The organism is Caulobacter sp. LjRoot300 (genome assembly GCF_964253875.1).
Taxonomy (GTDB): domain Bacteria; phylum Pseudomonadota; class Alphaproteobacteria; order Caulobacterales; family Caulobacteraceae; genus Caulobacter.
On the sequence record NZ_CAXUSA020000006.1, the window covers coordinates 1 to 182,532 of the forward strand.

A 182,532-nucleotide genomic window follows, 5' to 3' on the forward strand; every position below is an offset into this window, starting at 1 on the left:
GGCATGAGCGTCGCCGATCCCCAGGAATGCCGCGACTTCCTCGCCGCGAACCCGCAGGTGAAGTACGTCGACGTGTTCTTCACCAGCATGACCGGCGTGCCACGCGGCAAGCGGCTGCGGGTCCACGAGCTGCAGGCGATCTACGACTACGGCCGCTTCCTGCCCGGCTCGATCCTGGTGGTCGACACCCAAGGGGCCGATTGCGAGGACACCGGCCTGGTCTGGGAGGACGGCGACGCCGACCGCCGGGCGCGGCCGGTCCCCGGCACCCTGACCCAGGCGCCGTGGCTGGGGCCGGACATGGCCCAGGTCATGCTGTCGCTGTACGAGCTGGATGGGACCGCCAACGACCTGGATCCGCGCCACGTGCTGCGGCGGGTGCTGGACCGCTTCGCCGCCGACGGTCTGACGCCGGTCGCCGCTTGCGAGCTGGAATACTACCTGGTCGACCAGCAGCGCGGCCCCAGGGGCGAACTGCTGCCGGCCCGGTCGCTGCAGACCGGCGAGCGGCCGCAGGGCGTCCAAGTCTACGGCCTGCCGGAGCTGGAGGCGATCTCGCCGTTCCTGCGCGAGCTGTGGGACGTCTGCGACGTGCTGGGCGTGCCGCTGGAGGGGGCGATCTCGGAATTCGCCCCGGGCCAGGTGGAGCTGACCCTCAAGCACAAGCCCGACGCCCTGGAAGCGGCCGACGACGCCCTGCGCTACAAGCGGGCCGCCAAGGGCGTGGCCCTGCGCCATGGCTGCGAGGCCACCTTCATGGCCAAGCCCTGGGCCGACCAGGCCGGCAACGGCTTCCACGTCCATGTCAGCTTCAACGACGCGTCGGGCGACAATCGCTGCGCCAGCGACGACCCCGAAGGCTCGGACCTGCTCAGGCACGCGATCGGCGGCATGAAGGCGCTGATGGCCGACTGCATGGCGATTCTGGCCCCCAACGCCAATTCCTATCGCCGCTTCAAGGCCAACAGCTATGCGCCGGTGGCGCCGACCTGGGGCGTCAACAACCGCACGGTGTCCCTTCGCGTGCCCGCCGGCCCGCCGCCGACCCGCCATGTCGAGCACCGCGTGGCCGGGGCCGACGCCAATCCGTACCTGGTGCTGGCCGCGCTGCTGGCCTGCGCCCACCACGGGATCAGCCAGAAGATCGATCCCGGTCCGGCGGTGGTCGGCGACGGCTATGCGGCGGCGGCCAAGGAGAAGGTGCGCCTGCCGACCGACTGGTACGCGGCGGTCAACCTGTTCGAGGCCTCCGACGTGCTGCGCGACTATCTGGGCGAGCGGTTCGTGGAGATGTTCGTCTCGGTCAAGCGCACCGAGCAGGCGCGCTTCGCCGAGGTGGTCACGGCGCTGGATTATGACTGGTATCTGCGCAACGCCTGAGGGTTGCGCTCGAACCAGGACTTGCGTCGGCGTCTGGCCGGCGGTGTGGCGTAGAGTTTTCGAGGGTCGAGGGTCAGATCTAGGATTGGAACATGGAGACGCCGCCGACCCTGCGCACTCGCTTTTTCGCGGTCCTGATCGTCGCGGTCGTCGTCGTCGCCGCCTGGGTTGGACTGACCATCGCCGGCAATATCGGCATCGACGTTTCGCTACCGGACTGGATTTCTCGCTAGGCAAGATCACACGAATTCGAGGGGAGACACCATGAGCACCAACCGCATTCTCGGCACACGCCGCTCGCTGCTGACGGCCATGGGCGCCGCGGCGATCGGCATCAGCTTCACCGCCTGCGGCCAGAAGCCCTCGGGCGAGGCCGCCAAGTCGGCCGGCGGCGAGGAGCCCAAGCTGAACTTCTACAACTGGGACACCTATATCGGCGAGACGACCCTGGCCGACTTCAAGAAGGCCACCGGCGTCGACGTCAATATGAGCCTGTTCGCCACCAACGACGAACTGTTCGCCAAGCTGAAGGCGGGCAACGCCGGCTATGACGTGATCGTGCCGTCCAACGAGTTCGTCAGCCGCATGAGCCAGGCGGGTATGCTGGAGACCCTGGACCACGCCAGGATCCCCAACTTCAAGAACGTCGACCCCGCCTTCCTGAACCCCGACTACGACCCCGGCCGCAGGTTCTCGATGCCCTATACCTGGCTGGTGCTAGGCATCGGCTATCGCAAGAGCAAGGTGAAGGGCGTTCCCGACAGCTGGAAGTACCTGTTCGACAGCGCCGAATATAATGGCCGCATCGCCCTGCTGTCGGAAAGCGCCGACCTGGTGCGCCTGGCCGCCAAGTACCTGGGCCACAGCGTCAACAACATCCCGCCCGAGCTGGTCACCAGGATCGAGCAGATGCTGATCAAGCAGAAGCCCTATGTGAAGGCGTTCCACGACGACAACGGCCAGGACATGCTGCTGGCCGGCGATGTCGACCTGGTGCTGGAGTACAACGGCGACATCGCCCAGGTCATGAAGGAGGACCCCGACCTCGACTTCGTGATCCCCAAGGAAGGCTCGCTGCTGAACTCCGACACCCTGTGCATCCCCAAGGGCGCGCCGCGGCCGGACAACGCCCACAAGTTCATCAACTACCTGCTGGACGCCCAGGCCGGGGCGGCGATCTCCAAGAAGATCCTCTACCCGACCCCCAACGCGGCGGCCAAGGCGCTGATGCCGGCGGACTACAAGGACAACCCGGTGATCTTCCCCCCCGCCGCCCAGCTGGCCAAGTGCGAGTACGGGGCGTTCGAGGGGGCCGAGAAGGCCAGCCTGTACGAGGAAGTCATCACCAAGGTGCGGGCGGCTTAGGGGTTTTAGATCCTCCCCCTGTGGGGGAGGCGACCGCGCAGCGGTCGGTGGGAGGAGTTTCAGGGTCGTCGATCCGGGTCGTGGTCGCGAGCCAAATACTCCCCCCTCCGTCGGCTTCGCCGACACCTCCCCCACAGGGGGAGGATCTAGGAAAGGGGATCAGACGCCATGGAACAGTCCTGGAAACAGGCCAAGTCCGTCTTCGCCACGGCGCTGGCCGCGCCGCTGGTGTGGCTGGTGCTGTTCTTCCTGGTCCCGCTGGCCATCGTCTGGGCCTACAGCTTCGGCCACAACGAGGGCCTGACCCAGATCGCCATCACCGGCACGTTCAAGAACTACGCCCGGGCGATCGAGCCGCTGTACCTGAAGATCTTCCTGAAGTCGGCCGGGGTGGCGGCCCTGACCACCGGCCTGTGCCTGGTGATCGGCTTCCCGGTCGCCCTGGCCATCACCTTCGCCTCGCAGAAGGCCAAGACCTGGCTGCTGCTGCTGATCATGCTGCCGTTCTGGACGAACCTGTTGATCCGCACCTACGCCCTGATCGCCGTGCTGCGCAACGAGGGCTACATCAACAAGTCGCTGGAGGCGGTCTGGACCCTGGCGGCCAAGGTCATGCCGCTGGCGCCGTTCCAGCCGCTGGAGATGATGCACACCAATTTCGCGGTGATCGTCGGCCTGGTCTATGTCCACCTGCCGTTCATGGTGCTGCCGCTGTATTCGGCGCTGGACCGCCTGGACAAGTCGCTGCTGGAGGCCAGCCTCGACCTGGGCGCGGGGCACATGCGCACCCTGTTCAAGGTGGTGGTCCCCTTGGCCCTGCCGGGCATCGCGTCGGGCGTGCTGATCACCTTCATCCCGGCCCTGGGGGCCTACCTGACTCCGGACCTGCTGGGCGGGCCCGACAGCCAGATGATCGCCAACGTCATCGAGCGCCAGTTCAAGCGCGCCAACGACTGGCCGTTCGGCGCGGCCCTGTCGTTCCTGCTGATGTACCTGACGTTCGTGGCGATCGCCGTGCAGGCGCTGGTGAGCAAGGGCCGGAAGGGGGCTGCGGCATGAGCATGTTCGAAGCCGTGCGACGGACGGGGACAGGCACATGTGCCTGTCCCCAATCCCAACCCATCCGCGGGGCCGACCGATGACCCGCAAATCCCCCCCCGGTCCCCTCGAATACCTCCGCCGCTGGCAGATGCAGGCCTGGCTGGCCGCCGTGGGGGTGTTCCTCTACGCGCCGCTGGTCGCCCTGATGGTGTTCAGCTTCAACGACAGCCGGCGCAACATCGTCTGGAAGGGCTTCACGCTCAAATATTACGACAAGGCCTTCAACGACTCGTCGCTGATCGAGGCCTTCGCCAATTCCCTGACCATCGCGGCCCTGTGCACGGTGCTCAGCGTCGCCCTCGGGGCCATGGTCGCCCTGGTGCTGTGGCGGTTCCGCTTTCCGGGCAAGACGGTGCTGGACGGGGCCCTGGCCCTGCCGATCGTGGTGCCCGAGATCTGCATGGGCGTGGCCATGCTGGTGTTCTTCGCCAAGGTCGTGCCCTGGCCCGTGGGCCTGCCCTGGCCGCTGAACCTGGGGGCGATCACCATCGCCCACGTGTCGTTCTCGTTCCCGTTCGTGGCGGTGGTGGTCCGCGCCCGGATGGCCAGCTTCAACCGCGAGATGGAGGAGGCGGCCCGCGACCTGGGGGCCGGCGAGTGGCGGACGATCAAGGACGTGATCCTGCCGCACATGGCCCCCTCGTTGGTGGCCGGGGCGCTGCTGGCCTTCACCCTCAGCCTGGACGACTTCGTGATCACCTTCTTCACCGCCGGCCCTGACACCGTGACCTTCCCCGTGAAGGTCTATTCGATGGTCCGCTTCTCGGTGACGCCCGAGGTCAACGCCGCCTCGACCATCCTGATCGTCCTGACGGTGCTGCTGACGGCGGTGGCGCTGAAGCTGCAGGGGGATCCGGCGGGCGTGGCGGGGCATGGGGACGGCCAATGAGCGGTTTGCTGGGTCGCTTCACCGCTGGGGACAGGCACATGTGCCTGTCCCCGTCCCGCGCACGGGAAGGCCGGATGGAGTTCGCGGCGGTGGATTTTTCGGGGGCGAGGCCATGACCAACCAACCCATCATCACCTTCGAGAACGTCACCAAGCGCTTCGGCAAGATGGTGGCCGTCGATGATGTCTCCCTCTCCATCCAGGAGGGCGAGTTCTTCTCGCTGCTGGGCCCGTCGGGCTGCGGCAAGACCACCTTGCTGCGGATGCTGGCCGGGTTCGAGACGCCGACCGAGGGACGGATCCTGATCGACGGCCAGGACGTCTCGACCGTGCCGCCCAACAAGCGGCCGGTGAACATGGTGTTCCAGTCCTACGCCGTGTTCCCGCACATGAGCGTGGCCGACAACGTCGCCTACGGCCTGAAGGTCGACCGCGTCAGCAAGGCCGAGCGCGACCGGCGGGTGGAGGAAGCGCTGGACCTGGTCCAACTGCACGGCCTGGCCCAGCGCAAGCCCGACCAACTGTCGGGCGGCCAGCGCCAGCGCGTGGCCCTGGCCCGGGCCCTGGTCAAGCGTCCACGCGTGCTGCTGCTGGACGAGCCGCTGTCGGCGCTCGACGCCAAGCTGCGCGACCAGATGCGCACCGAGCTGTCGACCCTGCAGGAGAAGGTCGGCATCACCTTCATCATGGTCACCCACGACCAGGACGAGGCCCTGGCCCTGGCCAGCCGCTGCGCGGTGATGAACCGGGGCCTGCTGCAGCAGGTGGCCGGGCCCAGCGATCTCTACGAGTTCCCCAACAGCCGGTTCGTGGCCGACTTCATCGGCAGCGTGAACCTGTTCGAGGGCGTGCTGGCGGTCGACGAACCCAGCCACGCGGTGGTCAAGTCGCCGGACCTGGATTGCGACATCTTCCTGGACCACGGCGTCACCGGCGCGCGTGGCGGCACGGTCTGGGCGGCCCTGCGACCCGAGAAGATCGAGCTGCACAAGCGCCCCGACGGCGCCGCCCCGCCCAACATGGGCGACTGCCCGGTCGGCCAGAACGCCGTGGCCGGGGTGATCCGCCACGAGGCCTATCTGGGCGGCCAAAGCGTCTATGAGGTCGAGATCCAGAGCGGCCGCCGGATCAAGGTCGTCCGCCAGAACCTGACTCGCTGGGACCAGGAGGACTTCAAGCTGGGCGAGGCGGTGTGGCTGGGCTGGCATGCGTGCTCGCCGGCGGTGTTGCTGTCGTGATCCCTTTCTTCCACCCCTCAAAACGTTGTCATCCCGGAAGCCCCGCAGGGGCTGTCCGGGACCCAGGGGACTGGGCTGATGCCTTGCGGTTCACCTGGGTCCCGGACAAGCGCTTCGCCCGCCCGCCGTCAGGCGGGCCGCTTGCGCGACCCGAGGCCGGGATGACAACGATTGAGGAGGGCGGGCGGTGAGACCCGTCGCCGGCATCATCTGCTGCACCCGCACCGTCGGGGTCGAGCCCGCCCAGGCGGTGATGAACCGCTATGTCGCCAGCGCCATGGCCTACGCCGACGCCGCGGCCCTGCTGGTGCCGTCGATGCCGGACCTGATGAAGGCTTCCGAAGTCGCGTCCCGCCTGGACGGCCTGATGCTGACCGGCAGCCCCTCCAACCTCGACCCGGCCCTCTACGGCCAGGACGTTCCCGACGCCCCGGGCCCCTTCGACGCCGGGCGCGACACCATGACCGCCGACCTGATCGCGGCCATGCTCGACCTGGGCCGGCCGGTGTTCGGGGTCTGCCGCGGCTTCCAGGAGATCAACGTCGCGTTCGGCGGCACGCTGCGGCGTGACATGGCCCAGGCCGGCGAGCTGATCCCCCACCACGCCCCCGACGAGGCCGACTTCGACGGCATGTTCGACCACGAGCACCGCGTCGACCTGACCCCCGGCGGGGTGCTGGCCACCGCGTTCGGCGCCCAGGCCGCGACAGTCAATTCCGTGCACTACCAGGGCGTCGACCGCCTGGGCGCAGGCCTCGCCGTCGAGGCCCGCGCGCCCGACGGCGTGGTCGAGGCGGTGTCGGCGACGGTCAATGGCGCGCCGGTGCTGGCGGTGCAGTGGCATCCCGAATGGAAGACCGAGCGCAACCCGCAGAGCCAGGCGTTCTTCCAGCTGTTCGGCCGGGCGCTGCGGGGCGAGGGCCTGCGCCCTCCCGCGTGACCCTCTCGACCGCTCGTCCCGGCGAAAGCAGGGCCCAAGCCGACCCGGCGGCGAGCATCCGGGCGAGACAACAAGCGCCGCTTAGGTCCCGGCTTTCGCCGGGATGAGCGGAGATAAGAAGAAGCTCAGGAGTACCCGCAGTCATGATCCCGATCCGCAACCACGACATCGCCGAGCTCAAGCGCCTGGACCTGGCCCATCACCTGCCGGCCCAGAGCGACTACAAGCTGCAGCAGCAGCTGGGCGGCAGCCGGATCATCACCCGGGCCGACGGCGTCTACATCCATGACGGCGAGGGGCACCAGATCCTGGACGGCATGGCCGGCCTGTGGTGCGTCAATGTCGGCTACGGCCGCGAGGAGCTGGCCCAGGCCGCCTACGACCAGATGCTGGAGCTGCCCTACTACAACACCTTCTTCAAGACCGCGACGCCGCCGCCCGTGAAGCTGGCCGCCAAGATCGCCGAGAAGATGGGCGGCCATCTGACCCACGTCTTCTACAATTCGTCGGGGTCGGAGGCGAACGACACGGTCTTCCGCCTGGCCCGCCACTACTGGAAGCTCAAAGGGGAGCCCAGCCGCACGGCCTTCATCAGCCGCTGGAACGCCTATCACGGCTCGACCGTGGCCGGGGTCTCGCTGGGCGGCATGAAGCACATGCATGTGCAGGGCGACCTGCCGATCCCCGGCGTGCACCACGTCATGCAGCCCTATCCGTTCGGCGACGGCTTCGGCGAGGATCCCGCCGCCTTCCGCGACCGGGCGGTGCAGGCCATCGAGGACAAGATCCTGGAGGTCGGTCCAGAGAATGTCGCGGCCTTCATCGGCGAGCCGGTGCAGGGGGCGGGCGGAGTGATCATCCCGCCGGACGGCTACTGGCCGGCGGTCGAGGCCCTGTGCCGCAAGTACGGGATCCTGCTGGTCTGCGACGAGGTGATCTGCGGCTTCGGGCGCCTGGGCCAGTGGTTCGGCCACCAGCACTACGGGATCAAGCCCGACATGATCGCCATGGCCAAGGGGCTGTCGTCGGGCTACCTGCCGATCAGCGCCGTGGGCGTGGCCGACCACATCGTCGCCGAGCTGCGCGAGAAGGGCGGCGACTTCATCCACGGCTTCACCTATTCCGGCCACCCGACCGCCGCCGCCGTGGCGCTGAAGAACATCGAGATCATCGAGCGCGAGGGCCTGGTCGAACGCACCCGCGACGACACCGGGCCCTATCTCGCCAAGGCCCTGGCCACGCTGAACGACCACCCGCTGGTCGGCGAGACCCGCTCGCTGGGCCTGATCGGCGCGGTCGAGATCGTGCGCGAGAAGGGGACCAACCACCGCTTCCTCGACAAGGAAGGCGAGGCCGGGCCGATCGTGCGCGACCTGTGCATCGCCAACGGTCTGATGGTCCGCGCCATCCGCGACAGCATCGTCTGCTGCCCGCCCCTGATCATCACCCACGGGCAGATCGATGAGTTGGTGGGGATCATCCGGAAGTCGCTGGACGAGGCGGAGCCGGTGCTGCGGGCGTTGAAGCCGGAGGCGGGAGGCATCCACTCCCCTGTGAAAATGTGATACTGTGAAACCATGAAAAACATCACAGTCACCGTAGACGATGAAACCTATCGGCGAGCCCGCATCAAGGCCGCCGAAAAGGACACGTCCGTCTCCGCAATGGTTCGCCAGTTCCTGGCGGATGTGGCTCAGGGCGAGAGCGAGTTTGAGCGCCTTAGGGCGCTTGAGACAGCCCTGCGCGAGGAGATTTCCGGTTTCAGCGCCGGTGACCGGCTGCCCCGCGACGAGCTCTATGAGCGTCGCCGCTAGATGCCCGTCTTCTTCGACACCAACATCCTGCTCTACGCCGTCAGCAATGTGGCGGCCGAGGCTGAGAAGCGTGACTGCGCGGTTGCGTTGCTGGGGCGAAGGGATGGTGTCCTGTCGGTTCAGGTCCTCCAGGAATTCTTCGTCCAGGCGACCCGGCCTTCAAAGGCGAACCGTCTGACCGAGGACCAGGCGGTCCGAGCGATCGAGACCTGGACCCGCTTCACCGTCCAGGACAACACGCTGGCGATCCTTCGAGCGGCCCTGATGATCAAGGCCGCCCATCGCTTCTCCTATTGGGATAGCGCGATCATCGCCGCCGCCCGAGCCGCCAACTGCATGGAGCTTTACACCGAGGATCTTTCGCACGGCCAACTCGTCGACGGCCTTCGCATCATCAATCCTTTCCAGTCCGCTTAGACTTCCACAAGCGCGAGGAGCGCCCCCGTGAAGTACAAAGAAAAGAAATCCAAGCCCGCCCCCAAGACGACCCGCGGGGTCGCGTCGCTGGACGACGCCAAGGACTGGTTCGCGCGGCAGAACATCGAGGAGATCGAGTGCGTCGTGCCCGACCTGGCTGGGGTGGCGCGGGGCAAGATCATGCCGGTGCGCAAGTTCCTGGGCGCGCCGTCGATGAACCTGCCGCTGGCGGTGTTCTACCAGACCATCACCGGCGACTTCCCCGAGTTCGAGGGGGCGGTGAACGCCGTGCAGTCCGACACCGACATCTTCCTGACCCCGGACCTGGCCACCCTGGCCGTGGTGCCCTGGGCCCAAGACCCGACCGCCCAGGTGATCCACGACGCCTTCCACCCCGACGGCCGGCCGGTCGAGGAGAGCCCGCGCCAGGTGCTGCGCCGGGTGATGGCCCTCTATCGCGAGAAGGGCTGGGACCCGGTGGTGGCCCCGGAGATCGAGTTCTACCTGGTCGAGAAGAACACCGACCCCGACTATCCGCTGAAGCCGCCGATCGGACGGTCGGGCCGGCCCGAGACCGGCCGCCAGGGCTATTCGATCGCCGCGGTCAACGAGTTCGACGCCCTGTTCGAGGACATGTACGAATACTCCGAGCGCCAGGGCCTGGAGATCGACACCCTGATCCACGAGAGCGGCGTGGCCCAGATGGAGATCAACCTGCGGCACGGTAATCCGCTGGAGCTGGCCGACCAGGTGTTCATGTTCAAGCGCACCATCCGCGAGGTGGCGCTGGAGCACGAGATCTACGCCACCTTCATGGCCAAGCCGATGGCCGCCGAGCCCGGCAGCGCCATGCACATCCACCAGTCGATCCTGGGGCCGGACGGGGCGAACCTGTTCTCCGATCCCAAGACCGGCGAGGCCACCCCTCTGTTCTACGCCTTCATCGCCGGCCAGCAGCGCTACCTGCCGGCGATCATGGCGATCCTGGCGCCTTACGTGAACAGCTACCGGCGGATCGCCCGCGACAGCGGCGCGCCGGTCAACACGCAGTGGGGCTACGACAACCGCACCTGCGGCCTGCGGGTGCCGCCGTCCGATCCCGCCAACCGGCGGCTGGAGAACCGCATCCCTTCGTCGGACGCCAACCCCTACCTGGCCATCGCCGCGGTGCTGGCCACCGGCTATCTGGGCATGCTCGGAAACCTGACCCCGACCGCCCCTGTCGACACCGACGCCAGCGCCCGGGGCATCGAGTTGCCGCGCAGCCTGCTGGAGTCGGTAGCCCTGTTCGAGGACGCCAAGCCCCTGGTCGAGATCCTGGGCGCCACCTTCTGCGCCGCCTACGCCACGGTAAAGGAGGCCGAGTACGAGACCTTCATGCGCACCATCAGCCCGTGGGAGCGGGAGTTCCTGCTGCTGAATGTGTAGCGCTCACCTTCTCCCAGAGGGAGAAGGAGGGGCCCGCGCGAAGCGTGGGAGGATGAGGGGTCACGCCGTTGGCCGGAGTGCCGGCACGCCGTCGAACTCACCACCCCCTCACCCTCCCACCGCTCCGCGGCGGGCCCCTCCCTCTCCCCATGGGAGAGGGTCGTGAACACCGGCCACCCCGCCACCTCCTGGTACGCGGCCACCGCCACGCCCTTCCCGCAACTCCCCGCCCTGAGCGACCACCTCCGCGCCGACGTCTGCGTGATCGGCGCGGGCTACACCGGCCTCGGCGCGGCGCTGGAACTGGCGACGCGGGGCGTCCGCGTCGTCGTCCTCGAAGCCGCCCAGGTCGGGTCCGGCGGGTCGGGGCGCAACGGCGGCCAGGTCCATACGGGCCAGCGCAACGACCAGGCCTGGCTGGAGAAGACCCTGGGCCGCGACCCCGCCCTGGCCCTGTGGCGGATGAGCCAGGACGCCCGCGCCCACCTGCTGGCCCTGATCGCCGAGCACGACATCGCCTGCGACTTCCGCCCCGGCATGATCCACGCCCGCCACCGCAAGGGCGGCGAGGCGCAGGACGCGGCCCATGTCGCGTTCATGCGCGACCGCTACGGCTACGACCAGCTAGCCCTGGTCGACGCGGCGGACTTGGCCGACGAGCTGGGAACCGACGTCTATCACGGCGGCCTGGTCGACCGGGGCGGCGGCCACCTGCACCCGCTGAACCTGGCCCTGGGCATGGCCCGGGCGACGATGACGGCGGGGGCCGTGATCTTCGAGCACAGCCGCGCCACCGCCTGGCGACGCGAGGGCGGGGCGATCGTCGTAGACACGCCACAGGGCAGGGTGACCTGCGACCAGCTGATCCTGACCGGCGACGGCTACCTGGACGCGGTGGCCGGCGGCGCGGCCCGGGCCCGGGTGATGCCGATCAACAACTTCCTGCTGGCCACCGAACCGCTAGGGCAGAGGGCCGAGACCATCATCCGCTCCGGCGCCGCCGTCGCCGACAGCCGCTTCGTGATCAACTACTTCCGCAAGAGCCCCGACGGCCGGCTGATCTTCGGCGGCGGCGAGAACTACCGGCCGGGCTTCCCGCCCGACCTGAAGGCCTTCGTGCGCCGCCACATGCTGAAGGTCTATCCGGACCTGGCCGAGGTCGAGGTGACCCACGCCTGGGGCGGAACCCTGGGCATCACCGTCCACCGCGCCCCGTTCGTCCGCGAACTGGCCCCCGGCGTGCGGATCGCCGCCGGCTATTCGGGCCATGGGGTGATGCTGGCGCCCTGGTTCGGCAAGCTGCTGGCCGACGCGGCCCTGGGCGCGGGGGAGGGGGTCGAGTTACTGGCGAAACTGCCGACCCCGTCGTTCCCCGGCGGACGCCTGCTGAGGTGGCCGCTGACCGTGGCGGGGCTGAGCTGGTACGCGCTGCGGGACCGGATTTGAGGGCCCTCCCCCTATGGGGGAGGCGGCCCGTAGGGCCGGTGGGGGGAGTTTGCGATACTGGCCGTGAGCTGGATCGAGCGTCCTATCACTCCCCCCACCGGTCGCTTCGCGACCACCTCCCCCACAGGGGGAGGACCTATGGGGGCCAGGCGTTGACTTCGCCGCCGCCCCGCCATCCCATCCTCCCATGACCGTCACCACCACCGAGCCCGCCGGCAGCGTCGCCACGGCCCTGGCCCATGCCCGGCGCCTGCTGGACGTCGACCCGCGGCTGGCCGCCGAGCAGGCCATGGCGATCCTGGAGGCCGTGCCACGCCACGCCGAGGCGGTGCTGATCCTGGCCACGGCCTTGCGGCTGTCGGGCGAGGTCCAGCAGGCCCTGCGGGTGATCGATCCCCTGGCCCGCGCCTTCGCCCAGTCGCCGCCGATCCAGCTGGAGCACGGCCGGGTGCTGGCCGCCGCCGGCCACACCCAGGCGGCCGTCGCCGCGTTCAAGCGCGCCGTCGCCGCCGATCCCGACCTGGCCGAGGGCTGGCGCGGCCTGGCCGAGGCCTTCGAGCTGCTCGGCGACGAGGCCGGGGCCCAGGCCGCCCGGGCCCGGCAGATCAAGGGCGGGGTCCGTGACCCGGTGCTGATGACCGCCGCCGCCGCTCTGGTCGACGGCGCGCCGGCCAAGGCCGAGGCGGTGCTGCGCGACCTGCTCAAGACCCGCCCGGACGAGCCGGCGGCCATCCGCATGCTGGCCGAGGCCCTCGCCCGGCTGGGCCGCGAGGCCGAGGCCGAGACCCTGCTGCTGGACTGTCTGAAGCTCGCCCCGGCCTTCACCGCCGCCCGCTACAACCTGGCCACCCTGCAGTACCGGTTGGGGCGGTCGCCGGAGGCCCTGGCCCAGCTGGACCGGCTGCTGACCGACGAGCCGCGCAATCCCGCCTACCTGAACCTGAAGGCCGCCGCCCTGGCCCGGATCGGCGAGTACGCCCAGGCCATCGCGATCTACGAGGACGTGCTGGCCCGCTATCCGCAGCAGCCCAAGGGCTGGATGAGCTATGGCCACGCCTTGAAGACCGTGGGCCGCTCGGTCGACTGCGCGGCCGCCTACCGCAAGGCCGTCGACCAGGCCCCGTCGCTGGGCGAGGCCTGGTGGAGCCTGGCCAACATGAAGACCTACCGCTTCGACGCGGCCGACCTGGCGGCGATGGAGGCCCAGCTGGCCCGGGAGGACCTGGCGCAGGACGACCGCCTGCACCTGGACTACGCCCTGGGCAAGGCCCACGAGGACGCCGGCCGCTACGCCGAATCGTTCGCCCATTACGCCCGGGGCGCGGCGCTGCGCCGGGCCCAGGTCCCTTACGACCCGGCGGTGATGACCCGGCACGTGGCCCGCTGCAAGACGGTGCTGACCGCGCAGCTGTTCGCGTCGCGGGCCGGCCAGGGCTGCCCCGCGCCCGACCCGATCTTCGTCCTGGGCCTGCCGCGCGCCGGCTCGACCCTGGTCGAGCAGATCCTGGCCAGCCACTCGGCCGTGGAAGGCACGATGGAGCTGCCCGACGTCACAGCCATGGCCCGGCGGCTGAAGGACGGGGCGGCCTATCCCGAGGTGCTGGCCACGCTGGGTCCGAAAGATCTCAAGGCGCTGGGCGAGGAGTTCCTCGAGCGCACCCGGGTGCAGCGCAAGACCGACCGGCCGTTGTTCATCGACAAGATGCCCAACAACTGGGCCCATGTCGGACTGATCGCCCTGATGCTGCCGAACGCCAGGATCATCGACGCCCGGCGCCACCCGATGGGCTGCTGCTTTTCGGGCTTCAAGCAGCACTTCGCCCGCGGCCAGAACTTCAGCTACGGCCTGGAGGACATCGGTCGCTACTACGCCGACTATGTGGAGCTGATGGCCCATTTCGACGCGGTGCTGCCGGGCCGCGCGCACCGGGTGATCTACGAATCGATGATCGAGGACCCGGAAGGCGAGATCCGCGCCCTGCTGGCCTATTGCGGCCTGCCGTTCGAAGAATCGTGCCTGAATTTCCACGAAAACGACCGCGCCGTGCGCACCGCAAGCTCAGAACAGGTCCGTCGCCCCATCTTCAAGGACGCGGTCGAGCATTGGCAAAACTACGAATCATGGCTGGACCCGCTGAAGACCGCCCTGGGACCGGTCCTGTTCAGTTATCCCGCCGCGCCTGAATTTTGATCAGCCGCTCAGAACCCTGCCATTTCTGCAACAGTCGGCCGAATTGACGCGGGTTTGAATTTTGCGCCTTGCCGGCTCAAATCAGCCAGAAGAGCATCGTTCTCCGAACAGTTCGGGGAGCCGATATGACGTCTGCCACGCGTGACAAGACCGCCCTTTCGAAAGGCGGTCTGCTGACGACCGCGCTTCTGGCCTCGACCATGCTGACGGCGGTGTCCGCCCACGCTCAAGCATCCCAGGCGCCCCAGGGCGCGGTGGCGCTGGAAGAGGTGGTGGTCACCGCCCAGAAGCGCTCGGAAAACCTGCAGGACGTGCCGGTCAGCATCCAGGCGCTCGGCCAAGCCAAGCTGGACCAACTGCACGTCGCCAGCTTCACCGACTATGTGAAGTACCTGCCCAGCATCTCGTTCCAGACCACCTCGCCGGGCTTCTCCAACGTCTATTTCCGCGGCGTGGCCAGCGGCGGCGACGGCAACCACTCCGGCTCCCTGCCCAGCGTCGGCGTCTATCTGGACGAGCAGCCCGTCACCACCATCCAGGGCGCGCTGGACATCCACATCTACGACATCGCCCGGGTCGAGGCGCTGTCGGGGCCGCAGGGCACGCTGTACGGGGCCAGCTCCCAGGCCGGCACCCTGCGGATCATCACCAACAAGCCCAGCACGGCCGGCTTCAGCGCCGGATACGACCTGGAGGCCAACACCATCGCCCATGGCGACCAGGGCTACGTGGCCGAGGGCTTCGTCAACCAGCCGGTCAACGACAAGGTCGCCGTGCGCCTGGTGGGCTGGGCCCAGCACCAGGGCGGCTACATCGACAACGTCGCCGGTTCGCGCACCTATCCCACCTCGGGGATCACCGTCACCAACGCCGACCGGGTCAAGAAGGACTACAACGACGTCGACCTCTATGGCGGCCGGGCGGCCGTCAAGATCGAGGCCGGCGACAACTGGGTGATCACGCCCCAGGTCATGGGCCAGATCGAGAAGGTCGGCGGGGTGTTCGCCGAAGACCGCAGCCTGGGCGCGCTGAAGGTCGCCCACTACTATCCGGAAAACTCCAAGGACAAGTGGTGGCAGGCGGCCATGACCGTCGAGGGCAAGATCAGCAACCTCGACGTGGTCTATGCCGGCTCTTACCTCGACCGCGACGTCGACACCCGCCAGGACTACACCGACTACTCGTTCTTCTACGACACCCTGGCCGGCTACGGCGCCTACTGGACCGACGACGCGGGCAATCCGGTCGATCCGTCGCAGTACATCATCGGCCACGACGCCTATATGAAGGCCAGCCACGAGCTGCGCGTCTCGACCCCGCAGGAGAACCGCTTCCGGGTGGTCGGCGGTCTGTTCTACCAGCGCCAGACCCACGGCATCCATCAGAACTACCGCATCGACGACCTAGGCGACTCGCTGTCGGTGCCGGGCCATCCGGGCACGATCTGGCTGACCGAGCAAAAGCGCATCGACCGCGACAGCGCCGCCTTCGGCGAGGTGGCGTTCGACATCACCGACAAGCTGACCGTGACCGGCGGCATCCGCTTCTTCAAGGCCGACAACAGCCTCAAGGGCTTCTACGGCTATGGCGCGGGCTACAGCCCGGACAAGTACGACGACGACGGCGTATTCGTCCGCGACGGCACGGGCGAGGCCGCCTGCAACGGCCGCGGCCCGGAGATCAAGGGCTCGCCCTGCACGAACCTCGACAAGCGGGTCAAGGAGAAGGGCGATAGCAAGAAGTTCAACCTCACCTACAAGATCGACCCCGACAAGCTGGTCTATGTCACCTATTCCGAGGGTTTCCGGCCGGGCGGCATCAACCGGCGCGGCACCCTGCCGCCCTACCAGTCCGACTTCCTGAAGAACTACGAGTTCGGCTGGAAGACCACCTGGGCCGACAACCGCTTCCGCTGGAACGGCGCGGTGTTCCACGAGACCTGGGACGACTTCCAGTTCTCGATCGTCGGGGCCAACGGCCTGACCGAGATCAAGAACGCCGTGTCGGCCGAGATCAACGGCGCCGAGACCGACTTCAGCTTCGCGGTGATGCACGGCCTGACCCTGAACGGCGCGGCCTCCTATATCGACGCCAAGCTGAAGGGGACCTATTGCGGCAAGGTCGACGCGGCCACGGGCAAGCCGATCACCGACTGTCCGGTCGACCTGGACAACTATCCCGAGCGCGCGCCGGACGGCCAGCAACTGCCCGTCACGCCCAAGTTCAAGGCCAACCTGAACGCCCGCTACGAGTTCGACCTGGGGGGCTACGACGCCTTCGTCCAGGGCGGGATCGTCGGCCAGACCGGCGCCTGGGCCGACCTGCGCACCTACGCCCGCGAGGTGCTGGGCAAGCAGGCCGGCTACATCACCACCGACCTGTCGGCCGGGCTGGGCCGCGACAGCTGGACGGTCTCGGCCTATGTCGTGAACCTCAACGACAGCCGGGCCAGCCTGACCCGCAGCACCGAATGCGTCGAATCCGTCTGCGGCGCCGAGGTCTATTCGGTGCCCCTGCGGCCGCGCACCGTCGGGGTGAAGTTCGGGCAGAAGTTCTGATCGCGAACAGGGACAGTTTTGGGGACATGCTCATGGGCATGTCCCCATTCAATCATCCGCTCATCCCGGCGAATGCCGGGACCCAGATCCCATGACACTGAGGTTGATTGGAAGAGCTCAGCGCTCCTGGCGTCAGCTTCAAAGCCATTCCATCTGGGTCCCGGCATTCGCCGGGATGAGCGGCGTCTGAGGGCATGGACGAACCCCCGTTCCCGTGAAAGCGTGACCGCATGACGACGACCCGACAGAAGGTCCCGATCCCCAAGATCACGGCGCCGCGCGCCCTGGGCTTCTGGATGTGCACGGCCCTGGTGGTCGGCAACATGATCGGCTCGGGGGTGTTCATGCTGCCCGCGTCCCTGGCCCCCTACGGCTGGAACGCGGTGTTCGGCTGGCTGCTGACCATCGGCGGGGCCCTGGCCCTGGCCTTCGTGTTCGCCGGCCTGGCGCGGGAATTCCCCAAGGCCGGCGGACCCTACGCCTATACCCAGGAGGCCTTCGGGCCGCTGGTCGGGTTCATGGTGGCCTGGAGCTACTGGATCTCGCTGTGGGTCGGCAACGCCGCCATCGCCACCGGGGCGGTCAGCTATCTGTCGGCGATCTTCCCGGCCATCGCCCGGGTGCCGGGGATGCACCTGCTGATCACCCTGGGCGCGGTCTGGCTGCTGGTCGGGGTCAACATCGCCGGCGCTCGCCTGGCCGGCGGGGTGCAGGTGGCGACCACCGTGCTCAAGCTGCTGCCGCTGGTCGCCGTGGCGGGCCTGGCCTTCTGGGTGATCGGCCGCGACCACGGGGCCAGCCTGACGCCGTTCCGCGCGTCGGACATCCATCCCGGCGGGATCACCGCCGCCGGGGCCCTGACGCTCTGGGCGCTGCTCGGCCTGGAATCGGCCACGGTGCCGGCCGGCAAGGTGGTCGACCCGGTCCGCACCATTCCCCGCGCCACCCTGGTGGGCACGGTGTTCACCGGCGCGATCTACCTGCTGGTCTGCTCGGCGGTGGTGCTGCTGACCCCGGCCGACACGCTGAAGGTCTCCAACGCCCCGCTGGCCGACTTCGTCAGCCTCCACTGGGGCGGCAACGCCGGCAAGGTCCTGGCCCTGTTCGCGGCGATCAGCGCCTTCGGGGCCCTGAACGGCTGGGTGCTGCTGCAGGGCGAGATGCCCTACGCCATGGCCCGGGGCGGGGTGTTCCCGGCCTTCCTGGCCAAGGAGTCGGCGAACGGCGCGCCGGTCCGCGCCCACCTGCTGTCGGCCGGCTTCCTGACCGTGCTGGTGCTGATGAACTACGCCCGGTCGATGGCCGACCTGTTCACCTTCATCGCCCTGGTGGCCACCACCGCCTCGCTGTTCGCCTACCTGGCCTGCGCCCTGGCGGCGCTGAAACTGCAGGCCAGCCGGCGCATCGCCCCGACCACGGCCCTGACCCTGATCGCCATCCTGGCCGGGCTCTATTCGGTCTGGACCCTGGTCGGAGCCGGCGGCCAGGCGGTGCTGCTGGGCGTCGGCCTGCTGGCCATCGGGGCGCCGTTCTACTGGCTGACGCGGGGGCGGGGCCAAGCGACCAACGTATGATTTTAGACCCGCTCATCCCGGCGAATGCCGGGACCCAGATCCCATGGCGGTGTGGCGGGTTGGAAAGGCTCAGCGCTCTTGGCGTCAGCCTCAAAGCCATTCCATCTGGGTCCCGGCATTCGCCGGGATGAGCGGATTGGAGAGAGCACGCATGAACCTTCGCACCGTCCTCATGGCCGCCGTCCTGGCGCTCGCGCCGCTCGCCGCGCACGCCGCCCCGCTCTACGTCCACGCCGGCAAGCTGGTCGACACCCTGCAGGGCAAGGTCCTCAGCGACCAGATGATCACCATCGACGGCGAGCGGATCGTCGCGGTCGCGCCGTGGACGGCGGCGCCCACCGACGGCAAGGTCATCGACTGGTCGGGTCGCATGGTGCTGCCCGGCCTGATCGACATGCACACCCACCTGGTCGACCAGGAGCAGACCGAGAACATCGCCGAGCCGCTGCTGAGCACCGCCGCCTACCAGGCCTATATCGGCGCCGCCCACGCCCGGGTCACCCTGGAGGCCGGCTTCACCAGCGTGCGCGACGTCGGGACCTGGCGGGCGTTCGGCGACGTGGCCCTGCGCGACGCGATCAACGCCGGCCTGGTCCCGGGCCCTCGCATGTCGGTGGCCGGGGCCTATATCACCATCCCCGGCGGCGGCGGCGAGATCACCGGCCTGGCGGGCGACGTGAAGATCCCCGACGAGATGCGGACCGGCGTGGTCGAGGACGCCGCCGACGCCCACCGCAAGGCCGCCAACATCCTGGCCCACCACGCCGACTTCCTGAAGCTGATCGCCACCGGCGCGGTCCTGACCGTCGGCACCGAGCCGGGCCAGCAGGAGCTGACCGAGGACGAGATGCGGGCCGCCGTCGAGGAGGCCGCCCGCCGCGGAACCTACGCCACCGCCCACGCCCACGGGGCCGAGGGCATGAAGTCGGCCATGCGGGCCGGGGTGCGCTCGATCGAGCACGGCTCGCTGATGGACGACGAGGCCATCGCCATGATGAAGGCCCGGGGCGTGTTCCTGGTGGCCGACATCTATGACGGCGACTGGATCGACGCCTACGGCAAGGCCCACGGCTGGCCGGCCGAAACCTTGCGCAAGAATTTCGACACCACCCAGGCCCAGCGCGACGGCTTCCGCAAGGCGGTCAAGGCCGGGGTCAGGATCGCCTACGGCACCGACGCCGGGGTCTATCCCCACGGCCTCAACGCCCGGCAGATGAGGTACATGGTCCGCTACGGCATGACCCCGATGCAGGCCATCCAGTCGGCGACGACCGTGGCGGCCGAGCTGATGAAGAAGACCGACGTGGGGGCCGTCGCTCCCGGCCGCTACGCCGACCTGATCGCCGTCGACGGCGACGCGCTGGCCGACATCTCCGTGCTGGAGCATGTGGCGGCGGTGATGAAGGGCGGAGTGCTGGTGAAGGATTGAACCTTCTCCCTCCGGGAGAGGGACCGGTCAGGTTTCTCGCGCTGCCGCCATATTGTTGCACCCAGATTCACCATTGGTCCTCTTGGCGCGGCTCCTGCAGTGTGCAATGCAACAAGATGTTGCTGTGCAGCATTGATACAGCTGTCACGCCAGCGCGGTAAGACCGATGCTTGAGTGAACCAAGGAGTGAGCACCATGGCCGACGAACACACCTACTTCGTCCGACCCGTCTCTGGCGTCTGGCACGTCACCTGGAACGAATCGCTCGACCTGATCGGCTCCTATCCCTGCCAGCCGGAAGCCGTCGGCGTCGCCGAGATGCTGGCCCGCCACATGCGCGCCCAGGGCAAGACCGCCCGGGTCTCGGTGTCCGAGCCGGAAGCCCGCCGCACCAACTGGGGCCGCACCAACCTCGGCGTCCAGGCCGCGGCCTAAAGCGGATCGACCTTCAAGGCCCTGCGTGGTCCTCGTCCTTCGACAAGCTCAGGATGAGGACCCTTTACAGGCCCGGCGCGTGGAAAACCTCATCCTGAGCTTGTCGAAGGACGAGGCTTTCGAAGTCGGCGCGGTCCAGCCGCAGATAGACGCTGTCGACCCATTGGTCGCCGACCTGCCAGGTGCGCGCCGCGCGGCCGGTCTCCCGAAAGCCCACCTTGGCCAGTAGCGCCAGGCTGGCGGCGTTGGCGGGATCGACGTCGGCGGTCAGATGGTCGGTGCGTTCGACGAAGGCATGGGCGGCGAAGGCCCTCAGCGCCTCGGCGCCATAGCCCCGTCCCCACACCGCGCGGTCCAGCAGGAAGCCGATCTCCGGCGTCCGCCACAGGCCCAGCTTGCCGATCAGCCGCCCCTCGCGCTCGACGATGTAGTCCTCGCCCAGCTCGGCCGGCAGGGCGATCATCCCGGCCAGCCAGTCGCGGGTGGTCTCCAAGTCCCGATGCGGCGGCGTCGACCAGTAGCGCATGGCCTGCGCGTCCGACATGATCGCGTGCAGCGGCTGCAGGTCGTCCTCGCGCGGCTTGCGCAGGACCAGGCGGGCGGTGCGGATCTGGGTCATCCGCCCAGATACCCCGCCGCCAGCCGTTCGGCGATGGCCCCGGCCTCGGCGGAGGTGAACACCGCGGCGTCCAGGCACAGCTCCAGCCACAGACCGTCCACCACCGCCGTCAGGCCGATGGCCGCCAGCCGGGCGTCGACCTTCGGGTCACAGGCCGCCAGCAGCTCCTCCAGCCGGGCGCGATAGCCGGCATAGGTCCGCCGGTGGATGGCGGCGATGGCCGGGTCCACCTTGACCAGGCTCCAGAAGGCCAGCCAGGTGGCCAGCAGGTCCGGGTCCAGCACCGGCGGCGCGAAGCTGGCGGTCAGATAGGCCGACAGCCGGGCGCGGGGATCTCGCCCCGCCGCCGCGACCGCCGCCTCCAGCGCCGCGTCGATCCGCGCCCCGGTCGCCTCGTAGGTCGCCGCGACCAGGGCGTCGACGCCGTCGAAATAGTGCCGCAGCAGGCCGGGGCTGACCCCCGCCTCGGCGCAGATCGTCCGCACCGACGCCCCGGCCACGCCCTTGGCGGCGAGGACGCGCGCGGCGGCCTCGACCAGGGCCGCGCGGCGGACGTCGGGGGCCTCGCGGGTGAAGGGGGCGCGGGTCATGGTTCTAGCCCACGAGCATCCAAGAGGTTGTCATCCCGGAAGCCCCGCAGGGACTGTCCGGGACCCAGAGGACTGGGCTGGTGCGGTGCGGTTGTCCTGGGTCCCGGACAAGCGCTGCGCGCTTTCCGGGATGACAAATCTTGGTGCTGGGACCGTTGAAGATCACCACCCCTCCGGCGGCCGCGCCAGCCGGGCCTGCGGAATCAGCGCCCGCAGCTTGCGGCCGAAGCTGCGCAGACTGACCTCCGTCTCCGCCAGCGGCCCCGCCGTGAAGCTGCGCGACGCCATGCCCTGCTGCACCCGGGCCACCAGCTCTGTGTCCTCGGCGTTGACCTGGCGGTTGATGCGCCAGTTCAGATAGCGCGCCGCCTTCATCTCGCGCCGGTCGTCGGGCAGGGCGTAGGCGATCTCCCGGATCATCGTCTTCGTCGGCGAGACCGGGATGAACTGCATGAAGTCCACCTGGTCGGGATAGATGTCGAAGGCCTGGTTCGGCCAGAGCTTGAAATAGGTCCACAGCCGCTTGCGCTCGGGCGGCAGGTGTTCGGCGTCGGGCAGGACGGCCTGGTACATCCGTTCGGAGGGATTGTTCGACGGCTCCTCGACCAGGTGGCCCCACATCTTGTCGACCCAGGTCTGCGCCTCCACGCCATAGCCGCGCCCGAACAGCCGGGTCAGGCCGGGGTGGGCGACGGGGATGTGCAGGCCGTCGGAATAGTTGTCGCTGATGTTCTTCCAGTTGACGTCGCGCGGCCGCAGGGTGACCCGGCCGAACGGGACCATGTCCTCGAAACGGTAGGGCGCCAGCTCGTGGTCGTAGGGGGCCATCATCTCGGCGACGCCGGGGCCGTCTCCTTCGAGCCGCACGAAGACGAAGCCGCGATAGACCTCGACGTCCACCGGGGCCAGGCCCTGCCTGTCCATCTCCAGGGCGGGATAGGTCTCGGCGTGGGGCACGCCGATCAACCGGCCGTCCAGGCCGTAGGTCCAGGCGTGGTAGGGGCAGACGATCCGGCCGCAATGGCCGGACGGTCCGTCCAGCAGCCGCGCGGCGCGGTGGCGGCAGACATTGGCGAACGCCCGCGCCCCGCCGTCCTTGCCGCGCACGATGATGGTGCTCTCGCCCAGGAAGTCGAAGGTGTGGAAGTCGCCGGCTTTCGGGATGTCGTTCAGGTGGCAGACGATCTGCCAGGACGGCCGCAGGACCTTGTCCTGCTCCTTGCGGAAGAAGCGGTCGTTGGCGTAGAGCCAGCCGGGCAGGCCCCAGTCGGCGTCGGGGTCGTGGTTGGGGAGGTGGAGGTCCATCTTCAACCCTCCACCATCGTGCCGGTGAACACTTGCCCCCTACGGACCGCAGTCCCTCCCCCTGTGGGGGAGGCGATCGCGTAGCGATCGGTGGGGGGAGTTGTCAGATCCAAGATCGTAGCCCCGGCCAGTTGCCGATCACGCCCCCTCCGTCGCCCTTCGGGCGACACCTCCCCCACAGGGGGAGGATCTTGGGGCGGACAGACGGCGAAGCCGTCAGGTGGGGGCAAGGGCGTGAGCCGCTCATTTCTACCGCCCCACCACGCTCAGCTTCACCGCTGTGGCGAAGTCCCGGTCCCGCAGGATCTCCCGCGCCGCGTTCCGCCCCGGATTGCCCGAGACCCCGCCGCCCGGGTGGCAGCCCGCGCCGCACATGTAGAGGCCCTTGATCGGGGCCCGGTGGCTGGCGTGGCCCAGCACCGGCCGGGCCGCCCACAGCTGGTCCAGCGACATGTGGCCGTGCATGATGTCGCCGTTGACCAGGCCGAACTTCCGCTCCAGGTCGACCGGCGACAGGATCATCCGGCCCAGGACCGAGGTCTTGAAGTTGGGGGCCCACTGGTTGACCGTGTCGATGATCAGGTCGGCGGCGGCCTCGCGCTCGTCGTCCCAGCCGCGGCCGTCGGGCAGGTCCCAGGCGAACTGCTGGCAGAACAGGCTGGCCACGTGCTGGCCGGGCGGGGCCAGGCTGTCGTCCAGGGTCGAGGGGATCAGGATCTCGACGATCGGCCGCTTGCTGATCCCGGTCGCCTTGGCGTCGCGATAGGCCGCGTCCATGTAGTCCAGGGTCGGCGACAGCACGATGCCGCACTGGTGGTGCTCGGCCGCGGCCTTGCCCGGCAGGCAGGTGAAGTCCGGCAGCTCCGACAGCGCCACGTTCATCCGGAAGGTGCCCGAGCCGTTCTTGTAGCCCTTGATCGCCTTCTTGAACGGGGCGGGCAGGGCCGAGGGGGCGACCAGCGAGCCGTAGAGCAGGGCCGGGTTTAGGTTAGAGCTGACGATCGGGGCCATGATCTGGCGGCCGTCGACCAGTTGGACGCCCGTCACCCGCTTGCCGCCCCCCTTTGGCGCATCCTCGACGTGGACGCCCTCGACCTTGGCCTTCAGCAGGATCTCCACGCCCTTGGCGCGGCAGGCCTTGGCCATGGCCTGGGTGATCGCCCCCATGCCGCCGACCGCGTGGCCCCAGGCGCCCTTCTTGCCGTTCACCTCGCCGAAGGTGTGGTGCAGCAGCACATAGGCCGAGCCGGGAGTGTCGGGACTGGCGAAGTTGCCGACCACGGCGTCGAAGCCGAAGCTGGCCTTGACCGCGTCGCTCTCGAACCAGCCATCGAGAAAGTCGCGGGCGCTCTTGGTGAACAGGTCCAGCAGATCTCTCTTTCGTTCGAGAGACAGGCCGGCCAGCCGCGAGCCCTGGCGAAGGCCGCGCAGCAGGCCGGGCAGGCCGTCGGTCAGGTTCGGCGGGGTCTCGCCGGCCAGGTCGCGCAGCACGTCGCCGATCTCGTCGAGCATGGCGTAATAGGCGGGCAGGCGCTCGGCGTCCCGGGCCGAGAACTTGCGGAACTGCTCCTGGGTGCGCTCCAGCCCGCCGCCCAGCTTGAGGTAGGTGCTGTCGTCGATCGGCAGGAAGTTGGAGATCGGCCGCTCCAGGATCCGCAGGCCGTGGCCGTGCAGGTCCATGTCGGCGATCACCTTGGGGCTGAGCAGGCTGACCGTGTAGCTGGCCACCGAGTTGCGGAAGCCGGGATGGAACTCCTCGGTCACCGCCGCCCCGCCGACCACGTCGCGGGCCTCGCAGACCGTGACCTTCAGCCCGGCGCTGGCCAGGTAGAAGGCGCAGACCAGGCCGTTGTGCCCGCCTCCGATGATGATCGCGTCGCGCTGCTGGGTGGCGGTGGCCATGGTCGTCTCCCCGGTGGTGTGGGGACGAGGTTGCTATACGAGTGTAAAATAGGCAACCCTCCCCCTGTGGGGGAGGTGTCGGCGCAGCCGACGGTGGGGGGAGTGTTTGGGGGAGCCAGACTGCGATCTTCGACCCTAAAACTCCCCCCACCGATCGCTGCGCGATCGCCTCCCCCACAGGGGGAGGCATGGCGAAACCGGATCTCCGGCCCTATATCCGCGCCTTCCCTTTCGATCGACGAGACTCCCCATGGCCAAGCTGCAGATCCTCGAAACCTTCAGCCTGCAGGAAACCGAGGACGGCTACCGCCTGCTGGTCTCGGCCGTGGGCGGCGAGGCGCTCTACGTCTCGATCACCCCCGACCAGATGGACGACATCATCGAAAGCCTGGAAGCGGCCATGGGCGGCGAGGACGACGAAGGCGTCGAGGAAGACGAGGCGTTCTGAGGCTCCGCCCACTACCAGGTGGACAGACGGCGACCGTCCGCGTCGAAAGCGTCGCCGTAGCGTCCCTGCGCGCCGGGGCCGGCTACCGCGACGGAACCTTGGCCTGGAGCGCCTTGTCGGCGCTGTTGACCAGATGGAGCGCAAGCGCGAGCTCCGCCGCCGCCTTCGCGTCGTTGGCGCGGATCTCGGCCAACTTGTCGCTTCGCCGCTCCGTGTCGGCGGCGGGCAATTTGGAGAGCTCCGCGTTCAATACGCCGGCCCGGGCCGCGTAGTCGGTCAAGGCGTCGAAGTAGGGTTTCATGGCGGAGCCGGGCTTGTTCTCCAGGGTCGCGCCGATCTCGTCGAGCTCGGCCTGGAGCGCGCTGACCTTCTCTGGCGGCATGTCCTTCTTGTTCGAGGCCTTGTAGTCCGCCTGCGCCTTGGCGACGAGAGTCGTTATCCGGCTCCGCACTGTCTGGGTCGTCGCATCCAGTTTCAGGATCGCGCCAGCGGCGCGCCCCGCGGGTTCGCGACGCTCGGTCGGCGCAGGGCCGCCGGCGACGCCTGGATCGTCGTCGCGATCTTGCAGGTTGAAATCCACCTTGTAGCCGGCTTGGCGAAAGGTGTTCCTCAACGCCTTCATGCCGGCGGGATCGTCAGCGATGGTGACGGCGGAGTTCACCTGCTTCATCCCGGCCACCAGGCTGCATTCGCCGTTGTAGCGGATGGCGTCGGCGATCGCGGCCTCGACAGAGTAGTCGCTGATCGACTGAGCTTTGCGGAGCGTCATGTCGGCCCGCATCCTGTCGCGGGAGGTGTCGATCGCCTTCACGACGGCTTCCATCCATTGCTTGCGGAAGAAGTCCTCGTTCGCCTCGGTGCGAAGGCCCGACGAGATCGCGGCTAGGCCCGACAAAAGCCTGGCGGTCTGTTCGTTGGTGGTGATGGCCCCCGCCCCGGCCAGGCCGGTGGCCAAGCCGCCGAAAAGAAAGTTCGAGGACGCCTGGGCGCCGTAGATGGTCTGGGCGAAAGTGGCGCAGTTGGCGTCCGAGGCGCCGATGAGGCGGTCCTGAAGTCTGTCTCGCCGATCCTCCGGCGGACCGAAGTTGTCGCTGCGGGGGTCGTAGAAGGCGGCCAGCGCCGCTTCCAGGCGCATGCGCTCTCGCGCCAGCAAATCGTCCTTGCTCGAGGCCGAATTCGCCTCCTGAAAGCCGAGAAAGGCCAGCAGGCTGCTGACCGACAAGCCGCTCAAGGGCGGGCGCTTGCAAGTCGACGGAAGCCCGCCGGGCAGCAGGCAATCCGCGATCGGACCATTCGCCGCCAGGCCGGCCGGGTTCAGCGCCACCGCCAGGTTCACGGCCTCGATGGTTTTCGGATTTTCCACGGGGGGACCCGCGCCATCGACCCGCAACAGGTTCCGGGATGCACATCCTGACACCAGTAATCCGGCGCAGATAATCGTCGCAAGTCTTCGCATGAGCCCCCTCCAATGCGCCAACTCTTTGCTCAAGCTGGACTATAAGGTCCGCCCCGAAAAACACAACCTGGAATCGTGATGCTGCGAAATGCTCGCGCAGAGGGGGGCGGCCAGGGGCGGACGCGAAGCGCCGGTCCGCGACAGCCGTCGAAGAACCCTGCTAGAGACGCGGCCATGTCCCGCTCCACTCCATCGTCCATGGGCTGGCCCGCTTTGCGCGCCGCCTTGCCCTATCTCTGCCTGGCCGGCGCGATGGTGTCGCTGAGCGTCGGGACGTCGTTCGCCAAGACGCTGTTCCCGCTGGTCGGGGCGCAGGGGACCAGCGCCTATCGGGTGGGGTTCTCGGCCCTGGTGCTGTGCCTGGTGTGGCGGCCCTGGCGGATGCCGATGGACCGCAGGGACCTGGTGGCCGTCGTGACCTACGGCGCGGTCATGGGGGCGATGAACCTGTGCTTCTACATGGCCCTGCGCACCATCCCGATGGGCGTGGCCATCGCCATCGAGTTCACCGGCCCGCTGAGCCTGGCCCTGGTCCACGCCCGCAGGCCCGTGCACTTCGCCTGGATCGGCCTGGCCGCCGCCGGCCTTGGCCTGCTGCTGCCGCTGGGCGACGCCAGCCTGAACCTCGACCCGGTCGGCGTGGCCTACGCCGCCACGGCGGCGGTGTTCTGGGCGCTGTACATCGTCGCCGGCCAGCGGACCGGCCACCTGCACGGCGGCCGCTCGGTGGCCCTGGGCATGGCGACGGCGGCGGCGGTCGTGGCCCCGTTCGGCGTGGCCGCGGCGGGGGCGGCCCTGCTGAACCCGTACGCCCTGGCCCTGGGCCTGGTGGTCGCGGTGGTGTCCAGCGCCGTCCCCTATTCGCTGGAGATGGTCGCCATGCGGGCCATCTCCCGGCGCAGCTTCGGGGTGATGCTGAGCCTGGAGCCGGCGGTCGGGGCCCTGGCCGGCCTGGTGGTGCTGGGCGAGCACCTGGTGGCCCGCCAGTGGCTGGCCATCGCCCTCGTGATCGCCGCCTCCGTCGGGACGGTCGCGACCGACCCGTCGCGCCAGCCGGCCGAGGCGCCGCTGCACGACTGACCGCCGCCCGGTCTTTATAACTCCCTTATATCTCCGCCCGGAATCCGCATCGCGCCCTTATGCGGCGGGCGTGTAGGCCGTCGCTCCCTTCGACGGACTTAAGCCTCATGGCCAATACCCCACCCGAGCCGGCCGCGCCGGCGGCGCGCGCCGCCCGGTTCGGCGCCCTGTGGCTGGGGGCCATCGGCGTGGTGTTCGGCGACATCGGCACCAGCCCGCTCTACGCCATGCGCGAGGCCCTGGCCCACGCCGGCAAGGTCGATCCCCACCTGGCGGTGTTCGGCGTGGTGTCGCTGGTGTTCTGGGCCCTGACCCTGGTGGTCACCCTGAAGTACGTCGTGATCGTCATGCGGGCCGACAACGGCGGCGAGGGCGGCACCCTGGCGCTGATGGCGCTCGCCCAGAAAGCATTGGCCCAGAATGCGCTGAAGAAGCGCTCGGCCTGGCTGGTGCTGCTGGGCATCGTCGGGGCGGCGCTGTTCTATGGCGACGGCCTGATCACCCCGGCGATCTCGGTGCTGTCGGCGGTCGAGGGCCTGACCACCGCGCCGGTGATCGGCGCCCACTTCCAGCCGTTCGTCCTGCCGCTGGCGGCGGTGATCCTGCTGGGCCTGTTCGCGGTGCAGTCGCGCGGCACCGAGGTGGTGGGGCGGTTCTTCGGGCCGATCACCCTGGTCTGGTTCGTGACCCTGGCGGCGCTGGGCCTGCCGTTCGTGCTGCAGCGGCCCGACATCCTGCTGGCCTTCAACCCGGTGTACGCGGTCAAGCTGCTGGCGGCCGACGGGCTGCTGGGGGTGACGATCCTGGGCAGCGTCTTCCTGTGCGTGACCGGGGCCGAGGCGCTCTACGCCGACATGGGCCATTTCGGCAAGGGTCCGATCCGGGCCGGCTGGCTGCTGGTGGCCCTGCCGTGTCTGATGGCCAACTATCTGGGCCAGGGCGCCCTGTGCCTGATCCGCCCGGCGGCCATGGACAACCCGTTCTTCGCCATGATCCCGCACGCCGTCTACTGGCCGGTCATGCTGCTGACCACCGCGGCCACCATCATCGCCAGCCAGGCGGTGATCACTGGGGCCTTCTCGGTGACCCAGCAGGCGGTGCAGCTGGGCTTGCTGCCGCGGATCGACATCAAGCGCACCAGCGAGACGGTGGCCGGCCAGATCTTCGTGCCGCAGGTCAACATCGCCCTGGCCGTGGGCGTGCTGTTCCTGCTGTTCATGTTCAAGACCTCGTCGAACATGGCCTCGGCCTATGGCGTGGCGGTGACCACGACCATGGTGGTGACCGTGGCCCTGCTGTTCGTGGTGGCCCACCGCCACTGGAAGTGGCCGCTGTGGGCCTGCGTGGCGGTGCTGGCCCCGTTCCTGGCCCTGGACCTGGTGTTCCTGGGCTCCAACGCCCTGAAGATCGCCGACGGCGGCTGGGTGCCCCTGGCGGCGGCCGGGGCCATTGTCCTGGCCATGTGGACCTGGCGGACGGGCAGCGAGCTGCTGCACGCCAAGGTCCATCGCGACTCCATCGCCCTGGCCGACCTGATCGACAGCCTGCGGGCCCGGCCGCCGCACGCGGTGCCCGGCACGGCGATCTTCCTGACCTCCGACCCGTCGGTCGCCCCGGTCGCCCTGCTGCACAATCTCAAGCACAACAAGGTGCTGCACGCCGAGAACGTGGTGATGACCGTGCGCACGGCCGACCAGCCGCGGGTGGCCGAGAAGGATAGGGTCGAGATCGAACCTCTCGGCCCGGGCTTCCGGCGGGTGACCGTGCACTACGGCTTCATGGAGACGCCGCACATCCCGCGCGCCCTGGGCAGCTGCCGGCGGCGGGGCCTGGTCTTCGACCTGATGTCGACCTCGTTCTTCGTCGGCCGCCGCACGGTGGTGGCCTCGCCCGGGGTCGGCATGCCGCTATGGCAGGACCGGCTGTTCATCTGGATGGTCAAGAACGCCGCCGACCCGATCGACTACTTCCACATCCCCGCCGGGCGAGTGGTGGAGATGGGATCGCAGGTGGTGGTGTAGTCCCTCTCGCAGGTAGGGTTATCGTTCACGCTGAAAAAAGCTGTCATCCCGGACAAGCTCGGCGAAGCCGGGCGCCGATCCGGGACCGCCGCAAGCACGGCGTTCACGCCCCGGTCCCGGATCTTCGCGCTGCGCGCTCGTCCGAGATGACAACCGCTTTTGCAGGGACGGGGACAGGCGCATGCGCCTGTCCCCAACTGCGCCTGTCCCCGATCGCGGTTTACCCCGCCATCGCCTCGCGCTTTTCCTCCAGCGCCAGCCAGTCCTCCTCGGCCGTGGCCAGGTCGGCGCGGGCCTTGTCGAGGTCCTTCATCACCTTGTCGAAGCCCTTGGGGTCGCGGGCGTAGAAGCCCGGGTCGGCCAGCCGGGCCTCGATGTCGGCGATGATCTTCGGCGAGGCGGCGATCAGGGCCTCGCACTCCTCCAGCCGGCGCTGGTCCTTGTAGGACAGCTTGACGGTCTTCTTCGGCGCCGGCGGGGCCGAGGGCGTGATCACCGCCTTGTGCGAGCCCGTGCCGGTGGCGAAGTCGCCGGCCGCGCCGCGCGCGCCCTTGAAGAAGTCCGGGGCCTGGTCGATCAGGTCGCTCCAGCCGCCGGGGGTCTCCAGCACGCGGCCGTGGCCGTTCATGGCGATGGTCGAGGTCGCAAGTCTATCGATAAAGTCGCGGTCGTGGCTGACCAGGATGAGGGTTCCCTCGAAATCAGCCAGAACCTCTTCCAGCAGGTCCAGGGTGTCCATGTCCAGGTCGTTGGTCGGTTCGTCCAGCACCATCAGGTTGGTCGGCGTGGCCAGGGCCCGGGCCAGCAGCAGGCGGTTGCGCTCGCCGCCCGACAGGCTGGTGACCGGCTGGCGCAGCTGGGCCTCGGTGAACAGGAACTCCTTGGCGTAGCCGGCCACGTGCTTGGGGACGCCGCGCACCAGGATCGAGTCGCCGCCGCCGGGGGTCAGGAAGTCCCACAGCGTCATCTTCTCCGACAGCGCCATGCGGTTCTGGTCGACGTAGGAGATCTCCAGGTTGGTGCCCAGGCTGATCGTGCCGGCGTCGATCGGGATCTCGCCCAGCAGCATGCGCACCAGGGTAGTCTTGCCCGCGCCGTTGGGACCGACCAGGGCGACGCGGTCGCCGCGCAGGATGCGGGTCGAGAAGTCCTCGACGATCACGCGGTCGCCGAACTTCTTGGTGACGTGCTTGGCCTCGACCACCTTCTTGCCCGAGGCGCCCGAGCTCTCGACGGCCAGGGTCATGCTGCCGCGCTTGTCGGCCTGGATGTCGCGCTTCTGGGCGCGCAGGTCCATCAGGGCCCGGCGGCGGCCCTCGTTGCGGGCCCGGCGGCCCTGGACGCCGCGCGCCAGCCAGGCGTTCTCGCGCTCAAGCTGCTTGTTCAGCCGCCGCTCCTCGTCGGCCTCGGCCGCCAGCACCTGCTCGCTCCAGATCTCGAACTCGGCGAAGCCCTTGTCCAGGCGCCGCACCTTGCGGTGCTCCAGCCAGAAGGTGCGCTGGGTGACGCGGTTGAGGAAGGCGCGGTCGTGGCTGACGATCAGGGCCGCGCACTTGGAATTGGCCAGTTCCTCTTCCAGGGTCTGGATGGCGAAGATGTCCAGGTGGTTGGTCGGCTCGTCCAGCAGCAGCACGTCGGGCTGCTCGGCGAACGCGCGCGCCAGGGCCGCCCGGCGCCGCTCGCCGCCCGACAGGCCCACAGTGCTCTTGGCGTAGTCCAGGCCGAAGTCAGCCAGGGTGGCGTGGGCCTCGTAGTCCTCGGCCCCGCCGGCCGTGCAGTAGTCCAGCAGGGTGTCGCCGACGATGTCCGGCTCCTGGCTGACATAGACGATCTTGGCGCCCGGCTGGGCGGCCCGCTCGCCGCTGTCGGCCTCGATGCCCTGATTGGCCAGGATCTTCAGCAGGGTCGACTTGCCGGCCCCGTTGCGGCCGACCAGGCAGGCGCGCACCCGCGGCTCCAGCGCTAGGTCGACGCCGTCGAACAAAGGCTTGGCGCCATCGGCGAGGCGGACGTCCTTGAGGGCCAGGACAGGGGCGCGAGTCGGGGAAGCCATGATCGGGAGGGTCTAACTGTCGGCGAGGAGGGAGGAGATGGGGGCGTATAGCAGGGGAGGCCAGGGGGCGGGGGGATTTCTTGAGCGGCGGCGGGGCGCTCGTTGCACGGCTGGGGACAGGTCCATGGACCTGTCCCCAGCCCCGTCACTGGGCGGAAGTCGCAGCCCCTTGTAATCGCGCCAGGCGTCGGCCGGAGGAAAGCGCTTCATGGAAGCGTTGGCGGCAATCTTCGGAGACGTCGTGTTCGAAGAAGCCATCCAGTTCCGGTCCAAGCATTTCCGCTAGAGGTTCGGCGAAGAGCAACGGATGGGCAACGCCCGTCAGATGGCCTTGGACGCTGGACCAAGGCCAGTCGGTGGCTCTCGACACCAGCCCCGCTCTCACGGGATTGAGCCCGACATATCGCGCGCAAAGGCAGAAGTAGGGCTCATCCATGGGAGAGGAGCCGAAACGATCCTGCCAGAGATGCCCTGTCCATCCCTGTCTCTGGTTGATTTGCCAGGCGTAGCGTTGGTGGGTCGTTCCCACCGCCTGCGCCAAGCCCGCCTCCGTCTCGGGCGTCGCAATCAGATGCACGTGGTTGGGCATCAGGCAGTAGGCCCAAACCTGGACTCGGGCCTCGGCGAAAGCTTCGGCTGCGATGTCCAGATAAGCGGCATAGTCGGACGCGCCAAAGAATGTCTTCTGCCGTCGATTTCCCCGTTGGACGACGTGGTGGGGCTGGCCTGGGACGACAATGCGAGCGACGCGAGGCATGGACGTCCCCAGGCTGGATGAGTTGAGAATGTTCTTCTTTTGTTCCAATTGCAAGGGCTGAGCCTTCTGCTGGGGACAGGTCCATGGACCTGTCCCCGTCCGTCGCGCTTCCCTCAACGAAAAAGGGCCGTCCTTTCGGGCGGCCCCCTTCCATCTCATCGGGGGCGAACGCCTGCCCCCGTACGCGAGATCCTAGTACTTCATCTTCACGCCGATCCGGAAGAACCGGCCGATGGCGCCGGCTTGCGAGAAGGTCGGGTTGTAGTTCACCGCGGCGTAGTTGGCCGGGTTGAACTGCGGGCCCGCGTCGGTCGCGTTGAGGACCGCCGCCTGGATCTGGACCTTTTCGTTGATGTCGTACGAACCGGTCAGGTCCAGGTCGATGAAGCGCTTGCTGTGGCAGAACTTGGTGTCGATGTCGTCGCCGCCGTCATAGAGGCAGGCCGGACCGGAGTCGGCGTCGATCGAGCGCTGGCCGCTGACATAGTTGACCGCGCCGCTGACCCGCCACGGACCTTGAGCGAAGCTGTTGGTCCACACGGCGCGATATTTCGGCGTGCCCGCGCCCGACGACACGGCGTAGGGGCTCTGCTTGCCGACGTAGTTGCTGGTCACGCCGTCGATCGTGAAGTCGTAGTTGAAGATCACGGTCGCATCGAGTTCGCTGGTCCAGCGAATACCGCCGAACGGCAGGTCGAAGTCGGTCCGGACGTTCCAGTCCAGGCCGCTGGTGACCAGCGAGTTGGCGTTGACGTAGGGCGAGCCCACCGACAGCACGCGGGGCAGGGCGTTGGGGAACGCCGGGTCCGGGGCGTCGGCCACGATGGTGTAGCCGGCCGGGATCGGCTGGCCGGCATAGTAGGCCGCCAGGGCCGGGCCCGAGGTCAGGGCCGAGATCACGTCGGTCTTCTTGATGTGGTAGTAGTCCAGCGACGTGCTGAAGTGGCGGTTGGGGGCCCAGACGCCGCCGAACGTGTAGCTTTCCGACTTCTCCGGCTTGATGTCCGGGTTGGCCGTGGTGTTCAGCTGGAACGCATAGGTCTGGGTGTAGGCGTTGCCGCCGTTCGGGAACGAACCCGGGTGCAGGGCGATGAAGCTGGCCGGCAGGGCCTGGGAGTTGGTGAAGCCGATCGAGGCCGAGTCGCCGCTTTCCGAGAAGCTCGGGGCGCGGAAGCCCTTGGAATAGGTGGCCCGCAGGGCGACCTGCCGGATCGGGGTCCACTTGGCCGCGAACTTCGGCGAGAAGTTGCCGCCGACGTCCGAATAGTGGTCGTAGCGACCCGAGACGTTGAACTCGAGGTTCTCCAGCACCGGCAGGCCGATTTCGCCGAACGCCGAGGCCACGGTGCGGTTGCCGCGGGTCTGGGCCGAACCCAGGCCTTGGGTGTCGCCGAACGGGTTGATGTTCGGGTCGTCGGTGGCCTCGTAGCGGAACTGGCCGCCCAGGGCGACGCCGACCGGACCGCCCGGCAGCATCCACAGTTCGCGCGTGGCGTTGAAGTCGATCGAGTCCATGTCGGTCGTCGACGTCTTGCGCGTGGTCGGCGCCAGCTTGTCGCGGATGGCCTGGGTGTTGGCCGACGGGTTGGCGAAGTTGTAGGTCCCGTTGGTGACGGCGTCGATCAGGGCGGTGTAGCTGATGAAGCCCTTCTGGACGGTGTCCAGCGACGAGTGGGCGATGACCAGGTTGCTGGCGTAGTCCCAGCCGAACGCGTCGCCCTTCACGCCGCCCGCGAAGCGGTAGACGTCGTTGGTGTAGCTGTTGGAGCTGGGGATGTCGCCGAACGCGTAGTTGATGATCGCCGAGCCGGTCTGGCCGGTATAGGTCGGATCCGCGCCCGAGAACGGGTTGGCCGGGTTGAGCTGGCCACTGGGCAGGAACTGCGGCAGGGCGATGCCGACGGTGTTGTGCGGCGAGCCGGTGACGATCTGGGCCGGGCCGTTGGTGACGCTGACCTTGTTCTGGAAGAAGCTGCCGCTGACATAGGCCTGGAAGTGGTCGTTCGGCTTGATCGTGAAGCGGCTGTAGCCGCCGACCCGCGTCTGCTTGGGCTGGATGTCGCCGATGTCGGCGATGTTGCCGGCGCAGTAGTTGTTGCCGTCCGCGTCGGTGGTCAGGGGCGCGCCGGTGGTGCAGGCGCGCAGCGGGTTGCTGACGGCGCCCGGCAGGGCCGTGGCCTTGTGGGTGACGGGATCGATGGCGCCGCCGACGATGCCGCGGCCGACGAGGTCGCCCGCGCGGAAGCCCGGCTGCGGGTTGTTGTTCAGGCCGCCGATCGAGCTCAGGTCGTTGTTGTTGTAGGGGAAGCCGCGCTGGTCGATGCGGATGCGGTCGTCGTTCTGGTATTCGAAGTCGACATAGGCGTTGTACTTGTCGGCGTCGAGGTCGCCATAGCCGGCCTCGGCGTTGAAGCGGTACTGCGTGCCGCCGCCATGCTGGGTCCCGCCGTACGAGGCGTCGGCGCTGGCGCCCTGGAAGTTCGACTTCATGATGATGTTGACCACGCCGCCGATGGCGTCGGCGCCGTACAGCGACGAGGCGCCGTCCTTCAGGGTCTCGACCCGCTCGACCGCGTTGAACGGGATGGTGTTCAGGTCGACGAAGCCCTTCTGGCCGTCATCGGCCAGCGGGTAGTTGGCGGTGCGCTGGCCGTCGATCAGCACCAGGGTCGAGTTGACCGACAGGCCGCGCAGGGCGACGCCCGACGAACCGGCCGCGAAGCCGGCCGCGAAGGCGGTCGGGATGCTGCCGCTGTTGTCGGCCGCCAGGGTGCGGATGGCGTCGGAGACCGAGGTGATGCCGCGTTGCTGCAACTGCTCGTTGGTCTGGATGGTGACCGGCGAGGGCGTCTCGGTGTCGGTGCGGCGCAGCAGCGAACCGGTGACGACGACGGCTTCGACTTCGTTGTCGGCGGGGGCGGCCTGGGCGGCGGCCGGGGCCGGGGCGGTCTGCGCGTTCGCGGCGAAGGCGGCGAAGGTGGCGACCCCCGCCATCATCGTCGTCGCGAGCAGGCGCCCGCGGGTGATCTGCAATTTCATGTCGGTCCCTCCGGGCGCTCGGAGCCTGGCCGCATCGACCCGCTCGTCCCGTCGCCCTGTCAGCTTCAGGTTTCCCGGAGGACCTCCGTCCCCGGTTGGGCTTGGGATAGGAGCCGCCAAAGACGCCCGTCAATCGCCGACACCGCCATGTAATCAATATGTCGAGGACCTGTCACATCCAAGCAACTGCCGATGCCTGAATGCGGCGGGAATGGGTCTTTTAGGTGTCAGCTGCGCAATGTGCTGTAGAGAAAACACCGATCTTCAAGCTTGACTGTTGGTATCGAGGTTCGAAGAACGCGTGATCTGAAGATAAATTCTTACAGACCTGTAATCATTATGGCGATGCTTATCGACAGTCGATATTCGTGGATCGATCTTCGATATGGATGAGGACACAAAGCGGCCGATTTCGCGCCGATGGAGCCGGTTGCGGCATCGCAAGGATCCGACGGGGATGGAGCGGGGATGGGCGGCCTTCCTCGGCCCCGCCCGGTATACCTGACGGCATTTGGACGCTGGCTCGGACCCCGCATGGCTCCGCCCGAAAAAGCTGTCATCCCGGACAAGCTCGGCGAAGCCGAGCGCAGATCCGGGACCGCCACAAGCTCTGAGTTCACGCCCTGGTCCCGGATCTTCGCGCTGCGCGCTCGTCGGGGATGACAGCGGCTTTGATCATGAGCAGGTAGCGAACGGCAGGGGCCCCGTCCGATACAAATCGGTGGCGCGACTGTGTCTTTCTGGTCTCGATGGAACCGGAGCCGTCGTCGCGATCGGATCTAATCGGTGTCATCCCGGAAAGCGCGCAGCGCTTGTCCGGGACCCAGGGCGGCTGCACGGCTTTGGCCCGGTCCCCTGGGTCCCGGACAGCCTCTGCGAGGCTTCCGGGATGACAACGTCAGATGACGACGATTGGGGGCGCCCCTAATACGGCAGCTGTTCCGGCGCGGGCGCCGGCCCGGGCGCCGCGACCTCGGGCATGGTGGTCGGCTCCAGCGCCGAGGCCGAGCGGGCGAACTCGGCGGCCAGGGTCTCATAGAAGCCGTTGCGGGGATCGGGCGTGGACAGGGGCGCCGGGTCGGCCAGCAGCCAGGGGAAGTCGCGCACCGCCAAGCCCTCGTGGGCGGCCAGCATGTAGCGCCGCCAGATGCTGGCCGGCATGTCGCCGCCGACCACCTTGTTCATCGGCCGGTCGTCGTCGTTGCCGACCCAGACGCCGGTCACGTAGTCGGGGGTGAAGCCCACGAACCAGGCGTCGCGCCAGTTCTGGCTGGTGCCGGTCTTGCCCGCCGCCGGCCAGCCGAACGCCGCCCGCCGGGCCGTGCCGACCTCGACCACCTTCTTCATCATCTTGACCATCATGCTGGCCTTGCTGATGTCGTAGACGCTGGCCGGGACCGCCGGCGCGGAATGGGCGAAGATCGCCTGGCCGTCCTGGGTGGCGATGCTCTCGATCACATAGGGCTCGATCCGCAGGCCGCCCTGCTGGAACACCTGGAAGCCCGAGGTCAGCTGCAGCAGGTTCACCTCATAGGCCCCCAGCGCCACCGACAGGTCGGGATTGGAGGGCAGGGTCGTGATCCCGAACCGCCGGGCCAGGTCGCCGATCGCTGGGCCGCCGGCCTCCTGGGCCAGCTTGACGGCGATGGTGTTGATCGAATTGACCAGGGCGTCCTGCACGGTCATCGGGCCGCGATAGCCGCCGCCATAGTTCTCCGGCCTCCAGGACCCGAACCGCACCGGGCCGTCGACACGGATGTCGGTGGGCAGCACGCCCTTCTCCAGGGCCGCGGCGTAGACGAACGGCTTGAAGGTCGAGCCCGGCTGGCGGCGGGCCTGGACGGCGCGGTTGAACGGGCTCTCGACATAGTCGGTCCCGCCGACCATGGCCCGCACGGCGCCGTCGGCCGACAGCGACAGCAGGGCGGCCTGGCCGGCCCCGGCGTTCGCGCCGCCGACCTGGATGGTCTGGCGGACGGTCTCGGCGCCCACGTGCTGCAGGCGCGGGTCGATGGTCAGGCGCACCACCAGGTCGGGGGCGTTCTGGCCGGCGATGCGCACGGCCTCGGCGGTGGCGTAGTCCAGAACCCAGCCGTAGTCGCCCTCGTCGGCCACGGCCAGGGGCGACAGCCGGGGGGTGTCCTCCAGGGCCCGGCGCTCCTGCTCGGCGGTGATCCAGCCCTCCTTGCGCATGTTGGCCAGGACCAGGCGCGAACGGGCCAGGCCGCCGCTCATGTCGCGGGTCAGGGCCAGGCGCGAGGGGGCCTTGGGCAGGCTGGCCAGCAGGGCGGCCTCCGACAGGGTCAGCTGGCTGGCGGGCTTGCCGAAATAGGTGCGCGACGCGCCGTCCACCCCGAAGGTGTTGGCCCCGAAGAACACCCGGTTCAGGTACAGCTCCAGCACCTCGTCCTTGGTCAGGATCCGCTCCAGCCGGTGGGCCATCAGGATCTCCTGCAGCTTGCGCTTGACCGTCCGGTCGGGGGTCAGGAACAGACCCTTGGCCAGCTGCTGGCTCAGGGTCGAGGCGCCCTGCACCGTGCGGCCGGCCTGGTGGTTGACCCAGGCCGCGCGGACGATGCCGTAGGGGTCGATCGCCCCGTGCTGGTAGAACCGCTTGTCCTCGGCGGCCAGGAAGGCCAGGGGCACGTAGTTGGGCACGCCGGACAGGCCGATCCGCTGGCCGTAGCGCGGGCCGCGGCTGGCGATCACCTGGCCGTTGCGGTCCTCGAACCGGATGCCCGGCGCGCGGTTGACCGCGAACAGCGCCTCGCGCGAGGGCAGGGCCGGGGTGTCGCGCAGATAGGTCCACCAGACATAGCCCGCGCCCGCTCCGCCGGCGACGGCCGGCAGGATCAGGGCGACCAGGGCGGCGATCACGATCCAGCGGCCCCGGCGGGCGCGGGCCTTGGCCTTGGCGTGCTCGAGGTCGGCGCGGAACGGCTCTTCCGGCTTCGGCGGTTTGGGCGGTCCGGACGGGGGCGGAGGCGGCGCCGAGCCGAAGGCCGGCGGCGCGGCCGGCGGGCGCGCCGGCTTGTCGTCGTCGAACCGATAAGGCGGGAGCGTCCAGTCGTTCACGTGCGTCCTATGGTCCGTCCTGGCCTTCACCCGTTTGTCGCGGGCGCGAATTGGGTTTAGGACGCCGCCATGATGGCGCGCAAACCTTTCTGGGAGACGAAGTCCCTACACCAGATGACGGTCCCCGAGTGGGAAAGCCTGTGCGACGGCTGCGGCCTGTGCTGCCTGGTCCGCTTCGAGGACGAGGACACCGGCGAGATCATCCCCACCCGCGTGCACTGCCAGCTGTTCGACGAGCACCGCTGCAGCTGCAGGGACTATCCCAACCGCCGCAAGACCGTGCCCGACTGCATCAAGCTGACGCCGCACAACATTGAGACCCTGGAATGGATGCCGCCGTCCTGCGCCTATCGCCGGCTGCACGAGGGCAAGACCCTGCCCGACTGGCACCCGCTGGTCACCGGCGATCCGGACAGCACCCACAAGGCCGGGATCTCGGTGCGCGACCAGACGGTGTCGGAGCTGAGCTTTGAGGACCCGGAAGACGCCATGGACTTCGTGGCCACCGACCTGATGGTCGACAAGGGCGACCTGACCTACGACCCGGAGGACTGAGGCCGCCGCTGGAGGCCCCTTGAACCGCTTGATCCCAGGGCCACCTTGAGCTGAAGCTTGGAGCGGACCCCATGGCCCTGTTGATGTTCACGGCGCTGCTGCTGCTGGCCTGGGGCGCGTCCCGCGATCGGGCCGGCCCGCTGTGGCGATGGCTGGTCCTGGCGCCGGCCGCCTGGCTGGACCTTCTCCGTCCGCGCGATCTGATCGCCCTGGCGCTGTTCCTGCTGATCGCGCCGGTGCTCACGCAGATGGCCATGCCCGGCCTGGCCATGGTGCTGGCCGTCGATCTGGCGGCCTGGATCGAGGTCACCGCCGCCGTGCTGATCGTCGCGCGCCTCGCGCCCGGCTGGAGCTCCCTGCGCGCGACCGTGGCCCGGGCGGTCAAGGGCTGGCCGGCCCGGATCGGCGGCGCGGCGCGGCGTCTGGCCGTCCGCGCCGCCCGGCGTCCACCAGCCCGGCGTCCGCCCGGGCGGACGGGCCCGGACGAGGACGGCGCGGGATGGGCGTTCGCCTGAGCGCGCCCGACAGGCCGGACGGTCAGTCGCCCGGTTTCCGCTTGCCCGACAGCAGGGCGTAGATCGCCATGGCGTGGCCGTGGCCCAGGCCCAGCGTTCCCTTGCCCCAGTCCACCACCTGGCCGGCCTTGACCGCGGGCTTGAGCCGGCCGCCGTCGGACAGGCCGGCCGTGTCGGCGGCGGCCTTCAGGGCGTCGGCGTCGAGGCCGGTCTTGGCCTGGATGGTGTCGAGATAGGCTTGGAAGGACATGGCGCGGCTCCGTGCGGCGGGTGTTTGACCAAGGACGGTTCGCGGCGGCCCAGTCCTACAGCGGACGGAGTTTTAGTCCTTCACGACTGTCCGCCGGCGCGACGTTGGAGCGGGCCGGATTTGCCACGCTGAACACGGTCGCCCCGTGGCGACAGTCGCCGAATCCCGGCACGCCTGTCCCCCGCAGGAGACGCCCCATGGCCGACGACGACCGCACCCGGTTCATTCCCCGACGAACGCCCGAGTCCGCGGCCATGGCGGCCAATGTCCGGCGGGCCATGGCGCTGACCGCCGCCCTCAACCGTCTGACCTATGACGACGCCGACCAGGTCCGCGCCCTGTTCAGCGAGCTGACCGGCCAGGCCGTGGACGCCGGCTTTTGCCTGATCCCGCCGTTCTACACCGAGAGCGGCGTCCACATCCGGGTCGGGCGCGACGTGTTCGTCAACCAGAACTGCACCTTCTACGACCTGGGCGGCATCGACATCGGCGACGCGGTGATGATCGGGCCGAACGTCAGCCTGATCACCTCGGGCCACCCGATCGAACCCTCGCGGCGGCGTGAGGGCGTCGTCGCCAAGCCCATCGTCATCGAACGCAACGTCTGGATCGCGGCCGGGGCGACGGTGATCGGCGGCGTCACCGTCGGCGAGAATTCGGTGGTCGCCGCCGGCGCGGTGGTCACCCGCGACGTCCCGCCCGACACCTTGGTCGCCGGCAACCCGGCCCGGGTGGTCCGGTCGATCGCGGAGTAGGGGAGACTGTTGGAAGGGAACTCAGGACCTAAGGGATCAATCCCAGTCGCCGTCGTTGATCTTGGAAATCAAATCCTCGTCGAGGTTCATGACGGCCTCGGCGAGCGCGTGCCACCCTTTGGACACGGCCATCGCCGCTGTCGCGGCGATCGTCATGTCCTGGTCCCAACGGTCCTCGCGATGGGCGACGACGCAGTCGAACAGGCGTCCGATAGCCGTGTCATAGGCGGCTTTCAGAAAGCTTGGCGTGGCGGGTCCACGGCCATTGACCCGCGCCACGTCGACCGACGCCGGAAGCAGGAAGAAGCTGAAATCGATCGGACCGGTCTTCGACAGGGCGATCTCGACGATGTGGGGGATCGCCGCATAGGACGCGCTGTAGACGTCGCCTTGGTGACAAAGGCTCGACCAAAGCGTGAACCACGGCTCGTCCCTTGGTCCTTGCTGCGCCGGGCGCTCCGCCAACCGGCGAAGCAGGTCGGGAATGTCCGCCGCCTGGCCGTAGGCGTGGGAGAGTTCGGACCAGCGGCTGTCATCGAGTTCGAGCATGGCTGCAGGCATCTCACGGCGGAGCCGCCATGCCAATGTCCGGCCGGCTGCGGCGAGATGGTCGCGAACGGACGCCATTCGCTAGCTGGTTCGTGCGTACATCGCCTCCACTGACGCCCATGACGGGGATACAGCCGCGTCCATCCTCGGCGTTCAGCGACTCAACGTCAACGAAATCAACGCCCTAAACTTTCTCGACCAAACTTATCAGCGGCGCCCGCTGCTCCCGTATCTTTGTGTCATGGCCGGGAGAAGCGAGATGAGCCCCGAACAGAAGATGCGAGACGCCGATCTGGAGCTGGTCGAGGTCCACGTCGCCAACGTCCGGCGGATCAAGGGCGGCGAGGCCGAATCCTCCAAGGCCGAACTCAATGGACTGGTCGCCGGCGCCGCCCTGGCCAGCCGTCGCCTCAGCGGCGCCCTGGTGATGAGCCGCAAGGGCGTGGCCAACCCGGCCGAGGCGGCCTCGGCGCCCAGGACGCCGCCCGCCAACGAAAACGAAACCGACGCCAAGCTGGAGACGGAAATGGATGACGACACTGGTCGAACCCCCGAGCGGGTGGAGCAAGTTCGAGCCGAGATCCGACGCCGACTGGGCGTGGTTGAGATCGCCCGAGAATCTAAATCTGTGGACGGAGCTGGCGCCGTGGACGCTGGTGGAGCGCTGCATGGCGGCGTGGCGAGCCCCGGCCCCGCACCAGGCGCCCCCGCCTGATCCCTGGACCACCTGGCTGTTCCTGGGCGGACGCGGGGCGGGCAAGACCTTCGCGGGAGCCTCTTGGATCAAGCAGCAGGCCGCCCGCGGCGCCAACCTGGCCCTGGTCGGTCCCACCTTCCACGACGTGCGCGAGGTGATGATCGAGGGCCCGTCCGGGATCAAGAGCCTCTACCCGCCCGGCGAGCGCCCGAAATGGCAGGCCAGCCGCCGGCGGCTGGAGTTCGGCAACGGCGCCGTCGCCCAGGCCTTTTCGGCCGAGGACCCCGACAGCCTGCGCGGACCGCAGTTCCACGCCGCCTGGGCCGACGAGTTCTGCGCCTGGCCCCGGCCGGCCGAGACCCTGGCCATGCTGCGCTTCGGCCTGCGCCTGGGGACCGATCCGCGCCTGGTGGTCACCACCACGCCGCGGCCGATCCGCGCCCTGCGCAACCTGATCGCCGAGCCGGGCGCGGCCCAGACCCGGGCCCCGACCCGCGCCAACGCCGACCACCTGGCGCCGGCCTTCCTGTCGACCCTGCTGGGCCTGTACGGCGGCACCCGCCTGGCCGCCCAGGAGCTGGACGGCCTGATCGTCGAGGGCGAGGGCGGGCTGTTCCGGGCCGAGGACCTGGCCCGCTGCCGCGGCGCGCCGCCGGCCCGCTTCGAGCGGGTGGTCGTGGCCGTCGATCCGCCGGCCACGGCGGGCGGCGACGCCTGCGGCATCGTGGTCTGCGGGCGTTTTGACGGGCGGGCCTTCGTGCTGGCCGACCACACCGCGCGGGGCCTGTCGCCCAACGGCTGGGCCCGCCGCGCGGTCGAGGCGGCCGTGCGCTGGTCGGCCGACGCCCTGGTGGCCGAGGCCAACCAGGGCGGCGACATGGTCCGCTCGGTCCTGGCCCAGGCCGCGCCGCCGTGCGCGGTCAAGCTGGTCAAGGCCTCGGTCGGCAAACGCGCCCGGGCCGAGCCGGTGGCGGCCCTGTACGAGCAGGGCCGCGTGATCCACTGCGGGGCCTTCCCGGCCCTGGAGGAGGAGCTGATGGCCCTGGGCTCGGGCGACCTGGACCACAGCCCGGACCGGGCGGACGCCCTGGTCTGGGCGGTCAGCGAGCTGATGCTGGGGGTGGGGAGAAGGCCGAGGTTGAGCGTGTTGTGAAGCGTCAAGACACTCCCCCCACCGTCGGCTTCGCCGACACCTCCCCCACAGGGGGAGGATCGAGAAAACTCAGCCCCTCCCCCTGTGGGGGAGGTGGCCCGAAGGGCCGGTGGGGGGCGTGTTCGGCCAGGTCGGACCGTATGGCGGCGACCGCGATGTCCACGTCTTCCAGCACCCATTGGGCCGGTATGCGCAGGGTGCGGACGCCGCGCTCGGCCATCCATGCGTCCCGCACGGCGTCGCGCTGGGGTTGGTCGCCCATCTCGTGGGCGGAACCATCGACCTCGATCGCGAGGCGGGCCGAAGCGCAGAAGAAATCGAAGACATAGGGCCCCATCGGGTGCTGTCGACGGAAGCGCAAGCCGTCCAGCTGCGAGCCCCGCAGGGCCGTCCACAGGATTTTCTCCGGAAGGGACATGTCCTTCCTCAGTTCGCGGGCCCTGGCGATGAAGGCCTTGGGTTCTCGCATGCCGTTCCACTCCCCCCACCGATCGCTCCGCGATCGCCTCCCCCACAGGGGGAGGACCTGTTGAGCTGACAGGCTCAACTCTAACATGTTCCTTATTTGTTCTCAACCCACGCGAGGCGCCCATGCCCCTGTTCAAACCCCGCCGCCCAACCCCGAAAAAGGCGCCGGAGGCCAAGGACTCCCGGGCCGCGCGGCTGATCGCCCTGACCACGGCCGGGCGGCCGCGGTGGACGCCGCGGGACTATGGCGCCCTGGCGTCGGAGGGCTTCGGCAAGAACCCGATCGCCTATCGCTGCGTGCGGATGATCGCCGAGGCGGCCGCGGCCGTGCCGCTGTCGGTGTTCGTCGGCGGCCGGCGGGCCGACGACCATCCGCTGCGCCGGCTGCTGCAGGCCCCCAACCCCGAACAGGGCGGGGCCGACCTGATGGAGGCGTTCTTCGGGCACCTGCAGGTGGCGGGCAACGGCTACCTCGAGGCCTCGGGAGACGACGTCCCGACCGAGCTCTACGCCCTGCGGCCCGACCGGATGACCGTCGTGCCCGGCCCGCGCGGCTGGCCGCTGGCCTATGACTACCAGGTCGCCGGCCGCACGGTGCGGATCGGCCGCGACGCCGCCGGCTGGCTGCCGGTGCTGCACCTGAAGCTGTTCAACCCCACCGACGACCACTACGGCTTCTCGCCCCTGGAGGCGGCGGCCTTCGCCATCGACGTGCACAACGCCTCGGGGGCCTGGAACAAGGCCCTGCTCGATAATTCCGCGAGGCCGTCCGGGGCCCTGGTCTACGCCAACCGCGAGGCCGGCGACCGGCTGTCGGCCGAGCAGTTCGACCGGCTGAAGGCCGAGCTCGGCGACGCCCACGCCGGCACGGCCAACGCCGGCCGGCCGCTGCTGCTGGAGGGCGGGCTGGACTGGCGGCCGATGTCGCTGAGCCCCGCCGACATGGACTTCATCGCCGGCAAGCACGCCGCCGCCCGCGAGATCGCCCTGGCCTTCGGCGTGCCGCCCCAGCTCCTCGGCATCCCGGGCGACTTGAGTTACGCCAACTACCGCGAGGCCAACGGGGCGTTCTGGCGCCACACGGTGGTGCCGCTGGCCGAGCGGGCGGCGCGGGCCCTGTCGGTATGGCTGGCGCCGAAGTTCCCCGGCGCGCGGATCGCCTGCGACCTGGACGCCGTGCCGGCCCTGTCGGCCGAGCGCGACACCCTGTGGGCGCGGCTGGAGGGGGCCAGTTTCCTGACCGACGCCGAGCGTAGGCGGCTGGCGGGGCTGGAGGGCTAAATCCTCCCCCTGTGGGGGAGGTGTCGGCGCAGCCGACGGTGGGGGGAGTGGCCGGAGATGCCCAGCCCCGAATTGACGACCCGATCACTCCCCCCACCGGCCTTCGGCCGCCTCCCCCACAGGGGGAGGGTCTAGGTGCGCCGACCTCACCTTCCAGGAGACACCCATGACATCACCCAACCGCTGGCGGCTCGACCGCCAGGTCTCGCTCGGCCTGCTGGTCGCCGTGGCCCTGCAGGCCGCCGCCGCCCTGATGTGGGCCGGGCGGGCCAGCGCGCGGATCGACGACCTGCGCCAGCGCCTCGACGCCCAGGCCCCGGTCGCCGAACGCCTGGCCCGCCTGGAGACCCAGGCCGACGCCACCCGGGCGGCCCTGGCCCGGATCGAGAGCAAGCTGGACCGGCCTTAGCGTCCGACGCCGCAGGCCCCCTCCGGCCCTCCGGGCCACCTCCCCCAGAGGGGGAGGATCAACTGGCGCTCAGATGCTGCCCCTCTGGGGGAGCTGTCGCGGAGCGACTGAGGGGGTCTTCCACCGTCTCCAAACTGGAGCCCTCATGACTCAAGACCTCCCCATCGAAGGCCACGCCTCCCTCTTCTGGACGCGCGACCTCAACGACGACGTCGCCGCCTCGGGCGCCTTCGCCGCCAGCCTGGCCCGCACCGGTCCGGCCGGCGTCAAGATGCTGCACCAGCACGACGACGCCGAGCCGGTGGGCGTCTGGGACGAGATCAAGGAAGACGCGACGGGCCTCTACGTCCGCGGCCGCATCCTGCGCGCGACGCCGCGCGGAAGGCTGGTCGCCGCCCTGGTCGAGGCCGGCGCCCTGGACGGCCTGTCGATCGGTTTCCGCGCGGTGAAGGCCCGGCTGGACGACACCGGCCGCCTGCGGGTGCTGACCCAAGTGGAGTTGTGGGAGGTGTCGATCGTCACTTTTCCAATGCTGCCTGGGGCGCGGCTCAAGCAATCCTCCCCCCGTGGGGGAGGTGGCCCGGAGGGCCGGAGGGGGGAGTGATCCGCCTCTCGAAAACTCCCCCCACCGATCGCTGCGCGATCGCCTCCCCCACTGGGGAGGACCTGTTCCTCGACGACTTCACAAACCGGAGACTCCCATGAAGGAAACCAAACAGGCCGCGGCCTCGCCGGAGGCCCGCGCCGCCTTGCACGAGGTGCTGGCGGCGTTCGAGGGCTTCAAGGCCGCCAACGACCAGCGGCTGGCCGCGCTGGAGACCAAGCGGGCCGACGTGCTGCTGGAGGAGAAGGTCGCGCGCATCGACGACGCCGTCTCCCAGGCCCAGGCGCGGCTGGACCGCGTGCTGGCCGACGCGCGTAGACCCTCGATTGGCGGTGACGCGCCGCTGGCGCGGGTCGACGAGCGCAAGGCCGCCTTCGACCGCTACATCAAGACCGGCGAGACCCCGTCTCTGCTGCTGGAGGCCAAGGGCCTGTCCGAAGGCGTGGCCACGGCCGGCGGCTATGTGGCTCCGGCCGAGCTGGAGCGGCAGATCCTGCGCCGCCTGCAGGCCACCTCGCCGATGCGCGACATCTGCCAGGTGCGCACCATCGGGGCCGGTACGTTCCGCAAGCCGGTGTCGACGGCCGGCCTGGCCGCCAGCTGGGTGGCCGAGACCGCCGTCCGGCCCGAGACCGCCGCCCCGACCCTGGACGTCATCGACTTCCCGGCCGGCGAGCTCTACGCCAGCCCGGCCGCCACCCAGGCCCTGCTCGACGACGCCTATGTCGACATCGACGAGTGGCTGGCGGAGGAGGTGCAGGACGCCTTCGCCGCCCAGGAGACCGCCGCCTTCGTCGCCGGCGACGGGGTCAACAAGCCCAAGGGCCTGCTGGCCTACACCGCCGCGGCCGACGCCTCGGCGACCTGGGGCCAGGTCGGCTATCTCGCCACCGGCGTGGCCGGCGCCTGGCCGGCCTCGAACCCGACCGACAAGCTGATCGACCTGATCTACGCGGCCAAGACCCAGTACCGCCAGAACGGCCGCTTCGTGATGAACCGCCGCACGGTCAGCGCCGTGCGCAAGTTCAAGGACGCCCAGGGCAACTACATCTGGAACGCCGCCCTGCAGCCGGGCCAGTCGGCGTCGCTGCTGGGCTATCCGGTCACCGAGATCGAGGCCATGCCCGACGTGGCTTCGAACGCACTCGCCATCGCCTTCGGCGATTTCGAAAAAGGCTACCTGATCGTCGACCGGGCCGGGGTGCGGGTCCTGCGCGACCCCTATTCGGCCAAGCCCCACGTGCTGTTCTACACCACCAAGCGGGTCGGCGGCGGGGTGCAGAACTTCGACGCGATCAAGCTGCTGAAGTTCGCGGTTTCGTAGCCGCGGGCGGACGCCCTAATACTCCCCCCTCCGTCGGCTGCGCCGACACCTCCCCCACGGGGGGAGGATTTCGTGATCGCTCCTCTCCCTGTGGGGGAGGTGGTCCGAAGGACCGGAGGGGGGAGTCCCTTCCTTCCAGGAACCCCCACATGCCCCTCTCCATCACCCTGGCCGAGGCCAAGGGCTTCCTGCGCGTGGCCGACGCCGCCGAGGACGCCCTGGTCGGCCTGCTGGTCGACGCCGCCGAGGCCCGCGTCGCCGCCGCCACGGGCCTGGCCCTGACGCCGGCCAGCCCCGCGCCGCTGCGCCTGGCCGTGCTGCGCCTGGTCGCCCACGCCTACGAGCACCGCGACGACTCCGAACCGCCGCCCAACCTGGTCGAGGCCTGGCTGGCCCCGTACCGGGAGGCCCGGCTGTGAGCGGCCCCGGCAATTTGAGCCCCGACGCGGCGATCGCCGCCGCCCTGGTCGAGGCCCTGAAGGCCGCGCCCGCCGTCTCGGCCCTGGTCGCCGCCCGGGTCCACGCCGACCCGCCGCGCCATCCGGTCTATCCCTGCGTCAGCCTGGGCCGCCAGGAGAGCCGGCCGGCCGGACCGGACGCCGACGCCCTGGAGCACCTGCTGACCCTGACCTGCGCCAGCAAGTTCGGCGGACCGGAGGAGGCGCGCGCCGTCACCTCGGCGGTCCGGGCGGCCGTGCACAACGCCCCGCTGGCCGTCGCCGGCCGCCGCCTGGTCACCCTGCGCGTCACCTATGCCGACGTCTTCCGCGCCGCCGACCGCGAGCTGTCGCTGGGCGTGCTGCGGGTGCGGGCGGTGACCGAAGCCCTCTAGCGAAAGGAACTCCCCATGGCCGCCCAAGCCGGCAAAGACATCCTGCTGAAGATCAGCGACGGCGCGCCGACGCCGACCTTCACCACCGTGGCCGGCCTGCGGGCCCGCACGATCAGCCTCAACGCCCAGACGATCGACGCCACCGACGGCGACAGCGCCGGCCGCTGGCGCGAGCTGCTGGCCGGGTCGGGCGTGCGCTCGGTCGCGGTCTCTGGCGGCGGCGTGTTCCGCGACGCGGCGTCCGACGCGGCGGTGCGCGACAGCTTCTTCGCCCAGACCGCCCGCGTGTGGCGCCTGGTGATCCCCGACTTCGTGCAGCTGGAGGGGCCGTTCCTGGTGGCGGCCCTGGAATACGCCGGCGACCACGACGGCGAGGCCGCCTTCGCCCTGTCCCTGGCCTCGGCCGGACCGGTGACGTTCACGGCGATCTAGGACTGCGGCCTTTGGTTCAGAAACGGCTGTCATCCCGGACGAGCGCGCAGCGCGAAGATCCGGGACCGACGCCTGAGCGCCGCGCTTCCGGCGGTCCCGGATCGGCGTTCGGCTTCGCCGGGCTTGTCCGGGATGACAACCGCTTCGGAACGCTCAATAGAACGGAAAACCCCATGCCTCTGACCCCCAACCCCGCCCGCGGCGAGGTCGTCGTCCCGCTGGCCGGATCGCCGCGCCGGTTGTGCCTGACGCTGGGCGCCCTGGCCCGGATCGAGGCGATCCTCGGCCTGGACGACTGGAGCGCCTTGCCCGAGCGGTTCGGCCGGCTGTCGGCGCGCGAGCTGCTGGCCGTGCTGGCCGCCCTGCTGGAGGGCGGCGGCGAGGATCCGGCGGTGCTGGACGCCGCGCCGGTGTCGGTCCCGCAAGCCGTCGCCGCGGTGGCCGCCGCCTTGGTCGCGTCCGCATGAAACCCCACTGGCGCGCGGCCCTGCGCCTGGCGAGCCTGCGGCTGGCCCTCGCGCCCGAGGCCTTCTGGCGGCTGTCCCTGGCCGAGTGGCGGGCCCTGGCCGAGGCGCCGGCCGCCCCGGTCCTGGACCGCGCGGCCCTGGACGCCCTGATCGCCCGCTTCCCCGACGATCCAATCCCTTGGGAGACCCCATGAGCGACTTCGATTCCCTTGATAGGGCAGGGGACGGCCTGGACGCCGTCCCCGCCCGGGCGACCGAGGCGGCCGCCGCCCTGTCGGCCCTGCGCGCCCCGGCCGAGCAGGCCGCCCGCGCGATCGACGAGGCCTTCTCCAAGGCCGGGACGGGCCTGGCCAAGTCGCTGGCCCACGCGGCCGCCGACGGCAAGGTCAGCCTGGCCGAGCTGGCGGGGGCGGTGCTGGACGCGGTGTCGAGCGGCCTGGGCGGCGGGTCGGGCGGCGGCGGGCTGGTCAAGGCCCTGGCCGGAGCGGTCGGCTCGGCCTTTTCGGGGGCCAGGGCGGACGGCGGCCCGGTCTTCGCCGGCGGCGCCTACCTGGTCGGCGAGCGCGGCCCCGAGCTGTTCCGCCCCGCCGGGGCCGGGGCGGTCGAGGCCCTGGGCGGCGGCGGGGTCAATGTGACCGTCAACGTCCAGGGCGGCGACACGGCCGGCCTGGCCCGCTCCGACGCCCAGCTGGCCCAGGCCCTGGCCCGGGCGGTCAGCCTGGGGGCGCGGCGGCTTTGAATCACAATGTCCATCACTTCGACTCCTGCGGAGAATCCGGGCGGCGTTTCCAGTGCATGTTGGTTGATTGGACCTGAGTTCCCCGAACAAGTCGATGATCCGACTTTGAGCGTCAAATCCGGGTAGGCATGTTGCCGAAGACTCGTCGAATTTCCACAAGGCGAGCGCCCGATCCACGGTCCCGGCACCGGAGGTGGTCATTCCTCTGTGCAAGATGTTCTCGCGCCCGTTGTGGCTGTCTTGTTCACACTCGCAAAAAGAGCTAGCGAAAAGGAAATCTCTAGCTTAACGAAGTTGGCGCCAGTCCGTGGTATCACCACCTACAAGCGGTAAGCATGCAAAGACGGTTGAGGCCATCTTCGCCGATCCTATCCGCAGCAACGTGCGATGGGATGACATCGAGGCGCTTTTTATCTCGATCGGCGGAACGATTTCCGAAGGTCGAGGGTCGCGCATGCGAGTGACAATCGAGGATGTGGATGCGAACTTTCATAGGCCGCATCCACGAAAGGAATGTGACAAAGGCGCGCTCAAATCTGTGAGGCGTTTTTTGACAGAAGTTGGATGCTGCCCATGACTACCGTAACGTTTAAGGGCTATGTCGCCTCCGTAGAATTAGATATGGAGGCCGGCATTCTGCATGGAGAGGTTATAAACACTCGCTCGGTTCTAACCTTCTCGACGGCTGATGCGTCCGCGATTATGTCGGAATTTGAAGCCACGATCGAAGATTACGAGCAGTGGTGCGTTGAACGGGGTGTCGAGCCCGAGAAGCCTTATTCAGGTACACTTTCTTTAAGGATGGGACCCGACCTTCATCGTGCTCTCGCTACAAGAGCGGCTGTGGTAGGTACGAGCCTGAACACGTTTTTGGTGAGCGCGCTTGAAAATTGTCTAAAGGCAGCTCCCGACCCTCATGCGGAAGCACTGGTTAAGCTCCAAGGCTCTATCGCTTCGTTGAGTGAGCGGCTGAACTCCCCAGCTCGGTATGAGCCGCGCGCTATTTTTACCTCAGATTCGAGCCCGGCTCCCATCACCAAAGCTCAGTCGACGACGGGCTTCAAAAGGGGAGTCCTGCAATGAGCAAGCCGTATAGAGTGGCAACAGCACTTCTCTGCGACGATGTGAGAATTGAGGAGGGGGGAAAGCCAATGATCATCGGGATTTCAAGTCCCGTCATTGGTTTTACGAAATTTCCCGCCAAGCCGCGAGTGTGGGTTGTGCCAATCATAGATGCTCTCGAGATTGGGGTATACCCGCTGTCGTTCCGTATTGTGAATGACGCCGGTGAAAAGGTCTTCGAGGCGGATGGCGCTTTTGACGCTGACGAAATCCTGAACGGAACCGTCGCGCCGCTGGGACCGTTCACCATTCCACTCGATGGGCCAGGGTCGTTTCGGCTTGAGGCAGGATCGGAAGGCGATTTCGACATCGTGCAAACTTGGCAAACGCGGCTCGAAAGTCCCGATCAGGCAGCGATAAAGACTACGGGCGACGAAGAAAAATAGGAGCGGCTTTCGGGCCGCCCCTAAGCCATCAGCGGCGTCAGCGGCGGTTCGCCATAACGGTTCTCGCCCGGCTGGCCCTCGGTCACGCCCACCCACAGGGTGAAGGCGGCCACGGCGATGAAAGCGATGGCGACGCTGACCAGCAGGCCGCCGACGCCGGCCAGGGCGGCCCAGTCGGTGTTGGTGATCTCGCCCAGGATCGCGCCGATGCCGATCGACATCGCCGAGCCGATGATCAGCACCGGCCCCAGCACGATCGGCAGCAGTTGCCACCAGCCGCTGCGGCCCATGTCGTGCAGGCGCTTGGTGCACAGGCAGACCCAGGCGAACACGGCGATCAGGCCGATCACCTGGCCGACCAGCGGGATCCAGCCGGCCACCACGTGGGCGCCCAGCAGCATCAGCCAGCCGATCCAGAACACCTGGCGGCCGATCCGGCCCTCGGCCGAGAAGAACAACGATTTCCAGTCCATTTCCAGCTCCCAATCCTGAGCCTGAGATTAGGGCCGGCGACGTCGCGGCTTAAGTGAATTGCAAGTCATGACGAGGGTTTAACCTCGGCCGGCTTGAACCCTCTCCCGGCGGGAGAGGGCGGGGCCCGCCGCGAAAGCGGTGGGAGGGTGAGGGATTACGCCCTCGCCGTCTTCGCACCGCCGCCCTGCCGGCGCGCCGGCCGCCCCACCACCCCCTCAGCCTCCCACGCCTGCGGCGCGGGCCCCTCCCTCGCCCCATGGGCGAGGGTTCGATGAAGGACATCTCCATGACCGCGTTCCACGAGACGCGCCTGCCCGCGCGGCTGGCCTTCGGCTGCACCGGCGGGGTCGAGCGGCGGACCCAGGTGACGACCCTGGCGTCGGGCTTCGAGCGGCGGTCCAGCCCCTGGGCCCAGGGGCGGCGGCGCTACCTGATCGGCACGGCGACGCGGCCGCTGGACGACGCCGCCGCCCTGGTCGTCTTCTTCGAAGCGCGGCGCGGGCGGCTGCATGGCTTCCGGTTCCGCGACCCGGCCGACTGCAAGTCGTGCGCGCCCTCGGCGACGCCGGCCGCCGCCGACCAGGCGCTGGGGACCGGCGACGGGGTCCGCAGGACCTTCGCCCTGGTCAAGACCTACGGAAGCGGCGAGACGGCGGTGGTCCGGCCGATCGCCAAGCCGGTGGCCGGCACGGTCAAGGTGGCGGTGGCCGGCGTCGCCCTGGCGGCGGGCGGCTTCACGGTCGACGCGGCCACCGGCCTGGTGACCCTGGCGAGCGCCCCGGCGGCCGGGGCGGCGGTCACCGCCGGCTTCGAGTTCGACGTGCCGGTGCGCTTCGACGGCGACCGCATCGACGTGACCCTGGAAGGCTTCAACGCCGCCCGGGTCGGGGCGGTGGCCCTGGTCGAGGTGCGGGTCTGATGCGCGCCGTTCCCGCCGACCTGGCCGACCGCATCGAAAGCGGCGCGGCCAGCCTGTGCCACGCCTGGATCCTGACCCGCGCCGACGGCGTCGTGCTGGGCTTCACCGACCATGACCGCGACCTGATGGTCGAGGGCGTGGCCTGCAAGGCGACCAGCGGCTGGACCGCGGGCGCGGCCGAGACGGCGGCCGGCTTCTCGCCGGGCCAGGCCGCGGCGGTCGGCGGCTTCGACGACGCGGCGCTGTCGGAGGCCGACCTGGCCGCCGGGCTCTATGACGGGGCGCGGGTCGAATGCCGGCTCGTCGACTGGTCGGCGCCGGGCCTGGGCGTGCGGCTGTGGTTGGCCCGGATCGCCGCCGCCAAGGCCGAGGGCGGGGCCTTCACCCTGGCCCTGGAGGGTCCGCTGGCGGCGCTGGACCGGGTGGCCGGACGCACCTTCGGCCGCTCGTGCGACGCGGCGTTCGGCGACGCCCGCTGCGGCGTCGACCCGGCCGCCTTCCCCGGCGCGACCTGCGACAAGCGCTGGGTCACCTGCCGGGCGGTGTTCGGCAACGGCCTGAACTTCCGCGGCTTCCCGACCGCGCCGGGCGAGGACTTCCTGACGCTGTACCCCAGCGAGGGGGAGCGGAACGATGGCGGGCGGCGGTGAGCCCCCTCTCGCTACCCAAAATGGTTGTCATCCCGGCCTCGGGTCGCGCAAGCGGCCCGCCTGACGGCGGGCGGGCGCAGCGCTTGTCCGGGATCCAGGTGAACCGCAAAGCGCCAGCCCAGTCCCCTGGGTCCCGGACAGCCCCTGCGGGGCTTCCGGGATGACAACGTTTTGTGTCGAGGATTCAGCAACCAGCCAACGCGCCCTCCACGAAGCCCGCCTCTGGCTCGGCACGCCCTACCAGCACCAGGCCTCCTTGCGCGGGGTCGGCTGCGACTGCCTGGGGCTGGTGCGCGGCGTCTGGCGGGCGCTCCACGGCCCTGAGCCGGAGGCGCCGCCGCCCTACCGTCCTGACTGGGCCGAGCTGGGCGGGCGCGAGCTGCTGGCCCAGGCCCTGGACCGCCGGCTGATCCGGCTGGACCCGGCCGCCGCCGGTCCGGGCGACGTGCTGCTGTTCCGCATGGCGCCGGACGCCCCGGCCAAGCACTGCGCGATCGCCTCGGCCGAGGACCGGATGATCCACGCCTATTGGGGCCGGGCCTGCGTCGAGAGCTGGCTGGGCCGCTGGTGGCGCGAGCGGCTGGTCGCGGCCTTTCGTTTTCCCGAACCCTGAAGGACACCCCATGGCCCAGGTCATTCTCTCCGCCGTCGGCACGGCCGTGGCGGGTCCCGTCGGCGGCGCGATCGGCCTGGCGGTCGGGGCGGCGATCGACAGCGCCGCGATCAACGCCCTGACCCCGGCCCGCCGGGTCGGGCCGCGCATTCCCGAGCTGCGGCTGTCGGGGGCGGCCGAGGGCGCGCCGATGGCGGCGGTGTTCGGTCGAGCCCGGGTCGCCGGCCAGGTGATCTGGGCCGCGCGGTTCAAGGAGCGCTGGGTCGACGGCCGGTCCGGCGGCGGGAAGGGCGCGCGCACCACCAGCGCCGCCTACAGCCTGTCGTTCGCCGTCGCCGTCTGCGAGGGGCCGATCGACGGCATCGGCCGGGTCTGGGCCGACGGCAAGCCGATGGACATGGTCGGGGTGGTCATGCGCGTCCACACCGGGGCCGAGGACCAGGGGCCCGACCCCCTGATCGCCGCCGTCGAGGGCGAGGCTCCCGCCTATCGCGGCACGGCCTATGTGGTGTTCGAGGACCTGCCGCTGGGCGCCTACGGCAACCGCCCGCCGCAGCTGTCGTTCGAGGTGTTCCACCGTCCGCACGCCAGCGACGCGCCAGCCGGCATCGAGGAACGCCTGAAAGGCGTCTGCCTGATCCCGGGCGCGGGCGAGTTCGTCTACGCCACCGACCTGGTGATGCGCCGCGACGGCCTGACCCGGACCACGGCCGAGACCCTGAACAACACCGAGGGCCGCCCCGACCTGGTGGTGTCGCTCGACCAGCTCCAGGCCCAGCTGCCCCATGTCGAGGAAGTGACCCTGGTGGTCGCCTGGTTCGGCGACGACCTGCGCTGCGGGTCGTGCGCGATCCGGCCCAAGGTCGAGCAGGCGGCCAAGACGACGATCCCGTTCGACTGGCGGGTCAACGGCGTCGACCGGGCGGGCGCGGCGGTGGTCTCCACGAACGGCGGCGGCCCGGCCTATGGCGGCACGCCGGCCGACAGGGCCGTGCTGCAGGCCATCGCCGAGCTGAAGCGGCGCGGGCTGAGGGTCACCCTCTATCCGTTCGTGCTGATGGACGTGCCGGCCGGCGACGCGCTGCCCGACCCCTATGGCGGCGCGCGGCAGGGGGCCTATCCCTGGCGCGGCCGGATCAACTGCCATCCCGCGCCCGGCCGGCCGGGCTCGCCCGACAAGACCGCCGCGGCCGGGGCGCAGGTCGCCAGCCTGTTCGGCGCCGCCACGGCGGGCCAGTTCGGCGTCGACGACGGCTTGCCGACCTATACGGGTGCGGCCGGCGACTGGGGCCTGCGGCGGATGCTGCTGCACTACGCCAAGCTGGCCCAGCTGGCGGGCGGGGTGGACAGCTTCATCCTGGGCTCGGAGCTGCGCGGCCTGACCACGGTGCGCGACGGCCCCTCGTCCTATCCGGCCGTGAGCGCGCTGAAGAGCCTGGCCGGCGAGGTCCGGTCGCTGCTGGGGCCGGCGACGAAGCTGGGCTACGCCGCCGACTGGAGCGAATATTTCGGCCACCAGCCGGGCGACGGTTCCGGCGACGTCCACTTCCACCTCGACCCGCTGTGGAGCGACGCCAATATCGATTTCGTCGGGATCGACTTCTACCCGCCGATGGCCGACTGGCGCGACGGCGACGCGCACCTGGACGCGGCGCTGGGCGGGCCGCACGACGTCGACTACCTGCGCGCCAACCTGGTCGGCGGCGAGGGCTTCGACTGGTTCTACGCCTCCGACGCGGCGCGGGCGGCCCAGGTCCGCGCCCCGATCACCGACGGCGCCTATGGCGAGCCGTGGGTGTTCCGGCCCAAGGACCTGCTGTCCTGGTGGAGCAACCCGCATTTCAACCGCCCCGGCGGCGTCCGCGCTTCGACGCCGACCGCCTGGGTTCCCCGGTCCAAGCCGCTGCGGCTGGTCGAGTTCGGCTGCGGCGCGGTCGACAAGGGCGCCAACGCCCCGAACCTGTTCGTCGACCAGAAGAGCGCCGAGAGCGCCCTGCCGCCGTTCTCGGACGGGACCCGCGACGAGGTCGGCCAGCGGCGGGCGCTGGAGGCGGTGCTGGCCCACCTGGCCGACCCGGCGACCAACCCGGTGTCGCCGGTCTATGGCGGGCCGATGATCGAGGCTGCGGCCGCCTGGTGCTGGGACGCCCGGCCGTTCCCCGACTTCCCGGCCCGGAGCGGCGTCTGGGCCGACGGGCCCAACTGGACCCTGGGCCACTGGCTGAACGGCCGGGCCGGGATCGCGCCGCTGCCCGAGCTGGTCGCCGCCCTGGCCCAGCGCGCGGGCGTGGCGATCGATCCGGGCGAGGCCGGCGGGGCCATCGTCGGCTATGTGGTCGACCGGCCGATGCGGCTGCGCGACGCCCTGGGTCCGCTGCTGGAGGCCTTCGCCCTGGATCCGGTCGAGCGCCAGGACGGCGTCGCGCTGGCCGGCCGCTCGGGCCCGGCGGCCCTGGCCCTGGGCGACGACGACCTGGCCTGGCCGGAGGACCGCGCCGCGCCGCTGAGCGCCGGCCGGACCCTGGCCGCCCCGGTCCAGGCCCTGCGCCTGCGCTTCATCGACGCCGCCCGCGACTACCAGACCGGGTCGGTGATCGTGCGTCGCGAGGACGGGGAGGGCAGCGCCGACCTCGACGCGCCGCTGGTGCTGGCCGCCGCCGACGCTCGGGCCGTGGCCGAGCGCCTGTTGGCCGCCGCCGATCCGCGCGAGGCGACCGTCCACCTGTCGCCCCTGGCCGCTCTGCGCCTGGAGCCTGGCGATCGGCTTGTGCTGGACAGCGCGACCTGGCGGGTGACCCGGGTCGACCTGGACGAACATCCCCGCGCCCAGCTGGTCCCGACGGCCGATCCGGTGCGGGTCGGCGGCGACCTGGACTGGTCGCCGACCGCGCCGCGCGAGGTTCCCGGCCCGCCGGTCCTGCGGGTCCTGGACTTGCCGGGCCAGGCCGACGAGCGGCCGCTGGTCGCGGTGGCCGCCTCGCCGTGGCGGGCCTTCGACGTCCATGCCGGCGCGGGGCAGGAGGCCCTGCGCGTGCGGGCCACGGCCGGCGTCCCGGCCACGGTGGGTGTCATCCTGTCGGACCTGCCGGCCGGGCCGCTGCACCGCTTCGACCGCGCCACGCGGCTGACCGTGCGGCTGGAGGGCTCCGCGCCCGCCAGCCGCGACCGCTCCGCGGTCCTGGCCGGGGCCAACGCCCTGGCGGTGCAGGGCGCGAACGGCGCGTGGGAGATCCTGCAGTTCCTGACCGCCGAACCGGTGGGCCCCGACGCCTGGACCCTGTCGGGCCTGCTGCGCGGCCAGGCCGGCAGCGACCCGGCCGTGGCCGCCTTGACCCTCGCCGGGGCGGCGGTGGTGGTGCTGGACCAGGCCCTGGTCCGCGCCGACCTGGTCCTGGCCGAGCGCGGCCTGCCGCTGACCTGGCGCGCCGCCCCGGCCGGCGGGCCGGCCTCGGGCCCCTCGATGAGCCAGACGGTCCAGACCTGGCGCGGCCTGTCGGCCCGTCCCTGGTCGCCGGTCCATCTGCGCGCGCGGAGCCAGGGCGGCGACACGCTGGTGACCTGGATCCGCCGCGCCCGCCTGGCCGGCGACGGCTGGGACGCCGAGGTTCCGCTGGGCGAGGAGCGCGAGGTCTATCGCGTCGAGGTCCTGGACGGCGAGACCGTGGTCCGCGCCGCCGAGACCACCACGTCGAGCTTCACCTACGCCGCCGCCCAGCGCGCCGCCGATTTCCCCGCTGGACCGACCGGGCCCCTGGCTGTCAGGGTCGCCCAGGGCTCGGCCCTGTTCGGCTGGGGCGCGATGTCACGGACCTTGCTGTGATAATAATGCAACATAACGCTTGCGCGCCGCGCCGAACGGCCTAATTGAGGCGTTCCGCCTGTTTGAACTGACGTGAGGAGCCTCCTTGGCGCGCGACCCCTATCTGGAGCTTGGCGTTTCCCGCACCGCGAGCGCGGCGGAAATCCGCAAGGCGTTCCACAAGCTCGCCAAGCAGCATCACCCCGACGCCAACAAGGGCGACAAGAAGTCGGAAGAGAAGTTCAAGCAGGTCAGCGCCGCCTTCGACATCCTGGGCGACGCCGACAAGCGCAAGAAGTTCGACGCCGGCGAGATCGACGCCGACGGCCGCGAGACCATGCGCGGCGGCTTCGGGGCGGGCGGCGGCAACCCGTTCGGGGCCGGCTTCGGCGGACGCGGCGGCGGCTTCCGCAGCAGCGGCGGCGGCGAGGGGCCCGAGATCGACCTCAACGACCTGTTCGGCGACATCCTGGGCCGCAATCGCGGCGCGGGGGCCGGGGCGGGCGGCGGCTTCGGCGGCGGCGGCTTCGCGGCCAGGGGCGCCGACGTGCGCGCCCGGCTCGACATCGACCTGGAAGAGGCGATCAAGGGCGGCAAGAAGCGCGTGGCCTTCTCGGACGGCCGCACGATCGACGTCACCATCCCGGCCGGCGCCCAGGAAGGCCAGACCTTGCGCCTGAAGGGCCAGGGCAGCCCCGGCCGCGGCGGGCAGGGCGACGCCCTGATCGAGCTGGCCATCAAGCCGCACCCGATCTACCGGCCCGAGAACGGCGCCCTGGTGATGGACCTGCCGGTCAGCGTCCCCGACGCGGTGCTGGGCGGCAAGGTCGAGGCCCCCACGCCCGACGGCCCGGTGACCCTGACCGTCCCCAAGGGCTCCAACACCGGCGCCAAGCTGCGGCTCAAGGGCCGCGGCCTGGCCGACGCCAAGGGCCACCGCGGCGACCTGTTCGCGCGCCTGGTGGTGACCCTGCCGGACGCGCCGGACGTGGAGCTGGAGAAGTTCGCGGAGGCGTGGCGGGAGAAGCGGCCGTATTCGCCGAAGCGGCGGTAGGGGACGGCCAGCCCCGAGCGCTTGGCAAGCGCGTCGGGGTGGGGTCAAATCCACCCTGCGTAGAGCGGGGATGTGCATGTCGAACCGAATCTGGCCTCTGGCGGCCGGCGTCGCCGTCCTGGCGTCGCTGTCGTGTTCATCGGCGCGCGCCGAGACTCCCGCGCCCGTCGAGGCGCGGGCGATCGGTGACTGGGTCGGCTCCATCGAGGAGGCGGAGGGCAAACGCTTCCGGGTCGCGCTGCATGTCGGCCATCAGGCCGGCGCCCTGGCGGGCGTGATCGACAGCCCCGACCAGGGCGCCTTCGGCCTGCCCATCGCCAATATCCGGGCCGAGGGCGACGCCCTCGCCTTTGACCTGACCTCGGTGGGCGGCCGCTATGAGGGCCGGTGGGACGCCGCGCGCCAGGCCTTCGTGGGGGCGTGGAGCCAGGGCGGCGCGACGACCCCCCTGGCCTTGACCCGAGGCGGCTATCCGTTCCAGTTCGGCGGACGCTGGGACGATCCGATGGTCCTGGGCTTTTCCTACGCGCCGGCCAAGGCCGCGCTCGCCCGGGTCGGACCCCGCCTGCGGGCCGGCAAGTGCATCAACATGTCCGACATGCTGGACGCGCCGACCGAAAACGCCTGGGGCCCGCCGATCGCCGAGGACGATTTCAGGATCCTCCGCGCGGCCGGCTTCACGACGGTGCGGATCCCGGTGGCCTTCTCGGCCCACGCCGCCGAGACGCCGCCCTACGCGATCGATCCGGCGTTCCTGGCCCGCGTGCGACATGTGGTCGACCTAGCGAGCGCTTCGGGCCTGCAGGTCATGCTGGACCTGCACAATTACGACGCGCTGATGCGCGACCCCGAAGGCCAGTCGGCCCGCTACACGGCCCTGTGGCGACAGGTGGCGGCCAGCTTCGCCCAGGCGCCGCCCAGCGTCTGGTTCGAGCTGCTCAACGAGCCCCACGACAAGCTGGACAACGACAATCTGGGCCGTCTCTACCGCCCGGCCCTGGCGGCGATCCGCGCGACCAATCCCCGGCGGACCGTGATCGTCGGGCCGCAGTGGAACAATCTGGACAAGATGCTGGCCTTCACGATGCCGGACGATCCCTATGTGACGCCCAGCTTCCACTATTACGATCCGTTCCTGTTCACCCATCAGGGCGCGCCCTGGGCGGACCCGACGCCGCCGATCGGCCGGCCGTTCGGCTCGGCCCAGGACAAGGCCGAGCTGGATAGCGCGGTCGACAAGGTCCGCGCCTATATCGCCCGTACCGGGCGCGTGCCGATCGTCGGGGAATACGGCGTGCAGGACGACCCGCGCGTGCCGCTGGCCCAGCGCATCCGCTACTACGGCGCGGTCAGCGCGGCGTTCGCCTCGGTCGGGGTCGACAGCTGCGCCTGGGGCTATCGCACGGGCTTTCGCCTCCGCGACGGCGACCACTGGCTGCCCGGCGCGGTGGAAGCGATCCAGGCGACGAGGTGAAGTCGGGGAAAGGGCGGGCGTTCAGGCTGACAAGTGCCCGGCGATCGTTCCGCCCCCGGGATAACCAACGCGATCCAGGGCGTTGTGGCCCAAGGAGCAACACCCCGCGCCGAATCCGTGACAGAACGACGTTGCCCGTCCATAACGGCCGTGTTCAGCCTCTATTCAGCCGCGACGCTCTACACCGGAGCCCATGAAGCCGATCCATTTCCTCTTCGCCGCCGCCCTGGTCGCCGCCGCCCTCCCGGGCGCGGCGTCCGCCCAGCGCGGGCCGGACTCGCTGGGCGCCGACTGGCGCGCCCGGCAGGACCAGGCGCGCGGGGGCGTGCAGTCGGGCCAACTGGTGCCGCTGGGGCGGGTGATCGAGCAGATCGGCCGCCGCACGCCGGGCCGCGTGCTCGACGCCGGCCTGGAGGGCCCCAACTATCGCGTGCGCTGGGCCACGGCCGACGGCCGCCGCATCGACTTCATCGTCGACGCCCGGACCGGCCAGATCCTCAGCGCCAACTAAGTCCCCATATCCAGCGTCACGAGACAGAGGCTCCTTCATGCGCATCCTGCTTGTCGAAGACGATCCCGACCTGTCGCGCCAGCTGAAGCTGGCCCTGGGCGACGCGGGCTACGCCGTCGACCACGCCCCCGACGGCGAGGAGGCCCAGTTCCTGGGCGAGACCGAACCCTATGACGCCGTGGTGCTGGACCTGGGCCTGCCCAAGGTGGACGGCGTCTCGGTGCTGGAGCGCTGGCGGCGCGGCAGCGTCGCCACGCCGGTGCTGATCCTGACCGCGCGCGGCTCGTGGAACGAGAAGGTCGCCGGCTTCGACGCCGGCGCCGACGACTACCTGACCAAGCCGTTCCATACCGAGGAGCTGCTGGCCCGCCTGCGCGCCCTGCTGCGCCGCTCGTCCGGCCACGCCTCGCCGACCCTGTCGTGCGGCGGCCTGCGCCTGGACCCGCGCGCCGCCCGGGCCAGCGTCAACGGCGAGCCCCTGCGTCTGACCTCGCTGGAATACCGCCTGCTGCACTACATGATGATGCACCAGGGCCGGGTGATCGGCCGCACCGAGCTGGTCGAGCACCTGTACGACCAGGACTTCGACCGTGACTCAAACACCATCGAGGTGTTCATCGGCCGGCTGCGCAAGAAGCTGGGCAGCGACCGCATCGAGACCGTGCGCGGCCTGGGCTACCGCCTGACCCCGCTGGAAGGCGAGACGACGGAAGGCTAGGTTCAGACCCGATGGGGCTGTTCGTCTCCTGTTGTCATCCCGGCCTCGGGTCGCGTAAGCGGCCCGCCAGACGGCGGGCGGGCGCAGCGCTTGTCCGGGACCCAGGTGAACCGCACCGCGTCTGCCCAGTCCCCTGGGTCCCGGACAGCCTCTGCGAGGCTTCCGGGATGACAACCAGTAGGGCGTGCGGGCCTCGAAAAGATGGCTGAAAGAGGGGCGAGGTGAGCGGAACGCAATCGGATCGTGATCCCGCGATCGCCACGCTCCTGGGCGGGCTCTGACCGTGTGGGACCTCAGCAAGCGCTCGCTGGTCCGGCGGCTGGTGCTGCTGGCCGCGGCCTGGAACCTGGTGGTGCTGGTGCTGGCGGGCGTCTTCCTGACCGCTCAGTTCCGCGACGCGGCGATCCGCCGGTTCGACCAGTCGCTGGCCGTGCTGACCGACGACCTCTATGCCGGCTCCACCGTCGACGACGGGGTGCTGAAGGCCCCGGTCCTGACCGACATCCGCGCCACCCGGGCCTATTCCGGCCGCTACTGGACGATCTTCGACCAGCCGGCCGGAGCCGGCGGGCTGAATGTGATCGAGCGCTCGCGCTCGCTGTTCGACAGCGACCTGATGATCCCGGTCGAGCAGTCCGAGCGGCTGATGTCCGAGCCGGGCAAGACCCTGTATTTCGACCTCAAGGGCCCGCAGAACCGGCCGTTGCGCGCCGCCGCCCTGTTGGCCCGCCTGCCGGGCTATCCGCGGCCGGTGGTGTTCATCGCCGCCGAGGACCGCTCGCCGATCGACGCCGACGCCGACCGCTTCGGGCGCATCACCACCCTGGCCCTGGTCATCCTGGGGGTGGGCCTGATCGCCGCGGTGGTGGTGCAGGTGCGGGTCGGCCTGGTGCCGCTGTTCCGCCTGCGCCGCGAGGTGGCCGCCGTGCGCCGCGGGAGGGCCGAGAAGCTGGACGTCGACTATCCCGAGGAACTGGCGCCGCTGGCCGTCGAGCTGAACGCCCTGCTGTCGCATAACCAGGAGGTGGTCGAGCGCCAACGCACCCATGTCGGCAACCTGGCCCACGCCCTGAAGACCCCGCTGTCGGTGATGCTGACCGAGGCGGGCCAGCAGCCGGGCGCCCTGGCCGAGGTCGTCGCGCGCCAGGCCCAGACCATGCGCGAGCAGGTCGACCACCACCTGCGCCGGGCCCGCGCCGCCGCCCGCTCCCAGACCTCGGGCGAGCGCACGCCGGTCGAGCCGATCATGGACGAGCTGGCCGTGACCCTGGAGCGGATCTTCCAGGACAAGGGCGTCGAGATCGACTGGCGGTGCCCCGAGGACCTGTGCTTCCAGGGCGAGCGCCAGGACTTCATGGAGCTGGCCGGCAACGTGATGGAGAACGCCGGCAAGTGGTGCAAGGGCAAGGTGCGGGCCGAGGCGGTGGCCAGCTCGCCCGAGCGCATGACCCTGACCGTCGACGACGACGGCCCCGGCCTGCCGCCCGATCGCTGGATCGACGCCCTCAAGCGCGGCCAGCGGATGGACGAGCACACGCCCGGCTCGGGCCTGGGGCTGTCGATCGTCGACGAACTGGCCCGCGCCTATGGCGGCTCGGTCACCCTGGGCGCCTCGCCGCTGGGCGGCCTGCGCGTGACCCTGGTGCTGCCGCGCTCGGAGGGGTGAGAAAAAACCCTCTCCCTCTGGGAGAGGGTTCAAACCTTCGGCTCAACCCAACATTTCGCGGAGGTCGCTCCATGCCCCCAGCGACCTTTCGACGCCCCTGTTCGGGCCGCGAAAACTTATGGTTTCGGAAAGTCTTAACCTCGTTGGCGACATGGTTGACGCGGCCCGGAGCGGGCCCGTTCGGTGGGGGGTTATGGCAGCGATCGCCGCCAACAAGTTGCTGATGGTGCGGAAGCTGGTGGAAACCGCGCCTGACGCCGCGTTGCGCAGTCTCGAACTCGCCCTGGCCGGCCCGGCCGGCGGGCAGGGCGCGCTGGCGATCGTGCGCGGCCTGGTCGAGGACGAGGTCGCCGCCCGCTATGTCCGCAACAGCGTGCTGGCCCCGATCGTCCCGCTGTGCGCCGCCCGCGACACCGAGCAGACCTCCTTCCCGCCCCGCACCCTGGCGCTGCTGTGGGCCGCCCTGAAGCGGCAGGCGGCCGCGAAGGTCGAGGAGGCCGCGGCGCGCTGCAATCCGTGGGACCTGGAACAGGGCCCGCCCGACGTCTTCAACGAGCTGTGCAAGATCGCCGCCAAAGGTCTGCGCGCCCAGGCCGAGCCTGGCTTCCAAGCCCTGGACGCCATCTGCGACATCGACGAGCTGGCCTCCTGCCTGGAGCTGTCGGCCATCGTCCGCGCCGCCCTGCCCAGGCTGCAGGAATGGGTCAGCAGGATGAGCGAGGAGCGCGCCTCCTCGGCCCGGCTGGCCTACAAGGACGCCTGCGCCATCCGTCCGGACGCCGGGCCGCTGCTGTTCGAGATGCTGGCCGCCCACCTGCCCGACGACTTCCGCATCCTGCGGGTGATCTCGGCGGTCATGGACCGTCCGGGCGACAAGTTCTGGGCCTCGTCCGAGGTGGGCGTGTTCGGCGAGCGGGTGCTGATCGACATCGAGCGGAACATCGACTTCATCGCCGCCTTCGACCCGGTCAAGGGCGAGGCCGAGGGCCGCAAGGCCGCCGCCGCCGCCCAGAGGGTGGCCCAGCAGATCACCGAGCTCGAGCAGTCGGTGAACCTGGTCAGGGACGGTCCCTGGGGCCGGCGCGTCGCCAAGCATAAGCAGGCGATCGCCCAGGTGGTCGAGGGGCGGATGAACGCGGCCGAGAAGGAGCTGCTGGCGGCCCTGCCGTTGCGGCCGATCTCGATCCTCGGCGGCAAGAAGGGCAAGGGCGTGCCGCAGCTGACGGCCGAGCCCGACCAGGCCCAGGTCCGGCGGCTGACCGCCGTGCTGGTGTTCATCGCCGAGATCCGCGGCTGCGCCATGCAGAGCGGCTACGGGTCCAGTCGCGCCAAGGTGCTGGAGAAGCTGAACGGGCGCCTGGACCAGTATATCGAGGACATCCTGCACATCGTGCGCACCGGCGACGGCGGCGACCAGGGGCTGGCCCGCCTCTATGTCGACCTGGCCGCCGGCTACATCGCCTACAGCCGCGACGAGAAGACCGCCGAGATCGTCCGCCGCCGCGCGGCCGCGGCGATGGCGGCGGCGGCTTAGAGCCGGCTTTCAACGCCTCGTCCATCTATCCCCAAACCCCGCTCATCCCAGCGAATGCCGGGACCCAGCTGGAATGGCGGTGTGGCGGACGCCAAGAACTCAGCGGTCGTCCAATCAGACTCTCCGCCATGGGATCTGGGTCCCGGCATTCGCCGGGATGAGCGGAGCAGGGGGAAGGCTCCCCTTACGGAATTTTTTCGCTAACGTTCGCCCCCGTTTCCCCGCTAACACGCGCAACATGATCGCTTTCTGGATCGCCGCGGCGGGATTGTCGGCCGTCGTCGCCGCCCTGATGCTGCGCGGCGCCGCGCGAGCATCCCTGGGCGCGGGCGATGACGCCAGCCTGGCCGTGCACCGGCGGCAACTGTCCGAGATCGACGACCTGGCCGAGCGGGGCCTGCTGGCCGACGCCGAGCTGAAGGGCGCGCGGGCCGAGGCCGGCCGCCGGCTGATCGCCGCCGCCGACCGCCAGGCGCCGTGGCCGCCGGCCAATCCCAAGCTGCGGCCGCTGGTGCTGGCCCTGGCCGCCGCCGCCCCCGTGCTGGCCATCGGCGTCTACGGCCTGGTCGGCGGGCTGGGCATGGCCGACCAGCCGTTCCTCAAGCGCGTGGCCGAATGGCGCAGGACCGACCTCACCCAACTCGAGCCGCAGAAGGTGGCCGCGGTGCTGGAGCAGATCGCCATCCAGCGCCCGACCGACCCCGAACCGCTGAAGAACCTGGCCCTGGTCCGGATGATGGCCGGTGACGCCACCGGCGCGTCCCAGGCCCTGCGCCGCGCGGTGATCCTGGCCCCGAACCGCGCCGACCTGTGGGCGGGGCTGGGCGAGACCTTCGTGGCCGACGGCCAGGGCGAGATCGGAACCGACGCCCGCAAGGCCTTCGCCGAGGCGCTCAAGCGCGATCCTAGCAATGTCAGCGCCCGCTACCACCTGGGCCTGGCCCGGATCTCCGACGGCGACGTCCAGGGCGGTCTGGCCGACTGGAAGGCGCTGCTGGCCGACCTGCCGCCCGACGACCCGCGCCGCATGGGCTTTGGCCACCAGATCGCCCAGGTCCAGGCCGACGGCGGCCTGCGCGCCAGCGCCGCCCCCACCGGCCAGCCGGCCGAGGCCACGCAGGGCGCGGACGTCCAGGACATGATCCAGGGTATGGTGGCCGGCCTGGCCGCGCGGCTCGAGGCCAGTCCCGACGATCCCGACGGCTGGATCAAGCTGGTGCGCGCCTATGCGGTGCTGGGCGACGCCGCCCGCCGCGACGCCGCCCAGGCCAAGGCCCAGGCGCGCTACAAGGACCAGCCCAAGGTGCTGGCCGCCCTGCGCCAGGCGGCGCAAACCCCATCCCAGAAGACCTCCCAGCCATGAGCCTGCTGCCCAAATCCCGCAAGGCGCGCCGCCGCCTGATGGTCCTGGCCGTCGCCGCCCCGGTGGTGGCCCTGGCCGTGGGCCTGGCCCTGTGGGGCATGCGCGACGCCATCTCGCTGTTCTACACCCCGGCCCAGGCCGCCGCCGCCCACGTGCCGGCCGGCCGCAAGGTGCAGCTGGGCGGCCTGGTCAAGGTCGGCAGCGTGGTCAAGCACCCGGACGGGCTGGTCGAGTTCGTGGTCGCCGACCAGCGCTCCACCGCCCTGGTCCGCTACCAGGGCGACCTGCCGGACCTGTTCCGTGAGGGCCAAGGCATCGTCGCCTCGGGCGCCTTCGACGAGTCCGGAACCTTCGTCGCCAAGCAGGTGCTGGCCAAGCACGACGAGCGCTACATGCCGCGCGAGGTCTCCAAGGCCCTGAAGGAACAGGGCGAATGGCGCGGCGACGGCGCCAAGCCGGCTTATGGGGCGGGGAAGCCCAACTCATGATCACCGAATTCGGCGCCTACGCCCTGGTCCTGGCCCTGGTCCTGTCGGTCCTGCAGACGATCCTGTCGGCCGTGGGCGGGGCGCGGCGGTCGTCGCTGCTGGCCGGCGCCGGGCGGGGCGCGGCGGTGGGGACCTTCCTCTGCACGGCCCTGACCTTCCTGGCCCTGGTCCACGCCTTCGTGGTGTCGGACTTCTCGGTGGCCAATGTCGCGGCCAACTCCCACACCGCCAAGCCGATGCTCTACAAGGTGGCCGGCGCCTGGGGCAGCCACGAGGGCTCGATGCTGCTGTGGTGCCTGGTGCTGACCGGCTACGGCGCGGCCGTGGCCAGCCTGGGCGAGGCCCTGCCGCCGCGCCTGCGGGCCTATGCGGTCGCCACCCAGGGCGCGCTGGGCGTGCTGTTCCTGGCCTACACCGTCTTCGCCTCCAACCCGATGGCCCGGCTGCTGGACGTTCCCGTCGAGGGCGCGTCGCTGAACCCGCTGCTGCAGGATCCGGCCCTGGCTTTCCACCCGCCGTTCCTCTACTGCGGCTATGTCGGCTTTTCGGTGGTGTTCTCGTTCTCGATGGCCGCCCTGATCGAGGGGCGGGTCGACGCGGCCTGGGCCCGCTGGGTGCGGCCCTGGACCCTGGCGGCCTGGAGCTTCCTGACCGTCGGCATCACCCTGGGCGCCTTCTGGGCCTATTACGAGCTGGGCTGGGGCGGCTGGTGGTTCTGGGACCCGGTCGAGAACGCCAGCTTCATGCCCTGGCTGATCGGTACGGCCCTGCTGCACTCGGCCGTGGTGCTGGAAAAGCGCGGCGCCCTGCCGGGCTGGACGGTGTTCCTGGGCCTGGCGGCCTTCACCTTCTCGATGCTGGGCGCCTTCCTGGTGCGCTCGGGCGTGCTGACCAGCGTCCACGCCTTCGCGGTGGACCCGACGCGCGGGATCCTGCTGCTGACCATCATGGGCGTGGCGGCCGGGGCCGGCTTCGTGCTGTTCGCCCTGCGCGCGCCCAGCCTGAACAGCGGCGGCCTGTTCGCCCCGGTCAGCCGCGAGAGCGCCATTGTCCTGAACAACATCATCCTGTCGACGGCCACGGCCGTGGTGCTGGTCGGCACCCTGTTCCCGCTGATCCGCGAGGCCACGGACGGCGAGGCGGTGTCGGTGGGCGCGCCGTTCTTCAATCTAACCTTTGTTCCTCTGATGGTGCTGGCCATGGCGGTCCTGCCGGCGGGGCCCCTGCTGGCCTGGAAGCGCGGCGACGCGCGCCTGGTGGTCCGCCGCCTCTGGCTGGCCCTGGCCTGCGCCGCGATCCTGGGCCTGGTCGCCTTCGCCGTGGTCGCCCCGCGCAGCGCCCTGGCCAGCGCCGGCCTCGTCGTCGGCTTTTGGCTGGTCGGCGGCGCGCTGCTGGAACTGGCCGAGCGCGTGAAGGCCTTCCGCGCGCCCTGGGCCGAGGTCCGCCGGCGCCTGACCGGCCTGCCGCGCGGCGCCTGGGGCACGACCCTGGCCCATGCGGGCCTGGGGATCTTCGTGCTGGGCGCGAGTTTCGAAACCACCTGGCGGGTCGAGGCGGCTCAGGCCCTGAGCGTCGGTGGGCAGCTGAAGCTGGGCGCCTACGAACTGGTCCTGACCGACGTCGGCACGGTCGAGGGCGAGAACTACATCGCCGAGCGCGGGATCGTGAAGATCACCAAGGCCGGCGCGCCGGTCTGCGAGGCCCGGCCCGAACGCCGCTTCTACCCGACAGGCAAGCAGACCACCTCGGAGGTGGCGATCTGCCCCAAGGTGCTGGACGACCTCTATGTGGTGCTGGGCGAGCGCCGGGCGGGCGCGGGCGGCCAGCCGGCCTGGCTGGTGCGGGCCTTCGTCAATCCGTGGGTGCGGCTGATCTTCCTGGGTCCGCTGGTCATGGCCATCGGCGGCGCGGTGTCGTTGTCGGACCGGCGGCTGCGGTTCGCCGTTGGGAGCAAGAAAGTCGCGCGCAAGGCGGAGACGGCGGCGTGACCCCCTCAGTCGCTCCGCGACAGCTCCCCCAGAGGGGGAGCATTTGATGGCCGGCGCGCCGCGCGGATCCTCCCCCCTTGGGGGAGGTGGCCCAGAGGGCCGGAGGGGGCTTCGCGGCGGCTTGCTCGTGCTCGCCGCCATCGCCTGCATGGCCGGAGCCGCCGCCGATCCGGCCGAGCGCTTGCCCGACCCCGTCCAGGAGGCCCGGGCCCGCGAGATCTTCCGCGAGGTGCGCTGCCTGGTCTGCCAGAACGAGTCCATCGACGACTCCGAGGCCGCCCTGGCCGGCGACCTGCGCCAGGTCGTGCGCGACCAAGTGAAGCAGGGACGCAGCGACCAGCAGATCCGCGCGTTCCTGGTCGAGCGCTACGGCGAGTTCGTGCTGCTCAAGCCGCCATTCTCGCCGGGCAACGCGCTGCTCTGGGCCACGCCTGGGATCGTGCTCATCCTGGGCGGCGTTCTGATGGCGCTGCTGCTGCGCCGACGCCCCGCCTCGGCGGCTGACGGCGAAGATACGCCGGCGCTTTCACAGGTCGAGGAAGCGCGTCTTCAGGTGTTGTTGAAGGACGAATGACACGATTGCGCCGCGAAGACGCCGCAAGACCATCTTGAGCGTGGACGCATGATCTCTTCGAAGACCATTGCGCCTTTCGCCAGCGCAACTAGGTTCTCAAGCCAAGGACCCGGCGCCGCGCGCCGTGGGTGAGGAAAGACGTAAGATGGCTGCTAGGAAGTCTGGTTTCTTTGTCGGTGCGGTGGCCGGCGCGGGCGTGGCCTGCGCGGCGCTGGTCGGAGTGGGCATGCGCATGGCCCCCGCGGGCGCCGCCGAGCCGGTCCAGGTGATCCGCACCTCGGGCGCGCCGATGGCCAGCGGGACGCCGATGTTCGCGCCGCCGCCCGGCGCGCCGATGTCGTTCGCCGACATCTTCGAGCAGGTCTCGCCGGCCGTGGTGCAGATCGACGTCACCTCCAAGGCCGCCGCCGCGCCGAAGCTGCGCATTCCCGGCCTGGAAGGTTTCGACATCGTGCCCAAGGGCCAGAAGGGCGAGGACGGCGAGGAGGCCCCCGGTCCCAAGCAGCAGTCTTCGGGCTCGGGCTTCTTCATCTCGGCCGACGGCTACCTGGTGACCAACAATCACGTCGTGGCCGACGCCGACGACGACGGCATCAATGTCGTGCTCAAGGACGGCCGCGAACTGAAGGCCACCATCGTCGGCCGCGACGAGGGCACCGACCTAGCGGTCCTCAAGGTGGTCGACCCCAAGGCCAAGGGCGCGGCGTTCCCGTTCGTGAACTTCGAGAACCAGGCCAAGCCGCGGGTCGGCGACTGGGTGATCACCATCGGCAACCCGTTCGGCCTGGGCGGCACCGCCACGGCCGGGATCATCTCGGCCTATAACCGCGACCTAGGCGACAGCTCGTCGACCTTCGTCGACTACATCCAGATCGATGCGCCGATCAACCGCGGCAATTCGGGCGGTCCGTCGTTCGACATCTACGGCCGGGTGATCGGGGTCAACACCGCGATCTTCTCGCCGACCGGCGGCTCGGTGGGCATCGGCTTCGCCATTCCGGCCGACGTGGCCGAAAACACCGCCAAGCAATTGATCGCCGGCGGCAAGGTGGTGCGCGGCTATATCGGCGCCCAGATCCAGTCCTTCACCAGCGAGATGGCCGAGGCCCAAGGCCTGAGCGGTGTCAAGGGCGTGATCGTCGCCGACCTGGTGCCCGGCGGTCCGGCCCAGAAGGGCGGCCTGATGCCCGAGGACGTGGTCACCGCCGTCAACGGCGTCGAGGTCAAGAGCAACTCGGAGCTGACCCGCGAAGTGGCCAAGGGCCGCCCGGGCGACACCCTGAAGCTATCGGTCCTGCGCGGCGGCAAGCCGCGCACGGTCGAGATCAAGTCGGGCGTGCGGCCCACCGAGAAGGAACTATCGCTGAACGACGACGACAGCGACGAGGGCGGCGCCGACGCGCCGGCCAAGCCGCAGGCCCAGAAGTCGGAGGCCCTGGGCATGACCTTGGTGCCGATCGACGAGGCGGCCCGCCGCACCTACAGCATCGACGCGGCGGTCAAGGGCGTGCTGATCGACGGCGTGAAGGCGACTTCGGACGCCGGCGAGAAGGGGCTGCGCAAGGGCGACGTCCTGACCAGCGTCAACGGCGAGCCGGTCTCGTCGGCCGCCCAGGTGTCGTCGGCGGTCGAGGCGGCCAAGAAGCTGCAGCGTCCCAGCGTCAATCTGCGGATCATCCGCGCCGGTCGTCCCACGATCGTGCCGCTGAAGATCGCGCCGTAGAGCGGAGCGACATTCAAGGCCGTGCGTGGTCCTCGTCCTTCGGCAAGCCCAGGATGAGGACCAGTTGCAGGCCCGGGCAGTGGAAAACCTCATCCTGAGCTTGTCGAAGGACGAGGTTTTCGAGCCCCCAGAGCTGAATGTCGATCCACACTCGGGCGACGATCACTGAGGCCCTCGCAAGGGGGTCCTCGCAAGGGGGCTTTCGCCAGAGCGCGGATCGCGCCACCATGGGTGGACGTGGCGACAACACGACTGGGGCGTCATCGATTCGTGCGATGACGCCCCTTCCTGCTTTGGGGGCTGGTGATGCGTATTCTGATCATCGAGGACGATCTAGAGGCCGCGGCGGCGATGCGCCACGGCCTGTCCGAGGCCGGCTACGACTGCGTCCACGCGCCCGACGGCGAGGCCGGCCTGACCGAGGCCGGCAAGGGCAAGTTCGACGTGATGATCGTCGACCGGATGATGCCCAAGAAGAACGGCGTCGAGGTGGTCGAGACCCTGCGCCGCGAGGGCGACCAGACGCCGGTGCTGTTCCTGTCCGCCCTGGGCGAGATCAACGACCGCGTCACCGGCCTGCGGGCCGGGGCCGACGACTACCTGGTCAAGCCCTACGCCTTCGCCGAGCTGATGGCCCGGGTCGACGCCCTGTCGCGTCGTCGCGAGACCGGCGCCGTGGCGACCACCCTCAAGGTGGGCGAGCTCGAGATGAACCTGATCAACCGCACGGTCCATCGCCAGGGCAAGGAGATCGACCTGCAGCCCCGCGAGTTCCAGCTGCTGGAATTCATGATGCGCCACGCCGGCCAGTCGGTGACCCGCACCATGCTGCTGGAGAAGGTGTGGGAATACCATTTCGACCCGCAGACCAACGTCATCGACGTGCACGTCTCCCGCCTGCGCTCGAAGATCGACAAGGGCTTCGACCGGGCCATGCTGCAGACCGTGCGCGGGGCCGGCTACCGGCTCGATCCGTAGGCGGCGGTTTGGCCGATGGCGGACCCGTGTTAGGTTGAGGCCATGAACAAGCTGACCCAGCCCGTTCCCCATGACGAAGAGCTCCTCGGTCCGGAACTCTCCGATGCTGATGTCGACGCGTGGATCGATCGCAACCGTGACGCCCTGAAGGTCGCCCTTCAGGAAGCACGCGAGCAGATCGCACGTGGGGAAGTCTCGGAACTCGATATGGAAGACATCATCGCTCGAGGCCGTGCGCGGTTCGAGGCGTCGAAGAAGCGGGTCTGAACACCAAATATGGCGCGCCTCCTGATTTCCTCTGCGGCGCAGGAGGATCTTTTACGCATTTTCGAATGGATCAGCGAGCGTAACGGGGAAGATCGCGCTACGGGGGTAATGAGGCGTCTGAACACGAGCCTGCAGCGTCTGGCGAAATTTCCGAACCTGGCGCCGCTGGCGCGAAGCCTGGACGACGAGGCGCTACGTCGTCATAGCGTTCGGCCGTGGACGGTGTTCTATCGGCCATTGGTAGAAGGCGGCGTGGAGATCATGCGCGTCTTCGACAGCCGTCGCGACGTCGCGGCGCTGCTCGGCAAGAAGACCTGAAAACCATGCGCCTGCCGCGCCTGATCCGATCGACGCCGTTCCGGCTGACCCTGCTGTTCCTGGCCCTGTTCGCGGCGGCCGCCAGCGCCTTCCTGGGCTACATCTACATCGCCACGGCCGGCGAGGTGAACCGCCGCGCGGACGCCGACATCACCCGCGAGATGGAGAGCCTGGAGGCCGCCTACCGGGTGGGCGGCGTCAACGCCCTGAACCAGACCATCGTCGAGCGGGCCACCGGCGAGCGGCCGTTCCTGTATCTGCTGCTGGACAAGGACGGCAAGCGGATCTCCGGCTCGATCGAGGAGTCGCCGATCGACGACTTCACCGGTCCCGGCCCGACCTGGGAGACCTTCAAGCTCACCGAGACCGACATCGACGGGGCCGAGGTCAAGCGCGCGGCGCGGGGGGTGCAGGAGCGGCTGAGCGGCGGCGAGGCCCTGTTCGTCGGGGCCGACGTCCAGGAGTCCGAAGGCTATGTGATGAAGATCGTCCGGGCCCTGCGCGGGGCCGGGGCGCTGGTGATCATCCTGGGCCTGGCCGGCGGGGTGCTGATCAGCCGCAACGTCTCGCGCAGCATGCAGGGACTGGTCGACGTGGTGAACGCGGTGCGGGCTGGCGACCTGCACGCCCGGGCCCGGGTGCGCGGCACCCGCGACGAGTACGACGAGCTGGCCGAGGGCCTCAACGACATGCTCGACCGCATCGAGCGGCTGATGGGCGGCCTGCGCCACGCCGGCGACGCCATCGCCCACGACCTGCGCTCGCCGCTCACGCGCTTGAGAGCGCGCATGGAGGTGGCCCTGATCGACGCCGAGAACGGCAAGGGCGATCCGGTGGCGGCCCTGGAGACCGCGCTGATGGACGCGGACGGCGTGCTCAAGACCTTCAACGCGGTTCTGGCCATCGCCCGGCTGCAGGCGGCCGGCGAGGCGCCGAACCAGGAGGTCTTCGACGCCAGCGAATTGGCCTCGGACATGGCCGAGCTCTACGAGGCCAGCTGCGAGGACAAGGGCCTGGACTTCAAGGCCGAGATCGTCCCCGCCCTGGGCGTGCGCGGCAACCGCGAGTTCATCGCCCAGGCCCTGGCCAACATCCTCGACAACGCCATCAAGTACACGCCCGAGGGCGGGGCGGTGATGCTGCGGGCCCGGCGCACCTCGTCCAGCGAGCTGGAGTTCTCGGTCACCGACACCGGCCCCGGCGTGCCCGAGGCCGACCGCGCCCGGGTGGTCCAGCGTTTCGTGCGGCTGGAGAACAGCCGCAGCGAGCCGGGGGCGGGGCTGGGCCTGTCGCTGGTCCAGGCGGTGGCCGCCTCGCACGGCGGACGTCTGGAGCTGGCCGAGGGGCCCGGCGAATACGGCGGCTTCGGCCCGGGCCTGCGCGTGGCGCTGGTGCTGCCGCGGGTGGAGTAGGGCGGCCGTCGACGCCCCCTCCGTCACGATGCGTATTCGCATCGCGCCACCTCCCCCGTTTGCACGGGGGAGGAGAGAAGGCTGCATCCTCCTCACCCGCATCGCGGGGGAGGTGGCGCGTCGCGAAGCGGCGTGACGGAGGGGGCGTCCCGCGTCCGCCCTACCGCCCGTACACCACGTCGAAACACCGCTGCCGCCCCAGCCGGGTCGGGCAGAAGCCCGTCTCCTCGGAGCCCTCGCGAATGACCACGTAGCGGTCGCGCTTGCAGGCCCACCATTCCTCCTCGAAGTCCGGGCGGCCGTCCTGCTTGAACACCGGCTCGTCGCCCTGGGCGTAGAAGCGGGTCATGCCGGTCAGGCCGCCGAAGCTGCCCCAGCCGTTGACCAGGCCGCAGATCCGGCCGTCGCGCCGCGCCCATACCTTGCCCAGTTCCAGGGCGTGCGGTTGGGCCAGGCGGGCGACCAGCCGCGGCTTGACGCTGGCCCAGCGCACCCGCGCCATCGACCGGGCCTGGACCAGCCGGGCGCCGGCGGCGGGCGCCTTGGGCTCGACCTTCAGCTCGTAGCGGACGGTGAACATCACCATCAGGCCGACGGCGAAGACGACCAGGGCCATGACGCCCAGCTCGAAGACCCGCGCGGCCAGCGCCTTGCGGCGGGTGCGGGGGCCGCGCGCCTTGGGCATCCTGAGGACGAAGGTCATGATCGCGGCCCGCCTGTCGCCGCGCCCGGCGCGGATTACGTCTGTAGTTCAAAAAACTTACAGATGTAATCGGATTCGTCAAGCCATGGGTGCGAAGCGTCTTGCGACTGACAGCCTTAATGGTGCAGCTTGGGCAGGGTGATGCCGTCGACCGGGCCGTCGCCGACGAACCGGCCGGGCCAGGAGATCTCCTGGCTGGGCAGCGGGCCGCGCGGCGTGACGGTCCAGACGCCCAGAGCGGTGACCACCGCGATCAGGGCGATCGCGGCGGCGCCAGCGGTCTGGCGGCGATAGCTGGGCTCGGGCCGGGCCAGCAGCCTGACCCGCAGCAACAGCGGATGGGCCGCGAAGAAGCAGGCCAGGGGCGAGCCGGTCCGGCTGGTATGGGCCTCCAGCAGGGCCTCGGCATAGGGGCGGCGCAGGTTGGGGCGCAGGCTCAGGACCGAGGCGTCGCAGGCCATCTCCTGGTCCAGTCGCGCGCACAGGGCGCCGAGGTGGATGAACGGATTGCACCAGCCCAGGACCTGGACGGCGGCGATGGCCAGGTTGGCGATCGGGTCGCCGCGCTTGATGTGGGCGCGTTCGTGCAGGTCGACCATCTTGCGGGCCTGCTCGTCGAAGCGGGTCGAGAAGTCGGCCGGCAGCACGATGCGGGGCCAGAAGACGCCCATGACGGCCGGACCGGCGCGCCCGGCCTGGGCTCGGGTCCGGAAGGCGCGCTCCTGCAGCAGGATCACCGTGGCCAGGGCGACACCGCCGGCCAGCCAGATCGCCATCACCAGCACGGCGCGCTCCTCGCCCATCAGCGGCGGCGGCGCGCCCGAGCCCAGGGTCTCCGACAGGCTGGGGAACACCGTGGCGATCGCCGCCACGGGCACCAGGGCCCACAGGCGATAGGCCAGGCCGGCCCCGAACGCCGCCCGCATCGGGCCGCGCAACAGCAGGACCAGCAGCACCGCGGCGGCGGCGGCCGCCTGAGTGCGCAACAGGGTCAGGGCCAGCAGTTCAGCCATCATGTTCGAGACCCTCGATCAGAGTCTTCAGTTGCTTGATTTCGTCGGTCGACAGGGCGCGGTGCTGGGCGAAATGCGCCACCAGCGGCGTCAGCTGGCCGTCGAACAGGCGGTTGAGCAGGCTCTGGCTCTCGGCCTGAACATAGTCGGCCCGCTGGATGATCGGGGCGTAGCGCGCCCGGCCCTCGATGCGGTCCGAACGGATCGCCTTGCGCTTCAGCAGCCGGTTGATCAGCGTCTTGACCGTCGCCTCGCCCCAGCCCTGGGCCTCGGCGACCTCGGCCATGATCTCGTCCACCGTCAGGGGCTGGCGCGTCCAGAGCGCGTCCATGATGCGGCTTTCGGCCTGGGTGATGTTCATGGCGTTCCAATCTCCGAACGCCAACGATTACGCCTGTAACATCGGCTGTCAAGCGATCGCGGAGGTCACACGAGACGGGATGACCTCGCCGCCCGCCCGCGCCACAGTGGCGGCCATGACTCGCCTGCTCGAACGCCTCACCCCCTGCGGCCCCGTGGTCGATCCCAAGGCCGCCGAACGGGCGCACGAGACCATCGTCCGGCGGTTCGGCGAGGCCGCGCCGCTGGTCGAGGCCGCCTGGCCGGCCCTGGCGCCGATCTTCGCCGCCTCGCCCTACCTGAGCGGCCTGGCGCGGCGCGACGGCCAGCGGCTGCCCGCGCTCCTGGACGGCGATCCCGAAGCGCGGCTCGCCCAGGTCCTGGCCGCCGCCGAGGCCGTCGCCGCCGAGCCCGACTTCGAGACCGCCCGCCGCGCGCTGCGCGAGCTGAAGGCCGACCTGCACCTGCTGACCGCCCTCGCCGACCTGGGCGGGGTCTGGGACCTGGACGCGGTCACCGGCGCCCTGACCCGCTTCGCCGACGCGACCCTGCACGCCTCCCTGGCCCAGGCCGTGCGGCTGGAGGTGGCGCGCGGGGCCCTGACCCACGTCGGCGAAGGCTCGGACGGCCCGGCCCCGGGCCTGTTCTGCATCGCCATGGGCAAGCACGGGGCGTTCGAGCTCAACTATTCCAGCGATATCGACTTCTCGATCTTCTACGCGCCGGAGGCCCTGCCGGTCGCCGAGGGCGTCGAGCCGCAGGGCGTGGCGGTGCGCATCGCCAACCATCTGGGCCGGCTGCTGGCCGAGCGGACGGCCGACGGCTACGTGTTCCGCATCGACCTGCGCCTGCGCCCCGACCCGTCCTCGACCCCGCCGGCCATGCCGATCGACGCTGCCCTCGACTACTACGAGAGCGTCGGCCAGAACTGGGAGCGGGCGGCCCACATCAAGGCGCGGATCTGCGCCGGCGACTTCGCGCGCGGCGCAGCGTTCCTGGCCGAGCTGCAGCCGTTCATCTGGCGCAAGAACCTCGACTTCGCCGCCATCGCCGACATCCACTCGATCAAGCGCCAGATCCACGCCTACAAGGTCGACGACCGCCTGACCGCCAAGGGCGCGGACCTGAAGCTGGGGCGCGGCGGCATCCGCGAGATCGAGTTCTTCGTCCAGACCCAGCAGCTGATCCTGGGCGGTCGTCATCCGGACCTGCGCAGCCCCCGCACCCTGGACGCCCTGGCCGCCCTGTCCGAGGCCGGCCATGTCACGCCCGAGGATCGCGACTATCTGATCAAGGCCTATCGCGACCTGCGCGCCCTGGAGCACCGGGCCCAGATGATCGCCGACGACCAGACCCACAAGCTCCCGGAGTCCGATACCGATCGCAAGAAGGTGGCCGCCCTGTGGGGTCACGCGGCGTTGCGCAGTTTCGACGCCGTGGTCGGCCAGATCCTCAAGGGCGTGAACCGCCGCTACGGCGCGCTGTTCAAGGGCGAAGAGGCGCTGTCGTCGCGGTTCGGCAGCCTGGTGTTCACCGGTGTCGAGGACGATCCGGAGACCCTGGCCACGCTCAAGCGCATGGGCTTTTCCCATCCCGAGCGGGTGGCCGCCACCATCCGCGGCTGGCACCACGGCCATATCGCCGCCACCCGCACCGCGCGGGGCCGCGAGCTGTTCACCCGCCTGGCCCCGCGCCTGCTGGACGCCGCCAACGCCACCGGCGCCCCGGACGACGCCTTCAACCGCTTCGGCGACTTCTTCGCGGGGCTCAGCAGCGGGGTGCAGATCCAGTCGCTGTTCCTGGCCCAGCCGCGACTGTTCGAGCTGATCGTCGAGGTGATGGCCTTCGCCCCGCGCCTGGCCATCACCCTGGCGCGACGGCCCACGGCGCTGGACGCCCTGCTGGACCCGGCCTTCTTCGGGCCGATGGAGATGCCGACCGAGGCGTCCTGGGATCCGGCCGACTTCGAGGGGGCGATGGACGCCGCGCGGCGGCTGTTCCGCGACCAGAGCTTCCGGATCGGGGTGCGGGTGATCAGCGGCACGGCGGGCGCCCGCGACGCCGGGGCGGCCTTCGCCGACCTGGCCGACCTGATCGTCGGCGGACTGGCTCCCGCGGCCCTGGCCGAGGTCGAGCGGCTGGGCGGCGCGTTCCCGGGTCAGGTGGCCGTGGTCGCCCTGGGCAAGGCCGGCTCACGCGAGATGACCGCCAAGTCGGACCTGGACCTGATGACGCTCTACGCGGCCGACGATCCCGGGAGGCCGTCGGCGATCAAGGGCTGGGGCGCCGAGAGCTTCTACGCCCGCTTCACCCAGCGCCTGACCTCGGCCCTGTCGGCCCCGACCGGCGAGGGCACGCTGTACGAGGTGGACCTCAAGCTGCGGCCCTCGGGCACCAAGGGCCCGGTGGCGGTCAGTTTCGCGGCCTTCGAGGACTATTATGCGCGCGAGGCCGAGACCTGGGAGCTGCTGGCCCTGACCCGCGCCCGGGTGATCTGGGCCTCGTCGCCGGCGTTCCAGGCCCGCGCCGAGGCGGCGATCGCCACCGCCCTGCGCCGGGCGCGGGATCCGAAGAAGACCGCCGTCGACGTGTTGGAGATGCGCCAGCTGATGGAGGACGAGCGGCCCAGTAAGGGCGACTGGGACCTCAAGCTCACCCCCGGCGGCCTGGTCGACATCGAGTTCGCCGCCCAGTTCCTGCAACTGGTCCATGCGGCGCAGGGCGGCCCCCTGGCGCAGAACACCGGCGAAGCGCTGGCGGCGCTGGGCCGCGCGGACCTGGGCGACGCGGCGGCCCTGGCGGCGTTGGAATCCGCCTGGCGGTTGGAGCAGGACCTGTCGCAGCTGCTGAAAGTGGCGCTGGAGGACGGCCACGACCCCGACACCGAGCCCAAGGCGTTCCGGGCGCTGCTGGCCCGGGCCGGCGGCGTGCGCGAGTTCCGGTCGCTGAAGACCAAGCTGGCCAGGGCCAAGGCCGAGGCGCGGGCGGCGTTTGAGGCGGTGGTGAAGCGGTAGCGGTGTTTCGGAGGAAGGCTGTCGCCTATGCCTCCGCACAAAAGCCTTGTCATCCCGGGCGGACCCCGGCGAAAGGCGGGGCTGACCCGCGACCGCCGGAAGCGCATGTTTTCACGCCCCGGTCCCGGATCTTCGCGCTGCGCGCTCGTCCGGGGATGACAGGTTTTTTGCGGTAAATCCCTATGCCGTTCGCGCCCGTCTCAACGCGGCTGGGGACACGCACACGTGCATGTCCCCGTCAAAACCCCCGTCAAAACACCGCTCATCCTGGCCAGACGTCGCCGGCCGGCCGGCGGCCTTAGGCCGTTTCGAGCTTCCGGGCGACCGTCAGGTGGTTCACATAGGCCTCGTCGGTGGTGAAGGGGATCTCCTTCACGTCGATCAGCAGGCGCTTGTTCTGCCCGACGATCAGGATCTTGGGCAGATAGATGCCGCCGAACGCGGCATGCACCGCGTAGGGCGTCGTGCCCTTGGCCAACGGGCCGGTCCAACCCATCACGTCGATCGCCAGGCCGCCGACGAAGTGGGGATCGCGGACCAGCTGGATGCCGGTGGTGAAGTTCGGCGCGGCGCCCTTGACGCTGACGCTGAAGAAGCCCGGTTCGCGCAGGCCGGTCCAGACGTAGGTCGCCTCGGCCGTGTCGAATGGCTCAGGACCATAGAAACCCATGACGCTCTCCCTGTGTCTCGACTTCCGTCCGCCGGCAGGGGTCGACGGAAGACGACGTCGCCGACAGCCGGCGGCGTTCGAGTGCGATCTATGCGCGAAATTGAGAAAAATACTAGTTAAAAGTGTGTGTTGGGTCACCTCGCCTTTGGGGCGATCACGCGCGGCGCGGAAAAGCGCCTCCTGGCCGCTGTAACCATTGGCGCTTCCAATGCGTATCTTCCAGGGTAGCTTCCCCGGAGCCCGCCATGCTGATCCGCCACGCCCCCGACCTGACCGACAACGACGTCACCGACCGGGGCCTCTATCTGCGCCGGCGCGCGTTCATCGGCGGGGCGGCGGGGCTCGGCCTGCTGGCGGCGGCGGGGACGGCCGGCGCGCGGGGCCTGGCCTACAAGCCCGGGTTCTCGACCACCGAGCCGCCGACGCCGAAGAAGGACATCACCGGCTACAACAACTTCTACGAATTCGGGGTCAACAAGGAGGATCCGTCCGAGAACGCCGGCTCGTTGAAGACCCGCCCCTGGACGGTGCGCGTCGACGGCGAATGCGAGAAGCCGGCCAGCTTCGCGATCGACGACCTGATCAAGGGCCAGAAGCTGGAGGAGCGCATCTACCGCATGCGCTGCGTCGAGGGCTGGTCGATGGTGATCCCGTGGGTGGGCTTCCCGCTCAAGGACCTGATCGCCCAGGTCCAGCCGACCTCGAAGGCCAGGTTCGTGGCCTTCGAGACCCTGATGAGGCCGTCCGAAATGCCCGGCCAGCGCTGGGACACCCTGGCCTGGCCCTATCGCGAGGGCCTGCGCATCGACGAGGCGGTCCACCCCCTGACGATCCTGGCCGTGGGCCTCTATGGCGACGTCCTGCCCAACCAGAACGGTGCGCCGCTGCGGCTGGTCGTGCCGTGGAAGTACGGCTTCAAGGGCGCCAAGTCGATCGTGCGGATCAGCCTGGTCGAGAAGCAGCCGGCCACCGCCTGGAACGTGCTGGCGCCGCGCGAGTACGGCTTCTATTCCAACGTCAATCCGGCTGTGGACCATCCGCGCTGGTCGCAGGCCACCGAGCGCCGCATCGGCGAGTTCCGCCGCCGCGAGACCCTGCCGTTCAACGGCTATGGCCAGTACGTCGCCGACCTCTATCGCGGCATGGACCTGAAGCGGAACTTCTGATGCCGCTGCAGAGCCCCCTCAGTCGCTTCGCGACAGCTCCCCCAGAGGGGGAGCAGCTTGGTGTCATAGATCCTCCCCCTCTGGGGGAGGTGGCCCGGAGGGCCGGAGGGGGTGCGCGCGGTGCCAAGAAACGCCCCTCGAAAACCATGGACAACCTGGTCTACGCCGCTGTCTGGCTGGCCTGTCTCGCGCCGCTGGTCTGGCTGGCCTGGCGGGGGTTCAGCGGCGACCTGGGGGCCAATCCGATCGAGGCCCTGATCCGCCAGATCGGCGTCTGGGGCCTGCGCCTGCTGCTGGTCGGCCTGGCGATCACCCCCGCCGCGCGCATCCTGAAGAAGCCGCGCCTGGTCCGCTTCCGCCGCACGATCGGCCTGTTCGCCTTCAGCTATATCGCCCTGCACCTGCTGACCTATATCGGCGTCGACCTGTTCTTCGACTGGGGCCAGCTGTGGAAGGACATCCTCAAGCGGCCGTTCATCACCCTGGGCATGGCGGGTTTCGTGCTGCTGGTCCCACTGGCCGTGACCTCGACGAACCGCTGGGTAGTCCGCCTGGGCCGCGCGACCTGGCAGAGGCTGCATGGGCTGATCTACCTGATCGTCCCGCTGGGCGTGGTCCACTACTACCTGCTGGTCAAGGCCGACCACCGGCCGCCGCTGGTCTATGCGGCGATCCTGACGGTGCTGCTGGGCTGGCGAGTGTGGGACGCGTGGACAAGGCGTGTGCGATCTTAAAGCCTCCATGGTTGTCATCCCGGAAGCCTCGCAGAGGCTGTCCGGGACCCAGGGGACTGGGCAAGGCGGTGCGGCTGTCCTGGGTCCCGGACAAGCGCTGCGCCCGCCCGCCGCTGGGCGGGCCACTTGCGCGACCCGAGGCCGGGATGACAACGGGTGAGGCGTTAGAACAGCTCCGCTTCCGGATCCCGCGTCTGGTCTCGCTTCCACCAGCCGCCCAGCTGCGCCCCGCCGCACGGGCCTTTCTGGGTCACGGTCACCTGGTCGATGCTGAACGACGCGTCCAGCCGGCAGGCGTCGGGGCCGGTCCCGGCCAGCGGGAAGGCGACGATGGTCTGACCGGGGAGGACCTTCACCTTGGCGCCGTCGTCGGTGAAGCCCTGGGAGGTGTTGGCGTCGGCCAGCTGATAGGCGAGCTCCAGCCCCGTCGGCGTCGCCTTGACGCCGAGGAAGTCCTGGCCCCGTGTATAGATCCCGCTCAGCCGGAAGCCCGGATTCCTCAGCACGGCGATGCGGTCGGCATGGATGGCGCGCAGGCAGGACAGGGCGGTCGCGTCGTCGATGCACAGGATCCCGCCCTGGCCCATGTCGGGCGGCAGCAGGGCGCGCGAACCCACCCAGCCGCGCTGGCTCATCCGCACATAGGCGGCGATCTTGCCGTCCCAGAGCTTCAGCGCCTCGCCATAGGCCTTGGCCAGGTCCTCGTCCTGCCGCGACAGTTGCGGATCCTTGCAGATCAGTTTCTCGACCTTGGTGCGGGCTTTGGCGCAGTCGAAGCTGGCGGCGGCGGCCGGCGCGACCCCCGCGACGGAAACGAGCGCGATCAGCAGCAGGCCCGCGAGGGCGGCGGCGAGACGAGGCATGGCCTACTCCGACAGATAGGGCGACTTGGCCGGATCGCGGCGGAACACCTTCAGGTCGGTTCCCATCGCGCAGTGCTCGGTCTTGGGCGCCGACAGGGTCGCCGTGTCCTGGGTGAGGGTCAGCACGCGCGGACAGCCGGCGTCCTCGAAGCTCAGCCTGCCCGAGGCGTCGACGTCGCCCCTGGCCTGCAGCAGCATGTTGCCCTTCGGGTCGGGGCAGACGTAGAGCTCGGCCCCGATGCCGGCGTCGGGATAGCTGGGCGTCACGTCCAGATAGACGCCGTCGTCAGGGCAGCGCCCGGCGATGTAGCGGCCCATCCATTTCAGGCTGGGATGGGTCAGGAAGGTCAGGCGGCGCTCGTAATCCTCCTTCAAGCAGGCGACGTCGGCCTTGCAGACGCCATTGCGGTCCTTGAGCCACTCCCGCTGTTCGTTGCGGACGAAGGTCGACCAGTTCCCCGCCGGCCACAGGCCCTGGGCCGCCTTGAACGCCGCGGCCACCTGCTCGTCCAGCTTGGAGACCGCCGCGTCCTTGCAGATCGCCCTCTCGGTGGGCGTACCAGCCTTGGCGCAGTCGAAGCTGGCGGCCCAGGTCGCCGTCGGCGCGGCGAGCCAGACCAGGGCGGCGACGCCGGCCCAACACGCGACACGAACCATTCGGAACCCTCCCGGACCGATGTCCGGCCAGGGTAATCGATAACGACGTTATCCGATAGGCTTGGCCTTGGCGGCTTGCTGGGCCGCGTAGTCCTGGGCCTGGCGGACGGCGCGCAGCACGTTGCCGCCCCAGATCGCCGCCACGTCGGCGTCGGTGTAGCCGGCCGCCTTCAGCCGGGCGGTGACCTTGGGCAGGTCGGCGACGTCCTCGAAGCCGATCACCCCGCCGCCGCCGTCCCAGTCGGCGCCGATGCCCACGTGCTGCGGCCCGACCAGCTTCAGGGTGTGGGTCAGGCTGGCCACGAAGTCCTCGAAGCTGGCGCGGACGGGCGGGAACCTGGCGTCGACCTCGGCGCGCTTCTTCAGATAGGCGACCATCTCGGCCTCGGTCGCCGTCTCGCTGTCGGGCGCTGTCCCCAGGGCCTTCAGGGCGGCCAGGCGTTCGGGGCTGGCGGCGGTGTTCTTCAGATAGACCGAGTTGATGCAGATCACCCCGCCGGCGTCGGCGATCTTCTTCAGCCGGCCGTCGTCCAGATTGCGCGGGTGGTCATAGATCGCCCGGGCCCCCGAATGCGAGGCGATGATCGGGACCTTCGACAACTGCACGGCCTGGTCGACCACGTCGTCGGAGGCGTGGCTGACGTCGATCAGGATCCCCAGCCGGTTGGCCTCGGCCAGCCAGCGCAGGCCCAGGGGCGAGAAGCCATGCCAGATCGGCTTGTCGGTCGAGCTGTCGGCGAACTGGTTGTTCTTGAAGTGCACCGGCCCGGCCATGCGCACGCCGGTCTTGTAGAAGGTGTCCATCAGGGTGAGGTCCTCACCCATCGGCCAGCTGTTCTCGATGCTCTGGAAGACGAACTTCTTGCCGGCCTTGTTGATCCGTTCGGCGTCGTCGGCGGTGTAGGCCAGTTCGAACCTGTCCGAATGGGCCGCGACCATCTCGCGGATCTCCGTCGCGCGTTCCAGGGCGAAGTCGCGGGCCTGGCGATAGCCCTCGGCGGTCAGCTCGCCCTGGGCCGTGTAGATCACGAAGAACCCGCCATCCAGCCCGCCGGCGTCCATGCGCGGCAGGTCCACCTGGGTGCCGTCGGCCTTGACCGCGTGCCGCTCGGCCATGCTCCAGCCCTGCCGGGCGAAGTGCTCTGGCGTGTCGAGGTGGGTGTCGAGGGTCAGGACCTGCTCGTGCAGGGCCCGATCGGCCTTGGAGACCTCGCCGGCCTTGGAGGCGTCGGCCGCCCGGCTTGAGAGAGGGGCCGCGGTTGAGGCGAACAGGGCGGCGGAGCCGAGGAGAACGGTCAGCAGGCGGGTCATCTGGGCTCCGACGCGGTGTTGAGGCGGCCACGCTCGGGGATCGCGGGCGGACGGTCAAGGTGGCAAGCCCCCTCCGGCCCTTCGGGCCACCTCCCCCAGAGGGGGAGGATCTTTTCCGAGCAGATGCTCCCCCTCTGGGGGAGCTGTCGCGGAGCGACTGAGGGGGGCGCTCCGCGAGCAAGCCGCGCGATGTGCTAGTAGAACGCCCCGTAGATCGCGTCGTCGATCCGTCCAGTGCGGGTGTCGACCAGCAGCAGGTCGGGCCCGTAGCGCACCCAGCGATAGCCCCACGGCGGACCTTCCAGCCCCATGCGCCAGTAGTCCTCGTAATAGTAGCCGGGCGCCAGGAACAGCGGCGGCAGCATCAGGCCGATCGTCCAGCGCCGGTAGCGATAGCCGCGCGGGTAGCGCCAGCGCGGCCCGCGGATCGGCCGGAAGCCGGGCGGGCGGCCCGTGCCGGGGCGGTGTGGTCCCAGGGGCGGCGGCCGGCCGGGACGCGGCGGCGGCGGGCGATGGCCGCCCGGCGGACGGGGCTTCGGCTTCGGCATGGGCCGGGGCGGCGGACCGCCGGGGTTGGGCCGGGGCGGCGGGCCCGATCCCGAGGGCGGGCGTCCGCCACCCTGTCCGCCGCCAGGACCGCCACCGGGCCTGCCGCGCTGTTCATTCGATTGGGCCTGGCCGATCCCGGGGATCAGCAGGCCTAGAGCCGAGGCGAGGAGAAAACGTCGATTCATCGCAGTCCTCCGAAAAGCCCCCCGGCTGAAGGTTGACTATAGCCGGTGATCCGAAATGCAAAAGCCGGTTGTATCGGCGCGCGCTGCACGCTCAGAACAGACCCAGCGCCTTGAAGCTGGCCACGCCGTCGCGGCCGACCACCAGGTGGTCGTGGACGCCGATCTTCAGCGCCTTGCCGGCCTCGACGATCTGCTTGGTCATCTCGATGTCCGGGCGCGACGGGGTCGGATCGCCGCTGGGGTGGTTGTGCAGCAGGATCAGGTTGCTGCTCGACAGCTCCAGCGCCCGGCGCATCACCTCGCGCGGATAGACCGGGGCGTGGTCGACCGTGCCGTGGTTCATCACCTCGTCGGCGATCAGCTGGTTCTTGTTGTCCAGGAACAGGACGCGGAACTGCTCGCGCGGCTCGTTGGCCAGGGCGACGCGGACATAGCCCAGCAGCGCCGTCCAGGACGAGATCACCGTCCGCTTGGCCAGCTTGTCGCGGCCGGCCCGCAGGGTCGCCTCGTGCAGCAGTTTCAGGTCGATGGCGGCGGTCTCGCCGACCCCCGGCACGGTCTTCAGCTCCTCGATCGAGGCCGAGAGCGTCGCCCCGAACGAGCCGAACCGGGCCAGCAGCGCCTTGGCCATCGGCTTGACGTCGCCGCGGGCGAAGGTGCGGAACAGGTACAGCTCCAGCAGCTCGTAGTCGGGCAGGGCCGACAGGCCGCCAGCCTTGGCCCGTTCGCGCAGGCGCTCGCGATGGCCCATCTGATGAGCGGGCGAGCTTCTGGCCGGCGGGCTGGCCGGGGCGGCGTCGGCCACGCCCGGCGGGGTCGCCTTCAGTGATCTGCCGCTGACCATCTCGCTCCCATCGTGCGAGAGGGGATTAGGTCAGATCAATTAAGGGTTGTCGAGTCGATGTCGCCCTCTCCAGGAGGGAGAGGGAGGGGCCCGCGCGAAGCGTGGGAGGGTGAGGGGTTTAGACGTCCGACGGCGTGCCGGCAGGGCGCTCAGAGAAAACGGTAAAGGTGTAACCCCTCACCCTCCCACGCCTATCGGCGCGGGCCCCTCCCTCTCCCTCCCGGGAGAGGGTCTAATCTTCAGCCGCCCAGGATCGCCGGCTGGAACAGCCCCGTCGGCGAAGCGGTGAACACCTCGTAGCCGTCCTCGGTCACGCCGATCGAGTGCTCGCACTGGGCCGACAGCGACTTGTCGCGGGTCACGGCCGTCCAGCCGTCGCCCAGCACCTTCACCGCGCTCTTGCCCAGGTTCACCATCGGCTCGACGGTGAAGAACATGCCCGGCTTCAGCACCGCGCCCTGGCCGGGGCGGCCGAAGTGCAGGATGTTCGGGGCGTCGTGGAACACCTTGCCCAGGCCGTGGCCGCAGAAGTCGCGCACCACGCTGCAGCGCTGGGCCTCGACATAGGACTGGATGGCGTAGCCGATGTCGCCCAGGGTCGCGCCCGGCTTGACCGCGTCCAGGCCGCGCTTCATGCCCTCGTAGGTGATCTCGACCAGGCGGCGGGCGCGCGGGCCCACCTCGCCGACGCCGTACATCCGCGAGGTGTCGCCGTGCCAGCCGTCGACGATCACGGTGACGTCGATATTGACGATGTCGCCCTCGCGCAGCGCCCACTCGCCCGGGATGCCGTGGCAGACCACGTGGTTGCGCGAAATGCAGACCGTCTTGGGATAGCCGCGATAGAACAGGCAGGCGGGCAGGGCGCCGTGATCGAGGATGAACTCGCGGGCCAGGGTGTCCAGGTGGTCGGACGACACGCCGGGCACGACGTGCGGGATCAGCATGTCCAGACACTCGGCCGCCAGCTTGCCGGCGCGGCGCATGCCCTCGAAGTCGGCGGGCTTGTGGATCTTGATCGCGCCGGTGCGGGTCTCGGCTTCGATCTCGGTCACGTCTTCAAGGGTCATGGCGGTCTGGTCTCAAAAGGCCGGTGCGTCCCGCCAGGGAATGCGCCGGGAAATACGGATCTCGTTCGGGCTTATGTCGCAACGATAGCACAGAACTTCAACGCCTGCTTCCGCCGCGTGGCTCATGCCCTTCGGGGGGAGGCCGGATCTAGGCCTGCGCGGTCTTGGTCATCAGAGCCACAGACTGGCGCCGCGATTTTTGACGATCCGGTACGAGTGAAACGCCAGTCGAGCCTTCCAGATTTTCACACCGGTCATCCCGCCCAGCGCGTCAGCGACCTCAGCGCGCGTTATGTCTGAATTGGCGCCGACGATGATTTCCCGAAGGCGTAGGCCATCACCAAAGGTCTGGAAATGGTGCTCACCAACGGCATTGGCCGCGTGGATCTCGCACCACAGCCTATATTCGGATTCGTAGCGCCAATGAGCGTACTTCGTGGCCATGATCTTCCGCATCGCCAAGTCTGAGATCAATGGCGATTCATCCAACAATCGGTCAAAGTAGTTGTCAGGAAGACGTGTGCGACGGTATTCGACCTTCGCCAAGACCTCGCCGGGCAGGTCAAATCCCAATACCATGCCGCGATGTCGGTCGCCATAGTGGCTCCACTGGACCGGGTTTCCCGTTTCTGTACTAAAACAGATCAAACCGAACGCGGCGTCGAATTTTTTCCGCCAAAGCTTGAAGGTTTTGCGCCTGGTAGTGTCGTTCAAAGCCACTGGAGCCAGTTCAAATGGGTCATTCACGTCCCTGACACGGGATATGCGGACACGGCGGTTCCTTACGTCGTCTAAGCCCCATTTCTTGCTCAGGTAGTGATATACTCGCATGGTCTATCGACGAACGCGCGCCGCCATCACCCTTCTGAGGTTCGGGACGCCAAACTGCTTCTCGAAAACCTCGGCGAGTTTCTTCGCCTTGCGTCCCAATGGCGCACTAATTGGCTTCTCAAGGTCGATGTGCCAACGGTTGGACGCGTGCTGCAGCATAATCCCCCGATATGGTCCGCCCGCCTGAATGGTAAGCAATGGTTTGTCGAGCATGAAGATGAGCGCGAACGAGAAATCGCGAAGATCTTCATAGTGGAGCGTCACTTGATCATGCGAGATGTGTCGCATGTCTTTTGAGAATTCGACGTTCACCCGCTCCGCGAGTTCCTTGATGGGTAAGCCGGCGTAGCGACGTTCGGTGTCCTGAGCACGCTCGAACAGGAGGTAAGCGGTGCGAGCTGTTTCTTTGTCGAGAAAACCGAACACAGCTGCCGCACCACATTTCTCACGCCGAATAAGTCGGTCGCGACCACCTTAGCTTTCATCGTCCAATGCGACACCACTGAATTCTTCGTCTGATGGTTACGCGTTGAGTTGTTAGGTCACATGCATAGACCAGCACTTCGACACCTGCCTTTGCCGCTACGTCCAGGCCCTGCGCGAAGGCCGGGTCGAGGTCGGCGCACGCGGTGAAAACCTCGCAATCGGTGCGCTGCACCACGAACAGCGCCACGGCCCGGTCCCCCTGAGCGACCATCGCGGCCAAGTCGCCCAGATGCCGCGTCGAGCGCGCCGCCACGCAATCGGGGAACTCGGCCAGGGGCGGGGTGCGCGACAGGTGGCAGTTCTTGACCTCCAGCCAGCAAGGCGGACGATCCGGGTGGGCCAGTAGGAAGTCGACCCGGCTGGCCTCGGCGTATTTCACCTCCGGCCGGACGGTCGCATAGCCCGCCAGTTCCGGAATGGCGTCGGCCGCCAGGGCTTCGGCCACCAGCTTGTTGGGCAGCATGGTGTTGACGCCCACCAACCCGCCATCCGCTTCCACCAGTTGCAGCGTCCAGGCCAGCTTGCGCTTGGGATCGCCCGACCACGACACCCAGGCGGCCAGGCCGGGATCCTTCAGGCCCAGCATCGCCCCGGGATTCGGGCAATGCGCGGTGATCGCCCGCCCGTCGTCCAGCACCATGTCGACGAAGAAGCGCTTGTAGCGCTGGACGATGACGCCGCGCGCCATGGGTTGCGGGAGAAGCATGTCAGCCGCCTGGGCCGGGTCGCATCGGGTTGAAGCACTCCACCACGCCGGCGAAGTGGCGTTCGTTGTCGGTGACCACGACACAGGCGTTGGCCTGGCCAATGGCGCCGATGATCATGTCGAGCGCGCTTCGCGGCGCGCCCTGGCGATGACCTTCGGCCATGAGGTGCGCCCAGGCCTCGGCCGCCGCCTCGTCGAACCCCAGCACACGGGTTCGGAACAGGGCCGGGGGGCCAAGTTCGCCGGCGTACCAGGCTTCAAGCTCCCGACGTTTGCGGCCTTCCGGCTTCTGCAGGATGCCGCGCCGGATTTCGGCCAGGGAGAAGGTCGAGATGTAGAGGTCGGTGTCTAGCTGGCCAGCCATCCAGTCCAGCAGGGCCGGCGAGGGTTCTGGCTTGACGACGTTGCTGATGACGTTGGTGTCGAGGAGGTAGCGCGTCATAGATCGATGTCGCGCCCGGCAGTGGTCTCACGATCCAGGTCCAGGTCCGCCCCGACCAGGGGCGATTGGCGAAGAGCCCGCAGGATGCCGCCGCGCTGATCCGGCGAAGGCGACACCCGCGCTTCGATGTCCGCCCGCAATCGAGCCCCGGCCTCGTCGTTGCGCGCCAGGCGCTTGGCGACCGCGCGGAGCAGGGCCTTGTCGGATTCCAGGCCGCGCACCTCGAAGCGGTCCAGCCCCTGTTCGCGCAGCCGGCGCCTGTTGTTCTCGACCGCTCGCCGCTGTGCGTCCGCCATGTTCGCTCCTTCTAACCGGTAATATAGCCGGTCACCGGTCGACCGCAAGCGGCGCGCCATCGGTTGCGGCGTGAACGCGGCGGGCTTAAGTCGGATGGCGAACGGGCGCGGATGTAGGGAATCGAGACGATGACGGCCACCCAAGCCAGATCGGGCGAGCGCGTGACGGCCGCCGTCCTGATCATCGGCGACGAGATCCTGTCGGGCCGCACCCAGGACGTGAACCTCAACGCCATCGCCAAGTACCTGGCGACCTACGGCGTCGACCTCTGCGAGGCGCGGGTCGTGCCCGATGTCGAGCAGGAGATCGTCGACGCCGTCAACGCCCTGCGCCACCGCTACGACTACGTGGTCACCACCGGCGGCATCGGCCCCACCCATGACGACATCACCGCCGACTCGGTGGCCAAGGCGTTCGGGGTGACGGCGCCCGAGCATCCCGAGATCATGGCCATGCTGCGCGAGCGCTGGGGCGAGCCGAACGCCGCCCGCCGACGCATGGCCCACGTGCCCGAGGGCGGCACGCTGGTGAAGAACCCCGTGCAGGGGCCGCCCGGCTTCCAGATCGGCAACGTCTTCGTGCTGGCCGGGGTGCCGGCGATCATGCGCGGCATGCTCGACGACGTCGGCCCGCGCCTGCGCACCGGGGCGGTGGTGATCAGCAAGACCGTCCGGGTCACCGGCACCGGCGAGGGCACGATCGCCGCGCCGCTGGAGGCGGTGGCCAAGGCCTATCCGGACCTGTCGATCGGCAGCTATCCGTTCTTCGCCCCGCCCGACGTCTATGGCGCCAACCTGGTGATCCGCGGCCGCGATCCGGCCGAGGTCGAGGCGGCGGCCGAAGCGCTGGTGGCGGCGCTGGCCGAGGTGGGGGCGAACGGCATCGAGCGGGTGGCCCCCGATCCGGCCTAGCTACGCCACGTCGGCCGTGTCGTCCGGCTCGACCAGGGCCTTGGCGACGTTGAGGATGGCCTTGCGAGCCTTGGGCGTGGCCTGGCCGTAGGCGCGCAGCAGGTCGATGGCGCCCGGCGTCGAGAGCGCCGTCAGCATGGCCACGTCCTGCTCGGCCACCACGTCCTCGCCCACCAGGCTGCCGACCGTGGTCTGCAGCTTGGCGGCGATGCGCACCAGCATCGAGGCCGAGACCCGATTGGTCCCGCGCTCGTATTTCTGGACCTGCTGGAAGGTCAGGCCCAGCACCTGGGCCAACTCATCCTGGCTGATCTTCATATGGCGCCGCTGCACGCGGATGCGGGTGCCCACCGCGACGTCGATAGGATCTGGACCAGTCGGCGTGATCAAAGGCCGCCCTCCCCGCTGAAATGCCGATTTCGGAACTATCGGCTTGGCCTGGGCCGGCCGCAATGCATTCTTGCATCGTACACGGCGCGTCGGGCGCCGCCGACGATCCTTTCGAGCGTGATGGACAGGCCTTCGATTCCCCCGGCGCCCAGCGTCGAACTGCTCACCCAGCGGGAGCGGGAGGCCCTGCGCTGGGTCGCCGAACACAGGCTTTCCAAGGAAATCGGCCCGTTGATGGGGGTTTCCAAGTCGCGCGCCGACGCCCTGGTCGAAAGCGCCTGCCGCAAGCTGGGGGTCAGCGGCCGCCGCGCCGCGGCCCGGGTGCTGACCGCCCACGACCAGGTCGCGCCCTCCGCCGCCCGCGCCGTCCCTCGGGACGATACCCCCGGCTATGGGACTGAATCCCACAGCGACTCAATGGGACTGTCGCGAGTCCCGCCTTCGCCGTCCGATGCCGCCTCGACACTCCGAGGAACGGACCAAGACAGTGAACATCAGCGTGGTGAACGACAACGAAGCGACCAGCCTGGCGGGAACCCGCCTGAGCCTGCTGGTGCGCAAGGCGCTGCAGATCCGCGAGGCGGCGGCCCATTTCGAGCACGACTGGCCGCCGTTGATGCGCCGGCCGCCGATGCCCGCCTTCGCCTGGACGGAGCTGGAGCGCCAACTGCTGAGCCTGGCGCCGGAGGCCCTGGCGCCGATGGTCCGCGACCTGGTCTCGGCGGTGCGCAAGGAGGCTGGCCCCAAGCCACCGGAGATGGTGCTGCGCGAGATCCTGATCGTCGCGGCAACGGTCCTGGACGAGACCTTCCACGCCAAGTGGCGCGAGGCCTGGGCGGAGGATACGACCATGTCCTGAGCCCTGCCGCCCGTCTGCTGATCGTCCTCGCCATCGCCGCCGCCTGCAGCCTGCTGGTCGGCGGCCTCCTGGGGGCCCGGCAAGTCGCCCACGTCTTCCAAGTCCTGCGTCACGGCTGACCCTCGGGGCTGAACCCCGCGACGGGCGCCGGGGCGTCCGTCATCAGCAACGCGCCTTCGGGCGCGGGGGGAGCACCGTCACATGAAACGCCGCATCGTCGCCGAACGCCTGGCCAGCCATCTGTTCACCACCGAGGAGGCCGTCGACACCACCCTGGCCCTGATGGGCGACCTGATCGCGGCCATGCCGCGCGCCCGGCTCGAGGCCGGCCTCGCGGCCGGCGTCGGTCAACAAGCCGTCGACCGCGTGCTGGAAGCCGCCTCGGGCATGGCCAGCGCCCGCCGCTCGCTGATCGCCGCCCACGAGGCCCTGGCCGACGCCAAGGACCAGATCGGGCTGCGCCGGGTCACCCTGGTGGGCGGCGGCGACAAGACCGGCGCCGACGTTCCGCGCACAGGTCACTTGCGGGAGATCAAGAGCGCGTAAGGCGCCGCCGTGGGCCCTTGGCGGGACCTCGATTCATGAGACACATGTCGCTCCTGGCGCGGGGGCGACATGTTTCACGTCTCGAACTTCTTCTCCGACCTGTTCTCGATCCTGCCGACCCAGGTCGCGGCCATGGCCATGCTGGCGGTGTGCGCCCTGGCCTTGCTGGTCGGCCGGCGGCTGGAGCGCGGGCTGGCCGTGGTCACCGTCGCCGCCTGGTTCCTGTCGGCCGCCGTCCAGACCCCCGATCCCGCCGGGGTGCAGTGGGGGATCTTCACGGTCGACATCGTCTACCTGCTGGTCCTGGTCGCCCTGTGCGCCTTCGAGCGCCGCGTCTGGATCCTGTTCATGACCGCCTTCCAGCTGCTGGTGGTGCTGACCCACGTGGCCTTCCTCATCGACCGCACCCTGATGCAGTGGGGGTTCTTCTCCGCCTACTACCTGTGGAGCGACGCCCAGCTGGCGGCCTTCGCGGTCGGCGTGGCGCAGGCGGGGTGGGAGCGGTGGAAGGCCAGGAAGGCCTGATGGAGCAGCCCTGGCCAAGGTCCGGGCGCGCTGGTTCGGGGAGGGGGGATGACGCCCCAATCCATCGCGCTTGGAATTGAGATGGCTCCAAGGCTGGCGTTCTTCTTCCACCCGCGCTAGCAGACCGCCCCATGATCCGCCTCGACAATATCTCCAAGCAGAACGGCCACCAGATCCTGTTCATCGAAGCCTCGATGGGGATCCAGAAGGGTGAAAAGGTCGGGCTGGTCGGCCCGAACGGCGCCGGCAAGACGACGCTGTTCCGCATGATCACCGGCCAGGAGGAACCCGACGACGGGCTGGTCGCGATCGATGCTGGCATGACGATCGGCTATTTCAGCCAGGATGTCGGCGAAATGTCGGGCCAGAGCGCGGTCGCCGCGGTGATGGACGGCGTCGGTCCGGTCAGCGCCCTGGCCGCCGAAATGGCCACGCTCGAAGCGGCCATGGTCGATCCGGACCGGGCCGACGAAATGGACGCCATCCTCGAACGCTATGGCGAGGTGCTGGAGCGTTTCCAGGAACTGGACGGCTATGCGCTGGAGGCGCGGGCCCGCGAGGTGCTGGCCGGCCTCAGCTTCAGCCAGGAACGGATGGATGGCGATGTCGGCCTACTGTCCGGCGGCTGGAAGATGCGCGTGGCCCTGGCCCGCATCCTGCTGATGCGGCCCGACGGCATGCTGCTGGACGAACCCAGCAACCACCTGGACCTGGAAAGCCTGATCTGGCTCGAGGCCTTCCTCAAGGCCTACGACGGCGCCCTGCTGATGACCTCGCACGACCGGGCGTTCATGAACCGCATCATCGGCAAGGTGGTGGAGATCGACGGCGGCTCGCTGATCACCTATTCGGGCGATCTGGACTTCTACGAACAGCAGCGCGCGCTCGGCGAGGCGCAACGCCAGGCGCAGTACGAGCGCCAGCAGGCCATGCTGGCCAAGGAAATCAAGTTCATCGAGCGGTTCAAGGCGCGCGCCTCGCACGCCGCCCAGGTCCAGAGCCGGGTCAAGAAGCTCGACAAGATCGAACGCGTCGAGGCGCCGCGTCGCCGCCAGGCGGTCCAGTTCGACTTCCAGAGCCCGCCGCGGTCGGGCGACGACGTGATCAACCTGCGCGATGTCCACAAGGGCTACGGCGCCCAGCCGATCTATGAGGGCCTGGACTTCCTGGTGCGCCGCAAGGAACGCTGGTGCGTCCTGGGCGCCAACGGGGCCGGCAAGTCGACGCTGTTGAAGCTGGTGGCCGGCGACGCCAAGCCTGACCAGGGCACGGTCAATATCGGCGCCAGCGTCAGGATGGGCTATTTCGCCCAGCACTCCATGGACCTGCTGGACGGCGAAGAGACGATCTTCGAGTCTCTGGAGCGCTCGTTCCCGCAGGCGGGCCAAGGCGCGCTGCGCACCCTGGCGGGGTGCTTCGGCTTCTCCGGCGACGATGTCGAAAAGCCCTGCCGGGTCCTGTCCGGCGGCGAGAAGGCGCGCCTGGTCATGGCCAAGATGCTGTTCGACCCGCCGAACCTGCTGGTGCTCGACGAGCCGACCAACCACCTGGACATGGCGACCAAGGAGATGCTGGTCGCGGCCCTGGCCGACTTCGAGGGCACCATGCTGTTCGTCTCGCACGACCGCCATTTCCTGGCGGCCCTGTCGAACCGCGTGCTGGAGCTGACGCCGGAGGGCGTCCATCAGTACGGCGGCGGCTACACGGAATATGTCACCCGCACGGGCCAGGAAGCGCCGGGGCTGCACCCGGGAGCATAGCGGCTCGTCTCGTCAAAGCGGCGAGACCCTTTTTCACCGGGAGCGATGGCGGGCAGGAGCGCGGCCTCGCTCAGGTGTGGTCGGCCATACTCGCCCAGGCCCCCCGATGACGCGGCGACATAACCATAGAGGGCAATCTTTATATATACGTCCTTGTGTTGTAGGTTGTGGGGAGCTGATCAAGACGCCTTGTCGCCGTGAAGGGGGACCGATGACCAAGACGGTCTATGTCCGGGGTGCGGACGACATCGACGAAGCGCATTTCGCCGCCAACGTCGCCGCGGCTCGGAAATACGGCGCCGTGGTCGTGGGGCTTATCACCGACGAGGCCTTCTGGCGCTCCGGCCGGGCGCCCCGGCTGGACTTCGAGGCGCGACGACGGATCGTCGATCGGATCGAGGGGGTGGCCCAGATCCTGTCGCAGAACGACTATGACGGCTTGGCGACCTTGCGGCGGCTCCAGCCGGACTACTGCCTCTGCGACCTGAACGCCGACACCGGTGCGGACGCCGGGCGTCTGCTGGCCCTGGCTGGCGAATGGGCGGGGCAGCTCATCACCCTGGAAGGCGTTCGCGGCGACCCCGAACCCCGCCAGGTCCTCGACTTCGAGTTCGGTGTGACGCCGTCGATGCGCCTAAGGCAGTTGCGTCGCCTTCTGGCCCATTCCGGCTTTGTCCGAGCCTTGGAGGTCCACAGCCCGCTATGCGGCGCCATCGTCGAGAAGGCGGAGGTCCAGCGCCAAGGCCGCAGCATGGGGTTCGACGCCATGTGGTCCTCGAGCCTGACGGACTCGACGGTGCGCGGAAAGCCGGACATCGAGGTGGTCGATCACAGCGCGCGCCTGGCCGGGCTCAACGAACTGTTCGACGTCACCAGCAAACCGCTGCTCTACGACGCCGACACCGGCGGGCTGGCGGAGCACTTCGGCTACACCGTGCGATCCCTCGAGCGGCTAGGTGTTTCCGCGGTCGTGATCGAGGACAAGGCCGGGCTCAAGCGCAATTCGCTGCTGGGGGGCGACAGCCGGCAGACGCGCGAATCGATCGACGACTTCAGCTACAAGATCGCGGCGGGCAAGGCCGCTCAGACCACTCGGGACTTCGCGGTGATCGCGCGGATCGAGAGCTTTATCCTCAACGCGGGTCTGGAAGACGCCCTGGAGCGCGCCAAAGCCTATGTCGAGGCCGGTGCGGACGGCGTCCTCATTCATAGCCGCGCGAGCGACCCCGACGAGATCTTCGCCTTCTGCGACCGGTTCCGGAAGGTCGACGCTTCGAGCGCGCTCGTGGTCGTGCCGACCAGCTATGGCGACGTCTACGAAAGCGAGTTGCGGGCGCGCGGCGTCAACGTGGTCATCTATGCCAACCATCTGCTCCGGGCGTCCTATCCGGCGATGTTGCGGGCCGCGCAGACCATTCTCGAGCATGGTCGCTGTCGCGAAGCCGACGCTCACTGCATGCCCATGGAGGAGGTGTTCCGCCTGGCCCCGGGGCCAGAGCGCCGATGATCGACGCCCCGCGGTTCCTGCAAATGCTCGAGCGCCGGGGCGTCGGCCTCTACGCCGGCGTGCCGGATTCCGCCCTCAAGGCCCTGGGCCGCGCCCTGGCGGAACAGATCGCGGCGCCTCGGCATATCGTGGCGGCCAACGAAGGCTCGGCCCTGGGCCTGGCCGCCGGCCACCACCTGGCCACCGGCGGACTGGCCTGCGTCTACATGCAGAACTCCGGCCTCGGGCACGCGGCCAACCCGCTGGCCTCGCTCCTGTCGGCGGACGTCTACGGGATCCCCGTCCTGCTGATCATCGGCTGGCGCGGCGAGGTTCTCGACGGCGTCCAGTCCGCGGACGAGCCGCAGCATGTGCAGCAGGGCCGGATCACCTTGCCGATGCTCGACTGTCTGGAGCTTCCCTACGCCGTCCTTGGCCCCGAGCACGGAGATCGCCAGGCCGAAGACATGGTCGGGGCCCTGATCAATCAGGGCCTGGCCCGATCCAGGCCCGTGGCCCTGGTCGTGCGCCGCGGCGTCCTGGACGCGGGGGACGATCCGCCGCCCGGGGCGTCGCCGTACGGCTTGAGCCGCGAACAGGCGTTGCAAGCGGCCATAGCGGTCATGCCGCCAGACACGGTTTATGTCGCCACGACCGGCAAGGCCTCGCGGGAGCTCTATAGCCATCGCCAGGTTTCGGGTCTTCCGCCAGGGCGCGACTTTCTCACGGTCGGGGCGATGGGCCATGCGCTGCAGATCGCCGTCGGCGCGGCCCTGGCCAGACCGGAGCGAAGGTTTGTCTGCCTGGACGGCGACGGCGCCTTCATCATGCACATGGGCGGGCTGACCGCTGCGGCGCAATGCGCCAACCTGCTCCATCTGGTGATCAACAACGGCGCGCACGAATCGGCCGGCGGGGCGCCTACCCAGGGGTTCGCCATCGACATGCCAGCCATCGCCGGCGCCTGCGGATATGGTTTCGTCGCGCGCGTCGATGGTCGCGAGGATCTGCAGGCCAGGATCGGCCAGGGCCTTGCGGCGGGGTGCGCGGCCTTCATCGAGGTCCGGGTCAACGCCCGGTCGCGCGCCGACCTGCCGCGGCCAAAGGGCGGGCTCGGCGCGGCCAAGGCCGAGTTCATGCGCCATCTGGCCGGAGCCGACCGCGCGTGAGCGCCGCGCCCGATCTGGGCGAGCTGGGCGACGCCCTGACCTGGTCCGGTCTTGGCGAGTACGCGGGGTGCTTCGACCCGCTCGAACCGCGGCAAGCCGTCTGGCGGGCCAACCTGAACGCCGCGCCGACGCGCCTGCGCCCCCTGGTCGAGTTCTTCCTGCTCAACCAGGCGGTTTCCACCGACAGGCTCTCCGAGCCGATCCGTGCGGGCCTGATCCCCTTGGCCGAAGCCGGACTGATCGAGACGCGCGGCCATGACCTCGCCTTGGCGGAGGGGCTGGTCATCCTTCCGGTGTTTGGCCGATGGGTGATCTGCCACCCTCCGCGGATCGATCCGCGCTTTTACCTTGGCGACGACACGGTGGCCCTGCTCGCCCGGCTCACGCCGTTGGCGGGCGGATCCTGTCTGGACCTCTGCGCTGGGCCTGGCGCCCTGGCCTTGCACGCCGCGGGCGTGGCCAGGCGGGTGACGGCCGTCGAAAAAGATCCTTCGTCGGCCTGCCTGGCGCGGCTGAACGCCAGCCTCAATCGTCTCTCGGCCAGGATCGAGGTCTTGGAGGGCGATCTCTACGACCCCGTAGCGGGGCGAAGGTTCGACACCGTGGTGGCCAACCCGCCGCTTCTGCCGTTGCCGGACGGCCTGGGATCCCTGCCCCTCGGAGACGGCGGCGCCGACGGCCTGGCGTTCACGCGGGCGATTCTGGAAGGACTGGCCGACGCGCTCACGCCTGGCGGGGTGGGGTTGATGATCGGCGCGGGCCTCGGCGACGGCCGCGCGCTCCTGGGGCTCGAGAGCTTGGCGCGCGCCGGCGGCGGGCGACTGGACCTGACCGTCAGTCTCCTGTCGCATCGCGCCCTGGACGAGGCCGGCGCCTTCTGGGCGGCGCTGACCCATACGGTGGGCCTAGCCCTCGGCAAGCCGCCCGCCCTGGTCCAGGAGGCCTACCGCCGCCATCTGACCAAGGTCGGGGCCAGCAGTCTGTGCCACCTGTTCGTCCATGCCCGCCTTGGCCGGGGCTTGGTGGACGTGATCGACCTCGCCAGCGCCCACGCCGGGGAGACCTGGCGTTGGCGTTCCGCCGAGGTTCGCGGGGATGGTTGATTGACCCGATGGATCATTGGAGGTTTATCTGTGCAGAACAACTCTCAAGGGTTGCATCATGTCGGGTCGAGTTGATCTCGCCGCGCGCCCTTCGCGCCTGGCCCCTTTCGTCAATGACGTCGCCGTCGCCTGGGACGCCCGGAACATCGGCCTGGAGCCGATCGCGCAGCTGACTTCGGAGGTCGCGCTCGAACTTCGAGATCATCGTGACACGCTTGGCGGACCCGTTACGCCGACAGGACTAGCGGTCGATCCGCAGGCTTTTCCGGCGCTGCGAAGGCTGGCTCGCACGGTGATGGTCCAACGTCTCGACCAAGGCGCGGGCTTCGTCGTCCTTCGCGGACTGGGGGCGCTTGGCCTGACGCCCGACCAGATGCAGGCGGCGTTCTGGCGCTTCTGTGTGGCGATGGGCGAGCCGATGGTCCAGAAGGCGGGGAACGTGCGGTTCGGTCGGGTGGCCGACCTGGGGCGGCCCGCCTCGTCGCGCCCGCGCTATCACGAGACGGCGGTCGGCGGTTCGGTTCACACCGACAGCCCTATCATGCCCCAGGTCGCCGACCTGGTGGGCCTGCTGTGCCTGCGGGCGGCCGAGCAGGGCGGTCAGAGCCGGTTTGTCAGCGTCGCGCGGGTCCACAACATCCTGCTGCGGCAGGCCCCCGATCTTCTCGGCGAACTTTACGGCCTGTTTGATTTCGATCGCCGGATTCCGGCCGACGACGTCTCGGACACCAATCCGGCCCTGCTGAGAGCGCCGATCTTCTCCTGCGCCCCCGATCAGGGCGCCTATGGGCTGAGGCTGCGCTGGCAACCCGAATATGTCTGGGAGGCCGCCTCGCTTCCCGGCGCCTCTCCTCTGAGCGAGCGGCGGCGGCTGGCGCTGCATCTGCTGGAAGGAGTCCTGGAGGATCGTTCGAACGCCATCACGCGGCAGGTGGCGATGATCCCCGGCGACATGCAGTTCCTGAACAACCATCGCATCGCCCATGGCCGGGCCGCCTTCTTCGACCCGTCCGCGACCGAAGGAACGGATGGACCTCGCCGGGAAATGCGGCGCGTCTGGTTGCGCCGCCATCCGGCTTCGAAACTTCCCGCGGTCCAGGAGGCCCCATGCAGGCCGTGATCTTGGCGGCCGGCGTCGGCTCGCGTCTGGACGGCGCCGAGGGCGGCCTGCCCAAGGGTCTGCTGGAGGTGGGCGGCGCCAGTCTGCTCGATCGCCAGGTCGAGCAATTGCGCGCGCTGGGTATCGAGCGGATCTGCATCGTCACCGGCTATCGCCCCGAGCTTGTCGAGCAGCGCTTCGCCGGCCGCGCCGAGTTTCGACACAATCCGTTCTACGACCGATCCAACAATCTCGTCAGCCTGGTGCTGGCCCGCGACTGGATCGAGGAAGACGTCGTGGTGGCCTATGCCGACCTCCTCTATGAGCTTTCAGTGCTCGAGGCGGCCTTGGCGGCGCAGGGGGACATCAACCTGCTGGTCGACCGCTCCGCGGTGGCTCCCGGGCACGCCCTGGTGCGGATCGCGGGCCACGCGGTCCAGGCGATCGGCCGCCACATTCCGGTCGAACGGGCCGACGCGCGTTTCGTCGGCCTGACCCGGTTGACGTCGCGGGGCCTGGGGCGACTGCGCCCCGAGCTCGAACGCGCCATGAGGGCGGCGCATGTGGACCAGTACTACACCGTGGCGCTGACGGCCCTGGCCGAACGCGGCCACCCCATCGAGGCGGTCGACGTGACCGGACAGCGATGGTGCGAGATCGATCTGCCCGAGGACCTCGATCGCGCCCGCCGGACCTGGAGCTGAGACGTGTGCGGCATCTTCGGCGTGGCGTCCGCCCAACCGCTCACCGAGCCGCGACACCTGCTGGAGGCCCTGACCGATCGTCTCGCTCATCGCGGCCCCGACGGGCGCGGCGTGCATGCCGAAGAGCGGGTCTTCCTGGGCCATCGTCGCCTGGCCGTTCTCGACCCCGTCGGCGGCGTCCAGCCCATGAGCACCGAGGACGGCCGCTACGTCCTCGTCTACAACGGCGAACTCTACAATCTGCCGGAGTTGCGCGCGCAGCTGCGGGCGCGCGGGCGGGTGTTCTCGACCCGGGGCGACACCGAAGTCGTGTTGCAGGCCTATGCCGAATGGGGCGCCGATTGCCTTTCGCGCTTGCGCGGAATGTTCGCCTTCGCCGTCTGGGACAGGACGCGACAGGAACTTTTCCTGGCGCGTGACCGCCTGGGAATCAAGCCGATCTATTACGCCCTGCTTGGCCGCAGACTGGTGTTCGCTTCGGAAATGAAGGCGATCACCGGCCATCCGGAATTCCCCCGCCAGGCCAATCTGGCGGCCTTGTCGAGCTATCTGAGCCTGCGGACGGTGATCGGCGCGGAGACGGTGTTCACCGGACTTCACGCCCTGCAGCCGGGCTTCTTCGCGCGTTTCGCCGGTGGGCGGCTGGAGCTGCGACGCTACTGGGAGATCCCCCAGGCGCGGGCGGGCAAGGACCGGGGCGAGCGCTACTATCTGGGGCGATTGCGCGACCTGCTGTCCGACACCGTCAAGCGCCATCTCGTCAGCGACGTGCCGGTCGGGGCCTATCTGAGCGGCGGCGTCGATTCCAGCTTGCTGGTCGCGCTCATGGCGCGACACGCCGGCTCGCCGATCAAGACCTTCTCGATCGGCTATGACGCGCCGGGTTACGACGAGGGCGACTACGCTGAAATCGTCAGCCGCCATCTGGGCGCGGAGCATCGGCGGCTGGTCGTGGAGCCGGGCGGGTTCCTCGACACCATGGAAGCGATGATCCTGGATCGGGACCAGCCCCTGTCCATACCCCACGAGACGGCGCTTCGGACGCTCTCGCACGATCTGCGTTCGCAGGTCACCGTCTGTATGTCGGGGGAAGGGGCGGACGAGCTCTTCGGGGGTTATGGACGCGTGCAGCGCTCTCCCCACGACTTCCGAAAGCTGAAATTTCTCGAGAAATGGGCAGGGCCGGCGGCGCCTTGGCTCTCCGGCGTCCTGGGGGATTCCGACCTTGCCGCGCGCCTGGGAGCGCGGGACGACGTCGAACACTTCCTGCACGTCTATCATTGGTGGCCGATGGCCGAGAAGGCGGCGCTCTTCACGCCCGAGGTCCGACAGGCGCTGAACGGGGACGAGGCGCTGCGGGCCTCCTGCCGGTCCGTCTTCGACGCGAGTGGTTCGTCGAACGCGTATGAGCGTGTGTTCTATTTCTTCGAGAAGGTCCACCTGCTCAATCTGCTCGATCGCCTGGATGTCCAGAGCATGGCCGCGTCGGTCGAGGCCCGGGTCCCGTTCGTCGATCACGAGCTGGTCGAATTCGTCAGCGCCATTCCTCTGCGCCACAAGATGCGCTGGCGCTCGCCTGTTCACATGGTCGCCGCCCTGTTCATGAAGAGCGAGGACTTCAGCGAGGTGCTGGACATCAACAAGTACCTGTTGCGCCGCTTGGCCGACGAAATGCTGCCGCCCGCGATCGCCCGCCGCAAAAAGCTGGGCTTTCCCACGCCTCTGGATCGTTGGCTGGCCGGACCGCTGCGGCAACGCGCGCGAGAGATCCTGCTCGATCCCATGACGCGCCGACGGGGCCTGTTTCGGACCGATGTCCTGGAGCGGTTGCTTCAGGACGAGCCGGACCTGAAATACGATTTCCACGGCAAGCGGGTGTGGATGCTGATGAACGTGGAGCTGTGGTTTCGTCTCCACATCGACGCACGCCCCTAGAGCGAGCCACGCGATGCCCTAGGTCAGCGCCCGCGCCCTGGCCGCGCCTTGCCGATTCAGCAGGTGCGCCTCGACATGACCGATCAGATCGGCTTCCAGCCGCTCGAGAGGTTGTTGGCCGTCGACCTCCAGCCACCCCTCCCGCCGCGACCAGTCCTCCAGCAGGGACTGGATCTTGCGTTGATGGGACAGGAAGCTTTCGGGCGCGCAAAGGGGATCCATGCCGCACTCGTAGGGGACGCGGTCATCGGGCTTGCGGGCCAGCAATGTCTCGGCCGGGACCTTGAAATGGAAAACCAGATCGGGGCGCGGCAGCAGGGACGTGGCCGTCAAGGCGGCCTGTTCGTCGGCGCCGAAGATGATCTCGGCCGCCGTGTGCTTCATCCAGTAGCTGTCATGAATGATGATGCGATCCGGATCGCCCGTCGCAACCTGGCTGACCGTCGTGGCGATCGACCACAGAATGAAGAGCAGGCGGGCGCTGGCGCTGGGCATGGCCAGGACGGCCTGGCGCACCGTCAGCACGTCGGCGGCGATGAACGCCGAGGCCGGCGAGACCTCCGCGTCGAGTATGTCGAAGCGGTCGAGCCGCACCGCGTCAAACCCGCGCCGCCGCAGGCCCTGCGCCAGGGTCTTGCTGAGCGTGGATTTTCCCGCCCCGTCGGGTCCGGCGATCGCGATCAACATGCCTGCCTCCCCGGCTCGACCTGCCCGCCCGAGAACCGGCGGAGTTTCGTGCCGTCGCGCATAAATTACTATAGGATGCGCTTTTCATTTATCAATCATCAGTGGTGATCGGGATGGCGCAGACCTTGACCCTCGACCCGCGGCAGCGTCTTCATGGCTGGCGTGTGCGCGGCGACGGCGTCTTCATCGACGTCCAGGCCGATCGAAGGGACGCCGGGCGACTGCTCGCCCATGCCCTTGGCGCGCACACCGAAGTCACACCGACCCACGGTCAGGCGGATGACGCTCCGGCCTGGACGGTTCGCCTGGGGGCGCGCGAGGACTATGACGCGATCCTGGTCCGTCTTCGGGCTCGCGAGCCCGAACCCGAGGCGGAGGATCTGGCGCCCTATTGGCGGGGCGACTTCCAGTCGCTGCGGCTGGGCCAGAGCCAGGGCGTTCAGGCCGTCGCCCACATCGATCCCTTCGTCGGCGTGACCCTGTTCGAGCCTTCGACCAAGAGCCTCACCTACCTGTTTCCCGCCGGGGCGGACGTCTACCTGCCGCACCTGGAGCATTTGGTGACCCACGGGCTGCGGGTCGAGGGCTGGCGACGCGGACGGGTCGATGTCCACGCCGCCTTCGTGCGTTATCGCGGAAAGGGCGCCGCGATCATCGGACCCAAGCGCGCGGGCAAGACCAGCCTGGCCATGCATCTTCTGGCGCGCGGCGCCCAACTGCTGGGCAGCGACATGGCCCAGGTGCGAGGTCGCGACGGGCGGCTCGAGGCCTTCTCGATCCCGCACATGTGCCGCATCACGCGCGAGACCGTCTGGGACAACGGCTGGCTGAACACGGCCCTGGCGGATGTCGGCGAGGGCGCGGCGAGCCATGCCGAAGGGCCGCTCTTCTCCCATGGCAAGTATGAGCTCTACGACCCGTCCATGGACCGCGTGTTTCAGCGCGCCGTGGCTCTGGCGAGCATGGACGTGAACGCCTTGATCTTTCCGCGTTTCGATACGGCCGTGGATCGACAGGCGCTGATTCCCGTCCCGCCGGAGGAGGGGATCGCAAGACTGCTCGGCAGCATCAGGCATGATCGCCCCCTGGCCGACTGGCTAGGGTTCGACCTGGAACGAAGAGCCCTGGCCGAGGTCGAGTTCGAGGCCTGGACTCGCACGTCCACGCGCCTTCCACAGTGTTTCGAACTGCGGTTCGGTCGCGAGGCTTCCCTGATCTGGGAGGAGATCGACGCCACGTTCGATGGTCTGCTGGGATGACTAGGGTCTGCCTGTTTCCGATGGAAGCGTCAGAAACAGGCAGGCTCGATTTCAAACCTTGAGCGCGTGGCGGGCGCCGAAACCGCCCGCGCTTTCGGCGTCAGGCGCCAAGCCAGGCAGTTGAAGCCCGGCCTGGCGCGCCTGGTCGACCAGGCCCGCGAGGGCGCCGTCCAGGACCAGGTTCTCGTCCGAAGTGGCTTGCCCGGCCCGATCAGCCAAGTCGCCGCCATTGTCGAGCCAGAGCAATCCCGCGAACTGAGCCAGGCTCATCTCCAAGGTCTGGCCGAAATCGTTGAGGCGGCCGATCATCACGCCTTGATCGATCCGGTGGAAATCGACGTCGATATCCAGGACGGGCGGCGCGACCGGCGACGGCCCGCTCGAGCGCCCTACGCGGCGGGGCGCCGGCGCGCCGTGGACCAGACTCTCTTCGGCCCAGTGGAACACCGCGCGCGCGAATGCGGCGATGCGGCTGGCATGAGCCAGGGCGGCGTCAAGCGTGGCGACGGCGGGAGCCCGATGCAGCCGCCAATAGACCTCGCTTGGCCTCAGGCCCGAGACCGGCAACTGCAGGCTCTGTTCCCAATCCATCGGCAGGCGATCGAGCAGGCGGCTGCGCCATTTCGGCGTGGGATTGGTGAACCCGGATCCGGCGAGCAGTCCGTCCGCCGCGTGGCCCAGAAGGTCCTGGGCCGCATAGACGAGCAAGGCGGCATCGCCTTCTTCACGATAACCAGCCATGTCGACCTGGATCGTGCGAGCCATGTGCCGGGCGATGTGCAGTTTGAGCCGGCCGACCTGGGTCGTCAGCGCCTCGTCGCCGGATCGTGACGAGGCGCCGGCCGGCCACAATCGTCGTCCGGCGCCGAGGCGGTGCAGAAGCAACATCTCGCTGGGCGTGAAATCGGCGGCGACCATCAGGTTCCAGCCGGCCCCGGCCCAGGCCGCCAGGCGCTCGCGCAGGCCTGTCTCCGCCGCCTCCGGGACCACGCGCAGGTCGACAAGGCTGCGCCCCGCGGTGAAGGAGCGCACTTCGTCCGGGGAGGCTCCCCGATGCTCGGCCCGGGACGTCAGCAGCAGGAGGTCGACGTCGGACTTGCGGTTTCCAAGACCCTCGGCGAGCGACCCGACCGCGATCAATCGATCGTCCGGGCCGAGTTCGACGATCGTCCGCGCCCCGGCCAGGACCAGGTCGACGTCGGCGCCGTTCAGGCGCAGAAATTCATCAAGGTCCATGGAGCGATCCTCGAAAGACGGCCGATGCGCTCAGGAGTCCAGGAAGGCCGGCGCCTTGGCGCGGCACCAGTCACGCTTCTCGCAACAGTCGAGCGAGCAGTCGAAGACCCCCGTGTCGCCCAGTTCTTCCCGCGTGATGCGACCGAAATCTCCGAACCGCTTGGCGATCAAATCGGCGACCCTGCCTTGCGGCAGGTCGGCCGCCAGCCGTTCGATCAGCCGGGCCGTGTAGCCCACATGGGCCAGCTCGTCGCGCAACAGCGAATCCTGCACCGCCTTGATCGCCGAGCGGTTCTCCGGCGGACAATGCTGGGCCAGGGCCTGTCTTTGCATCACGTGATGGATGGTCGTGCGGATCTCGGCGATGTTCATCTGGATGAAGTCGTCGACGGTGGGCTTCTTGGCGTAGGGCGAGCCTGGCACCGGATAGAGCGCCTTGCGGAGGGTGAAGCCGGGCGACAGCTGGCGCAGTTCGATCCGGAACTCCGGCGAGACCGCGCCCGGAAAGGCCAGGTCCAGCAGCGCCAGATACATCAACGAATGCTTGGATTCGTCGACGGCGTGCTGCTTGAGGCTCGACTGTTCGATCGGGTCGTCGGAACAGGCCGCCAACGACCACAGTCGCTTGGAGCCATCGCCTTCCCGTTCGGAGTTGGTCAGCAGGGAGGTGGCCATCCAGCGCGCGTCGCGCGCGGATTCCCGGTAGACGGTTTCATAGGCCTGGGTGTCGAACGGCGGCGTATCGGCGTCGACCGTTCGATTCACCGCCGTCGCGTAGGTGGGGCAGTCGCCAGGACCGCCGAGCATCTCCAGCGAGAGCTCCACGATCCTGGCGACCTTGGCTCCGTGGGCTTCGCTCATCAGCGCCGCGCTGGCCCTGTCAGCGATCCTCGCGGCGTTCGTGGCGCGCCCGTGCATGGCCGACCTCGCGCGGCCGGACTACTGCAGCACGTGGGACTGGGGATCGAACGGCGCGTTCATGGCCACGAAGGCCACGTCGGCCTTGGCGTACTTGCTGGCGATTTCGCGCTGGGTCGCATCGTCGAGGACGAGCTTCCCGTCCTTGATGCGGCCGGTCAGCACCAGGCCTGTGCGGTGTTCAGCGAGCGTCTTGGCCGCGGTGGCCAGATGCTCGGCGTCGTGGCGGGGTAGGGTGGACATGGCTCTGCTCCCTTGGGTGTTTAGGTGAACGCAAGAGTTGTGCACTTCAAAAATGCTACCAAAAGATTCCATCGGTAGCAAGCTGTCGTCATGCGTGTGCTCGGGGCCGCATCGCGCCGGGGAACGGATGAGAAGGCGAGAGGCCGCCATCGCCAGGCGTGATGGGCGAAACGGCGCCAAGGCTCGGGTCTCGCCGTGCCGATGAAGGGCGTCGCCGGCGCCCGGAGCCATGGCTGTCCGTGACGTGGTGCGGGCGGCCGGAATCGAACCGGCATAGCCTTGCGGCTGACGGATTTTCGTACCACTTCGGCTTTCGCCGCCGCCCCATGTCGGGCCGTTCGTGGTCTGGACTATCCCTTCACCATGCTCCGAAAACCGGAGGTTAGGTGCTGCCCGTCTAGTCTCTACACCTTCCCTCGAAAGAGGGCTTGGCTCGGGATCGCCATCTGACAGGGTTCCCCGAATTTGAGCAGTTCTACGTCCCGGATTTCCCCGGGCGCACTCAATCCTTGGCTTAAGTCCGTTGCGTCTACCAGTTCCGCCACGCCCGCCTAAACCGAGCCGAGCTATAGTCGGCCAGGTCCTGGTCGTCGAGGATTTCGAACGGCTCGGAACGCCGTCGGACGTCGGGATTTCCCCACGCAGGAGGATCCCATGACCGACAAGCTGACCCAGGCGCTGAAGGCCAACCCCGAGCCTAAGCTGGACGACCAGGGCGACATTGCCGCCGACGACGCCGGCGCGACCGCCATGGCCGAGCGGGTCACCCGATCCGCCGGGGTGCAGGGCGGTGAGGAAGACCGCTAGGCGCTGTGGACAGTTAGGCGTCTGGCGCTCGCGGGCCCGCCCTCGTCCTTCGACAAGCTCAGGATGAGGGCTACTTTATAGGGCGGTTCAGTAGAATTCCTCATCCTGAGCCTGTCGAAGGACGAGGAATTCGGCCCAAGATCGTCAACCGTCCACAGCGCCTAGCGGCCAGGCCAGGGCGCCCGCCTTCGCGGCGCCCGACGGAAACTGGACCGTTACGGCTCGACGCGCGGCCGACGCATGATAGCGTCGCCGTCCTCGATCGTTCGAGGGCGGGGATAGTGATCATGCAGCGTGGACTGGCCGCTTTGGCTTTCGTGGCGGCCGCCTGCGCCGCGCCCCTGGTCCCCGTCGACGCGCGCGCCGCCGAGGTCGAGGTGGTGCGCGCCGCCCGGCTGCTCGACGTGGCCACGGGCAAGTACCTCGACAGGCCGCAGGTGGTGATCACCGACGGACGGATTTCGGCGGTCGGCAAGGTCGGCGATGCGGTCCCGGCCGGGGCCACGGTGGTCGACCTGCCGGACGCGACCCTGCTGCCGGGCCTGATCGACATGCACGTCCACCTGGACAGCGTCGCCGAGATCGGCGGCTATACCGGCCTGCAGTACAGCGACGCCTTCTGGAGCGTGGTCCAGACCGCCAACGCCAAGCGCACGCTGGAGGCCGGCTTCACGACCGTGCGCAACGTCGGGTCGGAGAACTTCGACGACGTGGGCCTGCGCGAGGCGATCGACGGCGGCTACGTGCCCGGCCCGCGCATCGTCACCGCCACCTACGCCATCGGCGCGACGGGCGGCCACTGCGACCAGACCTTCTTCCCGCCGTCGATGAACCAGAAGAGCCCCTACAACGTCGACAGCCCCGACGAGGGCCGCAAGGTGGTGCGCACCCTGAAGAAGTACGGCGCCCAGGTGATCAAGATCTGCGCCACCGGCGGGGTGTTCTCGCACGGCGACGAGCCGGGGCAGCAGCAACTGACCCTGGCCGAGATGACCGCCATCGTCGACGAGGCCCACATGGCCGGCCTGAAGGTCGCCGCCCACGCCCACGGCGCGGCCGGGATCAAGGACGCCATCCGGGCCGGGGTCGACACCATCGAGCACGCCAGCCTGGTCGACGACGAGGGCATCAAGCTGGCCGTCCAGAAGGGCGCCTACTTCTCGATGGACATCTACAACACCGACTACACCCAGGCCGAGGGCGCCCGGAACGGCGTGCTGGAGGACAATCTGCGCAAGGACCGCGACATCGGCGAGGTGCAGCGCGAGAACTTCCGCAAGGCGCTGAAGGCCGGGGTGAAGATGATCTACGGCACCGACGCCGGGGTCTATCCGCACGGGACCAACGGCAAGCAGTTCGCGGTCATGGTCCGCTACGGCGCGACCCCGCTGCAGGCGATCCAGGCCGCGACGATCACCGCCGCCCAGGCCCTGGGCCGCGACAAGGACGTCGGCCAGGCGGCCGTGGGCCGCTACGGCGACCTGATCGGGGTGTTCGGCGACCCGCTGGAGGACATCACCACGCTGGAGGAGCCGGTGTTCGTGATGAAGGGCGGGGCGGTGGTGGTGCGTCCCTAGATTGTCGCGCTGCTACACAATGTCGCGGCGGTGGCGGCCGGCGGTTAACGCCAAGGTCGCGGCCGGATGCTAGTCCGGTTCCATGTCGTTCCTGGAGCCGCCCCGGACCATGAGCCTGACCTCCGCCCACCGTGCGTTCCGCCGGACCATGACCCTGATCGCGGGCGGTAATCCCTTGTGCACGGCGCTGCTGGCCATCGTCCAGGCGGTCGAGGCCGAGGATCCCAGCACCGTCTGCAGCATCCTGCTGCTGGACGCCGAGGGCGAGCACCTGCTGATCGGCGCCGCCCCGGGGCTCCCCGAATTCTACAACCAGGCCATCCACGGCGTCCGCATCGGCCCGTCCGCCGGCTCGTGCGGCACGGCGGCCTATATCGGCGCCCGGGTGATCGTCGAGGACATCCAGACCGATCCCCTGTGGCTGGACTACAAGGCCCTGGCCGCCGAGGCCGGCGTCGCCGCCTGCTGGTCCGAACCGATCCGCAGCGTCACCGGCGCGGTGGTCGGCACCTTCGCCATCTATCACCGCCAGCCCAGCACGCCGAGCGAGGAGGACGTGGCCTTCATCGAGGCGGCGGCGGAACTGGCGGCGATCGCCATCGACCGGCAGCGGGCCGAGGAGACCCTGATCGCCAGCGAGGCGCGGGCCCTGCGCGCCGCCCAGAGCGCCCTGGAGACCTCCAGCAACCTGTCGACCTTCTTCGAGGTGTCGCTGGACATGCTCTGCATCCGCGACCTGGAGGGGCGGTTCGTCAAGCTGAACAAGGCCTGGGAGACGGTGCTGGGCTATTCGGTCGACGAGCTGGTGGGCGCGCCGCTGCTGCCCCTGTTGCATCCTGACGACGTCGCGGCCACCCGGGCGCACATGGCCCTGGCCAACGACTCCGGCGAGGTGGCCGGATTCGTGAATCGCTACCGCCGCCGCGACGGAGAGTACCGCCAGTTGGAATGGCGCGCGCGGCGGTCGGGCGACCTGATCTTCGGCGTCGCCCGCGACGTCACCGAGCGGCTGCGCGACGAGGCCGAGATGGCCGCCGCCCGCCGCGCCGCCGAAGCCGCCAACCAGGCCAAGAGCGACTTCCTGGCCAATATGAGCCACGAGATCCGCACGCCGCTGAACGGCGTCATCGGCATCGCCGCGACGCTGAGCGACACGCCGCTGACGCCGGTTCAGCGCGAGATGGTCGACCTGATCCGCTGCTCGGGCGCCACGCTGGAGCGTCTGGTGTCCGACATCCTCGACGTCTCCAAGATCGAGGCGGGCCAGATGACCATCGAGACCGGTATCTTCGACCTCGACGCCGCCATCGACGGCCCGCTGGACGTCACCCGGCTGCGCGCCGAGGATAAGGGGCTGGCCTTCCGGGTCGAGCGCGGCGATGACGCTCGTGGAACCTTCCTGGGCGACAGCGTTCGCATCGGCCAGGTGCTGGGCAACCTGCTGTCCAACGCCCTGAAGTTCACCGACCAGGGCGAGATCGTCGCCCGGATCGATATCGAGGCCACGGAAGGCGCGTCGGGCGCGCGGCTGGTTCTCGAGGTCGCGGACACCGGCGTCGGCTTCGACGCGGCGCAGGGCGAGATGATCTTCCAGCGCTTCAGCCAGGCCGACTCGACGATCACCCGCCGCTTCGGCGGCACGGGCCTGGGCCTGTCGATCAGCAAGACCCTGGTCGAGATGATGGGCGGCGAGATCTCGGCCCGCTCGCGGCCGGGCAGCGGCAGCCTGTTCCGGGTCGTCCTGCCGCTGGAGCGGACCGACGGCCTCGACGCCATGGTCGCCGGGGAGGCCAGGAGCGGGGCGGCGCCGGCCGACCGGCCCGAGGGGCTGCGCGTGCTGCTGGCCGAGGACCATCCGGTCAATCAGAAGGTGGTGCAGCTGATCCTTGAGCCCCATGGCGTCGAGGTCACCGTGGTCGAGAACGGGGCCCTGGCGGTCGAGGCGTTCAGGACGGGCGGCTATGACCTGGTCCTGATGGACATGCAGATGCCGGTCATGGACGGCCTGGCCGCGACCCGGGCCATCCGGCGGCTGGAACAGCATGATCCCGCCGGGGCGCCGATCCCGATCATCATGCTCAGCGCCAACGCCATGGCCCACCATCGCCAGGACGCCCTGCTGGCCGGCGCCGACCTGCACCTGGCCAAGCCGGTCACCGCGGCCGACCTGATCAACGGAATTGGCCAGGCGCTGGACGAACGCGAGCGCCGCGCCGGCTGAAAACCGGCGGTTCGGCTTCACCTTTGGCCCGGCAGCGCCTAAATCGTGCGGCTCGCGGCGTTCGCGCCGACCGACCCTCCGCTCAAGGCCGCGCCGTGATCACCTTCGAAGACGTCTCCAAGACCTATGCCGGGCCTGGACAGCAGGCGGGCGGTCGCGCCGCCCTGGCCGGGGTCAGCCTGTCGGTCGCGCCCGGCGAGGTGTTCGGGGTGATCGGCGCCTCGGGGGCGGGCAAGTCCACTCTGATCCGGCTGATCAACGGCCTGGAGACGCCGTCGGGCGGCAGGGTGATCGTCGACGGCGACGACGTGGCGGCCCTCGGCGTCGAGGGGCTGCGGTCCCTGCGCCGCCGGGTCGGCATGATCTTCCAGCATTTCAACCTGCTGTCGTCCAAGACCGTGGCCGGCAATGTCGCCTTCCCGCTGAAGCTGGCCGGCCGTCCGGACGCCGAGGTCAAGGCGCGGACCGCCGAGCTGCTGGCGCGGGTGGGGCTGAGCGACTTCGCCGGCAAGTATCCGGCCCAGCTGTCGGGCGGCCAGAAGCAGCGGGTCGGCATCGCCCGCGCCCTGGCCACTGGTCCCAAGGTGCTGCTGTGCGACGAGGCCACCAGCGCCCTGGACCCGGAGACCACCGAACAGATCCTGGAGCTGGTCTCGGGCCTCAACCGCGAGCTGGGCCTGACCATCGTGCTGATCACCCACGAGATGGACGTGGTCCGCCGGGTCTGCGACCGGGTGGCGGTGCTGGAGGACGGCAAGGTGGTCGAAAGCGGTCCGGTCGAGACGGTGTTCCTGCATCCGGCCAGCGCCACGGCCCGGCGGTTCGTGATGGAGGCGGATGGCGTTCCCGGCGAGGCCGGCGCCGCGGTCGACGGCCGCGTGGTGCGCCTGACCTTCCGCGGCGAGGCGACTTACCGGCCGATCCTGGGCGCGGTGGCCCGCGAGACCGGCGTCGACTACTCGATCCTGGGCGGCCGCATCCATCGCCTGCGCGAGACCCCCTACGGCCAGCTGACCCTGTCCCTGACCGGCGGCGACGTCGAGGCCGCCATCGCCCGGTTCAAGGCCGACGGCGTTCGGGTCGACCTGGTCGCGGAGGCGGGCCGATGAGCGGCTTCATGGAAAACATCGACTGGTCGGAGATTGGCCAGGCGACACTGGATACCCTGTCCATGCTGGGCGGCTCGATGGTGCTGACCGTGATCCTGGGCCTGCCGCTGGGCGTGATCCTGTTCCTGACGGGACCGGGCCAGATGCTGCGCAACCGGTTGGCCAACGGCGTGCTGTCGCTGGTGATCAACATCCTGCGCTCGGTGCCGTTCGTGATCCTGCTGATCGTGATGATCCCGCTGACCGTCGCCCTGGTCGGCACCTCGCTGGGCGTGGCGGGGGCGATCCCGCCGTTGGTGGTCGGCGCCGCGCCGTTCTTCGCCCGCCTGGTGGAGACCGCCCTGCGCGAGGTGGACAAGGGCGTGATCGAGGCCAGCTTCGCCATGGGGGCCAAGCGTCGGCAGGTGGTGCTGGGCGCCTTGCTGCCGGAGGCCATGCCGGGCCTGATCGCCGCGGCGACGGTCACGGCCATCGCCCTGGTGTCCTACACCGCCATGGCCGGCGTGGTCGGCGCGGGCGGCCTGGGGGACCTGGCGATCCGCTTCGGCTACCAGCGCTTCCAGACCGACGTGATGGTGGTGACCGTGGTGCTGCTGCTGGTGCTGGTCCAGGCTCTGCAGATGGTCGGCGACGCGGTGGTGCGCCGTGTCTCGCACCGGTAGCGCCCTGCGTCCTTCGAGGCCCGCTGCGCGGGCGCCTCAGGATGAGGAACTCTTGCTGAAATCCTCATCCTGAGGTGCGAGGCGCAGCCGAGCCTCGAAGGACGCACGGCGTTCCCATTCCGCGACGCGATCGCTAGAACGCCTCCATGACCGACAACGACATCCCCATCCTCTCCGCCCCGCCGCCCGAGCACTGGGACGAAAGCTTCGCCCAGGGCCTGGTCGGCAAGACCATGCTGGTGAACCTGGCCTTCCTGGACGCCGACGGCGACCTGGAGGGGCGCGAGGCCTTCTACGGCGTGGTGATCACAGCCGACGCCGAGGAGGGGATCCTGCTCGACCTGCTGGGCCCGCAGGACGGCGACACCACCACCCTGCCGCCCCAGACCTCGAACATCCGGGCCGCCGAGCCCGGGCTCTATCCGCTGACCGACGGCGAGACGGTGGAGAACCCCGACTTCCTGTCGAGCTGGACCATCCATGGGCCGGAAGAGCCCGCGAACGATCCGGAATAACTAAAGCCGCTCATCCCGGCGAATGCCGGGACCCAGATCCCATGGCCGTGTGGATGATTGGAGAGGCTCGGCGCTTTTGGCGTCAGCCTCAAAGCTATTCCATCTGGATCCCGGCATTCGCCGGGATGAGCGGAATTGAGTTAAGCCTGGTCGAACGGGAACGGCAGCCGGCCGGCCTTGAACAGGATCACTGGGTTTTCGTCGTAGTCGCCCATCTCGACGTCGGCCGAGGCGGCGAAGGCGACGACGCCTTCGCGCAGGGGCGCCAGGCGCTCGGCCTTGCGGCGGGCTTCCTCGGCGTCCTTGCAGCCGACCTGCTGCTCGGCCTTCAGCCCCTTGCCGCGGCCGGCCTTGTAGGCTTGGACGATGTAGACGGTTTCTCGGGCCATCCTTATCCAGGCGACCTGTTTGGCGGCAAGGTCAAGGCGGCCAGGCCGTTTATCCCCGTTTCGATTGGCTCAGCCAGCGCGGCGGTCTCGGCCAATCGCCAAACCGGTTATCAACCGGATCGCCTCTCTGCAGCCCGAGCCAGATCGTGAAGCCGTGCTGGATCAAGATGCTGCCGTATTGGGCCGCGAAATACCAAAACCAACCCGTGTTGCTGGCCTGGTCGGTTCGATCGAGGAGCAAGGCCCCGAGTTCGTCGCCGGCGAACGTGAAGCCCAAGACGATAGGCACGAAACTTAGGACAATAACCGCGACGCCCCACCAAGCGGTTCGATCGATGTCGTGCAAGCGGCGAGCATAGGCATATTGCCAGAACACCAGGGTGAACAGTCCCGGTCCCGGGCGATGCGCCAGGATGACGGTGGCGTAGCTGATCACAATCAGGGCGATCACGGTCATCCAGTATTCCGGGCGTCCTGAGCGCTGGCTCCAGTGCAATGGCTTTTCCTATCCGTATCGATGCGCGGCGCGTTAGGTTGAGTTGCGCGACGGTGATCGTCAACGTCCCGCTCGGAGCGTGACAGTCGAGGGATTGTGGTTCCGCTCAGGAAATCTGATTCCCGCTTCCGCCCTGGATGGGGCAATACCCTACCCGATTAATCGCCTTAACGGAGCCGTTCATGGTCGCCCGCCGCGCCACCCTCATCAGCCTCGCCGTTCTCGCCCTGGCCGCCTGCTCCAAGACGCCCGCGCCGAGCGCCGGCGACACCCTGACCGTGGCCGCCACGGCCGTGCCCCACGCCGAGGTGCTGGAGTTCATCAAGCCCAAGCTGGCGGCGCAGGGGCTGAAGATCGACATCAAGGTCTTCAACGACTACGTCCAGCCCAACATCCAGGTGGCCGAGAAGCGCCTGGACGTGAACTATTTCCAGACCCTGCCGTATCTGGAGACCTTCAACGCCGACAAGGGCACCACCCTGATCCCGGTGATCGGCGTGCACATCGAGCCGCTGGGCGCCTATTCGCGCAAGGTCAAGGCGATCGGCGAACTGCCCGACGGCGCGGTGGTGGCCATTCCCAACGAGGGCAGCAACGAGGGCCGGGCCCTGCTGCTGCTGGCCCGCAACGGGGTGATCAGCCTGGCCGACCCCAACAAGGCGCTGTCGACCCTCAAGGACATCACCGCCAACCCGAAGAACCTCAAGTTCAAGGAACTGGAAGGCGCGACCCTGCCGCGCGTGCTCGACCAGGTCGACCTGGCGGTGATCAACACCAACTACGCCCTCGACGCCAAGCTGGACCCGTCCAAGGACGCCCTGCTGATCGAGGACAAGAACAGCCCCTATGTGAACTACCTGGTCGGCCGGCCGGACAACAAGGACGACCCCCGCGTCCAGAAGCTGGCCAAGGCCCTGACCTCGCCCGAGGTGAAGGCGTTCATGGAGCAGAAGTACCACGGCGCGGTGGTGCCGGCGTTCTAGGTCGTGTTCGGGCCCGGCCGGGGACAGGCGCATGCGCCTGTCCCCACTCGATCTGCTGGCGCCTTCTGAAATTTCACCGTACATATCAGGGCTGACCTCCCGGAGCTTGCGCCTTGCGACAGTTGATGGCCCCTGACGACGCCCTGGCCGGCGGCCAAGCCGCTGGCGGCCGCGAGCGGATGCTGGTGCTGGACGTCTGTTCGTCCTCGGGGCTGGAGGACTGGTCGCCCGACCTGCAGAAGGCCAAGGTCTACGAGCGCATCCTGCTGGACCTGATCCTGGGCCGCCTGGCGCCGGGCGCGCGGCTGGATGAGCAGTCGCTGGCGGCCCGCTACGACGCCGGCCTGGCCGGGGTGCGCGACGCGCTCGGGCGCCTGGCCCTGGAGGGGCTGGTGATCCGCAGGGCCCGTTCGGGCACCACGGTCGCGCCGCTGGACCTGGTCGAGCTGCGCCAGGGCTATGAAGCCCGGGCGCTGATCGAGCCGCACTGCGCGGGCCTGGCCGCCAAGCACGCCAGCAAGGCCGAGGCCGACGGCATCCGCGCGGCCTTTGATGGCGGCGAGCAGGCCGCGCGCGACCGCGACCTGCCGGCCCTGGTGGCCATGGACCAGCGCTTCCACGCCGCAGTGGCTCGGGCCGGCGGCAACATGGCCTTGGCCCGCATCCTCATCCCGCTCCAACACAAGGCCGCCCGCTACTGGGTGTTCTCGTTCGGCGCGGCCACCGAGGCCGAGCTGATCGCCGACGTCGAGCAGCACCGCGCCGTGGCCGAGGTGATCGCCCGCGGCGACGTCGAGGGCGCCCGGCTGGCCATGATGCGCGTGCTCAACATCATGCCCGAGGCGACCCGGCCGCTGTTCGAGGGGTAGGCTACGGCTGGGGACAGGCGCATGCGCCTGTCCCCGTCGGTATCCGCCGCCATGGTTTTCCTAATCGCGCCTTCAATATAATTCTCTCTGAAATGTTACATAACGTTTTGACGAACGTTGCGTAAGGTCTCATTGGCTAACTCCACCGCCTCCGCCCGGCGGACCTGGAGCTTCGTCGATGTCGATCCGCGCCTGCCTGCTCGCCTCCGCCATGGCCGTGGGGGCCCTCGTCTCAAGCCACGCCCAGGCCGAGGACGCCCCCCAGGCCGACGCCGTCGACGCGGTGATCGTCCAGGCGCGCGACAAGGCCGGCCTGCTGGAGAAGCAGCCCAGCACCACGGTGTTCGGCCTGGAGAAGCCGCTGCTGGAGACCCCGCGCTCGGCCAGCTTCGTCAGCGACACCACCCTGGCCCGCTACGGCATCGAGACCATCGACGGCCTGACCGCCGTTTCGCCGGGAACCTACACCGCCAGCTTCTACGGCGTGCCGGGCGCGCTCAACATCCGCGGCACCCTGGCCGAGAACTATTTCCGCGGCTTCAAGCGGGTCGAGAACCGCGGCACCTACGCCACGCCGATCGGCGGGGCGGCCCGGATCGAGATCGTGCGCGGCCCGCCGACCCCGATCTACGGCGCGGGCAAGGTCGGCGGCCTGCTGAACTTCATCCCCAAGTCGGCGCGCGACGAGGGACGGTTCCTGACCGATCCCAAGGGCGAGATCACCGCCACCTTCGGCGCCTACGACAAGAAGAACCTGACCGCCCAGGTCGCCGTGCCGGTCAAGCTGGGCGCGGCCGACGGCGGGGTCTACGCCTATGGCGAGATCGACGATTCCAAGAGCTTCTACCGCGGCCTGCATCCCAAGCGGCAACTGGCCGAGGCGTCGGCGGACTTCGACCTGAACAACGGCTGGAGCACGGCCTTCGGCGGCATGGTCTATCACTCCACCGGCGACATCCAGACGCCGGGCTGGAACCGCCTGACCCAGGCCCTGATCGACCACGGGACCTACGTCACCGGCCGCGACACCAGCCTGGTCGACGCCGACGGCAACGGCCGGATCACACCCGGCGAGGTGGGCTTCTACCCGTTCGGCAGCGCGCTCTACATCCCGTACTTCGGCGCCCCGGCCACCGACGCCAACCACACGCTGGACACCGGGGTGGGGACCACCAAGCTGGACCCGCGCACGGTCTATGTCAGCGCCGCCGACTTTTCCAAGACCCGGACCAACACCGTCTATGTCGACCTCGCCAAGCGGTTCGGCGACGACAGCGTGCTGAAGCTGCAGCTGTTCTACGACGACCAGGAGAACAAGCGTTTCGTCTCCTACGGCTATCCCGCCTGGTTCAAGAGCTCGGTCTGGGAGGCGCGGGCCAGCTACGCCTTCAAGCGCGACCTCGGGCCGGTGAGCACGGAGACGATCGTCGGGGCCAGCTACCGCGAATTCTCCGGGCGTCGCCGCGAAAGCTTCAACAGCGGCATGATCGCCATCGACCGGCGCGACATCTCGGTCGGGGCACAGCCCAACGACATCATCGACAGCCCCTTCAGCGCCGAGCCGGCCGGCGTCCAGGGCCTGGACTGGGAGAACGACAACCGGGGCACGTGGAGCCAGACGGGCCTGTTCTTCACCAGCGACGTCAAGCTGACGCCGCGCCTGACCCTGACCCTGGGCGGACGCTATGACTGGTACGACGTGGCGGCGCACGACACGGGCGTCCTGCCCTTCACCGTTCCAGGCCGCCAGACCGACGACCGGGGGAAGGGAACCTACAGCGCCAGCCTGACCTACCAGACCCCCGTCGGCCTGATGCCCTACATCAGCTACGCCAAGGCCTCGGCGCTCGAGGTCAGCCAGGCCGGCGAAATCGCTCCTGGACTGGTCGCCGACGGCTCGTGGCTGTCGGACAGCAACCTGGCCGAGGCCGGGGTGAAGTTCCAGCTGCTGCGCGGGACCCTGGTCGGCTCGCTGGCCGCCTACCGCCAGAACCGCACCCAGCTGTCGGGCCTGACGCCCGTCGTCCAGGGTACGCGCGCCAAGGGCGTGGAGTTGGAGATCCGCTGGCTGGCCTCGGAGCATTTCAGCTTCACCGCCACCGGCAACACCCAGCACACCACGGTGAAGGGGCCGGACACCTCGTTCCAGTACATCCCGGCCTACACCGCCGGCGTTCCCGGAGCCCAGGCCTATGGCGGCAGCTATGTCGTCTGGGCGTTCAACGGCTTGCCGGGGCGGGGCGGCGACTACGACTACACCCTGATCCCCAAGTCGGTGGTCAGCCTCTACGGCGCCTATACCAGCGACCGGCACGACTGGGGCTCGGCCGGGGCGACCCTGGGCGTCACCCACGTGACCAAGACCTCGGGCACGGTACAGGACGCGGTGACCTATCCCGCCTACGCCGTGGTTAACGCCTCGGCCTATCTGACGCGCGGGCCGTACACCGCCGAGCTCAACATCGATAATCTGTTCGACAAGCTCTATTTCACCCCGGACGCCGACACCTATGCCAATCTGGGGGCCTTGCCCGGCAAGGGACGGGAATGGCGCGTGACCCTGAAGCGGACGTTCTGATGACCTCCACCCGATTTCGGCCCTGGCTGCTGGTCGCCGTCTTCAGCCTGCTGCTGTTCCTGATCACGGCGGCCACCTATTCGTCGCTGGGCGTGGTGATCCCGGCCATGGTCCCGGAACTGGGCTGGAGCTGGGAGCACGCCTTCCTGGGGTTCACGATCCTTGGGGTGTTCACCGGCCTGTCGTCCTGGCTTCCGGCCCTGCTGATCCGGCGCATCGGCGTGCGGGGGACGATCCTGGTCGGGGTGGCGGTGATGGCCGGCGGCCTGTTCTGCCTGTCGCGGGTCCACGCCCTGCCGATCTATTTCCTGGGCACGGCCCTGTGCGGGATCGGCTTCCAGATGGCCGCCCTGATTCCCGGCACCCACGTGCTGTCGGCGATCTTCAAGGAACGGGCCCTGCCGTTCGGGATCTATTTCACCTTCGGCGCCCTGGGCGGGGTGGCGGGGCCGTGGATGGTGGTGAGCGCCCTGTCGGCGACCCACGACGACTGGCGGCTCTACTGGGCCCTGCAGGCCTTGGCCGTGGGTCTGGTCGGCCTGGCCTGCGCCGTCGCCGTGGGCGGGCCGCGCTGGCTGGAGCAGGCCGGCGCCGCCCTGGACCGCGAACTGGACGCCGAGGCCAGGGCGGGCGCGACGCCCCGTCACGTCTACCACACAGACCACGAATGGAGCGTCCGCGACGCGGTGCGCACCCCCCAGTTCTACGTGCTGCTGGCCGCCTATTTCAGCCACCTGCTGGCGGGGATCAGCGCCGCCAGCCTGACCCAGGCCCACCTGACCCAGTTGGGCGTCGCCGGGGCGGTGGCGGCCGGCATGCTCAGCCTCGAAGGCGGGATGCAGGTGGTCGCGCGGCTGGGCGGCGGGGCGATCGGCGACCGGGTCGACCCGCGCTGGCTGCTGGTGTTCGCCCAGGGCCTGCTGGTGGTCGGCCTGCTGGCCCTGTCGCGGGCGACCACGCCGCTGTTGCTGGCGCTCTACGCCGTCGGGGTGGGGATCGGCTTTGGCCTGACCGTGCTGGCCGTCAGCCTGCTGCTGCTGAACTATTTCGGCCGCCGCAACAATGTCGAGCTGTTTTCCCTGACCTGCCTGGTCGGCGCGGTGTCGGCGGCGGGACCGTTCATCGGCGGAGCCATCCGCGATCGCGTCGGCTCGTTCACCCCGGCCTTCGAGCTGTTCGCGGCCCTGACGGCGGTGGTGTTCGTGGCTGCGCTGTTCATGCGGCCACCGCGGGCGAACTCGGCCTGATCGACGGGCAAAGAAAAAGCCGCCCCGACCGAAGTCGGGGCGGCTTCATCAGGCCGTGTCGAGACGCTTAGAACGCGACCTTCAGCGAGGCGGTGACCGTCGCGTGATAGATCGAGCCGTAGTCGCTCTTGTTGGTGTCCGAGTAGCGGATGTCGGCGCTGACGTGGTCGGTGATCGCGGCGGTGACGCCGGCGTTCCAGGTCACGTAGCTGTCGGTCGCGCCGCCGTAATAGGTGGAGGCGTCGACTTCCTGACGGCCCAGAGCGCCGCTCAGGGTCAGCTTTTCGCCGATCGGGGCCGAGCCGTTCAGCTCGTAGTACAGCGCTTCGCCGCCGTCGCCCGGGAACTCAGGCGAGTAGTAGAAAGCTGCGCCGACGGTGGCCGGGCCGACGGCGGTCGAGGCCGCGGCCTTGACTTCGGTATAGCTGAACGAGCCCGGAAGGCCGTTCTTGTCCTTGGTGTAGCCGTAGTAGATCACGCCCAGGTCGAGGTTGAAGGCGCCGACGGTCGGCTTCACGCCGGCGTAGACGTCGATTTCCTGGTCGGGGTTCGGGGTGCCGAAGTCGACGTTCGACGTCCAGACGCCCGCATAGCCGATGCCGTAGGTGGCGTCGACGCCGCCGAAGACCTGGCCCTTGGTGTTGGTGTTGCTGATGCCGCGGAAGATGTAGTCGCTGGCCACGCCGACATTGTACGACAGCTTCAGGCCGCTTTCGTCCTGCGCCATCGCGGCGCCGCCCATGGCGACCGAAGCAGCGGCGGCGACCAGCGCCAGTTTCAGAAACTTCATGTGTTCTATCCCCTCATGTTCTGTTTTGTCGGCGAAAGGGTGTGGAGCCCTCGCCGATCACCGACGCCTGCAAGCGCGTTGAGCACAACAGCACTAGTTGTCGATGACGCCTTTGTTGCAATCTTGCTGGTCAAATCACCAGCAGAAAGCACGCCGCTGGCGCAAAGTTTGGGCGGAGTGTGACGATTTTGCTTCAGAAGTGGCGCGGGGCGCCACAGTGTCGACGGAACGATTGTTTCAGCTTTACCTGCGGCTTTAGCGCATCGCCAGACTCGCGCCGCCCAGGTGCAGGCCGGCGTCCACCAGCAGGGTTTCGCCGGTGACGTGGCGTGAGGCGGGCGAGGCCAGGAACACGGCGGCCCCGGCGATGTCCTCGGCGGTGGAGGCCACTTTCAGCGGTGTCGCCGCGGCCGCGCCCGCCCGCAGGCGGTCGACTCGGTCGGCGTCCATGGCCTTGCCGAACCACGGCGTGTCGATGAAGCCCGGGCAGACGGCGTTGACCCGGATGCGCGGCGCCAGGGCGCGGGCCAGCGACAGGGTCATGGTCGTCAGGGCGCCCTTGGACGCGGCGTAGGGCACCGACGAGCCGTTGCCGACCACCCCCGCGATCGAGGCGGTGTTGACCACCGCGCCCGGCCTCGGCGCGGCCTCCAGCAGGCTACGGGCGGCGCGGACCATCTGGAAGGCGCCGACCACGTTGACCGCGTAGAGCCGCAGGAAATCCTCGGCGTCGACCGCGTCGAGGTCGGCGTGGTCGGGCGCGAACTTGGTGACGCCGGCGTTGTTGAACAGGGCGTCGATCCGCCCCGTGGCCGCCGCCGCCTCGGCGATCCGGCGGCAGTCGGCGTCCTGGGCCACGTCGCCCTGGACCAGGACGGCCTTGGCGCCCTCGGCCTCGACCAGGCGGGCGGTCTCCTCGGCCTCCTGGGCGCTGCGGGCGAAGTTGACCACGACCAGCCCGGCGCCGCGCCGGGCGGTCTCCACCGCCATGGCCCGGCCCAGGCCCGTGGAAGCGCCGGTGACCACCACCGTGAAGCCGTCGAAATCGCGTCCGCTCATGGTTCGTTCCCTCGGGGCTCTTGGGCCCAACATCTGTTTGAGGCGACGATAGCGACGCCGCGCCCGCTTGTCTCGCCGGGGCGGGGAGCCTAGATCACCGCCCATGACCGAACTTCATGTGACCCAGCTGGGCCAGGTGGTCGAGCCCGCCGCCAGCCCCGACCAGGCCGTCCTCGAGCGCGTGCCCAACCCGCAGAGCGACGTGACCTACCTGGCCCGCTTCGTGGCTCCGGAATTCACCTCGCTGTGCCCGGTGACCGGCCAGCCCGACTTCGCGCACCTGGTGATCGACTACGCGCCCGGCGACTGGCTGATCGAGAGCAAGTCGCTGAAGCTGTACCTGACCAGCTTCCGCAACCACGGCTCATTCCACGAGGACTGCACGGTCAAGATCGGCCGCAAGATCGTCGAGATCGCCGCGCCGCGCTGGTTGCGGATCGGCGGCTACTGGTACCCGCGCGGCGGCATCCCGATCGACGTGTTCTGGCAGACCGGCCCGGCGCCGGAAGGCCTGTGGGTCCCCGACCAGGGCGTGGCGCCCTATCGCGGCCGGGGCTGACGGCCTGGCCAGACCCGGAAATGGCGAGGGGCGCGTCCGGCCGGACGCGCCCTCTTTCTTTCGCGCCTAGCGCGGCGGCGGCGCAGGTTGCTGCGCCGGCGGCGGGGTGGGGACCGGCGGCGGCCGCTGGCCCGGGGGCTGCACGGGGCGTGACGGGCCGATCAGCTTGCGGAAGCTGATCCGCACCGTCCGGCCGATCGGGTCGCGATAGTCGGGCTGGTAGGCCTGGGGCGTGACGCCCAGGCGGTCATGCACGTCCTGGCGGGTGTCGAACAGGTTCTGGGCCTGCAGCTGCACCCGCGAACCGCGCAGCCAGGGATGGGCGCGCAGCAGGTCCGGCCGCGACGACAGGTCGGCGAAAAGGTTCAGGCTGAAGGTCGACTGGTCGCCGAAGAGCAGGTCCTGCTGGGCCGTCGCCCCGTTCAGGCGATAGCCGCTGCGCCAGCTGCCGTTCAGGAACGCGCCCATGCCGCTCTTGAAGACGCCGACCTGCAACTGGACCTCGTGCTCGGGCCCGGCGCCCGAGCCGCCATCCAGGCGGTCGATGACCGGCAGACCGTCGCGGATGGTCACCTCGTCCTTCAGTTTCCAGGTGTGATAGAGCGAGACCTGCAATTGACCCTGACCGGGACGCGGGCCGCCGCGGAAGCCGCCGCCACCGCCGCCGCCACGGAAACCGCCGCCCCCGCCAGCGCCGGGACCCCCGCCGGGGCCGCCCTCAGGCCCGCGGCCACCGCCACCGCCACCGCCAGGCGGCGGTCCGCCGCCGAACTGGAAGCCCGGCACGCCGGCCCGCGGCTCGCCGAACGGCCGCGACAGGTTGAAGCCCCAGCGGATCTGCTCCTGCTGGGACTTGGCGTAGTTCACCGGCCGCGAGTCGACCGAGATCAGCCGGCCGCTGTCGTCGCGGACGATGCGGTCGGGGAAGGCATGCTCGATGTCGGCGGTGACCGCCGGGAAGCTGTTGATCGAGTCGTCGATCCGGGTGGCCGTATAGTTGGCGCTGATCTGCAGGTTGGTCTTGGCGTCCTTGGGCAGCGGCCGGATGTTGACGCTCAGCTTCATGACTTGGCGGCTGTCGGACACCAGGTCCGGGTTGCCGCCCTCGATGCGCGTGGCCAGCACGGTTCGGCCGGTGACGAAGTCGTAGATCGAGACGTTCGGCGTCGACAGGATCGGGTCGTTCAGCTGTGACGGGCTCGGGGCGCCGTCCTCGGTGGTGTAGCTGACTAGGAAGCTGAGCGGACTGATCGGCGACCAGTTGGCGCCGCCGCCCAGGGTGGTCAGGCCGCCGAAGTCCGACAGCTGCTCGTACTGGCCGTTGAAGTTGACCGACAGGTCGCCCAGCGCCGGCAGCACGCCGCGGTCGCGGTCGGCGATCGGCACGTTGAGACTGGCCTGCAGGTTGCCGCTGGTGCGCGAGATGTCGCGGTCGACCACCACGCCCTGGCGAGTGCTGTGGGAGTCCTGGGTCTGGGTGTCGGCGCCGACCTTGAAGGTGGTCGACACGCCGCCGGCCGGGGCCTGCAGCAGGTTGCCGACGAACACCACCTCGGCGTTGGCGACGTTCGAGGTCGACTTGGCGGTGTCGGGCGAGACCCGGGCCAGCAGGTTGGAGGGGATGTTGCCGAACGGATTGACCGCCGGGTCGCCGGCGGCGACGGCGGCGATGAACGCCGCCGCGTCCAGGCCACGGCCGGTGGTGGTGTCGCTGGTCGAATAGACGTAGCCGCCGGTGGCGCTCCAGCGCCAGTCCTTGATCCGGCCGTTGGCCGCGGCCGACAGCGTCGCCTTCTGGGTGTCGACCTTGCGGGTCATCGAGACGTAGTCGTCGGCGTAGCGATAGAGTTCGACGTCCTGGCTGAACGGCGAGAACGGGCTGCCGGCCGGCACGACCACGTGGATGTCGGGATCGTTGGGGTCGCTCGGCAGTCCGCGGACGCCGGGCAGGCCCAGATAGCTGAGCGTGCTGCTGTCGTCGAAGCCGCCGCTGATCGTGGCCATGGACGACTTGCCCAGCGGACGGGTGACCGCGCCGGTCAGGCTGGCGGTGGTGCTGCGGGGCGCCAGGCTGCGCCAGGCGGTCAGGTCGTCGGTGGCGGCGGTCCCGGCGTTGGTCGCGAAGTCGGCTAGGCCAGGCCGGCCGCCCAGGGCCGAGGTCGGCACGGGCGCGACGGTGACCGGGGAGCCGACCAGGGCGGTCAGGTTCGGGTCGATCGGCGCCACGCCCCGGGTAGGCTCGCCCGTCACGGGGTCGAGCAGAGGCATGCCCGTGACGTTGCCGGTCAGGTCGTAGGGCTGGCCCGACGGCGTGCGCACGATGTTGCGGTCGTCCTCGAACAGGGCCGTGTCGTGCGTGACCTTGCCGTTGAACAGCCAGCGATTGTCGCCCTGGACGCGGAAGAAGGTGCTCTGCAGGTCGGTGGAGGTGCGGTCGCCGGCGGTCGGGACCTTGACCCCCGCCTCGGTGGTCAGGGCGCGGAAGCGGCGGCGCAGCACGATGTTCACCACCCGCTGGTCGGCGCGGTAGCCATAGGTCAGCGACACTTCCTCGGGCAGGATCTCGAAGCGCTCGATGGCTTCGGGCGGGATGTCGCGGATCTCCTGGAAGCCCGAGATGCGGCGGCCGTTGATCAGCATCACCGGCTGGCCGTCGCCGCGGCTCTGGCTGGTGCGCAGCTGCGGCTCCAGGAAGGCCAGCAGTTCGGAGATGCTGCCGGCCCCATAGGCGCGGATCTGGGCCGGGTTGAGCGTCAGGTCGGGCTTGATGTCGCCCTCGACCGAACCGCGCGGCTTGCCGGCCACCACCTCGACCGCCTCGACCTCGGCGGCGTACGGGTCCGCGTCGGCCCGCGCGGCCTGTTGCGGCGTTCGCTGGACCTGCGCCGCCGGGTCCTGCTGCGCGGGCGCGACTTCAGGCGCGCCGTCCAGGGCGGCGGCCATGCCAAGGATCAGGAAAGAGAGCGTCATAAACCCCGTCGGCCGTAAAATTATGGTCGGCGTGTAAGTACGCGGACAACGTCGAGCTTGGCCTTAGGCAATGCAAGGCCACAGAACAAGTTACCGATGCTTAAGGTCGATTTGATGCAGGACTGTTACACAAGATGTCGCTCCTGATGCACGACGAAGCCTGCGCCCCGCAAGTCCCACGCCTTGGGATTGGAGACTAGCCAAGTGGCGGTTCTGTGGCGTCAGGCCGCTATTCCGGCGCTGCACGACAGGATAAAGGCGCCGGACCGATGCGGAAACGCCACAGGAAGACGCGCGGCGCTCAGCCGGCGGACCATTCGGTGGTGATCGCCGCCACGTCGGGCCGCGCGCGCTCCTGCGGCGCCTCGGTCGAGGTCCCCAGATAAAGGAAGCCGGCCACCCGCTCGTCGTCACCCAGGCCGAGGATGGCCAGGGCGCGGGGGTCGTAGGCGTACCAGTCGGTGATCCAGTTGGCCCCCCAGCCCAGGGCGGCGGCGGCCAGCAGCATCTGCTGGCAGACGGCCGAGGCGCTCTGGCGCTGCTCCCATTCGGGGATCTCGCCGGGGATGTATCGCGAGATCACAGCCACGGCGACCGGCGGGCGGGTCAGCTTGCGCAGCGCGGCGTTGGCCTTGGCCGGATTGGCCTGGCTGTCGGCCAGGGCCGTGATCCGCTCGGCGAAGACGTCCTTGGCCGGTCCGCGCAGGATGACGAACCGCCAGGGCGCCAGCTTGCCATGGTCTGGCACCCGGGCGGCCAGGCGCAGCAGGTCGGCCAGCTGGGCGTCGTCGGGACCCGGCGCGGCCAGGCTCATGGCCGAGGCCGAGCGCCGCCGGGCCAGGAAGTCCACCACCGCCGGCGACGGCTCGATCGGCAGCGCTTCGCCAAATTCGGGCGCGGAGGGAACGGAACCGGTCAAGGCGATCTCCAGGAAGCAGGCGGGCGCCCGGCTTGCCGGCCTGGGCTCCAGATTTCGTTTGAACGCATTTTCTTCGCGCGAACCGCAAGCCGCTTCGCCGCGAAATGCTTTAGAGCCAGCACACCTATGGCCGGGCCCCGGCCGCCACAAGCCGCGAGCCGTGCGCATGACCGATAAACCCGCCCGTCCCAAGCCCGAATGGCTGCAAGCGCACGGGACGCCGTGGACCGTGACCCGCCAAACGACCGTCTACGACAACCCCTGGATCAGCGTGACCGAATACCAGACGATCGCGCCCACGGGCCGGCCCGCCCTGTACGGCAAGGTCAGCTTCAAGAACCGGGCGATCGGCGTGGTGCCGCTGCACGCCGACGGCACCGTCACCCTGGTGGGCCAGAACCGCTTTCCCCACGTCAACTACAGCTGGGAGATCCCCGAGGGCGGCGCGCCGCTGGACGAGGATCCGCTGGACGGGGCCAAGCGCGAACTGGCCGAGGAGGTCGGGCTGGAGGCCGGCGACTGGCGGCGGATCCTGACCATGGAGCTGTCCAACTCGATCACCGACGAGATCTGCCACGGCTACCTGGCCCTGGATCTGACGCCGACCGCGACCGCGCCGGACGAGACCGAGGACCTAGCCATCGCCCGCGTGCCGTTCAGCCAGGCCCTCGACGCGGCCGTGGCCGGCCACATGCCGGATTCCTTGACGGTGGCTTTACTGCTGCGGGTGCACCATATGGCGGTGAAGGGCGAACTGCCGGCCGACCTGGCGCGACTTGTGCTGGCCGACGGGCGGTCTTAAGTGCCTGGGCGTATATAAAGGCCGTCCTGGAGCATTTCCAAAAAAGATGCTCTAATCGACGACGTGGGCGAGGGAGATCCCGGTGGCCAAGCATCTCGAGGTCGTGACGCAGGAAAAGACGCCGCCCGTCTGGGCCGCACTGCGCAACCAGGCCGAACACGCCGCCAAGGCCGAGCCGGCCCTGGCCTCGCTGCTCAACGCCGTGATCCTCAGCCACGACAACCTGGCCGACGCCCTGACCTTCCAGCTGGCGCGCAAGCTGGGCGACCAGGAAATGCGGGCCATGACCGCCCGCGAATTCGCCGCCGACGCCTTCGACAGCGACCCGTCGCTGGTGGCGGCCGCCGAGGCCGACCTGATGGCGGTGTTCGAGCGCGACCCGGCCACCAAGGGCTATGTCCAGCCGTTCCTGTTCTTCAAGGGCTTCCTGGCCCTGCAGACCCATCGCGTGTCGCACTGGCTGTGGAGCCAGGGCCGCGAGACCCTGGCCTTCTACCTGCAGAGCCGGGCCAGCGAGGTCTTCCAGGTCGACATCAACCCCGCCGCCCGCATCGGCAAGGGCGTGTTCATCGACCACGGCACCGGCATCGTCATCGGCGAGACCGCGGTGGTCGGCGACGACGTCTCGATGCTGCACGGCGTCACCCTGGGCGGCACCGGCGCCGAGCGTGGCGACCGCCACCCCAAGATCGGCAAGGGCGTGCTGCTGGGCGCGGGCGCCAAGGTGCTGGGCAATATCACGATCGGCGAGTACGCCAAGGTGGCGTCCGGCTCGGTGGTGCTCAAACCCATCCCGCCGCACTGCACGGCCGCCGGCGTGCCGGCCCGCATCGTCAACTGCCCGACCTGCGAAGAGCCGGCCCGGACGATGGACCACACGCTGGCCGATGTGGTCTACGACTACGTGATCTAGGACTGATCGACGTTCAACGCTGTGCGTGGTCCTCGTCCTTCGACAAGCTCAGGATGAGGACCAATTCACAGCTTGAGCCGTAGAAAACCTCATCCTGAGCTTGTCGAAGGACGAGGTTTTCGGCCCCCTCCGGGCTCTAAACGTCGATCCACTGTAGCGCGAGTCGCCCGCGAAGCTCAGTCCGCAGGAGGCAGCGCCTCCAGCCTGGCCTCGAGGTCCCGGACCAGGGCCGGATCGGCGTCCTGGCGATGCTTGGCCAGGAAAGCGGTCAGGGCTCCGCGATATTCCGCGATGAACGCCGCGTTGCCCGGGCTGGCCGCGAACTGGTTGGCCGCCTTGTCGACAGGACCCCGGTCCATGCCGACCCGGTAAGCTTTTCCGTAGGGCGAGAGGTCGCGCATGATGGCGATGTTGCGCGGGAACCCCGGAATGTACTTGGCGACGAACATCTCGCCCTCGGGCGGGATCAGGATCTCGTTGGTGATCGGATAGAGGCTGGCGGACATGGTGGTGAACCCCGTCACCACGTCGCGGCCGTCCGCCGTCTTCAGCACCGCGTCATAGGCCCATACCGGCTGGTCGTTGAGCGTGGAGCTGGTCTCGCGCGAATGGGTCACCACCGCCGCGCCGGTTTCCCCGAAGGCGTTGAGGAACAGCGCGTTGAAGATGTGGCCGGTGAAGATGTTGGCGATGCCGAAAAAGAAGAAAAACCCCATCAGTCCATACCAGCCGGCATTGCGGCGCCACGTCGCCATCGCCCAGCCGAGCAAGGCGCCCACGAGAATGAGGACCGGCCACGACAGGATGGGATGCTGGCTGAGGAAATACAGGATCGCCGACAGGATCGTCATGAATGAGCTGTCCGGTAAATGGCGCGGTCGTGCGCGTTACTGTTTCAGGTATTTTTCGTAGGCTTCGAGCGCCTTCCGATCCGCTTCCCAGACGAATTCGCAGGCCAGCAGGGTCTTGCCGGGCAGCGATGCGCTCTCCCGGGCGACGATCGAGACCTTTCCCTCTTCCGGCCGCGGCTGCTCGGCCGCCGGCAGTTCGCGCGCATAGCCCTTGGTGGAGGCGCCCATCAGGCTGGAGCGCTCGCGCTGGAGCTGGTAGCGCTGGGCCAGGGCCTCGGCCTGCTCGCCCTGGATCAGGACGCCGATCGACGTGCCGGCGAACACCACTTCGTTGCTCTTGAAGCCGTCCTGGCCGAGCTCCTGCGGCAACTTGTAGACATGGGCCGACAGCAGGGACGTATCGGGCTTGGCTAGCTTCTCGGCGGCCTCATACAGCGCCGTGGCCGAGTCCATCGAATAGGGCGGCTTGCAGATCGCGGCGTCGTAGAAGGGGTCGGCCGCGGCGTTGGCGGCCTGGAGCGCGCTCGAAACGAAGACGACGGCGAAAAGCTTGTGGAGCATCGGTGTTCCTGACTGTCGGTCCATCGGAGGTGATTCCTCACCCAGGATAGCAACCGGTCAGGCGATTTTCGCGACAAAGTCGTAGATGCGAACGATCCGCCAAAGAAAAAGGGCCGCTCCCGGAGGAGCGGCCCTTCCTTGTTCGCTGGTCGGGTTGGGGGGTTAGTACACCACCCCGCCCACGCCGCCGTCCAGGCTGAGGCTCAGGCCCGAGCTGGACTGCTCGCGCACCGTCTCCTCGCGATAGGCGGTGTATTTCTCGGTGGTCAGGATGGTCAGCACCTTCACGCCGGCGCCGTAGCGGCGCAGCAGCGAGCGCTCGTTGCAGTCGCGGGCCGGGCGTTGCGGCCGGCACGACAGGGCGCCGCCGCGGCCGCCGTCGGGACCGCCGGCCAGGTAGCCGCCGCCCGCGCCGCCGCGACCACCGCCGCCGGCGCCGTAGTAGAGCGCTTCGTTCTTGCCGCAGACATAGGTCTCGCCGCCGAAATTGGCCGCGCTGTAGCCTTCGTAGGCGCCGACCACATACTGCATGCGCGAGCCGGCGATGCAGCGATAGAGCTCGCCGTCATAGCCGCTGTCGATGTCGCGGTCGGGAGTGACCTGGGAGGCCGGGTGGGGGATGTCGCGGTCGTCCAGGCAGACGGCGCGGATGACCACGCGCTTGAACTTGGTGCGGGTGGCCTCGTAGGACGCGCGGCGGCGGGCTTCGCCGCCCTCGACGTTCAGGCCCTGGATGTAGCCGGTCGACATCGGGCCGGAATAGTAGCCGCCGTGCGTGCCGCCGCCGTAATAGACGGTCGAGCCGGCCGAGGCGCCCGCACCCGCTCCGGCGCTGGACCCGGCCGTGGCCGTGCTGGTCGCCGAGGCGTTGGCGTTGACCACCACCGAGCCGCCGACATGGACGTTGATCCCTGGCACATAGACGTTGTGACCGCCGCCGCCGCAGGTGTTGCAGCCGGGCGGGGTGGGCGGACGCGGCGGGGCCGGCGGCGGCGCGCAGCAGGGCGGGGGCGGCGGCGTGCAGCTGCCGCACTGCGCATAGGCGACACCGCCCAGCACCAGCGCGCCCAGTCCGGTCGCCAGGCTGATCCACAGCTTGGACAAGGTCATTTTCGGCGCCTTCATAGGCCTCTTCCCTTCACAACACACCGGCGCGCCGCGTGGCCAAACGGCCAAGCAAGTTTCACGCCATGCCCGCCGCTCCACCGGGAAACTGTCCCAGGACGGCACGGTCCTGGGGCTGGCCCGGTTCTCCCTGCAAGCCCGGTGCGGTCGAAAACGACCGCGCGAGAGCCCGCCAGGGGAACGACGATGTTCCATCCAAGCACGGAACGGTTGATAGACTATTGGCGTAGCAAGGCCGTTAACGGCGGCGTGCCCGCGCGCGCCGCCGTCAATCCGGGCGATTTCCTGGATCTGCTGCCGCAGGTGTTCATCCTCGGGCGCGACGTGAAGGGCCGTTATCCGGTGCGGCTGGCCGGCGGATTCGTCACCGACCTGCACGCCCGCGACCTGCGCGGCGAGGACGCCCTGGGCTTTTGGGCGTTGTCGCACCGCCTGGAGGTCAAGTCCGCCCTGGACATCGCCCGCCGCCGCGGCGAGCCCGTCGTGATCACCGCCGATATCCGCGCCATTGGGGCGCCGTCGGTCGGCATGGAAGTGCTGCTGGCCCCGATGATCGGCGCCGACGGCCAGACCGACCGTTTCCTGGGCCTTTACCAGCCCATCGCCATGATGCAGCGCCTGATGGGCCGCCCGGCCTCGGAACTGGGCGTGCGCAGGATCCAGGGCCTGGGTCCCGCCAACGAGGAGGCGCCGCGCCTGCGCCTGGCGACGCTGCACGGGCGGCGGATCGCCTGAAGGACATCACGAGCTTTCCGTCGGGGGGCGGAAAGGGCGGCGCGCGGAGGGGCGCGCCGCGGATGGGAAGGGGGCGCCGAGGGGCGACCCCTTCCCATTTCGGCTCTTCGACCTAGCCCGCCGCGTTCAACGCCGCGATCACCTCGGTCGGCAGGGTCAGCCGGGCCGCGCCCATCAGTTCGTTCAACTGCTCGACGCTGGTGGCGCTGGCCAGGGGGGCGGTGATCGCCGGATGGGCCATGATCCAGGCCAGGGCGACCTGGGCTTGCGTGGCGCCCACCGTCTCGGCGGCCGCGTCGAGGGCGGCCAGGATCTTCAGGCCGCGCGCGGTGAGGTACTGCTTGACCGTGCGTCCGCGCGAGCGCCCCTCCAGGTCCGCCTCGGTGCGGTACTTGCCCGTCAGGAAGCCGGCGGCCAGGCCGTAATAGGGGATGATCCCCAGGCCCTCGCGCGCCGCCAGCTCGGCCAGCGGCCCCTCGACCTCGTCGCGGTCATGCAGGTTGAACTTCGGCTGAATGGTCTCGTAGCGCGCCAGGCCCAGGGCCTGCGAGGTCTTCAGCGACGCCGACAGCCGCTCGGGCGAGAAGTTCGACGCCCCGATCGCCCGCACCTTGCCGGCCTTCACCAGCCTGTCGAACGCCTCCAGCGTCTCCTCGATCGGGGTGGCGGCGTCGTCCTGGTGGGCCTGGTAGAGGTCGATATAGTCGGTCTGCAGCCGCTTGAGCGAGCCCTCGACCGCCGCGGTGATATTGGCCGCCGACAGGCCCGGCTGGGCCGGCCACATGGCCACCTTGGTCAGGATCAGCACGTCGTCGCGCCGCCCCCGCGCCTTCAGCCAGCGACCGATCACGCTCTCGGACTCTCCTCCCACATGACCGGGAACCCAGGCGGAATAGACGTCGGCGGTGTCGACCGCGTTGAAGCCGCCGTCGACGAAGGCGTCCAGCAGCCGGTGCGACGTCGCTTCGTCGGCGGTCCATCCGAACACGTTGCCGCCGAACACCAGCGGGGCGGTCGACAGGCCCGAGCGGCCGAGGGGGCGGTGGGTCATGGGGCAATCTCCTGGTGGACCGGAGTCGACAGATAGGTATGCGAAGCGGGTGGCGGGACGCCCTCAGGCCGCCGCCGCCCGGCCGTCGTCGAACACCGGCGCGTCCACGGCCGGCAGCAGGGCCTTGCCTCGGATCAGGTCGGAAGCGCGTTCGGCGATCATCAGGGTCGGGGCGTTGGTGTTGCCGCCGATCAGGGCCGGCATGACCGAGGCGTCGACCACCCGCAGGCCGGCGATCCCTTGCACGCGCAGCTGGTCGTCGACCACCGCCAGCGGGTCGCCCGCCGCGCCCATCCGGCAGGTCCCGACCGGGTGGTAGATGGTCTCGGCCTTGGCGCGGACCCAGGCGTCGATTTGTTCGTCGGTCCTCACGTCGCCACCGGGCGCGTACTCGGCCTCGCGATAGGGATCCAGGGCCGATTGGGCCGCCACCTCGCGGGCGATCTTCACCCCCTCGCGGATGGCGCGGCGGTCCTCCTCGGTCGCCAGGTAGTTGGCCAGGATGGTCGGGTCGTCGAACGGGTCGGCCGAGCGCAGCCCCACCTTGCCGCGGCTCTCCGGGCGCAGCTGGCAGACGTGCAGGGTGAAGCCATCCTTCTCGACCTGGACCTTGCCGTGGTCCTGCATGATCGCCAGCACGCCGTGGATCTGCAGGTCGGGTCGGTCGAGATCGGGGCGCGACTTGAGGAACGCGCCGCTCTCCAGGAACTGCTGGCGGCCCAGGCCCTTGCCCAGCAGCATGTAGGACAGGCCCGTGCCCAGCTTCTTCAGCCCCTTGTTGGCCGAATAGGCGGTGATCAGGTTCCTGGTCGTCCACGACAGGCAGACGTCCAGGTGGTCCTGCAGGTTGGCGCCGACGCCCCTGGACTCGTGGACGACCCCGATCCCCTGGGCCTTCAGGTCGTCGGGATCGCCGATCCCCGACAGCTGCAGGATGTGCGGCGACTGCACGGCCCCGGCGCTGAGCAGCACCTCGGCGTCGGCGTGGACGACGAGGCGGTCCGGGCTGGTCCCGACGACGTACTCGACGCCGATCGCCCTGCCGTTCTCGACCAGGATCCGGGTGGTCCGCGCCTCGGTGACGCAGGTCAGGTTCGGCCGCGCCAGGGCGCCGGCCAGATAGGCCGCCGCCGCGCTGCAGCGCCTGCCGTCGCGGATCGTCAGGTCGTAGAGCCCGAAGCCCTCTTGCCGATAGCCGTTGAAATCCTGGGTCACGGCATGCCCGGCCTGGCGTCCGGCCTCGACCAGGGCGGCGTAGAACGGGCTCTTGGACTCGCCGCGCGATACGGACAGCGGCCCCGAGCCGCCGTGATAGGCGTCGCCGCCGCCATGGTGGCTTTCCGAGCGCTTGAAGTAGGGCAGGACCTCGGCATAGGACCAGCCCGCCAGCCCCATCTGCCGCCACTGGTCGTAGTCGCGCGCGTGGCCGCGGATATAGATCATGCCGTTGATCGCCGAGCTGCCGCCCAGGCCCTTGCCGCGGGGCCACCACAGCTTGCGGTCGTTCAGGTGCGGTTCGGCCTGCGTCCAGAAGCCCCAGTTCTGCTCGCCCTTGGCCTTGATCAGCTCGCCCACCCCGGCCGGCATCCGCACCAGGATCGAGCTGTTCCGGCCTCCGGCCTCCAGCAGCAGGACCTTGACCGCCGAATCCTCGGTCAGCCGCGCGGCCAGGACGCAACCGGCCGAACCGGCGCCGATGATGACATAGTCGTAGCGCGCGCTAGCCATGGCCCGACGTCGCCTCCCTGGAATATTATCGTTGTTAAGGCAGAGAGTGACCCGGGTTTCGACGGGCGGCAAGAGGGCGGCGCGTGTGTCGGTACAGGCCAGATATGACCCCGATTCAAGTTTGTGTTGTCGGCTTTGCAAATCGATCGCGGCAGTCTCACTTGGCGCAGGTCTGACTTGGATCAGTCGGAGCCGTCGCTGGCGCGGCGCGGCCGAGGCGCGGCTGCGCGTTGCTAGCCGACGTGGATCGGAAGGACCCGCCCTCCGATCCTTGCCTCAAGCTTCGGCGCAACGTCAGCACCGCCACCGCTCAGGTGCGATTAGCCCCACTTGACCGAGCCGGCCACCATGCGCACCGACGCGTTCAGGCGGTTCCAGACGTTGATCGTCGCGATCGACAGCAGCAGCGAGGCCAACTGGTCCTCGTCGTAGTGGCGAGCGGCCTCGTTCCAGACCTCGTCGGACACGGCCTCGCCCCGGTCGGCGATGCGGGTGACGCTTTCGGCCAAGGCCAGCGCGGCGCGCTCGGCGTCGGTGAAGTAGGGGGTGTCGCGCCAGGCGGCGACCGAGAACAGGCGCTCGTCGGTCTCGCCGGCCTTGCGGGCCATCTTGCCATGCATGTCGACGCAGACGCCGCAGCCGTTGATCTGGCTGACCCGCAGGTGCAGGAGCTCATGCACGGCGTGCGGCACGCCGCCTTTCTTGCTGGCTTCGCCCAGAGCCATCAGCGCCTTCATGGCGTCCTGGTTGACGAAGGCGGGGTTGTTCATACGGGCTTGCATCGTCTTTCTCCGTTTGGTTCGTCACATCGGCCGTGTCTCGACCGTCATCCCCTTGACGGAGCCCAGGAGGGGGATGTGACGATGGACGAGAAAAATTTTCTGGCGACGCAGTTCGAGGCCAGCCGGGCCCACCTGCAGCGGGTGGCGTTTCGCATGCTGGGCTCTCGCGAGGCGGCCGAGGACGCGGTGCAGGAAGCCTGGTTCAAGGTCAGCCGCGCGGACACGGCTGACGTCGGCAACCTCGGCGGCTGGCTGACCACCGTGGTTTCGCGCGTATGCCTGGACATGCTGCGCTCCAGGCGAGCGCGGCGCGAGGACGCGCTGGGGCCGGCCCTCCTGGAACCGGCGATCGGCGAGGACGATAGCGCCTATCCCGAACGCGAGACCCTGTTGGCCGATCAGGTTGGCATGGCGTTGATGGTGGTGCTGCAGACCCTGCCGCCGGCGGAACGGGTGGCTTTCGTGCTGCACGACATGTTCGACTTGCCGTTCGACGACATCGCCACGATCGTCGACAGGAGCCCGGAGGCGGCGCGCCAACTGGCCAGTCGCGCTCGGCGTCGCGTCGGCGGCGGGACGGCCGCGGTCCGGCCCGACATCGCGCGACAGCGCGTCGTCGTGCAGGCCTTCCTGCGGGCCGCGCGCGGCGGCGACATGCAAGGCCTGTTGGCGGTCCTAGCGCCGGATGTCGTCTTCCACGCCGACGCGGCGGCCCAGAAGCGCGGTTCGCGGCCTGAACTGCGCGGCGCGCAAGCCGTGGCGGCCAACTTCCATGGACGGGCGCAGGCGGCCAGGCCAGCTCTCGTCGACGGCGCCTTGGGACTGGCGGTGGCGATCGACGAAGGTCCGGTCTTCGTGGTGTTGCGCCTGACTCTGAGGAACGGCCGGATCGCCGCCATCGAGGCGGTGGCGGATCCCGAGCGCCTGAGCGGCTTCAAGATCGAACTGCTCGACGAGCCGCCGATCGCCGATAGGGTTATCTAGAACGTCCGCTTCCTGGCCGTGCCTGATCACTGCCTGGCCAAGCCATGCCGAGCCTGTTGGGCGCCGAGGCTCGCCCTGTTTGGCCGCCCGCCTCGGCGGACGACGCCCTTCGCGTCGAGACGGCCCCGCGACGTCCCCATGGGTCAGTCGCGCTCGCCAGCCCTCCGGCGCGGTTCAACCGAAGCGACGCAGGAAACGGCTGGCAAGGTCGGCCGCGTTGATGCGGGAGGCCGAGGCGTTCTCGATCTCCTCGGCGGCGTCGCTGTCCGTCACGGTTACAAACGCCGTGACATCCGCAAGCCGCTCGCCCAGCGCCGCCTTGGTCGCCACCAGCGCGGTGGTCATCGCTTCGACCAGATGGTCGAAATAACTGTCGAAATCCGATTCCTCCTGTTGCTCGAGCAGCGCGTTCACCCGTGAAAAGGCAGACCTGTCCCAGCCTTCCACGACCCATTCGCCGGACGCCCAACGGTAATAGATCTCATCCTCAGGTGAATTCGGCTCATCCTCATCCTCCGCTTCGGCCGTCAAATGCGCCTGGTAGCCTTCTTCAGTGTTGGCAGCCAGCGCGACGTTGGCGCCGTCGTCGGACGTGAAGAGAGCTAATGCATAGATATGCTCTCTCTCATGCTTGGATAAGAGACCCTTTACCGCCGCTAGCGACGCCGATCGAAGCTCTTCGGAAATGTCTTTCCAACTCACCAACATCTCCCTCAAGGCTAGGGGCGTCGACCTGCGACATCGTTCCCTTACCAACCCAGGTCTTTGGCATACGAACTATGGCTCGGACGCATGCCACACGTCGGGAGGCGCCGCCAGGCAGCTGCCTGCCAAAGCGCCGAGAGACCTATTCCCCAAGCAGAAAGGCGAGCGCGGCGTCCCTATCGGCCTCCGGTACCGCGCCGAGGACATCGCGACGGATTTCAGCGCGCATCTCTTGCGAGATTTCGAAATCGTCGTCGTCCTCATCGAACAGGTCACCGCCGTGCTCGGCCACGAAATACCGGATCCAGGCCGCCAGCAGGGCGAGGAGGGCCGGAAGGTCGGGGGCGATGCGGACATAGGTCCATGTTCCGACGCCGTGGCGGGAGTAGCAGACCGAGCCGTCCTGCCCGACGCTGACGGGATTGGCGGTCCAGGCGGCGATGACAAAGCGATCGGCGGGCCAGGCGTCGATCCGCTCGCCGGTGATCCCGTGAAAACGATATCCGGCCTGGCGGTCGGAGAGTTCGTCGAGGCCATAGAAATAGAGATCCTCGACGATCCAGGGCATGTCGAACGTCTTCGGGTAGCCCACTTGGGTGATCTCGGCGGCGAGGGCCGGTCCGAAGACCGTTTCGCAAAGCCGAGCCGCGTCGCCTTGGGGTTTCTCCAATACGATGGCGATACCGGTTTCGCTGGCGGCCCGGACGAGGTCGCTGAGAGTATCAGCGTACGACATGGTTCCTCACCTTTGCGTCCCGGTCCACGCACGCTTCCTTTCGATCACCATCCGTCGAGCGGCTGGTTTCCAAGGTTCACTCCGACAAGGGGCGGAGCGTCAGGCTACCTGCATCAAGGTGCGGACGCCGCGATCCCGTGGATTGAAGAAGACGTAGATCTGCGCCGTGTCGTGTGCGAGGTCCGAGGCGTCGAGCTGCCCGACAAACACCAGCGGCGCCTCGCCGTCGAAGGGCCAGGACGCCGACTGGAGCCACCTGGGCGGCTTTTGAGATAGCGGAAGTCCTTGGCGATCTTGTCCTTCGCGAAGGCCAGCTTCTCTCGTTTGTCGCCTAAGGTCTCGAAGCCCGCGATCAGCGTCTTGATGTAAGATTCCGGCAGCGAGAGCCAGGCGGGTGAAGCATCCAGAGCCAGCCCGTAGGTCTTGAGGCTGGACGTGTCGGTTTGGTGTTCGACGCCGAGCGCTGTCAGCAGCTTCGACAACGCATCCCGCAGGCTAATGTCAGTCGCCGGTTCCGAGACGTCCTCATCCATGATGTACAGGAACAGATTGCCTGCGTTGGTATAGGGCGGAATGGACGCATCCTGCTCCAGGAACGTCTGCAAGGCCTCGTCGTGCAGGACCTGCGCGTAGAAGTCGGACAGGGGCATGCGCCCTTCCAGGTATTCGATGATCGTTTCCGTGGGGGTCATCTGCGATCTCATAGATGTCGGTGGAGATCGAGGTCTGCATGTTGCTCACGCGTGACCCCCCTCGAATTCACCGGTGAGCGTCGGTGCAGGTCGTGGAAAATAGATCTCGAAATCTTCCTTCGGATGGGACTCGGCCGAGCAGCGCTGATCGCGCTCAAAGATCTTCCAGGAGCCGCTTGGCACGCGCGAAGCCCTGATCGGCCGATTTCGCCGACCATTAGAGATCACGACATCATTCTGGATCTTCCAGCCATCCGATGACGCGTTGTTGCTCTAGAGATTTTTCGCGGCTGGTAATCATATTGCCCAATTTGGTTGAATTGAGCTCGAAATATATATTACCTTCCTTATAAGCTTCTCGTTCGCTAAGCTCATAGGCTCTGTGAGAGATATTTAGGGACTCTAAATCGTTTAGCAGCGACAGCATATCTCCTGCGGCGCCAGAATCTAAGCGACCGAATATCGGCTTATCAAGCACCGGCGTATGACCGATGATTGCCTTCTTTATTTCCATAAGACCTTTTCCCGACAAGCGAGAGATTTTCGAAATAATGCCCGGGGGGACCCGGTCATTGTTTTCGATCATCAGAACGAGCCGCGACATCAGTACCTCAGAAATCTAGAAGAGATTCGGGCTTAAGCGGAACGCCGTGCGAAGGATTCTGCCAATTTCCGCCATGCCAGCCATGAAAATGCTCAGAAAAGGTAACTGGCGCGATATTGGCCGGGTCGTTAGCGAGTTGGGGATAGCGAGATACACTGTATTTATGGTGCCCGAAAATGCCGCGAGGCGTGCCGCCATCCAAAATGGACTGACGCGCTTGCGCGTTCCAATTCCGCGTACCGGGGAGGCCATTGGACAGATTCTGCCTTTCCTGAGCCCAAAACCGGTCGATCCCTTCCTGCCGTCGAGCGGTCAATCGTTCCTGCCACTGCAGCCGCTGCCACTCGGCGCGCGTGATCGTGCGGTTCTGGACTTTGTCGAGTAGCGCGGACCGTGCCTTCCGGGAGAGTTGCTTGTATGGAGTGCCGTAAGCAGTCGGTTTCCCATTGCACGACGCCAGCCCACTAGGATCCATCCACGCCAGCGGATCGTGCACATACGCATGCGTCCGGAGCCCGCCGTCCAGTCCGATCGGGTCGGGCGAAAGATACTGGCCAGTCTCCGGGTCGTAATAGCGGTTGAGATTGTAGTGCAGACCGCTCTCGGCGTCCTCCCACTGGCCCGGGAAGCGGAGCGCGCAGCCGGAGTCTTGCGCCTCGTCCTCCGCTTCGCCGTGCCGTTCGCGCAGCAGGTCGCGCGCGGTTCGGGTTCGGCCCCATAGCTCGGGCTCGGCGCGCCAGCGGCACGTTCCCTCCGCGCTGAACAGCGCGCGGGGCGCGCCGATCTGGTCGGCGACGATCGGCAGCAGTTCCGTCTCGCCATACGCGGGCGCGCCGTCGTCCCCGGCGCGGACCAGTTCCTTGGCGAGCGGACGCACCCCATCCGGCTCGAAATGCCAGCGTTCGATGCGGAGCGGGTTGGAGCCGGAAGCCCCCTCGCCGTCGGTCCCGGGCCCGGGCCCGGGGCCGCGCCGATGCCACGCCTCGGCGATGGCCTGCCCCTGCCAAACATAGTCCACCCGCCGATTGGGCTCGTCGAGCAGCACCTTGGCCACCCGCCGCCCGAACGCGTCGTAGGTGTAGCGCCAGCGCGCGCCGTCGGGCGTCTCCAGCCCCACGAGCCGGTCGAACCCGTCCCAGCGGTAGCGCCAGCGCCGCGGGCGGAAGCCGTCCTGGGTGAGCACGCGCTCGGTCATGCGCCCGCGCGCGTCGTAGCGGAACCGGTTGGGGCCCGCCTCGACCACGCAGTCGCGCCAATAGCGGTGTTCGCCCGCCAGGCCTTCGGCGAGATTCATCAGCGCGTCGTAGCGATAGGTCTCGCGGCCGCCGGCGCGCTCCACCGCCACGGCCTGGTCGCGCAGGTCGTAGTGATAGCGCGTCACGCCTTGCGCGCCGGCCGCCGCGCCGGTCTCGACGGCGCCCGCCAGGCGGCCGAGACGATCCCATTCGTAACGCCGGGTCAGGGCGTCGGGCTCTTGCCGCCCGGCCGCGAAGACGGCGACGCCGCCCGCCCGCTGCTCGGCGAGCCGCCCGCCCAGGTCGTAGCGCTGGCGAAGCTGGAACGCGGTCGGCGTGCCGATCGCCGCCAGCTCCCGCAGCGTCTCGAGCCCGCTCGCGTCGTGGGCGAAGCGCAGGGCATGGCCGTTGCTCTCGTAGCGCGTGAGCAGCCCGGCCTCGTCGAAGGCCAGCGCCGTTTCGCCGCTGGGGCTGGAGCGGCCCACGCATCGGCCCGCCTCGTCATAGCGATAGGCGACGGCGATTCCGTTCTGCGTCTCGCGAACGAGCCGGCCCTTGCCGTCGTACTCAAGCGAGACATCGGCGACCCGCCGCGGCGCGCCGTCGGCCAGCACCCAGGTGCTGGCGCCGACCAGCCTGTCCTGGTCGTCGTAGCGATAGGAGATCGCGTCTTCGCCCGCGAGCACCCGCACGATGCGGTCGCGCGGGTCCCATTCGAAATGCTGCTCGGCGCCGTCCGGCATCCGCTTGCTCAGGACGCGACCCAGGACGTCGCGGTGATAGAGCGTCTCGCGGCCCGCCCAGTCGACCTGGGCGGAGAGCCGGCCGGCCGGATCGTAGCGGAATCGCCATTGCTGCCCGACGGCGTCGGTGATCGCCGCCAGGCGGCCCGCGCCGTCATAGGCGAACTGGGTCGTGGCGCCGAGCGGGTCGATGACCTGACGCAGCGTGTCGAACGCGCCATGGACAAAGCGGGTCGTTTGCCCGTCGGCCCGGATGCGAGCCTTGATCAGCCCTTCGCCGTCATAGGCGAAGCGGATCTCCCCGGCGTCCGGTGTCTGCGCATGGCTGACCGCGCCGCGCGGGTTCTCGGGCGAGGGCTGATACGCCCAGCTGCTGGTCCGTCCCGCGGGGTCGGTGAGCGCCAACAGGCGCCCCATCCGATCCCACGCGTAGCGCGAGACCCGGTCGCCGGGATCATGACGGGCGAGGGGACGACCGGCCGCGTCGTTTTCCCACTCCGTGGCGCCAAATCCGGCGACCTGCTCACGGCTCAGCACGCCGCGCTCGTCATATTCCGCCGAGCCGGAGGCTCCGCCGGCTTCCTTCCACGCGACGATGTTGCCGCGCGCGTCGCGGGTCCAACTGGCGACGCCGTCCGGATCCTCGAACTCGACGAGCGCGCCCCAGGCGTCATAGGCCCACCGGGCGCTGCGTCCGGCCCAATCGGTCTGGCCGATCAGGCGCCCGTCGCCGTCGTAGGCGAAGCGGGTCTCGCGGCCGGCGGGATCGACCCGGCGCTGCAACCGCTCGAGCGAGTCCCATTCGCTGATCGTGCGCGCGCCGAGCGGATCCTCCTCTTCGACGACGAGGGCGTTGGCGTCGTAGCGGAAGCTGGTGACCGCCCCGGTGGCGTCGACATAGCGCGAGCGCCGTTCCTCCGGGAAGTAGAGGAAGCGGTCGTTGAACATCCCCTCGCCGGTGTGGGTGCCGACGACCCGGCCCGCCGAATCGTAGGCGATCTCCACCTCGGTCAGGCCGCTGTCGCGCCACCCGTTCAGCCACCCTTCGGACGTGTACCGATAGTGGAATTCGCCGGCGAACGCGCCCAGAACATGCAGCAGGCGTCCTTCCGCATCATAGTCGTAGCGGACGAGCGGCTCGCGCTCGCCCTCCATCCACAGCGTGCTCAGCCAGCCCTGCGGCGTCGTCTGCACGCGGAACATCGTGCCGTCCGCATGCTGGATGTTCGTCAGGCGCCCCTTGGCGTCGCGATGGAACAGGATGCGGTTGCCGTTGCGGTCCTCGATCCCCGCCATTTCGAGGATCGCCGCGTCGCCGACGGGCGCGAAGAGCAGGAACTGCTGGGTGCGGCTGTCGAACAGGCGCAGCTGCTCGCGCGTGCCGGTCAGTCGATAGTAGGGCGCCTTGAGGTGGCGGGCGTCGACCTGGGTTCCGCTTCCGATCGCGAACAACAGGCGCTGGCCGCCCGCGTCCTCGAGCAACGCCGTGCCGGCCTTCTGGTCGAGCAGCACCCGCTGCGACCAGTTGCAGATCCAACGCGGGCCGAGCATGCCCTCCACCTGCATTCGCCCGGGATAGGTCCGCTCCAGATGCAGGGGCAGGACGCCAGGATAGTGGAAGTCGGTCCGCTGGTCGGCGTAGTCGCCGGTGACGATGTCGACAGGCTCGCCGAACAGTCGCCGCAAATTTCCGTCGAGCAATCCGCCCTGGCGCACGGCCGACCGCATGCCCGCGACCTCGGCGATCGAGAGCAACAGCTGCTCGGCGATCGAGAACTCGGCGTCGGGGGTGCCGTAGCTGCCGGTCGTATCGTCGCCGAGCACGGTGGCGCAGCCTTGTTGGACCACCGCGTTGCACGACAGCTTGTGGCCGATGCGCGCCATCGGCAGGCCGTTGATTAAGATGGTCTTGCTGCCCTCGATGATCAGCGAGGGGACCGACGGATGCTTGATGCAGGCGGCGACATCGGTGACGCGCGCGGCGGGCTTGCCTTCGAAGAGCACATTCAGAGAGCCGGTGCCGATCGGGCCGGACAGGGTGGCCATCTTGGCGCCGGCCCCCGCGATCGCGGCGGTGACGAAGCCGCCTGCCGCCCCGGCGCCGAAGGCGACCGCCGCCCCCACGAGCGGCGCCGCCATGCCGGCCGTGCCGATGATCGCGGCGGCGCTCACCGCGACGAGGGCTCCGACGACGATACCGGCCGCTATGCCGACGAGCAGGCCGGCGAAGGCGTTGCTATGCGCGATCTGGTGCGTGAGGTGGGCGGCCTGCTTCCCGGGACCCGCGAGGCGCTGGGCGCCAAATTGCTGCGCGACCCAGAACGCCGCTTCGTCGGCGTGGACCTGCTCCGCGATCGCGGCTCCCGCCATCGCGCCAGCGATCGGCGCGGCGACCCGGCCGGCGAAGCATTTCAGCGCGGCCATTCCGCTCGAGGCGGCCGAAGCAGCCCCCGCGACAAAAATGCCGCCGGCGGCCACGTGCCCCGTCGTCGCGATCGCCGACACCGTGCCCGCGTTGCTCGTGGCCGCGGTGCGGTCGGCAAGCTCGCTCAGCTTGTCGTTGGCTATGGGAGTCGCGTCGGTCACGGAGCGAAGGTGAAGGACGTGATGGCCGAGATCAGCGCGTTTCGCGTTTCCTCGTCGCGCCCGCCCGGGATCGATCCGGTGAAGGTCAGGACGGCGTTGGCCTCGCGCAGCACGATCGCCATCACCTGATGGATGGGCTTGCCGTCACTGCGCCAGCCGAGCTCCATGAGCTGCGCTTCGCGACCGTCGACCTGACCGGCCGTGTCGGCGAAAATCTCGCATCCGGCCAGTTGCGCCATGAAATTCTGGCGCATCTGAGCGACATAGTCGCGGAAGGTCATGCCGAGCGGCAGGCGATCCCTCGCGATGACCAGATTGGCGCCCTGCACCTTGGCGTCCACGGGCAAAAGCACGTTGATGCTTTGATCCTGCCACTCGGAGGCCAGTGTTAGCGATCCCTCGGCGATCCGATACACTTTTTACGTCCTATTGGTGCGGTAGAGGTCTCTATACCTTGGGTCGCCAAGATGGCCTACCCCCATTCGGGAGCGAGATGACCGACTGGAGAGATCTCGTCGCCGATAAGCGATATCCGCGCCTCGGATATGAAGACTTCGCAAGGTTAAGCTTTCCGGGTCATCTCAAATCGTTAACGGCGACTCGTGTTCTCGACGGCAGCCGTATTTGTGCGCCCGCGTTCGCCGTGCGGAGGTCGTGTTCCAGGAAGGGTTCGAATCTCCGGAACTGGCGCGGGGCGAGCCTTTCCTGATGGCTGTCGAGAAGCCTTCCCGGCGGGGGCGCCGCAGGGGTGGCGGGCGCCTTCTGAACGCCTGTCGTCGCTTTGGAATTTCCGCTTGTGCTGGGATATAATGTTATATCATAACATTATGGCGCGGAGTGTCCGCGCTGGTGACGGAGTCCTGGGTTGGGACGGCGTGTGCGGCATTTCGGTCCCGAAGAGCAGGTCCGGGCTGTCGGCGCGCCGCGGGCGGCCATGGGGCGCGGCGTCGTCTCGCGCTTCGAGCATCTCAGGGCGCCCGCGCTCGACTTCGGCTCGCCGAACAAGCTGAACGGGTGGGGCGCCTTGGCCGCGCTCGTCGCCATGGGTTCGGCCCTGGCGGCCAGCGGTCTCGACGCCGCCCACGCCGCCATTCCCGCCTTGAGGTTGGCCCCTCTGGACGAATCCGGACCGCCGCCCGTGCTGACGGGGCGGCCGACCATCCTGGTGTTCTGGCGCGCCGACTGCGCGCCGTGCCTCGTCGAGCTTGGCCACTTGCGCCAGCTGGAGGCGGCAAGCGGCCACGCGCGCCTGGCTCTGGTGGCCCTGGACGACGCGCCGACCGCCCGGGCCAAGCTCAAGGCCATGGGCCTGGCGCCCCGCCACGCCTGGCGACTGCGGGACGATCCGGCCGCCACGCTGTCGGCCCTCGGCCGGGGCGCGCCGCGTCTGCCGTTGAGCGCCGCCTACGACTCGGCCGGCCGTGCCTGCGGTCTGCGCATCGGCCTGCTCGGCGTCGACCAGGTCCGCGACTGGGCGCGCGCATGCTCCTGATCCAGGATCTCGCCGCGGGCTACGAGGCCGGCCCCGTCGCACGGCTGCCTTGGCTGCGGGTCGAACCCGGCCAGGCGGCGCTGCTGCTGGGCGCCTCGGGCTCGGGCAAGACCAGCCTGCTGCTGGCCATGGCGGGGCTGGCGCGCATCCACGCCGGCGTCGTCGAACTCGACGACGTCAATCTCGCCGGCCTGTCGCGAGGCGACTTCGACCGTTTTCGCGGCCAGCGCATCGGGCTGATCTTCCAGGACCTGCACCTGTTCGCCGGCCTGAGCGTGCTCGACAACGTCCTGCTGGCGCCGTTCGCCGCCGGCCTGGCCCAGGATCGCGGGGCGGCGGTGTCGCTGCTCGAGCGACTGGGGCTGGCCGACCACGCCGCTCGGCCGGCCGAGCGCCTGAGCCGCGGCCAGGCCCAGAGGGTGGCGATCGCCCGGGCCATGTTGTTGCGGCCCAAGCTGATCCTGGCCGACGAGCCGACCGCCAGCCTCGACGACGCGGCCTGCGACGGGGTCTGCGATCTGCTGCTGGCGGCCGCCAGGGACACCGGCGCGGCCCTGCTGATCGCCACCCACGACCAGCGCCTGAAAGCTCGGATCGACGTGTCGGTCGAGGCCGAACCGGTCGACGCGCCCCCTCTCATGGAGACGGGCGCATGACCCTCTTGAAACTGATGCTGGCCTTCGTGCGGCAAAAGCCGCTGACCTGGGCCTTCCATGCCCTGACCCTGGCGCTGGGCGTGGCCGTGGTGACCGCCGTGCTCGACCTGGGGCAGGGGCTGGACAGCCGTTTCACCCGCGACCTGGCCGACATCAACCTGGTGGTCGGGGCCAAGGGCGCGCCGATGCAGCTGATCCTGAGTTCGATCTACCAGATCGAGGCGCCGACCGGGAACATCCCCCTGGAGACCGCCCAGGCGCTGTCGCGCAACATGATGGTTCGCCGGGCCGTGCCGATCTCGCTGGGCGACAATGTCGGAGGCTTGCGCATCGTCGGCACGAGCCCGGCCTATGGCTCGATCTACGGCGCGAGCCTGGCCCTGGGCGGCTGGTGGGGGCGGCCGATGGAGGCGGTGCTGGGCGCGGAGGCCGGCAAGCGCCTGGGGCTGCGCATCGGCGACACCTTCGTCGGCGACCATGGCCTGTCGCCCGGCGGCGAGACCCACAAGGGCAGCCCCTACCGGGTGGTCGGGATCCTCAGACCGACCGGCGCGGTGATCGACCGGCTGGTGCTGACCGACATCGCCAGCGTCTGGAAGGTCCACGAACGGGAGAACGCCGAGCACGCCCAGGCCCTGGCGGCGGGACAGGCCGTCGATCCGACCGACGTCGACCGCTCGCCCAGCGGCCGTGAGGTCACCGCGGTGCTGGTCACCTATCGCTCGGCCATGGGCGCGCTGATGCTGCCCCGGCTGCTGCAGGCCCAGCCCAACCTGCAGACGGCGGCGCCCGCCATCGAGACCGCGCGGCTGAACCAGATGCTCGGGACCGGCGCGGGCGTGCTGAGCGGCTTTGGCGCCGGCCTGCTGGCCCTTTCGGCGCTGGGCTTCTTCGTCGCGCTGTTCTCGGCGGTCAGCCAGCGGCGCCGGGAGCTGGCCCTGCTGCGCGCCCTGGGCGGGGGCAGGGGACTGCTGTTCGGCCTGGTCTGCCTGGAAGCCCTGGCCCTGGGCCTGATCGGCGGCTTGGCCGGCTGGGGCCTGGGCCGGGCGGCGGCCGCCTTCGCCGCGGCTCGGGCGGCCGCGGATGGCGGCCTGGCCATCGCCCTGCCATCGCCGGGCCTCGGCGACGCGGCCCTGCTGGCCGGGGCGCTGCAGCTCAGCGTCGTGGCCGGCCTCGTCCCGGCCATCGTCGCCGGCCGCGTCCAGCCCGCCCAGACCCTGAGGTCATGACCATGCTCTCTTTCGCCCGAGCCTCGCGGATCGCCGTCGCCGTGGCCTGCCTTGGCCTGACGGCCATGACCCGCGAAGCGCCGCCGCAAGGGCTGGTCCCCGATCACGACGACGCGCCGATCTGGATGCTGCTGAAGACCAGCACGCGGTTCAAGATCGACGCGGCCAAGGGGCTCTATGTCGCCAGTTTCGACAAGCCCATCCAGGCCGCCGAGGGCAAGCCGTTCACGGTCAGCGGCTACCTGCTGCCGCTGGAGGCGACGCCGTCGTTCCGGCATTTCGTGGTCACCCGACGCAACACCGGCTGCCCGTTCTGCCCGCCCAACGAGATCGGCGAGGCCGTCGAGGTGTTCGCCAGGAAGCCGGTGACCTACACCCAGGCCGAGGTGACCTTCACCGGCCGGCTGAAACTGGTTTCGTCGAGCGCCGAGGGCATGTTCTATCGGCTCGACGAGGCCGAAATCCGATGAGCCCGCGTCACGCCGTCGGCCTGGCGAGCCTCTTGACCGTCCTGGCGCTTTCGGGACCGGTCCAGGCCCAGTCCGGCTTTGGCCAGGCGCCGGGCGAGCGCAGCGCCCAGCTGCGTCTGCCCAAGTCCGCCGCGCCGCTGTGGACGACGCTGCGCAAGACCAGGATCGGCGAGGACGCCAGGCGCGGGATCTACACGGCCAGCTTTCCGCCCGAGGTGAAGGCGCTGGACGGGACCCAGGTGACCCTGTCGGGCTTCATGCTGCCGATGGATACGGCCCAGAGGTCCAAGCATTTCCTGCTCGCGCGCTATACGCCCGTCTGTTTCTTCTGCCCGCCCGGCGAGCCCAACGAGGTCGTCGAGGTGATCAGCCGCCCGGGCGTCAAGCTGACCGGCGGGATGATCACCCTGTCGGGCCGCATGACCTTGACCAACAATGGCGAGAAGGGCCTGTTCTTCCGCCTCGATCAGGGCGGCTGAGCCGTCCGCCATGGGGACCTCCAAAATGCGCAATCTGCTGACCGGCTCGGCCAAGTCGGGAGCCAAGCTTTGATCCGGATCTCCGCCCTGGCCCTGGCCGCAAGTCTCGCGGCCGCGCCGCTCGCCCACGCCCAGGTCGCGGCCCCGGCGCGGGAGACGAACCCGTATGTTCCGCTCAAGACCTTCGCGCCACTCAGCCTGCCGTCGCCGCCCACCGCTCAGCGCGGCGCGGCCGGCGCGCCGGGCGCGGCCTATTGGCAGAACAGGGTCGACTACAGCATCGACGCGCGACTGGATCCGGCGGCCAAGACCCTGTCGGCCCAGGAGACCATCACCTATGCCAACCGCAGCCCCGACACGCTGGACATGCTGTGGCTGCAGCTGGACCAGAACGTCTATCGCCCCGACTCCCGGGCCGGCGCCCAGGGCGGGCGGCCGCGCAAGGCCTTCACCGACGGCTATAGAATCGAGGCGGTCGAGATCGAGGGCGCCGGCGCGGTCCCGTTCCTGGTCGACGACACCCGCATGCGCGTCACCTTGCCCAAGGCGCTGAAGCCGGGCGGCCAGCTGAAGCTGAAGGTCCGCTACCACTATACCGTGCCCGGCCTGTTCGGCGGCCGCACCGCCTGGGGCCCGTCGAGCGCCGGCGAGATCTTCGACATCGCCCAGTGGTATCCGCGCATGGCCGTCTACGACGACGTCCGCGGCTGGGACACGCTGCCGTACCTGGCCAACGAGTTCTACCTGGAATACGGCGACATCGACTACGCCGTCACCGTGCCCGACGACATGATCGTCGCCGGCTCGGGCGCGCTGACCAATGCCAAGGACGTGCTGAGCGCCCAACAGCGGGCGCGCCTGGCGGAGGCCGCCCGGAGCGACAAGACCGTGATGATCCGCGCGCCGGAGGAGGTCGCCGCCACAGGACCCGCCAAGGGAACCAAGACCTGGCGCTTCCACATGAGCGACACCCGGGACGTGGCCTTCACCGCCTCGCGCGGCTTCGTCTGGGACGCGGCCCGCATCAACCTGCCCGATGGCAGGACGGCGCTGGCCCAGTCGGTCTATCCGCCCGAAAGCGTGGGCGAGGGCGCCTGGAGCCGTTCGACCGAGTACATGAAACACGCCGTCGAGCAATTCTCGACGCGTTGGCACCCGTATCCCTGGCCCAACGCCATCAACGTGGCCGGACCCGCCACCGGCATGGAATATCCAGGCATCGTGTTCGATGGCGTCGATGATGCGGGCAAGACCCTGTTCTGGATCTCGGCCCACGAGATCGGCCACTCCTGGTTTCCGATGATCGTCGGCTTCGACGAGCGGCGCGACGCCTGGATGGACGAGGGTTTCAACACCTTCATCGACGTCTACGAGTCCGACGCCTTCGAGAACGGGGTCTACGGACCCAAGCGGGATTCGGAATACGCCCCCGGCCCCGGCGCGCCGGCCGACCAGATCGCCGAGATCCTCGAGGACGCCGCCGCGCCGCCGATCCTGTCGCGCGCCGACACCATCAAGGAAAAGTACCGTCACCCGATCACCTATTTCAAATCGGCGTTCGGCCTGACCCTGCTGCGCGAGGACATCCTGGGGCCGGACCGCTTCGATCCGGCCTTCCGCAAGTTCATCGCCGACTGGGCGTTCAAGCACCCCAAGCCCAGCGACTTCTTCCGGGCCATGGAGAGCGCCGGCGGCGAGGACCTCAGCTGGTTCTGGCGCGGCTGGTACCTGAACAACTGGACGCTCGACATGGGCGTGACCGACCTCGTCCAGGACAGCGACCCGGCCAAGGGCGCGCGGGTCACGGTCGAAAACCGGGGGCAACTGGTCCTGCCGGCCACCCTGAGGGTGACCTTCCAGGACGGAACCCGGCGCGACATCCGCGTCCCGGTCGAGACCTGGATGCAGTCGGGCTCGCACGTGTTCACGATCGATGCGGCCTCGCCCGTGGTCGAGGCGGTGATCGACCCGGATCACCGCATCCCCGACCGCGACCGCACCAACAACAGCCAGCGGCGCGCGCCAGCGGTCTGATCCCCCGCGCGCCAGGAGACCTCCATGACCAAGAAACCCGGCGATCCGGATCGCGCGGGCGACGCGGCGTCCAAGCCCGCCGACCCGTCCCGTCGCCGCCTGTTCGGGGCCGTGGCCCTGGCCGGCGCGGCCCTCGGCGGCCAGGACGCGAACGCCGCCGTGTTCGGCCCCGGGCGACCGTCGGCGCGCGAGATCGACCGGCGCCTGGCCAAGGCCATCGATACGGTCGTGGTGATCTATGCCGAGAACCGCAGCTTCAACAACCTGTTCGCGGGCTTCCCGGGATTGCGGGAGCCGCTGACCGGCCTGTCGCCGGAAAGGGCGCGGCAGCGCGACCGGGACGGCAAGGTGCTGGACCGGTTGCCGCCGATCTGGGGCGGCCTGGTTCCGCACGAGCAGGTGGTCGAGCATGGGCGTTATCAGATCGCCGAGGCGGACCTGCCGCCGCAAGCCAACGCGCCGTTCGCCCTGAAGACCCAGGCGGGCGATCCCCTGCCGCACGGGGTGGTCACGCGCGACCTGGTTCACGCCTTCTACCAGAACCAGATGCAGATCAACGGCGGGCGCAACGACCAGTTCGTCGCCTGGGGCGACAGCGGCGCGATGGTGATGGGTCACTATGGCGACGCGGCGGTGAACCTGCGCCTGTGGCGGCTGGCCGAGCAATATACCCTCTGCGACAACTTCTTCATGGGCGCGTTTGGCGGCTCGTTCCTGAACCATCAGTATCTGGTCGCCGCTCAGCCGCCGTTCTATCCGGACGCCGCCGCCAGCCCGGCCGGGACGATCATCGCCCAGGTCGAGGGCGATGATCCCCAGGGCGCGCGGCTGAAGCCCCTCGTCGACTCGCCCGCCAGCGCCCTGGACGGGCGGCCGCGTTTTGGTCCCAGCACGCTGACCCCCGACTTCTGGGCGGTCAACACCATGGCCCCGCCCTATGCGCCCAGCTGGAGCCGGGACAAGGCCGACCCCGACCTGGCCGACTCGTCCCAGCCGACCACCCTCGTGCCCCAGGTCCACGCCACGATCGGCGACCGGCTGAGCGCCAAGGGCGTCGACTGGGCCTGGTACGCCGGCGCCTGGGGGGCGGCCCTGGCCGGCGGCCAGGACGAGGAGGTTCTGTTTCCCGCCAAGCCGAACTTCCAGGCCCACCACCAGCCGCTGAACTACTTCAGGAGCTTCGCGCCGGGCAAGGCCGAGCGCGCCAGGCGACTGCGCGACGCCGGCCTGGGCGACAGTCCCCGCACCAACCGGTTCCTGGCCGACGCCGCGGCCGGGCGGCTGCCAGCGGTGACCTTCTACAAGCCGCAGGGCGACCTCAACATGCATGCGGGCTATTCGGACGTCGATGCCGGCGACCGCCACATCGCCCGCGCGATCGAGGCCCTGAAAAGCGGACCGCAGTGGGACAGGATGCTGGTCATCGTCACCTTCGACGAGAACGGCGGCTGGTGGGACCATGTGGCGCCGCCCAAGGGCGACCGCTGGGGGCCGGGCACGCGCATTCCCACCGTGGTCGTCTCGCCCCACGCCCGAAAGGGGCATGTCGACCACACCCTCTATGACACCGGCTCGATCCAGCGGTTCCTTAACCGCCGCTTTGGCCTGGAGCCGCTGCCCGGGATCGTCGCGCGCGACCGGGCCATGGTCGCCGCGGGGGGTGTCGCGCCGGGCGACCTGACCGCGGCGCTGGCCCTATGACCATCCTCGACCCGAAGGCCTGACCGGCCGCGCCCTGAGTTTGCGACCGCCACGCCAAGGGTGGAGGACCGCCGTCGGGCCTTGGCGCGCCAGGGCCGGAGCGCCCGCCGCGAGGAGCGCGCCGCCGCCGAACACGAGCAACTGGCGACGATCGATGAGGGGGGAGGACATCGAGACTCCTCGCGGCGAGACCCGACGGTTTAAGCATGAGTGTTATGTTATAACAATAACCATTGCAGCCTCCGGCGTCGCTGGTTATGAGTGTTATATTATAACATCCTTAGGTGTCCCTATGACCGAGGTTCCAACCGCGTCGCGTCCAGGCCGGATCGACCGGCGCTTGCCGGTCACCGTGCTGTCGGGGTTCCTGGGCGCCGGCAAGACCACCTTGCTGAACCATGTGCTGGGCAACCGCGAGGGCAAGAAGGTCGCGGTGATCGTCAATGACATGAGCGAGGTCAACATTGACGCCACCCTCGTCGCCGAAGGGCGCGCCGACCTGTCGCGCACCGACGAGGCGCTGGTGGAGATGTCCAACGGCTGCATCTGCTGCACCCTGCGCGAGGACCTGCTGCAAGAGGTTCGCCGCCTGGCCGCCGAGCGGCGCTTCGACTATCTGCTGATCGAGTCCACGGGCGTCTCCGAGCCGATGCCGGTGGCGGCGACCTTCGACTTCCGGGACGAGGCCGACCAGAGCCTGTCGGACGTGGCGCGGCTGGACACCATGGTCACGGTCGTCGACGCCTTCAACTTCCTGCGCGACTACGGCTCGCGCGACCGGTTGGCCGATCGCGGCGAGACGGCGGGGCAGGGCGATGATCGCACGGTCGTGGACCTGCTGGTCGAGCAGGTCGAGTTCGCCGATGTCATCGTGCTGAACAAGACCGACCTGGTCTCGGCCGACGATCTGGGCCGGTTGCGCGGCATCATCGCCACCTTCAACCCGGACGCGCGGATCGTTGACGCCGAACGGGGCGCGGTGGCGCTGGACGCCGTCCTCGACACCGGCCTGTTCAGCTACGAGCGCGCCCAGGGGGCGGCCGGCTGGCAAAAGGCCCTGATGGGCGAGGTCCTGCCCGAGACCGAGGAATACGGCATCGGCCACTTCGTCTACCGGGCGGCCAAGCCGTTCCATCCGGAGAAGCTCAAAGCCTGGCTGGACAGTCAGTGGCCCGGAGTGATCCGCTCCAAGGGCTTCTTCTGGCTGGCCACGCGATACGACCGCGTCGGCGGCTGGAGCCAGGCCGGCGCGGTCACCCAGTGCGGACCTCACGGTCGCTGGTGGGCCACCGCGCCGCGCGAACAATGGCCCGACGATCCGGCGTGGCGAGGCGCGATCGAGAAGGTCTGGAAGCCCAGGCACGGCGATCGGCGTCAGGAGATCGTCCTGATCGGTCAGGACATGGATCGGCAGGCCCTGACGCGCGGTTTCGACGACTGCCTGCTGTCGGACCTGCAGTTCGGCTTCGGGCCCAAGGCCTGGACCAAGCTTCCCGACCCTTTCCCGTCATGGGACTAGCCCTTAGCCCTGTGCTCTCGCCGGAGGACCGCGAGCCGAGTTCGGCCTGGGTGGCGTCGGTCATGGGACTGAGCCTGGAGGACGCCGAATGGCTGCTGGTCCTCTACCGGTTCGCCCCGCCGCAAGCCTTCGGAGAGGGCGAGCCGGGCGAGAGGCCCTGGCGGGTCTATTTTTGCGAGCCGCTGTGATCCCGCGGGCCGTCATCGCGGCCAGCGCCCTGTTCGCCTGGAGCCGAGCGCGACGCATGAAGCCTGACGAAGCCGCCGCCTACTGGATCGTTCGCCGGGATTCGCGAGGTCTGGCGCGGACCGAGGCCGCGGCGTTCCAGGCCTGGCTCGCGATCGACGCCAACCGGGAAGCCTATCGCCACGCCCTGCGGACGTGGACGGCCCTGGACGGCGTCGGCGTCGGCGTCGGAGGCGTGGCGGCGACCGATGTCTTTCAGTTGGAAGGGAGGCCTGAGATGAAGATGACCCTGGCGCGCGCCATGGACGCCTCGGCGATCGGCCTGTCGGCGCTCTGCCTCGTCCACTGCCTGGCGCTGCCGGCGCTGGCGCTGGTCCTGCCGTTCCTGGGCGCGTGGGCCCATGCCGAATGGGCGCATGTGGCGTTCGTCTGCGCCGCCGCGCCGATCGCGCTGACGGCGCTCATGGACTGGCGCACGCTTCGACCGCACGCCTGGGCGCTGGTCGCCCTGGCGGCCCTGGGCCTTGGCCTGATGCTGGCCGGCGCCCTCGAGGTCCCGTCGGCCGGGTGGGAGCGCCCGCTGACGGTGATCGGCGGCGTCATCCTGGCCACGGCGCACATCCTCAATTGGCGGCGGCGCCACGCTCACCACGAGTGTTCATGACCTGGAGCACGACCAGCGGTCCCGCGGAGCGGCGCCCCGTCGCGGAGACCTCGACATTAGTATGCTTTGGGTTAGCCCCGAAAAATGATGCGATTTATGGACCTGTGATCTCCGGATAGGTTTCCGAGGCTGCTCCATTGGTTGAAGGCTCTTTGTTGAAGTCGCCGATGGTCGTTTCGGGTTCGGCGCAGATCGCGGCGGGGAGCAGGGCTTCATTTTTCCAATAGGGGCGCGAGCGGGAGCTTCCGGCGCGGATCCGGTCCGTCGGCGCAGTCAAGGGGCAGCCATGATCCGAACGCCGCTCCTATTGGCCGTCCTCGTCGGACTGATGGCTTCGACGGCGACGGCCGAGCCGATCCGCTTGCGCGCCGGGGCCATCGCCTACGCCGTCGATCCCGCCACGCTGGAGATCGAGGCGCGGCCGGACGGCGCGGCGACCGTGCCCCTCATGCCCCCGCTGCACGCGCCCGAGGCCGTGACGGTCGCGCTGGACGGGGGCGGCTGGCGCTGGACGGACGCCGAGGGCCGCGCGTTCGCGCTGTCGGTCGAGGGCGAGGCCCTGCGCCTGCGGATCTCCGGCCCGAAAGGCTCCAGCCTGGCCTGGTCGATGCCCGCGGCGACCGGCGGGACCTGGCTGATCCCCGACGGAGAGGGCATGGCCTACCGGGCCGACGATGCGTTCTGGCGCACGGCGTACCGCAAGGAAGGATGCCTGGGCGGGACCAACCTGCTGTCCTTCCCGGCCTGGAGCCATCTGGATGGAACCTGGGCGGTCACCTACGCCCTGGGCGACGGCCTGCTGTCGCAGCTGTGCCTGCATGACGAGAACGGCCTGCAGGCCCGGTTGAGGCACGACTTCGGCGACGGCGCCCAAACGCTGGACCTGCTGCTGGCGCTGCGCCCGCCCGAGCCCTTGGCCCCGGCGCTGTTCTATCGCCAGGTCCTGAAGGCGCGGGGCCAGTTCAAGAGTTTCGCGGACAAGGCGACGCCGGATCTGCCCCGGCTGTTCGCCGCGCCGCACGCCTATGTTTGGGGCGACGGCCGTGACCTCGGCTTCCTTGACGACCTGAAGACCCTGGGCGTGGACCGTATGGTGCTCAGCTACGACCAGGACCCCCGAACCCAGAAGCACCTCGTCGGGCCGGCGTATCTCGCCAAGGCCAAGGCGCTCGGCTACCTCGCGGGGCCCTACGAAGCCTTCGACAACGCCCAGCCCGCCGCGACCGCCGACATGCCGTCGGCCGTCTGGGGCGATGACCTCTATCCGGCCGGCTGCCTCCTGGATGCGGCCGGCAAGGTCGCGGTCGGCTTCGCCAACCGCGGCTGCGAGCTGTCGAGCGAGGCGATCGTCCGCCGACGCGGACCGTTCGTGCCGGCCCAGCGCTATGCCGGCCATATCGCCGACGGCGCCAGCCAGGTGTTCGTGGACGTCGACGCCTTCGGGGACTTCGTGGAGGATTTCAGCCCCGACCACCCGATGTCCTTCGCGCGCGATCGCGCCAACCGCCTGGCGCGCCTGGGGCTGGCCATCGACAGGTTCAAGCTTGTCCTGGGCTCCGAGAACGTCACGGCCTGGAGCAGCGGCGTGGCCCACTATTCCCACGGCACGGCCCAGGCCCACGCTTCGGCGATCTGGCCGATCCACGCCGACCAGAAGCGGTTCGGCGGCTATTGGCCCCCCGAACGGCAGGGCATCTATTTCGCGCCGTTCCAGCCGACGCCGGACGAGGCGCGGGCCCTCTTCGGCGCCGCCGACCGCCTGCCGCTGTTCGAAGCGGTGTTCCACGACTCGGTCGTCGCCCTCGACCGCTGGGAGTTCGGCCTGATGAAGGTTCCCAGCGAGACGCGGCGGCGGTTCGCGCGCTCGCTGCTCTACGGCACGCCGACAATATGGAACCTCGACCGGCGTGAACTGGCGCGCGTCGGGCCGTGGCTGAAGGCGGCGCAGGACGATTTCCGGCGGGCGCACGGCGCGGGGGCGCCTGTCCCCCTGACGGCCTTTCGCTGGCTTACGCCCGATCGCCTCGTGCAAGAGGCGCGCTATGCCGACGGCCGCGTGCTGGTCGCCAATTTCGGCGAGGCGACGTGGCGGAACCTGGCCCCGGACTGCGTGCGGGTGACCCGGCCGAAGCGGGTTCCGGTCGATTTCTGTCCGCCAGCCGACCCGCCTTGACGACGTCGAGGGCGCAACGCCGACGACCCTTCACGGCGACAGAAAAGAGGCCACGAGACGGCCGAGTCCGTCCTAGGTCACCATGAACGTCGCCGCCGCCCGGCCCGCGGCGTCTTGCGCCGGGGCGACCACGACGGCGCCGTCGCGATGGCGCAGGCAGCCTCCGTTCAAGGCCGCGAACGAGACGCCCTTGCCCGCAAGGCCCGGAACCCGGCGGAAGCTGACGCGCTTGGGATCGCCGCCGGCGGGGACGATCGCGACGGCGCCGCCAGCCCCGACGCTCAGCACGTGGCCCGGCCTGAGGATCGGCTCCAGCGACACCGTTCCGGCCGGGCCGGGCTTCTGACGGAACTGGGTGGTCGGCAGCGGACCGCCCCCGACCAGCGGGCGCTCTCCCTCGTGGCGCAGGAAGGCGTCCGGCCGGTCCAGCGGCGCGAAGCGGTCGGGGACCGCGCCCGCGCCCACCGGCACGCCGAAGTCGGGCGTCCCGTCGGCCTTGTAGTACAGGCGCTGCACCCGCGTGTGGCGGTTGGGGTCGAACAAAGGGTCGCCCTGGATCTTCTTGTAGTCGCGGCCGTGATAGACCAGCACGTCGCGGCCCTGCTCGTCGACGGTGAACGAGTTGTGGCCCGGACCCCAGACGCCGGTCTCCTCGGAGGAGACGAACACCGGCTCGGGCGACTTGCTCCAGGCGTCCGGCGACATCAGGTCGGCGTTTTCGTCGGCGGCCAGCAGGCCCAGGCAGTAGCGGTCGTCGGTGGCGCTGGCCGAATAGCTGATGAACACCTTGCCGTTGCGGATCAGGGGGGCGGGGCCTTCGGCGACCTTGAAGCCGCGGATCTCCCAGTCCAGCGTCGGCACGGTCAGGCGGGCCGGCGGCTTGGCCAGGGTGGTCGGGGTGGCCAGCGGCGCCAGGTACAGGTTGCTGTTGGTCTTGATCCCCGGCTCCTGCTGCGCCCACAGGGCGTAACGCACGCCCTTGTGGCTGAAGATCGTGGAATCGAGGGTGAAGGTGTCCCACGGCGTCTGGAACTGGCCCGCCAGTTCCCAGCGGCCCGTCAGCGCGTCCTTGTCCAGGCAGCGCAGGACATAGGTGCGGATGTGAAAGGGCTCGTCGGCGTCGCCGGCCGCGAAATAGATGTGCCAGCGGCCGTCGATCTCGTGCAGCTCGGGGGCCCAGATGTAGCCGCCCAGCTTGCCGGTCTTGGGCCGCCGCCAGACGACCGATTCCTTCGCCGTCGCCAGGCCCGCCAGGGTGGGGGACCGGCGGATGGCCAGGCGGTCGTACTCCGGCACCGAGGCGGTCATGTAGTACTGGCCGTCGTGGTGCTTGAAGATCAGGGCGTCGGCCCGCTGGCGCACCAGCGGGTTCGACGGAACCGGGGCCGAGGCGGCCCGGGCGGCGGCGGGGCCGGCCGCCGCCAGGGCTCCGGCGCCGGCCAGCAGGACGCGGCGCGAGGGCGTGGGATCGAAGGTCATCGTGCTGCTCCTGCCGTGCCCGGCTAGTTGAACGAATAGCGCAGGCCGACCGCGAAGGTCCGGCTGAGGATGGTCGAGCCGAAGTTGTCGGTCTTGGGTCCGCCGGCGTCGCCGAACGCATAGTACGATTGGCTCAGCTCGTCCGTCAGGTTCACCGCGTCGAAGGTCAAGGAGACCTTGTCGCGGATCTGATAGCTCAGCTGGAAGTCCAGGCTCTTCTCCGGCTTGCGCCAGATGCCGATCGGGTTGGCGAACAGCGCCGCCTCGTTGTTGTTCAGGAAGTTGTCGCGCCAGACGTACGACAGGCGCGCGCCGATCGGACCGCGTTCATAGGCCAGGGTGACATTGTAGGAGAGGTCTGAGACGCCGAAGAACGAGGTTTCCTGCTCGCCGATGATCTCGCCGGCCGCATTGGTCAACGGAACGTTCTGCGACGACTTCAGCTTGGTCAGGCTGCCCTGGACGCCCAAGCCCTTGAGCACGCCCGGCAAGTAGTCCGGGAAGTAGATCAGGCCGACTTCCAGGCCCTTGAGCACGCCGTCCGAGGCGTTGACCGGCTGGCTGATCACGAACGAGTTGGTGTTCTGGCCGCTGTTGGCGATGGTCTGCAGGCGACGCAGCGGCACCACCAGTCCGTCGATCTCGCGCCGGAAGGCGGTGGCGTAGAGGGCGCTGGCCGGCGCGAAGTACCACTCGGCGGTCAGGTCGTAGTTGGTGGCGCGGGTGGCCTTCAGGTCGGGATTGCCGCCGTTGCCCGAGCCGTAGCCGACATTGGTCAGGTCGCCGGTCAGGGTGAAGTTCGGGTTCAGGTCGGTGAAGTTCGGCCGCCGCAGGGTCTTGCCGTAGTTGAAGCGCAGGGTGACGTCGTTGGCGATGTCGTAGCGCACGGTGAAGCTGGGCAGCAGGTCGTCGACCTTGGCCGAGGTCAGCTTCCGGGCCCCGGTCAGCTGGTCGTTGAAGGCCATGTCGGTATCGACGCTGACATAGCGCAGCCCGGCCTGGGCCTTCAGCGGGCGTCCGAACAGCTCGTGTTCGAGGTCGGCCTGGGCGTAGGCGGCGGTCGTGGCCTCGTCGATGTTGAAGTTTGTGAACAGCTGCAACTGGTCGGTGGTCTTGAAGTTCGGATTGACCGTCTTGTAGAGCGCCCGGATGTCGGTGGCGTGGTCGCGCAGGTAGTAGCCGTTGGCCAGCACCCACGAGGTCGGAACGTCCGAGCGGCCGTCGAAGAAGTCCTTGTTGGTGAACTGCAGGCCCTTGTCCAAGGTGCTGAGCGGCCGGCCCAGGAAGCCATCCTGGTTGCGCTGGGCTTCGGAAGCGCTGCGGTCGTCAAAGCGATAGCCGAACTTCAGCGTCTTCAAGGGGCCCCAGTCGGCGTTGTAGACGCCGTCGAACGACAGGGTGATCGCGTCGCCCTTGTTGCGGTTGGCGTTGTCGTAGAACTGGGCGACGTTCCACTGGGCCGGGTCGGTCAGCAGGGCGTTGTTGTCGAACTTGAACGCCGTCACCCCGTTGCCGGGATTGAAGTCGACCGAGATCGATCTGGCGACGCGGTCGGTGCGCATGGCCAGGAATTGCGAGCTGTATTCGCTGTTCTGATACGAGAAATCGCCGGTCACCTGCAGCCGGTCGCCGATGTCCCACTTGCCGTTCAGAGCGTAGACATAGCTGTCGGTCTTGGCGCTGGTCAGGTCGCCGCTGTTGAAGCCGTAGACCGAGCCGGCGGTGCGCGACTTGATGATGTTGGTTCCGGGATACAGCGAGTAGGTCGAGGCCGGGTTCGGACCCAGGTCGCCCCACCAGTCGACGAACGAGAACAGCAGGCTGTTGAAGGTGGTGTTGCGGTAGCCGTCGTAGAAGAACTCGAACGTGTATTCCGAGCGGTCGTTCGGCGCGAGCTGCAGGGCCAGATTGACGGCCGGGCGCTTGCGGTCGCCGTAGAAGTCGCTGGCGAACACCGCGTCGCGCGACAGCAGATAGGGCGTCGCCACGCCGTTGATGGTCATGGTCGAGCCGGCGGCGCTGGGCAGGCCGCTGTTGCTGCCCGGCGTCCACAGCTGCTGGCCGGGCGCGCGGGCGTCCGTAGGCTGGATGCGCTCCAGCGGGGTCCAGCCCGCCGCCGGCGTGGCGGTCATGAACGGCACCAGGGCGCCGGCGGTGACGCTCTGGTCGCGGAACTTGGTGCGCGCGTAGCTGACGCTGAGCAGGGCCCCGACCTCGGCGGTTCCGATCTGCCAGCGGTTGCTGACCAAGCCGCTGAGGTTGGGATTAATCTTGTCGGCCTGTTCGTGCCAGATGCCGCGCGCCGCCAGGGAAAAGGCCGGGCCTGTGAAGTCGAACGGGCGGCGGGTCTGGACGTCGACCTGGCCGGCGATGCCGGTTTCGATCTGCTCGGCGGCGCGGGTCTTGTAGACGTCGATCCGCTTGACCAGGTTGGCCGGAATGTCCTGCAGGGCGAACTGGCGGCCCGAGGCGGTGAAGACGTTGCGGCCGTTCCAGGTGGTGGTGATGTCGGGCATGCCGCGGATCGAGATCGCCGCCGCCTCGCCGCCCGAGCGGTTGGTCACCTGCACGCCCGAAACCCGCTGCAGGGCCTCGACGACGTTGTTGTCCGGCAGCTTGCCGATGTCCTCGGCCACGACGGATTCGACGACCTGGGACGCCTGACGCTTGACCGCCAAGCCCTTCTCGAGGCTGGCGCGGATACCGCGCACGACGATCTCCTCGACCTGGTTGTCGTCGGCTTGAGTCGCCACGGGCGCGTCGGCCGCCGCCTGGGCGTGTGCGCCCGTGGCTCCGCCCAGGATCAGGGCCGTGGTCGCCGCCGACAGCAGCAAAGCGCGACGGGCCGCCGAATGGACGCGCGGCGTGGTGGATTGAATCGACATGAGACTTCCTTCCCCTAAAGCGTCCCTCGTCTATGCGTGGGCTCTGTTTCATTCTTGTCTGACAATTATGATCATGACAAGTGGGCTTTCTGGCTACTTCTGCCTTTTGGGAGAGGTTTTCGCGCCAAACGCAAGGATTGACATCGCAAACGGCAGGTTATCCTGGTCGGACAATTTGCCTGACATCTCCCTGGCGAAGCGATCCAGTCGGCCGCGCGGAGTGGCGCAAGCCAAGCCAAGCCGCGCGGCGTCGCGCTGGGCGATATGTCCTAATTGGTCCCGGACCGACGCATCAAGGCGCGGACCGGGCGTCGGACAAGCCCTTGCCTGAATGGGTCTACGGGTTGAGCGCCGGGCCCTAGCCCGGGAAGAATCGCGCGAAGCCCTTGGCGGTGACCCGCGCCAGTGTCGCGCGATAGCCGTCGTAGTGGGCGCCGCCGGCGGCGATCCGGCCGAAGGCGGCGTCGGTCACCCGGCGCAGCGGGATGAAGGCGATAGGGGCCGCGGCGGGGGTCAGGTGGCTGCCCTGGCCGGCCTGAAGCGTGGTCAGCAGGCCGTACATCTCGCCGCCGATCGCCGGACGGCCCAGGATGACCAGCCGAAACTGGCCCTGCTCGTTGGTCACCAGATAGGTGTGGCCCGATTGGTTGGACAACGATACGGCGCCCTTCTGGGTGAAGTCGGCGTCCTCGCGCGCCGCCTCACGGAACGCCAGGCTCGACGAGGCCTCGTCCCAGGCGATCTCGGTGCGGTAGGCGTAGACCGCCTCGGGATCCTCGAACGACGGCCGCAGGGTCAGGTACTGGCCCTCCAGCCAGGCGACGGCCGTGCGCGAATAGGCGCCCAGGGCCTCGGGCGCCAGACCCGACGGCGAGGCGGCCGCGCGGACCGGCGCGCGCAGAGAGGCGCCCAGCGCCTCCTCCAGCCGGATCGTCGTGGCCAGGGTGAACGGCCGGCGGCCGGCCAGCGCCTTCTCCAAGGTCGAGATGCTGATCCTGGCGAGGTCGGCCAGGGCCTGGCGCGACAGGCGGCGCCGGGCCAGCTCCTCGCGCACCCGCGCGGCGATGGCCTGGCTCAGTTCGGTCGGGAGGTCGGCTTCCGCCGCGGCCAAGGTCATCGCGTCAGGTCCTGACGAATCCGCACATTTCCGCACACTGCGGCACGGCGTCGGACCCTGCAAGGCTTCGACCGGAGGATCTGCACGGCTTCCGCATGAACTATGCAGATCATGAGGCTCGCGGCCGGCGCCCCGTGTGAAGACAAGAGAGATCTCTCGCTTTCGAGATGAGGAGATCTTCCCATGCCCGCTTCCGACGTCGGCGCGTCCCGTGGTCCGTCCCAGAACCGCTTCGGGCCCCGCGTCATCGCCCTGGCCAACCTCGCCCTGCATCGCGGCGCGGCCGGATTGATGCTGGTGCTGGCCGTGCTGGCCGCCCTGGTGTTCTGCCGCGAGAGCTTCGCCGCCGAACCCGGGGACGTGACCTCCGGCGCCTTGATGATGCGCGCCAAAGGGGGTGACCAGGTCGTCGAGGCCGTGCGGCTGGGCGCCGACATCGACATGACGGTCAGCGGCCTGACCGTGCGCACCCGCGTCACCCAGGCCTTTCGCAACGACACCGACCACTGGGTCGAGGCGGTCTATGTCTATCCGTTGCCCGACGACGGCGGCGTCGACACCCTGAAGATGGTGGTCGGAAACAAGGTCATCGTCGGCGAGATCAAGAAGAAGGCCGAGGCCCAGGCGATCTACGACGCGGCCAAGGCCCAGGGCAAGAAGGCCGCCCTGGTCGAGCAGGGCCGTCCCAACATGTTCACCAACTCGGTCGCCAATGTCGGGCCCGGCGAGACGGTGCTGGTGCAGATCGAATACCAGGCCCCCGTCGCGGTCTCGGCCGGCGACTATTCGCTGCGCGTGCCCCTGGTCGTCGCCCCGCGCTACACCTCGCCCGGCGCGCCGGCCGCTCCCGACGCCAGGGCGCCGATCGTCGATCCGCGCGTCCACGGCAAGATCAATCCGGTGACCATCACCGTCCATCTGCGGGCCGGCTTCCCCCTGGCCGGGGTGTCCAGCGCCAGCCATGCCCTGGACGTGCGCGACGAGCACGGCGGCAAGCGGATCACCCTGGCCAGCGGCGAGGTTCCGGCCGACCGCGACTTCGTCCTGACCTGGCGCGCCGCGCCCCTGGCCGCCCCCGCCGTCGGCCTGTTCCACGAAAAGGTGGCTAGCGAGGACTATGTCCTGGCCCAGCTGACCCCGCCGATCGCCGCCCGGGCGACGACGCCGGCGCCGCGCGACATCGTCTTCGTGATCGACAATTCCGGCTCGATGGGCGGGGAGTCGATGGCCCAGGCCAAGGCCAGCCTGGCCTACGGCCTGGCCCACCTGAAGCCCGGCGACCGCTTCAATGTCGTGCGCTTCGACGACACCGTCACCGTGCTGTTCCCCGGCGCCGTCTCGGCCGACGCCGCCCATCTGGCCAAGGCCCAGACCTACGTCGCCAGCCTCGACGCCGACGGCGGCACCGAGATGATCCCGGCCATGGCCGCCGCCCTCCAGGACGACCACGCCGGCGAAACCGGCCGGGTCCGCCAGGTGGTGTTCCTGACCGACGGCGCGATCGGCGACGAACAGGGCCTGTTCGACACCATCAGCGCCAACCGCGGCCGCTCGCGGGTGTTCATGGTCGGCATCGGCTCGGCCCCCAACACCTATCTGATGAACCGCGCCGCCGAGCTGGGCCGGGGGACCTTCACCCACATCGGCTCGACCGACGCCGTCGAGGGGGCCATGCGCCAGCTGTTCGACAAGCTGGAAAGCCCGGTCGCCACCAACCTGGCCGTGATGTTCGAAGGGACCGAGGCCGACCTGGCCCCGGCCGTCCTGCCTGACCTCTACCGCGGCGAGCCGATCACCGTGGCCGCCCGGGTGGGCGCGATGAAGGGCGTCCTGCGGATCCGCGGCATGATCGACGGCAAGCCGTGGGAGACGCGGATCTCGCTGAAGGACGCCGAGGCCGGCAAGGGGATCTCCAAGCTGTGGGCCCGCCGCAAGGTCACCGACGCCGAGGTGGCCCGCAGCCTGGCCCAGATCAGCGAGGACGAGGCCGACGCCCGGGTGCTGAAGCTTGGCCTGGACCACCAGCTGGTGACCAGCCAGACCAGCCTGGTGGCGGTCGACAAGACCCCGTCCCGCCCGGCCGGAACGCCGCTGGCCCGCGCCGACCTGCCGCTGAACCTGCCGGCCGGTTGGGACTTCGACGTCCTGTTCGGCGGGGCCCGCCACCCGGGCGCGGATGGTCAGGCCGACGCGGACGCCGACCAGCAGGTCGCCGGCCTGGACCTGCCGCAGACCGCCACGGACGGCCCGCTGCTGGTCATGATCGGCCTGGGCCTGCTGGTCCTGGGTGGGCTGCTGGGCGCCGGCGGCTGGATCCTGTCCGATCGGAGGAAGGCGGCGTGAGGCGGATCGCCCTCCTGCTGGGAGCCGCCCGCCGGCGGCTCCCCTTCCTGGCCCCGGCGGTCGTGGTCATGGCCGTGGGGCTGGCGCTCTGCGGCCAGGGCCTGTGGATCCCGGCCAAGGCCGCCCTGGCCCAGGTGCTGCTGGAGCGGGCCTTCGCCCGGTCCGTCACCACGGCGCAACCGGTCAAGCCCTGGCCGTGGGCCGACACCTGGCCGGTGGCCAGGATCACCTTTCCTCGGCTGCATCGCGCGGTGATCGTGCTGGACGGCGCCAGCGGCCAGGCCCTGGCCTTCGGTCCCGGCCACGTGGCGGGCACGCCCGACGCCGGCGACCGGGGCGTGGCGGTCTACGCCGCCCATCGCGACACCCACTTCGCCTTGCTCGGCCAGCTAGGACCCGGCGACGAGATCCAGGTTGAGCGGGTCGACGGCCGCCAGGCGCGCTTCACCGTGGCCGGCGCCCAGGTCGTGCGCTGGGACGCCTCGGGCGTCGATCCCCATGCCCCCGGCCGCGCCCTGGCCCTGGCCACCTGCTGGCCGCTGGACGCCAAGACCCATGGCCCGCTGCGCTACCTGGTCTGGGCCAGGCCATCGAGCGCGAGCTAGAGCATCGCGCGGAAAAGTGGATGCCGGTTTTCCGCCAAAGCGATGCGAAAACAAAAATCTAGAGCAAGCCGAGCGATTCCTATATCGCGCGGCTTGCTCTAGGAGATCAGGGCCGGCGCTCGCGGGGACTCGGGCGCTGGCCAGGCTTCCGTCTTTCGCTCCGCCCTTTCCATGTCCAGGGCGCGTCCCACCGCCGCCACCAGCTCCTCCCGACGGATCGGCTTGGCCACATGGTCGTCCATGCCCGCCGCCCGGCAGCGGGCGATCTGCTCGGGCAGGACGTCGGCGCTGAGCGCGATGATCGGCACCGCGCGGTGCGGGGCGGGCAGGGCGCGGATGGCGCGGGCGGCGGCCAGGCCGTCCATGCCGGGCATGTGCACGTCCATCAGGATCAGGTCGAAGCCGCCCAGCCGCGCGGCGTCCACGGCCTGGGCCCCGTCGTCGGCGGTGAAAACCTCGCAGCCGGCCAGGGTCAGCAGGGCGTGCCCCAGCTCGCGGTTCATCGGGTGGTCGTCGACCAGCAGCACGCGCGGCGGCCGTTCGGCGTCCAGCGCGGCCGGGGCGGGGGCGGGAGCCAGCTCGGGCGCGACGGTCCGCGCGGACAGTTCGATCCAGAACCGCGAGCCCTCGCCGGGGGCGCTGACGACGCCGATCTGCCCGCCCATCCGGTTGACCAGGGCCTTGCTGATCGCCAGGCCAAGGCCGGTCCCGCCGTAGCTGCGGCTGATCGAGCTGTCGGCCTGACTGAAGCGCTGGAACAGGCGGGCCTGGACCTCTGGGGCGATGCCGATGCCGGTGTCGACCACCTCGAACCGCAGGTCGCCGGGGCGCGGGCCGATCGTCAGCCGCGCGGCGACCTCGCCGTGGGCGGTGAACTTCAGGGCGTTGGCCAGCAGGTTCAGCAGGATCTGGCGCAGGCGGGTCTCGTCCAACGCCAGCAAGGCGGCGGCATCGCCGTGGCCGACGGCCTCGACGCTCACCGACAGCGGCAGGCCCTTGGCCTGTGCGGCCGGGGCGACGATGGCGACGGCGTCGCGCAGCAGGGCGGCCGGCGAGACCGGGGCCAGGACCAGGTCCAGGCGGCCGGCCTCGACCTTGGCGAAGTCCAGAAGGTCGCTGACGATCACGGCCAGGGACCGACCCGCGCGGCCGACCAGGTCCAGGCGGCGGCGGTTCTCGGGCGACAGGTCCGGATCGTCACCGACGATCTGGGCGAAGCCGAGGATGCTGTTGAGCGGGGTGCGGATCTCGTGGCTGATCGTGGCCAGGAAATCGGACTTGGCCTGGCTGGCGGCCTGGGCCTTGGCCTGGGCGGCGCGGGCGACGGCCTGGCGGCGGACCAGCAGGGCCTGCAGCCGCTTCTGCTGGCTCAGGGCCAGGGCGGCGGCCAGGCAGACGGCGTAGAGCACCAGGTGGAAGACCTGGGCGTCGCGCAGCGGCGGCATGGCGACGGCGGGGTCCAGCCCGGTCCTGTGCAGCACCGTCGGGATCGTCGCCGCCAGCGAGCCGGTGACCAGCACCGCCGCCGCGCGCGGTCCGCCGCGGAACACCGCCAGCAGGGCGGGCGCGAACAGCAGCACCTGCAGGTTGGCCTGGGCCGCGAACACGGCCACGGCGGCGCCGAGCACCAGCGCCAGGACCAGCAGCGACTCCAGCGGGCCGACCCGGAAAGCCTCGCGATGGCGGCGGTCGAACAGGATCAGCAGGGTCGGCAGGGCGATGGCCGCGCCCAGCACGTTGGACATGGTCCAGGCGCTCCAGCCCCGCCAGAAGGCGCCGCCGAGGCTGATCGACAGCAGGCCGTTGACGAGGATCGAACCGGCGGCGGTCAGGGCCGTCGAGGCGGCCATCAGGATCAGAAAGCCGCGCATCGAGCGCACGCGGATCGGAGCGTGCATCAGGCGCAGCAGGGCCGCCGTCCCCGCCGCCTGCAGGGCGTCCAGCACGGTGACGGCCAGCACGAAGCGCGGCGGATCGCCGACCGCCAGCTCGAAGCCGACGTGCAGCGCGGCGGTCAGGACCAGCAGGACCGCGCCCTGGCGGCGATTGAGCAGCAACAGGCCGGCGACCAGCACGGCGTTGGCGGTCCAGATCGCGGGAATATGGTGCGAGGCGCCGGCCAGGAACAGGCTGTAGGCCATGCCGGCCACGTAGGCGGCCGTCAGGATCGCCAGGCGCCGATGCGCCGCGATCCACTCTCGCTCCAAGCTTGCGACCATGACCTTCCCCCGACGTCCGGTTCCGACCTATGCTGGCGAAACGTCGGTATTTCGTTAAGCGACGCTGCGCTGCAGCTCAATCCAGGCGGGAAAGTTCGGTCCGGTATCGCTTCCAGTTCTCGACATAGTGCAGGGCCGAGGCCTGGAGGATCAGGGCGTGACCTTCGCCGATCTCGCGGACCACCTTGCCGGGGGCGCCCATGACCATCGCGTTGTCGGGAATCTCCTTGCCCTCGGTGATCAGGGCGCCGGCCCCGATCAGGCAGTTCTTCCCGATCCGCGCCCCGTTCAGGATGATCGAACCGATGCCGATCAGAGAACCGTCGCCGATCGTGCAGCCGTGAAGCATCACCATGTGGCCGATCGTCACATTGGCCCCGATGGTCAGCGGGCTGCCGACGTCGGTGTGAAGTACTGAGCCGTCCTGGACATTGCTGTTCTCGCCGATCTCGATCGGATCATTGTCGCCGCGAACTATTGCGCCCCACCAGACGCTGGAATTCTTCCGCAGGATGACGTTTCCCATCACCGAGGCGCTTGGCGCGATCCAATATTCGCCGTCGGCGGGAAGCGAGGGACTTGCGGCGCCCAAGGAATAGACAGTCATCCGTACACCTCGTGTTCTAAAGGCGGGCAGGGCCTTAACGGCTCATAAACCATGTGAGCCCCATTGTATTTGTGCGATTCGAGGGGGAACACTCCCATATCGGGAGTCATTCTTCTCGTATCCGAGCCGCGCTCGATCGCCGAACGCGGCCTCCCGGTAAACGGAGACCTTGGGTGTCGGTTTTGGGGTTTGGGCGTTCATTACCGCCTTCGGGGGCAAGCTCCGAACCGCCAGGCCGCGCACGCGTCTTCGTTTTTCTCCTCCCCATCGGCTCCAAGCCAATCTGCCTTAGGGACGTCGCCATCCGGCCACGTCCTTTTTTCATGCCTGAATGGAGGCTTACATGACCAAGCGAGCTCTCAAGCGGACCGTGCGCGAAGGCGCGAACGACGCGGGCCATTACGACGACGGCAAGGTGCGCCGCCTGCCGGTGGAGCATCGCAGCGCTTGGTCGCCGCTTGGGACGCCAGGTCACGAGGACCGGGACCAGAGCTATCTCAAAACGATCAAACCCAAATCGCCAGGCCAGGCCAGCCTGATGGAGGCGATCGACGAAAAGAACCTGATCATGGCGCTGGGCCCGGCCGGCACCGGCAAGACCTACATCGCCATCGCCAAGGCCGTGGAGGCCCTGGAGGCCGGCAAGGTCGGCCGCATCGTGCTGTCGCGCCCCGCCGTCGAGGCCGGGGAGTCGATCGGCTACCTGCCGGGCGACATGGAGGACAAGCTGGCCCCCTACCTGCGCCCGCTCTATGACGCGCTCAGCGACCGCCTGTCGGTCAAGCGGATGCGGGCACTGATGGCCGAGGGCGCGATCGAGATCGCCCCGGTCGGCTTCATGCGCGGCCGCACCCTGAACAACGCCTTCGTGGTGATCGACGAGGCCCAGAACTGCACCTACATGCAACTGAAGATGCTGCTGACCCGCCTGGGCTGGAACTCGACCATGGTGGTGACGGGCGACCCGAACCAGTCGGACCTGCTGCCGGGCATTTCGGGCCTGGCCGAGGTGTCGGCCAAGTTCGATCCGGTCGAGAACATCGCGGTGGTCCGCCTGGCCGACCGCGACATCGTCCGCCACCCGCTGGTCGCGGAGATGCTGGGCGTGCTCTAACCCCCTGAGAGGCGATTTCAAGGGTCGCGCCGACCCGCAAATCGCCGAAATGCGGAACAAGGCTTGAGTTTGGGGCGGTCGGACGTGCAAGGTCCGACCGCCTTAACTGTTTTGGGACCCTTCATGCCGTCCGACGCCGCCGCGACTCCCCGTTCGGAGTTCACCATCCGGGGGGTTCTTCTCGGGATCCTTATCACCCTCGTCTTCACGGCCGCCCAGGTCTATCTGGGCCTGAAGGTCGGCCTGACCTTCGCCACCTCGATCCCCGCGGCCGTCATCTCGATGGCCCTGCTGCGCGCCTTCAAGACCGCGACGATCCAGGAGAACAACATCGTCCAGACCATCGCCTCGGCGGCGGGGACGCTGTCGTCGGTGATCTTCGTGCTGCCGGGCCTGCTGATGATCGGTTGGTGGAGCCACGTGCCGTTCCTGACCACCTTCGGGGCCTGTCTGGTCGGCGGGATCCTGGGCGTCATGTACACCATCCCCCTGCGCCGGGCCCTGGTGACCAATTCCGACCTGCCCTATCCCGAGGGCGTTGCCGCCGCCGAGGTGCTGAAGGTCGGCACCGGCTCGCGGGCCGGCGCCGCCGAGGGCCAGGCCGGGCTGATCGCCGTGGTGCTGGGCACGGTCGCCTCCGCCCTGTTCGCCGCCCTGGCCGCCGCCAAGATCTTCGCCGCCGAAGTGGCGGGCTATTTCAAGGCCGGGGCCGGCGCGACCGGTCTGGGCGCCTCCAGCTCGCTGGCCCTGATGGGCGCGGGCCACCTGATGGGCATCACGGTCGGCGTGGCCATGTTCGCGGGCCTGGCCATCGCCTGGGGCGTGTTGGTGCCGGTCATGACCAGCCTGCACCCGATGCCCGGCGCCACGGTGGCCGAACACGCCCTGACCGTCTGGCGCACCGAGGTGCGGTTCATGGGCGCGGGCGTCATCGGCGCCGCCGCCATCTGGACCCTGGGCAAGCTGGCCCTGCCGATCTGGTCGGGCCTGATGTCGGCCTTCGAGGCCAGCAAGGCCCGCAAGGTCGGCGGCGCGGTGATCGCCCGCACCGAACAGGACATCCCGATCGGCATCGTCGGCCTGGTGTCGCTGCTGCTGCTGGCCCCGGCCGGCTGGTTCCTGGCCCACTTCCTGACCGGCGGCCCGATCACCAGCCTGGCCGCGCCGCTGGTCGCCATCGGCGTCGGCTACGTGCTGGTCGCCGGCCTGCTGGCCGCGGCGGTCTGCGGCTACATGGCCGGCCTGATCGGTTCGTCCAACAGCCCGGTCTCGGGCATCGCCATCCTGACCGTGCTGGGCGCCTCGCTGATGGTCGGCGTCGTCGGCCGCGGCGTGATCGGCCCGGACATCGCCAAGGCCCTGGTCGCCTACGCCCTCTATGTCACCGCCATGGTCCTGGCCGTGGCCGTCGTGGCCAACGACAACCTGCAGGACCTGAAGACCGGCCAGCTGGTCGACGCCACCCCGTGGAAGCAGCAGGTGGCCCTGATCATCGGCGTCATCGCCGGCGCCGTCGTCATCCCGTTCGTGCTGGAACTGCTGAACCAGTCCAACGGCTTCGCCGGCGCGGCCAACCTCAGCACCGTGGCCGGCTCGACGCCGCTGAACGCGCCGCAGGCGACCCTGATCTCGACCCTGGCCAAGGGCGTGATCGGCGGCGACCTGAACTGGAGCCTGCTGGGCTACGGCGCCCTGATCGGCCTGGGCCTGGTGATCGTCGACATCATCCTGCGCAGGACCAGCAACGGCCGCCTGAGCCTGCCGCCGCTGGGCGTGGGCCTAGCCATCTACCTGCCCAGCGCCGTGACCGCGCCGGTCGTGGTCGGGGCCGTGATCGGCTGGATCTATGACAGGACGGTCGACAAGGACCGGATGGGCGAGGCGGCCAAGCGCCTGGGCGTGCTGATCGCTTCCGGCTTCATCGTCGGCGAGAGCCTGTTCAACGTCGCCCTGGCCGGCCTGATCGTCGCCACCCAGAAGCCGGGCCCGCTGGAGGTTCCCTTCGCGCCGTCCGAGCACGTGGGCATGATCTTCGCCCTGATCGCCGCGGCGGTCGTGGTGGCGGGGCTGTACGGCTGGGCAAGGCGGTCGGCGAACAAGATCCAGGCCTGATCGGTCTGATCCGAGCGAGGCAAGGGCCCGGAAAGGTGAGCTTTCCGGGCCCTTTTTTGTCGGCTGTTGACCCGCGGGAGGTCGCGCACCTTGACCCCTCTCTCTAAGAGAGAGGGGTCTTTTAAGCCGCCGTCAGCATCGTCAGCACCTGCTCGCAGCGGAACCGGAACCCCAGCGCCTCGTACAGGGCGATGGCTCCGGCGTTGTCGGCGTAGCTGTGCAGGAACGGGGTCTCGCCGCGCGCGACGATCTTGTGGGCGACGTGCAGCATCAGCCCGGCCGCATAGCCTTTGCCGCGATGGTCGGGGTGGGCGCAGACGCCGCTGACCTCGGTGAAGCCTTCGGGCCGCAGGCGCTCGCCGGCCATGGCCACCAGTTGGCCATCGACCTTCACCCCGACGAAATCGCCCAGTTCGTGGGTGCGCGAGAAGAACGGTCCCGGCGCGGTCAGGGCGGCCAGGGCCACCATCTGCGGCGAGTCGGCGTCGCTCAGGGGCTGGATCTCGAAATCCACGGGCTTGGGCTGGGCCAGGGTCTGGGCGACCATTTGGTTGAGCACCGCGCGCTTGGTGACCTGGGTCCCCGGGACCGGCGGGAGATCGAACCGCTCCACCACCCCGACCTCGCCGGGATGGGCCCGGACCAGCCGGCCCAGGGCGGCCAGGCTTTCAGGCGCGTGGTCGGCTGTCGCGGCGAAGATGCCGAAGTCGGGGTGGACGCGAAACGCGCCGCCGTCGACCAGGGCCACATGCGCCTGGCGGGTGGTGAACGCGTTCCAGATCACGCGGTCTAGCGGGTGGTCGTTCATCCTTGATCCCCCGGGCAATAGGCCCCGATCAGCGCCTTGACCGCGCCGACCACGGCCAGGGCCGGCTTGTCGTCGCCGTCGAACATCTGGCTGGAGGTGAACACCCCCTCGACCAGCAGCATCATCGCGTCGCCCAGGGCGGCGGGGTCGGACGCGCCCATCTGCGCGGCCTTGGCCCGCAGGCGGGCGCGCAGGTCCTGCTTGTGGACCTGGGCCACCGCCCGGCCGGCGTTGTCGCGGTCGGGATATTCGACCACGGCGTTGCTGAGCGCGCAGCCGCGATAGTCCGCCCCGCCCGACCGCGCCGCCAAGCCCCCGAAATAGGCGACCATCTGGGCCCTGGGATCGTCGGGAAAGGCGGCCTCGGCGGCCGCGAACCGGTCCCAGAACCCGGTCTCGACCTCGCGCAGCACGGCGGCCACCAGCTCGTCCTTGGACTTGAAGCTGCGGTAGAGGCTGGGCTTGGTGACGCCCGCCCGGCTGACGATCTCGTCCACCCCCACCGCCCGGATGCCCTCGCGATAGAACAGCTCCCGCGCGGTCTCGAAGATCCGCTCGGCGGCGCGAGGACCGGCGCCGTAGGGCAGGTGGTGTTCGGGAGTTTTTTCGTCGTTCTCGGCCATGGCGCTTGACGATGTTACTTACCGGTACGTATGCAGGGCGACAAGCCCCGTACCGATCGGTTACATCGCATGCAGATCCCCAAGGTTTTTGGCCGTCGCACCCTGGGAAACCGCTACGCCTTTGTCGTGGCGGCCGTAACCTTTCTAGCGCTCTTGTCGGCCGCTGGCCTCCGCGCCGCGCCGGGGGTGCTGATCCTGCCGCTGGAAAAGGCCTTCCACTGGGACCGGGGTACGATCTCGCTGGCCGCCGGGGTGGGCATCTTCCTCTACGGCCTGACCGGGCCGTTCGCGGCGGCGCTGATGCAGTCGTTCGGCGTGCGCCGCACGATCAGCCTGGCCCTGCTGCTGATGGCGGTCTCGACCGGGCTGTCGGCCTTCATGACCCAGAGTTGGCAGTACGTGGCCACCTGGGGCGTGATGGCGGGCGTCGGCAGCGGGGCGGTGGCCATGGTGCTGGGCGCCACCATCGTCAATCGCTGGTTCGTCCAGCGGCGCGGCCTGATGCTGGGCCTGCTGACGGCGGCCACGGCGACCGGCTCGCTGGTCTTCCTGCCGGCCATGGCCTGGATCGCCGACCACGGCGGCTGGCGGCCGGTGGTGCTGACCGTGGCCGCCGTCGCCGCGATCATGGCCCCGATCTGCTGGCTGCTGATCCCCGAAAGCCCCGACGCCATCGGCCAGCGCCCGTTCGGCGCGCCCGACGACTGGACCCCGCCGCCCAAGGGCTCGGCCTCCAACGCCCTGGCCAGCGCGTTCGGCGCCCTGCACCGGGCCAGCAAGACCCGCACCTTCTGGCTGCTGTTCGGCGGCTTCTTCATCTGCGGCCTGACCACCAACGGCCTGATCGGCGTGCACATGATCGCCTTCTGCGGCGACCGCGGCCTGCCCGAGGTCAAGGCCGCCGGCCTGCTGGCGCTGATGGGGCTGTTCGACCTGTTCGGCACCACGGCCTCGGGCTGGCTGACCGACCGCTACGACCCGCGCAAGCTGCTGTTCATGTACTACGCCCTGCGCGGGCTCTCGCTGATCTACCTGCCGTTCTCGGACTTCTCGATCATGAGCCTGTCGGTGTTCGCCGTGTTCTACGGGCTGGATTGGATCGCCACCGTGCCGCCGACCGTGCGCCTGGCGACCGAGGCGTTCGGCGACCGTGACGGGCCCGTCGTGTTCGGCTGGATCGGGGCGGGCCACCAGCTGGGCGCGGCGACGGCGGCGATCGGCGCGGGCGTGATCCGCGCGCAGCAGGGGCAGTACCTGCAGGCGTTCGTCATCGCCGGCCTCGCGGGCCTGCTGGCGGCGGGGGCGTCGCTGATGGTGCGGCGGTCTTTGGTGGTGGGGGCGGTGTAAACTTGCCCCCACCTGGCGGCTTCGCCGCCTGTCCGCCCCCATAGGGGGCGGAGCCTTTTGCGCGGCGTCGGCCACTAGGCTCTTCCCCCTGTGGGGGAAGACGGCCGAAGGCCAGTAGGGGGCAAGTCGGAAGCCGAACTACCCTTCCAGATCCTCAGCCAGGATCGCCATCTCGAACATGAACGAGCCGTCCTCGTCCTCGTCCTGGAAGACGACGCCGATGAACTCGCCCTTCACCTCGACCTCGGCGGAGTCCTTCTGCTTGGGGCGGGCCTTGAGGGCGATGTGCGGGTTGCCGAAGGTGCGCTTCAGATGGCCTTCGAGCTTGGCGATGGTGGCGGCGTCCATGACGGCTCCTGATATCGATGGGGCGCGCGGGGCGCGGGGGATCGGCGGAAACTAGAGGGCTGGACGCGAAAGTGTAAGGGGTTTTGCGGCGCCGGGCTCGACCATCTGTTGAGAACCGGGCGGGGCCGGGGTCGCCGCGCCCTGGGCGACCAGCCAGTCGCGGAACCGCCGGGCCGCCCGGCTGGCCCGGCCCCGGGGCGTCAGGGCGCAGACCTGGGCCTGGCCCGGGACCAGGCCCAGCGGCGCGACCAGGCGACCGGCGGCCAGGTCGTTCTCCACGAAGGCGAACGGGCTCAGCGCCACGCCCAGCCCGGCCGCGGCGGCCTCCAGCATGTAGAAATAGTGGTCGAACTGCCGGTTCACGGTCGCCGGCGGCAGGACCAGGCCCGCCGCGGCCTCCCACTCGGCCCAGCTTTCCAGGAAGGTGCGGGTGTGCAGCCGGGGCAGCTTGGCGAGACTCTCCAGGTCGTGGACCTGGGCGGCCAGGCCGGGCGAGGTCACCGGGCCGACGGCGTGCTTGAGGAAGGGGGCGACGTCGGCGTCGGGGGAGGGCGGAGCGCCCGGCAGGCGCATGCGGATGGCCAGGTCGACGCCGTCGGCGCGGAAGTCGAACGGTCCGTTGGACTCCACGATCCGCGCCTGGATCTCGGGATGGGCGGCCACGAAGCCGGGCAGGCGGGGGATCAGCCACTTCATGGCGAAGGTCGGCAGGCACGAGACCACCAGCGTCCCGTCGCCAGCCCCGACGGGCTGGGGCAGGGCGGCCTCGATCTGGTCCAGCGCCTGGGTCAGGGCCCGGGCCAGGGTCAGGCCGGTCTCGGTCAGGGCCAGGCGGTTGCGCGGCCCCTCGGTCAGGGTGACGCCGAGGTGGTCCTCCAGCTGGCGGATCTGGCGGCTGATCGCCCCGTGGGTGACGCACAGCTCGTCGGCGGCCAGGGTCATCCGCCCGCGCCGGCCGAACGCCTCGAAGGCGCGCAGGGCGTTGAGCGGCGGAAGCGAGCGGGCGGCCATGTGACGAAACCTCACAGATGTCCGCTGATAAGTCGTTATTCGCGGCGGGGCAACCGGGGGATAGAGAGGCCATGCGCCCTCCCGCCCTCGCCACACCCCTGCAATGGCTGGCCGTTCTGGCGATCTGGAGCCTGGTCGCCTACGGGCTGCTGGCGCCGGCCAGGCCGGAAGCCCGTCGCGATCAGGCCCACCTGATCGCCTGCCGATAGCCCCATGCACCGCTCATCCCGGCATTCGCCGGGATGAGCGGTCAATATTATTTCTCCGGCTTGACGATCATCGTCCACGACTTGTCGTCGCCCAGGAAGGCCTTGGCGGCGTTCTGGACGTCGGCGACCGTCACGCGCTGCAGGCCGGCCAGCACCGAGCGGGTGGCGGTCAGCAGGCGCGGATCGGTCTGGGCGCCCGACAGCGCCCCCAGCCAGTATTCGTTGGTCTCGCGGGCCTTCTCGATCTGGTCGATGCGCGGCTTCTTGGCCCGCTCCAGCTCGTCGGCGGTGACCGGCTTGTCGCGCAGGTCGGCGGCGATCTGGCGGATGGAGGCGATCACCCCGTCGATCTTGTCGGGCGGGGTCTCGACGCTGACCGCCAGGTAGCCCCAGCCGGTGAAGGCCACGCTGGCCGAGGCCGAGGCCGACGGCGAATAGGTCGCCCCCTGCTTCTCGCGCAGCTCGTCGGTCAGCCGCAGCTGCATCACTTGGGCCAGGACCTGGGTGTTGCGGGCCCGCTGCAGGTCGCTGAACAGGTCGTCGGTCTTCCAGGCCATGAACAGCTGGCCCTGGTCGGCCCGGCCCTTGTGGGTGCGCACGATCGGCGTGCGCGACGGGGCGGGGAAGGGCGCCTTCTCGGCCCCGGCCGGGGCGGGGACGTCGGCCCGGGCCGGCAGGGCGCCGAAGGTCTGGGCCACCGCCGCAACGGCCTTGTCGACCGTGATGTCGCCGACGATCACCACCTCGATGGAGTCGGCGGCCAGCGGGCCGGACACCGCGCTCTTCAACTGCTCCAGCGACGCGCCAGCTATCTGCTGGCGGCTGGGGAAGGTCCAGCGGCCGTCGCCGCCGTGCAGCAGCCCGCCCAGGTCGCGGCTCATCACCCCGCCGGGCGTGCTCTCCAACTGGTCGTGGATCGCGCCGTAATAGGTCTTGATGCGGTTGAAGGCCTCGGGCCGCCAGCCGCCCTCGACGGCGTAGGCCGCCAGCACCTGCAGCTCGGTGTCCAGGTCTTCGGGACGGGTGCGGCCCGACAGGCTGAAGGCGTCGTCCTCGACCCCCAGGCCGGCGTTCCACACCTTGCCGTTCAGCACCCGTTCCATGTCCTGGGTGCTGATCTGCTTGAGCCCGCCCTCGATATAGGCCGAACCGGCCCACAGCGGGCTCTGGCTGGCGGGCGGCAGGTCCAGCAGGCCGTGGCCGACCCGGGCCTTCACCAGGATCTGGTCGTCGCGGAACTTGGTCGGCTTGACCGTCAGCCGCACGCCGTTGGCGAAGCGCACGAAGACGGTGTCCAGGTCCGCGACCTCGGTCTGCGAGGCCACCGCGCCCTTCGGCCCGAAGGTCGCATAGGGCCAGGCGGTGACGCCCGGCGCGGCCGGGGCGGCCACCGCGACCTTGGCCGAGGCGGCGTAGGCGTCGGTGACGGCCTTCTCCGCGCCGTCGATCGCGGTCGGGGTCGGGATGACGATCAGCGGACCGGAACCGGCGAACTGCGCCTTGAGCAGGGCCGAGACCTTGTCGGCGGTCAGGCCTTTCGTGGCCTCGTCGAACACCGCCAGGTTCTGGGAGGGACTGGTGACCACCTCGCGGTCGTCCAGCGTGCCGACGATGGCCCCGGCCAGGGCCGTGGTGCGCTGGGTGGCCTCGCCGGCCGCGGCGGCCACGAAGCCGGCGCGCATGCCGGCGATCTCGCGGTCCAGCTCGTCCTGGCGCACGCCGTACTGGACGATGCGGCGCTGTTCCTGCTCGAGAGCCGTCAGGGCCTCGTTCCAGTGGCCCGGCTGGACGGTGGCGGCCAGGGTGGTGATGTCGGCGGCGTGCTCCTGGTCGTTCTGCATGGCCACGCCGACGATGAACGGCGGGGCCTCCGAACGCGTCAGCACCTGCAGCCGCCGGTTCAGCACCGCGAAGCCCAAGGCCTTGACCAGCTCTTCCTTGTCCTTGGCGCGGGTTTCCAGCTCCAGGTCGGGCGGCAGGACCCAAGCCATCTGGACCGAGGTCTGGGCGCCGGGCTCGACCAGCACCTTGGCGGTCAGGCCGCGCTTGGCCACCGGGCCCAGGTCCGGCTTCGCGCCGGGTCGGCCCTGGCCCTTCCAGTCGCCGAACCTGGCCTTGATCTTGGCCTCCATGGCGTCGACGTCGAAGTCGCCCACGGCCACGACCACGGCGTTCTCGGGCCGATACCAGGCCTGGTAGAAGTCGCGGATGCGCTGGGCCGGGGCGGTCCTGAGGATCTCGGTCTTGCCGATCGGCAGGCGCTGCGGCGGCCGCTGGCCCTGCAGCTGGAAGCCGAAGGTGTTGACGAACACCCGATAGCCGGGGCTGTCGCGGGTGCGCTCCTCCGACAGCACCACGCCGCGCTCGCGGTCGACGGCGTCGGGGGCGATGGTCAGCTCGCCGGCCGCCTCGCGCAGCAGCATCAGCGAGGTGTCGACCGTGTCGTCGTCGGTCTTGGGCAGGTCCAGCTGGTAGGTGGTTTCGCTGAAGCCGGTCTGGGCGTTGGTGTCGGCGCCGAACGACAGGCCGTGGCGCTCGAGGATCTTGATCATGTCGCCTTCGGGCACGTTCTTGCTGCCATTGAACGCCATGTGCTCGAGGAAGTGGGCCAGGCCCTGCTGCTCGTCGGTCTCGTCCAGCGAGCCGGCGTCGAACCACAGGCGCAGGGCGGCCTGGCCGGGCGGGGTGGCGTTCTTCTGGATCGCGTAGCGCAGGCCGTTGGGCAGCACGCCGAACCGCACCCGCGGATCGGGCGCGACGTCCGACACCGCCTGCGGCCACTGGCCGGGCTTGACCAGGTCGATGGTCGGCGCGCCCGACGTTCCTGCCGGTGTGACGAGGGCCTTGGTCGACGGCGCGGCGGCCTGGTCGTTTCCGCCGGACTTGTGGTGGGACAGGGTCGCGCAGGCGGAGAGGCTGAGCCCGGCCGAGAGAACGAGCGCCAGGCGCGAAACGCGGATCATGTGCGACCTTGAAGTAGAGCGTTGAAGGTCGCGCACCTTGGCCAAAGCGCGTGGCGCAAGCAAGGCGTCGGTGGGGCGGAACAGCCAGGCTTCGGTGTCTGGCTTGCAAGGCCGGGCGCGGCGCGTCCTTGGAACCGGGGACGCGCTCTCACGGCAGGGCGCCGGCCGGTTTGCAGGGCGCTGGCCGTGAGTGCGTGTCCCCAACGGACCCGCTGAGTCCGGTGCTGAAGTCCCATGACGCCGTGGATGCGGTTGGGGACATGCACTCACCCTGAGGCGGTGGATCGATCCGCGAGGCCTTGCCATGAGTGCACGTCCCCGGCTTATGCTCGGCGTTCAGCGAACAAAATCTCAGGATTTCAACGCCCTGAACTTTTTCGACCCGATTTGGTCCTCCCCCTTCCAGACCGCCCGTATCCTGACCTCACCTCGTCGCAGGGAAAGGGCGCATGGCCAGCGACCGATGCGGCGGCGGGGGGCGATCGAGCGGGAAGCTCCGTCGGCGGTCCTTTGGGACCAAACCTCGCGTCTCCAGTGCCGGCCGGGCATGGAACACTAAAACGGCGTGGCGCGAGGGCTGGCAGAGCAACAGGCGGGCGGTGACGCGCTCGCGGTCCGGGACCGGGGTTCGTTGACCTGGCCCGCCCGTCGGAGGCTTCAAGGCGGCGAGGTCCTAACAGGGCTCAGCGCCGCGGGCTTCCGGATAACGACCGCGCGGAGCGATCGGGCTTCGTCGAAAACGGTATTCATTTTCAATCTCCGGACGGTGTCCGGCGCTCCGCGTCCCTTTCCATACCTTCAGCGGCGAGCCGCGTGAGGCGGCCAAGCCGTGCATCCAAGATCCTCCCCCTGTGGGGGAGGTGTCGGCGCAGCCGACGGAGGGGGGAGTGATCGGCCGATGGCCCGTTCTACGATCTTCGACCCCAAAACGCCCCCCACCGATCGCTGCGCGATCGCCTCCCCCACGGGGGAGGGGCTGGATGAGCCGGTCCGTAGGGGGCAGGGGCGTGAGCCGTGAGGCCCTAGTTGGTCACCGAGAACGTCGCGTTGTTGCCGGTGGCGGTCGAGACCCCCACGACCGCGCGGCCGGAGTTGCGGACGTTGACGGTCGAGCGGGCGCTGACGTCGACATTGTTGGACTGGCTGTTGGTGGCGCTCATCGTGCCGCTGCACAGGTTGCAGGCGTAGCCGCTGACCGCGTTGCCGATCGCCGTGGCGCTGGCCCCGGCGTCGTAGCCGGTGTTGCCCTCGAAGCTGGCGATCACCTCGACCCCGCCGCCGTCGTTGACCTGGACGTTGTCGAGCACCAGGCCCGGGCCGTTGGCGTTGCTGGCCATGGCCGAGTTGCCGACGCCATAGGCCGTGGCCTGGGCGCCGCCGAACTCGTAGGAGGTCGCCTCGGCCTGGGCCCGCACATAGGCGGTGTTGTACTGGTGGCTGGCCACGTCCAGCAGCGTGCCCTCGTTGGCGGCGTTCAGATTGTTGCCCGAGGCGGTGGCGGCCGTGGTGGTCAGATAGCTGTTGCCGTAGGCCGTGAACTTGGTCGCCGTGACATTGGCCGCGCCGTTGTTCTGGTCGGTGATCACCCGGGCGGCCGACTGGTTGGCGCCGGTCAGGTCGATATTGTTGCCCGCCGCCGTGCCGGCCACGACCGCGGTTCCGGCCACGTAGTTCAGGATCGCCCCGCCGTCGGCGGCGACGTCGGCCTGATTGTTCTGGCTGACCCGCGCGCCCATCGAACCGTTGACCAGCAGCAGGCCCTGGCTGTTGCCGGCCGCCTGGCTGGTCTCGACCACGTCGCCGGCCTGGGCGGTCTCGCCCTCGATCTGGCTGCGGGCGGTGACCGCGCCGGTGTTGGTCTGGACCATGAAGCCGCTCAGCGTGCCATAGGCCGCCGTCGCCGTGCCGCTGTTGCCCACCGCCGTGGTGGCGATGTTGCTGGACTCGCCCATGGAGCCTGAGACATTGACCACGCCGTGCGCCGTGACCGCGCCCTGGTTGACCTGGTTGGAGGTCAGGCCGGCGTCGGCCCCGACCACCGTCGCGCCGAAGGTGTTGGCCCCGGCCGTGGTGGTGGCGGTGACGCCCTCGTCGGCGGTGACGACGTTCAGCGTCTGGTCGGCGAACAGGTTACCGAGGTTCAGCTGGTCGTTCGAGCCCTGGACGGGGACGGTCTGGCTAGTAGCGGCCCCGACGGCCAGCATCGCCCACATTGGAATCGCTGCGATCGTTCCAGCGAGACGGGTCTTCGCGGGTCTGCGCATTGTTGGTTCCCAGGTTGTTGTAGGCGGGCACGAAGGCCCCGGTCGCGCCGACGGTGTTGGCGGCGTAGGGGTCGTACTGCATGCAGCTTTGCGGCCCCGGCATGCCGTAGAGGTTGGCGCTCATCTCGATGGTCGCCCGCTCGATCAGCGAGCGCACCGCCAGCTGCATCGGCTCCAGCGCGCCGCGGCCCGCCGAGATGTCGAAGATGTTGCCGTTCAGGAAGTCGAAGACGCCGGCGCTGATCTCGCGGCCGACCACCTGCTTCTGGTAGGAGATCACATCGACCACCTCCAGCGTGCGGGTGTTGATCAGCCGCAGGTCCAGGGCGATGTTCATGATGAAAACCCGGCGGCGGAAGTTGCCCTTCAGCCCGTCGGTGTCCTTGTCGCCGACATAGGCGTCCACGCCCGCCGAGCGGATGTTGTAGTTCAGCTCGGTGATGCCGCCGGCCACGTAGAAGTCCGAGCCCGGCACCTGGCCCGCCAGGATGCGGCGGTACTCGGCCGGCACGTCGGCGCCCGGCTTGGGGTTGTCGGAGATCAGCTTGTTGTTGGCGTATTTCAGCTCGTACTCCGACACCGAGGTGTCGAAGCGCTCGACCATCGGCATGCCGGCCTTGGCGAAGGCGGTCATGGCCAGCAGCGAGGCGCCCTGGGTGACCTTGCGGCCAGACCCGTCGGACTCCTCCTTGCCGGTGTAGTCGGCGATGCGGCCGATGGCGACGCGCGGCGCCACCACGTGGTTGGCGCGGGCGTACTGCGCCAGACAGACCAGGCCCGCCGTGTAGGGCGTGGGGTTGGCCGTCACCGGCGCCCCGCCGATCGGAGTGGCGTAGTTGCCATCCATCATCGGCTTGGGGACGCCGCCGCAGGCGCTGAGCACGGCGCAGGCGCCGGCCAGCAGAAGGTTGAGGCGCTTACTGGCCATTTCCCGATTTCCCGACGTTCGTTCCGGCGCTGATATTGCCGTTGTTGATCTGGTTGGAGTTGACGATCACCGTGTTGTTGTTGCCTTGGGTGACGACCGTCAGGTTGTTGCCGATCGCCGTGGAGCTGCCCCAGCCCCCCATCGCGCCGACGCCCGAATAGCTGTCCAGCGATCCCGACGACCGGCTGGAGGAATAGACGCTCTGGTCGGCGCCGGTCAGCATGACGCCGTCGACGATGACCCGGTTGCCGTTGGCGTCGCGGGTCGAATATTCGACCACGTGGTTCTCCGAACCGGCCACGCGGCCGTAGCCGGCGTTGAACGCGGCGGAATTTGCGTCCAGGCTCTGGGCCCGGACCGGGCTGGCCAGCACCAGGCCGGTCGCGGCCGCGGTCAGGGCCAGAACGGCCGCGCTGATCGTCAGCAGGCGACCGGCGCCCGGCAGTTTCTTCTCACTCGCAGCCATCAGGAACCTCGTGAACGCCGACGTGTCCGACCGCTAGCAACCCCCGTGCCAATATCGGACAGCGTTGGGTTTAACTCCGAAGGTCTCGCGATTTGGTTAAGTTCGTCGGCGAGGGGGCGACTTTGGCGCGCACGAGAATAATGCGGCTTCTTCGCGCCCTGGGCGATCCAGCCCATTGATAAGGGGGCCGCTTTGCGAGACCCTGCTTGGAAATAAGTCTCAGGGAGGATTAAGCGTTGCTGGTTTCTCAGATCCTGAAGGACAAGGGCGATCTGGTCTTCACCGCCTCGCCCAACGAGACGGTCGGCGCGGCCGCGGCCCTTCTGCACACCCGGCGCGTGGGGGCCATGGTCGTGCTCGAGGAGGACGAGACGATCGCCGGCATCCTGTCCGAACGCGACATCGTGCGGGTGATCGCCAAGGAGGGGGCCGCGGCCCTGTCCAAGCCGATCTCCGGTTGCATGACCCGCGACGTGGTGTTCGCCCAGCCAGAGGAGACGGTCGACGCCCTGCTCGAGCGAATGACCGACCGCCGGATCCGCCACCTGCCGGTCTGCAAGGGCAAGCGCCTGGCCGGCATCATCTCGATCGGCGACCTGGTGAAGTACAAGATCCGCGAGACCCAGGCCGAGGCCGACGGGCTGAAGGCCTATATCGCGGCCGGCTGAAGCGGCGCTTTCGGGGCGGCCGGCGGCGGTCGCCCGTCCACTCTATATAGGGCGCCTATATAAGAGTGTGGTTCACGACCCGGGTTCGGCCAGCAGTTCGGCCCCCGAGCCGGCCACGGCGTCGGCCAGGCTGTAGCCCTCCAGGACCGCCGCCGTGGCGTCGCGGGCCCGCAGCAGGGCCTCGCGCAGGGCGCAGGTCGCCAGGTCGCGGCAATCCTCGCAGCGGCGGAAGGCCGTGCGGCTGACGCAGGGGGTCAGGGCCAGGGGGCCGTCGACCAGGCGGATGATCTCGGCGAAGCTGATCGCGGCGGACTCGCGCCCCAGCAGATAGCCGCCGAACTTGCCGCGGCGGCTGGTGACCAGGCCCCGGCGCGACAGTGTAAGAAGTATGGCCTCCAGGAACTTGCGCGGCGCATCGGCGCGGACCGCCAGCTCGCCGGCGGTGACCTGTCCGTTCTCTCGGGCCAGTTCGATCATGGCGCGCAGGGCGTAACGCGCTTTCTGGGACAACATGGACGCGGGGCCTCCTCTTGTAGAGGTCTATGGAGGCAGGGGAGGGGATGGCGCAAGCGTCGTCGCCCGCGGCGGGTGAAGAGAGACGGCCCCAGGCGACGCCAAACCATTCACAGATCCGCGCACAGGCAAAGCGATGGGTGCGGTTGATCGCGTCGCTTTTGCGGTTGCGACTCTCGGAGGGGCTGGCTAAACACCGCCCTCGCTTCGGGGCTGACGCCCGCCGGACGAATTCGAGGCCTTCGGGTCTTGCATTTGGCAGGGCGGATCGCTAGTTTCCGCGGCTCCAATCGACTCGGTGACGAATTTGCGAAGATCCTGTCTTCAAGGGCTTCGTCGCCGCGCTTTTGTCCTTCGAAGCGGCTTCGGCCAGCTCATCGACGAAAGTGAAAAGGTC

Annotated in this window: 170 protein-coding genes and 2 pseudogenes; 106 read left to right on the forward strand and 66 right to left on the reverse strand. The window is 69.3% G+C overall.

Annotated features, from left to right (window positions below; all coding sequences use genetic code 11):
- Positions 1 to 3 precede the first annotated feature (3 nt).
- The 17 genes from ACSQ2G_RS19675 to ACSQ2G_RS19755 all read left to right on the forward strand — a co-directional run bounded on the left by ACSQ2G_RS19675 (position 4) and on the right by ACSQ2G_RS19755 (position 20,204).
- The gene (locus ACSQ2G_RS19675; RefSeq protein ID WP_436034046.1) at positions 4 to 1,380 is read left to right on the forward strand and encodes a glutamine synthetase family protein; all 1,377 of its coding nucleotides are present in this window, start codon (positions 4 to 6) and stop codon (positions 1,378 to 1,380) included.
- A 92-nt stretch (positions 1,381 to 1,472) separates the two neighbouring features.
- Positions 1,473 to 1,613: a hypothetical protein gene (locus tag ACSQ2G_RS19680; protein WP_436033769.1), complete on the forward strand. Its 141-nt coding sequence runs from the start codon at positions 1,473 to 1,475 to the stop codon at positions 1,611 to 1,613.
- Positions 1,614 to 1,644: 31 nt separating this feature from the next.
- The gene (locus ACSQ2G_RS19685) at positions 1,645 to 2,745 is read left to right on the forward strand and encodes an ABC transporter substrate-binding protein (protein WP_436033771.1); all 1,101 of its coding nucleotides are present in this window, start codon (positions 1,645 to 1,647) and stop codon (positions 2,743 to 2,745) included.
- Positions 2,746 to 2,913: 168 nt separating this feature from the next.
- Complete coding sequence (locus tag ACSQ2G_RS19690; protein WP_436033773.1) at positions 2,914 to 3,804, forward strand: ABC transporter permease; 891 nt, start codon at positions 2,914 to 2,916, stop codon at positions 3,802 to 3,804.
- Positions 3,805 to 3,883: 79 nt separating this feature from the next.
- Entirely contained in the window at positions 3,884 to 4,735 is an 852-nt protein-coding gene (locus ACSQ2G_RS19695; RefSeq protein WP_436033775.1) for an ABC transporter permease, read from the forward strand.
- Positions 4,736 to 4,847: 112 nt separating this feature from the next.
- On the forward strand, positions 4,848 to 5,972 hold the full coding sequence (locus ACSQ2G_RS19700; RefSeq protein WP_436033777.1) for an ABC transporter ATP-binding protein: 1,125 nt from the start codon (positions 4,848 to 4,850) through the stop codon (positions 5,970 to 5,972).
- Positions 5,973 to 6,159: 187 nt separating this feature from the next.
- Positions 6,160 to 6,912: a gamma-glutamyl-gamma-aminobutyrate hydrolase family protein gene (locus ACSQ2G_RS19705; protein WP_436033779.1), complete on the forward strand. Its 753-nt coding sequence runs from the start codon at positions 6,160 to 6,162 to the stop codon at positions 6,910 to 6,912.
- Between the two features lie 143 nt (positions 6,913 to 7,055).
- Positions 7,056 to 8,477: an aspartate aminotransferase family protein gene (locus tag ACSQ2G_RS19710; RefSeq protein ID WP_436033781.1), complete on the forward strand. Its 1,422-nt coding sequence runs from the start codon at positions 7,056 to 7,058 to the stop codon at positions 8,475 to 8,477.
- A 12-nt stretch (positions 8,478 to 8,489) separates the two neighbouring features.
- Positions 8,490 to 8,726, forward strand: coding sequence for a hypothetical protein (locus ACSQ2G_RS19715; protein ID WP_436033783.1), 237 nt, complete (start codon positions 8,490 to 8,492; stop codon positions 8,724 to 8,726).
- Positions 8,727 to 9,143 (forward strand): PIN domain-containing protein, encoded by a 417-nt coding sequence (locus ACSQ2G_RS19720; protein WP_436033785.1) that lies wholly within the window; start codon positions 8,727 to 8,729, stop codon positions 9,141 to 9,143.
- A 27-nt stretch (positions 9,144 to 9,170) separates the two neighbouring features.
- A complete protein-coding gene (locus ACSQ2G_RS19725) occupies positions 9,171 to 10,571 on the forward strand; it encodes a glutamine synthetase family protein (protein ID WP_310082401.1) in 1,401 nt (466 codons plus the stop codon).
- Positions 10,572 to 10,733: 162 nt separating this feature from the next.
- Entirely contained in the window at positions 10,734 to 12,017 is a 1,284-nt protein-coding gene (locus ACSQ2G_RS19730) for an NAD(P)/FAD-dependent oxidoreductase (protein WP_436033786.1), read from the forward strand.
- A 187-nt stretch (positions 12,018 to 12,204) separates the two neighbouring features.
- On the forward strand, positions 12,205 to 14,208 hold the full coding sequence (locus ACSQ2G_RS19735) for a tetratricopeptide repeat-containing sulfotransferase family protein (RefSeq protein ID WP_436033787.1): 2,004 nt from the start codon (positions 12,205 to 12,207) through the stop codon (positions 14,206 to 14,208).
- 125 nt (positions 14,209 to 14,333) lie between these two features.
- On the forward strand, positions 14,334 to 16,766 hold the full coding sequence (locus tag ACSQ2G_RS19740) for a TonB-dependent receptor (RefSeq protein WP_436033789.1): 2,433 nt from the start codon (positions 14,334 to 14,336) through the stop codon (positions 16,764 to 16,766).
- A gap of 230 nt (positions 16,767 to 16,996) precedes the next feature.
- The gene (locus tag ACSQ2G_RS19745; protein ID WP_436033791.1) at positions 16,997 to 18,340 is read left to right on the forward strand and encodes an amino acid permease; all 1,344 of its coding nucleotides are present in this window, start codon (positions 16,997 to 16,999) and stop codon (positions 18,338 to 18,340) included.
- A 151-nt stretch (positions 18,341 to 18,491) separates the two neighbouring features.
- The gene (locus tag ACSQ2G_RS19750) at positions 18,492 to 19,769 is read left to right on the forward strand and encodes a Xaa-Pro dipeptidase (RefSeq protein WP_436033793.1); all 1,278 of its coding nucleotides are present in this window, start codon (positions 18,492 to 18,494) and stop codon (positions 19,767 to 19,769) included.
- A 195-nt stretch (positions 19,770 to 19,964) separates the two neighbouring features.
- The gene (locus tag ACSQ2G_RS19755) at positions 19,965 to 20,204 is read left to right on the forward strand and encodes a hypothetical protein (protein WP_310082395.1); all 240 of its coding nucleotides are present in this window, start codon (positions 19,965 to 19,967) and stop codon (positions 20,202 to 20,204) included.
- A 64-nt stretch (positions 20,205 to 20,268) separates the two neighbouring features.
- On the opposite strand, the gene ACSQ2G_RS19760 is transcribed toward ACSQ2G_RS19755, so the two are convergent.
- The 4 genes from ACSQ2G_RS19760 to ACSQ2G_RS19775 form a co-directional block, all read right to left on the reverse strand.
- Entirely contained in the window at positions 20,269 to 20,823 is a 555-nt protein-coding gene (locus tag ACSQ2G_RS19760) for a GNAT family N-acetyltransferase (RefSeq protein ID WP_436033795.1), read from the reverse strand.
- Positions 20,820 to 21,413 carry a TetR family transcriptional regulator C-terminal domain-containing protein gene (locus ACSQ2G_RS19765; protein ID WP_436033797.1) on the reverse strand — a complete coding sequence of 198 codons (594 nt, stop codon included), beginning with the start codon at positions 21,411 to 21,413 and terminating at the stop codon, positions 20,820 to 20,822. The genes ACSQ2G_RS19760 and ACSQ2G_RS19765 overlap by 4 nt, the downstream gene beginning before the upstream one ends.
- 162 nt (positions 21,414 to 21,575) lie before the next feature.
- Entirely contained in the window at positions 21,576 to 22,718 is a 1,143-nt protein-coding gene (locus ACSQ2G_RS19770; protein ID WP_436033799.1) for an aromatic ring-hydroxylating oxygenase subunit alpha, read from the reverse strand.
- 249 nt (positions 22,719 to 22,967) lie between these two features.
- Positions 22,968 to 24,620, reverse strand: coding sequence for a phytoene desaturase family protein (locus ACSQ2G_RS19775; protein ID WP_436033801.1), 1,653 nt, complete (start codon positions 24,618 to 24,620; stop codon positions 22,968 to 22,970).
- Positions 24,621 to 24,870: 250 nt separating this feature from the next.
- Between ACSQ2G_RS19775 and ACSQ2G_RS19780 the strand changes: the two genes are divergently transcribed.
- Complete coding sequence (locus tag ACSQ2G_RS19780; RefSeq protein WP_310082390.1) at positions 24,871 to 25,068, forward strand: hypothetical protein; 198 nt, start codon at positions 24,871 to 24,873, stop codon at positions 25,066 to 25,068.
- Between the two features lie 82 nt (positions 25,069 to 25,150).
- On the opposite strand, the gene ACSQ2G_RS19785 is transcribed toward ACSQ2G_RS19780, so the two are convergent.
- On the reverse strand, positions 25,151 to 26,431 hold the full coding sequence (locus ACSQ2G_RS19785) for a hypothetical protein (RefSeq protein WP_436033803.1): 1,281 nt from the start codon (positions 26,429 to 26,431) through the stop codon (positions 25,151 to 25,153).
- 267 nt (positions 26,432 to 26,698) lie between these two features.
- Here ACSQ2G_RS19785 and ACSQ2G_RS19790 point away from each other — a divergent pair, with 267 nt between their 5' ends.
- Positions 26,699 to 27,604: an EamA family transporter gene (locus tag ACSQ2G_RS19790; protein WP_436033805.1), complete on the forward strand. Its 906-nt coding sequence runs from the start codon at positions 26,699 to 26,701 to the stop codon at positions 27,602 to 27,604.
- 107 nt (positions 27,605 to 27,711) lie between these two features.
- The gene (locus ACSQ2G_RS19795; protein WP_436033807.1) at positions 27,712 to 29,625 is read left to right on the forward strand and encodes a potassium transporter Kup; all 1,914 of its coding nucleotides are present in this window, start codon (positions 27,712 to 27,714) and stop codon (positions 29,623 to 29,625) included.
- Positions 29,626 to 29,845: 220 nt separating this feature from the next.
- Here the strand turns inward: ACSQ2G_RS19795 and ACSQ2G_RS19800 are convergent, their stop codons facing one another.
- The 4 genes from ACSQ2G_RS19800 to pbpC form a co-directional block, all read right to left on the reverse strand.
- Positions 29,846 to 31,678: an ABC-F family ATP-binding cassette domain-containing protein gene (locus tag ACSQ2G_RS19800; protein ID WP_436033809.1), complete on the reverse strand. Its 1,833-nt coding sequence runs from the start codon at positions 31,676 to 31,678 to the stop codon at positions 29,846 to 29,848.
- A 145-nt stretch (positions 31,679 to 31,823) separates the two neighbouring features.
- Complete coding sequence (locus tag ACSQ2G_RS19805) at positions 31,824 to 32,489, reverse strand: transposase (protein ID WP_436033810.1); 666 nt, start codon at positions 32,487 to 32,489, stop codon at positions 31,824 to 31,826.
- Between the two features lie 138 nt (positions 32,490 to 32,627).
- Complete coding sequence (locus ACSQ2G_RS19810) at positions 32,628 to 35,474, reverse strand: TonB-dependent receptor plug domain-containing protein (protein ID WP_436033812.1); 2,847 nt, start codon at positions 35,472 to 35,474, stop codon at positions 32,628 to 32,630.
- 924 nt (positions 35,475 to 36,398) lie between these two features.
- A complete protein-coding gene (gene pbpC / locus ACSQ2G_RS19815) occupies positions 36,399 to 38,549 on the reverse strand; it encodes a multimodular transpeptidase-transglycosylase PbpC (protein ID WP_436033814.1) in 2,151 nt (716 codons plus the stop codon).
- A gap of 69 nt (positions 38,550 to 38,618) precedes the next feature.
- Here pbpC and ACSQ2G_RS19820 point away from each other — a divergent pair, with 69 nt between their 5' ends.
- Both ACSQ2G_RS19820 and ACSQ2G_RS19825 read left to right on the forward strand, forming a co-directional pair.
- Complete coding sequence (locus ACSQ2G_RS19820; protein WP_436033816.1) at positions 38,619 to 39,104, forward strand: YcgN family cysteine cluster protein; 486 nt, start codon at positions 38,619 to 38,621, stop codon at positions 39,102 to 39,104.
- Positions 39,105 to 39,175: 71 nt separating this feature from the next.
- Positions 39,176 to 39,619, forward strand: a complete 444-nt coding sequence (locus tag ACSQ2G_RS19825) for a hypothetical protein (RefSeq protein ID WP_436033818.1) — start codon at positions 39,176 to 39,178, stop codon at positions 39,617 to 39,619.
- A gap of 22 nt (positions 39,620 to 39,641) precedes the next feature.
- Here ACSQ2G_RS19825 and ACSQ2G_RS19830 read toward each other — a convergent pair whose 3' ends face one another.
- Complete coding sequence (locus tag ACSQ2G_RS19830) at positions 39,642 to 39,869, reverse strand: DUF4287 domain-containing protein (RefSeq protein ID WP_056753285.1); 228 nt, start codon at positions 39,867 to 39,869, stop codon at positions 39,642 to 39,644.
- Positions 39,870 to 40,066: 197 nt separating this feature from the next.
- On the opposite strand from ACSQ2G_RS19830, the gene ACSQ2G_RS19835 reads away from it, so the two are divergent.
- On the forward strand, positions 40,067 to 40,624 hold the full coding sequence (locus ACSQ2G_RS19835; protein WP_436033820.1) for a sugar O-acetyltransferase: 558 nt from the start codon (positions 40,067 to 40,069) through the stop codon (positions 40,622 to 40,624).
- A gap of 36 nt (positions 40,625 to 40,660) precedes the next feature.
- Here ACSQ2G_RS19835 and ACSQ2G_RS19840 read toward each other — a convergent pair whose 3' ends face one another.
- On the reverse strand, positions 40,661 to 41,173 hold the full coding sequence (locus ACSQ2G_RS19840) for a hypothetical protein (RefSeq protein ID WP_436033822.1): 513 nt from the start codon (positions 41,171 to 41,173) through the stop codon (positions 40,661 to 40,663).
- A 259-nt stretch (positions 41,174 to 41,432) separates the two neighbouring features.
- Between ACSQ2G_RS19840 and ACSQ2G_RS19845 the strand changes: the two genes are divergently transcribed.
- Both ACSQ2G_RS19845 and ACSQ2G_RS19850 read left to right on the forward strand, forming a co-directional pair.
- Positions 41,433 to 41,888 carry a hypothetical protein gene (locus tag ACSQ2G_RS19845; protein WP_436033824.1) on the forward strand — a complete coding sequence of 152 codons (456 nt, stop codon included), beginning with the start codon at positions 41,433 to 41,435 and terminating at the stop codon, positions 41,886 to 41,888.
- A complete protein-coding gene (locus ACSQ2G_RS19850; protein ID WP_436033825.1) occupies positions 41,842 to 43,023 on the forward strand; it encodes a DNA-packaging protein in 1,182 nt (393 codons plus the stop codon). Before ACSQ2G_RS19845 ends, ACSQ2G_RS19850 begins: the two co-directional genes overlap by 47 nt.
- 4 nt (positions 43,024 to 43,027) lie before the next feature.
- On the opposite strand, the gene ACSQ2G_RS19855 is transcribed toward ACSQ2G_RS19850, so the two are convergent.
- Entirely contained in the window at positions 43,028 to 43,492 is a 465-nt protein-coding gene (locus ACSQ2G_RS19855) for an endonuclease domain-containing protein (protein WP_436033827.1), read from the reverse strand.
- 122 nt (positions 43,493 to 43,614) lie between these two features.
- Here ACSQ2G_RS19855 and ACSQ2G_RS19860 point away from each other — a divergent pair, with 122 nt between their 5' ends.
- The 13 genes from ACSQ2G_RS19860 to ACSQ2G_RS19920 all read left to right on the forward strand — a co-directional run bounded on the left by ACSQ2G_RS19860 (position 43,615) and on the right by ACSQ2G_RS19920 (position 51,087).
- A complete protein-coding gene (locus ACSQ2G_RS19860) occupies positions 43,615 to 44,772 on the forward strand; it encodes a phage portal protein (RefSeq protein ID WP_436033829.1) in 1,158 nt (385 codons plus the stop codon).
- Between the two features lie 166 nt (positions 44,773 to 44,938).
- Positions 44,939 to 45,181 (forward strand): hypothetical protein, encoded by a 243-nt coding sequence (locus ACSQ2G_RS19865; RefSeq protein WP_057186487.1) that lies wholly within the window; start codon positions 44,939 to 44,941, stop codon positions 45,179 to 45,181.
- 145 nt (positions 45,182 to 45,326) lie between these two features.
- Positions 45,327 to 45,785: an HK97 family phage prohead protease gene (locus ACSQ2G_RS19870; protein WP_436033831.1), complete on the forward strand. Its 459-nt coding sequence runs from the start codon at positions 45,327 to 45,329 to the stop codon at positions 45,783 to 45,785.
- Between the two features lie 97 nt (positions 45,786 to 45,882).
- The gene (locus tag ACSQ2G_RS19875) at positions 45,883 to 47,109 is read left to right on the forward strand and encodes a phage major capsid protein (protein WP_436033833.1); all 1,227 of its coding nucleotides are present in this window, start codon (positions 45,883 to 45,885) and stop codon (positions 47,107 to 47,109) included.
- Between the two features lie 149 nt (positions 47,110 to 47,258).
- Complete coding sequence (locus ACSQ2G_RS19880) at positions 47,259 to 47,528, forward strand: head-tail connector protein (protein ID WP_436033835.1); 270 nt, start codon at positions 47,259 to 47,261, stop codon at positions 47,526 to 47,528.
- A complete protein-coding gene (locus tag ACSQ2G_RS19885) occupies positions 47,525 to 47,941 on the forward strand; it encodes a DUF3168 domain-containing protein (RefSeq protein ID WP_436033837.1) in 417 nt (138 codons plus the stop codon). Before ACSQ2G_RS19880 ends, ACSQ2G_RS19885 begins: the two co-directional genes overlap by 4 nt.
- A gap of 15 nt (positions 47,942 to 47,956) precedes the next feature.
- Positions 47,957 to 48,373 carry a phage major tail protein, TP901-1 family gene (locus tag ACSQ2G_RS19890; protein WP_436033839.1) on the forward strand — a complete coding sequence of 139 codons (417 nt, stop codon included), beginning with the start codon at positions 47,957 to 47,959 and terminating at the stop codon, positions 48,371 to 48,373.
- 173 nt (positions 48,374 to 48,546) lie between these two features.
- Positions 48,547 to 48,840 carry a GTA-gp10 family protein gene (locus ACSQ2G_RS19895; RefSeq protein WP_436033841.1) on the forward strand — a complete coding sequence of 98 codons (294 nt, stop codon included), beginning with the start codon at positions 48,547 to 48,549 and terminating at the stop codon, positions 48,838 to 48,840.
- The gene (locus ACSQ2G_RS19900) at positions 48,837 to 49,034 is read left to right on the forward strand and encodes a phage tail assembly chaperone (protein ID WP_436033843.1); all 198 of its coding nucleotides are present in this window, start codon (positions 48,837 to 48,839) and stop codon (positions 49,032 to 49,034) included. Before ACSQ2G_RS19895 ends, ACSQ2G_RS19900 begins: the two co-directional genes overlap by 4 nt.
- Positions 49,031 to 49,579: a phage tail tape measure protein gene (locus ACSQ2G_RS19905; RefSeq protein WP_436033845.1), complete on the forward strand. Its 549-nt coding sequence runs from the start codon at positions 49,031 to 49,033 to the stop codon at positions 49,577 to 49,579. Before ACSQ2G_RS19900 ends, ACSQ2G_RS19905 begins: the two co-directional genes overlap by 4 nt.
- Before the next feature lie 382 nt (positions 49,580 to 49,961).
- Complete coding sequence (locus ACSQ2G_RS19910) at positions 49,962 to 50,156, forward strand: type II toxin-antitoxin system HicA family toxin (RefSeq protein ID WP_436034048.1); 195 nt, start codon at positions 49,962 to 49,964, stop codon at positions 50,154 to 50,156.
- Positions 50,153 to 50,662 carry a type II toxin-antitoxin system HicB family antitoxin gene (locus ACSQ2G_RS19915; protein ID WP_436033847.1) on the forward strand — a complete coding sequence of 170 codons (510 nt, stop codon included), beginning with the start codon at positions 50,153 to 50,155 and terminating at the stop codon, positions 50,660 to 50,662. The genes ACSQ2G_RS19910 and ACSQ2G_RS19915 overlap by 4 nt, the downstream gene beginning before the upstream one ends.
- On the forward strand, positions 50,659 to 51,087 hold the full coding sequence (locus ACSQ2G_RS19920) for a DUF6941 family protein (RefSeq protein ID WP_436033849.1): 429 nt from the start codon (positions 50,659 to 50,661) through the stop codon (positions 51,085 to 51,087). Before ACSQ2G_RS19915 ends, ACSQ2G_RS19920 begins: the two co-directional genes overlap by 4 nt.
- A 20-nt stretch (positions 51,088 to 51,107) precedes the next feature.
- Here the strand turns inward: ACSQ2G_RS19920 and ACSQ2G_RS19925 are convergent, their stop codons facing one another.
- Positions 51,108 to 51,560 carry a DUF805 domain-containing protein gene (locus ACSQ2G_RS19925; RefSeq protein WP_436033851.1) on the reverse strand — a complete coding sequence of 151 codons (453 nt, stop codon included), beginning with the start codon at positions 51,558 to 51,560 and terminating at the stop codon, positions 51,108 to 51,110.
- 287 nt (positions 51,561 to 51,847) lie between these two features.
- Here ACSQ2G_RS19925 and ACSQ2G_RS19930 point away from each other — a divergent pair, with 287 nt between their 5' ends.
- From ACSQ2G_RS19930 to ACSQ2G_RS20020, 19 genes are all read left to right on the forward strand, one after another.
- The gene (locus ACSQ2G_RS19930; protein WP_436033853.1) at positions 51,848 to 52,480 is read left to right on the forward strand and encodes a phage distal tail protein, Rcc01695 family; all 633 of its coding nucleotides are present in this window, start codon (positions 51,848 to 51,850) and stop codon (positions 52,478 to 52,480) included.
- On the forward strand, positions 52,480 to 53,130 hold the full coding sequence (locus ACSQ2G_RS19935; RefSeq protein WP_436033855.1) for a baseplate hub domain-containing protein: 651 nt from the start codon (positions 52,480 to 52,482) through the stop codon (positions 53,128 to 53,130). The genes ACSQ2G_RS19930 and ACSQ2G_RS19935 overlap by 1 nt, the downstream gene beginning before the upstream one ends.
- Positions 53,131 to 53,290: 160 nt before the next feature.
- Positions 53,291 to 53,743, forward strand: a complete 453-nt coding sequence (locus tag ACSQ2G_RS19940) for an NlpC/P60 family protein (protein WP_436033857.1) — start codon at positions 53,291 to 53,293, stop codon at positions 53,741 to 53,743.
- A gap of 10 nt (positions 53,744 to 53,753) precedes the next feature.
- A complete protein-coding gene (locus ACSQ2G_RS19945; RefSeq protein ID WP_436033859.1) occupies positions 53,754 to 57,563 on the forward strand; it encodes a baseplate multidomain protein megatron in 3,810 nt (1,269 codons plus the stop codon).
- An 85-nt stretch (positions 57,564 to 57,648) separates the two neighbouring features.
- On the forward strand, positions 57,649 to 58,596 hold the full coding sequence (locus tag ACSQ2G_RS19950) for a DnaJ C-terminal domain-containing protein (protein ID WP_436033861.1): 948 nt from the start codon (positions 57,649 to 57,651) through the stop codon (positions 58,594 to 58,596).
- Positions 58,597 to 58,672: 76 nt separating this feature from the next.
- Positions 58,673 to 60,070, forward strand: a complete 1,398-nt coding sequence (locus ACSQ2G_RS19955) for a glycoside hydrolase family 5 protein (protein ID WP_436033863.1) — start codon at positions 58,673 to 58,675, stop codon at positions 60,068 to 60,070.
- A gap of 193 nt (positions 60,071 to 60,263) precedes the next feature.
- Positions 60,264 to 60,581: a PepSY domain-containing protein gene (locus tag ACSQ2G_RS19960; protein WP_436033865.1), complete on the forward strand. Its 318-nt coding sequence runs from the start codon at positions 60,264 to 60,266 to the stop codon at positions 60,579 to 60,581.
- A gap of 37 nt (positions 60,582 to 60,618) precedes the next feature.
- Positions 60,619 to 61,299 (forward strand): response regulator transcription factor, encoded by a 681-nt coding sequence (locus ACSQ2G_RS19965; protein ID WP_436033867.1) that lies wholly within the window; start codon positions 60,619 to 60,621, stop codon positions 61,297 to 61,299.
- A gap of 283 nt (positions 61,300 to 61,582) precedes the next feature.
- Positions 61,583 to 62,965 (forward strand): ATP-binding protein, encoded by a 1,383-nt coding sequence (locus ACSQ2G_RS19970; RefSeq protein ID WP_436033869.1) that lies wholly within the window; start codon positions 61,583 to 61,585, stop codon positions 62,963 to 62,965.
- Between the two features lie 193 nt (positions 62,966 to 63,158).
- On the forward strand, positions 63,159 to 64,499 hold the full coding sequence (locus tag ACSQ2G_RS19975; protein WP_436033871.1) for a hypothetical protein: 1,341 nt from the start codon (positions 63,159 to 63,161) through the stop codon (positions 64,497 to 64,499).
- 238 nt (positions 64,500 to 64,737) lie between these two features.
- Positions 64,738 to 65,862, forward strand: a complete 1,125-nt coding sequence (ccmI, locus tag ACSQ2G_RS19980) for a c-type cytochrome biogenesis protein CcmI (protein ID WP_436033873.1) — start codon at positions 64,738 to 64,740, stop codon at positions 65,860 to 65,862.
- Positions 65,859 to 66,350: a cytochrome c maturation protein CcmE gene (gene ccmE, locus ACSQ2G_RS19985; protein WP_436033875.1), complete on the forward strand. Its 492-nt coding sequence runs from the start codon at positions 65,859 to 65,861 to the stop codon at positions 66,348 to 66,350. The genes ccmI and ccmE overlap by 4 nt, the downstream gene beginning before the upstream one ends.
- Positions 66,347 to 68,338, forward strand: a complete 1,992-nt coding sequence (locus ACSQ2G_RS19990; protein ID WP_436033877.1) for a heme lyase CcmF/NrfE family subunit — start codon at positions 66,347 to 66,349, stop codon at positions 68,336 to 68,338. The genes ccmE and ACSQ2G_RS19990 overlap by 4 nt, the downstream gene beginning before the upstream one ends.
- Before the next feature lie 148 nt (positions 68,339 to 68,486).
- The gene (locus tag ACSQ2G_RS19995; RefSeq protein WP_436034050.1) at positions 68,487 to 68,912 is read left to right on the forward strand and encodes a cytochrome c-type biogenesis protein; all 426 of its coding nucleotides are present in this window, start codon (positions 68,487 to 68,489) and stop codon (positions 68,910 to 68,912) included.
- 145 nt (positions 68,913 to 69,057) lie between these two features.
- Positions 69,058 to 70,635, forward strand: a complete 1,578-nt coding sequence (locus ACSQ2G_RS20000) for a trypsin-like peptidase domain-containing protein (RefSeq protein ID WP_436033879.1) — start codon at positions 69,058 to 69,060, stop codon at positions 70,633 to 70,635.
- A 306-nt stretch (positions 70,636 to 70,941) separates the two neighbouring features.
- The gene (locus ACSQ2G_RS20005; RefSeq protein WP_436033881.1) at positions 70,942 to 71,613 is read left to right on the forward strand and encodes a response regulator transcription factor; all 672 of its coding nucleotides are present in this window, start codon (positions 70,942 to 70,944) and stop codon (positions 71,611 to 71,613) included.
- Positions 71,614 to 71,655: 42 nt separating this feature from the next.
- On the forward strand, positions 71,656 to 71,880 hold the full coding sequence (locus ACSQ2G_RS20010) for a hypothetical protein (RefSeq protein WP_436033883.1): 225 nt from the start codon (positions 71,656 to 71,658) through the stop codon (positions 71,878 to 71,880).
- A gap of 9 nt (positions 71,881 to 71,889) precedes the next feature.
- A complete protein-coding gene (locus tag ACSQ2G_RS20015) occupies positions 71,890 to 72,198 on the forward strand; it encodes a type II toxin-antitoxin system RelE/ParE family toxin (protein WP_436033885.1) in 309 nt (102 codons plus the stop codon).
- A gap of 5 nt (positions 72,199 to 72,203) precedes the next feature.
- Positions 72,204 to 73,610, forward strand: coding sequence for a sensor histidine kinase (locus tag ACSQ2G_RS20020; RefSeq protein WP_310082330.1), 1,407 nt, complete (start codon positions 72,204 to 72,206; stop codon positions 73,608 to 73,610).
- A gap of 160 nt (positions 73,611 to 73,770) precedes the next feature.
- Here the strand turns inward: ACSQ2G_RS20020 and ACSQ2G_RS20025 are convergent, their stop codons facing one another.
- From ACSQ2G_RS20025 to ACSQ2G_RS20035, 3 genes are all read right to left on the reverse strand, one after another.
- Positions 73,771 to 74,313, reverse strand: a complete 543-nt coding sequence (locus ACSQ2G_RS20025) for a hypothetical protein (protein ID WP_436033887.1) — start codon at positions 74,311 to 74,313, stop codon at positions 73,771 to 73,773.
- A gap of 116 nt (positions 74,314 to 74,429) precedes the next feature.
- Complete coding sequence (locus ACSQ2G_RS20030) at positions 74,430 to 75,329, reverse strand: M56 family metallopeptidase (RefSeq protein ID WP_436033889.1); 900 nt, start codon at positions 75,327 to 75,329, stop codon at positions 74,430 to 74,432.
- On the reverse strand, positions 75,319 to 75,687 hold the full coding sequence (locus tag ACSQ2G_RS20035; RefSeq protein ID WP_057186465.1) for a BlaI/MecI/CopY family transcriptional regulator: 369 nt from the start codon (positions 75,685 to 75,687) through the stop codon (positions 75,319 to 75,321). Before ACSQ2G_RS20035 ends, ACSQ2G_RS20030 begins: the two co-directional genes overlap by 11 nt.
- Before the next feature lie 115 nt (positions 75,688 to 75,802).
- Between ACSQ2G_RS20035 and ACSQ2G_RS20040 the strand changes: the two genes are divergently transcribed.
- Positions 75,803 to 78,679, forward strand: coding sequence for a bifunctional [glutamine synthetase] adenylyltransferase/[glutamine synthetase]-adenylyl-L-tyrosine phosphorylase (locus ACSQ2G_RS20040; protein ID WP_436034052.1), 2,877 nt, complete (start codon positions 75,803 to 75,805; stop codon positions 78,677 to 78,679).
- A gap of 298 nt (positions 78,680 to 78,977) precedes the next feature.
- Here the strand turns inward: ACSQ2G_RS20040 and ACSQ2G_RS20045 are convergent, their stop codons facing one another.
- Positions 78,978 to 79,349: a hypothetical protein gene (locus tag ACSQ2G_RS20045; RefSeq protein ID WP_436033892.1), complete on the reverse strand. Its 372-nt coding sequence runs from the start codon at positions 79,347 to 79,349 to the stop codon at positions 78,978 to 78,980.
- A gap of 245 nt (positions 79,350 to 79,594) precedes the next feature.
- Here ACSQ2G_RS20045 and msrP point away from each other — a divergent pair, with 245 nt between their 5' ends.
- Both msrP and msrQ read left to right on the forward strand, forming a co-directional pair.
- Entirely contained in the window at positions 79,595 to 80,515 is a 921-nt protein-coding gene (gene msrP / locus ACSQ2G_RS20050; protein ID WP_436033894.1) for a protein-methionine-sulfoxide reductase catalytic subunit MsrP, read from the forward strand.
- A complete protein-coding gene (gene msrQ, locus ACSQ2G_RS20055) occupies positions 80,515 to 81,249 on the forward strand; it encodes a protein-methionine-sulfoxide reductase heme-binding subunit MsrQ (protein ID WP_436033896.1) in 735 nt (244 codons plus the stop codon). Before msrP ends, msrQ begins: the two co-directional genes overlap by 1 nt.
- A 164-nt stretch (positions 81,250 to 81,413) precedes the next feature.
- Here msrQ and ACSQ2G_RS20060 read toward each other — a convergent pair whose 3' ends face one another.
- The 11 genes from ACSQ2G_RS20060 to ACSQ2G_RS20110 form a co-directional block, all read right to left on the reverse strand.
- Positions 81,414 to 82,112 carry a lysozyme inhibitor LprI family protein gene (locus ACSQ2G_RS20060; RefSeq protein ID WP_436033898.1) on the reverse strand — a complete coding sequence of 233 codons (699 nt, stop codon included), beginning with the start codon at positions 82,110 to 82,112 and terminating at the stop codon, positions 81,414 to 81,416.
- Between the two features lie 3 nt (positions 82,113 to 82,115).
- On the reverse strand, positions 82,116 to 82,769 hold the full coding sequence (locus ACSQ2G_RS20065; protein WP_436033900.1) for a lysozyme inhibitor LprI family protein: 654 nt from the start codon (positions 82,767 to 82,769) through the stop codon (positions 82,116 to 82,118).
- A gap of 48 nt (positions 82,770 to 82,817) precedes the next feature.
- Positions 82,818 to 84,080, reverse strand: a complete 1,263-nt coding sequence (locus tag ACSQ2G_RS20070) for a dipeptidase (protein WP_436033902.1) — start codon at positions 84,078 to 84,080, stop codon at positions 82,818 to 82,820.
- Between the two features lie 194 nt (positions 84,081 to 84,274).
- Complete coding sequence (locus tag ACSQ2G_RS20075) at positions 84,275 to 84,628, reverse strand: RcnB family protein (protein ID WP_436033904.1); 354 nt, start codon at positions 84,626 to 84,628, stop codon at positions 84,275 to 84,277.
- A gap of 277 nt (positions 84,629 to 84,905) precedes the next feature.
- Positions 84,906 to 85,658: a RadC family protein gene (gene radC / locus ACSQ2G_RS20080; RefSeq protein WP_404979934.1), complete on the reverse strand. Its 753-nt coding sequence runs from the start codon at positions 85,656 to 85,658 to the stop codon at positions 84,906 to 84,908.
- A 239-nt stretch (positions 85,659 to 85,897) separates the two neighbouring features.
- A complete protein-coding gene (gene map, locus ACSQ2G_RS20085) occupies positions 85,898 to 86,728 on the reverse strand; it encodes a type I methionyl aminopeptidase (RefSeq protein WP_436033906.1) in 831 nt (276 codons plus the stop codon).
- Positions 86,729 to 86,899: 171 nt separating this feature from the next.
- The gene (locus ACSQ2G_RS20090) at positions 86,900 to 87,442 is read right to left on the reverse strand and encodes a DUF2971 domain-containing protein (RefSeq protein ID WP_436033908.1); all 543 of its coding nucleotides are present in this window, start codon (positions 87,440 to 87,442) and stop codon (positions 86,900 to 86,902) included.
- Between the two features lie 120 nt (positions 87,443 to 87,562).
- Positions 87,563 to 87,985 (reverse strand): hypothetical protein, encoded by a 423-nt coding sequence (locus ACSQ2G_RS20095; RefSeq protein ID WP_436033910.1) that lies wholly within the window; start codon positions 87,983 to 87,985, stop codon positions 87,563 to 87,565.
- Positions 87,986 to 88,040: 55 nt separating this feature from the next.
- On the reverse strand, positions 88,041 to 88,751 hold the full coding sequence (sfsA, locus tag ACSQ2G_RS20100) for a DNA/RNA nuclease SfsA (protein ID WP_436033911.1): 711 nt from the start codon (positions 88,749 to 88,751) through the stop codon (positions 88,041 to 88,043).
- 1 nt (position 88,752) lies between these two features.
- Complete coding sequence (locus tag ACSQ2G_RS20105) at positions 88,753 to 89,193, reverse strand: PIN domain-containing protein (RefSeq protein WP_436033913.1); 441 nt, start codon at positions 89,191 to 89,193, stop codon at positions 88,753 to 88,755.
- A complete protein-coding gene (locus ACSQ2G_RS20110) occupies positions 89,190 to 89,489 on the reverse strand; it encodes a hypothetical protein (protein WP_436033915.1) in 300 nt (99 codons plus the stop codon). Before ACSQ2G_RS20110 ends, ACSQ2G_RS20105 begins: the two co-directional genes overlap by 4 nt.
- 129 nt (positions 89,490 to 89,618) lie before the next feature.
- Here ACSQ2G_RS20110 and ACSQ2G_RS20115 point away from each other — a divergent pair, with 129 nt between their 5' ends.
- The gene (locus ACSQ2G_RS20115; protein ID WP_436033917.1) at positions 89,619 to 90,401 is read left to right on the forward strand and encodes a competence/damage-inducible protein A; all 783 of its coding nucleotides are present in this window, start codon (positions 89,619 to 89,621) and stop codon (positions 90,399 to 90,401) included.
- Here the strand turns inward: ACSQ2G_RS20115 and ACSQ2G_RS20120 are convergent, their stop codons facing one another.
- Positions 90,402 to 90,791 (reverse strand): helix-turn-helix domain-containing protein, encoded by a 390-nt coding sequence (locus tag ACSQ2G_RS20120; RefSeq protein ID WP_436033919.1) that lies wholly within the window; start codon positions 90,789 to 90,791, stop codon positions 90,402 to 90,404.
- Positions 90,792 to 90,911: 120 nt separating this feature from the next.
- Between ACSQ2G_RS20120 and ACSQ2G_RS20125 the strand changes: the two are divergent.
- From ACSQ2G_RS20125 to asnB, 11 genes and pseudogenes are all read left to right on the forward strand, one after another.
- Positions 90,912 to 91,103, forward strand: a pseudogene (locus ACSQ2G_RS20125) (LuxR C-terminal-related transcriptional regulator); the annotation flags it as partial.
- Between the two features lie 190 nt (positions 91,104 to 91,293).
- Complete coding sequence (locus tag ACSQ2G_RS20130; RefSeq protein ID WP_436033921.1) at positions 91,294 to 91,650, forward strand: hypothetical protein; 357 nt, start codon at positions 91,294 to 91,296, stop codon at positions 91,648 to 91,650.
- Positions 91,651 to 91,851: 201 nt separating this feature from the next.
- Entirely contained in the window at positions 91,852 to 92,196 is a 345-nt protein-coding gene (locus ACSQ2G_RS20135; protein WP_310082300.1) for a hypothetical protein, read from the forward strand.
- A 69-nt stretch (positions 92,197 to 92,265) separates the two neighbouring features.
- A complete protein-coding gene (locus tag ACSQ2G_RS20140; RefSeq protein ID WP_436033923.1) occupies positions 92,266 to 92,721 on the forward strand; it encodes a hypothetical protein in 456 nt (151 codons plus the stop codon).
- Positions 92,722 to 92,852: 131 nt separating this feature from the next.
- Positions 92,853 to 94,481, forward strand: coding sequence for an ABC-F family ATP-binding cassette domain-containing protein (locus tag ACSQ2G_RS20145; protein ID WP_436033925.1), 1,629 nt, complete (start codon positions 92,853 to 92,855; stop codon positions 94,479 to 94,481).
- Between the two features lie 211 nt (positions 94,482 to 94,692).
- The gene (aepX, locus tag ACSQ2G_RS20150; RefSeq protein WP_436033927.1) at positions 94,693 to 95,988 is read left to right on the forward strand and encodes a phosphoenolpyruvate mutase; all 1,296 of its coding nucleotides are present in this window, start codon (positions 94,693 to 94,695) and stop codon (positions 95,986 to 95,988) included.
- Positions 95,985 to 97,136, forward strand: coding sequence for a phosphonopyruvate decarboxylase (gene aepY, locus ACSQ2G_RS20155; RefSeq protein ID WP_436033929.1), 1,152 nt, complete (start codon positions 95,985 to 95,987; stop codon positions 97,134 to 97,136). The genes aepX and aepY overlap by 4 nt, the downstream gene beginning before the upstream one ends.
- Positions 97,133 to 98,239, forward strand: a complete 1,107-nt coding sequence (locus ACSQ2G_RS20160; protein WP_436033931.1) for a methyltransferase — start codon at positions 97,133 to 97,135, stop codon at positions 98,237 to 98,239. The genes aepY and ACSQ2G_RS20160 overlap by 4 nt, the downstream gene beginning before the upstream one ends.
- Before the next feature lie 16 nt (positions 98,240 to 98,255).
- Positions 98,256 to 99,359, forward strand: coding sequence for a TauD/TfdA family dioxygenase (locus tag ACSQ2G_RS20165; RefSeq protein WP_436033933.1), 1,104 nt, complete (start codon positions 98,256 to 98,258; stop codon positions 99,357 to 99,359).
- Positions 99,347 to 100,042 carry an NTP transferase domain-containing protein gene (locus tag ACSQ2G_RS20170; protein ID WP_436033935.1) on the forward strand — a complete coding sequence of 232 codons (696 nt, stop codon included), beginning with the start codon at positions 99,347 to 99,349 and terminating at the stop codon, positions 100,040 to 100,042. Before ACSQ2G_RS20165 ends, ACSQ2G_RS20170 begins: the two co-directional genes overlap by 13 nt.
- A gap of 3 nt (positions 100,043 to 100,045) precedes the next feature.
- Positions 100,046 to 101,977: an asparagine synthase (glutamine-hydrolyzing) gene (gene asnB / locus ACSQ2G_RS20175; protein ID WP_436033937.1), complete on the forward strand. Its 1,932-nt coding sequence runs from the start codon at positions 100,046 to 100,048 to the stop codon at positions 101,975 to 101,977.
- Positions 101,978 to 101,995: 18 nt separating this feature from the next.
- Here asnB and ACSQ2G_RS20180 read toward each other — a convergent pair whose 3' ends face one another.
- Positions 101,996 to 102,664 carry a hypothetical protein gene (locus ACSQ2G_RS20180; protein ID WP_436033939.1) on the reverse strand — a complete coding sequence of 223 codons (669 nt, stop codon included), beginning with the start codon at positions 102,662 to 102,664 and terminating at the stop codon, positions 101,996 to 101,998.
- 113 nt (positions 102,665 to 102,777) lie between these two features.
- Between ACSQ2G_RS20180 and ACSQ2G_RS20185 the strand changes: the two genes are divergently transcribed.
- Complete coding sequence (locus ACSQ2G_RS20185; protein WP_436033940.1) at positions 102,778 to 103,923, forward strand: hypothetical protein; 1,146 nt, start codon at positions 102,778 to 102,780, stop codon at positions 103,921 to 103,923.
- Positions 103,924 to 103,974: 51 nt separating this feature from the next.
- Here the strand turns inward: ACSQ2G_RS20185 and ACSQ2G_RS20190 are convergent, their stop codons facing one another.
- From ACSQ2G_RS20190 to ACSQ2G_RS20200, 3 genes are all read right to left on the reverse strand, one after another.
- Positions 103,975 to 105,159 carry a nucleotidyltransferase domain-containing protein gene (locus ACSQ2G_RS20190; protein ID WP_436033941.1) on the reverse strand — a complete coding sequence of 395 codons (1,185 nt, stop codon included), beginning with the start codon at positions 105,157 to 105,159 and terminating at the stop codon, positions 103,975 to 103,977.
- A 30-nt stretch (positions 105,160 to 105,189) separates the two neighbouring features.
- Positions 105,190 to 106,020, reverse strand: coding sequence for a hypothetical protein (locus tag ACSQ2G_RS20195; protein ID WP_436033942.1), 831 nt, complete (start codon positions 106,018 to 106,020; stop codon positions 105,190 to 105,192).
- Positions 106,021 to 106,098: 78 nt separating this feature from the next.
- Positions 106,099 to 106,320: a hypothetical protein gene (locus ACSQ2G_RS20200; RefSeq protein ID WP_310082283.1), complete on the reverse strand. Its 222-nt coding sequence runs from the start codon at positions 106,318 to 106,320 to the stop codon at positions 106,099 to 106,101.
- A 654-nt stretch (positions 106,321 to 106,974) separates the two neighbouring features.
- Here ACSQ2G_RS20200 and ACSQ2G_RS20205 point away from each other — a divergent pair.
- From ACSQ2G_RS20205 to ACSQ2G_RS20225, 5 genes are all read left to right on the forward strand, one after another.
- A complete protein-coding gene (locus ACSQ2G_RS20205) occupies positions 106,975 to 107,127 on the forward strand; it encodes a hypothetical protein (protein ID WP_436033943.1) in 153 nt (50 codons plus the stop codon).
- Between the two features lie 287 nt (positions 107,128 to 107,414).
- Entirely contained in the window at positions 107,415 to 108,704 is a 1,290-nt protein-coding gene (locus ACSQ2G_RS20210) for a Xaa-Pro dipeptidase (RefSeq protein WP_436033945.1), read from the forward strand.
- A gap of 109 nt (positions 108,705 to 108,813) precedes the next feature.
- Positions 108,814 to 110,925 carry an ATP-binding protein gene (locus tag ACSQ2G_RS20215; RefSeq protein ID WP_436033947.1) on the forward strand — a complete coding sequence of 704 codons (2,112 nt, stop codon included), beginning with the start codon at positions 108,814 to 108,816 and terminating at the stop codon, positions 110,923 to 110,925.
- Between the two features lie 95 nt (positions 110,926 to 111,020).
- Entirely contained in the window at positions 111,021 to 112,034 is a 1,014-nt protein-coding gene (locus ACSQ2G_RS20220) for a methionine ABC transporter ATP-binding protein (RefSeq protein WP_436033949.1), read from the forward strand.
- Complete coding sequence (locus ACSQ2G_RS20225) at positions 112,031 to 112,696, forward strand: methionine ABC transporter permease (protein WP_436033951.1); 666 nt, start codon at positions 112,031 to 112,033, stop codon at positions 112,694 to 112,696. The genes ACSQ2G_RS20220 and ACSQ2G_RS20225 overlap by 4 nt, the downstream gene beginning before the upstream one ends.
- Here the strand turns inward: ACSQ2G_RS20225 and ACSQ2G_RS20230 are convergent.
- A pseudogene (locus ACSQ2G_RS20230) lies at positions 112,696 to 112,783 on the reverse strand (hypothetical protein); the annotation flags it as partial. The gene ACSQ2G_RS20225 and the pseudogene ACSQ2G_RS20230 overlap by 1 nt on opposite strands.
- A 59-nt stretch (positions 112,784 to 112,842) precedes the next feature.
- On the opposite strand from ACSQ2G_RS20230, the gene ACSQ2G_RS20235 reads away from it, so the two are divergent.
- Entirely contained in the window at positions 112,843 to 113,211 is a 369-nt protein-coding gene (locus ACSQ2G_RS20235; protein ID WP_436033952.1) for a hypothetical protein, read from the forward strand.
- A gap of 140 nt (positions 113,212 to 113,351) precedes the next feature.
- Here ACSQ2G_RS20235 and ACSQ2G_RS20240 read toward each other — a convergent pair whose 3' ends face one another.
- Complete coding sequence (locus tag ACSQ2G_RS20240; RefSeq protein WP_085953711.1) at positions 113,352 to 113,600, reverse strand: hypothetical protein; 249 nt, start codon at positions 113,598 to 113,600, stop codon at positions 113,352 to 113,354.
- A 49-nt stretch (positions 113,601 to 113,649) separates the two neighbouring features.
- Positions 113,650 to 114,096: a DUF805 domain-containing protein gene (locus ACSQ2G_RS20245; protein WP_310082275.1), complete on the reverse strand. Its 447-nt coding sequence runs from the start codon at positions 114,094 to 114,096 to the stop codon at positions 113,650 to 113,652.
- A 137-nt stretch (positions 114,097 to 114,233) separates the two neighbouring features.
- Between ACSQ2G_RS20245 and ACSQ2G_RS20250 the strand changes: the two genes are divergently transcribed.
- The 4 genes from ACSQ2G_RS20250 (at position 114,234) to ACSQ2G_RS20265 (ending at position 119,773) form a co-directional block, all read left to right on the forward strand.
- Positions 114,234 to 115,079 (forward strand): MetQ/NlpA family ABC transporter substrate-binding protein, encoded by an 846-nt coding sequence (locus ACSQ2G_RS20250; RefSeq protein ID WP_436033955.1) that lies wholly within the window; start codon positions 114,234 to 114,236, stop codon positions 115,077 to 115,079.
- Between the two features lie 125 nt (positions 115,080 to 115,204).
- Positions 115,205 to 115,948 (forward strand): GntR family transcriptional regulator, encoded by a 744-nt coding sequence (locus ACSQ2G_RS20255; RefSeq protein WP_436034054.1) that lies wholly within the window; start codon positions 115,205 to 115,207, stop codon positions 115,946 to 115,948.
- A gap of 178 nt (positions 115,949 to 116,126) precedes the next feature.
- On the forward strand, positions 116,127 to 118,526 hold the full coding sequence (locus tag ACSQ2G_RS20260) for a TonB-dependent siderophore receptor (RefSeq protein ID WP_436033957.1): 2,400 nt from the start codon (positions 116,127 to 116,129) through the stop codon (positions 118,524 to 118,526).
- On the forward strand, positions 118,526 to 119,773 hold the full coding sequence (locus tag ACSQ2G_RS20265) for an MFS transporter (protein ID WP_436033959.1): 1,248 nt from the start codon (positions 118,526 to 118,528) through the stop codon (positions 119,771 to 119,773). Before ACSQ2G_RS20260 ends, ACSQ2G_RS20265 begins: the two co-directional genes overlap by 1 nt.
- Before the next feature lie 67 nt (positions 119,774 to 119,840).
- On the opposite strand, the gene ACSQ2G_RS20270 is transcribed toward ACSQ2G_RS20265, so the two are convergent.
- Together ACSQ2G_RS20270 and ACSQ2G_RS20275 are read right to left on the reverse strand one after the other, a co-directional pair.
- On the reverse strand, positions 119,841 to 120,563 hold the full coding sequence (locus ACSQ2G_RS20270; protein ID WP_436033961.1) for a TorF family putative porin: 723 nt from the start codon (positions 120,561 to 120,563) through the stop codon (positions 119,841 to 119,843).
- Positions 120,564 to 120,818: 255 nt separating this feature from the next.
- Positions 120,819 to 121,622, reverse strand: coding sequence for an SDR family NAD(P)-dependent oxidoreductase (locus tag ACSQ2G_RS20275; protein ID WP_436033964.1), 804 nt, complete (start codon positions 121,620 to 121,622; stop codon positions 120,819 to 120,821).
- A gap of 103 nt (positions 121,623 to 121,725) precedes the next feature.
- Here ACSQ2G_RS20275 and queF point away from each other — a divergent pair, with 103 nt between their 5' ends.
- Positions 121,726 to 122,181, forward strand: coding sequence for a preQ(1) synthase (gene queF, locus ACSQ2G_RS20280; protein ID WP_019848146.1), 456 nt, complete (start codon positions 121,726 to 121,728; stop codon positions 122,179 to 122,181).
- A gap of 66 nt (positions 122,182 to 122,247) precedes the next feature.
- Here the strand turns inward: queF and ACSQ2G_RS20285 are convergent, their stop codons facing one another.
- Positions 122,248 to 125,151, reverse strand: coding sequence for a TonB-dependent receptor (locus ACSQ2G_RS20285; protein ID WP_436033965.1), 2,904 nt, complete (start codon positions 125,149 to 125,151; stop codon positions 122,248 to 122,250).
- Between the two features lie 301 nt (positions 125,152 to 125,452).
- Complete coding sequence (locus tag ACSQ2G_RS20290; RefSeq protein WP_436033967.1) at positions 125,453 to 126,070, reverse strand: nitroreductase family protein; 618 nt, start codon at positions 126,068 to 126,070, stop codon at positions 125,453 to 125,455.
- Positions 126,071 to 126,236: 166 nt separating this feature from the next.
- Between ACSQ2G_RS20290 and ACSQ2G_RS20295 the strand changes: the two genes are divergently transcribed.
- Positions 126,237 to 126,872, forward strand: coding sequence for an NUDIX domain-containing protein (locus ACSQ2G_RS20295; protein ID WP_436033969.1), 636 nt, complete (start codon positions 126,237 to 126,239; stop codon positions 126,870 to 126,872).
- Positions 126,873 to 126,954: 82 nt separating this feature from the next.
- Entirely contained in the window at positions 126,955 to 127,785 is an 831-nt protein-coding gene (gene cysE, locus ACSQ2G_RS20300) for a serine O-acetyltransferase (RefSeq protein ID WP_436033971.1), read from the forward strand.
- 176 nt (positions 127,786 to 127,961) lie between these two features.
- Here cysE and ACSQ2G_RS20305 read toward each other — a convergent pair whose 3' ends face one another.
- From ACSQ2G_RS20305 to ACSQ2G_RS20315, 3 genes are all read right to left on the reverse strand, one after another.
- Positions 127,962 to 128,636, reverse strand: coding sequence for a hypothetical protein (locus tag ACSQ2G_RS20305; RefSeq protein ID WP_436033973.1), 675 nt, complete (start codon positions 128,634 to 128,636; stop codon positions 127,962 to 127,964).
- Between the two features lie 36 nt (positions 128,637 to 128,672).
- Positions 128,673 to 129,197 carry a hypothetical protein gene (locus ACSQ2G_RS20310; RefSeq protein ID WP_436033975.1) on the reverse strand — a complete coding sequence of 175 codons (525 nt, stop codon included), beginning with the start codon at positions 129,195 to 129,197 and terminating at the stop codon, positions 128,673 to 128,675.
- Positions 129,198 to 129,359: 162 nt separating this feature from the next.
- Complete coding sequence (locus ACSQ2G_RS20315; protein ID WP_310082257.1) at positions 129,360 to 130,322, reverse strand: hypothetical protein; 963 nt, start codon at positions 130,320 to 130,322, stop codon at positions 129,360 to 129,362.
- 186 nt (positions 130,323 to 130,508) lie between these two features.
- Between ACSQ2G_RS20315 and ACSQ2G_RS20320 the strand changes: the two genes are divergently transcribed.
- Positions 130,509 to 131,057, forward strand: coding sequence for a PAS domain-containing protein (locus tag ACSQ2G_RS20320; protein ID WP_436033977.1), 549 nt, complete (start codon positions 130,509 to 130,511; stop codon positions 131,055 to 131,057).
- 112 nt (positions 131,058 to 131,169) lie between these two features.
- Here ACSQ2G_RS20320 and ACSQ2G_RS20325 read toward each other — a convergent pair whose 3' ends face one another.
- The 3 genes from ACSQ2G_RS20325 to ACSQ2G_RS20335 all read right to left on the reverse strand — a co-directional run bounded on the left by ACSQ2G_RS20325 (position 131,170) and on the right by ACSQ2G_RS20335 (position 134,618).
- Positions 131,170 to 132,108, reverse strand: coding sequence for an aldo/keto reductase (locus ACSQ2G_RS20325; RefSeq protein ID WP_436033979.1), 939 nt, complete (start codon positions 132,106 to 132,108; stop codon positions 131,170 to 131,172).
- Between the two features lie 63 nt (positions 132,109 to 132,171).
- Positions 132,172 to 133,836, reverse strand: a complete 1,665-nt coding sequence (locus ACSQ2G_RS20330; protein WP_436033981.1) for a choline dehydrogenase — start codon at positions 133,834 to 133,836, stop codon at positions 132,172 to 132,174.
- A 320-nt stretch (positions 133,837 to 134,156) separates the two neighbouring features.
- On the reverse strand, positions 134,157 to 134,618 hold the full coding sequence (locus ACSQ2G_RS20335; protein ID WP_436033983.1) for a carboxymuconolactone decarboxylase family protein: 462 nt from the start codon (positions 134,616 to 134,618) through the stop codon (positions 134,157 to 134,159).
- 81 nt (positions 134,619 to 134,699) lie between these two features.
- Here ACSQ2G_RS20335 and ACSQ2G_RS20340 point away from each other — a divergent pair, with 81 nt between their 5' ends.
- Positions 134,700 to 135,602: a sigma-70 family RNA polymerase sigma factor gene (locus tag ACSQ2G_RS20340; RefSeq protein WP_436033985.1), complete on the forward strand. Its 903-nt coding sequence runs from the start codon at positions 134,700 to 134,702 to the stop codon at positions 135,600 to 135,602.
- A 174-nt stretch (positions 135,603 to 135,776) separates the two neighbouring features.
- Here the strand turns inward: ACSQ2G_RS20340 and ACSQ2G_RS20345 are convergent, their stop codons facing one another.
- The 6 genes from ACSQ2G_RS20345 to ACSQ2G_RS20370 all read right to left on the reverse strand — a co-directional run bounded on the left by ACSQ2G_RS20345 (position 135,777) and on the right by ACSQ2G_RS20370 (position 143,319).
- On the reverse strand, positions 135,777 to 136,304 hold the full coding sequence (locus ACSQ2G_RS20345) for a DUF4303 domain-containing protein (protein WP_436033986.1): 528 nt from the start codon (positions 136,302 to 136,304) through the stop codon (positions 135,777 to 135,779).
- 145 nt (positions 136,305 to 136,449) lie between these two features.
- Positions 136,450 to 137,043, reverse strand: coding sequence for a hypothetical protein (locus ACSQ2G_RS20350; RefSeq protein WP_436033987.1), 594 nt, complete (start codon positions 137,041 to 137,043; stop codon positions 136,450 to 136,452).
- Between the two features lie 113 nt (positions 137,044 to 137,156).
- Positions 137,157 to 137,735 (reverse strand): hypothetical protein, encoded by a 579-nt coding sequence (locus tag ACSQ2G_RS20355; protein ID WP_436033988.1) that lies wholly within the window; start codon positions 137,733 to 137,735, stop codon positions 137,157 to 137,159.
- 232 nt (positions 137,736 to 137,967) lie between these two features.
- Positions 137,968 to 138,339, reverse strand: coding sequence for a hypothetical protein (locus ACSQ2G_RS20360; protein WP_436033990.1), 372 nt, complete (start codon positions 138,337 to 138,339; stop codon positions 137,968 to 137,970).
- Between the two features lie 7 nt (positions 138,340 to 138,346).
- Positions 138,347 to 142,903 (reverse strand): RHS repeat-associated core domain-containing protein, encoded by a 4,557-nt coding sequence (locus ACSQ2G_RS20365; protein ID WP_436033992.1) that lies wholly within the window; start codon positions 142,901 to 142,903, stop codon positions 138,347 to 138,349.
- Positions 142,900 to 143,319, reverse strand: coding sequence for a DUF1795 domain-containing protein (locus ACSQ2G_RS20370; protein WP_310082236.1), 420 nt, complete (start codon positions 143,317 to 143,319; stop codon positions 142,900 to 142,902). The genes ACSQ2G_RS20365 and ACSQ2G_RS20370 overlap by 4 nt, the downstream gene beginning before the upstream one ends.
- A 461-nt stretch (positions 143,320 to 143,780) precedes the next feature.
- On the opposite strand from ACSQ2G_RS20370, the gene ACSQ2G_RS20375 reads away from it, so the two are divergent.
- From ACSQ2G_RS20375 to ACSQ2G_RS20425, 11 genes are all read left to right on the forward strand, one after another.
- Positions 143,781 to 144,395, forward strand: a complete 615-nt coding sequence (locus ACSQ2G_RS20375; protein WP_436033994.1) for a TlpA family protein disulfide reductase — start codon at positions 143,781 to 143,783, stop codon at positions 144,393 to 144,395.
- Positions 144,386 to 145,051: an ABC transporter ATP-binding protein gene (locus tag ACSQ2G_RS20380; RefSeq protein WP_436033996.1), complete on the forward strand. Its 666-nt coding sequence runs from the start codon at positions 144,386 to 144,388 to the stop codon at positions 145,049 to 145,051. The genes ACSQ2G_RS20375 and ACSQ2G_RS20380 overlap by 10 nt, the downstream gene beginning before the upstream one ends.
- Complete coding sequence (locus ACSQ2G_RS20385) at positions 145,048 to 146,280, forward strand: ABC transporter permease (RefSeq protein WP_436033998.1); 1,233 nt, start codon at positions 145,048 to 145,050, stop codon at positions 146,278 to 146,280. The genes ACSQ2G_RS20380 and ACSQ2G_RS20385 overlap by 4 nt, the downstream gene beginning before the upstream one ends.
- Entirely contained in the window at positions 146,277 to 146,750 is a 474-nt protein-coding gene (locus ACSQ2G_RS20390) for a hypothetical protein (RefSeq protein ID WP_436034000.1), read from the forward strand. The genes ACSQ2G_RS20385 and ACSQ2G_RS20390 overlap by 4 nt, the downstream gene beginning before the upstream one ends.
- Entirely contained in the window at positions 146,747 to 147,229 is a 483-nt protein-coding gene (locus ACSQ2G_RS20395; RefSeq protein ID WP_436034001.1) for a DUF3299 domain-containing protein, read from the forward strand. Before ACSQ2G_RS20390 ends, ACSQ2G_RS20395 begins: the two co-directional genes overlap by 4 nt.
- Positions 147,230 to 147,298: 69 nt before the next feature.
- The gene (locus ACSQ2G_RS20400) at positions 147,299 to 149,263 is read left to right on the forward strand and encodes a M1 family metallopeptidase (protein WP_436034003.1); all 1,965 of its coding nucleotides are present in this window, start codon (positions 147,299 to 147,301) and stop codon (positions 149,261 to 149,263) included.
- 24 nt (positions 149,264 to 149,287) lie between these two features.
- Positions 149,288 to 150,964 (forward strand): acid phosphatase, encoded by a 1,677-nt coding sequence (gene acpA / locus ACSQ2G_RS20405; RefSeq protein ID WP_436034005.1) that lies wholly within the window; start codon positions 149,288 to 149,290, stop codon positions 150,962 to 150,964.
- Positions 150,965 to 151,256: 292 nt separating this feature from the next.
- Positions 151,257 to 152,483: a zinc metallochaperone GTPase ZigA gene (gene zigA / locus ACSQ2G_RS20410; protein WP_436034007.1), complete on the forward strand. Its 1,227-nt coding sequence runs from the start codon at positions 151,257 to 151,259 to the stop codon at positions 152,481 to 152,483.
- Between the two features lie 62 nt (positions 152,484 to 152,545).
- Positions 152,546 to 152,671 carry a hypothetical protein gene (locus tag ACSQ2G_RS20415; RefSeq protein WP_436034009.1) on the forward strand — a complete coding sequence of 42 codons (126 nt, stop codon included), beginning with the start codon at positions 152,546 to 152,548 and terminating at the stop codon, positions 152,669 to 152,671.
- 56 nt (positions 152,672 to 152,727) lie between these two features.
- Positions 152,728 to 153,333: a MerC domain-containing protein gene (locus ACSQ2G_RS20420; RefSeq protein ID WP_436034011.1), complete on the forward strand. Its 606-nt coding sequence runs from the start codon at positions 152,728 to 152,730 to the stop codon at positions 153,331 to 153,333.
- A 286-nt stretch (positions 153,334 to 153,619) separates the two neighbouring features.
- Complete coding sequence (locus ACSQ2G_RS20425) at positions 153,620 to 155,506, forward strand: glycoside hydrolase (protein WP_436034013.1); 1,887 nt, start codon at positions 153,620 to 153,622, stop codon at positions 155,504 to 155,506.
- A gap of 72 nt (positions 155,507 to 155,578) precedes the next feature.
- On the opposite strand, the gene ACSQ2G_RS20430 is transcribed toward ACSQ2G_RS20425, so the two are convergent.
- From ACSQ2G_RS20430 to ACSQ2G_RS20440, 3 genes are all read right to left on the reverse strand, one after another.
- Positions 155,579 to 156,985, reverse strand: coding sequence for a family 43 glycosylhydrolase (locus ACSQ2G_RS20430; protein ID WP_436034015.1), 1,407 nt, complete (start codon positions 156,983 to 156,985; stop codon positions 155,579 to 155,581).
- Between the two features lie 23 nt (positions 156,986 to 157,008).
- Complete coding sequence (locus tag ACSQ2G_RS20435; protein WP_436034017.1) at positions 157,009 to 159,870, reverse strand: TonB-dependent receptor; 2,862 nt, start codon at positions 159,868 to 159,870, stop codon at positions 157,009 to 157,011.
- A 358-nt stretch (positions 159,871 to 160,228) separates the two neighbouring features.
- Positions 160,229 to 160,987 carry a helix-turn-helix domain-containing protein gene (locus ACSQ2G_RS20440; RefSeq protein WP_436034019.1) on the reverse strand — a complete coding sequence of 253 codons (759 nt, stop codon included), beginning with the start codon at positions 160,985 to 160,987 and terminating at the stop codon, positions 160,229 to 160,231.
- Between the two features lie 183 nt (positions 160,988 to 161,170).
- Here ACSQ2G_RS20440 and ACSQ2G_RS20445 point away from each other — a divergent pair, with 183 nt between their 5' ends.
- A complete protein-coding gene (locus ACSQ2G_RS20445; protein ID WP_436034021.1) occupies positions 161,171 to 163,330 on the forward strand; it encodes a marine proteobacterial sortase target protein in 2,160 nt (719 codons plus the stop codon).
- Positions 163,327 to 163,935: a class GN sortase gene (locus ACSQ2G_RS20450; RefSeq protein WP_436034023.1), complete on the forward strand. Its 609-nt coding sequence runs from the start codon at positions 163,327 to 163,329 to the stop codon at positions 163,933 to 163,935. Before ACSQ2G_RS20445 ends, ACSQ2G_RS20450 begins: the two co-directional genes overlap by 4 nt.
- Positions 163,936 to 164,033: 98 nt before the next feature.
- Here the strand turns inward: ACSQ2G_RS20450 and ACSQ2G_RS20455 are convergent, their stop codons facing one another.
- Together ACSQ2G_RS20455 and ACSQ2G_RS20460 are read right to left on the reverse strand one after the other, a co-directional pair.
- Positions 164,034 to 166,154 carry an ATP-binding protein gene (locus ACSQ2G_RS20455; protein ID WP_436034025.1) on the reverse strand — a complete coding sequence of 707 codons (2,121 nt, stop codon included), beginning with the start codon at positions 166,152 to 166,154 and terminating at the stop codon, positions 164,034 to 164,036.
- 76 nt (positions 166,155 to 166,230) lie between these two features.
- A complete protein-coding gene (locus ACSQ2G_RS20460) occupies positions 166,231 to 166,761 on the reverse strand; it encodes a gamma carbonic anhydrase family protein (RefSeq protein ID WP_436034027.1) in 531 nt (176 codons plus the stop codon).
- Positions 166,762 to 167,092: 331 nt separating this feature from the next.
- Here ACSQ2G_RS20460 and ACSQ2G_RS20465 point away from each other — a divergent pair, with 331 nt between their 5' ends.
- Both ACSQ2G_RS20465 and ACSQ2G_RS20470 read left to right on the forward strand, forming a co-directional pair.
- Positions 167,093 to 167,875 carry a PhoH family protein gene (locus ACSQ2G_RS20465; RefSeq protein WP_310082215.1) on the forward strand — a complete coding sequence of 261 codons (783 nt, stop codon included), beginning with the start codon at positions 167,093 to 167,095 and terminating at the stop codon, positions 167,873 to 167,875.
- 123 nt (positions 167,876 to 167,998) lie between these two features.
- Positions 167,999 to 169,987: an OPT family oligopeptide transporter gene (locus ACSQ2G_RS20470; protein ID WP_436034029.1), complete on the forward strand. Its 1,989-nt coding sequence runs from the start codon at positions 167,999 to 168,001 to the stop codon at positions 169,985 to 169,987.
- Between the two features lie 121 nt (positions 169,988 to 170,108).
- Here the strand turns inward: ACSQ2G_RS20470 and ACSQ2G_RS20475 are convergent, their stop codons facing one another.
- Complete coding sequence (locus tag ACSQ2G_RS20475) at positions 170,109 to 170,795, reverse strand: GNAT family N-acetyltransferase (protein ID WP_436034031.1); 687 nt, start codon at positions 170,793 to 170,795, stop codon at positions 170,109 to 170,111.
- Positions 170,792 to 171,418 carry a TetR/AcrR family transcriptional regulator gene (locus ACSQ2G_RS20480; RefSeq protein WP_436034033.1) on the reverse strand — a complete coding sequence of 209 codons (627 nt, stop codon included), beginning with the start codon at positions 171,416 to 171,418 and terminating at the stop codon, positions 170,792 to 170,794. Before ACSQ2G_RS20480 ends, ACSQ2G_RS20475 begins: the two co-directional genes overlap by 4 nt.
- 69 nt (positions 171,419 to 171,487) lie before the next feature.
- Between ACSQ2G_RS20480 and ACSQ2G_RS20485 the strand changes: the two genes are divergently transcribed.
- Positions 171,488 to 172,765, forward strand: a complete 1,278-nt coding sequence (locus tag ACSQ2G_RS20485; RefSeq protein WP_436034035.1) for an MFS transporter — start codon at positions 171,488 to 171,490, stop codon at positions 172,763 to 172,765.
- 138 nt (positions 172,766 to 172,903) lie between these two features.
- Here the strand turns inward: ACSQ2G_RS20485 and ACSQ2G_RS20490 are convergent, their stop codons facing one another.
- Together ACSQ2G_RS20490 and ACSQ2G_RS20495 are read right to left on the reverse strand one after the other, a co-directional pair.
- Complete coding sequence (locus ACSQ2G_RS20490) at positions 172,904 to 173,113, reverse strand: DUF3126 family protein (RefSeq protein WP_028041048.1); 210 nt, start codon at positions 173,111 to 173,113, stop codon at positions 172,904 to 172,906.
- A gap of 51 nt (positions 173,114 to 173,164) precedes the next feature.
- Positions 173,165 to 174,124, reverse strand: a complete 960-nt coding sequence (locus tag ACSQ2G_RS20495) for a LysR substrate-binding domain-containing protein (protein WP_436034037.1) — start codon at positions 174,122 to 174,124, stop codon at positions 173,165 to 173,167.
- Between the two features lie 71 nt (positions 174,125 to 174,195).
- On the opposite strand from ACSQ2G_RS20495, the gene ACSQ2G_RS20500 reads away from it, so the two are divergent.
- Positions 174,196 to 174,333, forward strand: coding sequence for a hypothetical protein (locus ACSQ2G_RS20500; protein ID WP_436034039.1), 138 nt, complete (start codon positions 174,196 to 174,198; stop codon positions 174,331 to 174,333).
- 47 nt (positions 174,334 to 174,380) lie between these two features.
- Here ACSQ2G_RS20500 and ACSQ2G_RS20505 read toward each other — a convergent pair whose 3' ends face one another.
- The 4 genes from ACSQ2G_RS20505 to hfaA form a co-directional block, all read right to left on the reverse strand.
- Entirely contained in the window at positions 174,381 to 177,296 is a 2,916-nt protein-coding gene (locus ACSQ2G_RS20505; RefSeq protein ID WP_436034040.1) for a M16 family metallopeptidase, read from the reverse strand.
- Positions 177,297 to 178,318: 1,022 nt separating this feature from the next.
- Positions 178,319 to 179,509 (reverse strand): holdfast anchor protein HfaD, encoded by a 1,191-nt coding sequence (gene hfaD, locus ACSQ2G_RS20510; RefSeq protein WP_436034042.1) that lies wholly within the window; start codon positions 179,507 to 179,509, stop codon positions 178,319 to 178,321.
- Positions 179,475 to 180,488, reverse strand: a complete 1,014-nt coding sequence (hfaB, locus tag ACSQ2G_RS20515; protein ID WP_310082206.1) for a holdfast anchoring protein HfaB — start codon at positions 180,486 to 180,488, stop codon at positions 179,475 to 179,477. The genes hfaD and hfaB overlap by 35 nt, the downstream gene beginning before the upstream one ends.
- The gene (gene hfaA, locus ACSQ2G_RS20520) at positions 180,478 to 180,954 is read right to left on the reverse strand and encodes a holdfast anchoring protein HfaA (protein WP_310082205.1); all 477 of its coding nucleotides are present in this window, start codon (positions 180,952 to 180,954) and stop codon (positions 180,478 to 180,480) included. The genes hfaB and hfaA overlap by 11 nt, the downstream gene beginning before the upstream one ends.
- Positions 180,955 to 181,190: 236 nt before the next feature.
- Between hfaA and ACSQ2G_RS20525 the strand changes: the two genes are divergently transcribed.
- Entirely contained in the window at positions 181,191 to 181,622 is a 432-nt protein-coding gene (locus ACSQ2G_RS20525; RefSeq protein ID WP_057183188.1) for a CBS domain-containing protein, read from the forward strand.
- A 72-nt stretch (positions 181,623 to 181,694) separates the two neighbouring features.
- On the opposite strand, the gene ACSQ2G_RS20530 is transcribed toward ACSQ2G_RS20525, so the two are convergent.
- On the reverse strand, positions 181,695 to 182,135 hold the full coding sequence (locus tag ACSQ2G_RS20530) for an RrF2 family transcriptional regulator (RefSeq protein ID WP_436034044.1): 441 nt from the start codon (positions 182,133 to 182,135) through the stop codon (positions 181,695 to 181,697).
- Positions 182,136 to 182,532: the final 397 nt, after the last annotated feature.

Excerpts from the sequence above, each read along its gene's own strand:
- ACSQ2G_RS19740 (WP_436033789.1), top strand. The coding sequence starts at position 14,334 with ATGACGTCTGCCACGCGTGACAAGACCGCCCTTTCGAAAGGCGGTCTG.
- ACSQ2G_RS20305 (WP_436033973.1), bottom strand. The coding sequence starts at position 128,636 with ATGACGATCCTGTCGGCGATCCTGTATTTCCTCAGCCAGCATCCCATC.
- ACSQ2G_RS20455 (WP_436034025.1), bottom strand. The coding sequence starts at position 166,154 with ATGGTCGCAAGCTTGGAGCGAGAGTGGATCGCGGCGCATCGGCGCCTG.
- ACSQ2G_RS20215 (WP_436033947.1), top strand. The coding sequence starts at position 108,814 with ATGAGCCTGACCTCCGCCCACCGTGCGTTCCGCCGGACCATGACCCTG.
- ACSQ2G_RS20270 (WP_436033961.1), bottom strand. The coding sequence starts at position 120,563 with ATGAAGTTTCTGAAACTGGCGCTGGTCGCCGCCGCTGCTTCGGTCGCC.
- ACSQ2G_RS20360 (WP_436033990.1), bottom strand. The coding sequence starts at position 138,339 with ATGTCGCGGCTCGTTCTGATGATCGAAAACAATGACCGGGTCCCCCCG.
- aepY (WP_436033929.1), top strand. The coding sequence starts at position 95,985 with ATGATCGACGCCCCGCGGTTCCTGCAAATGCTCGAGCGCCGGGGCGTC.
- ACSQ2G_RS19945 (WP_436033859.1), top strand. The coding sequence starts at position 53,754 with ATGGCCCAGGTCATTCTCTCCGCCGTCGGCACGGCCGTGGCGGGTCCC.
- ACSQ2G_RS20275 (WP_436033964.1), bottom strand. The coding sequence starts at position 121,622 with ATGAGCGGACGCGATTTCGACGGCTTCACGGTGGTGGTCACCGGCGCT.
- ACSQ2G_RS19780 (WP_310082390.1), top strand. The coding sequence starts at position 24,871 with ATGGCCAAGCTGCAGATCCTCGAAACCTTCAGCCTGCAGGAAACCGAG.
- ACSQ2G_RS20505 (WP_436034040.1), bottom strand. The coding sequence starts at position 177,296 with ATGATCCGCGTTTCGCGCCTGGCGCTCGTTCTCTCGGCCGGGCTCAGC.
- ACSQ2G_RS19935 (WP_436033855.1), top strand. The coding sequence starts at position 52,480 with ATGCGCGCCGTTCCCGCCGACCTGGCCGACCGCATCGAAAGCGGCGCG.
- ACSQ2G_RS19745 (WP_436033791.1), top strand. The coding sequence starts at position 16,997 with ATGACGACGACCCGACAGAAGGTCCCGATCCCCAAGATCACGGCGCCG.
- ACSQ2G_RS20530 (WP_436034044.1), bottom strand. The coding sequence starts at position 182,135 with ATGTTGTCCCAGAAAGCGCGTTACGCCCTGCGCGCCATGATCGAACTG.
- ACSQ2G_RS20465 (WP_310082215.1), top strand. The coding sequence starts at position 167,093 with ATGGAGGCTTACATGACCAAGCGAGCTCTCAAGCGGACCGTGCGCGAA.
- ACSQ2G_RS19710 (WP_436033781.1), top strand. The coding sequence starts at position 7,056 with ATGATCCCGATCCGCAACCACGACATCGCCGAGCTCAAGCGCCTGGAC.
- ACSQ2G_RS19865 (WP_057186487.1), top strand. The coding sequence starts at position 44,939 with ATGACATCACCCAACCGCTGGCGGCTCGACCGCCAGGTCTCGCTCGGC.
- ACSQ2G_RS20475 (WP_436034031.1), bottom strand. The coding sequence starts at position 170,795 with ATGAACGACCACCCGCTAGACCGCGTGATCTGGAACGCGTTCACCACC.
- ACSQ2G_RS20295 (WP_436033969.1), top strand. The coding sequence starts at position 126,237 with ATGACCGATAAACCCGCCCGTCCCAAGCCCGAATGGCTGCAAGCGCAC.
- ACSQ2G_RS19760 (WP_436033795.1), bottom strand. The coding sequence starts at position 20,823 with ATGACCCAGATCCGCACCGCCCGCCTGGTCCTGCGCAAGCCGCGCGAG.
- ACSQ2G_RS20000 (WP_436033879.1), top strand. The coding sequence starts at position 69,058 with ATGGCTGCTAGGAAGTCTGGTTTCTTTGTCGGTGCGGTGGCCGGCGCG.
- ACSQ2G_RS19905 (WP_436033845.1), top strand. The coding sequence starts at position 49,031 with ATGAGCGACTTCGATTCCCTTGATAGGGCAGGGGACGGCCTGGACGCC.
- ACSQ2G_RS20115 (WP_436033917.1), top strand. The coding sequence starts at position 89,619 with ATGACGGCCACCCAAGCCAGATCGGGCGAGCGCGTGACGGCCGCCGTC.
- ACSQ2G_RS20170 (WP_436033935.1), top strand. The coding sequence starts at position 99,347 with ATGCAGGCCGTGATCTTGGCGGCCGGCGTCGGCTCGCGTCTGGACGGC.
- sfsA (WP_436033911.1), bottom strand. The coding sequence starts at position 88,751 with ATGCTTCTCCCGCAACCCATGGCGCGCGGCGTCATCGTCCAGCGCTAC.
- hfaB (WP_310082206.1), bottom strand. The coding sequence starts at position 180,488 with ATGGCCAGTAAGCGCCTCAACCTTCTGCTGGCCGGCGCCTGCGCCGTG.
- ccmI (WP_436033873.1), top strand. The coding sequence starts at position 64,738 with ATGATCGCTTTCTGGATCGCCGCGGCGGGATTGTCGGCCGTCGTCGCC.
- ACSQ2G_RS19995 (WP_436034050.1), top strand. The coding sequence starts at position 68,487 with ATGGCCGGAGCCGCCGCCGATCCGGCCGAGCGCTTGCCCGACCCCGTC.
- hfaA (WP_310082205.1), bottom strand. The coding sequence starts at position 180,954 with ATGGCTGCGAGTGAGAAGAAACTGCCGGGCGCCGGTCGCCTGCTGACG.
- ACSQ2G_RS19965 (WP_436033867.1), top strand. The coding sequence starts at position 60,619 with ATGCGCATCCTGCTTGTCGAAGACGATCCCGACCTGTCGCGCCAGCTG.
- ACSQ2G_RS19820 (WP_436033816.1), top strand. The coding sequence starts at position 38,619 with ATGATGGCGCGCAAACCTTTCTGGGAGACGAAGTCCCTACACCAGATG.
- ACSQ2G_RS19830 (WP_056753285.1), bottom strand. The coding sequence starts at position 39,869 with ATGTCCTTCCAAGCCTATCTCGACACCATCCAGGCCAAGACCGGCCTC.
- ACSQ2G_RS20310 (WP_436033975.1), bottom strand. The coding sequence starts at position 129,197 with ATGCTCCACAAGCTTTTCGCCGTCGTCTTCGTTTCGAGCGCGCTCCAG.
- ACSQ2G_RS20020 (WP_310082330.1), top strand. The coding sequence starts at position 72,204 with ATGCGCCTGCCGCGCCTGATCCGATCGACGCCGTTCCGGCTGACCCTG.
- ACSQ2G_RS20140 (WP_436033923.1), top strand. The coding sequence starts at position 92,266 with ATGTTTCACGTCTCGAACTTCTTCTCCGACCTGTTCTCGATCCTGCCG.
- ACSQ2G_RS20470 (WP_436034029.1), top strand. The coding sequence starts at position 167,999 with ATGCCGTCCGACGCCGCCGCGACTCCCCGTTCGGAGTTCACCATCCGG.
- ACSQ2G_RS20060 (WP_436033898.1), bottom strand. The coding sequence starts at position 82,112 with ATGCCTCGTCTCGCCGCCGCCCTCGCGGGCCTGCTGCTGATCGCGCTC.
- ACSQ2G_RS20265 (WP_436033959.1), top strand. The coding sequence starts at position 118,526 with ATGACCTCCACCCGATTTCGGCCCTGGCTGCTGGTCGCCGTCTTCAGC.
- acpA (WP_436034005.1), top strand. The coding sequence starts at position 149,288 with ATGACCAAGAAACCCGGCGATCCGGATCGCGCGGGCGACGCGGCGTCC.
- ACSQ2G_RS19895 (WP_436033841.1), top strand. The coding sequence starts at position 48,547 with ATGCCTCTGACCCCCAACCCCGCCCGCGGCGAGGTCGTCGTCCCGCTG.
- ACSQ2G_RS20320 (WP_436033977.1), top strand. The coding sequence starts at position 130,509 with ATGTTCCATCCAAGCACGGAACGGTTGATAGACTATTGGCGTAGCAAG.
- ACSQ2G_RS19840 (WP_436033822.1), bottom strand. The coding sequence starts at position 41,173 with ATGCTCGAACTCGATGACAGCCGCTGGTCCGAACTCTCCCACGCCTAC.
- ACSQ2G_RS20045 (WP_436033892.1), bottom strand. The coding sequence starts at position 79,349 with ATGGGTTTCTATGGTCCTGAGCCATTCGACACGGCCGAGGCGACCTAC.
- ACSQ2G_RS19975 (WP_436033871.1), top strand. The coding sequence starts at position 63,159 with ATGGCAGCGATCGCCGCCAACAAGTTGCTGATGGTGCGGAAGCTGGTG.
- ACSQ2G_RS20180 (WP_436033939.1), bottom strand. The coding sequence starts at position 102,664 with ATGTTGATCGCGATCGCCGGACCCGACGGGGCGGGAAAATCCACGCTC.
- ACSQ2G_RS20395 (WP_436034001.1), top strand. The coding sequence starts at position 146,747 with ATGAGCCCGCGTCACGCCGTCGGCCTGGCGAGCCTCTTGACCGTCCTG.
- ACSQ2G_RS19920 (WP_436033849.1), top strand. The coding sequence starts at position 50,659 with ATGAGCAAGCCGTATAGAGTGGCAACAGCACTTCTCTGCGACGATGTG.
- ACSQ2G_RS20340 (WP_436033985.1), top strand. The coding sequence starts at position 134,700 with ATGGACGAGAAAAATTTTCTGGCGACGCAGTTCGAGGCCAGCCGGGCC.
- ACSQ2G_RS19750 (WP_436033793.1), top strand. The coding sequence starts at position 18,492 with ATGAACCTTCGCACCGTCCTCATGGCCGCCGTCCTGGCGCTCGCGCCG.
- map (WP_436033906.1), bottom strand. The coding sequence starts at position 86,728 with ATGACCCTTGAAGACGTGACCGAGATCGAAGCCGAGACCCGCACCGGC.
- queF (WP_019848146.1), top strand. The coding sequence starts at position 121,726 with ATGACCGAACTTCATGTGACCCAGCTGGGCCAGGTGGTCGAGCCCGCC.
- ACSQ2G_RS19825 (WP_436033818.1), top strand. The coding sequence starts at position 39,176 with ATGGCCCTGTTGATGTTCACGGCGCTGCTGCTGCTGGCCTGGGGCGCG.
- ACSQ2G_RS20285 (WP_436033965.1), bottom strand. The coding sequence starts at position 125,151 with ATGACGCTCTCTTTCCTGATCCTTGGCATGGCCGCCGCCCTGGACGGC.
- ACSQ2G_RS20460 (WP_436034027.1), bottom strand. The coding sequence starts at position 166,761 with ATGACTGTCTATTCCTTGGGCGCCGCAAGTCCCTCGCTTCCCGCCGAC.
- ACSQ2G_RS20070 (WP_436033902.1), bottom strand. The coding sequence starts at position 84,080 with ATGACCCGCCTGCTGACCGTTCTCCTCGGCTCCGCCGCCCTGTTCGCC.
- ACSQ2G_RS20190 (WP_436033941.1), bottom strand. The coding sequence starts at position 105,159 with ATGGACCTTGATGAATTTCTGCGCCTGAACGGCGCCGACGTCGACCTG.
- ACSQ2G_RS20225 (WP_436033951.1), top strand. The coding sequence starts at position 112,031 with ATGAGCGGCTTCATGGAAAACATCGACTGGTCGGAGATTGGCCAGGCG.
- ACSQ2G_RS19695 (WP_436033775.1), top strand. The coding sequence starts at position 3,884 with ATGACCCGCAAATCCCCCCCCGGTCCCCTCGAATACCTCCGCCGCTGG.
- ACSQ2G_RS20185 (WP_436033940.1), top strand. The coding sequence starts at position 102,778 with ATGGCGCAGACCTTGACCCTCGACCCGCGGCAGCGTCTTCATGGCTGG.
- ACSQ2G_RS20445 (WP_436034021.1), top strand. The coding sequence starts at position 161,171 with ATGCCCGCTTCCGACGTCGGCGCGTCCCGTGGTCCGTCCCAGAACCGC.
- ccmE (WP_436033875.1), top strand. The coding sequence starts at position 65,859 with ATGAGCCTGCTGCCCAAATCCCGCAAGGCGCGCCGCCGCCTGATGGTC.
- ACSQ2G_RS20315 (WP_310082257.1), bottom strand. The coding sequence starts at position 130,322 with ATGAAGGCGCCGAAAATGACCTTGTCCAAGCTGTGGATCAGCCTGGCG.
- ACSQ2G_RS19890 (WP_436033839.1), top strand. The coding sequence starts at position 47,957 with ATGGCCGCCCAAGCCGGCAAAGACATCCTGCTGAAGATCAGCGACGGC.
- ACSQ2G_RS20030 (WP_436033889.1), bottom strand. The coding sequence starts at position 75,329 with ATGATGGCTGAACTGCTGGCCCTGACCCTGTTGCGCACTCAGGCGGCC.
- ACSQ2G_RS20015 (WP_436033885.1), top strand. The coding sequence starts at position 71,890 with ATGGCGCGCCTCCTGATTTCCTCTGCGGCGCAGGAGGATCTTTTACGC.
- ACSQ2G_RS20435 (WP_436034017.1), bottom strand. The coding sequence starts at position 159,870 with ATGTCGATTCAATCCACCACGCCGCGCGTCCATTCGGCGGCCCGTCGC.
- ACSQ2G_RS20350 (WP_436033987.1), bottom strand. The coding sequence starts at position 137,043 with ATGTCGTACGCTGATACTCTCAGCGACCTCGTCCGGGCCGCCAGCGAA.
- ACSQ2G_RS19770 (WP_436033799.1), bottom strand. The coding sequence starts at position 22,718 with ATGGACCTCCACCTCCCCAACCACGACCCCGACGCCGACTGGGGCCTG.
- ACSQ2G_RS19955 (WP_436033863.1), top strand. The coding sequence starts at position 58,673 with ATGTCGAACCGAATCTGGCCTCTGGCGGCCGGCGTCGCCGTCCTGGCG.
- ACSQ2G_RS19680 (WP_436033769.1), top strand. The coding sequence starts at position 1,473 with ATGGAGACGCCGCCGACCCTGCGCACTCGCTTTTTCGCGGTCCTGATC.
- ACSQ2G_RS20490 (WP_028041048.1), bottom strand. The coding sequence starts at position 173,113 with ATGGACGCCGCCACCATCGCCAAGCTCGAAGGCCATCTGAAGCGCACC.
- ACSQ2G_RS20260 (WP_436033957.1), top strand. The coding sequence starts at position 116,127 with ATGTCGATCCGCGCCTGCCTGCTCGCCTCCGCCATGGCCGTGGGGGCC.
- aepX (WP_436033927.1), top strand. The coding sequence starts at position 94,693 with ATGACCAAGACGGTCTATGTCCGGGGTGCGGACGACATCGACGAAGCG.
- ACSQ2G_RS20380 (WP_436033996.1), top strand. The coding sequence starts at position 144,386 with ATGCTCCTGATCCAGGATCTCGCCGCGGGCTACGAGGCCGGCCCCGTC.
- ACSQ2G_RS20195 (WP_436033942.1), bottom strand. The coding sequence starts at position 106,020 with ATGAGCGAAGCCCACGGAGCCAAGGTCGCCAGGATCGTGGAGCTCTCG.
- ACSQ2G_RS20390 (WP_436034000.1), top strand. The coding sequence starts at position 146,277 with ATGACCATGCTCTCTTTCGCCCGAGCCTCGCGGATCGCCGTCGCCGTG.
- ACSQ2G_RS19900 (WP_436033843.1), top strand. The coding sequence starts at position 48,837 with ATGAAACCCCACTGGCGCGCGGCCCTGCGCCTGGCGAGCCTGCGGCTG.
- ACSQ2G_RS19870 (WP_436033831.1), top strand. The coding sequence starts at position 45,327 with ATGACTCAAGACCTCCCCATCGAAGGCCACGCCTCCCTCTTCTGGACG.
- ACSQ2G_RS19775 (WP_436033801.1), bottom strand. The coding sequence starts at position 24,620 with ATGGCCACCGCCACCCAGCAGCGCGACGCGATCATCATCGGAGGCGGG.
- ACSQ2G_RS20440 (WP_436034019.1), bottom strand. The coding sequence starts at position 160,987 with ATGACCTTGGCCGCGGCGGAAGCCGACCTCCCGACCGAACTGAGCCAG.
- ACSQ2G_RS20025 (WP_436033887.1), bottom strand. The coding sequence starts at position 74,313 with ATGACCTTCGTCCTCAGGATGCCCAAGGCGCGCGGCCCCCGCACCCGC.
- ACSQ2G_RS20110 (WP_436033915.1), bottom strand. The coding sequence starts at position 89,489 with ATGGCGGACGCACAGCGGCGAGCGGTCGAGAACAACAGGCGCCGGCTG.
- ACSQ2G_RS19930 (WP_436033853.1), top strand. The coding sequence starts at position 51,848 with ATGACCGCGTTCCACGAGACGCGCCTGCCCGCGCGGCTGGCCTTCGGC.
- ACSQ2G_RS20420 (WP_436034011.1), top strand. The coding sequence starts at position 152,728 with ATGAAGCCTGACGAAGCCGCCGCCTACTGGATCGTTCGCCGGGATTCG.
- ACSQ2G_RS19795 (WP_436033807.1), top strand. The coding sequence starts at position 27,712 with ATGGCCAATACCCCACCCGAGCCGGCCGCGCCGGCGGCGCGCGCCGCC.
- ACSQ2G_RS20425 (WP_436034013.1), top strand. The coding sequence starts at position 153,620 with ATGATCCGAACGCCGCTCCTATTGGCCGTCCTCGTCGGACTGATGGCT.
- ACSQ2G_RS19925 (WP_436033851.1), bottom strand. The coding sequence starts at position 51,560 with ATGGACTGGAAATCGTTGTTCTTCTCGGCCGAGGGCCGGATCGGCCGC.
- ACSQ2G_RS20415 (WP_436034009.1), top strand. The coding sequence starts at position 152,546 with ATGGGACTGAGCCTGGAGGACGCCGAATGGCTGCTGGTCCTCTACCGG.
- ACSQ2G_RS20255 (WP_436034054.1), top strand. The coding sequence starts at position 115,205 with ATGGCCCCTGACGACGCCCTGGCCGGCGGCCAAGCCGCTGGCGGCCGC.
- ACSQ2G_RS20135 (WP_310082300.1), top strand. The coding sequence starts at position 91,852 with ATGAAACGCCGCATCGTCGCCGAACGCCTGGCCAGCCATCTGTTCACC.
- ACSQ2G_RS20200 (WP_310082283.1), bottom strand. The coding sequence starts at position 106,320 with ATGTCCACCCTACCCCGCCACGACGCCGAGCATCTGGCCACCGCGGCC.
- ACSQ2G_RS20485 (WP_436034035.1), top strand. The coding sequence starts at position 171,488 with ATGCAGATCCCCAAGGTTTTTGGCCGTCGCACCCTGGGAAACCGCTAC.
- ACSQ2G_RS20240 (WP_085953711.1), bottom strand. The coding sequence starts at position 113,600 with ATGGCCCGAGAAACCGTCTACATCGTCCAAGCCTACAAGGCCGGCCGC.
- msrQ (WP_436033896.1), top strand. The coding sequence starts at position 80,515 with ATGCCGCTGCAGAGCCCCCTCAGTCGCTTCGCGACAGCTCCCCCAGAG.
- ACSQ2G_RS19735 (WP_436033787.1), top strand. The coding sequence starts at position 12,205 with ATGACCGTCACCACCACCGAGCCCGCCGGCAGCGTCGCCACGGCCCTG.
- ACSQ2G_RS19835 (WP_436033820.1), top strand. The coding sequence starts at position 40,067 with ATGGCCGACGACGACCGCACCCGGTTCATTCCCCGACGAACGCCCGAG.
- ACSQ2G_RS19850 (WP_436033825.1), top strand. The coding sequence starts at position 41,842 with ATGGCGGCGTGGCGAGCCCCGGCCCCGCACCAGGCGCCCCCGCCTGAT.
- ACSQ2G_RS19755 (WP_310082395.1), top strand. The coding sequence starts at position 19,965 with ATGGCCGACGAACACACCTACTTCGTCCGACCCGTCTCTGGCGTCTGG.
- ACSQ2G_RS20105 (WP_436033913.1), bottom strand. The coding sequence starts at position 89,193 with ATGACGCGCTACCTCCTCGACACCAACGTCATCAGCAACGTCGTCAAG.
- ACSQ2G_RS19800 (WP_436033809.1), bottom strand. The coding sequence starts at position 31,678 with ATGGCTTCCCCGACTCGCGCCCCTGTCCTGGCCCTCAAGGACGTCCGC.
- ACSQ2G_RS20235 (WP_436033952.1), top strand. The coding sequence starts at position 112,843 with ATGACCGACAACGACATCCCCATCCTCTCCGCCCCGCCGCCCGAGCAC.
- ACSQ2G_RS19875 (WP_436033833.1), top strand. The coding sequence starts at position 45,883 with ATGAAGGAAACCAAACAGGCCGCGGCCTCGCCGGAGGCCCGCGCCGCC.
- ACSQ2G_RS19690 (WP_436033773.1), top strand. The coding sequence starts at position 2,914 with ATGGAACAGTCCTGGAAACAGGCCAAGTCCGTCTTCGCCACGGCGCTG.
- ACSQ2G_RS19845 (WP_436033824.1), top strand. The coding sequence starts at position 41,433 with ATGAGCCCCGAACAGAAGATGCGAGACGCCGATCTGGAGCTGGTCGAG.
- ACSQ2G_RS19700 (WP_436033777.1), top strand. The coding sequence starts at position 4,848 with ATGACCAACCAACCCATCATCACCTTCGAGAACGTCACCAAGCGCTTC.
- ACSQ2G_RS19860 (WP_436033829.1), top strand. The coding sequence starts at position 43,615 with ATGCCCCTGTTCAAACCCCGCCGCCCAACCCCGAAAAAGGCGCCGGAG.
- ACSQ2G_RS20145 (WP_436033925.1), top strand. The coding sequence starts at position 92,853 with ATGATCCGCCTCGACAATATCTCCAAGCAGAACGGCCACCAGATCCTG.
- ACSQ2G_RS19765 (WP_436033797.1), bottom strand. The coding sequence starts at position 21,413 with ATGACCCGCGCCCCCTTCACCCGCGAGGCCCCCGACGTCCGCCGCGCG.
- ACSQ2G_RS19675 (WP_436034046.1), top strand. The coding sequence starts at position 4 with ATGAGCGTCGCCGATCCCCAGGAATGCCGCGACTTCCTCGCCGCGAAC.
- zigA (WP_436034007.1), top strand. The coding sequence starts at position 151,257 with ATGACCGAGGTTCCAACCGCGTCGCGTCCAGGCCGGATCGACCGGCGC.
- ACSQ2G_RS20035 (WP_057186465.1), bottom strand. The coding sequence starts at position 75,687 with ATGAACATCACCCAGGCCGAAAGCCGCATCATGGACGCGCTCTGGACG.
- ACSQ2G_RS20500 (WP_436034039.1), top strand. The coding sequence starts at position 174,196 with ATGCGCCCTCCCGCCCTCGCCACACCCCTGCAATGGCTGGCCGTTCTG.
- radC (WP_404979934.1), bottom strand. The coding sequence starts at position 85,658 with ATGGTCAGCGGCAGATCACTGAAGGCGACCCCGCCGGGCGTGGCCGAC.
- ACSQ2G_RS19790 (WP_436033805.1), top strand. The coding sequence starts at position 26,699 with ATGTCCCGCTCCACTCCATCGTCCATGGGCTGGCCCGCTTTGCGCGCC.
- msrP (WP_436033894.1), top strand. The coding sequence starts at position 79,595 with ATGCTGATCCGCCACGCCCCCGACCTGACCGACAACGACGTCACCGAC.
- ACSQ2G_RS19915 (WP_436033847.1), top strand. The coding sequence starts at position 50,153 with ATGACTACCGTAACGTTTAAGGGCTATGTCGCCTCCGTAGAATTAGAT.
- ACSQ2G_RS20335 (WP_436033983.1), bottom strand. The coding sequence starts at position 134,618 with ATGCAAGCCCGTATGAACAACCCCGCCTTCGTCAACCAGGACGCCATG.
- ACSQ2G_RS19855 (WP_436033827.1), bottom strand. The coding sequence starts at position 43,492 with ATGCGAGAACCCAAGGCCTTCATCGCCAGGGCCCGCGAACTGAGGAAG.
- ACSQ2G_RS19810 (WP_436033812.1), bottom strand. The coding sequence starts at position 35,474 with ATGAAATTGCAGATCACCCGCGGGCGCCTGCTCGCGACGACGATGATG.
- hfaD (WP_436034042.1), bottom strand. The coding sequence starts at position 179,509 with ATGTGGGCGATGCTGGCCGTCGGGGCCGCTACTAGCCAGACCGTCCCC.
- ACSQ2G_RS20005 (WP_436033881.1), top strand. The coding sequence starts at position 70,942 with ATGCGTATTCTGATCATCGAGGACGATCTAGAGGCCGCGGCGGCGATG.
- ACSQ2G_RS20040 (WP_436034052.1), top strand. The coding sequence starts at position 75,803 with ATGACTCGCCTGCTCGAACGCCTCACCCCCTGCGGCCCCGTGGTCGAT.
- ACSQ2G_RS20205 (WP_436033943.1), top strand. The coding sequence starts at position 106,975 with ATGACCGACAAGCTGACCCAGGCGCTGAAGGCCAACCCCGAGCCTAAG.
- ACSQ2G_RS20325 (WP_436033979.1), bottom strand. The coding sequence starts at position 132,108 with ATGACCCACCGCCCCCTCGGCCGCTCGGGCCTGTCGACCGCCCCGCTG.
- ACSQ2G_RS20385 (WP_436033998.1), top strand. The coding sequence starts at position 145,048 with ATGACCCTCTTGAAACTGATGCTGGCCTTCGTGCGGCAAAAGCCGCTG.
- ACSQ2G_RS20010 (WP_436033883.1), top strand. The coding sequence starts at position 71,656 with ATGAACAAGCTGACCCAGCCCGTTCCCCATGACGAAGAGCTCCTCGGT.
- ACSQ2G_RS20480 (WP_436034033.1), bottom strand. The coding sequence starts at position 171,418 with ATGGCCGAGAACGACGAAAAAACTCCCGAACACCACCTGCCCTACGGC.
- ACSQ2G_RS19880 (WP_436033835.1), top strand. The coding sequence starts at position 47,259 with ATGCCCCTCTCCATCACCCTGGCCGAGGCCAAGGGCTTCCTGCGCGTG.
- ACSQ2G_RS19720 (WP_436033785.1), top strand. The coding sequence starts at position 8,727 with ATGCCCGTCTTCTTCGACACCAACATCCTGCTCTACGCCGTCAGCAAT.
- ACSQ2G_RS20355 (WP_436033988.1), bottom strand. The coding sequence starts at position 137,735 with ATGACCCCCACGGAAACGATCATCGAATACCTGGAAGGGCGCATGCCC.
- ACSQ2G_RS20330 (WP_436033981.1), bottom strand. The coding sequence starts at position 133,836 with ATGGCTAGCGCGCGCTACGACTATGTCATCATCGGCGCCGGTTCGGCC.
- ACSQ2G_RS20495 (WP_436034037.1), bottom strand. The coding sequence starts at position 174,124 with ATGGCCGCCCGCTCGCTTCCGCCGCTCAACGCCCTGCGCGCCTTCGAG.
- ACSQ2G_RS20430 (WP_436034015.1), bottom strand. The coding sequence starts at position 156,985 with ATGACCTTCGATCCCACGCCCTCGCGCCGCGTCCTGCTGGCCGGCGCC.
- ACSQ2G_RS20065 (WP_436033900.1), bottom strand. The coding sequence starts at position 82,769 with ATGGTTCGTGTCGCGTGTTGGGCCGGCGTCGCCGCCCTGGTCTGGCTC.
- ACSQ2G_RS19940 (WP_436033857.1), top strand. The coding sequence starts at position 53,291 with ATGACAACGTTTTGTGTCGAGGATTCAGCAACCAGCCAACGCGCCCTC.
- ACSQ2G_RS19685 (WP_436033771.1), top strand. The coding sequence starts at position 1,645 with ATGAGCACCAACCGCATTCTCGGCACACGCCGCTCGCTGCTGACGGCC.
- ACSQ2G_RS19715 (WP_436033783.1), top strand. The coding sequence starts at position 8,490 with ATGAAAAACATCACAGTCACCGTAGACGATGAAACCTATCGGCGAGCC.
- ACSQ2G_RS20075 (WP_436033904.1), bottom strand. The coding sequence starts at position 84,628 with ATGCCGAAGCCGAAGCCCCGTCCGCCGGGCGGCCATCGCCCGCCGCCG.
- ACSQ2G_RS19990 (WP_436033877.1), top strand. The coding sequence starts at position 66,347 with ATGATCACCGAATTCGGCGCCTACGCCCTGGTCCTGGCCCTGGTCCTG.
- ACSQ2G_RS20210 (WP_436033945.1), top strand. The coding sequence starts at position 107,415 with ATGCAGCGTGGACTGGCCGCTTTGGCTTTCGTGGCGGCCGCCTGCGCC.
- ACSQ2G_RS19960 (WP_436033865.1), top strand. The coding sequence starts at position 60,264 with ATGAAGCCGATCCATTTCCTCTTCGCCGCCGCCCTGGTCGCCGCCGCC.
- ACSQ2G_RS20250 (WP_436033955.1), top strand. The coding sequence starts at position 114,234 with ATGGGGCAATACCCTACCCGATTAATCGCCTTAACGGAGCCGTTCATG.